Here is a 230,686-nt window from a genome sequence, read left to right as displayed (position 1 = left end):
CGATGAAAAGCGGCGCCATGGCGTCAATGAATTAAAACGGGCCAAGCTGATTCAAGCAGGTGCGGATATCATCACAGGAGATTTTTCTCAACCGGAAAAGCTGTTGAAGTTTTTAGGATATTAGGAGGGAATAAAATGAAAGCAAAGCAAAGGGCCATACAGACTTTGGAAGACCTGATCTTCCGTTATCCTATGCTTCAGGATTGCCGGGACTCTATTCTAGAAGCCTTCAGCATGCTCTCTCAAGCCTTTCACGCCGGAAACAAGCTGCTTTTATGCGGAAACGGCGGAAGCGCTGCAGACTGTGAACATATTGTCGGAGAGCTGATGAAAAGCTTTCGGCTGCCACGGCCGATTTCACCAGAACTGAAAAACAGGCTGCTCCAGCAGGGAACAGAAGGCACCCGCCTTGCCGAACGGCTGCAGGGAGCGCTTCCATGCGTTGCGCTGACAGGCCATTTGGCTTTGAGCACAGCATTTTCCAATGACGTTGATCCAAAGCTTGTTTTTGCGCAGCAGGTTTATGGGCTGGCAAGTCCCGGAGATGTCCTTTGGGGAATTTCCACCTCGGGCAGCTCTGCAAATGTCTGTGCAGCGCTTCAGACGGCTAGCGCTATGGGAATTTGTACACTGGGAATGACCGGCAAATCCGGCGGAAAAATGAACCAGCTTTGCTCTGTCGTGATCCGCGTTCCCGAAGAGGAAACTTACCGGGTTCAAGAGCTTCATCTCCCGGTTTATCACGCGCTCTGCGCTGCGCTGGAGCAGCAATTCTTTGGATAATGAAAATACAATCAGAAAGGCGGAAAATCCCATGAAACCGTACTCCATTGGAATCGACATCGGAGGAACCAAATGCTCGGTCGTTCTCGGAAGAACCAGAGAAGCTGAATCATTGCCCGACGATCCCATCCTGGATAAGGATCGCTTCCCTACCAAGGCAGAAATGGGCCCGGACTACATTATCGGCAATCTCTGCGCCTCTCTGCGCGGCCTGCTCAAGGCGCATTCGATCCGCCCGGACGAAATCCATGCAATCGGAGTTAGCTGCGGCGGCCCCTTGGATCATGTACGCGGTATAATCATGAATCCGCCAAATTTGTTTGGATGGGATAATATTCCTCTGGCAAAAATTTTAGAGGATCAATTTCACGTTCCTGTATTGATCCAAAACGATGCCAATGCCTGCGCTTTAGCAGAATGGCGGTTTGGAGCAGCGCGGGGATACAAGAATATCATCTTTCTCACCTTCGGAACAGGGCTTGGAGCGGGACTCATTTTAGATGGAAGGCTCTATACCGGAACCAATGATATGGCCGGCGAGGTAGGGCACATTCGGTTGGAAAACCAGGGGCCGGTTGGGTTTGGCAAGGCAGTCTCCTTTGAAGGATTCTGCAGCGGCGGCGGCATCGCCCAGCTTGCAGGCTTCAAGGTGCTGGAGAGGCTTCAGATGGGCGATAAACCAAGCTTCTGCCCGGATCTCTCCGCCTTAAATCAGCTCAGTGCCAAAGATGTTGCGATTGCCGCAGACCGCGGAGATGAATTGGCAAAAGAAATTTATCGTCTCTGCGGACACTATCTTGGCAGGGGTATTTCTATTCTGACCGATATTTTGAATCCCGAAATCATTGTCATCGGCAGTATTTACGAACGGAGTTCTCACCTGTTGCAGGACAGTATGATGGCTTCCTTCCACCAGGAAGCGCTGCCCATATCCCGCAATTGCTGTAAAATCGTCCCTGCCTTGCTCGGCGACCGGATCGGAGATTTTGCCGCTTTGTCAGTTGCGTTAGAAATATGATTTAACCTCTCCCGCCCGGCGGCACATAGTTGTTTTTTGCCATAGAGAATACAGAAAAAAGACAGACCGTACGATACGATCTGTCTTTCTCTATTATGGGAAGTGCCGCTCCCAGCGTATAAAGTTCCGGCTTCTTTGCTGAAATCAGAAATCGATATAATCCGGATGATAGCCAAAGCGCTTATCCATATTAAAGCTATCAATCCGTTTCATTTCATCTGGCGTCAGCTCAAAATCAAACAAATCCTTGCCTGTTTCCATGTCTTTCCGCCAAATCCCCTTGACCAAAATCACAGCGCCATGCTGCAGTGCCCATCGGTCAATAATCTGACGATTGGTTTTGCCGTACTTCTCCCCTATCCGGCGAATTGGAACACAGTGGTCATAAAAGTCCTTTTCCTCCCTTGGATTACAGGTATGGTCATATGGATTATATTCGACCACCTCCCGCCTTAAGCTGCGCCATGCATCATCAGCCAACGGTGATCCTTCTTCTGTGAATACCTTTGCAATTGACATATTGTATCTCTGTAAATTCATCTCATTTGCTCGGCGCTCACGCTCAGAAAGCTCAAATAATTCCCCATTCATTGATACGTCAGTTTCATAAAGCGGCTTTTTTACCATGACGGCGTCGTTTTTTTCAAAGCCCTTTACAAAAACAATTCCATTGTCCCTGCAGTACCGGCGCAGCTCCTCGCAGGTATATAAAGGATGAAACTGATTCTGATCGACCATCGGCAGCATCTCAAACGCTTTATGCTCCTTTAGCATTTCCAGATGCTTCACATCAAAATTGCATACTCCGATTTCGCGAACGACATCCTGATACAGGTTCTGCATGCTAATCGGATAGCCGTTATCGCTTTTCGAATAGTCGGGCGGGCCGGACCATGCGCTGCTGGCAGAATAATAATATGGCCACGCAAGGGAAACAAGATCCAGAGTCCCGCCAAATTGTTCCAAAAGCTCATTGGTCGTACCCGCTCCTGGGACATTACGGTTTTGGGTATCCCCAAACCGGCAGGCTATAAAAAACTCTTCCCGGCTGATCCCACTGCGGTCGATCGCCCTTCTCAAAGGAATCAGGCAATCGTCGTCATAGCTCAGGTCAAAATATCGGTAGCCCAGTTCAATTGCATCCAAAAAAATTTCGGTCTGCGTTACGTGATTATAAGAATGTTCTGTAGAGCTATAGCCGATCACCGGCATGGTGTTCCCATCCCGAAGCGCAATGGCCGATTCAAATGTTAGCTTGTTCATCAAACTATTCACCTCACATTAGAAATTAAAATTGTCGATGTCCCGATTTATTTGCCCTTCCTTATTAAGAGAATCGATCATGGCGACTTCTTCCTCCGTCAGTTCAAAATCATAAAGATCAATATTGTCTGCAATATGTTTTGGGTTAGAGGAGCGCGGAATTGCCGTGACACCATGCTGGAGATCCCAGCGCAGAATAATTTGGAAGGTATTTTTGTTGTATTTCTCAGCCAACTGCTTTAGGATGGGATTTTCACGCAAAAGGCCCCGCGCCACAGGCGAAAACGCTTCAAAGTGAATGTTATGCTGTTCACAGAAAATCCGGTTGTATTCGTTCATGCGATATGGATGGAATTCATCCTGCTGCACATGAGGCATCACCTCGCAGGTCGCCATTACCTCCAGCCAATGGCGGCGGTTTAGATTGGAAATTCCAATCGCGCGGGTTCGTCCCGAGTAGTATAAATATTCCAGGATTTCCCACGCCTCCTGAATTTTTCCCTGCGGCGGCCAGTGAATTAAATAAAGGTCTACATAATCAGTCCGTAAATTGCGCAGAGACTGTTCAAAACTACGGACAATCTCTTTTCTGCCGCCCCGAATTGTTCCGGGCGGCACCTTCGTCGCAATAAAAAATTTCTCTCGGTCAATTCCACTGTTTCTCCACGCATTTCCTACGCCATGTTCTGTTTCGTATGCGATTGCTGTGTCCAATAGGCGGTACCCTGCGTCGATTGCTGTTCGGATAATTCTTTCCTGTTCCGACGCCCAGGGAGTAATCTCCGCACAGCCAAACCCGATCAGCGGTATCCTGACACGGTTGTTTAACATGATTGTCGAATCGATGGTTAAATTGCTCAAGCTCTACGCCTCCTACAATAATTTTATTTTCTCCCTATCCTTAATGATAAGGAACAGATACAATTGTCCTTGTCTTTATTTCATTGTAGCAAGCTATAGACTGTCCCGTAAATGGATTCAGTTATGGATAATTTATGCATCAGATTACAAAGCTTTCCCTCTGTAGCTCTAATTGATTTTTTCGAATGCTGTGGCTATAATAAGCTTAAAAGCATTTACAGAAAGGAGACAGACTATGCAATTAGAAGTATTCTTTGACTATGTATGCCCTTATTGTTATCAGGGCCATAAAAATCTGCTAAAGCTGCTTCCCAAATATCCGAAGCTTGCCATCATCTGGCGTCCCTGCGAAGCTCATCCAAGACCAGAACCAGCGCGAATCCACAGCGATCTGGCCATCCAGGGCATGTATTATGTACAGGAGCGGCAGGGAGACTTATGGAAATACCATGCACTTGTTTATGCCGCCCATTTCGATCAGGGAAGAAATATTTCTGACCTCAGCGTATTAGAGCAGCTTGCCGCCGAGTGCTGCTCTGACGGTTCCGGTTTCCATGCCGCACTTATGGAAAACCGTTATGCGCAGAAGGTTGAGGAAGGCAACCGGGCCGCCTGGGAAGAATATGGTTTTTCAGCGGTACCAAGCTACCGTTCCGGCCCCTATCAGATCGGCTCCCGTGACGGCGTGCTTGTCCCGCCGCACAAGCTGGAACAGTTTCTGGCGTCATTATAAATTATAAAAGGAAGGAGCGCAGACAAATGTCTGCGCTCCTTCCTTTTATATGGTCATTTTAACACATCAACCGCCGCCTGCTGCGCCGCCAGACCAGCCTTATAGCGCACCAGATAATCAGAAAAGCCCTTCTGATCCTTTTCATCCGGTTCAACGCTGCTGCCCTTTGCCTGTGCAAAGACATGGTTTGCAAGATAAGTCTCCAGCGTTTCCCCTTCCTGTTTCTTTGCCTGAAATGCCGCAAGCAGCGCCATCCCCCATGGGCCGCCCTCGCCCGCAGTTTCCATCACTGCAACCGGAACCCCGATTGCCGCCGCCATAAAGCGCTGCCCGACACCGGGCGTTTTAAACAGCCCGCCATGGCCGAGAAGCTGATCCAGCTTGACATTTTCCTGGTCAAATAGGATATCCATTCCTATCTTGAGGGTGGCCATCGTAGCGTAAAGCTGAGCACGCATAAAGTTCGCGAGAGTAAGCTTCGCATCCGGCATCCGTACCACCATTGGCCGTCCTTCGGTTACGCCGGTAATCGGTTCCCCTGAATAATAGTTATAGGTGAGTACACCACCGCAGTCGGCGTCACCCTCCAGCGCTTTATAGTACAACAGATCATATAACGCCGGCTTGGAAAGCTCTGCGCCCGCTTCCTTTGCCATTTCCCCGAATACGCGCACCCAGGCGTCCAAATCCGAGGTACAGGTATTGCAGTGCGCCATAGCAACCGGCGCTCCGGCCGGTGTGGTCACCATGTCAATTTCAGGATAAACTCTGCTGAGCGCCTTCTCCAGCACTACCATCGCAAAGACAGAGGTTCCGGCAGAAACATTTCCCGTCCGAGGCGCCACACTGTTGGTCGCCACCATGCCGGTACCGGCGTCGCCTTCCGGCGGACAAAGCGGTACGCCCGCCTGCAAAGCGCCGGTAGGATCAAGACGTCTTGCCCCTTCCTCTGTCAGCTGTCCAGCAGCCTCCCCTGCCGTCAGAACGCGGGGCATAATGTCCGACAGGGTAAAGGAAAAACCCTTCTCCCTCAAAATCTCATCAAACTGCGCCGTCATTCCTGCATCGAAGGTTCCGGCATTGCTGTCGATCGGGAACATGCCGGAAGCCTCCCCGACACCCATGACCTTTTCCCCGGTCAGAGCCCAGTGCACATATCCGGCAAGCGTTGTCAGGTAGGAAATATCCTTGACATGCTCTTCTCCGTTTAGAATCGCCTGGTAAAGATGCGCAATGCTCCACCGGAGCGGGATATTAAATTGGAATAGCTCCGTCAGCTTTACCGCGGCCTGCTCCGTTGTGGTATTCCGCCAGGTGCGGAAGGAAGCGATTTGCTTCCCCTGCGCGTCAAACGGAAGATAGCCATGCATCATGGCAGAAATTCCAAGTGCGCCGAGGCGGGTTAATTCTTCCCCGTATTTCCCCTTTACATCCTCAGCCATCCCACGATAAGCTGCCCGGATTCCCGTCCAGACATCCTCCAGATGATAAGTCCATACGCCGTTTTCAAACCGGTTCTCCCAGTCAAACGCTCCAGAGGCAATCGGAGAATGATCTGGCCCAATTAGAACCGCCTTAATCCGAGTAGAGCCCATTTCAATCCCAAGGTAAACCTCACCGTTTCGAATAGCCGCCGCAATATTCTGCTTCTCCATACGTTATTCACCTGCTTTTTCATTTTGATTGCCGGATTGCCAGTGATAAAAATACCCCAAAACGCTATTTGCATAATTTGACATCCAACTGGCACCGGCCACTTGTACATACAACTTAATGGTGAATATTATACCACACTTTTCCTCAAACCACAAGATACATACTAGCTAAATTTTATACCGATTCTTATTGCATTCATCCGATCTATGAAATCACCGCGCTCTTTCGGGCCTCGCCTGATAAGCGGCCGGAACAGCATAAGACGGAGCCCAGCCAGGCCCCGTCTTATGCCATAAAAGGAATATATCATCAAATGGTCGTCAGCTTATTTTAACAGAATCTGCACCGCTTCCTTGAGAGTATCGATTTCACCGACATTTCCCGGAAAAATTACATACGGAATCCGCGGGAACTTGCTCCCTGCATCCGTCTGCCAAACCGGTATCCCCGGCCTGATCTGCCCAAGTACATTCGCACACTTAACTCCCAGCGCTTTCGTGCCAATATCGCTTGAAGTAATTCCGCCCTTTGCAACAATAAAGCCCGGCGTTTCCTTCAGCTTACCAACCAGCGACTGTACTGCGTCCGATATTTTCACTGAGCGTACCAGCGCCTTTTCCTTGGTATCATTTTCTACTGTCAGCAGTGTCCGTTTAGTATATACCACTGCACTCTGCCCTGCTTGAATTGCTTCATCCATCTGTGCTGCCGTGCGGTCAACCTCTGCCTTAAGCGTCTCATCCCCCTGCAATACCAAATCAGAATCAAACGGGATTTCCTTGAGCCCAGGCAGTGTCAGCAAGGCTTCCAATTGCTTGGTGGTTTTCTGCGTATGAGAACCGACTACAATGATTCCGCCGTTTTTATTTCCAGGATGGATCAGTTCATCGTGGGTCAGTAAGGGACGGTCGGTTACACCGCCTATCTCCTTGACCAATGCCGCGGCTGTTCGGAACAGGAAGTGCTTTCCCTGCTTTATGGCGCGGTACAATGCAATACAGAACGCCTTTACATCACAGGAATCAATGGCGTTTACAATAATCTTGTTAAATCCGCTTACACCCATAAGCTGAGCTGTGATTCCGTCAAAGTCCTGCGCCCGCAGGCTTTCCAGGGCAATGCAGGTGACAGAATCCGCCTTGAATTCCCCGCCGCTTTTCTCTTCTACATAATCCCGCAGATCAGAAGAACGGTAACCGAAGGTTTTGTCCTTTGCAAACTCAGTCTCTCCCGCCGGAACCAGCTCTTCCCCATACTTCACGTAGTGGACATTGTCAATAGTAAACCGGCCGCCCTCTTTAAAAAACGGGCAGATAATTTCCCCGTCCACGCGGCAGCCGCCTGCCTGTTCCATTCCCTCTTTCAAAAGCCTCGTCTCTAGGGGATAATGCCCGCGCAGAGTAGAGTCACTCCGGCTCATCACCAGATAGTCGGTTCCTGTCTCTTTGGAAACAGCCGCAATATTGGCGATAATTTCGCGGTGCACTTTTGTGGTCTGTTCTGCGGTAAATCCCCGGGAGTTTGTCAGAATAAAAAAGAGTCTGTTCTTTTCCGCAAAGCCGGCCCGGATGCTGTCCGGATCCCAGCCTGTATAGACGGAGATGTCATGTACAGTCTGCACCCCTGTCGGATCGTCGTCCAATACAATGATTTTTTGCTGGTTCTCCGCTATTTCCTGTTTCAGAAGTTCATCCAGCTTGTTATTGTCCGGCGTTGGATATTGGGTCAGTACCGTCGCTTTGATTTTCTTTGTTTCGTGCATCGTCATCCTCCTAACCGTCTTTCCGTTTCACTTCAATATCTGCAAGCTGTTCAAAATACTGAACAATTCCGCCATGGTCGTCATTCATATGACCGCCAACCTTCAGCGCCTGCATGATCTCAAACAACTGCGCGCTCAGGGGTACCGGCACATCCACCTCATGCGCTGTGGCAAGGACATTCTTGATATCCTTATGATTGATCGAAATTTTTCCGCCGGGTACAAAATTTCGATCCAGAATCATCGGGATCTTGCTGTCCAGCACAGTGCTTCCGGCCAGTCCGCCGCGAATCGCCTGATAAACCTTTTCCGGGTCTGCTCCCGCTTTGACGGCTAGTACAAAGGCTTCGGAAACAGTTGCAATGGTCAGATTTACGATCACCTGGTTTGCGAGCTTGGTCACGCTTCCGCTGCCGCTCGGCCCAACCAGGAGCGCCGAGCTTCCCATAATCTCGAAATACGGCGTCAGCGCGTCAAAGGTCTCCCGGTCACCGCCCGCCATAAAGGCAAGCGTCCCGTCAATCGCTTTCGGCTCCCCGCCGCTGACCGGTGCGTCCACAAATCCAACGCCCAGCTCTTTCAGCCTTTGATAACAGGCTTTCGATTCGCCCGGCGTCACCGAGCTCATATCGCAGACTACCGCACCCGGCTTAATCGAGGAAGCGGCTCCGTTTTCATCAAATAGAACCGACTGGACAATCCCTCCGTTCGGAAGAATTGTAAAAATCACACTACAACTGCTTCCGATTGCCTGAAGGCTTCCTGGTTTTGCTCCGGCTTTTTCCAGTTCTGCTACAACGGCTTCATTAATATCATAAATCATCAATGAAACACCCGCTTTTAACAGATTTTTCGCCATTGGCTTTCCCATTATTCCAAGTCCAATAAAACCAACCATTCTTACGCCCCTTTTCTTTTTTTGGTAAAAAACGGAAGCTGCCAAAAAATCGCAGCTTCCGTTCATCACATTTATTTATTTGCCAGGCCAGCAATATACGCTTCTACTTCCTGCATGGACGGAATGGAGGACTGCGCTCCTTTTTTCGTTACAACAATGGTTGCCACCTTGTCGGCAAACTCGATTGCGGAAACCAAATCCGCACCCTTTGCCAGGCTTACCGCAACCGCTGCTGTGAAGCTGTCCCCAGCCGCAGTTGTATCAACCACCTCGACGTCCTGCGTATAGAAGCGATGCTCGCTTCCATCGGCTCCTTTTAGATATGCGCCGCTCCCTCCAAGGCTCACCAGCGCATTCTCAGCGCCTCTTGCGAGAATTCTGTCAGCCGATTCGGAAAGCCGTTCCTTTGCATCGGGCTGCCCAAGCAGAATGCCAAGCTCCGTTTCGTTTGGCTTCACAAGATCCACGCACTGCATCAATTCATCCGGCAAATTCGGCTGGGCCGGCGCAGGGTCAAGAATTACCATCTTGCCCAGCTCCTTTGCCTTTTTCGCCGCATAAACAACTGTCTCTAAGGGAATTTCCAACTGAAAAATCACGATATCGCTTTCACGGATAATATCCATCTTCTGATCGATATAACCGCAATCAACCAATTTATTGGCGCCCTGAATGACAATAATGCTATTATTCCCCTCTTTGTTAACGGTAATAATCGCATTTCCAGTTGAAACATGGTCAAGGCGCAACAGGTGCTCTGTATGGACTCCCGCGCTTTTCAGGCTTTCACAGAGGCTGTCGCCATAGGTGTCATTCCCAACAGCGCCCAAAATCGTGACGTCGGCACCCAGCTTCCCGGCAGTATATGCCTGGTTCGCCCCTTTTCCGCCTGGGATCAATGTAACATGGCCCGCCAGCAGCGTCTCTCCCACAGCAGGCATATGGTCTACATCGATAACCATATCCATGTTCAAACTCCCGATCACGGTAATCTTCTTCATTGTTTACACCTACTTCATTATTTTAATGAGAATCTATCCCTTAATACCGCTGCTGGTAATGCCCTGAACAAAGAATCTCTGGAACGGCAAGAACATTCCGAGAGGAATGATTGCCGAGAAAATTGCTCCCGCATACATACAGGACCACAGGGTTGAACGTTCCATCTTAAAGGAAGCCAGCGCAATCTGCAGGGGTCTGATGTCCTGGGATCTCGCCACCAGCAGAGGCCACAGATATGCGTTCCACTGATCCATGAAGATCATCAGACCGGCGGTAACAAATACCGGGATAGAGGACGGCAGGATAATCTTGACAAAGATGGTCGGCCATCCAGCCCCGTCAACGCGGGCGGCTTCGATTAAGCTAGGCGGGATATCCTTGAAGAACTGTGTAAACAGGAACAATACCAGCCCGCTCGCAATGGTCGGGGCAATCAGCCCAGGCCAGGTGTCAACCCAGTTAAAGCCGTCAACAATATTATAAAGCGGCATTGCGATAACGTCAAACGGAATCATAAAGGAAATCAGTACCAGGCCGAACAGGATTCCCTTTCCCCTAAAGTTAAAGGTTGCAAAAGAAAATGCCGCGATACTGTTCACCAGACATCCTAACGGAACCGAGATGATAATCATAATGATGGTGTTTAAAAATGGTTTCTCAAAATGGAATCTTGCAAACAAATCGATATAGGACTGGAAGGTCCAATCAACCGGTACTAATGTATGATAAGAAAACGGCAGAGCATATTTAAAGATTTCCTGGTCAGTTCTTAATGAACAGGCAACACCCCAAAGAAGTGGGAACAACGTTACAATCGTCATCAAAACCAGAACAATGTAAATGATTACTTTTTGCCATGTTTTATAATTACCTAACATTGTTTATGCCCTCCCTTCCTCTTTTTCGTTCAGGAATTTAAATTGAACCAAACAAATCAGAATAATCAGGATCAGCAGCACTGTTACCATGACCGCAGAGCGGGAACGGTTGCCATAACTGAATGCGGATTGGTAGGCCTCGTACATCAGTACGTTGGTACTGCCTTCCGGCCCGCCGTTTGTCAATAACTGCATCGGAACGAACAGCAAAACGTTAGCGGTCGTATTCGCGACACAGACGAACAATAAGACTCGTTTGATTAACGGAATGGTGATTTTAAATACAGTCGTAAAGAACCCAGCGCCATCCATTTTCGCGGATTCATAAATCGAAGTGTCGATGTTTTTCAAACCGGCCAGGATAAACATCATCCAGTAGCCGCAGCCCTTCCAGCTTGCAATGATGACGATACACCATAACGCTTGAGAGGAGGAAAGTAAAAATTTCTGTGCCGGGATACCAAAAACGCTCAAAAAGCTGTTCAGGATACCGTTGTTCGCATTGAACATCATGTTCCACAAAATGGTCGCTACCGTTAAGGAAATGGTAAACGGCAGATAGAAAATTGTACGGAAAATTGCAATCCCACGCACTGTCAGATTTACCATCATCGCCAGAATAAAGGAGATGACAATCTGAAGCGGGATCATAACGATATTGATTTTAATTGTAATCCAAAGCGAGTTCCAAAATACGGGATCCTGGAAAACGGTGTTATATGTATCAAGGGTGAATTCGCCCTTCACAAAAAAGCCTTCCAATAAGGTCGTCACAATTGGATACAATTTAAAAACGCAGATTAACACAAATGCAGGAACTATTAAGATATAAGGCAAAAACTTATTCTTAGTAAATACGTTTCCCATTTCTCCACCACTTTCTCCACATATGACTTTCTGAGAAATATTTTCAAGCAGAAAAGCCGGCGGTCAATCGACCGCCGGCCTCATCTTTTCGACTTCGGTCTTTAGGCCTTTAAAAACCAATACTAAATTTTTGATTCTTATTTATACTGTGCCATAGAATCTGTGATCTGTTTTGCAGCGCTGTCCAGAGATGTTTTTACATCAGAACCATTGCGGATATCTTCCCAAGCGTTGCCGAGGATTGTCTGATATTCGTTGAAGCCAGGAGTCAGAGCACGCGGGAAAGCGGTTGTTTTTGCTTCTTCAGCGCCGATCTTCAGGTAACCAGGAGCGTCTGGGTCATTGATGATTTCATCCAGCTTTTCGATTCTGGACGGAACGTCGCCGTTTGCTTCGAGCCACATATCATTGCCTTCGCCCAAGGTAAACCATTTTACGAACTCGGCGGATTCATCAATATGGGTAGAAGCAGCGTTTACGCCAAACTGCCAGCTACCGGTTGCTGTAGCAACCTTGTCTTCATACCCCTCAAAAGCCGGAGACGGGCAGAAAGCATAAGTGGTCATACCCTTTGCATCGCAGTTGTTGGCTGTCCAGGTTCCGCCCTGGTAGAATACAATCTTGCCAGAATAGAAATAGTCGCCTGTTTCGTCAGCGGTGATGCCCTGAGGAACAACCTTTGCATTTACTAAGTCCTGATACCATGTGCAGGCCTTTACCCAAGCATCGTCATTGATTACGCCTTCAACAGTGAAGCCGTCTTCGCCGATATTCAGGCCGCCCATGCTGTTCGGCAGAGCATTCATCTGGTAAACACGGCTTACCTGCTGCCATTCAATACCATAAATCCCCTGTGTCCCATCCGGGTCTAATTTCTGTTTTGCCTGTGTCGCCATTTCCGCAACCTGTTCCCAGGTCAGACGGTTTGTAGTATCGTTTTCCGGAACAGTGATGCCGGCTTCTTCCAGCAACGCGGTATTGTACCACAGAACCTGAGTGGAGGTGTTTTCCGGCGGAGCGTAAAGCTTGCCGTCCCAGATGCCAGCTTCCAAACCGGCTTCCGCAAATTCCGCTTTCTCTTCATCAGAGAAGTATTCGTCCAGTGGAGCCAGCATTCCTCGGTTTGCATAGGAGGCAACCATCGGAGAGTCAACGCTGATTACATCGTAGTCTTTGGAACCGGAAGCGATTTTAACTTCGATTACGTCAAACAGGTCGTTAAAGGAATAAAATTCGCCTTTTACAGTGACTTTCCCGTTTTCGTTATACTTGTCGAGGATTGGAGCGGTGATGCCCTCCCAGGCATCCTCGCCAACGCCCTGTGACAACCAAACGAGCTCTACCTTTTCACCGGAATCTCCGCCAGCGCCGCTTGCGTTATTGCCGTCAGATTTTCCGCAGCCTGTTGCTGCAGTAGCTGCCAGAGCAGCAACCAACGTTAAAGCTAAAAACTTTTTCATACTGTTTACTCCTTCTTTTTTTGAATTTGTCGAATATTATTCCAGCACACTGTGTGCTGTTATAAACAAATGTATACTTTTTCATGCAGGTCAATACTGCTTGAATGACACCCAACTTTGGGTGCTTTTTTCTGCCCATTTTGATGAATGAAAAAGTATCAATTTCCATTCATCAAAAGAAGGCGGCTTTGAGCTCTATTTTTTCAGCTTTTCGAACAGATCCGCAAACAAATCATCACGGTGGATGTGATAAACATATTTGTAAAGGTGACGGTTCGGATCCAGTGCGTAGCGGTCGTCGTATTCCGGAATCGGGCTGTGCTCAAGACGATCATCCATAAAGTCGCCTAAAAGCCATGCAACCGCAGTAACGTCCCAAATCGGACGAGTCCAGGTTGATCCGCCGTAGCATTCCAGCGCCTCTGCCGTTGTCACATCGATCAAATAATCACACAGCTTGTTTTTGCCGCGGAGATGATATTCCAGTTCCGGCCCGCTTGTAGTAAAAGCAGAAACAACGCCCATGCACGGAAGCTGTACCAACGGAACGCCGCAGCCAAAAACTACTCTCGCGCCGGCAACATCCTGGTAGAGGTTGAACTCTCGGTTATGCGGCCAGTCAAGCGCGTTCCCTCCCAGCCAGATCAGGACAATTCTGTCTTTAATTTCCGGCTTCATCAGCAGTGCGGAAGCAACGTTTGTGATGGCGCCGATTGCAATTACGTAAAGCGGATTTTCCTCGGTATACTGCATTGCACGTTCTGCAAGATCCTTTGCAGCGTCTGAAATTACCGGTTCCGTTTCGCTTGGCAGATAATCAGTTGAACCACGATAAACGTGTTCCTTCAGGTCTTCCCGTTCCAGCAGGGTCAGGATATTCATGATTTCATTGAAGCTCTTCTCCATCCCATCGGCCGGGCCTGTAGATTTGTTGTTGTAGAACGGCGCGGCATACATCGCCTTCAGGGTCAGCTTGTCATCTGACTTGATCAGATACGAAACCGCGTACTGGTCATCGATTTCATTATAAGTATCCGTATCGAGAACAACATCAACCTTTCCCGTCGGTTTTTCCAGACGCCGGACTAATTTCGCGTTGTCGATTACTTCTTTTTCAATGACGCGGGAACTGGTGAATTCACTCCAGTCCTTCTTTGCCTGTTGATTCGCCATAGCCATTTCCTCCTTTGATTCGGTTTGATTTCTTTCATATGTCTGACAAGTACAGTTCTAATGTACTTTGATCAACTAAGGATGGCGGTACGCCCTGTCGGGTGGTCGAGAATCCAGCCGCATAGGTCGCATACCGGATCGCCGTTCTCATATCATAATTCCGGGACAGGTAAACTGCCAATGTCGCGGCAAACGCATCCGCCGCCCCCGTTGTGTCAACGGGATCGAAGTCGGCCGCAGCAAAATACTCGGAATTCTCCGCGTTTCTCCAATAGCATCCCCGATGTCCCAAGGTAACAATGACGTCCTTTGCTCCGTGATCTAAAAAGTACTGCGCCTTCTGCTCCAACGGCGCATGCCCCGGATAGAGACTCCTCATTTCATTCCGGTTGGGCATAAAGATATCGATATTTGCCAGCAGGGTGTCGGAAATTTTGGAAATTGCCGCCGGCTTTAGCAGTACCCTTGCGCCATGCTTCTTCGCAACCTTTGCCGCATACTCTACTGTTTCCATCTGGATTTCCGTCTGCAGCAGGCAGAAGCTCGCGTTTTCAAACACCGCTTCATTCCTGCCGACATCAGCCGGCTGCAGGTTCTGGTTTGCACCGTCGTAAATGACGATTCCGCTTTCCCCGTCATCTTTGACATAAATATACGCATGGCCGGTAGAAACCTTCGGATCAGTTACCACCGCCTGGACGTTGACATTATTGGCATTCAGGAAATCATACAGGACGCTTCCGTCATAATCCTTTCCCACCTTGCCGATTAAATGCACCTCTGCACCCAGCTTCGCAGCCCCAATCGCCTGGTTGATCCCTTTTCCTCCCGGGATCATCACCCGGCTTTTGGCAAGGATCGTTTCGCCCGGCTTTGGATAGCAGCCCATATTGACGAGCGTATCCATATTGATTGCGCCTACCACTACGATTTTCTTGTTGCGCAGCCCGTTCGGCACATCAATGCTGCTGTTGCTGTCAACAAGATAATTGGCTGAGAAACTAACATCCAGCAGCTTTTTCTTCTCTATTTTTTCAATGACGCGGCTGCAGGCAAATTCACCCAGTTCCTCAAAAGGAAGGTGGATTGCGGAAAGCCGGGGGATTAATCCCGTATCAGCCTTGCTGTCGGAAATTCCCACCAGGGATAAATCCTGCGGGATTCTCAGGTTGGTTCTTGCCGCCGCCTGATAAATCATTTTTGCAATTTGAATGTCATAGCAGATAATTCCGCTGGGATGCCGGAGGATGAGGTCGTCGACCGCCTCCTTTTTGTCACAGGGCAGGCAAAGCGTAGCGTCAAACGGAATTTTATTATCATACAAGCATTGCTGATACCCGCTTAAAAACCGTTTGGATAGGATCCCGTCAGTCCGCAGCGCGCATCCGATCCGCTGATGCCTGTTTTCAATCAATGCCTGAGCCGCCGCATAGCCTAATTTTTTATAATCAAAATAATGGTTCCACAGTGCCGGCGCATGGTAGCTGTCAATCACCGAGAACGGAATCTCCCGATTTACCAGGTCTTCCTCGGTTAAGCCGCCCGCCGTCTCCTCACAGCGATCCCAGATGATCCCATCCACATGATGAGCCAGCAGGGAGGCAAAGTTTCTTTTTTCTTCCTTTGCGTCCGATGAAGTACAGACAATCGTATTATATCCATACCGTTTTGCAGTATTTAAAACCGGCTTTAAAAGAGACTCGTGTGCCGCCGTTTCATTGACCATCACGCCAACCAGCAATGACTGCTGGTGTGATGCGCCGCGAAGATCAGAGTAAGGCACATAATTATTTTCCTTTACAATTTTCAGAACCCGCTCTTTTGTCGGCTGGCTGATATTTTGGTCTTTTCCGTTGATAATCTTAGAGACCGTAGAAACAGAAACCTCTGCAAGCTGGGCAATTTCTCTGATATTCACTTCTTTTCCTCCATTACACAGGAAACCTGTTTCTTAAATCCTTATGACATTAGCATTATATACACATCCCCGTATTTGTCAAGAACTTTTTGTATATTATTTTCAAAATATTTGACATTTCTGAAAACTTAACCAAAATAATTTTTGTTTTTTCGTCATTATAACGAAAATATTCCAGGAAACACGTTTTCCTATCCTCCAATTTTAGAAAATAATGTTTCTTAAATTGTTTCCTATCATTATTTTGTAATTTATATATACAATATAATATATTTTTATACTTTTTGTATATATCAATCTCTTTTTTGTTTGCTGCCATCGAAAAACGGGTCGATTACATCATTTTTTGTTTCCTTGTTGTTTTCGTAGAATTCGCTCTTTTTAAAAATAAAAAGCCAGACTGGCAAACCAGTCTGGCTTTTTATGGATCATTTTCAATTAGGAGTTCTTCTCCGAAAATTTTTCCTGTTCCTTTACAATCTTTTTCGGGCTGAACTTTTTAACCGCAGCCTCGTTCATTTCAAAGTTTAAATTTTCTGCGTTCTTTTCCAATACGCTGTCGTAATCGTCACCCTTCAGATCATACAGGACAGACTGCCGGATCTGCTGGTAGGTTTCCGCATCATCAGTTACATTGTAACGAAGCACAACATAATAAGCGTTATCATCCGACAGCAGAATCGGCTCTCCGATCTTAGCGTCCTCAAAGATCGCGGTGCTCAGCTTGGAGCTGACATAGAGGCTGGCTTCATCCTTTTTCACCATCATCATGTTGTTGGGTTCAGACTCTTCCTCTTCTTCATCGCTGCTTTCTGTGCCGGCAGAGGTTTCCTTTTTACGCTGTGCAATCAGCGCGTCAAAATCCTCCCCGTCCTTTGCCTTTGCAAGATATTCGTCCGCTTCCTTTTTCAGGGCAGCCAGCGCGTCCGCATCCAAGTCCTGGCCGCTGCTGTCCGTTTTGCTGAAGCTGATCATTTTAAACTGCGCATAGTTGTCTTTGTAGTGCGCCTCTAAAGCTTCGTCCGAAATCTCCTCTTTCCCGCCGGTTCCGTAATATGCGTTAAAGAGCTCATAGTATTTCTGAGTATTGGTCATATACAGCAGATAGGAGTCTTTGCTGATCCCGATATTTTCATATAGCTCCTCACCGGCCGACCAATAGCTCTCCACCTGGCTTTCCACTGACTTGAGGGTATCCTCATCCAGTTCCAGGCCTTCCGCCTTAAATTCCTTTTCCACTTCCGCATACTGCTTGAGCATCTCTGCCGCGCGGTCGTTAACCCAGGTCTGCAATGATTTTCCATCCAGCTTATTGTCCCAAACATTCTTTAAGGTACTATCATATCCCTCGGTGCTCATCGCCTCGCTCAGCGCGTTGTACTGCGCAAGGATATAAACCCCGGCCGGAATGGCTTCCCCTTCTGATTTTGCGCTATAGCTTGTGTCGCTGCAGGAAGCCAGGGACAGGCACATGGCGGCTGTCAGGAGCACTGCAGATATTTTTTTTATAATTTTCATTTTCATTTGCCTTTCTATTCCTTCAAATTTCCACAAAAAACTGCGGTAAATCAATTTATTATTATACAGGAAAACCGGCCAAAAGTCCAGCACTTTCCGCCAGTTTCACAATTCTTTTACGAGGCATCCGCCAAAGCCGACGCAATCTCCCTGAGCGTCTCAACAACATCCCGTGATTTTCCGAGCCGTACGGTAATATAGGGATGGCTGGACGCGTTTACCAAAACCCTTCCTCGGATTCCCGCCATCAGCTTCTGTGCAATTTCGAGATTCAGAGTCTCCGGGATAAGCTGAAGCGACTGCGCCTTCTGATTGATTTCCGAGAAGCCAAAGGCTGCCAGCGTGTTTCGCAGAAGCGCGACCTCAAGCAGGGTTTCCACCGTCGGCGGGATATCCCCGAACCGGTCGATCAGCTCGTCGATCAAGTCCATCTTATCCTCCGCCGTCTTAATAGAGGCAATCTTCTTATAAACATCAATCCGCTGGGACAGGTTTTCAATATAATCCTCCGGAATGTGCGCGTTAAGCTGCACGTCGATCATACACTCGTACGATTTCATCTGCGGAGCTTCGCCCTTTTTCTGGGCGATCGCTTCACTCAGCAGCCGCACATACATGTCATATCCAACCGCCTCCATATGCCCATGCTGCTTTCCGCCCAGGATGCTCCCTGCTCCCCGGATTTCCAAATCGCGCAGCGCAATGCGGAAGCCCGAACCAAAGGTGGTGAATTCCCGGATTGCGGACAGCCGTTTGGTAGCGATTTCACTCAGCACCTTCCCGCGCCGGAAGGTAAAATAGGCGAATGCCCGCCGGTTGGAACGCCCAACTCTTCCCCGTAATTGGTATAGCTGGGAGAGTCCCATATAGTCGGCGTCCTCTATAATCAGGGTGTTGCAGTTTTTGACATCCACGCCGGTTTCAATGATGGTCGTACAAACCAGGACATCAATCTGATGCTCCATCAGCTTCCGCCAGATGTCGGACAGCTCCGCCTCGTTCATCTTTCCATGCGCAATCCCGATTTTTGCTTCGGGGACTAGCTGCCCGATCTTTGCCGCGCAGAGGTCAATACTCTCCACCCGGTTGTGGATATAATACACCTGTCCGCCGCGGCGCAGTTCTTTTTTAATTGCATCAGCAAGGATGCCGATGTCGTGCTCCAGTACATAGGTCTGCACCGGATGCCGGTCCTGGGGAGCCTGTTCAATAGTAGACATATCCCGTATCCCGCTCATCGCCATATTGAGTGTACGGGGGATCGGCGTCGCGGAAAGGGTCAGCATATCCACAGAGGCAAACATCTGCTTAAACCGTTCTTTATGCGCTACGCCAAACCGCTGCTCCTCATCGATAATCGCGAGTCCCAGATCTTTAAATTCCACGTCCTTCTGTACCACCCGGTGCGTCCCGACGACGATATCGACCTCCCCGGTTTTCAGCTTCTTGACCGTTTCCCGGATTTGCTTGGGGGTGCGGAACCGGGAGAGCAGCTCAATTCTAACCGGATAATGCTCAAATCTCTGCAAAAGGGTTTGGTAATGCTGCCAGGCCAGGATTGTAGTAGGGCAGAGCAGGGCAGCCTGCTTGCCCGCCATCACACATTTGAACGCAGCGCGCAGGGCAACCTCCGTCTTCCCGAACCCAACGTCCCCGCAGAGCAGCCGGTCCATCGGATGCGGGCGCTGCATATCCTCCTTGATTTCCGCTATACACCGGAGCTGGTCGTCTGTTTCTTCATATTCAAACCGTTCTTCAAACTCTTTCTGCCACTCGGTATCCTCCGGGAAAGCATAGCCCGGCGTCTGCATCCGCTTGGCATAAAGGGCGATCAATTCATCCGCCATGTCCGCGCAGGCTTTCCGGACGCGCGCCTTGGTTTTCTGCCATTCCCCGCTGTGAAGCTTGTTCAGCTTGATTTTGTTGTCCTCTTTCGGCCCGATATACTTTGACACCAAATCAAGCTGGGTCACCGGCACATACAGAATATCTGTCCCGGCATACTTAATCTTGATATAATCCTTGATCACCCCGTGCAGGTCGATCTTGTGAATGCCGTCAAACACCCCGATCCCATGCGAAATATGCACAACAAGATCCCCCTGGGACAGATCGTCCAGAGAGCGGATAGTTTTTCCTTTCTTGAACCGGCCGGTGCGGGATTTTGCCGGAGCAGCCGCATGATTGGTTGAGATCAGCGAAAACTTGATCTCAGGATATTCAAAGCCGGAGGAGATGTTCCCTGCCAGCACCGTTACCTTCCGGTAGACAATCGACTTTAAATCCCGGCTGAATTCCGCCGGAATTCCCATCTGCTGAAGGTCTTTCGCCAAGTTGACACCGGCCTTTTCTGTCCCGGCTAAGATCGCAACGCAATACCCGGCCTCCATCAGCGGATAGATATCCTCATATAAAATTTTGAGTTCCCCGCCGAAATTAGAGGTCTGAATCGGATTGATCGAAATCATCCCGCGATAGGACAGGTCGGATGAGCCGCGCGCAAAGGTGTCCAGTACTGCCAACGGGTGTTCCTTCATTTCGCCCAGCAAAAGCGGAAATTCCCGGTGATAGGAATCGAGTCCCTTGCAGAGCTCTCCGTCCTCGAACAGCGTCTCCAAATCCTGCGCCATCTGCCAGGAAAAGGATTTGGCGCGTTCCTTTACGGACAGATACTCGCTAATAAACACGAGGCTGTCCCCGCAGTAGTCAAGCAGCGTCGCCTCCTTCTGATAGGCCAGAGGAAGGTATTTATCGACTGACAGCAGCTCCGCTTCCGATTCGAGCCGAGCAATATCCTTCTTTAATTTTTCCGCAGACGCACCCTTTGTCTTTTTGAGCAGCGGCTGAATCCGTTCGATCAGCACATCGCTGGAATCGAACAGGCATTCGCAGGCCGGTGTAACGGTAATCGTCTGAATAGGGTCAGTCCGGCGCTGGGTTTCCAGGTCAAAATAGGAGAGAGTGTCAATCTCGTCGCCCCAGAACTCTGCACGGATCGGAAAAGCCTCTCCGGGCGGGAACAGGTCGAGAATTCCGCCGCGCAGGGCAAACTGTGCGATCCCCTCCACCTGCGGGCGGCGTGCGTATCCTGCGCGCACCAGCTTTTGGGCCAGTTCCGTCAGATTATAGCTCCCGTCTCCATGGATTTCAAAGGTTCTGCTCCTGAGTTCCTCCGGCGGCAGGGTGCGCTGCATCAGTGCCTCAACACTGGCAAAACAAATCGGGCACTCCCCCGAAAGCAAACGGGACAATACCCCAATCCGGATCTGTTCATATTCTTTGGAGACCGACTCTACCTGCCGGAAGGTAAAATCCCGTGCCGGATAGAGAAAGGCCGCCGGCTTCGCTCCATTGTGCATAACGTTGATATCATCGCACATTCTCCGCGCCGCCGCTTCATCGTCGGTCACAACCAGCACCGGCTGTTCTAGTTCCATGGCTGCGCTGTAAATAAAATGGGACTTGTGAATTTCCGACAGTCCCACCATCAAAACAGGAGTCTGGTGTCCCGTCAGCGCTCCGGTCAACTGCTCAAACTGCGGCAGCTGCCTGGCGACGCTCTGATATAGCTTCATTCGTGTTCGGCTCCTCCTATCAGGAATTGAATCGGTTCATGGCCTCGTCTGTTTTTCCCGTTACCATCAGCTCCACCGCCTCGGCGCAGTGCTCCAGCACCGGCAGCAGCGCCTTTTGTTCATCCGCTTTAAAGGCTGAAAGAACCCAATCCGCAAGGTCATAGTCTGGATGCGGCTTTTTCCCCACTCCGATCTTGATCCGCGGAAACTGATCCGACCCACTTAAATAAATGATATTTTTCATCCCATTATGCCCGCCGTGGCTTCCTTTTCTCCGAATCCGCATCTGCCCGACATCCAGCGAGATATCATCGAACAGAATCACCGCCCGTTCCGGCGGGATTTTGTAAAAGTTCATCGCCTCAACCACTGCCTGGCCGCTCAGGTTCATATAAGTAGTCGGCTTCATCAGCAGGCATTTTTTCCCCGCAATGGTACACTGTCCGGTCATGGCTTTGAATTTCAATCGGTCAGCAGTTACGCCAAACCGGTGAATGATTGCATCAATTGCCAGAAAGCCCGCATTATGCCGGGTGTTTTCATATTTCCGCTCCGGATTTCCCAGCCCGACAATCAGATATTCAATCCCGCCTGCCGCAAAGGCCGGTTCTTTTTTTTTGAAAAATCCCATTTGTATTTCTCCTAATATTTTATACGAATAGTATATATTTTGGGCGTGTAGACACCCTTTCTTTTACCAAAATAGTATCACTTTTAATGGGGCAAGTCAAATTATTTCTGTCGAAAAGTAAGAAACAAAAAAACTTGTCATTTCTGATAAAAATAGGGACGTTTTCCCTGTAAAGATGTTCTATTCTTTGAATTGCATGGCAGGCCGCAACGTGATAAAATCTAAAAGGATTCTTTTGTGAAGATTCTGACAATGAAAGGAATGATCGCGATGCGGCAGATAAAGCCTGTGCTCAATCAGCAAATGGTCAAACGCCTTGTCATGATGTGTTTCGGTGTATTCTGCATGGGATTTGCCGTAACGATCTATAATAAAACCCAGTTCGGGACCGACCCGTTCACCTGCATGATTCTGGGGTTCTCCTACCATCTTCCTATCTCCTTCGGCGTTACCCAGCTTACCATTAATATTCTGATCATCCTGGCCGCCTTTAAATTCGGGCGGCAATTTATTGGTGTCGGCACCTTAATCAACATGACCTGCGTCGGCTTTATCGCTGATTTTACTACCTTCCTTTATGATAAATTTCTGCCGGACCCGGAAACGCTTCCAGTGCGGATCGCCATGTTCCTGGCTGTAATGGTACTGCACAGCTTCGGCGGATCAACCTTTTTCACTGCCGCGCTTGGTGTTGGGGCATATGATGTCGCCGGCTTTGTGCTCAATGAAAAGACAAAAATCAACTATCGCTGGTGCAGGATCGGAACGGACGTGTTCTGCACCATTGTCGGATTTGCCCTTGGCAGTACTGTTGGACTAGGCACAGTAGTCACTGCATTTTTTATGGGGCCAATTATCCAGTTTTTCACCGACTTTTTCTCTCTTCCTTTCCTGTATGGCAAGGAAACCGCAAGGGAAAAAATCCAGGAGGAAAAGCTTGCCCGCCAGCGCATGAAGGAAGAACTGGCAAAAAAGAAAGAAAAAAGAGAGAAGCGTACATGGTAATAAACAGCGTTTAAAGGATTTAGGGCTGAAATAAAGTTCTGATCCCGAGGGCTGCTGACAAGCGAGAGGCCTGCGGAAAGCTCCGCGGGCCTCTCTTCTCCGTCAACCTGCATAACCGGGGATTCTACCCGGCCAAAATCCTCTGACAAGTATTCCGTTGCGCAAATAATAGTTCTGTGGTAAGATATTAGAGTATAAACTTATGATAGGAATATTATAACTTCTTATAAAGAAAGCAGGGATCTTACATGGATCGGAAAAACATTGCGGTTGTTTTCGGCGGCGTTTCTTCAGAGCACAGCATCTCTTTGATGTCCGCTGCAACCTTCATTGAGAATCTGGATCAGAGCAAATATCATTTATATCTCATCGGAATTACAGAGAAGGGAAATTTCCTCTACTATACCGGAGACCCTTCCAAAATAAGAACAGGCGAATGGGAGCAGGGGCCGGTCTGCGACTGTGTCATCAGCCCGAGCCGCCAGCATCATGGCATGCTGCTGTTAAAGGAAAGCGGCTGTGAAATTGTCCCGGTCGACTGTATTATCCCAGTGCTGCATGGCAAGAACGGAGAAGACGGTACCATTCAGGGTCTGTTTCAGCTTGCGGGCATCCCCTTTGTGGGATGCGACGCCATCTCCAGCGCGATGTGCATGGATAAGCAGATCACTCATATTGTCCTGGAGCATGCGGGCGTCAAGATGGCAAAATGGCTTTCCGTGCGGCAGGGAGAAATCCCGGGGGATTTCGTCCAACAGGTAGAAACAAAGCTGGGATACCCAGTGTTCGTAAAGCCTGCTAACGCAGGTTCCTCCTACGGGGTCTCCAAGGCGTCCAATCAGACGGAGCTTGCAGATTCTCTGAAGCTCGCATTCGAATACGATAAAAAGGTAATCGTGGAGGAGACGATTGTCGGCCGGGAAGTGGAATGTGCTGTTCTCGGAAATGCGGACGCGGCTGCTTCTGCTGCCGGGGAGATTGAGCCCGCAAACGGTTTTTATGATTTTGAAGCAAAATATGTTTCTGCCGATTCTCTGCTGCATATTCCGGCCAGACTGAAACCGGAGGTCGCGGAGCGTCTGCGCAGCACAGCGGTCAAGGCTTACCGCGCAATCGGATGCGAGGGCTTGTCCCGGGTAGACTTTTTTGTTACCGTTGACGGCCAGGTCATCTTAAATGAAATCAACACCCTGCCGGGCTTTACCAGCATCAGCATGTACCCGAAGCTTTGGGCACACGGCGGCGTTCCGATCCCTCAGCTTCTTGACCGGTTAATCGCCTATGCGCTGGAACGATAACACAGAAAGGGCCTATTGATTATGGATAAACGTGCAATCGGTGTCTTTGATTCCGGGCTGGGCGGGATCACCGCTGTCCGGCAGCTCAAGCAACTGATGCCGCATGAAAATATCATTTATTTCGGGGACACCTCCCGGGTGCCATATGGTACCAGAAGCCGGGAAACCATCCAGAAATATGCCGCGCAGGATATCCGGTTTCTGCTCTCCCAGGATGTCAAAATAATTATTGCAGCCTGCGGGACAGTCAGCGCCAACCCACCGTCTGAGACGATTGAAACACTGGAAATCGACTTTACCGGCGTACTGCTTCCGGCTGCGCAGACTGCCTGCTCGGCAACAAAAAACCGGCGTATCGGCATCATCGCTACCCCGGCCACAATCCGAAGCGGCGCATATGGCAAAGCGATCCGCAGCATCCTTCACAATCCGGTGATCATCGGAAAGGCCTGCCCTTTATTTGTCCCTTTGGTTGAAAACGGCTACATCGGGCGCGATAATCCGGTGACTCAGCTTGTGGCAAAAGAATATCTGGAAGTAATGAAAGCAGAACGGGTTGATACCCTGATTCTTGGCTGTACCCATTATCCGTTGATCGAAGAGCTGATCGCTGACATCATGGGGCCGGAGGTAGCTCTGGTCAGCCCCGGCGCAGAGGCCGCCAAATATGTGCAGGCTCTGCTTACCAACAAGGGGATGCTCAACGAGGAGGATACAGCAGGGGAATGCCGCTATTTCGTCAGCGATGACATTGCGTCTTTTGCCGAAACCGCGGGAATCTTCCTGCAGGACGATCTCAGCGGACAGGTAGAAAAAATCCAGATCGAAACCTATTGACAGGAAATGGTGAAAAGTTGAAAAAAGATGTTTTAATCAATATCAAAGGCGTGCAGTCGGCGGACGGAAACAGCGATACCACCGAACTGTTTACCCAAGGCGTTTTTTATAAAAGAGGACAGAACTATTATGTGACCTACGAGGAGTCGGAAACAACCGGCTTTGAAGGCTGCCGGATGACGCTCAAGGTGGAAGGGCCGGATAAGGTGTCGATGATCCGCCATGGGACCTCCCGCTCCAATCTGACCATTGAACGCGGGAACCGCAACATCGGGTTTTATAACACCATACAGGGCGAGCTTCTGATTGGGGTATCCGCCACCGCGGTCGACGTCGATATTTCAGACGACGGCGGCAAGCTCTATTTTAAATATTCTCTGGATATCAATTCCTCGCTGGTCAGTGAAAACGAAGTCTATGTTGATATCCGGGAAAACCCAAATTCATGACAGTGAAAATACAGGAAGGAAAATTTTAGATGACAAATCTTTTATCTCAGGCCAAAAACCAGCTCGAAGAAATGATTCGCAGCGCGCTGGGCAGATGCATCCAAAACGGGGCGCTCGCGGCGGAACCAATTCCGGCATTCCAGATTGAAATCCCGGGCGATACCTCCCACGGCGATTTCGCCAGCAATATTGCGATGGTCTCCGCCCGCGCTTTCCATCTTGCGCCGCGGAAAATTGCGGAGGAAATTCAAAGAGAGCTCCAGTTTGCCGGCACCTATTTTGAACGCTGTGAAATTGCAGGGCCCGGCTTTATGAATTTTTTCATTTCAAAGGATTGGTTTGCCGATGTCCTCAAGGGAGTCGGCACTGACGGGGATCAGTATGGCCGCTCTGATTTCGGCGGCGGAAAAAAGGTGATGGTGGAGTTTGTTTCCGCAAATCCGACCGGCCCGATGCATATCGGAAACGCACGGGGCGGCGCAATCGGAGACTGCCTTGCCTCTGTCCTTGACTGGGCGGGCTATGACGTGACACGCGAATTTTACGTCAACGACGCGGGCAACCAGATCAACAAATTCGGGCTCTCCCTTTCTGTCCGCTACCGCCAGCTTTTCCTTGGAGAAGATCAGGTGGAGCTTCCTGCCGACGCATATCAGGGAAAGGATATCCTTGAGCACGCAAAACGGTTTGCAGCGCTAAACGGGGATCAATATTTAAGCTGCGATGAGGAAACCCGCCAGAAGGCCCTGGTGAACTATGCGCTTCCCATCAATATCGCAAACCTGAAAGAGGATCTCGGAAAATACCGGATTCATTATGATGTCTGGTTTTTAGAAAGCACCCTTCACGAACAGGGCGAGGTTCTGAAATGCATAGAACGCCTGAAGGAAAACGGCTATACCTATGAAGAGGACGGTACCATCTTTTATAAAGCGACTGCGTTCGGCGCGGAAAAGGACGACGTTCTGGTTCGCTCTAACGGAATCCCGACCTATTTTGCGGCGGATATCGCCTATCACTATAACAAATTCGCTGTGCGCGGCTTTGATAAGGTGATCAATATCTGGGGGGCAGACCACCACGGCCATGTCGCGCGTTTAAAGGGCGCGATGGACGCAATCGGGCTGGACGGCAGCAGGCTTGATATTGTCCTAATGCAGCTTGTCAAACTGATGCGGGACGGGCAGCCGGTAAAGGTGAGCAAACGGACAGGAAAATCCATCACCCTGGTCGATTTGCTCGACGAAGTGCCCATTGATGCGGCGCGCTTCTTCTTTAACCTGCGGGAAGCCAATTCCCAGATGGACTTTGACCTTGACCTTGCAGTGGAAACCTCAAGCGAAAACCCGGTTTACTATGTGCAGTATGCGCATGCCCGGATTTGCAGTATCCTGAAAAAACTTGCCGGGGAGGGGAAGGTCTTAAATAATTTTTCTGACTGTGATTTCACTATGCTAACCCAGCCGGAGGAAAAAGAACTGATCCGGTATATTGCTACCCTGCCGGAAGAAATTATCGAGGCGGCCAAGGCCTATGACCCCGCGCGGATCACTCGTTATGTAATCAGCCTTGCAACCCTGTTCCACAAATTTTACAACGCATGCCGCGTTGATAACGATGATATCGCGCTGACAATGGCGCGCCTGGGGCTTTGCACCTGCGTAAAAACAGTGCTGTCCAATGTGCTTCATATGCTGAAGATAGACGCGCCGGAAAAAATGTAGCCCCGCTTCCCAGGGCAGATGACTGCCCTTAGCCTATTGTTTAATTCTTTGAAAGAAAGGACGAAACTATGGACGTGGATTTATCGGTTCCGCTATTGCTTGACGGAGCCACTGCCACAAATTTATGTTCCAGTCAAATCCCGGAAACGCTCTGTGTCCCGAAGTGGCTCGCAGAGCATCCGGATCAGGTAATCGCGCTCCAAAGGGAATTTATTTCCGCCGGAAGCAATGTTCTCTATGCACCAACCTTTGGCGCAAATGCGGGTTCACTTTCCTCATACGGCCTGGAACATGAGACGGAGGTTCTCAACCGCCGCCTAGTCCGCCTTTGCAAGGAGGCTGCCGGAGAAAAAGCGCTGGTTGCCGGCGTTCTCTCCCCAACCGGCCTGGAGCTGGAGCCGTTTGGAGAAGCTTCTTATACCGAGGTCATGGACTTGTTCCGCGAACAGGCCTCCATCCTGATCGAGGAAGGAGTTGACCTGCTGGTTGTGGAAACGATGGTTTCCATCCCAGAAGCACGGGCGGCTGCAATCGCTCTGAGAAAATTCGGTAAACCGATCATCATCACTATGACAGTCGACGAGGAGGGCAATACCCTGGACGGCGGGAAAGCGGTCAACGCGCTGATTATCCTGCAGGAGCTCGGCATCTCCGCCTTTGGGCTAAACTGCTCCTGTGGCCCGGCCGCCATGGCAGATGTGTTCCGACAGATGAGGGAATATGCCAAGGTTCCTTTGGTGGCAAAGCCGGCCGCCGTTTCTTTCGAGGAAGAAACCGGCAGTCTCCTCCCGATCTCTCCAGAGGAAATGGCCGAGCAGATGAAGGTGCTGATCCAAACAGGCGCTTCGCTGGTCGGCGGATGCTGCGGCACAACACCGGAGCATCTCAAGCGGATCGGCGAATTGCTTCACATCTGTCCACCGGCCGTTATCTTTGACGCTGACCGGGCAATCGAAAAGGAAGATGAGCTGATCCTTGCTGACAGCAAAGAACATTATCACCTATACTGCGACCAGATTGAATGTTCCGAACCGCTCTACTGCAGTCCCGATATGTGCGACGATTTTCTTCGCCTGGAGGAAGAACGGATCGATGTGATTGTAGTGGAAATAGAAACCGTAGAGGAGGCCAGGGATTTTTCCCAGAACGCCCATTTTTCCACTCTGCCGGTTTCGCTGCTTTCCCACAATGAGATCGCTTTGCGCCTGGCCCTTCTCCTTTATACCGGGAAGGCGCTGGTCGATTCCCGTTCCAGCATTGAGGAGGAAACCCTTTCTCATATCGCCCAAAAATACGGCGCAATTATCTATTGATTCGGTTATCGACCATCGAAATCCAGCCGGCCTACACAGGCTGGAAGCGGAGATTACGGCCGGGCTGGCGAAATTGGAGGAGATGCTGTGATGGCGAGATTGGACGAAATATTTAATTTACAGATGGGAAAAACGCCGTCTCGAAACAATGCTGATTACTGGACTGAAGGCCAGTATAATTGGATATCTATTGCTGATTTAGGTACTTACCAAAAATATGTAGAAGCTACAAAAGAAAAGATTACTGAGTCAGCTGTCCAAGAAAGCGGAATAAAAAGCGTTCCAGCCAACACCGTTATTATGAGTTTCAAGCTTTCATTGGGAAAAACAGCCATTACAAAAGAATCTGTATATACCAATGAAGCAATAATGGCATTTATTCCGACTGGAAAATACGCAGTATTACCAGACTATTTTTATCATTTGTTTTCCGCAAAGGACTGGTCAAAAGAGACAAACCGTGCAGTTATGGGCACAACTTTAAACAAAGCAACGCTTGGTGCGGTCTCCATAGTTGTTCCCCCTCTCGACGAACAGCGCGAAATCGCGGCGGTGCTGGATAAAATCAGTGATCTGATCGCCAAACGCCGCCAGCAACTGGATAAGCTGGATGAATTGGTTAAATCCCGATTTATCGAACTGTTTGGTGATCCAGTGATTAACCCACATAGGTGGGACAAAGTACCCTTGTCAGAGTTGGCAGATATTCGAATTGGCCCATTTGGTTCCCTTTTGCACAAAGAAGACTATGTTCTTGGCGAACATCCGTTGGTAAATCCTTCTCACATAGTTGACGGAAAGATATCGGCGGATGAGAAACTGACAGTTTCAGCTGAAAAATACTCCGAGATGGGAGCATATCACTTGCTTCCTGATGATGTTGTGATGGGTAGGCGGGGTGAGATGGGACGATGTGCGGTTGTGGAACAAGAAGGACTATTGTGTGGGACAGGTAGCCTACTTATCAGGTCTAGAGGGGATGTCCGTCCAGACTACCTTCAAAAGATTATTTCTTTCCCTTCCTTCAAGAAAACAATTGAGGGAATGGCAGTTGGACAGACAATGCCAAACTTGAATGTGCCGATTGTCTCTGCGTTTCAGATAATTAAGCCTCCAGTAGAAATCCAAGAAGCATATTATGCCTTCGTCGAACAGACCGACAAATCTAAATTGGCAATCCAGAAAAGCCTGAAACAGCTCGAAACGCTGAAAAAGGCGCTGATGCAGGAATATTTTAGCTAAAGGCAAATAAGTTCATCAATATTGTTCGCGAAGGCCATTCTAATCCATCTGTGCCAATTGTTTGAATCGGAATTGAACCAGATTAATCGTACGCAATATAAAGAAACCGAGTATGGCATTCATACTCGGTTCTTTTTTATCTTCTTTCGTCCAGCGGCACATAGGGCCTGTGCTCACTGACATTCATATAGGCGGGACGAATAATCTTGCCCGCATTAATCAGCTCCTCCAGGCGATGCGCACTCCATCCTGAAATTCTCGCAATCGCGAAAATCGGGGTGAAGAGCTCCGGCGGGAGATCAAGCATGCTGTAAACAAATCCGCTGTAAAAGTCAACATTTGCGCTGACGCCTTTATAAATCTTCCGCTCCTTTGCAATGACCTGCGGCGCAAGCCGGGCAACAGCAGAATAAAGCGCAAACTCCTTTTCTCGTCCCTTTTCCTCAGACAAGCTCTGAACAAATTTCTGGAACACATTGGCACGCGGGTCGGAAATCGAATAAACCGCATGCCCCATCCCGTAAATCAGGCCCGCCCGGTCAAAGGCTTCTTTATGCAGCAGAGCCTTCAGATAAGCGGAGATCTCTTCGTCGTCATTCCAGTCCTTTACGTTTTTCTTCATGTCCTCAAACATCTGGACAACCTTGATATTTGCGCCGCCGTGGCGCGGCCCTTTGAGGGAGCCCAGCGCCGCCGCAATGGCGGAGTAGGTATCCGTCCCGGAGGAGGTAACTACATGGGTGGTAAAGGTGGAGTTGTTTCCGCCGCCATGCTCGGCATGGAGCACCAGCGCCACATCCAGAATCCGCGCTTCCAGCGGAGTGTATTTCTTGTTCGGGCGGAGGAGGCGGAGGATGTTTTCCGCAGTGGAAAGCTCCGGCCTCGGCGCATGGATAAACAGGCTTTTTCCATCATGATAATGGCTGTACGCCTGATATCCGTATACCGACAATAGCGGAAACAGGGAAATTAACTCCAGACACTGCCGCAGCACGTTTGGGATACTGATATCATTCGCATTGGAATCATAGGAATAGAGCGTTAAGACGCTTCGCGCCAGCGTATTCATCATGTCGGCGCTCGGCGCCTTCATAATGATATCCCGGACAAAGCTGGTCGGCAGCGTGCGGTAATCCGCCAGCACGCCGGTAAACTCCTCAAGCTGCTCCTTTGTCGGCAGGCTGCCGAACAGCAGCAGGTAGGTTGCTTCTTCAAACCCAAAACGGTCTTCCTTGATAAAGCCGCGGACTAAATCTTCAACATCCACTCCGCGGTAATAGAGTTTTCCTTCGCAGGGCACAGCTTTTCCCCCAACTACCTCCTGGGAGTGGATTTCCGAAATCTCAGTCAGCCCTGTCAGTACGCCTTTCCCGTTTAAGTCCCGCAGGCCGCGTTTCACATCATATTTTGTATACAACTGCGGATCAATCGGCCCATTCGCCAAGCATAGCTTGGTATACTCTTCGATTTGAGGGGTAATTCTAGACAGCCTATCAGCCATGGCATACCATCCTTTCTCTTGTTGTTTTCTCATACTTCATATGTTTTTTTTAATATCTTTTAGTATAAAACAACTTAGAGTCAAAATCAAGTTGTCTGTTTAAAATTCATCTCCTATTCACATTTCCGAAAAAAGCAGGAGACAGGCGGTATCTCTGCCTGTCTCCCTGTTTTTTTAAAGCTTATATTCGTGATGTCCAGAGGAAACCTCTATGGTTTGCCCTTCTATCATCACTGTTGCCGTTGTATTTGCCGGCACATCGAACGCATAAACCGTTTTTCCATTTGTCCTGTACCATCCGCTTGTAATGGTTCCGAATTTTGTCTTTAGGGATGCCTGCACAGAGCCGAGCCGCTTATCCGGCATAGGCCTGAGGAAGAAATGGCGGTAGCCCGGTTTTTCTTCATCCGGCTGAATTCCCGCCGCTACGCCGTACATCCAGTCTGCAACCGATCCGTAAGCATAGTGGTTAAAGGAATTCATATCGGTGCTCCACATCTCGCCCTTGTCATTCATACCGTCCCAGTGCTCCCAAATAGTGGTCGCTCCCTGGTTGACAGAATACAGCCAGGACGGGAATTCCTCCTGCAGCAGAAGGGTATAGGCCAAGTCCTCATACCCGTTATCGGAGAGTGCATGGAGCAGATAAGGCGTACCGACAAAGCCGGTTTGCAGCTTGTTTCCATTCGCCTGAATCATCTCCGCCAGCCTGCGCGCCATCAGAAGCGGCTTGTTGCAGAGCCCGAAATAAATCGTCAGGACATAAGCCGTCTGGGTTGGGCAAACGAGATCATCATCCCGGATATAGTTCTGCTGGAAGCAGTCCCGGATTTTCTGATAAAGCAGCTCATACTCGGACATATCCTTTTCCAACACCTTGCCTGCCTTGACAAGCAGGGAGGTGGAATAGGCAAAATAAGCCTCGTTGATCAGGTTTTCATCGGTAGAGCCTTTGTAGCTTCCGGCAGGAGCGTCTAATCCCAGCCAGTCGCCGTAGCAGGAGCCGGTATTCCAGTCCACACCGTCCTTGCTGACAGAGCGGATATAGTCGATCCAGCCCTTCATACTGTCAAACTGTTCCTCTAGTACCTCTTTGTGCCCGTATGAGAGGTAAAGCTGCCACGGGCAGATCACCGCCGCGTCCCCCCAAGCGGAGGAATTATTGTATTCCGGCAGGATATTTGGGACAACGTCCGGCACCTGTCCGTCCGGTTTCTGGTCTGCTTTTAAATCCCGCAGCCATTTGCGGTAGAACCGCTCTACATTGAAATTATAAGCCGCCGCGCGGATAAACACCTGCGCGTCCCCAGTCCAGCCCAAACGCTCGTCGCGCTGCGGGCAGTCAGTCGGGATATCCAGGAAATTCCCCTTCTGGCTCCAGATAATATTGCTGTAAAGCTGGTTGAGCTTTTTCGAAGAGCTTTCGAATTTCCCGGTACGCTCCAGCAGGGAATGCACCACAACCGCCTCAAAGCTTTCCGCTTTGATCTCCTCGGGCCAGCTGTCAACCCGGATATACCGGAAGCCCATGAAGGAAAAATGCGGATGATATACCTCCTCGCCGCCGCCGCAGATGTATTTGATCTTCGCCTTGGCGGAACGGAGGTTGTCATTGTAAAAGTTTCCGTCCTTATCAAGAGTCTCCGCGTGGGAAAGCTCGCAGACAGCGCCCTTCTCCCCCTTGACGCGGAAACGCACATACCCGGTCAGGTTCTGTCCAAAATCAAGGATCGTCTCGCCGTTGGGCACAGAAATCAGCTTGGCCTTCAGCACGTTCTGTTCCCGGATGGGCTCCCCTTCCTGCGGAATCAGCATTTCCTTTCCATGCGGGAAGAGTACCGCCGGCTTCCAGCCTGCCGCCTCATAGCCCGCGTCATAGGTTTCCCCGTCATATAAATCCGCAAACAGGATTTTGCTCGGAGCATATTCCCAGTCGCGGTCAGTAATGACCAAATCGGTGCTCCCGTCCTGATATTCCACCACAAGCGACGCGATCAGCGCCGGTTTCTCGGCATAATGCCTGCTGGTTTTGGGCAGCTTTAGCCACCCAAGCCGCCCGGCAGCCCATCCGTTTCCAAGATGCACAGTGATTTCATTCTCCGTCTCCAGCAGGCCGGCCAGGTCATACTGCTGATACTGTATCCGCTTCTGATACACAGTAAAGCCGGGCTGAAAGACGTCGTCCCCGACCCGCTTTCCATTGACCGCCGCTTCATACAGCCCCAATGCCGATATATATAATACCGCGGACGCCACCTTTTTCCCGGAAAGAGTAAACCGTTTCCGGAAAACCGGGCATGCCCCGTGATAATCTTCTTCTGCAGAAATCCAGTTGCCTGTGATAATGTGATGATTTGCCATAATGTAAATTCCTTCCTTTCTGCGTTGTCTGAATTTTGCCGGTAACTTGATTTTATCACAGCGGCCTTTGCTTTACAAGAACTGTGGTGTGCAAATGGACGGATTCCTCTATATCGCACGAAACCGCGCCGCGTTTTTTGGATATTATTCGTAGGGAGGATAGGAAATTCCGTCAAAAGAGAAAAAAAGCTGGAAATAAAAACGCCCCGCGGCTGATAAGAAAGGCTGCAGAGCAATTTCTATTTTTTAAGTTGTTTATTATCGGTTCTTCCCACAAGATAATCTAACGACACATGAAAGACGTCGGCAATTCTGATTAGAACTTTCAATTTAGGTTCTCGCGTCATTAACTCATAATTTTGATATGTGTTTTCGGTAATATCACAATATATTGCAACCTGACGCTGTGTCAGTCCTTGTTCTATTCTACACTCTTTCAAACGCTTTGACAAAACATCTCTCATATTTTATCCCCTAAAATTATTCTTGACAAAATAAGTATAACGAGATAAAATAAAGAATATACCAACGATCGTTGGTATAAAAATTGAGAGGTGATCCATATGGCGGAATTTTGCCTGGAGTGCTGGAACTGGCTCAACAGAAGGAACGACCCGGAAAAGGATTATATCATCTCCAAGGATCTGGACTTGTGCGAGGGCTGCGGGGAATGGAAACACGTGATTGTGATGAAGCGCGAGCGGTTTGACTGGGCCGGGCTGTTTTTGCCTTACCGCTGGTATGAATAAGCGCGGGAAAGGGAAGCAAGGAGTTCTTCAGGAATCGTAGCTGCTTCGCTTCCTTCCTATAGAAAAAGAGATAGGCATGTGCCTATCTCTTTTTTTCTTCCAATACTAGAACCGGAAATCCCGGCGGTTGGACGCCTTGATCTGCTCGATATTGCTGCGGGCAATTTCCCTGGTTTTCTCGGTCGGGATTTTCTCCAGCTCCCGTTCAATCAGGTCAAAGCCGATTCTCTTGGTATCCTCAGCGGCGTAATCCATCAAAAACTCGCAGAGGGTCATCAGCGCGTTCGGATGGCAGCAGTTCTGGATCTGCCCGGTTTTGCACAGGCTCATAAAGCGGTCGCCCGTCCGTCCCTCACGGTAGCAGGCTGTGCAGAAGGATGGGATAAAGCCCATGTCCATCAGCCAATGCACCACCTCGTCCAGGGTGCGCTGGTCGGAAACGTCGAACTGTTCCGTATCATGCGGGCGTTCTTCCTCCGTATATCCGCCGACCGAGGTGCGGGACGCGCCGCTGATCTGGGAAATGCCCGCCCGGAGCGCGCGTTCCCTGACCTGCTCTGATTCCCTGGTGGAAATGATCATTCCTGTGTACGGAACCGCCAGCCGGATACAGGCGATAATCTTGATAAACATATCGTCGGAGATGCCGTTATCAAAAACATCCGGGTCAATATCGTCCGCACGTTTGACGCGGGGAACACTGATGGTATGCGGCCCGACGCCATGCACCGCCTCCAGATGCTCCGCGTGCATCAGCAGTCCGGCAAATTCATAGCGGTAAAGCTCCAGCCCGAACAGCACGCCCAGGCCGACATCGTCGATGCCGCCCTCCATCGCGCGGTCCATTGCCTCTGTATGATAGGTGTAATTATGCTTCGGCCCCGTTGGATGGAGCTTTTCATAGCTTTCCTTGTGGTAGGTTTCCTGAAACAGGATATAAGTCCCGATTCCGGCTTCCTTCAGCTTGCGGTAGTTCTCTACTGTCGTCGCCGCGATGTTGACGTTTACACGCCGGATCGCGCCGTTTTTGTGCTGTACGCTGTAGATGGTGTCGATGCATTCCAGGATATACTCAATCGGGTTTTTCACCGGATCCTCGCCCGCTTCAATTGCCAGGCGCTTATGTCCCATATCCTGCAAGGCGATAACCTCGTTTCTCACCTCGTCCTGTGTAAGCTTTTTGCGCGCAATATGTTTATTTTTCAGGTGATACGGACAGTAAAGACATCCGTTGACGCAGTAATTTGACAGATAAAGCGGCGCGAACATCACGATTCTGTTGCCGTAAAAGGCAAGCTTGATTTCCTCCGCAATCTCATACATTTTCTGCACCTTTTCCGGAATTTCACAGGCCAGGAGCACAGAGGCTTCCCTGTGGGTCAGCCCTTCGCAGTGCACGCCCTTTTCTGTTTTTTTCGGCCGCGCCTTTTCGAGAATCTGGTCGATCAGTTCCTCGTTATCCTTGTTTTCATCCGCATACCGGAGCGTTTCTAAAATTTCCTCATGGCAGATGAATTCCTCCGCGTGCGGCGACTTGATATCATACATGATTTCTTCAACCCTTTCTAACCGTTTTTCTTTTCCTTTGCAATCATTGATTTGACGCTGATCCCGGGAATCTGCCCCAGCTTTCCGGACAGCGCGCTGATAACGTTTTCCGGCGCGTCCAGTGTAACAGAGATGATGTTCACCCCTTTGTTCCGATACGGCAGTCCCATCCGCCCCACGATATAATCCGCATATTCATGCAGCAGGTCGTTGGTTCGTTTCACGCATTCCGGATCATACACCATGATCCCAATCAACGCAATTTTGGTATCCATCCCAAAGCCTCCCTTTCCCGATGCCAAACAAAAAGGCCTGTGCATCGTTTAACTGATGCACAGGCGCAAATCACCGGTAACGGTGGGATAAATCCCTGACTTGGCGGCTTTCTTTATCATAGAGAGGGATGCCTCTCTTGTGCATCAGAATATCCGAATATTCCCCCAGCCCCAGCAGAAAAGCCTTCTCCCGCGCCGGTGGTACAGTTTCATCATACACCCAAACCAAGCCTTTGTCAACTATTTATCAAAGAGAAAATTTGTCTAGTTTTAGCCCTGCCGGGCTGCGGCTCACAAAAGCGGCGCTGCCGCTTTTCAGCTCTCCCTCTCCAATAGAAAACCGCACCGCGTTCCCGTCGGCCAGCGCGTTGAAAGACAGGCTTCCGCATTTGGAAAAATCATACTGCTGCGCCCCCAGCTCAACCACCCGGTAATTTCCCTCCGGCAGGTGGGTAAAATCGGTTTTCAGCACAGTATACCCATCCGGGTCAATCGGGTAAAGCCTGTCCCGCCGCGGGTAAATTGTCCTTGTCCACATCCGTTTGACAGAATCGTTTTCGTCCAGCAGCTCCAGCCGGAACCGGTAAACCGGCTCTTCCTCCTGGCGCAGGGCGCTTTCCTTCACTCGCTTGGTTACGGTAAAGCTTCCGCTGCAGGCTGCTTGTTCAGCCGCGCAGACTTCTGCCGCCGGGCAGAACAGCACGCTTGCCGCAAGCAGGGCCGGAAGCAGCAGTTTCATCCATTTCATCGAAGATTCATTCCTTTCCTGATTATTTTCTGATTGTTCCAGCTTGTCGGGTCGGAACCTTTTCTTTCCATTCTTAGTCTGAGTGAAAAGTTTCCTTTTTATACAAAAAGAGGAAGAAACAGTTTCCCATTTCTTCCTCTGCTGCACTATTTGATTTTTTGGTAAAAATCCTCGGTGATCCTCTCCACGGCGGAAAAATCCACATTTGGAATATAATAGTCCTCTAAAATATCGTGGGCGGCCTTTGCCTTTTCCAACGCCTTCACCGCTTCCTCCATGATAACGGCTGCGGTCTTGCGGCAGAAGCTGAGACGCTGCTTCTTCTTTTTGAGGATTTCCTTGTCAAAGAACCGGGTCGCATGAATCACCTTGCCGACCTTCACCTGCTCCAGCGGAATCCAGCGATTACGGGTGACAAAGCCCAGAGAAAGCTCCGGAATCAGGATATGCTGGATCTGGGTGTCCGGATGGAAGGGAGAATAGCAGACATAGCAGTCATAGCCCGCGTCAATAGCCGCTTGCTCGAGCATCCGGAAGAAATAATCTCCGCAAATGTTATACTCATCATTGATTATATACAATTTATTACATATTGTATTAATCGTATCTTCATATGTAATCAGACCCTTTGGCGTAAATGCACTGAGCAGCCTTGTTTTTATCCTGCCCGGTAAGGCTCCGCGTTTCTTTTTCCGCAGCTCCCGTTTTATAATCCCCTGAACTGCCCGTTCCATTTTGTTCCGGTCAACGCTCTGGGCAATCAATGCAGAATTCCCGTCCAGCAGGAGATTCGCACAGCGCAGCAGCTCACAGAAACGGCTGTGGAACCCAGAAATAACCGCAGAGGCCTGTGCCATTTCCAGCCGGTGTTTGAGAATTTCCTCTTCATGAAACGCCTCATAGAAGCTAATAATCATTTCTCCTGCGGCCGGAAGCTTTGGCTCCATCACGTGCGGCGGTGTCCCGTCGACAATCTGAAACTGATGGTCTTTGCATACCACGCCGTCCAGGGAATCCGGGTCTGAGGAGCAGTGTATCTTCTCGATCAGGCTGTCCTTTCCGTTATATTCCTCAGCAATTCGCTTCATCATCGTTGATTTTCCTGTTCCCGGGCCTGCCTTAATGATATACGTTTTCTCTTGACTATAGGGATCCTGGAGCTGTCCGAAATGGGAGAAAAAACCATGTTCTGAATTTGCCCCTAAAAAGAAATCTACAATTAAGCTGTTCATAATATCCTCCGTCCCTAGTGATTTGGTTTTACTCTATCCTATGTGGAAACCTCGATTTTGCTACAGTTTCCAAAGAAAAAGGACGGTTTCTTCCCGAAAAGAAAGGGCAGGGGAATCCAAATTGAATTCCCCTGCCCTTTCTATATCATATAATGTGAATAAAGCCAGAGCAGGACGGGCATCAGATAAACACCCAGCAAAATCAGGACTGTAAACACCGCCAGCATCGCCCAAGCTGTTTTTTCTAGTCCCGGCCGGCGCCGGCGCCTCTTTCGCCGTAAAACAACCCAAATAGTCCCAACAAGTCCGGCTGCAAAGAGCAGCAGGCCCGCTTTCAGTCCGGGAAGCTGATACGTTATCTGTATGGCGTTTTCCCCCGACTGAAGCGGAATCGCCATGAAGCAGTCAAAGGCCTGTTCAATTTCCACCTGTTTGCCGTTGACCTTTGCCGTAAATCCTTCGTCATAAGGAATGGACAGGAACAGCCTATCGCCCTCCTCCGCTTCGCAGAGGCCGCTAAGCGTTCCGCCGCTGACAACAATATCCGCCTGATTGGCTTCCGTCTGCGCGGTTTGCAGCCGATTGAGATCCATTCCGTACAGGCCGAGCGATTTCGCCTCTACTTCCTTTAAAAGCGTGACGCGCACGGTCACTGTCTCATCCTGAAAGGTTCCGAGATATAGCAGTCCGTTCCTCGCCTTGCTCGGATAGTTGGATTCCCATTCAACCCGGTTTACCTCGATATCAAAAGAGCTGTTGACCGGCTCCACCAGCTCGGTGCTTACCGTATCGAAGCAGTCGAAATAGAGCGCCTGCCTGCCGTCTACCCGAACCGTCCACTCGAGGACAGAGGGAACCGACTCCAAGCCCGGCTGCAGCCGGTAATGTCCGGAGGTTTCCTCAAAGGATACATTTTGCTTCCCGGTTGGCTCATAAACCGTCAGTATCCTATCCTCCCGCCCAAAAACGGACTGGTAAAGAAGCTCTTGAATTTCCGCCCGGTTATAGCTGCCGATCTCCGCCGGCAATGTTCCCTTTGTCACAATTCCCAGGGACAGATTGCTGTCAGGCAGTTCTCTGATTTGATAGCGGTCATTTGACGCGATTACATTCCCAGACTCCTTCAAACCAAGCGGCTCGATAATATAGCGGTTGCAGAGAAGCGCGTCGGTAAGCGCCGTTCCGCCGACTGGACTCACTTCCATCCAATAAGCGGAATAACCGAGCTTTTTCATTCCATAAAGATACCGTTCAGTGGTCAAAGACGTATAATGGCCGAGATTATTGTATCCCATTCCGCCCAGGAGGTTGATGTCAAAGGATTTCTCTTCCATCTTGACGCGGTAGTAGCCGTCCTCCGTAATTTCCTCTGACAGCTCGGCCGCCTGCTGCCAGCTTTCCGGACTCCTGGAGACCTGCCCGATAAAAACATCGCTGTAAAAAAGGCAGCAAGCCGCTACAGAGACACAGAATACTACCCGAAACGATTTTCTCGCCAGCCATCTGTTCTGCCAGCAGAACAACGCCGCAAAAACAGATAAAAAACCCGCGACAAAGACCAGCATCACTGACGCAAACTGTTCGTTGCTGACCCACAGGCTCCTGACATAATCGTCCAGGTAAGGAGCAAGCAGGATGAAAATCAGACAGATTGTCCCCAGCAAAAGCGCAGCCAGACCAAAGCAGACAACCAGCGCGCTTTTCCTGCTCCGCCGGATTTCTCCCGGCTGGTTGGACAGGGTTAAGGCAGCGATCATCGAACCAATAAAAACAGCTAGAAACCCATAACGAGCTGGGAATGCCTGATAGCTCCCTGTATGCCACATCCGATTAATCGGATCAATCAGCAAAGGAATCGTGAGCAGCGTAAACATGCCCAGCAAAAATTTTCGCTTTAACTGTCCTGTCTGTACCGGAAAAATCATAGCTGCCAGCATGAACGGACAGGCAAGCAGGACACAAAAGGTCGTCCGGATATCGGAAAAGAAGTTGCCGCCCGACAGGCTGGTCAGCAGGTCAACGCCCCGCGCCGATTTCATATACTGCAAAAGAAATGGCAGCCAGGCGGGCGCCGTAAGGAGGGCGGACAAAAAAGCGGACGTGCCGAGCAGGAGCGCAAAGCCGCCCCGTTCTTCCTTTGCGAGGAAGCACAACGCATAAATTCCGCAGAATAAAATCAAAAATAAGACCAGCATATAGCTGAGGTAAAGATTCACTACCAGCATCCCGCCCAAAGCAAGGATAAAGGGAAGCCGCCTGCCGGTATGCAGGAGCGTATCAAGCGACAGCATCAGCAGCGGGAACAGCGCCATAAAATCCAGCCATACCAGATTTTGATAGAAAAGCAGGGCATACCCGCAGAGGGCGTAACAAATTCCTAAAATCCCCGCATCAAGCGGTGCAAGCTTCGAAAATTTTTGCGCAAAAAACCACTGCGCGCAAAAGCCGCACAGTGTCAATTTCAGCAACACTAAAACGTTTGCCCAGAGGATCATTGTTTCATTGGGAATCAAAACCACAAGAAAAGAAAACGGGCTGGATAAAAAGAAAAGGAATACCCCAAAAAAATTCATCCCGCCGGCGGTGAGATGGGTATAGGCTAAGCTGTCCGTCCCAAGCAGGATTTCCTTGAGCTCCATCAGCAGTGGAATCACCTGTTGGGTCATATCGCCCCAGGCGGCTGTGTTTTCCCCATAAGGAAATAATCCGCAGCTAAGGTAAACTGCAGATAACAGCAAAAAAACGCCTACAGGAGCGATCCATATCTTCTTTTTCTTCCACATGTGTTCCGGCATGAGCTGCGATCCCTTATGTTTTTATTTCATTATAGTATCATAAGCCGGCGAATTTGTAAATTTTGTCAAAACAACAAATATACACTTTGTAAAATTTCATTTCTCCACATTTTTTAAAAAAACTCTTTTAACCATTTTACGCCCGACAAATCAGGACTTATTAACCTTTTCAACTGACTTATCAACATTTTTCAGAATGAATTTCACATTTTCCACCTTTACAATCTGTATATTTGTTGAAAACCCATCTTTTTTCAACAAGTTCACTGTTTGTATTCTACAGTATCTCCTATCAATCTGCATAAAAAGAAAGCGAAAAGATTATGCACTCCGCCGGAATTTATTTTTTCTTATTCTCCCTATTGCAATCTGGAAATAAATATAGTATATTATTTCTGTAAACGATTACATTTGTGTTTCGTTTTCTTTTTTGCCATCTCAATGTAAACGATTACATTCTGCTGTAGGAGGTGTTGTTATCGCTACGATCAAAGAGGTTGCCAATCTGGCCAGGGTCTCGGTGGCAACAGTTTCCCGGACGCTCAACCAGCCGGACAGCGTAAAGGAAGAAACGCGCCATGCTGTCATGGAAGCGGTCAGGGCGTTAAACTACAGCCCAAATTTTTTGGGCAGGAACCTCCGCCAGCTGCATACCAAACGGATTCTGGTCGTCCTGAGCAGTATTTCCAATCAATTTTATTCCCGCGTACTGCGTGGGATTGAGGACAAGGCCAGGGAACAGGATTACAACGTTTTGATCTTCACAACCCGGGATACTCAAAAAAATTTGTTGGAAGCGGTTTCTCTTCTGCAAACCAAGGTGGTGGACGGAGCGATCTTCATGACCACCCATCAGGCAGAGCGGCAGATCAGCGAGCTGAACCGGGATTACCCGATTGTCTGTGCCTGTGAACCGGTGGCAGATCCAGAGATCCCCTGTGTTGTCATCGACAATGTCCGCGCCAGCTATGAAGCTACCCGCTATCTGCTGGAAAACGGCAAGCGCCGGATTGCGCTGCTGGGGATTGATTCAAGGCTGCTTGACAACACCTTTCAGGGAAAACTGGTCGGCTCTGCCGTCCTGCGCGAAACAGGCTATCGGAAAGCGTTAAAAGAATATGGCATTGCAGTGGACGAATCACTGCTGTTTCAGGAAGGGCTGACCTTTAAGGCAGGCATCCGCAGCGTGAAGCGGCTGCTGATGCTGAAGCAACTTCCGGACGCGATCTTTGCCCTTGCAGATGCCTGCGCCATCGGCGCAATCCATGCGCTTGCGGAGCAAGGCCTGCGCGTACCGGAGGATATTTCTGTGGTCGGGTTTGATAATACGGCAATCAGCGAAATGTATCTGCCCTCCGTCACAACAATCGGGCAGCCGCAGTACGAAATCGGGACGACAGCTATGCGGCTTTTGTTCGATCGTATCAGCGGCAAACCGGCGCACAGCGTTTCTGTCCCACATGAGCTTATTCTGCGCGGCTCAGTCAAGCGCAGCAATCTGCCTCTTTAGGAAATATATGAAAATAAATGAATTCCACACCAAAGGAGAACTGAACTATGGAAAAAATGAAAATCGGTATTGTCGGCTGCGGCGGCATCGCCAACGGAAAACATCTCCCGGCGATCAAGAAAAACGGGAGCTTTGAAATTCTTGCGGTCTGCGATCTGGTCAAGGAACGTGCGGAAAAGGCCAAGGCGGAATACGGAACTCCGGAAACCAGAGTTTATACCGACTATCAGGAATTACTCAAAAATGAAGCGGAGATTGAGGCGGTTTATGTGCTAACCCCAAACCGTTCCCACAGCTTTATCTCAATCGACGCGATGAAGGCAGGAAAACACGTTATGTGTGAAAAGCCGATGGCGAAAACCTATGAGGAAGCAAAAAAGATGGTGGAAACCGCTAAGGAAACCGGTAAAATTCTCACCATCGGTTACCAGAACCGCTACCGTCCGGATTCCCTCTACCTGAAAGCCGCCTGTGAAAACGGCGAGCTGGGCGAGGTATACTATGCAAAAGGGCATGCGATTCGCCGCCGCGCCGTACCGACCTGGGGCGTATTTTTGAACGAAGAGGAACAGGGAGGCGGCCCGCTCATCGATATCGGAACCCACGCGCTGGATTTGACCCTATGGATGATGGACAATTACGAACCGGCCTGTGTTATGGGCTCTGTGTTCAAAAAGCTGGGCGACCAACAGAACACTGCAAATGCCTGGGGTGACTGGGATCGTGAGAAATTCACTGTTGAGGATTCCGCGTTCGGCTTCATCAAGATGAAAAATGGGGCGACCATTGTCCTGGAAGCCAGCTGGGCGCTCAATTCCCTGGATGTCGACGAGGCTAAAACCTCTCTCTGCGGCACCAAAGCCGGCGCTGACATGAAGGATGGCCTGCGGATCAACTCTGTAAAGTATAACAAGCAGGTTGTCGAAAAGCCAGCTCTTGACGCTGCAGGCGTTGCATTCTATGACGGAGAAGGCGAGGACGCGCCGGATGTAGAGCAGAAAACCTTCTACAACGCGGTGAAAAACGGCGGGAAACTGGTAGTAAAACCAGAACAGGCGCTGGTTGTTACCCAGCTTCTGGAAGCAATCTATGAATCCGCAAAAACCGGAAAAGCAGTTTATTTTGACTAAAGGGCAGTTCCCTCCGATAGAATATTGTATGAAAAATAAAATCCTTCATCCCGTCACCCTATTCGTGATCGGCGTGCTTCTTGGCGTCGGCTCAAAACTCTTGGACATCTATGATACTACCCTGTATCTTGGTTTTACGTTCAGTGAAATATTTTCACAATTCTCAATTTGGGTTTTATTTGGCGTATTTATTTCTATCTTCAGTGAGACGAAGAAAAAAGCGATGCTGAATATCTTCCTATTTTGCGCAGGTATGCTCCTCGCTTACTACTTGACGGCTGAATTGACAAACGCCGTCTACGGATGGACTTTTATCAAAGGCTGGGCGGTATTTGCCTGCCTGTCCCCGGTATTCGCTTACTTCACATGGCTTACAAAAGAAAAAGGCTTTCTGCCGAAAATCATTTCATCCGGAATTGTACTTTCCACTCTTGTGGTGGACATCCTGCTGTTCGGAGGCCCAAGATGGTGGGATATTTTCATTGTCATTCTTTTAATATACCTGCTGTTTATCAAAAAAATAAACAGGCAGATTAAAAACTGAAAGGTGGTCATTCATATGTATATCGCAGTTATGAATCCTGTTTTCCAGACAGAATCTCTGGAAGAAATGTGCAAAATTCTTTCTGAGCGCGGCGTATATTCCATTGAAATGGGATGCGGCGGCTCCCCGGGGAAACACCACTGTGACCCGGACATCCTGTTAAACGATGAGGGCAAATACAATGAGTTCATGGATACCCTGAAAAAGTATAACATGAGCATCTGCGCCCTCTCCACCCACAACAACCCGGTTCACCCGAACAAGGAGATCGCCAAAACTGCCGATGAAGAGCTGACCAAAGCCTTTAAGCTGGCTCAGAAAATGGGGATTGACACAGTCGTCACCTTCTCCGGCTGCCCCGGCGACAGCGAAACCAGTCAGAAACCAAACTGGGTCACCTGCTCCTGGCCGGACGATTATACTGAAATCTTAAACTGGCAGTGGAACGAGGTACTGATCCCGTACTGGAAGAAAAAAGGCGCAGAGGCAGAAAGCTATGGCGTAACCAAAATCGCGTTCGAAATGCATCCGGGCTTCTGTGTTTACAACCCATATACTCTCCTAAAGCTGCGCGCAGCGGTCGGCCCGGTCATCGGCGCCAACTTTGACCCAAGCCACCTGATCTGGCAGGGATGCGACCCGGTTGCCTCTATCCGTGAGCTCGGCAAGCAGAAGGCGATCTATCATTTCCATGCGAAGGACACCAAGGTAGACCAGTATAACACCGCGGTTAACGGTGTTCTGGACACCCGTCACTATTCCGAGGATCGTTCCTGGAGATTCCGTTCAGTCGGATGCGGCCATGACCTGCTCTTCTGGCGGGATATTGTTGCGGAGCTCCGCCTTGCAGGATATGACAAGGTGCTCAGCATCGAGCACGAGGACGGCTTGATGAGCAAGCTGGAAGGCCTCGACACCGCAATCAACACTTTAAAACAATGTGTAATGACCGAACCGCCGCAGGATATGTTCTGGGCATAAGGAATACAAAATCGTTCCGGGAAGGTCCCCGAGGGATCGGGGGCCTTCCTCTTTTTTATCAAAATTCTGGTTCCCCCTCAAAAAAGCAGGAAAGGATGTTTACAATGCAGAAAGAATTTAACCTTGCAATAGTGGGCTTAGGCGGCATGGGAAACTGGCACCGGGAGCTGATCGAAACCATCGACGGGCTTACTGTCTGCGGTTCCTATGATATCAAGGAAGAACGCCAGCAATTTGCCAGAGACCATGGGATTACCCCTTATGACAGCCTGGACGCGCTGCTCGCTGACCCGGATGTAGATATTGTGCTCTGTTCCACGCCGAATGATGTTCATAAGGAAATCACGATCCGCGCTCTGCGCGCAGGGAAGCATGTTGTCTGCGAAAAGCCGGTTGCCATGAGCTCACAGGAGCACCTTGAAATGATGAAGGCAGCCGAAGAAACCGGCAAGGTGTTTGTCGTCCACCAGAACCGCCGGTGGGACGAGGATTACCTTACGGTCAAAAAAATCTATGAGGAGCATCTGCTGGGCGATGTATTCAAAATCGAATCCCGTGTGCATGGCTCCAGAGGGATTCCGGGCGACTGGCGTCAGGAAAAGGAACACGGCGGCGGTATGGTGCTCGACTGGGGCGTACATATCCTCGACCAGGCTCTCCAGATGATCCCCGAAAAGGTACAGCGCGTTTATGCCTCCTTCACCAACGTAACCAATGAAATCTGCGAGGATGGCTTTACAGTAGAACTCACCTTTGAAAGCGGGCTGGTTTACATCACAGAGGTCGGCACCAGCAACTTTATTAATCTTCCGCGCTGGTATATGCTGGGGCAGAATGGAACAGCCGTTGTGAAAGACTGGGATTTGTCCGGCGAAATCGTCCGGGTTACCGACTGGAGCAAAAACGACGCTGTCCCGATCCGCACAGCAGCCGGGCTGACCAAAACCATGGCTCCCCGCACTGAGGACACCATCCGCACCGAGCCGCTTCCCGTTGTCCATTCCGATATTCGGGATTTCTACCGCAATGTAATGGATACCATCAACGGCACCGCCCAGATCATTGTCAAAAACGAAGAGGTAAACCGCAATATGCGTCTGATGGAAGCGATTTTCCGGTCTGCCGAAACACACCAGTCAGTATCCTTCGAATAGGCTTTCTGCATCCAAAACAAAGCCGACAGCAGATTTTCTGCTGTCGGCTTTGTTTCATCCTTGGCCGCCTTTATTTGGAGGCCATATATCTTTGATAAGCTGCCCTCAGTTCTTGGGAGGTAACCTCTGGGCAGGTAGGATTGCAGTGCGCCCAAACGCCTGTTTCGCTGGAAGCATTGAATTTCTGTTTGTCAGCGCTTCTCATCGGCGGGAAAAACTCAATGTGAAAATGGAAATACTCTTCCGGATTTTCCCCGTTTACCGGTGCGTTATGCATACACATCATATAGGGGAAGGAATAGCCAAACAGGCTGTCGAGCATTCCGGCAACATCCCGGATCGTGACGCCCAAAAGCTCCTTTTCCTTCTCGTCAAATTCAGAAATATACTGTTTATGGCTGTTTGCCATAATATAAACACCATAAGGGTATTCGGTAAAGAATGGAAGGAAAACGGTAAACGCTTCATTCTGGAAAATAATCCGCTTTTCGAATTCCAATTCATTTTTCAGCATGTCACAGAAAATACAGTTTCCGGTTTCCTCCTGATACTCCTTTGCGGATTCCACCTCTAACTGGATCTTTTTCGGAATAAAGGAATAGCCGTAAATCTGTCCGTGCGGATGAGGCATCGTCACTCCGACAACCTCGCCGCGGTTTTCAAAAATAAAGACATATTTAATTTTTTCGTCTGCCCGCAATGCCTCAAACCGTTCACACCACAGGTCGACCAGCTTTTTCATATGACTGTCGCTTAATTCCTTGATTGTCTGGGTGTGGTTTGGGGAATAGAGAATGACCTCACATTTCCCATATGCCTCGGCAGTTTTAAAAAAGCCATTTGCCACATCGTCCGGAACCGGCGGGTTCTGGGACAGCGCGGGGAAGTCATTATCATATTTTAACACGTCATAGTCCGGAACATTTCCAAAGCTCGGACAGAACGGGCAATAGTCCTTTGGCATCTGCGGCCTTGCCTGCCGGTGGGAAGCAATCATCACCCAGTCCTTTGTCAGTGGATGCCACCTTAATTCAGCCATTCTCCATTTACTCCTTTTCTATTTTTACGCCGCCAGCCTCGCGGATCTGTAAAACATGGCAGGAGGAAGGCCCAAATACTGCGTCCATCTCCTGACGGTATTCCTCTACCAAAGCAAGCGGTACAAACGCCTGGATCGTCCCGGCAAAACCGCCGCCGTGTACCCGGCACGCGCCATGCCCGTTCAAAATCCGTTCGCTGACCGCAAGTCCAAGCGAAACGCCCTGTTCCTCCGGATGCGCCGGAGAATAGGTGTTTTGCAGCCATTTAAAGGAAGAATCGCCCGACTCCTTCACCAAACGGCAGAAGGTTTCAAAATCGCCGGATTTGAGCGCCTGCGCTTCCTCCGCCGCGCGCCGATTATCCTGATAAAAATGGATAGCGCGCAGAACCGCGCGGTCAGAAACAGATTTTCTCAGCTCGGGCAGCGCAGCATAAAAGTCCTCTTCCGGCACGTCGCGCAGGACATCCTTCTGAAAATACGCGGCAACCTGTTTCATCTCCGTCGGTACCGCGACATAGTCTGGCGTCAGGTTGGCGTGGTTTCCCTTTGTATCGGTAATGCAAAGCGCATACCCGCAGGCGGCAAAATCAAAATCAACCTTTTCAATGACCGGATTTTCCGGGTCATTGAAATCAATGGCGACAAAAGCGCCCACAGAGCTGACCATCTGATCCATCAGGCCGCTGGCTTTTCCGAAATAGTTGTTTTCGGAATACTTTCCGATCTTTGCAATTTCCACTGCGTCAACTCCGCCGCCGCAGAATTCCTTGCTGATAATCGTTCCGATCAGCACTTCAAACGCCGCGGAGGAGGACAGCCCGGAACCCTTGAGCACATTAGAGGTTGTATATGCGTCAAACCCTTTGACCTGGTATCCCATCTGGGTAAACCGCGCGGCAATTCCACGGATCAGCCCGTCAGAGGTGTTCTTTTCCTTTTCCTGGATTTCGAGATTGTCGAGTTCGACTACATTCATCGAAAATCCTTTGGACTGCACCCGGATGACATGATCATCATTCAGCGCTACAACCGCGATCACATCCAGGTTAACAGCGGCAGCCAAAACCCGGCCATGCTGGTGGTCAGTGTGGTTCCCGCCGACTTCCGTCCGGCCCGGTGCAGAATAAAGCGCTGCCTTTTCATGTCCCGGAAAAACCTTGTGAAATTCTTTCAGCGCCTGCGCATACCGCTCCTTCTGAAGGGAGAGCTCCTGTTCCGAATACAGCTTTCTGAACGAACGGTCATATACCCCGTTTTTCAGCCCGTCGTCTATCTTTTGCAGTTGTTCCATTCTGATTCTCCTTTCAGTATGAACGTTCATGCCTTATATCATTTCTACTTTATCTTATTTTACGCTGAAAATCTACCTTTATTTGTATTATAAATATGGAAATTTGTTTCAGTTTTCATTGCTTTTTTAGCTGGTTCTGCTATAATGAAATTAATATCATTCCAAAAGGGAGGCGGACAGGCTGGAACCGTTTAAATTCTCTTACAAAACCGAAAAAGATGACGCTGTCATGATGAATATCTATAATTCCGGCTATCAGAAATGCGCGGCCGGATACCATATGGGGCCTTTGACCAAAACCCGCTATCTGATCCACCATGTGGTATCAGGGAAAGGGTATTACGTGGTAGGGGAACAGACATTCTCTATCGCCGAAGGAGATACCTTCCTGATCTATCCCAACACAGTGGTAAGCTACTATGCCGATGAGAAGGATCCCTGGGAATACTACTGGGTCGGCTTTGTCGGCGCTGATGTCAAAATGTTGTTAAATAAAACTGATTTTACAAAAGAGCGCCCGGTGATTCGCACCGAGCACAGCGAAGAGCTCAAGGAGCTTCTGCTTTCCATCTACCGCTCCAGCGGCGGGGAATATTATAAGCATGTCCGAATGACAGGCTATCTCTATCTTTTCTTATCAAGGCTGGTTGAATATTCAAGCAAGCCGGAGGAAGCGGTCGACCTTTCCCTTGAATATGCCAAAAAAGCGGTGGATTTCATTGCCGAAAATTATGCCCAGCCAATTTCTGTGGTGGATATTGCGTCCCATCTTGGCGTAAGCCGCAGTCATCTTTACCGCGTGTTTGTCAAAAACCTTTCTGTTTCTCCTCAGGTCTACCTGGAGCAGTTTCGCGTTAGACAAAGCCTGGTGCTCCTGGAGCAGACGCCCTTGCCGATCAGCGAAATCGCCGCATCGGTCGGATATGAGGATCAGCTTCACTTTTCCAAGGTGTTCAAAAAACAGAACGGCGTCTCTCCAAAGGTCTATCAGAAGCAGCTCCGTCTCCGAAAAGAAAACCAACAAAAATAACAGGAAGCAGAGACGGATGATTTGTCCTGCTTCCTGTTATTTTATAGCCGTGCCAAAGCAGCATTCCGCTACCCATACGTCTCAAAACAGCTCATCCAGCAAGATGAAATACCGGATTTTTTCCCAGTCAGGCTTTATCTGAAGCTCATCAAAAAGCCGGCATGGGTCAAAGCCCGGACGGCATTCTCCGCCGAATTTTCCGGCAAGATTATCTCTGAGGCTCCGATAGCAGAGGGCAATATCCTGATACCGGTCTGCGATGCCGCTCCGGCCCAAATCAATAAAACCGCTTATCTCATTATCCCGCAAAAAAACATTCGGCAGACAGCAGTCTCCATGGGAAAAGACAAGCTCCTCTGCCGGGCGGTTCCTTTTCAGCCACTCCAGCAATTCCGCCGGTGAAGCAAATCCGTTTTCCCCGTAGGTACCCGGTTCTACATGCTCCAGGTCGCACAGCCGGTTTTTTACCCTAATTTCTGCCAGCCGCAGCTTCTCGTCCAGTGTCTGGCGGCAGGGACATTCCGAGATATCCACAGCCCACAGCTCCCGCAGCCCCTGAGCCAACAGCCTGACAAGCCGGCGCGGGTCGTCCAGATATGTCCGCGCGCAGGCCATCTCCCCCTCTGTCCTGCTCATCAGCAGATAGCTTGTTTCTCCTTCCGTCCTGGAAAAAAGCACCCTGGGGACAGGCAGCCTGCCGGACAGCCATGCCATCATTCTGTGCTCGGCGTCCGATTCTTCTCCCCTGTGTTCAATTTTTAAAACCATATTCTCATAACAGATAATCTTGGAGCCCGAAAGCCCTACCTGATCTACCGAAAAGGCTTTTCCTCCTACAATTGCTTCTATTTCTTCCGGCAGCTTCAATCTATCACCTCATTTCATGAGCTGAAGCTCCGCTCAAATGGTTCTAACAGAAAGCCGCCGGCAAAGCAATCCTGCTTCCCGGCGGCTTTAGGCGGCTTCCAGCTAAGCTTGAATTCAGACTCTCTTATTTCGTCAGCGCCTTCACAGTATCCTTATGTCCGAATACCACTAGTGTTTCCTCTTCTGTGAACATATGGCCGGCATCCGGCAGAGGATAGATTACCTCGCCCTTTTTTGTCGCCAAAATATTGATATGGTATTTGCTGCGAACTTCCTGCTCCTGTATAGTTTTTCCTCTCCAGGACGAGGGCAGGGAAATCTCATAGATCGCGTAATCCTCTGTCATAGCGATATAGTCGAAAATTTTCTTAGAGCCATATTTGACCGCCAGGCGCTCCGCCATCTCCCGTTCCGCATAGACTACATGGTCCGCACCGTTTCTCAGAAGCAATTTTTTATGCACGTCCCGGCTCGCTCTAGCCAGGATATATTTCCCGCCCAGGTCTTTCAGCAGCACGCAGGTTTCCAGAGCGCTTTGAAAATTATCTCCTATCGCAATCACGCAGAAATCAAAGTTATTCACTCCCAGCGATTTAATAAACGCCTCGTTGGTCGTATCCCCAATCTGAACGTTTGGGATAAATTCGGCTGCCGCGTCCGCGCGTTCTTCATTAATATCAATGGCGAGGACTTCGTTTCCCTCCTCAATCAGCTTCCGGGCCATATGGCGCCCAAAGCGCCCCAAGCCAACTACCAATACCGTTTTCATACTCAAACCAATTCCTTTCAAAAGCTTCTTTTGAAAAATAATCTGTCTCTGCGGCTAATGCCCTATCCTATCCTGATCTTTTCCGTCGGCAGCTTTGACGTCAGCGTGCTGTGTGTTGAGGTAAACGCCAGCAGAATCGTAATTGAGCCTGCCCGTCCGAAGATCATTAACAAGCACATCAGAATCTGGGAAACTATGCTGAGCTGCGGCGTGATCCCCAGAGTGAGCCCCACCGTCGCAATTGCGGAGGTAGACTCAAACAGCACCTCCTGTACAGGCAGCCCGTCGAGGTAAGAGACGATCAGCGTCGCACCGATAGTGAAGGTGACATACATCATCAAAACACAGGCCGCAGTCCGCACTGCACCCTCTTCCACCCGCCTGCCAAAGCATTCTACTGATTTTTTCCGCCGGAACACAGTAAAGATGCTCAGCACCAGCACCGCCAGTGTGGTGGTTTTAATCCCGCCGGCAGTAGAGCCGGTTGAGCCGCCGATAAACATCAGGCAGACCATCAGCAGCTTGCTGGGGGAAGTCAATTCCGCCAGGGGAACGGTATTAAAGCCTGCAGTACGCGAGGTTACTGACTGAAACGCGGCGGTCATCACCTGATAAGAACCGGATTGCCCCTGATAGAGCGCGCCGCCCTGCTCGAACAGCCAGAGCATCGCGCCGCCGGCAATGATCAGCAGTACTGTGGTGCAGATCACAATTTTGGTGTGAAGCCGGTAACGGGAAAAGCGGAGGCGGCAGTGGAGGATATCCGACCATACAAAAAAGCCAAGCCCGCCAATAACAATTAAAAACATTACCACAAGATTTAAAATCCAATTCTGCGCGCCGGTAATCAAAGAGCTCCCCGGCGCAAAGCAGCCCATCAGGTCAAAGCCGGCGTTACAAAAGGCTGACACTGAATGGAAAACAGAAAAGTAAATCCCCTTCATCGCACCCAGCATCGGGCAGAAGTAGAAGCAAAGCGCAATTGCGCCAAGTCCTTCAAAAAGAAGCGTTCCCCAGAGAATCAGCTTGGTCATCCGGACAATCCCGCCGACCTGCGGAGCCGATACCGCCTCCTGCATCAAAACCCGCTCCGAAAGGCCGATTTTCCGTTTAGTCAGGGAAACCAGCGATATGGCAATCGTCATAAAGCCAATCCCGCCGATCTGGATCAGAGCCAAAATAACAAGCTGCCCGAACAGTGTCCAGTGGGTATAAGTATCATACCGGATAAGCCCGGTCACACAGGTTGCAGACGTCGACGTAAAAAAAGAGTCCATAAAGCTGGTCGTCTCGCCCGCCCGGGTCGAAACCGGAAGCAGCAAAAGAACTGTCCCAAGCAAAATAATCAGACAATACCCGATTACGATGATCTTTGTCGGAGACAGCCTCTGGAAAGTTTTCAAAAATCTCACCTATCTCTCAGTCGCATTAGTATTATTATTCTATCATACCCAAATGAAAAAGGAAATAGATAGTTTGTCTAAAAAGCGGTGGCTTTCCATTTGAAATAGAGCAGAAAGCCGAAACGGCTTTCTGCTCTGCCTTGCTGCTATGATTTTAATACCGATTCCCGGAAAGCCTCAATTTCTTCCTCGCTCAGCGGAGATTTGTCATCCCCTACCGAGATGACCTCCTCCGGCTCGCTGATCTCCTGGCTGTAGATTTCCCGCAGGAAATCCTGCTCAGAACTGTCGTCAAACAGCTCCTCAATCAGGTTATCCGCCCGTTTTTCCGGGGTGGCGGCATGCCTTCGCCTTCCCGCAACCATGACAGTCATGATGATCAGGCAGATGATAAAGATAAAGAGCACCGCACAGCCGATCACGGCGGGAACCGTATTCTGCTGATCGGTCAGATAGGCGAGCAGCCTCCCGAATACCGGGCTTTCAAACGAGATCCGACCCACTACATTTTCCTTATTCTCGGTAAAGCTGGAACCGTTGCTGGTCAGTACAATCTGGTTGTCCTGGCTTGACTGGACGCGTTCCATAGTATAGGAAATTTGTCCATCCAGCTTTCCCTGCACCAGCACCTGGTCTCCCTGCTGGTAGTTTTCCTGATGCTCCAGAAAAACAAGGGTTTTTTCATCATCGCCAAACAGATACGCCTTTCCGGACTGAGCATCAGAGGAAAGGTTTGCGGTAATATATACTAACATTGCGCCAAACAGCAGGAATACACAGATCAGCAGCCCGTTAACTACCAAAACCGCCGTACTCAATACTGGCTTTTTAGTTTCACGCAAAGTAAACACCTCATTTCCGAATCCTATTATAACGCAATCCCAGTCCGGTTACAATGCTTTCTCCTTTTGTTCGTGGATTCTGCTGAAAAAAAGGGGTTAATTTTGATGAATTCTCCCTGTCTCCGGCTCTACGTTTCAATTGACTTTCCCTCTTATTTTTCCTATAATAAATTCAGGTGAATGCTCCGGTTTGGCTTTAGAGCCAGAATACAACTGATGAGATGGAAAAGAAGGTTTTTTATGGAGATTTTGTGCTTCGGCGATTCCAATACCTGGGGACACAACCCTGCTGGCCCCAGCCCCCGCTTTACCCGGCAGGAACGGTGGACCGGGCGTCTTGCCGATTCCCTCGGCGCCGGTTACCATATCTACGAGGAGGGCCTTTGCGGCCGAACAACAGTATTCGAAGATCCGTTTGACGCGGGAGTCTGTGGGAAAGAAACCCTCTCTGTCTGCCTTCGCACCCATATGCCGGTAGATCTGGTGGTGATCATGCTGGGCACCAACGACCTCAAGCACTGTTTTTATGCCAGCGCAGACGAGGTCAGCCGTGGGATAGAACGCCTAATTCAAATTGTGCAGAATCCATGGAGCTGCTGGTGTACAGAAAAGCTCCCCGAAATTCTGATCATCTCTCCCATCCTAGTAGGTGAAACAATTGCGGAAGGCCCATTCTGCGAGATGTTCGGCGGACTGCGTTCCCGGGAAATCAGCCTGCAGCTCGCACCGAAAATCAAGCAGATTGCTGAACAATATCACTGTCATTTTCTAAATGCTGCGGATTATGCCGCTCCCTCCCTGGAGGACGCTATCCATATGGATGCCGAGGGACATCGGCAACTGGCGGCGGCTGTTCGGGATAAAATTTTGGAAATCGAAAAGATCTGCGCAGAAAGCCAGTCTCAGTAAACCGGAAACGCTTCCTGTCCCAAAAGCACCTTAAATAGGATGTTGCCGGCCAATAGAAAGCAAAGAGGAAGGGAGATTCCCTTCCTCTTTCTCTCATTCAGTCATTGCATTCATTAGATAAGCTATTAGAAAAGTGTTTTACTGCGTCTCTTCATATCTGTTATGTTTTGTTTTTTTGCAGCTATGCAAGCCAAAAAGAATCTATGTTCTGGTGCTTAAAGGGATTTTGAATGAATTTCCTTAAAGCATTCTTTGCAAATATGTTTTCCCTTATACTCAACGACATCCTTACTGTTGCAAAAGACACACGTAGGAGCATACTTTTTCAAAATAATCTTATCATCTTCCACATAGATTTCCAAACTATCTTCATTTTCTATTTCAAACACTTTCCTTAACTCTTTCGGTAATACGATTCTCCCGAGCTTATCTAATTGACGAACGATTCCTGTCGCTTTCATGTTAGTTAAACCTCCTTATTTGCTATATTCTCGGTAAACTTGTTGTTTACAGTCATAATTATACAATATTTGGAAAAAATTGTCATTACAAAAAATTCGACAAATTGCATCTTTTTCTCTTTCATTGCATATACATGAACAGTGCTTGATGAAAAGGGTGGATGCAAGATGATGAAATGGATTTTTACCGGGCTGGTGCTCCTTTCCATAGTATTTGGCGCCTGTTCCGGACATATCAACGAGGTCTCCAACGCGGCGATCAGCGAATGTTCCAGCGCGGTGACGCTGGTGTTAAAGCTGATGGGTTCCATCTGTCTGTGGAGCGGACTAATGAAGGTAGCGCAGCAGTCCAAGCTTACCGACCAGATCAGCAGGCTGTTAAGCCCGTTTACCAACCTGATTTTCCGGGGTCTGCCTAAAAATTCTCCGGCTTTCTCCTTTATCTCCATGAACATTACCGCCAACCTTCTGGGTTTGGGCAATGCCGCAACTCCGCTTGGGATTGCGGCAATGAAGGCGCTTGCCGAGGAACAGCCGCCCGAGAAGCGGCACACCGCATCCTCCCATATGATTTCCTTTGTGGTTTTAAATACCGCGTCTATCCAGCTTTTGCCGACAACCATTGCGCTGCTTCGGCTGGAATACGGCGCGTCTAATCCGTTAGATGTCCTCCCGGCGATCCTTGCTTCCTCGGTTGTTTCTGTGGTCTGCGGACTATGTTTTGTTCGAATCTGTTCCGGCTTGGAAGCCAAATCAAATCTACAGGTACATCAGCCAGGGAGGGGACGGATATGATTTCATTCAGCAGCTATATTATTCCATGCGTGATCGGTTTTATCCTTTGTTATGGGATTGTAAAAAAGGTACCGGTGTTTGACTGCTTTATTGAGGGCGCTAAGGAAGGAATTCAGGTCAGCCTGCAAATCCTTCCGGCGCTGGTCGGGCTGATGACCTGCGTCGGGATGTTCAAAGCCTCCGGGGCGCTGGACGTTCTTTCTGACTTTTTCGCGCCGCTTGCATCTATTGCAGGCATCCCGAAAGAGGTTGTCCCGCTCGCTATGCTGCGTCCGATCTCCGGAAGCGGGTCGCTTGTCCTGTTTGAGGATCTGCTGAAAAGCCATGGCGCCAATAGCCTGGTAGGGAATGTAGCCAGCGTTATGCAGGGTTCTACCGAAACCACCTTTTATACCATGGCGGTTTATTTCTCCGCCGCGAAAATCACCCGTACCAAATATACTCTTTTCTGCGCGCTGGCCGCCGACTGCATGAGCTTTGTGATGAGCGGCCTCTGCGTTCGCCTATTTATGATGTAGCGATGCGGAGAAAACTAAACCCGCAGGCCATATCAGTGGCCTGCGGGTATCGCTTCGGTTTATGTAACCTACATGGTTCCCAACCCGAAGCTGACGGAAAGTGCGCTGTTTACCTGATCCATTGACTGAGGATCCAAGCTGCCCATTTTTTCCTTTAGCCGTTTTTTGTCAATGGTTCGGATCTGTTCCAATAAAATAATTGAATTTTTTGCCAAGCCGCTGCCGTCCGCAGACACTTCGATATGGGTCGGAAGCTTTGCTTTCCCGCGCTGACTGGTAATCGCCGCCGCAATAACAGTCGGGCTGTGTTTATTTCCCATATCATTCTGTACAATCAAAACAGGCCTGACGCCTCCCTGTTCCGACCCCACTACCGGACTTAAATCCGCATAATAGATATCTCCCCGTTTGATCGACACGTAGAACACTCCTTATTTCAAAAAATCATTCCGGTTTTCATTTAATAGTCTGGAACGATTCCTGTCCGTTTATGCAAGCCCGAGAAATTTGGGGAGTAATTTTCTCAGCATAACTCTTTACTACATCATATTAAATATGGTATAGTTATGTTAATAAAAAATTTTGTCGAACCAGGACATGCCTGTTATAAGACAGAAGGGGGCGCTGTCATAATGATACCCGGTTTCCTTTGGGTAACCCAGCCTGAAGAATTTGAACAATGCCGTTTTGTGCGTACGCAGGTTTTTATAGAGGAACAGGGCTTTTCCAACGAATTTGATGAAATGGATCAAACCGCCCATCATCTCCTGTTTCTGGATGATGAAAAGCCGGTTGCGACCGCCAGGCTCTTTCTTTACCAAGGGGAATGGCATGCAGGCCGCGTCTGTGTGCTTAAAAGCTACCGGGGAAGGGGAATCGGTGCGTTCCTCATGAAGGAATGCATCAAAAAGGCTTCGGAACTGGGACAGAGCCAAGTCCTGTCCATCAGCGCCCAGCTTCAGGCGCGCCCGTTTTATGAAAAGCTCGGCTTTCGCTCTCAGGGCGAGCCTTATCTTGATGAGCATTGCCCGCATATCAAGATGTCCTATCATATCCAGGAGGAGTTGACATGAAAATTTTGAAACAGCCTATCATGCCGATCCCGGCAATCCTAATCACCCTGTTGACCATTCTCACAAACTACCGGGTTACAATAAACGAAATGCCGCCGGGAAGCTTTGTGATGTTTATGACCCTGTTCTTTATTCTCGGCTGGATTTTCGTAATCACGATCTGCATCAAATACTATTACCGGCTAGTCCTGTTTTTCTTTGCGATCTACTGGTTTGCTTCATTTATCTTTTGCACTATCCCGGCTTTCGTTCTTCTTTTCAATACCTTTCCGCCGGATTTTGTATCAATTACAAACGTCATCTTTGTTTCACCCTTTTACGGCCTGCATGATCTGCTTTCTGAGCTCATCACGATGGCGGTCGGAGCTGGTTTCTCCGTGGTTATGGCAATCATCTGCTTCTTGTGTACCAGAAGGAAAGGCGACAGCCTGCCCAAGCCAAAACGCAGGCGGAAAAAGAAACAGCAGGAAGTAAAAATGAAATAGTGGGAAAAACAGAAAAAGCCGGTAGTAACCGGCTTTTTCTTTACCCGCTATTTGTTTTCCCATTTTGCAAACATTCTCTCGCTGCTAAGACCGCTCGGCCGGTTAAACCGCCTGAGCCGGATCAACTCCCCGTTCGGGCACATTCCGGCTGAAAGGGTGTTCACCTTTTCCTCGCAGGTCAGTACAATCTGAAATCCCATTTCCTTTAAAATATCATCGGTGGTTTTGGAAAAGGTGCCGAACGGATAGGCGAAAACCATTGCCTGTGTACCGAGCTCCTGCTCTATCTCGTTGTTTAACGAGCCAATGTCGGAGAAAAGAAGCTGGCGGTACTGTTCATCGGTTTCGCTTTCCAGCTTGCGGATTCCTTTCCTGTTGGAAACCTGATGCAGCTCATAGGTGTGATTCCCAACCTCAAAAACGCCGGAATCCTGCATCTCTTTGAGTTCTTCCCAGTTGGCATGGGCATAGCTGACGCTTTTTGTCACGTCTCCGGAATAGAGATCGGTGTATTTTCCAATGATCGAGATAACCGCAGTCATGTTATATTTCTTTAAAAGGGGAAAGGCATACGCATAGGTGCTCTCATATCCGTCGTCAAAGGTGATTAAAATCGGTTTTTCGGGAAGCGGTGTTCCAAGGGTAACATATTCTTCAACCTGTTTGAGCGTCACTGTAGTATATTTTTTCTCCTTGATATAGATTAAATCCCGTTCAAATTCCTCGGGCGAAACAACATAGGATCCATGCCGGGACTCCTCCTTCAGCATATGATGATACATCAGGACAGGCAGCTGCACCTGCTCTCCCTGTATGCCGGCGGCGGCCGTTTCGGTCATCGGACGACCAGTAAATGCTGTGAACACTGTATTTCCAATCATGACTGCAATCAGCAGAATTGCAGACAAAACCCCAATTACATTTTCTTTCACGTTTCCCATACCTTTCTCACTCAAGTATTATCATTTTTATGCAGGGAATAGAAAGCTTAGAAGCAATCAGGAAAGGAGCTTTAGAAGGATGAAGGCCGATCTTCACGAAATTTTGTCCCAATATGAAATCCGTTCCTACGGAATCTGTGATTTTCGTCAGATTTCATCCTTTCTCCCCTGCAGGAATCAGGAGCAGATTCCGGAGGAAGCCAAAAGCGTCATTGTCTGCGCTTTCCCTTATTATACCGGAGAATATCCGCAGGCAAACGTATGCAAATACGCTATGGTGCCAGATTATCATTATGTTGTACGGCGGCTGTTGAACCAAGCCTGCGCCGCCCTGTCTGAAGCTTTTTCCGCCCAGTTTGTGGGGTTTTCCGATGTGTCAGCCCTCCCCGAACGGGAGTGTGCCCTGGCCTCGGGCTTAGGGTTTCAGGGCGTCAACGGGCTTGTGATCCATCCTCAGTACGGCACTTTTTTTGTAATCGGCGAAATTGTCACTGATTATCTCTTTCCCTTTGACCAGCCGTTAAGTCAAACCTGTTTGCACTGCGGAAGCTGCGTCCGCCGCTGCCCGTCGGGCGCTATTGCCCAAACTGGGATCGACTATTCCCGCTGCCTGTCGGCTATTACGCAGCAAAAGGGAGAGCTTTCTCCTCAGGAGCAGGAACTGATGCAAAAAAACGGGTTAATCTGGGGCTGCGACTGCTGTCAGAACTGCTGTCCGCATAATCAGAATCTCCCCATAACACACCTATCCGCCTTTTCAGAGGATGTTGTTCCTATCGTGAACGAGGAGAATCTGAGCTCCCTGATGAAAACCCGCGCTTTCGGTTATAAGGGAAAGAAGCTGCTCCGGCGGAATCTAGAAATCATCAACAGAAAGCCGAAATGACAGAGGGGCGGCGAAACTGTTAGTTTCGCCGCCCCTCTGTCATCTTCTATTGCCAAAAATACGGCCAGACAATCCCATCTCTTTTTCCATCCCGTGACCACACGCATTCCCAGTCAGCTAAATTCCATGCTCCCGCCGCTCCTTTTTCATAGGTGCATAAATAGGCGGCGTCCCGTCCTTCTTCTACGTAATACACAGCGGCTTCCTTTTTTTGATAACGGATTACCCGCATCCCATCTACCCTTTCTGCTGCCGAAGGCTGCAATGCCTCTTCAAATTCCTTCCCGTAATGATGAGTCAGAATTTCATAGCGCAGGAATGGGAATACCCACAATGTCAATGCAAAGCAGGATGCCAACACAACCAATTTCAGCCAATGCCGTTTCATGCTAACTCTACCTCGATTTCAAAATGTTCTTCTATCATATTCCTTTTCTCTTAAAAATGCAAGCTGAATTTCGCGATAACTTTTCTGCTTATCCGGACAACGTCCTGTTCATCTTGCCTAGCGCTAAAATGATAAAATCGGCCGCTTCCTTTCTGTCTTTCCTGCATTTGGCAAAAATGGGAGATTCTTATATTCAAAAAATACATCTTGCAATGTTTTAAATTCCCCAGTATAATAAAGCTACAATCACTTTGCTGAATCAGCAAATAAATGAAGGAGACTGACAAAATGAAAAAAAGGCTTAGCTTACTGCTTGCGTTGGTTCTGGCATTTTCTTTAACGGCCTGCGCAGAAGCACCTCAAGACGCAAATCTGAAAGAGCCCTCTAATGTTACTAATGAAAGCGAACCGGCGAAAGAACCAAGCACCGAACAGGAACCATCCGGACAAGCCTCCATTGCGGAAACAGTCCTTGTGGACGAATCTGATATTAAAATTACAGCTACTGGACTGGATGCCGATGGTTTTCTCGGCGTTGAGGTCAAATTACTGATTGAAAATAATTCGGATCAGGATTTAACCTTCCAGGCACGTAATGTGTCTGTCAACGGATACATGGTAGAGCCGATTATGTCCGCTGATGTTGCCGCTGGAAAAAAGGCAAATGATTCCATGACGCTGGATTCCTCTGAGCTAGAGGCCTGCGGGATCAAAACTATTGCAGACATTGAATTTGCATTTGCTGTTATGACCACAGAGGACTATGAAGCATATCTGGATACCAAGCAAATCCAGTTGAAAACCTCTGCTGCGGAAGGCTTTGAATACAGCTACGACGAAGCCGGTACCCCTGTTTATGAAGGAAACGGCATTAAAATCGTTGCCAGAGGCTTATCTGAAGATGACTCTATCTTCGGGCCTGGCCTGATTCTGTATATCTATAATTCCGGTGATAAGGCAGTTACCATCCAAACACAAGATGTTTCGGTAAACGGCTTTATGCTAGATCCGATTTTCTCCCAGGATGTTTTCCCAGGGAAACATTCCGTCTCTGCCGTTACTTTTATGGATACGGATTTAGAGGAGAACAATATTACCAATATCTCGGAGATCGAACTATCCTTCCACATTTTTGATACAGATAGCTGGGATTCTATTACGGATACCGACAAGGTAACCCTGTCCTTCTAAAATCCGCTATCCTATTTATGATAGTATCTATTAACAGAGGAGACGCCCAAGCCGGGCCTCCTCTGTTTCATTTTGGAAATGCCTAAAGATCAGACGGAATGAATTGACCTTGAAAAGCCGACCGGAATGTATTATAATAAGGATGAATCTAAGCGCGATAAACTGCGCGAAGAAAAGTTTAATGAAATGGATGGTAATATTAGAGATGGCAAACAAAATTTTAGTAGAAACCTCTGCCCGTCACGTCCATGTGACAAAAGAAGACCTTGAAACCTTATTTGGCGCAGGCGCTGCCCTGACCAACAAAAAGAATCTCTCCCAGCCGGGACAGTTCGCCTGTGAAGAACGAGTGAAGGTTGTCGGCCCAAAAAGCGAGATGGCCGGCGTCAGCATTTTAGGGCCGGAACGTCCTGCAACTCAGGTTGAAATTTCTTTGACCGATGCAAGAAAGCTCGGAATCGACGCGCCGATCAGGGAATCAGGCGACACTGCCGGAAGCGGCGGATGCAAGCTTGTTGGCCCATGCGGTGAAGTAGAATTAAAAGAAGGCGTAATCGTTGCAAAACGCCATATCCACATGACACCGGAGGATGCTGCATCCTTTCATGTTGCAGATAAAGAAGTGGTTGCCGTAAAAATTAACACGCCGGAACGAAGCCTTACCCTGGGCGATGTTGTCGTCCGTGTCAGCCCGAAATTTGCGCTGGCCATGCATATCGATACGGATGAGTCCAATGCGGCCGCCTGTCCAAGAGGAGAAGTGTACGGCGAGCTGGTCAAAGGCTAATCGGACTAGTTTGGATTTTACATAAAAGGGGGGTGACGCCTCATAAAGCGTCACCCCCCTTTTCCTTTTATTTATGATGTGTTTGTAAATATTTGTTCCTGAACATTTACAAATAGTATCAAATATGATATGCTTATACTATATGTAGGAAAATCGTATCTAGATAAAAGGAGGATTCGTATGGCTGAAAACCAGTTTTTGTTATATAAAGACAAACCATTGGTAAAATACGGCAACACCATTTATTATGGCGATATGGCTGACGACTATGTGATCATGATGCAAATCCTGAATAAAAAGAATTGGCATGACCAGGAGTTTTGCGGAAAAATTTCCGTCAAGCTGATCATGACAGATGAAACCAAAAACCCATTGGAACGGATTGTAAAATCCAGCGAAAAAGAAGGGCTGTATCCGGCATTGGACATCGCTTCCGTCTGGCTTCATGACGCGTTGAGAAAATCGTAAAAAAATGGCAGAAGATCATTCTGCCATTTTTTATTTAAAGCATAACAAATTGGGGGTTAAAAAATGGTTATCGTAACAACAGATTACATCTCTGGAAAAAAGCTTCAAACGCTCGGTATAGTAAAAGGGCAGATTGTGCAGTCGAAAAACATTGGGCGGGATATCGGCGCATCCTTTAAGACACTGGTCGGTGGTGAAATCAAGGCCTACTCTGAAATGCTCGCGGAAGCCCGCGCTATTGCCACAAGAAGGATGGTAGAAGAGGCAGAGGCACTCCAGGCGGACGCCGTGATTAACGTACGGTATGCGTCCAGCGCCGTCATGACGGGTGCGGCGGAAATACTCGCTTATGGAACCGCAGTGAAATTTGTGGAAGATTAAGCCGGAGAAAACAGAAAGATATTGGTAGGATTTTGCCAAAAATCCTACCTCTCCTTTCCTCAAATTATCAATTCAGCCATTTTTCGAAAGAAGCGGCTTTTTTTGAAAAAAAGTGTTGACACAGCTTGTCTTTTGTTATATAATATAAAACGTTCCAGCAAAATGGCTGGCTGTAGAAATGGCGGTATAGCTCAGTTGGCTAGAGCACGCGGTTCATACCCGCGGTGTCATTGGTTCAAATCCAATTACCGCTACCATTTTTTTAATATCGGCCCGTTGGTCAAGCGGTCAAGACTCCGCCCTTTCACGGCGGCATCACGAGTTCGATTCTCGTACGGGTCACCAAAGAACCGGAAGAAATTTCTTCCGGTTCTTTTTATTAATATGTTTTATTTGTTGTCAGGGGGGCATCGATATTGTTAAGTTACCGGCACGCTGTAAAGGCAGATGCGGATTTATTGATCAGCCTATATGATAGCGCTTTTTATCAGGATTTTCTCAGATATGGTGAATGTCCGGCATATGGAAAAACAAGACACCAAATGGAGAAATCCATAGAAAGGTTCAGTAAAGAAATCATTATATACAACAACACCCCAGTTGGTGTGATATCAGTTGCCAACAAAGGAAACGGTAATTATTTCGTAGGATGCCTTTGTGTGATTCCAGAATTTCAAAACATGGGAATCGGAGCGCAGGCAATTAATCATTTTCTGGAAAGCCACCCCGACTGCAACAAAATTTCGCTAGTAACCCCCCTTGATAAAAAGGAGAATATCAGGTTCTATACTAAAAAATGTGGTTTTAAAATCGATGGAACCGAATTTGACGGAACTGTCCTTGTTGCGCGGCTGATACGAGAGCGGTCATAGATGGTATCGAAAAAAAGCTGACGATTGAATCGTCAGCTTTTTATGTTTTCACATCTATTGTTTTCCGTTAGATAAACAGCGGGGAAACCGGTTTGTCTTCGTAGATTCTTGCAATCGCTTCCGCAAAAACCGGGCCCACCTTCAGCATTTTGATTTTATCGATCCGTTTTTCTTCCGGAAGGGCAATCGTATCCAGCAGCACGACTTCCTTGAGCACGCTGTCCTGAATCCGTTCAATCGCCGGGCCGGAGAGCACGCCGTGGGTCGCGCAGGCGGAAACCTCTTTCGCGCCGCCGATTTCAATAATCGCCTTCGCCGCGTTGCACAGGGTTCCTGCCGTATCAATCATGTCGTCCACCAGGATGACCCTTTTGCCTTCCACGTTTCCGATAATATTCATGACCTCACAGACATTCGCGCGCTGCCGTCTCTTATCGACGATTGCCAGCGGCGCTTCGATCCGCGCTGCAAAATTACGCGCACGGGTTACAGAGCCGAGGTCAGGAGAAACAACCATCACATCCTCGTTCTGTCCCTCAAATTTTTCAATAAAGTAAGGAGCCAGAATCGGCACACCCAGCAGATGATCTACCGGTATGTTAAAAAATCCCTGAATCTGCGGTGCGTGAAGGTCCATGGTCAGCACCCTGTCTGCACCGGCAGTGGTTAATAAATCTGCACAAAGCTTAGCGGAAATCGGGTCGCGGGCCTTTGCTTTTCTGTCCTGCCTAGCGTAGCCAAAATACGGAATAACTGCGGTAATCCGGCCTGCTGAAGCCCGTTTAAAGGCATCAATCATAATCAACAATTCCATTAGATTGTCGTTGACCGGATAGGATGTGGACTGGACGACAAATACATCTGATCCTCGTACGGATTCTTTGATAGAGACTGAGATTTCTCCATCACTAAAGGTGACGACCTCCGAAGCTCCCACCGGAAGCCCTAAATCTTTCGCGATATCGGCTGCTACCGCTTTGTTAGAGTTCGCAGTGAAAATCTTGATATCCTTACCATGCAAATTCATTTCTCTAGCTCCTTATTCTGTTGTATATATTCCTTTTTCTGAAAAGTGTATGGGCTTACGCTGTTTCCCTTTTCAGTTTACACCTTTTTTTTGCGTCCTGCAAGCTTTTTCGCGGCAAAGCCCGGCTTCTCTTCCTGCCTGGAGCGGGCAATCGCCAGCGCATAATCCGGGACGTCTTTTGTAATGGTCGAGCCCGCCGCAGTATAGGCGCTCTTGCCTACCCGAACCGGCGCAACCAGGTTGGTATTGCAGCCAATAAAGGCTTCGTCCTCAATCCGGCAGCGATGCTTGTGTACTCCGTCATAATTAACGGTCACAACGCCGCACCCAAAGTTTACGTTCTTCCCGACGTCGCTGTCCCCGACATAGGTCAGGTGGGAAATCCCGGTTCCTTCTCCGATGGTGGAATTCTTCACCTCCACAAAATCTCCGATATGGACAAAGGATTTGATCTCGCTGTTCGGCCGGATATGGACAAACGGCCCGATGTCCACGTCAGAGTGGATCCTTGACTGGTAACACTGCACTGCGTTTAGTTTTACCCTGTCGCCGACCGTCGACTTCTGGATCAGGCTGTTCGGCCCGATCACGCAATCCTCGCCGATCACTACATGGTCTTTGATAATGGTACCGCCCAGGATCACTGTATCCGCGCCGATCTGCGCATCCGGCGAAATCATCACGCCGTCGGTGGAGGCAAAGGTCACGCCGTTTTCCATATGGCGGTAAATGATGCTCATCCGCATCTTTTCATTTAATTCATACAAGTCCTTCCGGGAATTGGCGCCCAGAATAATGTCGCTGTTTTCCGCGCAATAGCCGCCGACCCGTTTGCCTGCCGCAATGGTCAGGCCAATGGTGTCGGTCAGGTAATATTCACCCTGCGCATTGTTTGGCTGCAGGAGAGAAAGCATTTCCAGCAGGTGGGCGGTGTTAAACCAGTAAACTCCGGAATTGATCTCCTTAACCGCCTGCTCCTTTTCCGTTGCGTCGCGCTGCTCCACAATCTTTGCAATCGCGTCGCCGTCCCGGATGATCCTCCCGTAGCCAGTCGGATCCTGAAGCAGGGCTGTCACAACAGTTACCGCATTATTCTGCCTTTTATGCTGCAGATAGGCCGCCTCAATGACCTCTGCGGACAGATAAGGCGTATCGCCATACAGCACCAGGACATCCGTTCCAATATTTTCTTGAAGGAATTCCCGCGCCATCATTACCGCGTGGCCGGTTCCCCGCTGTTCCGCCTGTAAAACCGTCTCTGCCGGCATGTGCTCCCAGGTACTGAGATAGGCCTCCACCTGTTCGGCTTCAAAGCCGGTTACAACACAGACCTTTTCCACTTCCGCCTGACGGCAGGTTTCCAACACATACCCAAGCATTGGCTGGAAAAGAATCTCCGCCAATACCTTCGGCTTTTTTGACTTCATGCGAGTACCTTTTCCGGCTGCTAAAACAACCGCGCAAGTATCCTTCATCACCAAAAGCCACCTTTTCCATTATTAAAGTCGAAAAAAGGGGGATAAAATGCTGTCATTTTCCCCTTTTCTACCCTTCTATTATTGCAATTTTTATTACATTTTTCAAGTCTTTCCTTTAAAGTTTGGTAAATGTTTTAAATTTTAGTAAAAAACGCAAATTTTTTGATAAATATATAGAAAAATCAGATTCGATTTGTTATAATAGCGGTATAGGCTTAGATTCATTAAGTCGAGATTGAACAGGGCTGTTGTCACTTGCGAAACCCAGACGCTTTTGCAGGTGTATTGTCATGTTCAAAAAAATATTTATGGAGGTAATAATAGTGAGTAAAAAATTTGTTTACCTTTTCTCCGAAGGTAACGGCAAAATGCGTGAACTTCTCGGCGGGAAAGGTGCAAACCTTGCTGAAATGACAAATCTTGGCTTGCCAGTTCCGCAGGGCTTTACAATCACCACCGAAGCTTGCACCCAGTACTATGAAGACGGCAGAAAAATCAACGATGAAATCATGGCGGAAATCATGGAAAACATCGAAAAGATGGAAACCATCGTTGGCAAAAAATTCGGCGACAAAGAGAACCCGCTTCTCGTTTCCGTCCGTTCCGGCGCAAGAGCTTCTATGCCTGGTATGATGGACACCATCCTGAACCTCGGCTTGAATGAAGAAGTTGTAGAAGTTATGGCTAAAAAATCCGGCAATCCGCGTTGGGCCTACGACTGCTACAGAAGATTTATCCAGATGTATTCCGACGTTGTTATGGAAGTCGGCAAGAAATACTTTGAAGAACTGATCGACAAAATGAAGGAAGAAAAAGGCGTCACCCAGGATACTGAGCTGACCGCTGAAGACCTGAAGGAACTCGCAAATCAGTTCAAAGCTGAATACAAGGAAAAAATCGGCGAAGACTTCCCGACTGATCCGAAGGAACAGCTTATGGGCGCAGTCAAAGCTGTTTTCCGTTCTTGGGACAACCCCAGAGCGAATGTATACAGAAGAATGAACGATATCCCTTATTCTTGGGGTACTGCTGTTAACGTCCAGATGATGGCGTTCGGCAACATGGGCGATACCTCTGGTACTGGTGTTGCATTCACCAGAAACCCGGCTACCGGTGAAAAGAAACTGTTCGGTGAATTTTTGATGAACGCACAGGGCGAAGACGTTGTTGCCGGTGTCCGCACCCCGCAGCCAATCGACCAGCTCGCAGAAGTTATGCCGAACTGCTACAATGAATTCGTTGAAATCTGCAATACTCTGGAAAACCACTACAGAGACATGCAGGACATGGAATTCACCATTGAAGACAAAAAGCTGTACATGCTCCAGACCAGAAACGGTAAGAGAACCGCTGCTGCTGCTCTGAAAATCGCCTGCGACCTCGTTGACGAGGGCATGATCTCTGAAAAAGAAGCTGTCCTGATGATCGATCCGAGAACACTGGACTCCCTGCTCCACCCGCAGTTCGACGCTGCTGCCCTGAAAAAGGCTGCGCCGATTGGTTCTGCGCTGGCTGCTTCTCCAGGGGCTGCCTGCGGACGAGTTGTTTTCTCCGCTGACGATGCAAAATCCTGGGCTGAAAAGGGCGAAAAGGTTGTTCTGGTTCGTCTGGAAACCTCTCCGGAAGATATCGAAGGCATGGTTGCCGCGCAGGGTATCCTGACCGTTCGCGGCGGTATGACCTCTCACGCTGCTGTTGTTGCCCGTGGTATGGGTACCTGCTGCGTTTCCGGCTGCGGCGACATTAAGATGGACGAAGAAAATAAACAGTTCACCTTAGGCGGCAAAACCTATAAGGAAGGCGACTATATTTCCCTGGATGGTTCTACCGGTATGATCTACGGCGAAGCAATCCCGACTGTAGAAGCTTCTATCAGCGGCGAATTTGGCAGGCTGATGGCTTGGGCTGACAAATACAGAGCTCTGAAAGTCAGAACGAATGCAGATACTCCGCGTGATGCAAAACAGGCCCGTGCATTTGGTGCAGAAGGAATCGGCCTGTGCCGTACGGAGCACATGTTCTTTGACGCTGACAGAATTCCGGCAATCCGTGAAATGATTGTTGCTGATACTGTTGAACAGAGAGAGGCTGCTCTGGCTAAACTGCTCCCAATGCAGCAGGGCGACTTTGAAAAATTATATGAAGCAATGGAAGGCAACCCGGTAACCATCCGGTTCCTCGATCCTCCGCTTCACGAATTTGTTCCGACTGAAGAAGATGATATCAAGGCTCTGGCTGACACCATGGGCAAAACTGTTGCCGATATCAAAGCGATTATCGATGGCCTGCACGAATTCAACCCGATGATGGGTCACCGTGGCTGCCGTCTGGCTGTCACCTATCCGGAAATTGCCGCAATGCAGACAAGAGCTGTTATCCAGGCCGCTCTGGCTGTCAAAGCCAAACACCCGGATTGGGAAATGGTTCCGGAAATCATGATCCCGCTGGTTGGCGAAGTAAAAGAGCTTGCTTATGTTAAGAGCGTTGTAACCTCCACAGCAGATGAAGTAATTGCTGCCGCTGGTTCTGACCTCAAATACAAAGTTGGTACCATGATCGAAATTCCGCGCGCTGCTTTAACCGCTGATGAGATCGCGAAGGAAGCAGAGTTCTTCTCCTTCGGTACAAACGACCTGACCCAGATGACCTTCGGCTTTAGCCGTGACGATGCTGGTAAATTCCTCGACGCTTACTATGACAAGAAGATTTACGAAAATGATCCGTTTGCAAAATTGGATCAGGACGGCGTTGGCAAGCTGATTAAAATGGCTGCTGACCTCGGTAAATCTACCCGCCCGGACATCAAGCTTGGTATCTGCGGCGAACACGGCGGAGATCCGTCCAGCGTTGAATTCTGCCACAATGCAGGCCTCAGTTATGTTTCCTGCTCACCGTTCCGTGTGCCGATCGCTCGTCTGGCTGCCGCTCAGGCTGCTCTGAAAAGCGAAGGAAAATAAGGAATAAATGGCTTCATGTTTTAATCCCCTGCAGGCATAGCCTGCAGGGGATTTTGTTGGCAGCTTTTTACTATAATTCTATAATCGCTGTCTGCCGGTCTAATAGTGTGACGTTACTATGATTTTTTTGTGTAAATGATTGACAGAAAGCCACATTCTATATTATAATGTAGACAAATGAATAGCAGCAATTTAAATCCATTATAAAGTTGCAGTTATGGTGTTTTAAAAGCAAAGCAAACGAAAGTTTGCGACGCAAAGCTATAGGGCCTTTTACATGGCAGCCAGCTGTCGCTATTGATTGGAATCAATCTAAGCGACAGCTTTTTTATTTTTTAACTGCTTCTTAGTAATACGTAATACGATTGAAAAAGTACAATCTATCGTTTGCAAAATAAAACTAAAAAATATCCTTCTTCGTATGAAAAAGAGTGAAAATTCCATGATGGAAATTGCGTACTTTTTTAGGTAAACCTAAGATTATCAGATTCATTCAGAAAGTATTGTGTGTCTGCACGGACTAATTTATCTTAAATCTCTATCCTATAAAAAAGAGGGGAATTACATTTATGAATGTTATTTTGACCCTGCTGGCTGTCGCAACCGGCATTCTTTTAATCGTTATCGTTCTCAGGGCAATGAAGCATAAACGAATGAATGAATTTCAAGCTGTAGCCTGGCTAGTGGGCGCCGTAGGAATTATAATCCTGGGTATTTTCCCTCAGATTATCCCCTGGGTTGCCGGCTTGCTGGACGTCTGGTGGCCACCGGCCGTTCTTATTTTTTTCCTATTGGTGCTCATGTTTTTTATTGTATTCCATCATGCTCAATCCATCTCAACCCTGACCGCACAACTGATGGAACTATCCATGCAGGTCACGCTGCTGAAGCACGAAAACCAAAAACTGAAAGAGAAACAAAAAGAAGATGAACCACCGACTCCGAAAAAGTGAGGGATTAAATTGAACGTTTTAGTATGCAGCAAATATAACAACTTCTGTGCCCAGCTCTCCCGCAGACTGAAAAAGGAACGGCATGAAACCTATCTTTTAACCGGCTCGCAATATGGAAACAATCATATCTCGCCAAATATATTCCAGGAATACCACTTCACATATCAAAACGAAAATATTACCCGGATCATGAAAAATGCCGCGCCGGACGTCGTCATCATTGGCGGTGCGATGGACTCCCATTTTACCTGGCGTGACGCACAAAGCCAATCGGTCGAATATATCTCGGGAATGACCAATCTTTTAATGGCGGCAAAAACTGCAGGAGTAAAACGAGTGATCTACTGTTCCTCCATCAAGGTCTTTGAAGGGAACAGCGAAGAAATGATTATGCCGGACACCCAGCCGATAAGCCTATCCTTCCAGGCTAAGGCTTACCGTCAGGTGGAGCTGCTGTGCGCGCAGTATCAGGAGCCGGGAAAATTCGACGTCGAAATTCTTCGATTTCCTGAGGTGTACGGAGAACTGGGTGAAGGCCTCCGAACCGGAGATATCTGCATGGCTATGACCATGGAAATGATAAAAAACCAAGTCATCCATTATGAGCCAAACCGCAGGCGTTCCCTGCTTTATCTCGACGATGCGGTTGATGTATTAATGAAGGTGCTGGATCAAAACAGCACCCGCAAGCTCTACCAGGTATGCGGAGCTGCCTGCGACGAGCAGGAACTTGCGCTCACTTTAGTGCGGATCAGCCCGGATAAATCCGTAAGGCTTGAGGAATTGGAACAGGTAAATTCCCATCCCTACCCGGCTTCAGTTTCAGGGACGCAGGAGGAGCTGCTGCATTTTAAGCCGAAATATTCCCTGGAAGAGGGTCTGAAGCTCCTGTTTCAAGCTTCCAAAAAAGTAGAAAAACACGCGCAAAAAGAAAAAAAGACCTCCGCGGCAAAAAAAATGGCGGTATCTTTGCTCGAAACAGCCGGCCTGTTTGTTGTGACTCTGCTGATTACTATCTTTCTGTCCGGTACCTGGGTTGCTGAAACCATTGACTTTTTCCTGATCTTTGTCGTTATCATCGCGGTCACCTATGGAATCCCTTATGCGCTGTTCGGAACACTCCTGTCTACTGTTGCCAAAATTGTCTTTGCCCTGCAAAGCGTCGAGCAATTTAACTCCCTCAATGACTACCGATTCTTCCTGTCCATCCTACAGCTTATTATTGTCGGCGTCATAGTCGGATTTATGAAAGATAAATATAAGCGCCTGAATGCAGACCTTCATGATGAAAATACCTACCTGCAAAAAGAACTTGCGGATATCACCCGAATTAATGACAGTAACCTGTATGTGAAAAACGTTTATGAAAAAAGGCTGGTCAATTACAAGAACAGCCTGGCTAAAATTTATGATATCACCAGCCAGCTTGATTTTATGGAACCGCGCAAGGTCATCTTCCAGGCGGCAAATGTCGCCGCGCAGACCATGGAGACCAAGCACGTCGCAATCTACATTGCCAGCCGGAAATCCCAGTTCTTCCGTCTGGCGGCCTCTTCCTCGGAAAAGGCTTCTCAGATGGGAAAATCGTTGCGGTTTGATGAAAAGCTGTATTTCTACGAAGCGCTTGTGAATCATGAAATTTACCTCAACCGCAGTATGGATCAGCGGCAGCCCACCTTTATCGGCGCTACCTACAGCGATGACCGGGTTGATACCATCATCATGGTTTGGGAAGAAGCTCTGGATCAGGTAAATCTTTACCAGAGCAACGTCATGGCACTCGTTTGCCGGCTGATCGAAAAATCAATGAGCCGGGCTGTCCTGTACGAAGAATCTATTGCAGAGGATTCCTATCTGCCTGGGAGCAGGGTTATGAAATTTGAAGCTTTCACTGAAATTGTACGCACCTATCGGGAAGGCGAAGCCGCCGGACTTTTGGAATACACGCTGTTAAGGCTTGAAATCCCTTCCTCTGTCCCAGTACAGGCCGTTATTCCTGATATTGAGCGCTCTGTCCGGGATACTGATTATATTGGAATGCAGGGGAACCGCTTTTATATCCTTCTGTCAAATTCCAATCATGAGGAAGCACAATTTGTACTGCAAAGGCTGAAGGACAGAAATCTGTCGGCCGAAATGGTGAAAAGTGAAACAATCGTAGGAGCAGATGATGAATAGAATAATTTTAATAATCCTGCTGGCTGTAAACCTTCTTGCCGCGGTTATCTATCTGGTTTTTCAAATCAGCAGAGGGCAAAAAAGAAAAGGGCTTGTAATTTTCTTGTTTCTTCTTTTCGCGCCTGTTGTCGGAGGGCTTTTTCTGCTGTGCGCAGAAGGAATGAACCTGCTGCTGTTCCGCAGACGGGATGACCGGCTTAACGAAGCGGAATTAAGCTTCAGCAAAAATAAAATCCGCGTGATAACGGATGCAGATATCGAAAAGGAAGCAGATCATGTCCCCGTCGAGGAGGCGCTTCTTGTCTCGGATAAGTTCAGCAAACGCCAAGTCTTTCTTGAGCTTTTAAAAAAGGATGATTTCGAAAACTCCCTGGATACCATCAAGGGCGCCGTTGAAAACGATGACATGGAAATTTCCCATTATGCCGCAACCTTTGTTACAGATGCGGTGAACCGTTATAAAAAGAAAGAACTACAGATGCGGGTTCTCTGTACGGAATCCTCCGCCAGCAGCGACCGGATCGCCTATATCCGCTATCTCTGCGAAATTCTGGGATACCACATTTTCAGCATCCCGGAACAGCGCAGCTATCTGAGCCGTCTGGACGAACAGATGGAAGCTCTTCGGGAGGAGAACCCATTTGCTCTTGACGGAGAGATGCTTTCGGATCTCATCTCATTTTGGGAAGAACAGGGCAATTCCTCAAAAGCGGAGGAATGGATGCATTCTGCCCGGCTTTTGAGTGAAGACGATCTGGAAGCTGCAAAGCTATGCTTGCAATATTATTACCGTCACGGTCAGCAAAGGGAATTCTTTGAGCTTCTGGAGACGGTCAAACAATCTTCTTTGGAGCTTGACAATGAAGCGCTCGAGTGGGTGAGATATTATAATAATTAATTGGAGTTTTTGACGAATGATTTGGGATCATGCCATCTACGCACTGCAGACGCTCGCCGGATATTTTGTCCTTTGTGTGTTTCTGCCGTCGCTCTGCCTTTATCGTTTTGTAGAGAAGAAGAGCTTTGCATACCGGTTTGTATTTTATCAGGCAGCAGCGAATATTTACCTCAACTTAATTGGATTCCTGCTGGCTTACTGTAAAATTTTCAACACTTTAACAGTTTGGCTTTTCGTCGGCCTGTTGCCTCTCGCTGCGGCTGCCTTTATTCGAAGAAAACAGCTTATCAAACGGTTCCGGCAGTTATCAGCTACCATGACTGACGTCATCACACAAACCTACGGTCTCCGAATATTCTTTAAAAATGCCCGGGAAGCCCTTCTGGCACGTCTGAAGAGATTTTACAAACGCTTTCTGAAAAACCGCCTTCTAGAATGGATTCTACTGATACTGGGCCTTGCTTTTCTTGTCTGGTTTTATGGGGATTATAAATTACACAACGCAGGCTACGGCCATACTGACGAAGAAACGCATCTCTACTGGATTCAATCGATCTTCGAAAACAACGCGTTCCCCACAGGACTTTATCCGCATGGGATGCATTTCCTGGTCGCAATCATCTCCTGCTTCTTTGGAATTTCCCCTGTTGGAAGCTATTTAAATTTTTCTATTGTCTCGCTGATTCTGATTTTTATCTTTCTCTATATTGCATTTCGGAAAATATTCCGTTCACGATACGCTGTTGTTTTTGGATGGGGCTTTTTCCTGATCACCAATATTTTTGCCGCCTCAACCTATTTCAGATTCCAGATATCCTTTCCGATGGAATTTGGTTTTGTACCGTTAATGGCGACAATTTACGGTCTTGTTTCCTATTTCAAGGATCGGCGGCGCACCTCCTGGTGGCTATTTGCCATGTCTCTGGCCTGGGGCTTTTACGCCCATTTTTATATCACAATTTTTACCGCCTTTCTCTGTGCAGCATTCGGTCTTTTGTTCCTGATTCCTATGTGGAAGAAAAAAATCCTTCATAAGGTTCTTCTTTCCGGGCTCGCTGGAATTATGATTGCGCTGGCACCCTTCGGCGCCGGTTTTCTTGCCGGGCATCCGTTTGAGCGTTCCATTTCCTGGGCGCTTGGCGTTATGGGGGAAAACGCGGGCGAAGATACCGAAGAAGGGACAAACGAAGACACGCCGGCTGAAACGGAAGAGGAAAACACCTTCTCCTTTCAAAATCTGCCGGATTTGGATACGGTCATTACCTATATGGCCGACTCCTGCTTCACCTCAAGGGACTCTGCAAAGGCGGTGCTCCTGCTTCTCTGTATCCTGACAGCTTACGGCCTTATCGGCCTGGTTGTCAGCCGGAAAAGGCGCATGCAATATCTTCTGTATCTTTTCCTGGCTCTATCCTGGGTGTTCAGTCTGATTCTTTATCTATGCTATTTTGTTGGGCTTCCTGTACTGATCGAAATGAAACGGATGTCTACCTTTCTTTCTATCATGTGCATCCCGCTCTTTGTCGTGCCGTTTCAGATTCTTGCCGATCTGCTGATGCTCTTTTCCGGGAAAAAGGAATCTCAGCGCTTCCAGAATATCACGCTGCTTATTTTAGGCGTTTTCCTTCTTGGGTCAGTCTGGAAAAGCGGCGCTGTTAAAGAAGAGCGCTATTATGAGATTACCATTTCCGAAGCAGATGCCCTCCTTTGCATGGAGCTGCTCCACAATGCCGATCCCTTCACCTGGACGGTAATTTCTCCGACTAATGACCTTGCCATGATCCGAAATTCCGGATACCACTATGAAATTCTTGACCTGCTTGAGGAGGTTGACAGCGGGCAGGCTGCCATTTATATCCCAACCCAGTATGTTTACGTTGTAGTAGAAAACCTGGTGACCGACTTTAATGACAGCAGGCGTGAAATTGACGGAAGCGACCGCGCTGAAATGGCTGTGCCAGTCAGTCCAGAATACGCGTTGGATGATTCAGTTGATGTTTACACCGTCTATGGGGACAGTCCCGACCGTGCCTATTATTTTAGCCGAAAAACCGTAATGTCCCGGCTATACTATTGGATGGAGAAGGTAAAAGAGGCATATCCACAGGAGGTTTCCGTATATTATGAGGATTCGACCTGTACTGTCTATCAGATTGAACAGGATGAATATTTCCTGCTGAATCTGGCGGTAAAATACCGCACAGATTTGGAAGAAAGGGTTGCAAAAGATGAAACTTCATGACGTATTACTGATCATTCCCGCCTACAATGAGGAAAAAAACATCGGCGGCGTCCTGCAGGCTATGGTCGACTATGGCATTATGGAAAAGATGGATGTCTTGGTAATCAACGACGGCTCAAAGGACAAGACCGCTGAAATCGCTTCCCAGTATCCGGTAGAGGTAATCAGTCAGGTTTTTAATATGGGATATGGCGCGGCTTTACAGACAGGCTATAAATATGCTGCCGACTATGGCTACGAATACCTGCTCCAGATGGATGCTGACGGACAGCACGACCTGAAAAATCTTGAGCTTCTTTATCAAAAGCTATGCGATCTTCCCCAAGACGGGCAAAAGCAGCCTGATATTGTAATCGGTTCCCGCTTTTTGGAGGGAAGCCAATCCTTCCCGATGTCCAAGATCCGTATTTTTGCGATCAATATGTTCCGGGCCGTTATCTTTGCAGCGACAGGCTATCGCCTGACCGACCCGACCAGCGGACTCCAGGGCTTGAACCGGAAGGCATTCATTTACTATGCGGGCTACTCAAACTTTGACATCAAATACCCGGATCTAAATATGGTAGTCCAGATGCTCCTTCTTGGATTCCATATCGAGGAATTTCCGGCAATTATGCACCTGCGTACCGAAGGTGTTCCCATGCACTCCGGAATCTGGCATGCGATCCAGTATATGGTGGTCATGTCCCTGAGCACCTTTAACGCAATTCTCCGATACCACAGAAAGTAAGGTATTTATCTTGAGTTTCATCAATCTTAAATCCAAAAACCTCCTAAAACGGAAAACCTTCTATCAAATCATTTTGATTCTGTTTGTTCTGGCAATTTTATTTCTGATGGTGGTAAACCTGCTCAAGGCAGTTGGAATCTTTCGCGCCTCGCAGGCGACCGACGATCCGCAGGCGGGTCAGAATCTCTCCCTGCTGGTTGAAAATCTAAACGCTTTAGAACAGGGTAAAAATGGTTCCATCGAAGAAGCCCCCGTCTGTATTTTAGGCGGGGAAGCAGAGGAGCTCAGCGCTCTTGCGCAAACACAGGTTGAAAATATGAAGCTTTCCTGTTACCAGGCAGAGAATACCAGCGCCCTTACGATAGAACAGAGGGTGCAGACCAATGTGTTTCTGGTGACCAGCCGGATCAGCTCCATAGAAGAAATCCGTCAGCTTCAAAGCTGGGTCGGGAAAGGAAAGCACGTTATCTTTCTGGCAATGCCCTCGCAGGCTCTCCTGTCCCAAAATGAGGTTCAGGACTTTTTGGGGATCAGAAGCTACAATGGGGAGGAAACTTATAACGGATACCGTACCGCTAAGGAACTGCTGCTTGGTAAAGTTCAGGAGCTCAAAAAGATCAGATTTACTGCAAGCGATATTGTCCTCGGCCGCCGTACAAAGGTTTTCTGCTCCGCTCTTGTCAAGGATGAAAGTGTAAAAAACGAAGACCTCCCGCCCTTAATTTGGCGGTATATCCCAGATGGAGATCAGGGAAGCGTATATGTCTGTAACGGAGACCTGGTTGCCTCCTCCTTTGGCTATGGCGTAATCAGCGCGCTTTTCTGTGATATGGAGGACGTCTATCTCTATCCGGTTGTCAACGCATATTGCTTTTTTGTGGAAGGGATGCCCTATACAGACAATTTTGAATCAGAAGTCCTGACAAAATGGTATAGCCGGGATGCAATCGGCTTTCAACGGGATTTGCTTTTCCCGCAGCTAACACGGTGTGCCGACCTTTATGGCATCAACCCTACCTGGTATACGCCAGAGTATGACAGCCTTTCTTCATCCAATCTAGAAGATGTAACCTATATCCTGGATGAAATCAAGCAGGGAAACGGAGAGCTCGGAAAGCTGGAAAACGGCGTCGGCATTACCGGAGAGGAGCTAATCGCAAACGCTGGCCTTTGGCAGCTCGACTTTTCTTTTCTCGGTAAGCAAAAGAGCACCGTCAGCCTTCCAATTCTGCTTGACCAAATAAGCCATTACAACAAACAGCGGATGAATCTCAGCGGAATGGTACGGGGAACAGGCTTCCTATCCGAGCTGGTGGATGTTTCTGAATTTGTGTATAACGAAGATCTTTCCGATTCAGACAAAAACTGGGCGGATTATTGCCTGGAGCTTGAAACGGTGCTTGGGACAGACCAGCAGGACTACGGCTGGCTTGACCGTGTTACCGCAAGTGAAGCGGCACAGCGGGTTGCGGCGTTCCTTGTCATGCAGCCTCAGTACGACTATTATGACGCCGGGGTCACTGTCACGATTGGGCAGTTCCATCAAGCCGCTTATTTTATTATGAAAACAGATACGCCTGTCAAAGAGGTAAAAAACGGGAGCTTTACTGAGATTGGCGAACATCTCTATTTAATCGAAGCAAATGAGGATGTCATTGAAATCCTTTATGAATAAAAACCCATCAAACCGAACATCTCACGGATAGAAAGGAACGGGCGGAAGAATCAAGATGAGAGTATGTTTAATTGTAGAAGGCGCCTATCCGTATGTAAACGGAGGAATGTCCAGTTGGATTCAGCAGTTGATGCTCAGTATGCCTGATGTGGAATTTATCGTACAGAGCATTGCTGCAACGCGGGACGATATCAAAGAGTTTAAATATAAAATCCCGGATAACGTCCTGGAAATTCAGGAGGTCTATCTGATGGATGACGATTATGTCAGCCATGCGGTTCAAAATAGAATCAAGATGACCAGGCAGGAATACCAGGCTTTTGAAACCCTGCTTTTTGGAGAAAAGGCTGATTGGGACAGCATCATTAAATTTTTCCTAGAGCGCCCAGTTTCTTTAAACGCCCTGCTATCCGGAGAGGATTTCCTTAAAATGGTGCTCGCCTACTATAAAGAGCACTTTGAACGAGTAGTCTTTACCGACTTTCTCTGGACTATGCGTTCCATGTACCTGCCCCTTTTTACTATGCTGAAATCCAGGACTGCAAAGGCAGACCTCTACCATACCGCCTCCTCCGGCTATGCCGCCGTCTGGGGCAGTATGCAGCGATATCTTTATCAAAAACCTTTTATTCTGTCTGAGCATGGAATATATACACGCGAAAGGGAAGAGGAGATCATCCGGGCAGATTGGGTTAGGGGAATCTATAAAGACCTCTGGATTCAGCAATTCCGAAAAATTGGAATCTGCGGCTATCAGTATGCGGATAAAGTCACCTCTCTGTTCGAGGACGCCAGACAGTTCCAGATCGAACTGGGCTGCGACCCCAAAAAAACAGTTGTTATCCCCAATGGCGTAGACCCGAAGCAATACGATGGCTGTCCGGAAAAGACTCCGGATGACCCCTTTATTAATGTCGGCGCAATCCTCCGGGTTACACCGATCAAGGATGTAAAAACTATGCTCAGTGCCTTCAGCCTTGCCAAACAGACTGACCACCGGCTAAAGCTCTGGATCATGGGTTCCCTGGAGGAAGCGCCCGAGTATGCTGAAGAATGCCGCCAGCTTGTCGCGGATCTGCATATCCCAGACGTTGTCTTTACCGGTATTGTCAATGTCAAGGACTATATCGGAAAAATGGATATGCTGGTACTCAGCAGTTTGAGCGAGGGACAGCCGCTTGCAATCCTGGAAGGCTTTGCTGCGAAAAAGCCCTTTATTGCTACCAACGTAGGGAATTGCCGGGGCTTGATTGAGGGCGAGTTTGACGACTGGGGCAGGGCCGGGTATATCGTTCCGATTATGAGCGCCTCTCAGATGGCGCGAGCCATGGTGAAGATGGCCGGCAATGCGCCAAAGCGCCGTAAGATGGGCGATATCGGCTATCAGAGAGTTCGGGCCTTTTATGATCAATCGGATATTTATCAACGATATTATCAGCTATACCGTCAAATGACCGGAACAAATGAGGAGTAAAAAGTATGGCAGGAATCGGTTTTGAATTAAAGAAAATTTACCGGAAAGAGGGCATTTCCCGTTCCCTTTTGGGTGCGGCATACAGCTCGCTTGTTACAATTGGGCCGATGATCATTGTCATTGCCGTAATTTTAGTAATGTACGCGGTTTTGGGCACCAGCAGTGTTGGCTTTGCAGACCGTGAGCTTCTTTCCTCCACCATCTTATATGTGTTTATCTTCTCTGTCATTCTGACAGCGCCGTTTAACTCGGTTTTTTCCCGCTATCTTGCAGATAAAATCTATGCGGAGGAAACACAGCACATCCTCCCATCCTATTATACGGGATTATTGTGCTGCAGCGCCATTGCCACGGCCGCAGCAATCCCTGTTCTGCTCAGCCTGCGCTTCCGCGGCGGAGTTGGCCTGCCGTATATCCTAGCGGCATATGTTTTGTGGATCTCCTGCGTAATTCTCTTCTTTTCCGTCACCTACCTGCACGCCACAAAGGACTATAAGGTGATCGCCCTCTTCTTCCTGATCGGAATGCTGCTTGCCTTTGGGCTTGCAGTCCTGTTCTGGAAGCTCTGCGGGGTGGAAGTGATCCATGCGATTCTCTATGGGCTTGCAATTGGATTCTTTACCATTGCATTCCTGCAGTTTTCTTATATCAAGCGTTATTTCCGTACCTCCAGCAATGCGTATACCGAGTGTCTGACCTATATCTGGAAATATAAAACGCTGTTTCTGGCAAATCTTTTCTATATGCTTGGGCTATACGTGCATAACTTTATCTTCTGGACAACGGATATGCGCCTGCATGTCGCCAACACCTTTTATACCCACCAGGCTTACGATATGGCTACCTGTCTGGCGATGTTCACCAATATTTCTACTATGGTCATCTTCACTGTAATGGCGGAAACGCGCTTCCATGACTCCTACCAGCACTATATGGAATCGGTTACCGGCGGAACCTATCGGTTGATTGAAAAGAATAAAAACATTATGTTCCGTACCCTATCCCAGCAGATTGGGCAGGTGTTCGGGATTCAGATTGCAATTACCGCTGTGATTTACCTGATCGTCATTATCTTTTTCCCAACGCTGGGTTTTTCGGGGATGACCATGAAAATCTATCCGGTACTGGCGGTTTCTTACCTTGGAATTTTCATGATGTACGGCAATATTATTTATCTCTACTATTTCAACGATTTGGGAGGTTCTCTTTTCACCTGCGTTCTATTTTTTGCCGGCACATTCGTTGGTACTCTTTTTTCCCAAAACTGGACGATTCCCTATTATGGAGCCGGAAGCCTGATCGGGATGCTCTGCGGCTTTTCCTTCAGCTTTTTCCGGATCCGCTATCTGGAGCGAAATTTTGAAGCCCATATTTTCTGCAACTATAAAATTATTGATACAATGAATTCCTCCCACAAGGGAAAGGTCGTCTACCGCAGAGAAAACGCCCAGAAATAACCTCTTTTTTACCTTTTTAATATGATAAACTTTACCTTTTCATGTTATGATTGTTTCAAAAGCTTTTATATCTTTGCTGACATACTGAAGTGGAAGGAACAAGACAAACATGGAACGAATTAAAATTTCTGTTGTCATGGCAGTATATAATGGGGAAGTATACCTGCGAGAGGCCATGGAAAGCATCATCAGGCAGACTTATCAAAACTGGGAACTGATTGTGGTGGACGATGCTTCTACTGACCGCACTCCTCAAATTCTTGCAGGATATCAGGATCAGCGAATCCATGTTCTCACAAATCCCACAAACCTAAAGCTTCCCGCTTCTTTAAACAGGGGAATTGCTGCGGCAACTGGAAAATATATTCTTCGGATGGATGCAGACGATATTTGCCGGCTCGACCGGTTTGAAAAACAGGCCACTTTTATGGAATCCCATCCCGAAACCGCCTTTTCCTGGGGACTTGGAATTCCTTATACAAATGGTGCCATGCAAACCAGCTTTCTTACCTATTCACTCAGCTACAGAATGATTCAGGCGCTATTTCTCTTCTTCTGCCCGGTTTACCATAGCTGTATGATTATCCGCAGGGAAATTTTTCGCTCCTTTCAATATGATTCCAGTTTTACAATCAGCGAGGATTTAGAGCTTTGGACCCGTATCAGCAGAAAGCACCAGTTTCATGGGCAGAGGTCTTATTATATCCTTTACCGGAAACATGCGGGTCAGGCGACTAATTCCAAAAACAGGGATTTGCAGCGCACACAGGTAAAAAAGATTATATCCGCTTTCCTGGAGGAAGCTCATATTGTCTTCAATGACCGTGAACTGGAATTCCATATGGAATTGCTCTATGGCGAAGACCCGGTTGAGACAGATAAAATGATTTGCTGGATGAAGCTGTTCATTCAAAAAAACCGTTTAAACGGCTTCTTCCAGCCAGGCGGGTTAAAATATGCCATGATGTGGAAAATAGATGAATTATTCCGCGCCAAACGTCTGTCTCTTCCGTCTTATTTAAAGGCGGGGATAAAAATTTCCATATTCTCGCTTTTTTCCTATTGGCTGAAAAAACTGGTTCACGCTGTTTCTGATCTGTTCCACCGTGAAGCCGCTATAAGGGAATTTGGCGCTTCCCTGCGTTAGGCTTCCCACTCCACCTTGTTCTTTAATATTTCGTTTACCTTTCCAATCAGCAGATTTTCCCGGTCAAATGCTTTTGATACCGTACTTCCGGCGGCGACAATACAGCCGTCGGGGAGCTGGCATCCTTTAAGCAGCCTGCTCTCAAAACCAATCCAGGTATGTTTTCCTAATAAAACCGCTTTGGGTGAATTGACGGTGCGACTCTCCCGGTCTGTGATGGCATGGAGATCGCTGTCCATGATGGTAACGTTCCAGGAAATCATGGAATCACCTCCCAGTCTAATGGCATGACGGCAAATTACCAGTGCGTTTCCACTGAAATAAAGGTTGCCGCCCATTGTCAGCGTCCCTTCCTGTGAAACGGTTAAACGCGTGCCGTTTCCTATAAAGCAGGGGCCTTCAAAAATGACTGTCCCTTCATTGCACCAATATCCATGGGAACGCATCCATCCGAAATCGTCTCTCCCCAGAAAAATCTTTTTGGGGAAGCTTTCCGGAAGAATGACAGTTCCCTTCATCTTTTTTAGTTTGAATTTTTTTCCGACAATAACAGGGAGAGAAAAACCCTTCCAGCCAAAATAACGGAGATTAAAATAAAGCGTTTTTATCCATGACGTTTCCAAAAAGGTGGTCAGATTGTGACGGAAATACATCGCTTTTTCCTTCCTTTCGTAAGTCTCATCTTCCCTGGTCGGGCCAAATGGGAAAATATAAACAAAAATTTTAGGAATGGGCAGGGATTCTATGCAAGGGCGAACCCAGCGGGAAATAAAACTGAATATTATCATCGGTGTCAGTAACCAAATCCTAATTCTGCTGATTAACCTCGTTTCCAAAAACGTAATCCTCAACAGCCTGAATCTTGATTATCTGGGCTTGCAGACAGTGTTTGGCAACTTCTGCGACCTTTTTTCCTTTGCCTTTTCGGGAATCGGCTTTGCTGTCCTGTTCAGCCTTTACCGTCCCTTTGAAGATCATGATCAGCAGCGTATCCGGATAATTTACCGGTACTACGACAGGCTCTACCGGATCATCTCTTTTATTGTTCTCGGTGTTGGTCTGATTTCAACGGTAATCGTCTTGTTTTCTGTAAACGCCGACATCTCGAACACGGAAATCATCCTGACCTATCTCACTTATCTGATTTCTATTATAGCTTACAACCGTTATCTGATGCAACACTATTTTGTAATTGCCAATCAGAAACGATATATCATCTGCCTGATCAATGGGCTTGTAGATACAGCTGCTCTCGCTGTTGAAATTGCAGTCTTGCAGCTAACAAGAAACTACGAACTCTTTCTGCTCTGTCTTCTGTTTAAAAACATCGTCATTAATGGGATCGTCCTGCTCTATCTAAGGAAGATACACTCTTATCTCTTTGAGAAGGAAGAGGTTCCCGAGCCGAAAGACAAAAAATCAATCCTTGGTAATATAAAAGACCTGATTCTTTACCGGATCGGAACCGTGATGCTCAATAGCACCGACAGCATCATTGTATCACTGCTTATCAGCACCGCGATGAGCGGATGCTACGCAAATTACCTGTTTATCAGCAATGGCGTGCTCAGTCTTGTGGAAAGTTTCTACGCTTCTATTGTCGCAAAAATTGGCAGACTGATCACCACCCATTCCAAACAAGACCAGTTTCAGGATTTCTGGAACGTTTCTATGGTGGGACTCTGGATTAACGGCTTTACCGTAACCTGCTTTTTTTTTCTTGTCCAGGATTTTATCCTGCTATGGATGGGATCGGAAACCCAATTAACTTCCGTTATTGTTGGCCTGATCGCTCTGAATCTTTACCTCGCCGGAATGCGGCAAACTACCGGGACATATCGACAGTCGGCAGGCATTTTCCACAAGGTAGGAGAGATCGTTGTGCTGCGGGGAATTCTCAATCTCGTCTTGTCCTTTCTTCTGGGCTGGTTCTGGGGCTTATTTGGCATCCTAATTGCAACCACTATCTCCAACCTTGCAACACTTTACTGGTATGAGCCTTACCTGATGTTCAGGTATTTCGGAAAGTCGTTCCGGTATGAATTCCTTTATCAGGGACTTGGCCTGCTTAGCACCGCTTTTTGCCTTCTCTTTACTGGCCTTGCCATTTCCTTCTTAAGCGGGAGCGGCTGGCTATTTTTCCTTCTAAAAGCGTTTATCTGCTTCATTATATCCAATGGCTGCTATCTGGCCATGTTTCTGCTATATCAGAGGATACGAAATAATTTCATCAATTGAGAAAGGAGATGACCAGATGGAACAGCCTCTCATTAGCTTTATCATTCCAGTCTATAACGGGGAAAGGTGTATTGAAAAAGCCGCTCATTCCGTTTTGGAGATGCAGAGCATCCCATTTGAGCTTCTGCTGATTGACGACGGCTCTACCGACCAAACTCCGGCTATCTGTGACCGTCTGGCTATGAAGGATCGGCGCGTTCATGTGTTCCATACCGAAAATCAGGGACAGGGAAAAGCCCGCAACCTTGGAATACACTCTTCCACTGGTAATTACCTTATGTTTGTGGACGCAGACGACACTGTTGTCTGGCCGGGAGTTCTCTCCTTGCTGCAAAGAGCTGAACAGGGACGGTATGATGTTGTCTCCGGATTGTACTACCGGAAGAATGGAGAGCAGGAGGAACTCATTAACTCGCGGGCCACCTCCGGCGCTATCAGCCGGGATGGGGAACCGGATGCGGTCAAGCGGTATCATCAGATCAAGACGGCCAGCCTCTTCGGCTACCTTTGGAACAAGCTTTACCGGAAATCTTTCCTTGAAAAGCACGAGTTGCTTCTCGATGATATCAAAACGGTTTATATGGAGGATACCCTCTTTAATTTAAAGGTATGGAGCAAACAGCCCTCCTATTATTTTTTAGCTGTTCCGGTTTACCGCTATGATGTAACGAATGAATCCACCACAAGGAAAGCGGAACCGGATATTGCTCAAAAAAATGCCTGTATGATCAGCAACTATGTCGAATTTTTAGACAGTCAAAACCTTTTCTTCGAAAATCTTGACTTGCTGGTGCCGCTTGCTATGCGGGTATTCTGCTGGTCGTTGGTAAAAAATATCCCATTCGAAGGCTTTTCCAGGCAGAAAATCCTGGAAAAGGAAGCTGTATTTCTTGAAGCGGATAGCTTTCATCGGATTTTGTATACCAGGGGAAGCCGGCGCCTGCTCCGATTCCTGCCTTCCTTTCCGGAACGGCTCTTTTACCGGTTCTGTTTTTTCTTACTTAAACACCGGTTAAAAAAGTTCCTTTCCCTTGTATTTTCTCTGCTTTATCCGGGAATGAGATTTTATATCCGGCAAACTGTAAAATAAGGGGGAGACTGTATGCCAGTCATCAGCGTGATTGTTCCCGTCTATCAGGTCAAGGCATATCTTCCGTCCTGTATTGAATCTATTCTCACACAAACCTTTCCTGATTTTGAGCTCATCCTCATCGACGATGGTTCTACCGACGGAAGCGGGGAAATCTGTGATAAATATGCCAAAAAGGATCAGAGGGTTACCGTTATCCATCAGGATAACGGCGGGCTTTCCGTTGCCCGGAATACGGGAATCTCGGTTGCCAAAGGAGATTATTATACCTTGATTGACAGTGACGATACCATTCATCCGGATTTTCTAAAAGCCCTTTATCAGGACATTCTCGCCAGCGGCGCGGAAATTTCTGTCTGTGAAATGCAGTATGTATGGGAAAATCAGGTAAATAGAAAAGCTTTTCATCCGGTTCCTGAAAAAACCGAGTGTATTGACGGGCGGGAAGCGGCTGCCAGAATTGTCCGGGACAACAGCCGGAATATGATCGTAGCTGTCTGCAAGCTGTACCATCGCCGGCTTTCTCCCTTCCTGCATTATCCGGAAGGGAAACTCAATGAAGATGAGTTTGTCACCTACCGGGTATTTTATGAAGCGGAAAAAATCTCTGTCTCCAATCGCAAATATTACTATTATTTGCAGCATGGAAGCAGTATCATGGGAACCAGCTACCATGAGCGGCGGCTTGACAAGCTGGAAGCACTCAAAGAAGCAATATCCTTTTTTGAAGCAAAACAGGATATTCCACTTATGAAAGCGGCACAAAAACGGTATCTGCTAAACCTGCAAATTGCATGGTATCAGGTGAACCGTTATATGAAAGAGAGAAAGGATTTGAAAAACAGGCTGCAGGATGATCACCGCCTGTTTTATCAGCAGGCTATTTCTAATCTAAAAGGTTCGCTTTCCCTGATCGACCGGGCTTGCCTGCTCACCTTTCGCATCCATCCAAAGCTGTATTCTATATTAGCTAGAATTTATCTGAAACTATTCCCTGATTGTTAGGAGTCTTTCATGCGACAAAAACGAAAAAGCTCATTTCCAAAGCTTATAATGATTCTTCTCCTTCTTCTGGTCTTTTTGATTGCCGGACTGCTCTTCCTGAAAACCAGTACCAATACATTTCATTTTTCAGAAAGCCAGGATATCATCTATAATCCAAAACGCGGCCCTTATATCCAATGCTCCACCTCAGAGGCTTATCGCTTTTCCAAAATTGCAGAGGAAGAACCTGACGTCCGCGTTATCCTGCTGACATTGGATTTAAAATCAGAAATTGAAACAGAGCATATCCCTCAGGAAAAATTAGAGGAGCTGGAAACGGCTCTGCTAGAAGCAAAAAGGTATGGGTTCGGTGTTGTATTCCGAGCCGCCTATGATAGCTTTACCGGTGATTATAACGATCCCTCCTATGAGCTGATTTTAGGGCATGTCAAGCAGATTTGCACTGTGCTGAATCGTCATACTGGTATTTTAATGGGCGTGCAGGCCGGTTTTCTAGGGCCCTTCGGCGAGTGGCACACCAGCCAGTATATCACCTTTGACGAACAGGGAACAGATTACCGCACCCGATTTCTGAAAACAATGCTGGATTCACTTGATCCTTCTATCCCTGTGGGGGTAAGGCGGCAGCAATTTCTTCGGGAAGCACAGGAGGCCGGACTGGACGACAGCCGCCTTGGAATTTATAACGACGGTCTCTTCGGCTCCGACTCTGATCTGGGTACCTATGCACAGGAAGGCTATGATCGCCAAGCAGAGCTTGCATGGTCGGAGAATACAATTCAAACTTCCTTTAACGGCGGGGAAATGCCATATGTAACTGAATTCTCAGCTCTGGAAAACGCGGTTGCAGAATTAGGGAAGCTTCACTTTTCCTATCTGAATAAGTATTATAGTGTTGATATCTGGGATGATTGGGAGACAGAAGAGTATCAGGGAGTCAATGGCCGCACCTATATTGAAAATCATCTAGGCTACCGTCTCAGCTTAGAACAATTACAGGTCAGCAAATATTTGATTCCGGGATTATCCCTTCAATTTAATGGAACCATTCTCAACTCGGGCTTTTCTTCCTTCCCACAAACAGGAAAGATGTATCTAGTCCTTCAGTCCGGAGACCGGCAATGGGAGACAGAGCTTCTAGTCAGTCAAAACGGAGAAAATTTTTCAGCTCAAGATATTACCTTCCCAAAGGACTTTTCCCTATCTGAGGATCACCCGCTCCGAGTTGGGTTGCGGATTTCTGTCAATTCCCAGGAACCGCAAAATTCACTTTACTGTGTCCAACTGGCAAATGACGGAATTACCTATGAAAACGGATGCAACTGGATTACAGAATATTCTGCTTACGGTCCCATTTTAAGGTACAATTCAACAGGTCAAAAATAGAATAAGAAGGGAATCCAAAATTTTTTGGATTCCCTTCTTATTTTTACAAATATTACAATAAGATATGCAGAAACAAAATATTTTTTAGGTATTTTGAAAACGGAGATTATTTTTCTTTTATTATTCTGAAAAACTATTATGAATAAACACAATATTAGCTCTATTTTAATCAAAAAATATAGTTCTATTATACATATTGTTATATTTTTTACTCAGTTTACTTCTTTTTGTGCCTTTTCCATTTTCTGTTTATAATAAAAAAGTAAGACACAAGAAGGAAGGGTTTGATATGAAGAAACTGCCTGGGAAAATCGCCGCGATCAATGATCTTGCCGGCTATGGGAGATGTTCTCTTTCTGTAATGCTCCCTGTCATTTCTGCCTGCGGCTATCAGTGCTGTCCTGTGCCGACCGCGGTACTCTCCAGCACAGACGGGGTAAAGGGGTTTTTTCTTCATGACCTAACGGATCAAATGCCTTCCTATATCAGTCATTGGGAATCCCTGGGTCTGCAATTTGACGGAATTTATAGCGGCTATTTGGGGTCTCCAGGACAGATTGATTCCGTCCTGCGTTTTCTGAAATCCTTCCGCCGGGAAGAAAGCGTACTCCTGGTTGACCCTGTATTAGGGGATCAGGGAATGGTCGGTTCCAACTGTACCGGTGAGCTGATCGACAGATACTATCAACTGATTTCTAAGGCTGATATCATTACGCCCAATATAACGGAAGCATTTTTCTTAACTCAAAAAGAATATGAGGAATCTCCTGCTGAGGAAACGCTGGATATTTTAGGCAAACGGCTGCTTTCCCTTGGGCCGAATACCGTCGTTATTACGGGCTTAAAGAAAGAGGAATATGTTTTAAATCTGATTTATACCGCTTCCGGTAAATCGATTGTTTCTTCCCCATATTGCCGGCAGGAACGGATTGGTACAGGCGACCTGTTTGCCTCGATCCTACTGAGTAAGCTGCTGGATGGGATAGCTGTTAAGGACGCCGTTCAATTTGCCGCAGATTTCGTTTCTCAGACCCTTTCTTTTTCCTTGGAACAGCAGGTACCACAAGAAGAGGGAATTTGCTTTGAACCATTTTTGGGTCTTTTATCACCATATTATTGCAACACAATAAAGGAGTAGGCTTATGATACAGTCAAAAAAAACACACCGCCTTGTCCTGGCGTCAATCTTTGCTGCAATTATTTTTTTATTTACAGCCTATCTTTTTCATATTCCCTTTGCAACTGGATATATTCATTTTGGGGATACGTTGGTCTTTCTGGTGGGCACTCTTTTGCCGACACCCTATGCAATCGGCGCGGCAGTCATCGGTACTGGTCTCTCTGATCTGCTCACTGCCCCGATTTGGGTAATCCCTACCGTACTGATCAAAGCGTTGGTCGTGCTGATGTTTTCCAGCAAGACTCCAAAAATTATCTGTGCAAGAAATATCGTCGGGTTAGTTTTTGCGTATTTTATTAACTTTACCGGGTATTTTGTCGCTACCGGATTTTTATATCAGGATTGGCTGTTTCCCATTGCCCGCCTCTATACCGATGTGATTCCACCTCTGATCTGTGCCGTTTTATTTGTCATTATCGGAAAAATTATAGACCGGACAGATTTAAAATCGAAATTTTTTGTTTGAAAGAGAAGTGTTAAAACATGAGTATGACCATCCTTTATGAGCTGGGAGAAAATCTCTACATCAATCTGACAAACCGCTGTAGCTGCCGGTGTGTGTTCTGCCTGAGAAATAACGCGGACCATGTCCAGGATACGGATAATCTCTGGCTGGAGCATGAGCCCAGTGTAGAAGAAGTTTTATCGGAAGCAGAAAATTTCCGGCTGGAACAATATCAGGAAGTTGTTTTCTGCGGATACGGCGAGCCGACCGAACGGCTGGATGATCTTTTGGTAATTGCAAAAATGTTAAAGCAACGACATCCAGGGCTGATTACCCGGATCAATACAAACGGGCTTTCCGATCTCCGCTTCCAGGAGGATACAGCCAAACGGATGGCTGGTATCATTGATAAGGTTTCTATCAGCCTGAATGCGTCGAACCCGGAACATTACCTAGAACTCACCAGGAATATCTTTGGTATTCACTCTTATGACAGCCTGCTGCTCTTTGCACAGCACTGCAGGGAATATGGGATCGACGTGCGTTTCAGTATTGTTGACCTTTTACCAGAACAAGAAATTGCAGAATGCAAGCAGATTAGTGATAATCTGTCCATTCCATTGCTCATCCGTACCTTTGAACCGAATCAACAAGAGAGAACCGCAAATTAATTTGCGGTTCTCTCTTGTTGATTCCTGCATTTTCAACTGCAAATATGTAAAAGATGTGTAAAAATAAACTATAGCTTTTTCCTAAATATTTTTTAATTTTTTAGAAATATTTTACAAATTATTTTAACAAAATGTACGATTGGTATTATTTTTTTCTTTGAAATTTCTTCTATTTTCTCCACATTTTCACACTCAAAAAGAGAAAACCTACTATTTATCAACTCTTTCAACTGTGTTTTCAACATTTTTATTGTTAACAAAACAAATACTATACTTTTTGTAATTTTTCAGCTATAATAGTGAAAAAGGAGTGATAATATGAATGTATTTTCTGTGATTCCTGTCAAAAATGAACAGGAAATCAATGATTTAGCGGCCCTGGCAAGAGAAATTTGGGAAGAACATTTCACTCCAATTATCGGAGAACACCAGGTTTCTTATATGCTGGAACACTTTCAGTCCTTGCCGGCTTTAAAACAAGCGATTTATGAGGACGGGTATCATTACTGGTTTTTGTGCAGTAACAATGAAGTAGTTGGTTATACCGGTGTTCATCCAGATGGCAAATCCCTTTTTTTGAGTAAGCTTTACCTGAAAAAAGAGGCCCGTGGACAAGGCTTGGCGCGGAAAGCTTTTTCTTTTCTTTGCGGCTTTGCAAAGAAGCAGGGATGCGATACAATCTGGCTTACCTGTAACCGCAATAATGTGAATACCTTAAAGGTCTATGATAAATTTGGATTCAGGATAGTTAAAGAACAGGACTCTGATATCGGAAACGGATTTTTCATGAATGATTATGTCATGGAATTTTCTGTAAAAGACATAAAAAAATAATGATAGAAGCCAGGAAAAGCTATCGTCTTCTCCTGGCTTCTGTTTTTCAACAAAATTATTCTTCCTCTGTTAAATTCTCCTCTTCCGATTCCAGTTCCTGCTCCATCTTCTTCAGTTCCTCTTCAGAAACCTCCTCGCTATCACTGTCCTCTTCAATATGGGCAATTTCTTCTTCATCGTCATGCTCTGCCCGCGCAAAGGAAACCAACTTGGAGTCCTCCTGCAAACGCATGACCCGAACGCCTGAAGCATACCGGGACATAATATTCACATCGCTGACGCGAATCCGGATAATTACGCCGTCATCAGAAATCAGAATCAAATCATCTGTATTATCCACTACCTTGATTCCCGCGACACATCCCTTTATGTCTCCAACCTTATAGTTAATTTTTCCATATCCTCCGCGATGCTGCAAGCCATATTCGCTGATCTCGCTCCGGCGTCCCTGACCCTTATCTGTGACAGTCATCACCGTTGCGTTTTCTCTCAGTCTTGCCAGGCCGACAACATAGTCGTCCCCTCTCAGGTGAATTGCACGCACTCCTTTTGCTGTCCTAGACATTGGACGCGCGTCTGTCTCAGCAAAGCGGATTGCCATCCCGTTATGGGTAGCGATCAGAAGCTGATGGCTGCCGTTGGTTAGTTTTGCAAAGGCCAGCTCATCATCCTCATTCAAGGAAATTGCGATCAAGCCGCTTTTTCGGACATTTTTATACGCACTCAACTCTGTCCGTTTAATCAGGCCCTTCTTTGTGACAAAAACAAGATATTGATCCGGATCAAAATCATGTACGCTGATCATATATGCAATCTTTTCATCCGCTTCAAGCTGAAGCAGATTGACAATATTTGTTCCCTTGGACGTCCGGCTTCCTTCCGGTATCTGATAGCACTTCAAACGGTGCATTTTTCCCTTATTTGTGATAAACAGGACATGGTCATGGGTAGAACTGATGAACAATTCCTCTACAAAGTCATCCTCCCGCTGCGTCATGCCGGAAACACCGCGCCCGCCGCGCTTCTGCGTTTTATAAACGTCTGCAGGCAGACGCTTCACATAGCCAAAGTGGGTGAGGGTTACAACACAATCCTCTTCCGGAATCAAATCTTCAATATCTACCTCGCCGCTGATCATCTGGATTTCTGTCCGGCGTTCATCTCCATATTTCCGTTTGATTTCCGCTAATTCCTTTTTGATGATATCCACAACGAGCTGGTGGTCATTCAGAATCGCAGTCAATTCCTTGATCCGTTCCATTAACTGTGCAAACTCATCCTCAATTTTTTGGCGTTCCAGTCCGGATAACTGCCCCAAGCGCATTGCAACGATTGCAGACGCCTGCACCTCGTCCAGATATACGCCTTCTTCTCCGTAATCCACCAGGCTGACTTCACCCATATGCACTTCGCCAATCGGCTTAAAGCATCGTTCCATCAAAGCCTGCTTTGCAGAAGGCTGGTCTTTGGAGCTCCGGATAATTGAGATTACTTCATCAATAAAATCAAGTGCAATCGTCAATCCCTTTAAGATGTGGGCGCGTTCCTTTGTCTTTCTCAGGTCAAAGGCCGTCCTGCGCCGAATTACATCGCATTGAAATTCAATATAATAGTCAAGAATTTCCTTTAAGGTCATGACCTTTGGCTGTCCGTCCGCCAATGCCAGCATAATCACGCCGACTGTTTCCTGCATCTGACTGTAACGGAAAAGCTGATTGAGTACTACCTGTGCGTTTGCCTCTTTTTTCAGCTCAACAACCATCCGCATTCCATCGCGGTCGGACTCGTCCCTCAGATCGGAAATGCCGTCTATCCGTTTATCCTTAACCAGATTTGCAATATTTTGCAGCAGCCTTGCCTTATTTACCATATAAGGCAGTTCTGTAACAACAATATGGAACCGTCCGTTTTTCTTTTCTTCAATTTCCGCCCTTGCCCGCAGAATAATCTTGCCCCGTCCGGTCGCATAGGCGGCGCGGATACCGGAATAACCCATAATAATACCACCGGTCGGGAAATCAGGCCCTTTGATAAAGTCCATAATTTCCGAAACCGTTGCATCCGGATTATCCATCACATAATCTACCGCGTCAATCACCTCGCTCAGATTATGAGGCGGTATATTTGTCGCCATTCCAACCGCGATTCCGGTCGATCCGTTGACCAGAAGATTTGGAAAACGGGAGGGCAGGACAACCGGTTCCTTTAAACGGTCGTCATAGTTAGAGGTAAAATCAATGGTTTCCTTTTCAATATCAGTGAGCATCTCCATTGAGATTTTGCTCATCCTTGCCTCTGTATAACGGTAAGCAGCCGGCGGGTCTCCGTCAATCGAACCAAAGTTTCCGTGTCCGTCTACCAGAGGATACCGCAATGAAAAATCCTGTGCCAAACGAACCAACGCGTCATAAACAGATGCGTCGCCATGCGGATGATACCGCCCCAATACGCTACCGACTGTATCCGCACATTTACGGTATGCGGTAGTCGGCCCTAAATTATTTTCATGCATGGTATAGAGGATTCGCCTATGCACCGGCTTTAGCCCGTCCTTAACATCCGGCAGTGCCCGGCTGACGATAACAGACATGGCATAATCCAAAAAGGATTTGTTCATCTCCTTCTCAATATCAACCGAAATTACTTTTGAATTATCTGTATTATACACTTTAAGACCTTTCCTTTCTTCGGCAGTTAGCAGTCCCTCTATCCTTGACAGAGCTTTTGCCAATGCCGTGTTTGAAAAATAAGTCTTTCAAACGTTCTATCTCTTCAAGAAAAACAGAATCATTGCTTTGATCCGCTTTCCTTTTTATTCTCTGCCAGACGCTTATATTTTTCGCCCGCACCGTTTTTCAGCTTTTCTGAAATCAGCGCTTCCTTTCCCTCACAGCAGCGCTTGGGAATCACAAAAACCCGCACCTTATCATATCCAATAATAAAAAGCTCATCTGTTTCCCAAATTCGAATCGGTGCCTCCTGATAGAGATAAAGAATGCTTTTTTCATCTTCACCCACGTCGATTCCAGAATTATATACAGTAAGTATAAATTCTTCTTTATATTCCATTTGGGATACTGTTTTTACAATCTGCCTGATATGATTCAACGGAAAATACCAGATAAACAGCAACACAGTTAAGGAAATTACTGTCATAAACAGATTAAATTTGCTTCCCTGGGAATTAATCGTCGATACAAGGTAAATCAGAAAAATAACGCCCAGAATTAAACTATAGATTGCATATTTTTTATAGAGCATCTCTCGTTGAAAAATTTTCAGCGCGGTTTTGATTTCATCCGCATAAAAACCATATTGAATCCGGATTCCTTCTTCTCCCTGCACAGCTTCCCTTTGATCTTCGCTTGCAATGATCGGCGTTACTCCTGTATAGGCATCAGTAAGCAAGCCTTGATTGCTTACCTCCTGTTCCGGCTGATCTGATTGCTCTAATTGTTCCGGCTGATTAAGCTTTTCTTCTTCCATAGAAATATTTTTTTCTTGTTCCATAAGATTCCTTTCCTTCAAACCTCTTAAATATCAAGGTTCTGGACGTATTTTGCATTCCGTTCTATGAAATCTTTTCTCGGCTCAACCTTTTCACCCATCAGAATTGTGAATACTTCATCAGCAGAAACCGCATCCTCCATTTCAACCTTCTTCATGATCCGGTTTTCCGGATCCATTGTCGTTTCCCAAAGCTGTTCCGGGTCCATTTCACCAAGACCTTTATATCGCTGAATATCTACCTTCGCGTTGCTTTCACCGGATAGCTCCGCAATATACCGGTCTCTTTCATCATCATCATACGCATAACGCACCTGTTTTCCTCTTGTCAGCTTAAAGAGGGGAGGCTGTGCAAGATAGATGTGCCCTTCTTCAATCAGAGGCCGCATAAACCGGAAAAAGAAGGTAAGCAGCAGCGTCCTGATATGGGAACCGTCGACATCCGCATCGGCCATGATGATAACCTTTCCATAACGAAGCTTTTCCAGATCAAATTCATCGCCAATTCCAGTTCCGAGCGCCGTAACTACCGGCATTAGCTTTTCATTGCCATATACCCGGTCAAGACGGGCCTTTTCTACGTTGAGCATCTTACCCCATAGGGGGAGAATTGCCTGAAATCTCCGGTCGCGTCCTGATTTTGCAGAACCGCCTGCGGAATCTCCCTCGACAATATAAATTTCAGTATATTCATTGTTCCGTTCAGAACAGTCCGCCAATTTTCCCGGCAGAGAAGCAGAGCTCAAGACAGATTTTCTCCTGGTTAACTCTCTTGCCTTTCTTGCAGCTTCTCTAGCTCTCTGCGCATTGACCGCCTTATCAAAGATCGCCCGTATAACCGCTGGATTTTCTTCAAAATAAGCCATCAGCTCTTCTGAAATCAATCCGTCAACCAACGGCCTTGCCTCCGGATTACCAAGCTTTCCCTTTGTTTGCCCCTCAAATTCACAGTTCGTCAGCTTCACTGAAATAATCGCCGTCAGTCCCTCCCTGACGTCATCGCCGGAAAGCTTCGGGTCTGTGTCCTTCAAAAGGTTAAACCGTTTCCCATAATCGTTAAAGACGCGGGTCAATGCATTTTTAAATCCAATTTCATGCGTTCCGCCGTCTACCGTGTGGATATTATTAGCAAAGGACAGAATTACCTCATTATAGCTGTCATTATACTGCATAGCGACCTCTGCAATCGCGTCGCCAACCTCTTTCTTCAGATAGATCACATCCGGATGGATGGTCTCCAACTGCTTGGTACGGTGAATATGCTCAACAAAGCTTTTTATTCCGCCTTCATATTGAAGCTCCTTCCGGACAATATTGTCCTCCTCCCTGTAATCAACCAATACAATCCGTACGCCCGCATTCAAAAAGGCCTGTTCCCGCAGGCGTTTCAGCAATACGTCATATTCATAAACAGTCGTTTCAAAAATTTCATCATCAGCTTTAAAGGAAACCTCTGTCCCTGTTCTGCTTGTCTTGCCAACAGCCTTCAGTTCCTCTTTATAATGGCCGCGTTCAAACCGCTGATAAAATTCTTCTTCTCCATTATAAATACGAAGCTCCAGCCAGGAACTCAGCGCATTAACTACCGACGCGCCAACACCGTGTAAACCGCCGGCCACCTTATATCCGCCGCCGCCGAATTTACCGCCGGCATGCAAAATCGTGTAAACGACTGTCGCCGCCGAAATTCCTTCTTTTGGATGGATATCCGTCGGGATTCCGCGCCCGTTATCCGTTACACGAATAATATTGCCGGGGAGGATTTCAACTAATATTTCAGTACAATAGCCTGCCAGCGCCTCGTCGATTGCATTGTCTACAATCTCATAAACCAGGTGATGAAGCCCTCTCGGCCCGGTTGAACCAATATACATGCCCGGCCGTTTTCTGACAGCCTCAAGCCCCTCCAATACCTGTATTTGATCCGCGCCGTATTCCTGCATATTTTTTTCCATGATATAACGTACCTTTCTCTAAAGACCATTGAAAGAATGAACAACTTAAGTTATTTTTTTGCCCTCTTTAATAATGTCTGCGGCGATATTTGCGATATATAAACAGTAGCTTTTCCATGACTTTGGCAGACAATAAAAGATTTCGGCATTTCATAGGACACGTTAAAAACCTCGTCCCGTTTGGTGGACTGTCCTAAAAAATACTTCGTGTATTTTGAAAGGGAAGCATTCTCAATATCAAAAATTCCTACGATTTCATCCATCCGTATAACCGTATCATTTCCAAGGTGAAGATACATTTCATTTATCATTCCTTTCTTCGCCTTCCATCATGTTCCGTCTCACAGAAACACTGATCGATTTAATTTTTCAAAGCTTCCTGCTTAATTTTTATCATTTAGTCCTTTTCCTTCTGCTGATACTGCTCAGAAAGAATATTTCCATTCTCTACATGAAAGATTTTTCCTTCCTGCAAAGAAACGGTATTAAAGATATCACAGCAGGTAATAAAAACCTGTTTATCCTTAACATGATTTAAAATATAATCCTGTCTCTTGTTATCCAGCTCGCTCATTACGTCGTCCAACAGCATAATGGGATTTTCCCCTGTCACTCTTTTTAACAGTTCCGCTTCTCCCAGCTTTAAGGCAAGCACACTGCTTCTGACCTGACCTCTGGAACCGTAAACCTTTACGGGAAGACCGTTGATGAAAAGCTCCAAATCATCCCGGTGAATTCCGGCAGAGGTAAAGCCGTATTTAACATCCTGCTCTAAATTCTGCTTCAGCAGGTCAAAGTAATGGTTGATAAACTGATCGTTATATTGTTTTACTTTCTCGATTTCGTCAAAGACAGACGACCGGTATTTGACCGAAAACTGCTCTGACTCTGAGGACAATCCAAAATAAATCTTCTTCACCAGGACGGATAATTTTTCAATATAATCGTTGCGGTAAATAGAAAGGATTGTTCCCAGCTTTGCAAGCTGCAAATCCCAGACTTCAATGGTATCCCTTAAAGCAGGAAAACGGTACAAATCCTTTAAAAGAGCGTTTCTCTGCTCCAGCACCCGTTCATATTGCTCCAGATATCCGGAATACTGCGGAGTTAGCTGACTGATTGCCAAGTCTAAAAACCTTCTCCGGTTTTTTGGAGAACCATCCGCTAAATTTAAATCGGCAGGGGAAAAGATAACGGAAAAGAAATGCCCTGTCATCTCGCCTGCTTTTTTCAGTGGAACTTGATTTAACAAAAATTCTTTCTTTCCGGAAATTTTAATTTTTGCTTCCTGCTCCCGCTTTGAATCTTCAAACTTAATGGAAAGCTCACAAAAGGATTCTCTAAACTGGATCATTTCGTTCAGCTTTCCCGCCCGAAAACTATTGTTTCCGGTAAAAAGCCAAATTGCTTCAATCAGGTTCGTTTTACCCTGTGCGTTGTCGCCATAAATGATGTTTACCGTTTTACAGGGTTCAATCTGTGCCTCTTTCAGATTTCTATAGTTTTTGAGCGTTAGTTTATTGACTATCAAGAAAACAACTCCTGTTTTATGAAACAACTGTCAATTCATATTCATCCAGATGAACCACGTCTCCGGGAAATAATTTTTTCCCGCGCTGGAAACAAACCTCTCCGTTCACAGAAACCACGCCCTCGGCAATAATTTCCTTTGAATGGCCCCCTGTTTCAGCAATCCCGGCAAACTTTAAAAATTGATCCAATTTAATAAACTCAGTGCGGATCAGGATCTTCTTTTTGATCATTCCATTCTCCTTACAGACGGATCGGCATAACGAGGAACAGGAAACTGTCCCCGTCCATTGGCATTACCTTCATCGGCGAATATGGCTCATTGATTTCAATCAGTACAGTATCTGATTCGCTTGCACGCAGCGCGTCATACATAAATTTATTGTTAAACCCGATTTTCACATCGTTGCCTTCCACCTGCGCTTCGAAGGAATCCTGTACCTTTCCTAGGGTTGATTCACAATTCAGGCGGATAATATTACCGCCGATTTCGCATTTAATCGGGCTCTGCGCGCGTTCATTGATGATAATAGACGCGCGGTTAATACTGTTGATAAATTCACGGGTATTCACCACAACCTTTGTTTTGACGCCGTTTGGAATCGCGCTCTTATAGTCAAGGAATTCACCCTCCAGCAATCTGGAAATAATGCTGTATCCAGCCAATTCAAAGATAATATGGCGGTTGGAAACCCGCATGGAAATCATAGGTTCCTCTTCTTCTCCCTCATTGGAGAGCTTTGCAAGCAGCTTCATGATTTCTGACAGCGTTTTCCCCGGAACGATAAAATGGAATTGTTCTTCTGAGGATAGCTCCAATAATTCCTTTCGGATGGCTAAGCGGCAGCCGTCCACAGCGACAACGGTTAACTGGTTATTGTCAATGTCAAACAGGCTCCCGGTATAGATCGGATTTTGATTGGTTTGCGCAACCGCAAACAGAGTTTGGCCGACCACGCTTTTAAAAATTTCCTGGGAAATCGAAAAGCTTCGGTCATCATTGATGACCGGGATTTCAGGATAGTCCTCAGAAGAAAGGCCAAGAATGGTAAATTCTGCATCATTGCAACGGATGACAGTTAGCATTTTTTCGTTTGAGTCAAAGCTGATCTGTCCGTCCGGCATCTTATTGACGATATTGGAAAGGAGGGAAGCGGTTAATACAATTTCTCCGTCCTCCTCCGAATGAACCGGAATTGTTTTAATAATGCCGAGCTCCAGATTAAAACCAGTTAAGGTTAGGCTATTGCTTTCACAATGCATCAGGATTCCCTCCAGGGAAATAATGCTCGATTTCGAAGCAACTGCCAGGGAAACATTATTGATTGTTTCACAAAGCAGGGATTTATCGCAGCTAAATTTCATCTGTAACATCCTTTCTTTTCAGGTGTATTTTTAAAAATCTAAGATATTATATAAATATATAATATAAATAATAAATAAAGTAATAGTAGTAGGGACAGTGGAAAAGAGGAAAACTTCAAAAGATGAAGAATTCATGCCACTTAACGGGATTTTTGTTTGGTGAAGAAGAGCGGAAAACCAGTTTATAATATTAAAAGAAAAACCTGTTGATTGTAAAAAAGTAAAGAGCAGTGGAGAAGATGTAGAAGAAATGTAAAGAAAATAGTGGAAAAATTGCTTATGTTTTTTAACTGGTTTATTTCTGTTGAAGAGTTAGAATGATATTTTGTTAAAATCATTTTATCAAAGAGAGAATGAAAAATTTGCAAAAAAATACATTAAACATTTTCAACAGTCTTTTCAACAATCAGTATAAAATTATTTATCCCGTATATTTTTGATAATATCGTCTACAATTGCTTTGGTATGAGAGTCTTTTTCAATAATTTTTTGAACCTTTTGAATTGAGTAAACAATGGTCGCGTGGTCGCGGCCGCCGAATTCGTCCCCAATTGCCGCCTGGGTCATCTGGGTAATCTCCCTGACTACATAGATCGATACCTGTCTCGCAAGCGGGAGAGGGGCTGTCCGCTTGTTAGAACGGATATCCTCTGGAGTTACGGAGTAGGTTTTTGCTACTTCCTCTATAATCTTTTCAACGGTAATCGGGGCGGGTTGATTATCGTTTAGAATTTCCTTAATAACAGTTTGTGCGACGCTCATAGAAGGATTGGAGCCGGCATAATATTTATATGCTTTGATCTTTTTCACCGCACCTTCAAGCTGACGGATATTATTTTTCAGCTTGCTGGCAATAAACTGTGCAACATCATCTGGAATGGTCAGATTTAACAGATCCGCTTTTCGTTTGATAATCGCAATTCTGGTTTCAAAATCCGGCAGGCCGATATCAGTCAGCAAACCCCATTCAAACCGGGTTTTTAATCGGTCTTCCAGTGTTTTAATGTCCTTCGGCGGACGGTCGGAGGTCAGGACAATCTGCTTTCCGATCTGATGCAGCTCATTGAAGGTATGGAAGAATTCTTCCTGTGTACTCTCTTTCCCAGCAATAAACTGGATATCGTCTATCAGAAGAATGTCCGCTTTCCGGTATTTGTTTCGAAATTCCCCGATTGTCTGCTTCTGGATTGCATTAATCAGCTCGTTGGTGAAGGTTTCGCTGCTGACATAGATAATATTTGCATTCGGGTTGTTTTTGGCGAATTCAAATTTTATAGCATGGAGCAGATGTGTTTTTCCGAGGCCGGAGGGTCCGTGAATAAATAACGGGTTATAGGCTGTGGAATTTTTTTGAGCGACCGCTTTGCACGCGGCATAGGCGAAGTTGTTGGAGCTGCCGACAATGAAGGTATCAAAGGTATACTCATAATTTCCGTTTTTCAGGGATTCATTGAGCTTGTTCTGCTGATTCTCCATATAATCGAGCGCTTTATTATAGCTTTCCAGCTCCTCACTGTCCCGGTTCTCATCCATCAGGACAGAAGGGCTTTCCGATTTCAGGGGTTCTGCCTGGACTGATTCCGTGGTTTGGATGACAATACTAACCGGAAAACCGAGAATTTCAGCAAAACCCTTTTCCAGTTTATTTTTATATTGATTTTCCAGAATATCTTTATGAAAAGGATTTGCAACACAAATATGGGCATTGTTTCCTTCAAGCTTAACTGCTTCAATCGGGGCAATCCAACATTTATATGCAACATCGCTGATGTCAGATTTCAGGCTATCTTTTACAAGATTCAACACCTCGGAAAAAGATTCCATGTTAAAAAACCTCCTGTGTTTATGAGTAAGTAAAAAAGCTGTGGAAAATCAGTTGAAAAAGGTTTAAAATAAAAAAAGACGATGAAAAAAGAAAGATTGATTTTTATCTAAAAAGCAACCTTTTTTCAACCGAATTACAATATTTCATTAAACTTATCTAAGAATAAATTATAGCAAAATTTTGCTCTTTTTTCAAGCGATATTGCCAATTATCGCAGATTTGATAAAAAAATAGAATAATTCATTTGAAAAATTGAATCACGTGAAAAGAACTATATTATATAATGAAAGAAAATTTCAATATTTTTCCTTTTTGGCTTTGATAAAAAGCAGTTAGTTTTTATTTTTTTGAAAAATAGGCTTGACAAAACGCCTCCTTTTCATATATAATACTACCTTGCAGGGTTTTGTCTGTTGATGTGTGTAGTATTTGAAATAAATATTACTTTTGGTATAAAGGCAAGCTCAAAAATCTAAGAAAATAGCAAATTTTCTCTTTTGAGAGGAGGAAAGAAAATGAAAAGAACCTATCAGCCTAAAAAAATTCACAGAAAAAAAGAACACGGTTTCCGTAAAAGAATGGCAACTTCCAACGGAAGAAAAATTTTAGCGAAAAGACGCGCTAAAGGTAGAAAACAGTTGACTTACTAATTTTTTCAGACCACATTTTTTGATGTGGTCTGATATACATTTTCATAACCACTGATATGACCACTGATTGAGTGAGCCGATAGGGATCGGTTTTCCAGTTGTGGTCAATTTTTGTATTTTAGGGAAATAGTCCGCATGAAAAACCTTGTCAGTATCAAGCTGAATAAAGAATTTAAACGTGCTTATTTTCAGGGTAAATTTAAGGCACATCCGTATCTGGTGACCTATCTGATTAAAAACAGGGCTTCCTCTCAGAGAGTTGGAATTACTACCGGAAAAAAAATCGGAAAGGCACATCTTCGCAACCGTGCGAGAAGGGTGATCCGTGCGGCTTATTTAAATTGCAGAGATCAGATTCCATTCGACGGCAGCTATGACATTGTATTTGTTGCAAGGGAGCAAACACCCTTTGTAAAGTCAAATGAGCTGGAAAAGATCATGAAAAAACAGATCCAGCTTCTGTTGGCGCAAAAAGGGACAAGCTCCCAGAAAAAAAGAATGCCGGGCAAAGGAAACAAGCAGTCATGAAGCACTTGATGATTTGGATGGTACGCTTTTATCAAAAGGTTCTGTCCGGTTTAAAGCCGCCCTCCTGCCGGTTTTATCCAACCTGTTCCCAATATGCGGTTGAAGCGTTGAGGCGGCACGGCGCGGTGAAGGGTCTTATTTTGGTTGTTTGGAGAGTATTGCGCTGCAACCCATGGAATGTAGGCGGGATTGATTATGTTCCGGAACACTTCCGGCTTTCTAAGAAAAATAATCATCAGAAGCCGGAAACATAAGATTCTGATCTTTACGATAAATTAAAATTTGGAGGTATAAAATGGGATTTCTTGGTACCCCTCTTGGATGGATTATGAGATTCATCTATGATTTTATTCAGAACTATGGCTTTACCTTGATCATTTTCACGATCCTGGTTCGTATGCTGATGTTCCCGCTGAGTGTAAAGCAGCAGAAATCAACTGCAAAAATGCAGGTATTCCAGCCAAAAATTCAAAAGCTGCAGAAGCAGTATAAAAATGATAAGCAGCGTTTGCAGGAAGAAACGATGAAGCTCTATGAAGAAGAGGGTTATAACCCGATGAGCAGTTGTCTTCCCCTGGTAATCAATATGGTTGTCCTTTTTGGGATGATTGACGTTGTCTATAAGCCGCTGAAGCACCTGCTGGGTGTTTCAAGCGATTTAGTAAATCAGGCGACGGAGCTGCTTAAAGAGGCTGGATATAAAGCGACCTCCATGGCGGAGCTGGATATTATGAATATTATCCAGGGAAACGCGATCAGTCAAAAGGGGCTTGAAGTGTCTGCCGACATGTTTAATAATGTATTCAGCGCAGACCTGATTACAAAAATTCAGGACTTTAATTTTTCATTTATGGGCTTAAACCTCGGAACGACACCGGATTTTGGATGGAATGTCACCATTATTATTCCGCTTCTTTCCGGTATCACTTCCTTGCTGATGTCCTTTATGACCCTGCATAACCAAAAGAAAACAGGAATGCAGCAGCAACAGGGTATGGGTATGATGAAGGGTATGATGATTATCATGCCGATTTTCTCTACCTGGGTTGCATTCAGCTTCCCAATCGGGCTTGGCTTGTACTGGACCATTGGTAACATCTGCATGATCGTGACCAATGCAATTCTTTATAAAGTATATTCGCCGGAAAAAATGAAAGCAATCGTTGAAAAGGAACAGGCGGCGAAAAAGAAAAAGCCGAAATCCAAATATCAAAAGATGATGGAGGAAGCAAGAGCGGAGCAGCGTACCCGCCAGGGACTGCCGCCGGAAAAGGTGAAAAAATCTGATGCGTCAGAAGAACCGGACGATGGGATGAGCGCCAGCCAGAAGCTTGCGGAGGCAAGAAAACGGATGGCAGAAAAATACGGCGACGATTATAACGACTAAAGGAGGTCGGACTGATGATGAAGGAATTAATTACATCGGGTAAAACAGTGGAAGAAGCAATGCAAAAAGCTTGTGAACAGCTTGGTGTAACAGAAGAGCAATGCAATGTGGAAGTATTGCAGCAGCCGAAAAAATCACTGTTTGGCATTATTAAAACTGAGGCACAGGTTAAGGTAACTGTAAAGGAATCCGCAGCAAAGCAAAAGGTTGAAAAATCCGGTACAGAAAAATCCGTCCAAGGGGATAACCGTGAGGCAAAGGTAGAAGCGGCGGTTCATTATCTGACCGACGTGCTCGGAAAAATGGATTTGAATGTGACAATTGATGTTGAAATGAAAGAGGACAGCGCAATTTTAACATTGGTTGGTGAAAACCTCGGAATCCTGATCGGCCGGCATGGGGAAACCTTGGATGCCCTGCAATATTTGACCTCTTTGGTCTGCAACCGTGTGGAGGGAAGCTATTTCCGTATTACTCTTGACTGCGGCAATTACCGCGAAAAAAGGGAAGAAGCCTTAAAAGAGCTGGCAAAGAAGATCAGTGTAAAGGTAAAACGCACTGGAAGAAGCCAGACGTTAGAGCCAATGAACCCATATGAAAGACGGATTATCCATGCTGTTTTGACAGATATTGACGGTGTTACCTCAAAGTCAAAGGGAGAAGAACCTTATCGCCGTGTTGTTGTAATTTCAACAAATAGAAACCGTGGCGGAAACAACAGCTATCATGGAAACCGTAACCGCGGCGGCAATAATAATTATCAGAGACGCAAACCGGAAAAAACGATGGAAGAAATTCTGAAGGCAGAACGTTCCGAAGCGGAAAAGAAAGCAAAGCTTTATTCAAAGATTGAATTATAAAATAGCAATACGGAAAACGTGTCTGGTTCTCCAGGCACGTTTTTCTGAATTGAAGGAAAAGAAGGAGTTTTTGCTATGGCGGAAACAATTGCGGCAATTGCCACGCCGCTTGCATTGGGCGGAGTCGCTATGATACGGATTTCTGGTGATGAAGCAATTGCTGTTGCCGACCAGGTGTTCCATTCCTATCAGTGTGCTTCTCTCCAGGATTTGGATGGATATCAGGCGGCTTATGGAACGATATCGGATGAAAACGGCGTGATTGACGACGGAGTAGCATTGGTATACCGAGCGCCAAAAAGCTATACCGGCGAGGACGTGGTTGAGCTGTCCTGTCATGGCGGCGTTTATGTGACAAAACGGGTGCTGCGGCTAATTCTGGAAAAGGGTGCGTCTCTCGCGGAACCGGGAGAATTCAGCAAACGGGCTTTTTTGAACGGAAAGCTCAGCCTGACGCAGGCAGAATCTATCATGGATTTGATCCAGTCAAAGAATGAACATGCACTGCGTTCTGCCAGGGCGCAGATGGACGGCGCTTTATATCAGAAAATTGAGAGCTTGAAAGAAAGCTTATTAACGATTGCCGGGCATTTAGCCGCATGGACTGATTACCCAGAGGAAGAAATTGAAGAGATAGAGAACAGCCATTTGGAGTCCTCCTTGAGAGAATGTAAGCAGCAGGTTGATCAATTGATCCATACCTTTGATACTGGGAAAATGGTGAGGGAGGGAATTGAGACGGCAATCGTCGGGAAGACGAATGTCGGGAAATCCACCTTGATGAACCTGCTTTCCGGATGCGAAAAAAGTATTGTGACAGATATTGCGGGAACTACCCGCGATGTCGTAGAGGAAACGGTCAATTTAGGTACTGTAGTGCTTCGTCTTGCTGATACGGCAGGGATTCGGGAAACAGAGGATTTTGTTGAACAAAAGGGAGTCGAGCGATCTAAAAAACGGATTCAGTCGGCAGGACTGGTGTTGGCCGTATTTGATTATTCCGAAGCGCTGAATGAGGATGACAGGCTGATTATTGAGGCGGTTAAGGCTTCCGGCGTGCCGGCGCTGGCAATTGTCAATAAAACAGATTTGAACCAAAAAATAGACGAACAGAATATTAGAAATAATTTTAAACAAATAGTATATACAAATTCTGCGGATGTAACCAGTCTGGAGCGGGTAACAGATGCTGTGGAAAGCCTATTACAGCTTCATCAGGTTGACCTCTCCGACGGAATGATCGCAAATGAACGGCAGCGGCTCTGTGCGTTGGAAGCGCAGGCGGCGTTAAAAGAGGCGCTTGATACGATGCTTTCTGGCATGACGCTGGATGCAGTCAATGTGATGATTGACCAGGCAATCGACGCCCTGCTGCAGTTGACCGGAGAGAAAGCGACAGAAAAGATAGTAGATCAGGTGTTCCATCATTTCTGTGTTGGAAAATAAAGGGGGATCACGCATTGCAGTATTATATCGGCGACTATGACGTTGCAGTCATTGGAGCAGGACATGCGGGATGTGAGGCGGCGCTTGCCGCGGCAAGACTGGGTGTAAAAACGATTATCTTTACCTTGAGTTTGGACGGGATTGCAAATATGCCCTGTAATCCCTCAATCGGGGGAACGGCAAAGGGTCATCTTGTTCGGGAAATCGACGCCTTAGGCGGTGAAATGGGAAAGGCGGCGGATGCTACCTTTCTCCAGAGCCGGATGTTAAATAAAGGGAAGGGGCCTGCTGTTCACAGTCTGCGGGTACAGTCTGACCGTCAGGCATACCATCTCTATATGAAAACAGTATTAGAGCATCAGGAAAACCTGGAAATAAGACAGGCTGAAATTATTGATGTAAAAATAGAAGCTGGGAAGCTCACGGAAGTGGTAACAAAGCTGGGCGCGGTTTATCGGGTAAAGGCGGCAATCATTTGCAGCGGAACCTATCAGAACGGGTTGATCCATGTGGGTGATGTTTCCTATGAGAGCGGCCCGGATAATATGCTTCCTTCTGTTGGGTTAACCGATCAGCTTTCGAAATATGGGATCACAATCCGCCGTTTTAAAACCGGTACGCCTTCTCGTGTTCATCGCAGGAGTATTGATTTTTCTCAGATGGAACCGCAGGCAGGGGATGAACCAATTACGCCTTTTTCTTTTACGACAAAGGGTGAATTGAAAAACCAGGTGCTTTGCCATGTTGCATACACCAATGAACATACTCACGAAGTGATTCGGGAGAATCTTCACCGCTCGCCTCTTTATAGCGGAAAGGGGCAGATTAAGGGTGTAGGGCCGAGGTATTGTCCGAGCATCGAGGATAAGATTGTCCGCTTTGCGGATAAAGAGCGGCATCAGCTTTTTGTGGAGCCGATGGGATTGGATACAGAGGAAATGTACCTGCAGGGAATGTCCTCTTCCTTGCCGGAAGATGTTCAGCTCGCTTTTCTCCGTACCATTAAAGGGCTGGAACATGTAGAAGTGATGCGAAATGCCTATGCGATTGAATATGATTGCTGTGATCCGCAGGAGCTTCTGCCGACCCTTGAATTTAAAGAGGTAAAAGGCTTATATGGCGCGGGCCAGTTTAATGGAACCTCCGGCTATGAGGAGGCGGCGGCGCAGGGCTTGATTGCAGGAATCAATGCCGCCTTAGCTGTAATTGGGAAGGAAGCCTTTGTTCTTGACCGGGCGAGCTCCTATATCGGGACGTTAATTGATGATATTGTGGTAAAGGGTTGTTCTGATCCATACAGGATGATGACCTCCCGAAGTGAGTACCGATTGATTCTGCGTCAGGATAATGCCGATAAGAGACTGACTCCCTATGGCTATCAGCTTGGATTAATTTCGGAGAAACGCTATCGGCTGTTTTGCGAAAAGGTAGAGCAGATTGACCGGGAGATAAAAAGGCTGAAAAAGACAACGATTCCGCCGTCAAAGGAATTAAATGAACTGCTTGTTTCACGTGAAACATCGGAGATGAAAACCGGACAGAGAGCGGCAGAGCTGGTACGGCGGCCGCAGATTGGATATGATGATCTTGCACCCTTCGACCTGAACCGGCCTGAGCTCTCCCGTGAGGTTCGTGAACAGGTAGAGGTAGAAATAAAATATGAAGGCTATATCAAAAAGCAGCTTCTTCAGGTTGAAGAAATGAGAAAGCTGGAAGGAAAAGCCTTGCCGGGTGATCTTGATTATGATCAGATTTCTGGGCTTCGGCTGGAAGCAGTAGAAAAGCTGAAACGGGTGAAGCCGTTAAATATCGGACAGGCTTCCCGGATTTCAGGAGTTAGTCCGGCAGATATCTCTGTGCTTTTGATTTGGCTGGAACAACAGAGGCAAAATAGAAAAAGGGAGGGAGCACAATGATCCCGAAAGAATATCTTCAACAGATTTTTCAGGAATACCATTTTTTTTTAACGTCGGAACAGGCTCTTTCTTTTGACCAGTATGCCGGACTCCTAACGGAATGGAATGAAAAAATAAATTTAACTTCAATCCTAGAACCAAAGGAAATTTGCATCAAGCATTTTCTTGACAGCGTGCTGCTTTTAGACGCGGTAGGCGAAATGGGAAAGGAAACCTTAATTGATGTTGGAACCGGCGCGGGATTCCCGTCTGTCCCTTGTAAAATTATACGGCCTGAACTGAAGGTAACCCTCTTGGACAGTCTGCAAAAGAGAATTCACTTCCTTTCTGTTTTATCAAATGAATTGGGACAGGATAATCACTGTGTCCATGGCAGAGCAGAGGAATTGGGAAAAAAAGCAGAATACCGGGAACAGTTTGATTTTGCAACAGCTCGTGCGGTTGCTCACTTGAGAGAGCTTTCTGAATACTGCCTGCCATTTGTAAAAACAGGCGGCTGTTTCGCAGCTTTAAAGGGCTATGAGATAGAGGAGGAATTGGAGGAATCAAAAAAAGCAATCAAGGTGCTGGGCGGTGAAATTCAGGAGGTAAGGCGGTATTCTCTTCCTGAAGGGAATAAAAGGGCGATTGTAGTAATTAAAAAAATATCGCAAACACCGACAAAATATCCTAGAAATGCAGGAAAAATGAGAAAACAGCCGATAGTCTGAGCGTCTGTTTTGTCGATAACAGGAGAAAGAGCAAGAAATACCAAAATGGAAAAATATGGAAATTTGGTATATTCTGTGTTATCCTTATCTTAGGAAATATTTCCGGGATAAGGAGGAAGTATCATGCAGCTAACGTTGAAAAAAGACAAGGTTGTTAATCGTGTTGTGTTGTTGGATATTGGAGAAATACAGGTAAACCCTGCGCAGCCGAGGACAGTGTTTGATGAGAGGCAGCTTCAGGCACTGGCGGACAGCATCCGGCAAAATGGCTTATTGCAGCCGATCACAGTCCGCCGCAGCTATAAAGGATGCTATGAGCTGATCTCAGGGGAGCGGAGGCTGCGCGCATGCCGGATGATTGGAAAGCAGAAAATTGAAAGTATTGTTTTGGATAAATCGGAGCGGGAATCGGCGATTCTTTCTATGATTGAAAATCTGCATAGGGAAGATTTGAATTTCTTTGAGCAGGCGGCCGCGCTTAAAAATTTGATTCATGAATGGAATGTCACACAGGAAGAAGCGGCAGTTAAGCTGGGGATCGCGCAGTCGACAATTGCAAACAGGCTTCGCATCTTAAAATTGACTCCCCAGGAGCAGGATTTGATGATTCACTGCCATTTAACCGAACGCCATGCAAGGGCGCTTTTGAAGGTGGATAACCCACAGAAGCGGTTAGAAATAATCAAATATATTGCTGAAAATGAATTGAATGTAGCACAGACAGAAAAATATATTGAAAAAAGTCTGGAAGAGAAGCATCAGAAGAAATGTGTTCCGATTATCAAGGATGTGCGTTTGTTTATTAATACCATCAATAAGGCAATTTCAGTGATGAAGTCGGCAGGGATTCCTGCAACAGCTAAAAAGGTAGACGACGATGCTTACATAGAATATGTCATAAAAATACCAAAGGGAAAACGAATATAGAAAGAGGGAGCAACTTTTGTTGTTCCCTCTTTTGTTTCACGTGAAACAATTTCTGCAGATATTTTCCGGAAATAAGGTTTCAAATCATGGGAAAGTGTGATATAATAAAAAGCAAAGCGATAGGATCTCTGAGAATTTCTGTGGAATAGTGCTTGAAACGCCGCAGAAAAGTAGTTTGAGAGCTTATCTGCTGTTATAAAACAGAAATAAGAGTAAAAGGAATGTCGTATGGGTAAGATAATTGCAATAGCAAACCAAAAGGGCGGTGTGGGAAAAACAACGTCCGCGGTCAATATAGCGGCAGCGCTGGGAAAGCTGAAAAAAAAGACCCTGCTGGTTGATATCGATCCACAGGGGAATGCGACCAGCGGACTTGGATACAGCAAAAGAGACGCGCAGCTTTCCTCCTATGATATGGTAATTGGAAAGAAAAAGGCGCAGGAGGTTTTGCTGCAAACAAAATTTGACCAACTCTATCTGATTCCCGCAAATATGGATTTAGCGGGCGCAGAGATTGAGCTTGTCGAGTTGCCGGACCGGATCAACATGCTGAAAAAAGCATTGGTCGGCGTCAAAGAAGAGTTTGATTATATCATTATCGACTGCCCTCCATCCCTGGGATTGATCACGCTGAACGCCTTAACCGTTTGCGATACCGTCTTGATCCCAATTCAGTGTGAATATTATGCGCTCGAGGGATTGTCTCAACTGATGGCGACGATCCGCCAGGTGAAGAAGCTGTATAACCCCACTATCGACGTGGAAGGGGTTCTGCTAACCATGTACGACGGAAGGCTGAATCTGACCATCCAGGTACTGGACGAGGTAAAGAAGTTCTTCCAGAAAAAGGTTTATAAGACGGTGATTCCAAGGAATGTGCGGTTATCAGAGGCACCAAGCTTTGGTGAACCAGTTATCTATTATGACCGCGCCTCAAAGGGAACAAAGGCATATCTTGACCTGGCGCATGAAATGATTAAGCAGAATAAAAGAAACGGATAGGATGGAGGAGAGATATGGCGAGAAAAAAAGGACTTGGAAAAGGACTTGACGCTCTGTTTGAGGATAACAGTACTTCTGTTTCGGGGCAGGGGACAGAACTAATTAAAATCAGTGAAATTGAGCCGAATAAAAATCAACCTCGACGTGATTTTGACCAGGCCGCGTTGGAGCAGCTAGCAGATTCCATCCGGGAACATGGCGTAATTCAGCCGCTGGTGTTAAGACCGATTGGAACAGGCGGCTATCAGATTGTGGCAGGCGAACGGAGATACCGTGCCAGCCGTATGGCAGGACTCAGCGAAGTGCCTGCGGTAATCCGGGAGCTTTCCGATACCGAGACCATGGAAATTGCGTTGATCGAAAACTTACAGCGCGAGGACTTAAACCCGGTGGAGGAAGCGTTGGGATATCAGGAGCTGATGAACCAGTATGGGTTTACACAGGATGCGGTTTCTAAAAGCGTCGGAAAATCCCGCCCGGCAATAGCAAACTCGCTGCGGCTGTTAAATTTGCCGGATGAAGTAATTCGGTATGTCAAGAGCGGAGATCTCTCCGCAGGCCATGCGAGGGCAATCCTCGCTCTGGAAAATCCGGATGAGATGGTCGCCCTTGCAGAGAAAACGGTAAAAGAGGGTCTAAATGTTCGTGCAGTGGAAAAATTGGCAAAGAAAAAGCCAAAGGAAACAACAGAAGAAAAATCACAAGCGCCTGAATTTGTGCCGAAGGATAAATTTCTGTCCGAGATGAAGCTGGCTCTCACATCTGCGCTGGGACGGAAAATTGAGATTGAAAAGGGAAAAAAGAAATCCCGGCTGGTAATCGAATTCTACGATGACAAGGACTTGGCAGAGCTTGCAGAACGGCTGACCGGCGATGGGTTTTCCTCCTGAGCCGAAGAAGCCTTTTTATAATCCATAGCAATGACAAAAAGTAAAAGGAGAATAGAGGATGTTAGACATTAAATTTGTCCGTGCGAATCCGGACATTGTAAAGGAAAATATTAAAAAGAAATTTCAGGATGAGAAGCTTCCGTTGGTAGATGAAGTGATTGAAATGGATCAGCAGTACCGCGATGCGAAAACACGCTGCGACTATCTCAGAAGCCAGAGAAATACGATCAGCCGTCAGATCGGCGGATTGATGGCACAGGGTAAAAAAGAGGAAGCAGAAGAGGCCAAAAAGCAGGTTACAGCAATGGCGGCCGAGCTGAACGAGCTGGAGGGTAAGGAAGAAACGCTGACGGAAGAGGTCAAAAAGCGGATGATGGTAATCCCGAATATTATTGACCCGTCTGTCCCGATCGGAAAAGACGACAGCGAAAATGTAGAAGTAGAGCGGTTCGGCGAACCGGCTGTTCCGGATTTTGAGGTGCCTTACCATGTAGACATCATGGAAAAATTAAATGGGATTGACCTGGACAGCGCCAGAAAAACAAGCGGAAATGGATTTTACTACCTGTGCGGTGATATTGCCCGACTTCATTCCGCAATTCTCTCCTACGCCAGGGATTTTATGATTGACCGCGGCTTTACCTATTATATCCCGCCGTTCATGATCCGCAGCAATGTTGTGAACGGAGTCATGAGCTTTTCCGAGATGGAAAATATGATGTATAAGATCGAAGGGGAAGACCTCTACCTCATCGGTACCAGCGAACACTCCATGATCGGGAAATTTATTGACACTACGTTGGATGAGGAAGCTCTTCCGAAAACCCTCACCAGCTATTCCCCGTGTTTCCGTAAGGAAGTCGGTGCGCATGGCATTGAGGAGAGGGGCGTATACCGTATCCATCAGTTTGAAAAGCAGGAAATGATTGTGGTTTGCAAGCCAGAGGAGAGCGCAGGCTGGTTTGAAACACTCTACCGCAATACCGTCGATTTCTTCCGTTCACTGGATATTCCGGTCAGAACGCTGGAATGCTGTTCAGGCGACCTGGCAGATTTGAAGGTGAAGAGCATTGATGTGGAAGCCTGGTCCCCGCGGCAGAAAAAATATTTTGAGGTAGGAAGCTGCTCCAATCTGGGTGATGCGCAGGCAAGACGGCTGGGAATCCGGGTGAAAAATAAGGAAAAAGGAAATTATTTTGCCCATACCCTGAATAATACTGTCGTTGCTCCGCCGAGAATGCTGATTGCCTTTTTAGAGAATAATTTAAATGAGGACGGCTCTGTATCCATTCCTGAACCATTGAGAATGTACATGGGCGGAAAAGAAATAATCCGATAAAGCAAAAAACACTGTCTGTATATTAGATAGTGTTTTTTGCTATTCGTATAATTAAACGCAGAATTTGAAATGGTGGTTTGTCATCTGCTGAACTTCATAGAACGCATGTCTTACCAGCTTGCAAACCAGGCAGTATATTTCCTCCAAATCCTTTGGATGCGCCCTGCGGATGTTCTCCATCACCGTATCACTCTTCTTTCCCGGAATTAGTTCTTACGGCGCTGAGATGACGGTAAGCGTATCGATTGCTTTCCCGTAAATTCTTATTATTTGTGGGAGCACAAAGCGGGCCGGAAAGGAACTGAAGGCTGGAAATTTCTAATCTTGGGAAGGAGGATTGGAAAATTTGCAGTTTGATCCATGATGTCCGCTGCAGGCTTGGCTGAGGCATTTTCGGTTAACGGAACCATCCTTCATCTGGGTTACTTCTATTGCGACGTTTTTTTTAGCAGAGGCACAGAATTTTTCCTCAATTGAGGTGAAAACGGTCATTGGAGACGCTCCTTTGTTTTTAAAGATTTAATATTTATATCATATGTTTGTTCCAAAAAAATATGCCGCGCAAAAGAAAAAACCGGCGGACATATTTCATCGAAAGGAATCATATGAATAGAACAAATATAAAAGGAATTAGGAATAAGGGGGAATTGTGTGAATATCAGAAATTTGTTGTATACTATATGTATAATAATTTTTATAATAAACATTATGTATTTCAGAAAACGCGAGAAAAAATGGAAAACTGCTTTGATTGGAATGGGCAGCGGGGTGGCGGCCTTGATTCCCTTGCATTTCCTTTTGGAGATGAGTGGGATTATGCTGGCAATCAACTATTTTACGATTCTGGTTTCAATGGTGCTGGGCATTCCGGGCGTTATTCTGATGATTATTGATTCTGTTCTCTTTTAAAGGTTGATTTTCCGGACAGAATATGATAGAATAACACAAAATCGAAAGGAAGTGGAAAGGATGAGTACACCGACTCCGCACATTAACGCAAAGGCTGGGGATTTTGCCAAGGCAGTGTTGATGCCGGGCGATCCGCTGCGTGCAAAATTTATTGCCGAAAATTTTCTGGAAGACGCCAGACAGGTGAATGATGTCCGGGGGATGCTGGGATATACCGGAACCTATCACGGAAAGCCTGTTTCTGTAATGGGAAGCGGGATGGGAATGCCGTCGATCGGAATTTATTCCTATGAGCTGTATCATTTCTTTGGCGTGGAAACGATTATCAGGGTAGGAACAGCCGGAGCAATCGGAAATGATGTGAAGCTGCGGGATGTTGTGCTTGGAATTGGCGCCTGCACGGACTCCAATTTCGCGGATCATCTTGACCTTCCGGGAAAAATCGCGCCGATCTGTGATTTTGAATTGGCTGTCAAGGCGATGAATGCCGCGCAAAAGCTTGGCATCTCTGTTAAAGCGGGGAATATCCTGAGTTCCGACGTATTTTATGACGGCGGACGCGGGAAAGAAAGGTGGAGGGACATGGGTGTCCTGGCAGTGGAAATGGAAGCAAACGCGCTGTATTTAAATGCGCTGGAAGCCCATAAAAAAGCATTATGCATCTGCACCATCTCCGACCACATCTTTACGGGAGAATCCCTTGATGCTGCACAGCGTCAAACCAGCTTTACGGATATGATGAAGGTTGCGCTGGAAACAGCGACACAGGAATAGACATCAAGCAAGAAGGGCCAGGCAGCAAACGCTGCCTGGCCCTCTTTTAAAAGAAATTTATTTGATAATTTTGATTTTCCCGATTAATGGGACTTCAAAATACTCATTCTGCGTCGCTTTCACGATACCAATAATGGTACAAACAAGGGAGAGTATTCGGATGACCCAGAATATGATAGAAAAGATGACGGAAAGGACAGAACCTATCGCGCTGAAAGCCCAGATATGTCCAAAAATGGAGCCTAGGATCAGCGATACAATAATAAAATCGAATAGGGAGACAACTACATTAAGGATCAGCAGAAGCAGTCCCTGGTTTGACGATTTTCTGCCAACCTCATCCTGTGAATCAAAGGCCAGAGGGAGCCAGAAAAGAATTGGAACATAAGCAAGCGCCCGATAAACCTTATTGCTCTTTTCCTGAACCGGAGCGGCCTGCTGGGGCGGCTGGTTCCATCCATTTGATGATTGATTTGCCTGGTCTGCCTGATTAGGCTGAGCCTGCCAGGAATTTTGCTGGGAAGAGGCCTGGCTGGAAGAAGCTGCTCCGCATTTCGGGCAGAAAGCAGCATTGTCCGGGAGCTGAGCTCCGCATTTTGCGCAAAACATGAAATCATTCCCTTCTCTTATCTGATTAACGAGTTAATGTACCACCATTCTAACATACTTTATCCCAAAACGCAATTCGGTTGGAATAAAAATTCCCGAATTGCCTTTGTAACACCATTGTGGTCATTCGAGTCCGCCAGATATCTGCCATAGGGCTTCATATCTTCGTTGGCATTTTCCATCACAAAGCTGTATTTTGAGAGCTTGAGCATCTCAATATCATTATAAAAGTCCCCAAAGGACATGGTTTCTGCCGGGGAGATCCCGAGCTGATTCTGTAAAAAACGCAGGGCAACCCCTTTATTGATACCGGGATTCATCGCGTCAAGCCATTGATCCCCTGACACAACAATATTCAGCTCTTCCTGAAATATTCCGGATAGGATAGGGTAGGCGTTTTTTGCTGACCCGGCAAGGTCACAGATCGCCACCTTTAGGATATCATCCTCTACCGAACAGAGATCCTCGACAATATGTCCCCGGTTAAAATAGGAGGAAAACCGCGGGGCAAAGCGTTCCTCTACCGGGCGGTAATAGCTGGTATCCTTTGCGCAGAGAATCGGCATGGTATGAGGAATTTTTTCACAGGCATGAATCAGACGGTGGAGCCTTTCCCTTGGAATCACATTCTGATAAAGCCACTTGTCATGATGGATAATGCTGGCCCCATTGTCACAGATAAAGTACATCTGTTCAAGATAGGGCAGAAATTCTTCACGCTGTTTCGGATAAAAGCGCCCGCTGGCGGCAACAAAAATGATTCCCTGCTGGTGGATTTTTTGAAAGATGTCGTGAAAGTCAGACGGAAGCTGTTTATTTGAATCGAGCAGGGTGCCGTCCATATCTGTGGCAATCAACCGAACCATAAAAAACTCCTCCTTCTATCAGAACTAATTTCAGTTTATCGAATCGGGAAATAGAAGTCAAAGGATCAGATGAAAGATTGGTGGGCTATACATAATTCATAAAAAGAACCTTTTGTTTTTGTACAATAATAAAAATAAGGGCGCTTGAATTTTCAACCTATGCCTTGTATACTGGAAAAACAAGGATATTCCTGCAATCGAACAAAAAGGGAGGTCTGCAGTCGGATGAAGCTCACATTTCTGGGAACCGGCGCGGCCAGCGCATACCCACTGCCGTTCTGCCAGTGCGCTTACTGCCGTACAGCTAGAGAACAAAAGGGTAAGAACCTGAGAAGGCGATCCTCGGTTTTAATTAATAGTGATCTGCTGATCGACCTGGGGCCGGATGTCTTTCCCTCAGCCTGTGAATATGGAATCGACCTGACGAAGGTGCGTTTCCTGCTGCAGACCCATGCCCATTCCGATCATTTTGATCCGGGGCACCTGATCACCAGAATTCCGGAATATGCGGGGCAGGGCATCTCCAGATGGAATCTGGCGGCTTCCCGGGAGACGCTGAGAAAAATGGGACGGCGGCTTTGCGGGGAAGAGCCGGGTGTAGATTTATTTGACCCGAAATGGAAAGAAAAGCTGAACCTGGCTGTTTTTCCGGTTTCCGCCGGGGAGAGTATACAGCTTGGGACTTATCATGTAACTGCGCTGGATGCCTGCCATGATGAGTCGGAACAGGCGCTTATCTACGCTGTACGGCAGGGCGGCCGGGAACTTCTCTATGCGACTGATCTCTGCCGGCTGGAGGCGGCATCCTGGGAGATACTGAAAGGATTTTCGTTTGATTATGTCATTCTTGACCAGACCTATGGCCCCGGGACAACAGGAGGAGGGCATCTGAACGCCGACCAAGTGGTGGAAATTATTGCTGAAATGAGAAGTCAGGGAATCCTGAAGCCGAACGGAGAGAGCTATGCGACCCATCTGTCCCATGAGGGGAACCCGCCGCATAATGAGCTGGCGCGGTTTGCAGCTTCACGCGGTTACCAGATCGCCTATGATGGGTTGGTGCTGGAAACAGAGGAATGATTAGATAGGGCAGAGCAGAATCACTATAAAATATTAAGGTTCAGCCTGCCCCGACGGGATATATTCGATAATATCTTCCACGTTGCAATTTAGCAGCAAGCAAAGCCTGTCCAGCAATGTGGTTGAAATCCCTTGATTATGCCTCAGCCGGTAAATAGTATTGGAACTGAATCCATAATATCGGATCAGCCTATAGGCTGACATTTCCTTTTTTCTCATAGTTTCCCATAAAGGAGTGTATGTAATCATCTTCATTCCTCAATCCAGCAGTTCTTTGATCTTTATTATACTGTATGGAGCCATTTTGTGGGGTTTTTCGCCTAAAGTAGTATAAAGTAAGATTATTATGAGGAGCAACCGATTCTGCATAAAAACAAGGCTGTCATCCTTCGATGACAGCCTTAAATATTACAAGCTTTCAGAAAAAGCTAAATCTGAACCGAATAGTTCGGTGCTTCCTTGGTAATGTAGATATCGTGAGGATGGCTTTCCTTTAAGCCTGCGCCGGTAATTTTGACAAACTGTGCTTTTGAATGGAGTTCTTCAATGGTTGCGCATCCGCAGTAGCCCATCCCGGATTTTAATCCGCCCATCATCTGATAGATGGTATCCGCAACCGGCCCTTTGTACGGCACCCGGCCTTCTACCCCTTCCGGAACCAGCTTTTTGTTGTTCTGCTGGAAGTAGCGGTCTTTAGAACCGTTGTTCATTGCGGCAAGGCTTCCCATTCCGCGGTAAACCTTAAATTTTCTGCCCTGGTAAATTTCGTTATCTCCAGGGGACTCGTCGCAGCCAGCGAGGAGAGAGCCGAGCATTACGGTAGAACCGCCTGCGGCAAGCGCCTTCACGATATCGCCGGAATATTTGATTCCGCCGTCCGCAATGACAGGGATATCATATTTCGCGGCCATGCAGGCAGCGTCATAAACGGCGGTAATCTGCGGAACGCCGATCCCGGAGACAACACGGGTGGTGCAGATGGAGCCGGGGCCGATCCCGACCTTTACGGCGTCGGCACCTGCTTTGATCAAGTCCTCGGTTGCCGCTGCGGTTGCAACGTTTCCGGCGATGACAACAGCGTCGGGGTAAGCGGCTTTAACCCGTTTTAAGCAGTCCATAATCCCGAAGCTGTGCCCATGTGCGGAGTCGAGCACCAGGACGTCGGCCTGTGCCTCCAGCAGCGCGCCCGCCCGTTCAAGCACATCGGCAGTGACGCCGATGGCGGCGCCGCAGAGCAGCCTGTCCTTTTTATCGCGGGCAGTATTCGGGTACTGTGTAGCTTTTTCAATATCCTTGATGGTGATAAGCCCTTTTAAAATGCCCTTGTCGTCAACAAGCGGCAGCTTTTCCACCTTATGCTTGCAAAGGATTTCCTGTGCCTGTGCAAGGGTTGTGCCAACCGGTGCGGTAATCAGGTTTTCCTTGGTCATAACCTCTTTGATTTTAATGTTGAAGTTTGTTAAGAATTTCAAGTCGCGGTTTGTAATGATCCCGACCAGCTTTCCGCTTTCGTCCACAATCGGCACGCCGGAGATTTTATATTTTGCCATTAGGTCGTTTGCATCGTAAACAAAGTGTTCCGGCCCAAGATAGAATGGATTGAGGATAACTCCGTTTTCAGAACGTTTTACACGATCCACCTCGTCGCACTGCTGTTCAATCGACATATTCTTGTGAATAATCCCGATGCCGCCCTCCCTGGCAATTGCGATTGCCATTTTGGATTCGGTTACGGTGTCCATTGCCGCGGAGATGAGTGGCGTATTGAGGTAGATGTCCTTTGCCAGCCTGGTTCTGACCGAGACATCCGCAGGAAGAACATCGGACTTTGCAGGGATTAGCAGCACGTCGTCAAATGTTAAACCTTCTTTTACAAACTTGTTTTCAAACTGAGTTTCCAGCATGTAAAACACACGTCCTTTCTTAACAAACTAAACTTCGCAAAACAGATACGAATGAGGTATTGTTCTTCATTATACAATGTTTGATTGGGAAAGATCAATAGGAAAAAATGAAATATTCTGTCGGTTTTAAACCCGGTTTTTAGTGATTTTGCGGCAAATAGAAAGACAGCGTTTTTCATCCCGCAAAGAAGGAAAAAGATATAATACTATAAGTATAAAATATAATATTATTTACCAAAGGGAAACAGTGATGCAATCAGCCAGAGGAGCAGAAAGAGAACCGGCTGATGCAATAGATAGATCCAAAGAGTGTGCCGCCCTGCCCAGGAAAGGAATTTGCTGTGAAGCCGGTAAAAAAAAGCAGGAAATCTTCCTTCCCGGATCGGGATGCCGAGACAGCTTCCTGCGAGGAAGAGGAACAGCCAGGGCAGGAGCGGAAAATAGTCAGCCGAAAAAAAGGAATCAGTTTTAATGCCAATGGGAAAAAGCCATTCTGTCTGAAAAAGGAAATCCGGCAGCGGCTCCTGATAGAGTCCGGGCGGGCCGATCATTCCCTGCGGAATGGAATAGGTGACCAGAAACAAAAAGAGGAAAACAGCGAGAAGAATCAACGGGCTGACTCGGTCAAGCAGCGGACGAAGCAGCCAAAAGAAGATCATACAGGCGCCGAGACAGTGCAGGATACCGAAATAAATGGGAAGCTTGGGCACAAACAGCACGGTGATAAGGGTCATAGCCATCCCGAACAGAAAACAGAGAGCGCCGCGTTTTAAATTGTTTCTTGAAAAACGGCAGGCGGCGCCGGAAATTAGGATAAATCCGCCGGCAAAGAAATGCTGCAGAAATCCCATAAATGGGCTGAAAAAGAAATCAAAGGTAACCGGCAGGAAAAGAAGGACATTATAAACCCCATGATAGAGGATCATACAAAGGATAGAAAACCCGCGCAGCTCATCCAACAGGTGGACGCGGCGGGAAATAGGCGCTGATTGCATAAAGAAGCCTCCAAAAACTATGGCAGAAGCAAGAAATGTTCTGCAAGATACTTGAATGATTACGAATTTCGTATTATAATAAAAGATGTATATATTCCGGGCTGTTTTGATGAAAAACAGCAGAAAGGGACAAGGTGTATTAGATGAATAAAGTAAAGGTTACGATTTTGGGCAAGGAATATGTTCTTAAAACGCCGGAAAAAGAAGAATACGTGATTGGTTTAGCGAAAAATATGGATCATACCATTCGTGACATTATGAGGGCGGATGAAACTTTGTCCATTACCAGCGCTTGTATTTTGGCGTCTCTGGATGCGTTTGATGCAAAAACAAAGATGGAAACAGATGTGGACAACCTGCGTTTCCAGCTCAAAGATTATATCAACGACGCAATGCGCGCCAATAACCGTGCGGACGAACTGGAAAAACGGGTAGAGCAGCTGGAGGATGAAAAGAAGGATTTGGAAAACCAACTGGAGCTGTATACCCTCAAAGCCAAACTCGATGACGCGGCGGAATAATCGGCTGGAGGTTTTGTCTCCCGCCGGAAATGCGGAATCTGTAACAGCGGCTGTGCTGAATGGTGCAGACGCTGTTTATCTTGGGCAAAAATCGTTAAATGCAAGGCAGAATGCGGATAATTTTACAGAGGAAGCCTTTGTTGAAACAGTCCGGTACTGCCATCTGCATCGGGTGAAGGTTTACCAAACGCTCAATACGGTTGTATTTGACGAGGAGCTTCCGCTTTTGAAGGAAACGGTGCGGCTTGCATGCAAGGCCGGTGTGGATGCGCTGATTGTCCAGGATTTCGGCGTTCTGCGGCTGCTGAAGGAGTGGTGCCCGGAAATGCGGATTCACGCCTCTACCCAGATGAGCGTGCATACGGTAAAGGGTGCGATGCTGTTAAAAGAGCTGGGTGTAAAACGGGTGGTTCTCGCTAGGGAGCTCAGCCGGGAACAGATCCGGGAGATTGCGGAGCGCACGGGACTGGAAACCGAAGTGTTTGTCCATGGAGCGCTGTGCATGTCCGTATCCGGGCAGTGCTATTTGAGCGCGATGATCGGAGGAAGGAGCGGCAACAAAGGGAGCTGTGCCGGAACCTGCCGCCTGCCGTTTACCTCTGTAAAGGGAAGAGAACGGTACGATCTGTCATTAAAGGACAACTGCCTGGCGGAGCGGTTCGGCGAACTGGAAGACCTGGGCGTCGCCTCTCTGAAAATTGAGGGCAGAATGAAGCGGCCGGAGTACGTCGCCGCGGCGACCGCGGCATACGCGGCCTTAAGGGACGGGCGGCATCCTGACCTATCGCTGCTGCGCGCGGTGTTTTCCCGCAGCGGCTTTACGGACGGCTATTTTACCGGGAAGACCGGAACGGAGATGTTCGGCGTCCGGCAGAAGGAGGACGTCCTTTCCGCGACCGGGGAGGTGCTCCGTTCACTGCGCGGGACCTATCGGAAGGAAAAGCCCTGCCGTCCGGTTTCGATGCAGTTTATCCTGAAAAAGGAAATACCGGCAAAGCTGATTGCTAAGTGTGGAGGCTGCAGCGTAGAGGTATCCGGAGAAGTCCCGAAGGCCGCGTTGAACCGGCCGATTACGGAAATAACTGCAAGGGAATCCTTCTCCAAGCTGGGTGGGACGGTTTACTTTTTGGAAACCCTCTCCTGTGAGATAGAAGATGGGCTGATCCTCCCGAAATCCGCGCTGAACGAGCTAAGGCGCGCAGTGGTGGAGAAGCTGAACTTTCTGTGTGGTTCACCGGAACCCGTTCTGTTCCTGGAACGGGATATTTCTTTACCGTCGGAGCACCAGCCAAGCGGAAAGAGCCTGCGCGCAAGGTTTGAGCATGCGTCGCAGATACCGGAGCAGGTTTGGGAGGAGGCGGAGCTTATTTATCTCCCGGTTGGGGAGGTATTGCGGCATACAGAAACATTATTGCCATATTCCGGTAAAATCATACTGGAACCGGATCGTTTGATGGCGGGAACGGAGGAACGTACTGTTTCCCAATGCGGCGTGCTTGCCGGGAAAGGGTTCCGGCGGCTTGCAGTTTCCAATCCGGCGCATCTTCAGATTGGGAAGGATCTGGGCATGGCGCTCCACGGGACAGCCTTTTTAAACTGCACCAATTCGTTCAGCGCTCTGCAGTATCAGGAGCTCGGCCTGTCCGACCTGATTTTATCATTTGAAAACACGGCAAAACGGATGGATCGGATCAAGGGCTCGCTTCCATTTGGTTATCTTTCCTATGGACGTTTGCCGTTGATGCTGTTAAAAAACTGCCCGGTGCAGGGCGGGCAGGGGTGTAAGGCCTGTCGGAAAAAGGGGTGTTTGACTGACCGAACCGGCGCGGAATTTCCGGTGCTCTGCCATCAGAAGGAATATCAGGAGCTGCTGAACAGCAGGCTTCTGTGGGTGCTGGATCGGGAAAAAGAATTCAGCCGGATGGATTTTTCGGTGCTTTATTTTACAACCGAATCAAAAGCAGAGTGTGAACGGGTGCTGAAGGCGAGCCTGAACGGAAAGAAGCCGGACGGCGAATTCACGCGCGGACTGTATTACCGGGGATTGCAATGAGAAAAGCGGAGAGAGGAAGAACAAGAGGATGAAGTTTAAAAAGGGATTGATTTTTGCGCTGTTTTTATTAATGGGAATCTTGCTTGGCAGCGTGCTGACGGAGATTGCACAGAAGGTTTCCTTCCTGCACTTTCTCACCTGGGGAAAGAGCATCGGAATCGGCGTACCAAACCCGATTACGATTGATTTATCGGTTTTGACCTTTTCGATTGGTTTTAGCCTGCAGATGAACCTGGCGCTGCTGATTTGTATTATCGGTTCTTTAATTTTTTACAGCAAAGTCGGCAAAAATATATAAGGATAGGCGGCACGGCAATGTATACCGTGCCGTTTTTGGAAGGATAGGATATGGTTATTTTGGCATCACAGTCTCCCAGGAGACAGGAGCTTTTAAAACGGATTGTACCGGATTTTCGGGTTGAGCCTTCGGGGTTTAATGAAAAGAGTGTCATAGAACGGATTCCGGAGCGGCTGGCAAGACAGCTTGCACAGGGAAAGGCGGAGGAAATCGCAAAACGCTGTCCGGAGGATGTTGTTATCGGATGCGACACCATTGTCGTCTCACCGGATAACGCTGTGTTCGGTATTCCGAAGTCAGAGGAGGAAGCGGAGAAGATGCTTCGGGCGCTTTCTGGACGAACTCATCGGGTCATTACCGGAGTTTGCGTGAAAAAGGGAGAAAAGCGGGCTGTCTTTCACAAGACAACCAAGGTCACCTTTTGTAAATTGACAAATCAAGAGATCGCAGATTACCTGGCAACGGGAGAACCCTTTGACAAGGCCGGCGCCTATGGGATTCAGGGCTATGCGGGCGGCCTGATCGAGCGGATCAACGGCGATTATTACAACGTAGTAGGACTGCCCATCACAGCGCTCCGCAAGGCTTTGAAAATATTTGAATAAAAACAAGAAATTTTTGGTGTTTTCTGAATTTGAGGGAAATCCGGACATATCCTGCCAATTACAGGACAGGATAGAAGTATACGGCTTTCTGAAAGGAGAAAACACCAAAAATGTTTTCAAAGGAAATTGGAATTGATCTGGGAACGGCAAACACCCTTGTATATATGAAGGGGAAGGGAATTATTATCCGCGAGCCCTCTGTCGCGGCGGTAGATATCAGGAATAGTATTGTGAAAAGCGTAGGGCATGAGGCCAAGGAGGTCATTGGCAGAACGCCGGGATCGATTGTCGCAGTGCGCCCGCTCAAGGATGGTGTAATCGCGGATTTTGATATTACTACCAGCATGCTGCAAACCTTTATTAAACGCGCAACCAACCATTCCCGGCTGGTAAAACCGAGGATCGTAATCTGTATCCCGTCCGGGGTGACCGACGTCGAGCGCCGCGCGGTAAAAGAATCGGCGGAAAAGGCCGGAGCAAAAAAAGTGTCTATCATCGAGGAACCCATGGCGGCGGCAATCGGCGCGGGGCTTCCAGTCGCAGAGCCGACAGGGAGTATGGTGGTCGATATCGGCGGCGGAACAACAGAGGTGGCAGTAATCTCGCTGGGAGGAATTGTAACATCCCGTTCTGTGCGGGTCGGCGGTGATGAATTCGACAGCTCGATTATACAGTACATTAAGCGCAAATACAATCTGCTGATCGGGGAACGCACTGCGGAAACAGTAAAGATTGAGCTTGGCTCTGCCTACCCGCTGGAAGAAGAAAGGGCTATGGAAATCCGGGGCCGGAATCTGCTCAACGGATTACCGCAGAATCAGACTGTTAACTCGATTGAAATTCGGGAAGCGCTCGCAGAGCCGGTTTCTCAGATTCTCAATGCAGTCCGTTCCACATTTGAACGGACGCCGCCGGAGTTGGCGGCCGATGTGATCAGCAGCGGCGTTGTCCTGACTGGCGGCGGTGCGCTACTAAAAGGGCTAGACCGGCTGATTTCAGAGGAAACAGGGATGCCTGTTATCATTGCGGAGGATCCGCTTGATTGTGTGGCCAAAGGGGCCGGGCTGGTACTGGACCATTTTGATAAGCTGGGGGATGTTCTGGACCGAGGTTTGGGCAGGACCTATGAACGGGACTTTTGAAAAAACAGGATACGATCAATTTGATCGTATCCTGTTTTGGGTTATTCTGGAAGGAGGGGAAACAAATGAAGGAATTTTGGAGGAGCAGACAGTGCCGGTGGATTTGTGTGCTGGCAGCAGTCCTGTTTTCCTTCATGATTTGTTCCGCTGCTTCGGATGGAGAAGCGTTTTGGGTGAAGGATTTGATCAGCTCTGTTGCAGTTCCGTTGCAGAAGGGAAGCACCTCGCTGGCGAGAAGCCTGCAAGACGTGACAGGAAACCTTTTCGGCGGATCGCTTGCAGAAGAAAATGAGGCGCTGAAAGAAGAATGCGACGAGTTAAGAAGGCGGCTGCTCGAATATCAAGACTTAAAACGGTCAAACATAGCATTAAAGGAGCTTTTGCAGATGGAGGACAGCGAACCGGACTATCAATATGTAGAGGCCTCTATAATCGGTACTGATCCCGATTATGGATATGCAAAGATCATGATTGATAAGGGAAAGCGCAATGGGATTGAAAAGCGGGATATCGTTACGACGCCAGGCGGACTGGTAGGCCGAGTGGAGGAGACGGGGACGAACTATGCTGTTGTGATGACCCTGCTCCACCCGCAGTTTAAAATCGGCGCCTATCTGAGCGAATCAAACCGTCTCGGTGTTGTAAGCGGTGACTCCGCCTTGTCTAAAGAAGGACAGTGCCGGCTGGAATATCTGGAGGAGGAGCCTGTACTTGGCGATCTTGTGGCAACCTCCGGATCGGGAGGGGACTGCCCGCGCGGAATGGTGATTGGAACGGTTCAATCAGCAGACAAACAAAAGAGCGGAACGACCTATTCTGCAGAACTGAAGCCGGCAAATGAGATTGCCGGATTGACCAATGTTTTTGTTATCACTGGGGAAATCGGACAGAAGGATGAGAATTAAAAGGAGGTCTTCGGTCAGATGCTTAGCGGGAAGTCCGGCGTTGATTTCATAAGAAAGGAAAGCTTTCGCCCTGGCGGCGAAGGCATGGGTTAACGCATGATATTTGAGCGGAAGAAACCGAAAGTGCGGTATTTTGCCTATGCGATTCTGCTCCTGCTCTGCTTTCTGCTTCAGGTAACGCCCGGCGTACTGGAGCTTTGGGGCGTTAAGCCAATCCTTGTCGTGCCGGCGGCGGTCTGCATTGCGATGGAGGAGCCGGTACTTCCCGCGTCTGTTTTTGGGATGGCCGCCGGGCTGCTTTGGGATTTTACCGCCGGGACGGTGTTTGGCTACCACGCATTGCTGTGGCTGCTGTTCTGCGCGGCAGTCTCACTGTCGGTCACCTTTTATTTAAGCAGGCACTGGTTCAACCGATTTTTGCTCTGCTTTGGAGCACTGCTGCTGGACGGCGTCATCAAAACAGCCTTTTCCGCGCTGATCTGGCAGGAACCGGGCACCTGGAGCTTCTGGATGTCTCAGCTTCTCCCAGCAGCCGGCTATACGGTGTTTTGGTGTTTTCCAATCGGGTCTCTGATCCGGAGGATTTCTGTTTTCTTTCATCGTTCGGGAGGTTTGGATACACAATGAAAAAACGGCAGACGACAACCCGGTTGTTTCTTCTGACCTGCGTTTCTGTCCTGCTTCTGGCAGGAATTTTTTCCCGGCTGGCACATTTTCAGGTAGCCCAGGGGGAAACCCTGCTGAAAAAGGCGAACAATGAGATCACCACCTTAAAAACCGTCCAGGCGGCAAGAGGTAACATTACCGACCGATACGGGCGGGTACTGGCCGGGAACAAAACGAGCTTCCGGCTCACCTTTGACCGGACTGGAATGAAGCCGGAACAGATTAACGATACTATTTTAAAGCTCATTTCTCTATCTGGGGAGGAAGGCTTTGCATGGGAAAACCGATGTCCGCTCATCCGGGATGGAAGCAATGTTGTGTTTGATGAGTCAGGAGATACAGAGGCATTGAAGGAATTTCTTGACCTGGAAGCTTCGGCTGATGCAGAGGACTGCCTTCAGAGCTTACTGAAAAAATACGAGCTGGAGAATCAGGGAAAAAAGGTGTTTGAAATTGCCTGTGCGCGGTACAGCATGCAGAAGCTGACGCCCTCAGTCGGGAACCGGTATCCCTTTGCGGAAAATCTTTCTTTGGAAGCAGTGGCCAGAGTGGAGGAGGAGTCCACAGAGCTGGACGGAGTAGAAATCGAGGAGGTGCCGGTACGGGTTTACTTAAACGGGGATATTGCGTCTCACCTGATTGGAACAATCGGCCCAATTTATGCGGAGGAATATGAGGAGCTCCGCAAGAAGGGATACGCCATGAATGATACGGTGGGAAAATCCGGGATTGAAAGCGCAATGGAGGAGGTGCTGCGCGGACAAAACGGAAAAGTCCGGGTGATACAGAATAAAAATGGAGAGATAATTGATACGGTGACCGAACGGGAGACCCGTGCGGGCAGTGATGTCCAGCTTACCATTGATTCACTTCTCCAGGATGAGCTGCAGCAGCTTTTGACAGATTTTGTCAGCACGGCACACAGTGAGAACTATCAGTCAAAAGGCGGCGCAATCGTAGTCTTGGATGTTAAAACCGGCGAAGTGCTGGCTGCGGTCAACTCAGCGAATTATACTGCAGAAGAGTATAAAGAGAACTATCAGGACTTGTTACAACAGGATACGAATCCCCTTTTTAACCGGGCGCTGCAGGGCGTTTACCGGCCCGGCTCTTCCCTCAAGCCGATGGTCGCTATAGCGGCGATGGAGGAGGGAAAGCTTGGCGCAAATGAAAGCCTGCTCTGCATCAGCCCGTTTGAATACCGGGGGCATGAATACACCTGCCTTCAGGATCATCACAACGGCTACATTCCTCTGACGGAAGCGCTCCACTGGTCCTGCAACACCTTTTTTTACCGGCTTGGATTACGCCTAGGGATCGAGGAGCTGAATAAATATGCCGCCTATATGGGCTTAGGGCAGAAAACCGGATTGGAAATCGGCGAGGCGGCCGGGCGCTTTGCTTCACCTGAAACAACGGAGCGGCTGGGGGGAACCTGGTATCCGGGAGACCTTTTGCAAGCGGCAATTGGACAGAATGAAACTGCAGTATCTCCTTTGCAGATGGCCTGTGAAGCGATGACAATTGCAAATCAAGGGACAAGGTACGAAACTCATCTTGTTCGCTCAGTGACAGACATTAACGGAACAGTGACGTTTACAGAACCAAAGGTGGCGGCTGAATTTGAGATGAGCCAGTCCACCTATGACGCTGTGTCAAAAGGGATGAGCCTGGCGGCCGGAAAATATGGGCTTGACAGCAGCGTTGCCCAAAAGACCGGAACCGCACAAACTACATCGGTTGATCGGGTAAACAACGATTTTATCGCTTATCTTCCGATTGACGACCCGGAAATTGCGGTAAGCTGTATTGTAGAAGATTGCAGCGGAGGAACGGCCGCTTTACTGGAGCAAATCATTGAAATCTATCAAAAATGCAAACAGGAGGGAGATATTTTGCAAAATTCACAATAAAAAGAGGAATTTATACTATATTCCTACAAGAAAATAGTCGGAACTAATTTTTTCTTTGACAAAGATATCACGAATTGGTACAATATGTATATATCAAATGATAGTATGGGGTAAGTAGCAGGATTTTGCTCTTCCATGATAGAAAGGCAAGTTAAAAGGGTATGGCAAAAATAATTTCCATCACCTCCGGAAAAGGCGGCGTGGGAAAATCGACCGTTGCAGTTGGTTTAGCCGCAGCCTATGCCCGGCGCGGAAAAAAGGCTTTGATCATTGAAATGGATTTAGGGCTGCGTGGGCTTGACCTGATGCTGGGGATGGAAAACCAGATTGTTTATGACCTGGGCGATGTGCTGGCGGACAGATGCAAGCCGCAGGATGCTGTTGCAATATCGGAACAGTTGCCTGCACTTTCCTATCTGGCAGCTCCCTCCCGGCCGGTGGCCCAGCTTGATTTTGAAAAGCTTCTCCACTGCATTGGCCTGCTAAAGCGGCAGTATGATATTATCGTACTGGATATGCCGGCGGGCCTGGGTCTCAGCATGGCAGTGTCCCAAAGGGCGGCTGATCTGGCACTGATTGTGGCAACGCCCGATCCGGTCTGCATCCGGGACGGCGCAAAAGTAGCCAGCATGATGGAGGAGGAGGGCTTCCGGCAATACCGCGTTTTTATCAACCGTGTCAGCCGGACGGCAATCAAAAAATCCAGTATTCACGACCTGGATGATGTGATCGACGGCGTAGGCGCTCCGCTGATCGGAGTACTGACCGAGGATATCGACCTGCAGAATGCGCAGTCAAAGGGAAGGTTTTTGCCGGAGAGCGAACGTTCCAGCATGGTGTTTGCGGCTGTTTCCAGACGGCTGGACGGGGAGTATGCTCCCCTGATCATTACAAGACTGTAGTCCGGTATTTGCCGGGTACAATAAACAGCATTGTTTCGCATTCGACAGATATAGAAGGACGTTGTGGTTTGACAGGCAACAGATAACAGCGTGACAGGAATTATTGTCTGAGAAAAGGGGTTTAAGATGAATATCGCACTCATTGCAGATGACGCCAAAAAAGAATTGATGGTTCAGTTTTGTATTGCGTATTGCGGAATTTTAAGCCGCCATACATTGTGCTCTACCGGGACGACCGGAAAATTTGTTTCGGAGGCAACCGGTTTGGAGATTCAGCGCTTTTTGAGCGGTGGGCAGGGCGGTGCCCAGCAGATTGCATCCCGTGTAGCCTGCAACGAAATTGATATGGTTTTGTTTTTCCGCGATTCCTTATCCGGGAAAGAAGTCGAGGTAAATGAAAATAATTTGCTTCGTTTATGTGATGTCCATAATATTCCAATCGCCACCAATATTGCGACAGCCGAAGTATTGATCCATGGACTGGAGCGCGGCGATTTGGATTGGAGAAATATCGTTAACCCAAAATAATTGGGATTTCTTTTGAATCAGGCAGAGAAGAAGACGGAGTACAAAATGCGCTGTATCCACAGAGAGAACGGAATGGTGAGAACCGTTTATGTCGGCTTTTTGGAAGATAGCTTCGGAGTCTGTGCGGCTGTCCGGCAAACAGGACAGGAAAGAGAGGCATTGTTTGCCTGAACTTGGGTGGCACCACGGAGAAAAGCTCTTCGTCCCTTGATTTGATGAAATCGGGATGAGGAGCTTTTATATTTATAAACAATCTGTAGACTGATAAAATTTTATACAAATAGTATTGATGGAGGAAGAAAAATGGCAGGAAAATTAATCAAAGCGCCAAGGGGAACGCAGGATATTCTGGAAACAGAAAGCTACCAGTGGCAGTTTGTGGAAAGAATGGCTCTGGAAACCGCAGGACTATTTGGCTTTTCTGAAATGCGCACGCCGGTGTTCGAGCAGATGGATTTGTTTAAACGGTCTGTAGGCGATACTACCGATGTAGTGCAGAAGGAAATGTATGAGGTGCGCGCGGAGAAAGGGAAAGACCTTTACGGGTTAAAGCCGGAGGGAACGGCGGGCGCGGTTCGCAGCGCGATTGAGCATAACCTGTTAAAGGGCGCCTTGCCGCTGAAGGTATGCTATATTACACCCTGCTTCCGGCATGAAAGGCCGCAGGCGGGAAGACTGCGTGAGTTTCACCAGTTTGGGGTAGAGATGTTTGGCGCGCAGTCGCCAAGCGCGGATGTGGAGGTGATCTGTGTCGCCAGAGAGCTGTTCCAGATGCTGGGACTAAAAGACATCACGCTGAATATCAATTCCATTGGCTGTCCAACCTGCCGTGCAGAATACCATAAGGCGCTGACCGAATATTTCCGGCAGTACAGTGATCAGCTCTGCGGCACCTGCCTGGAGCGCCTGGATAAAAATCCGATGCGGATTCTGGACTGTAAGAGTCCGGTCTGTTCTGAGCTTGCAAAGAACGCGCCGGTCGTGCTGGACTATCTCTGCGATGACTGCAAAACCCATTTTGAAGGGGTGAAAACCCGGCTGGAAGCAATCGGAATCCCTTATCAGGTTGACCCGACGATTGTCCGAGGGCTGGATTATTATACAAAAACCGTTTTTGAATTTATCTCCAATAATCTGGGCGCACAGTCTACCGTTTGCGGAGGCGGACGGTACGACGGCCTGGTCGAGCAGATGGGCGGAGACCCGGCGCCCGGCCTTGGTTTTGCAGTTGGACTGGAGCGGCTGCTTCTGATTATGCAGGCGCAGGGAATTGAAATTCCGAAGCCGGAATCCTGTGAATTGTTTATTGCCAGCATGGGGGAAGCGGCAAATATCCGCGCCTGCAAGCTGGTGAATGAGCTGCGTTCAGAAGGCTTTTACGCGGAATGTGACCTGATGGGCCGCAGTGTAAAAGCGCAGATGAAATACGCGAATAAGATCGGTGCGAAATATACCATGGTGCTGGGTGACAGCGAGCTGGAAAGCGGGACCGCAAAGCTGAAGGACATGGAGAGCGGGGAAGAAAGGGAAATCAATTTTCAGCAGGAACTCGCTCAGACGCTTTATGATATTACAATCCAGCGCGCGACAGAGAATCTTGCCGATGATTTCGGTGGTGAAGCGCTGGCATCTATGATGGAAATGAAATAAGAGGAGAGCGGAGAAGATGGCAGAGAGTATGAAGGGCTTGAAGCGAACCCATTATTGCGGAGAGCTTCGGGCGGAACAAATTGGCCAGGAGGTTGTAGTCGGCGGCTGGGTGCAGAAGCAGAGGGACAAAGGGACGTTGATTTTCGTTGATCTGCGCGACCGGACTGGGATTGTCCAGCTTACCTTTGACGACCGCACTGACCGCGCCGTTCATGAAAAGGCGGCAGGACTGCACAGCGAATACGTCGTGATGGCAAAGGGAACGGTTTTGAAGCGGGAAGCGCCGAACCCGGAGCTGGAAACCGGTGAAATCGAAATTTTTGTAACAGAGCTACGGGTTCTGTCCGCGGCGCAGACACCGCCGTTTCATATCAGTGGAGACAACAAGGTAAACGATGAAATCCGGCTGAAATACCGGTATTTGGATTTGCGCCGGAAGGGACTGCAGGATAATATTCGGATGAGGCATGAGCTTGCCAAATCCACGCGGGAATATTTCTATGAAAACGGATTTTTAGAAATTGAAACTCCGATGATGATTAAATCCACGCCGGAGGGCGCGAGGGACTACCTTGTCCCATCCAGGGTGCATAACGGGAAATTTTATGCTCTGCCGCAGTCGCCGCAGATTTATAAGCAGCTTTTGATGATCTCCGGTTATGACCGGTATATCCAGCTTGCCCGGTGCTTCCGGGACGAGGATCTTAGGGCTGACCGTCAGCCGGAATTTACCCAGATTGATATGGAAATGAGCTTTGTGGATATTGAGGATATTCTGGAAATCGGAGAAGGCTTTGTCAAAAAAGTATTTCATGACGTCCTGAATGTTGAGATCGAGACCCCGCTTCCGAGAATGACCTACAGAGAAGCGATGGAGCGATATGGGAGCGATAAGCCGGATACCCGTTTCGGGATGGAAATTGTAGATGTGTCCGATCTGGTGAAGGACAGTGAATTTGGCGTGTTCAGCGGTGCGGTAAAGGACGGCGGAAGCGTCAGGGCGATTGTCGCGAAAAACGCGGCGGCGGCATTAACCCGGAAAAATATTGATAAGCTGGTAGAATATGTCCGTGGGATCGGCGCAAAAGGGCTTGCTTTTGTCCGCTGGGCGGATCAGGCGCCAGCCTGTTCCTTCTCCAAGTTTATGAGGGAAGGCGAGCTGGAGCAGATTTTGGAACGCCTTGGCTGCGGGCAGGGAGATGTGGCGCTGTTCGTCGCGGATAAAAACAAGGTGACGCTGCCGGTGCTGGGCGCGCTGCGCTTAACTGTCGCAAAGCAGCTTGACATCATCCCGGAGGGCTACAATTTTCTTTGGATTACGGAATTTCCGTTCTTCGAATGGGATGAGGATAGCGGAGCCTGGGTCGCAATGCACCATCCGTTTACCATGCCGATGGACGAATGCCTGGAATATCTGGACAGCGATCCCGGCAAGGTGCGGGCAAAGGCCTATGACCTTGTCCTGAACGGAACAGAGCTCTCCAGCGGGTCAATCCGTATTACAGATTATGAGCTGCAGCAGAAGATGTTTGAAGCACTCGGGCTTTCTGAAGAAGAGATCGAAGCGAAATTCGGGTTCCTGGTAGAAGCCTATAAATATGGTGCGCCGCCGCACGGCGGAATGGGAATTGGGCTTGACCGTCTGGCTATGATTATGACCGGAGCGGACAGCCTGAGGGACGTAGTAGCGTTTCCAAAGGTACAGAATGCGAGTGAGCTGATGAGCGAATGCCCATCTCCTGTGGACAGTACACAGCTTAAAGAGCTGGGGATTCAGCTTCTGGAGACGAAGCAGGCAGAATAGTCAAAGAAAGCAGAACGCTGGAAAATCAGCGTTCTGCTTTCTTTATATCTCTGGTTTGCCACTCGTTTTGAATTGTTAGGAGAAGCCGGTTTTCCTTAACGTTTATAGAGCTTTGCAATGACGAGCCCGATTCCCAAAAGGAGAACGGAACCGCCGAACAGCAGCCAGGACAGGAAATCCTGTCCCTGGGCAGAGGAGGCTTGTATATCGCCGCCGGGAAAAGTCCGCTCCTGCCCTGCGTCGCCGTCCGGGAACTCTTTCAGATCTCCAAAGTCAGGTGCTTGCTGTGTGTTTTCATCCTGGGCGGGTGTTTCAGTACTGTCCTCTGTGCTGCCAGAGATGCTCTCATCCGCCTGGCTTTCATCGCCGCTTTCCGATTCTCCTGGTGTGGATTCTGTACCATTCTGTTCTTGTCCGGGCGGCATCATCTGTCCGTTTTGTGTAGGAGGTTCGGCTCCATCCGGTAGCTCCGGGGGCGACTGCATATCGGCTGCAGCTGTAAATAAAGAATCTTCGGCAGCACCCTGTCTGCTCTGGAACCCTGCAAAGCCATCCTCACTTTCCGGGCTATCCTGGATTTCCGTTTGTGTTTTTCCGCGCGCGCCACCAAAGCTATTGCTTCCCATTACCGAGATGTCAAGACTGCTGGCGTCAATCAGGTTGGATGAATCCTCTGCCTGTCCCGAGGAGGTGGAGGGGATTGTTCCGTCAAGCTGCGCCTTTACGCTTTCCGCCCGCAGCAGGCAGAATTCCTTCAGAGTCTCTGCGGCCGACTGGAATTCCTCGTAGGTACAGAAAGCGGTCGGATCCTTTTCCACATAGGGTGAGATCATTTCAATTGTTTCATCAAAGAGTTCTTCAAAATAGCCGCTTTCAAAGTAAGAGGAAATGAAATCCGCGAAGGCTTTGTGATAGGCTTCCGTATAGTTCTCCTGTGAAAAAATCCAGGATACCATTGGACGGTCCTCAATATCTCCGCTGGTAACGGGGGAATCAATCGGGGAATTTACCAGGCTGGTGGCCTGGTCTGTACCTTGGGCGCTGCCGCCCATTGACATGCCGCCAAAGGCAAGATTGTAATCCCAGGCGATCATGGAAAGGGCGCCGTCATTTTCTCGAAGATAATAGTTGTGGATCATATTCCCGGTATAGCTGTCCCCGTTCAGGACAAAGTTATGGGCGACAAAATAAGAGATAATTTCTTCTGTATCCAGAATCCCCTCCAAATTTTCCTGCTCGTTGAGTTGTTTGATGGAAGAGATCAGACGGTCTTTATCCGAATCGGTGACATCGAAGACAGCATTGGAAAAGATATTGTCATAGCTGTCATAGGAATCGTCAGTATAGAGAAGCTGGACGTCTGTGCTTCCCATACCGCCGCCCTTATTGCCGCCGGCATTCATGTCCATGCTGTCCGGCTTGTAGATATTCCCGTAATCTGAGCCATAGGTTCGCTGGGCAAAACCGTCCTCAATGCCCTCTGCCGCAGTGTAAAGCCCCCAGTCCTCGCCGTTGACGGTGATCCAGACGAAGCTGCACAGGGGTGTTTCCGCACCTGCCTGCTGCATCATGCTATAGCAGAGAAAGTCCTTCATATAGGTGTTATCCTGGACAATATTATTCAGGCAAAGCTTATCCAGACCGTAATAGGTGATGCTGTCATCATAATGGTCGAATTCTACCTTAAAGCTAAACCGGTCTGAATCGGTGGAGGCGACCTGAGTCAGCGAGGAGTTTCCTTTGGTACGGATAGCCACGTTCTGGAGGGATTCTCCGTCGATTACAATGTCGCAGGTAATATATTCCTCCGAGGTTGCGTTGTCAAGCATTTCCTGCCAGTCTGATTCCTCCGCCGCGATATCAATGGTGTGGACAGTCTTGGTATTGAACAGCTTTTCTTCATATCCAACTGCGGCGGCAGTCGACACGACGCCAAGCTGTTTGGCATTGAGCACAAGTATCGCAGCCACTACAGTCAAAATACTGATTACAATACAGACGATGTTGGTGTATTTACTTTTAGACATGGCGGCGCTCCTTAATTCATATAGTCGCCGTTATAGCTGACCAGAACCGCACTGCTTACCCCGTTCAACTGAGAAAGCTCATTGACAAAGTCGGTATTGCTGTCCTTAAGACGTATTTCGTAGTTGATCTCCACCGATCCGGCGGCAGCTGTTTTGGATTTAACCACGCATCGGTCTGCCCTCTGGGAGAGCAGTGCGTAAGCAGCATCCTCAGAAGCCTTTGAGTCGCAGTGAATCACTGCAATATAGGGGTGGTCATGGGATTTTTTGTTCACAAAGAAAAGCAGGATTAATCCAACTGCCACGCTGCCGAATACTGCAAGCGGAATCAGTCCTGCGGCCAAAACAATCCCGACCGCAATAGACCAGAACAAAAAGACGATATCCAGAGGGTCTTTGATGGCTGTACGGAAACGGACAATAGACAATGCACCGACCATCCCAAGGGAAAGGACAATATTGCTGGTTACGGCTAAGATGACAATGGTGGTAACCATTGTCATAGCAATAAGAGAGGTGCCGAAGCTGGCTGAATACATTACGCCGCGGTAAGTTTTTTTATAGATCAGAAAAATAAAAATTCCGATTCCAAAGGCTAATACAATCGCAATCACCATATCTAAAATAGAAACGCTGGTGATGTTTTCTAAAAAGCTTGATTTAAATATATCCTGAAAAGTCATATCTGTTTCTCCTTACGCTTACAATATAAAATCAATTAACCATATCTTCTGCATTCCGCATATTTGGAAAAAGCGAGCATCCGGCGGCTGTCGAGCTGGACAAGATCGCGGATCAGATTTGGCAGAAATTCGTCGTATTTGACCTCCAGCAGATACTCCTCACATCCGCAGGGGAGGGTAACTGCGCTGTCTGTCAATGCGGCCTTCAGGTCTTTACTGGTTCGAATATGATGATCCAGAGTGATCCTGACATTTCCGGGATGGTATAGAAAGGGCTCTCGGATGTAATCGACGATTATCTTGGGCCGCAGGCACTGATGCTGCCATTTTTGATAGAAATCCTGAATCAGCGGGCTGCTGTTAGCTGTCATCCAGAAGCCGCTTCCGGAAAGGAGGTTTTTGGCTTCCCGGCAGGAAAGAGCAGCTTCTTCTTTGCAGCAAAGGCTGTTAAGCTTACTTTTCTTTTCCAGACGGATGAATGAGAGGTCAAGATTGTAAAACCGGATTCTGAATTTTTCCCGCCGGTTGACTCCATCGAGTTTCTGGCGCAGCGCCAGATCGCCGGGCGTGTCAAAATAAATGCTGCGAATCCGGTATTGGCCGCCTGCATCTGTATGTTCGTCAAAAGGAAGAACCCGGCGCAGGCGGGAACGAAGCGTTAAGTAATCGCAGTAGTTGATGATAAATTTTTCTTCATGTCTGAACTTCATTTCTTCACCTCCTCTGTAATAGGCATGTTAAGGTTACGTAAAATATTATAAAAAGCAGTTGTGTGGATTTTGTGATAAGAAATCTTCATTTTTGAATGCTTTTGTGAAAGTTTTTTGAAAATATCAGGAAGCCTGCAAGATAGAAACAATGACTTTGCAAAGAGATGTATTTATGTTATAATCTCATTAAAGAGAAGCCTTTGCGCAGAACTTTCATAAGCCGTTTTAGTAAAGGGCGCGGGGCAGGAGATAAGAAGCTTTATTATGCGACGTAAGAAGGCTGGTACGGTAATGGAAAATAGTTGTCCAAAATGTGGCAGGAAAACGTCTTTATCCGTCTGCCCGGAGTGCGGTGCCAGGCTGACCGGGCAGGAAACAAAGGGAAAATTTGCAATAGCTGAGGAAACGTTGGAGCAATTCTTAAACGAGCCGGCTTTTCCACAGGCAGAAATAGAGTATTATCAAGAGGAATTGCCGCCGCAGAGCACCCTGTATGAAGAGGACGAGGAGGACTCGATCCTTTCGGAGGAAAAACCAGAGCTGCCGGAATGGCTGATCACCAGGCGGTTTCCAAAGCAATATGTACAAAAACGCGACAGCCTGAAAAAAAGCGGGTTTCCTGTTGGCTTTCTGTCTGTATTAAAATGGGCCTTCCTGCTGCTTTCTGTTGCGGCGCTTTACTATATTTTTGCTGATGGCAGGATGTATTACCAGAAAATCCTGGAGGCGGAAAGCACGGCCATGCTCGTTTACTGTGTGGCTGGAGCAGTAGGTACGATGTTCAGCTATTTACTGGTATTTTTCGTTACATATGGGTTTTGGAGATTGAAAGAAGCTGGATACTATGGTTGGCTGGTCAGGATATTAGCCAGAAGTATTCTGCTTTCGCTTACCCTAAATTGGGCTTCAGGCAATGATGCAAACCATATGGCCTTTTTAATCAGTCTCCTGTTTGTGGTGCAGGCGCCGTTTGATCTGTTAGTTTTATGGTATTTGGAAAAGCGAAGATTTATTTTTAGCCAAAAGGGCGAGCTTCCGGAGGTTACGATTCTGTCCGGAGGGAGCCTTAGGGTAAAAGCAACACAGGGCATGCGAAAGAGATTTTGTCTCTATTCCTTGGCCTATCTTGCTAGTTTTATCATCTCATTGGTCATTGTGTACGCGGCCGGGGCTGTCATCAAGGCGTGAGGGACAGACTGGATCTGCTGCTTGAAACAAAAAACAATTATATCGAAGGAGGAATTCGTATGGAGCAATTAGAAATTATGGAGGGGATTCTTAACAGCTATCCTTATCCGATTGTGTTTGTGGACAAGGATTTTGTGATCCGTTACATGAACCAGTGCGCGCAATACCATTATTATCAGGAACGAGGATATAAAGATCTGATCGGGAAAAGTATTTTTGAATGCCATGACAGTGAAATGGCAAAAGAAAAAATCAAAAAGGGCTTTGAAAGCATTTGCCGCAATGGAAAACCGATTTTTGTAGGAGTAAATATCAAAAATCTACGTATTTACATGCAGGGAGTAAAAAACCAGGCGGGGGAATGGATTGGCTTTTTCGAACGGTTTGAACTCAACTTACAGAAATAAAACAGGCGGTCGTCCATTGGACGACCGCCTGTTTTATTTCTGTATAATTTATTGTCCATCTCGAATAAATGGAAAACGAATTTCGTTATCAATTAATTTTTGATAGGCGTTCACTTTTCTGAATGTATTTCCCATCATTTCTTCTTTACGATATCTGCGAATTTCATCCATATTAAAATCAGCAAAAAACAATCCCTCTGATAGTTCGTCCGCCATGAAAAGTGTATTATCGATACTTTTGCCATGAGCATCCCAACAGATGGGACTGAAAGCACAGGAACAACCAGCATTTTCGCGGTTAGGATTTGCCATAGCAATTCCCACCATATTTTCATATGCTCTGGTGGAAAGAGCCTGAAGGCGCGGCTTCATGGTATCGCAATCGTTAGGTACAAGAATGAGCTCCGCACCCTTGAGCATAAGAATTCTTGCGCTTTCCGGATATTCCCTATCATAGCAAATCATAACACCTAGCTTGATGCCGTCAAAACTGCAGGTCTTAAATTCTGTACCGCTTTGAAGGCACCGTTCAGCAGAAAAGTCACAGGTGTGAACTTTTGAATATTTCATCAAAATCTCACCATTTTTGTCTATAACAAAGGCGGAGTTTTGTGGCTTACCATCGCCTTTTGTAAATGCAGTCGCAACGACGCCAATGCGAAAGCTTTTAGCTGCGTTACAGATCGCAGCAATGCTTGGATCATTGTCAGCCAATGCCTCTTTATTCGTAATTGGCAGTGTATAGCTTGTAATAAAGCACTCGGGAAGCAGAAGAATATCAGCATTTAACTTTGCTGCTTCCTGCATCATACAAATAACGGTTTGCGTATTTTTAACCAGATTTTTTTTAACTGCGTTTATTTGCAAAATCGCTACCTTGAAAACCATGTTTTCTCCTTATAAAATTACAATTCCTCAACAAAATGATTGTCGTACATGTTCAAATACTTTTTATATACAAAATCATCATTTCCGTCAAAATTCAGTTGATACATTCTAAAAACAACGGGAAAGTCTTTTGGCTGCCATTGTTCCTCATAGGAATAGCAGTATTTCATACCGACTTTCTGCATAACGTTTCCGCTTCGCGGATTGTTTCTGTCGTGCGTCGCGGTGATATATGGCAATCCGTCTTTTTTCACCTGTTCGACAACAGCCTTGCCTGCCTCAGTAACAATTCCCTGATGCCAAAATTCCTTGCGGAGTCCATAGCCAAAATCGTGGTGGTCTTCCATTTCAACCTTAATATAGCCAATAGGATAATGATCGCTTTTAAGACAAATAGCATAGACATACGCTTGCGGCTGCGCATACTTTACGGCATATCTTTCCTCATAAAATTTTTTGGTTTCCTCAAGGTTCTTCATAGGATACCAAGGCAGGAATTTATTAACTTCCTCATCTTTAAGAATTAGAAAAAGAGCTTCCAAATCATCTTCTGTAAATCGTCTCAAAATTAAACGTTCTGTTTCAAGTGTCGGTGTGTTCATTCTATCTGCCTTTCAATATCTTTATCATATTCAGCAATGATTTCCTTTAAAGTGTGCTTTGCGTTTTCAGAAACCGTTTTATTTGTATCTGTGCTTTGAAGATCCTTCAAAAATAGTGCTAGTTCTGACGCAAAGCTCGCTTTGTCTGCAACATTTTACTCATTCGTTGTTTCGCCCTCTATGTAGCTGTTGACCGACCAAACAAAGGGATAAGCATCATTCGGATGTCCCATTGCAAGCGATTTTGAAATCGGCAGGGATAGATGCTTTGCTAAATACGGAAGCCACTGAACCCCCTTTTCAACCTGCGGCACATAATCCTTACCGCTCGGCAGGCGTACCGTCATCGTACTCCCTAAATGAAACGTTCGATTATCGTGTCCGCTCTTTGCCACAGGACGAATTTCCAATCCGCTCCATGCGGGAAACTGTGTCTCGATTAGTCTGCGAACAATATCTGTTGTTATTTCTGCCATAGATTCTCCCATTGACTTCTTACATACGGCTGTCTGTATCTTCGCGTAATCTCATATATACACTGAAAGTATAACAAAACCATCCGCACTTTGCAATACGGAGGATTTCTTTTTATTTTAAAATGCGAAGTCAAATATGCCTTCTATTCAAACTCGACAAAGCCTAATCAATTTTGTTTAGTGATTATTCTCTGTCGTGTATGTAGTTCTTTTGATTATTTGATATATCCATATTATCCTGCCTATATGGGCTAATGTTATCATTTTGTTATCGGCATTGATAACATCAGTCATATCACTGTAGATAATAGCAATATGTTTCGGTTCAAATTATAAGCGATTTTGCTTAGAAAATCAAGCCGTATGGTGTAATTATTTGCTTTCGTCTTTGCAGAAATTAACAATAAAGCTCTTTACATCAATAAGCGTTTCCTGCTTGCACTTTGGGCAGTAAAGAGGGAAGTTTTTCATTTCGGTGTCTTCTCTGATTTTATCGTGTGTTTTTCTGCCGCAAACAGGGCAAAGTATCCATTCTGTTTTAATGTTCATAGTATATCCTCTTATCCCAAATCTTTTAATACCGCAGAAATATCCGAGTTAATGCAAATTGCTTGCTTTGCAATTTCTCTCGGTGCTGCCGCCTCGCCGTAGTTAATGCAGGCATAAGTTGCGTGTCTATTCTGTGCAGTCATTTGCCAAAATGGATATTTTATGATGACAGGCGTATTTGCTCCCACGCCGAGTTCCAAAAATAAAATGTGCATACCGTTATGCTGTCTGATAAAGTCCTCATAGCGATTTGCCGCCATATACCAACCTTTATCCTGTACAAAGGAGTTATCGCACCGCAAATTCATTGTCATAGGTGCGCCGCAAACAGGGCATTTCGGAATCAATTCTGACGGAATTTTCAAATCCTTTTGCTCTGCCACCATTTGTCGTACTGTTTCCTCGTTATCATAGGTCTTGTCGTGGCAGGCTTTGGAGCATTGCCATAAACCATAATCGCCCTGTGTATAAAAAAGCCGTTTCTTATCAAAGCCTGCAAGCTGAAATTGATGGTCTACATTTGTGGTTAACACAAAATAGTCCTTGTCTTTGACGAGTTCTAACAACTCTGTGTAGGGCCGACCTACATCTATATCATAACGGTTGATATAGATGTGTTTTGACCACCATGCCCAATATTCTTCCAGAGAGTTGTACGGATAAAAACCGCCCGAATACATATCGGTAATGCCATATTTTTTACGAAAATCAGCAAAGTTTCTTTCAAAGCGCTCCCCGTCATAAGCAAATCCCGCCGAGGTTGACATTCCCGCACCTGCGCCGATCACAATAGCGTCGGCGTTATCTATTTCATTTTTCAGCCTGTCAATCTGCTCGGAGTAGCTTCCGATAGATGTTGTAATCCAGTTCCTTAAAAACATTGAATATCACCTCAATTTTGCTGTGAGTTCGTTCTTTATACTCCTTTACTGCTTGATTCGCAATTTTTGCTGCTTTATCATTTGAAAAATGGAACTCACCTGTAGAGATACAGCAGAACGCAATACTGTTTAATCTGTTTTGCTCGGCTAATTCCAAACAAGAACGATAGCAGGAAGCAAGCAAATCACAATCCCGCTGTGTTAAGCGACCTCGAATAATCGGGCCGACTGTATGCAGAATATACCGACAAGGCAGATTGTAGGCGAGCGTGATTTTCGCTTTACCGGTTTCTTCTTCGTGACCTTGTTTCTTCATAAGTTCTGCACAAGCCAACCGAAGCTGCACCCCTGCAAAGGTATGAATCGCATTATCAATACACCCGTGATTGGGACAGAAGCAGCCAAGCAGCCTACTGTTGGCGGCATTTACAATAGCATCGCATTTCAGCGTGGTAATGTCACCTTGCCACAGATACACTCCCGGCTGAAGCGGTTGCAAATCGGCAACACTTGTAATTCCTTTTTGCCGTACTTCTTCCTGTAAGTAGGTATCCTGTATCGTCAAAAATTCATCGGTTACAGGCAAGGGCATACGGATATTAAAAAGCGAACGAAGCAGAATTTTTTGTTCCTGTTCACTCGACGGAATTTCTATTTTAGAATACTGCGGCTGTTCTTTTAGGAGCGCCGCTATTAAATATTTTCTTTTTTCGGTTTGTGACATTTTTCTATCCTCTCCGAACAACTGCTTTTTGAGGACAAACTCTTAAACAGTTGCCGCAATGCAAACAATTTTCCTGTTTTATAGCAGCAGGGGTAACGGTAAAATCAATGCAGTTTTGTGGACAGGCTACCTTACAGGATTTACAGCCCGTGCATTTGTCCGTGATTTCATATCCCTGCATTTCCTTTTCTTGATTTCCAATCGTAAACGAAACCCGTTCAATCGGTTTCTTTGAAAGGTCAAACCATTCGCCGCTTCCCTCATAAAGCCGAAAGACAGTAAGTGCCTGCCTGGACTCTTTGGTTGGATAGATTTCTTTCACATATGGATTTTTTATAAAAAGCCTTTGCAGAGGTGCATTTCCCATTTCCTGCACTTTGCCACAAACAGAAATCGCTACACAGGACAGCGTATCGTTGCCTTTTATACCTGTTAATGAAGCATATCCGTTTTTCTTTAAGCGGTTATAAAATCCTTTTCCCTTTGCCGTTAGAAAATATAACCCTTTTTCGTCACTATCCATTATGTCAATCGCACAGGTAACGGGTAGCCCGCTGTCATCAACGGTCGCCATAATAACCGAATGTATTTGTTGTTCTAAAAAATATAAGATTTCGTTTGTATTCACTTTCGTGTACCTCTTTTTCAAGTAGAACGGGGCTGCCATATTGACAGCCCCGCCACCATATTAAGCGAAGAAAAATCCTGCCGTCATATCGAGATAGTTCTGACCGCTGTATGCAGGGTACTGTTTCTGTACTTCTGCCTTGAAGCTGTCGGAATCCGCACAATTCGCCGCAATCTTTTTCAAGTTTTCAAGATAGTCGATTTTGGTTTGTGCGTCTTTCAAATCCTCCGGCGTATAGTGCGAGGTCAGAATCAGATCGTAACCCTTTTCAATATAGCTGCTCAGTTCTGCAATGATTCCGTCAGCGTGGTTTGCACCTGCAACAATGGAGTGACAGTCATGTCCGAGCATATGGGTGTAAACGGCGTTAATTTCGGGAATTGCAATGTCAAACGCTTCTGCGGTCTGCTTGATTACAAAATCAATGCCGCCGATTGTCACCTGACCCTCTCCAATGACTTGGGTAATCTTATGAATAGAGTTATCGAAAGTCTCCCCGAAGGCGTTTGTAAAATTCGCTACCAGTGCTTTACCGCCTCCGTTTGTCGAGTAGTCCGCAGCATTTTGCGTTGCATATTTCGGAACTTCCGGCAGGAAGGTAGCGCCTGCACCGTGGTAAGCAATGAGCATACCCTCAACCTCAACATCTTTCAGATATTCTGCAAGCTCTCTGTTGTTGTCAAAAAAGCAAGGGGATTCAATGATAACGGCTCTACCGTCTTTTTCAACAATAAAAACTTCATCATCAATGAAATCGTTGGTCTTGTATGCGTGCAGCTTAATGCTGCCGAAATCGTAAATATTCATTTCGCCTTTTGCGAGTTTTACGGTTGTAAAAGTGTTTTTATTCACAACGGTCATCTCCTTCATACATTTTATTCACTGACAACGCTGAAGCGCTGCTGAATATGGTTGCCGTTTTCTGCTTCGTCAATCATAGCGATAGCATAGTCCGCATAACTGATAACACTTTCACCTTTGGAATTGAGCGTCAGTTCTTCGCCGCCCAGAATGTACTTTCCGGTGCGAACACCCTCGGCCTGAAAATCTCCGGCAGGGCTTAAATATGTCCACTTGATATCATTGCGCTGGCGTAGCTCACTCAACGCTTTAGCCATTGCAGCTGCGAGAGGCTTGAAGATATCCGGGAAATCCGGGCCGTCAGATACACAGGCGGTGTGCTCAGGATTGATATACAAACTGCCTGCACCACCGACAACCAATAAGCGGATATTTGTGCCGGAGAGAATGTCGCACAGGTGCTTGAGGGAAGTGCTGTGCTGAGGAAGAGTGTCTTCCGTCCACGCACCGAACGCATCAATAACAACATCGCTGTCTTTCAGATCGTTTAAGGTCAAATCAAATAGATCCTTGGTGATGACCTTTGCTCCTGCGGGAGCCTTGTCGGTTGGGCGTACAACAGCGGTGACCTCGTGACCTCTGGAAAGAGCCTCCTGCACCAACTTAGAACCCTGCTTACCTGCTGCGCATACAATTGTGATTTTCATTTTGTTTTCCTCCTTAAAATTTGTTTGGCTATTGCCAAAAATTCTTTTTAAAATGTTCATAATGGATTTCTCCTTTTGGATTTGCTCGAGCCTTGGAGCGGCCGTCCTCCGTAGCTCTTGACTATATTATATGAGCGTCCGTTTCAGCCGTAAAGTACGCACAATATTGTGGCGTTGTTACCGCAAGGTAACAATTGGATAGTTACCCAAAGGAAACAAATGCGTAGTTTCAGTCTTTAGGGCGATTTTATATAGCAAAAAAATTTTTGAAAAATTTTTTATTTCCCTTGATTTCAAACTGAAATATTGATTGCTTTAAGGCTGTATGGTATAATTATATGTAAAGTTTCAAATAGAAACTAATCGGAGGTGAGCAAATGAGTACACAAAAAACAGCAAAAGAATTACCCGCTTGTCCTGTGGAAACGACTTTAACTTTAATCGGCGATAAATGGAAAGTTTTAATTTTGCGTGACCTGCTTACAGGAACAAAAAGATTTGGAGAATTAAAAAAATCAGTCGGCAATGTATCTCAAAAGGTACTGACTGCACAGCTTCGGGCAATGGAAGAAAGCGGTCTGTTAACCCGGACGGTATATGCCGAGGTGCCTCCGAGAGTGGAATATACCTTGACAGAACTTGGAGAAAGTCTGAAACCAATTCTTGATTCAATGTGGAATTGGGGCGAGGAATATAAGGCTTCATTAGGTTAAAAAATGGCGAGTATCCGTTATTGGATACCCGCCGTTTTTTAACTGTAAATGAGATTGGTATAAATGACTTCTTCTGCTCTACCCCGAATATTATTCATTGCTCCAATCCACGCCATTTGGTCGGTTGCTTTAAGTTGTTCCGTTACACCCTCACACTCTGCCATCTGCTCCACCAACCGTGAAAACATTTCTTGTGCCTGCTCATCAATATTGACAAGATAGCTGTTTAAATTACCGCTTGTCAGCAGAGTAGTATAGGTTGCCTTTTTATGCTCTCGCAGATAACGTTTGTGCCTCTGCCCCCAAACACCGATAACTGTTTCTTTTTCGGCGGGTAAGGTAAGGCAGGGGATAAGATAATCCCCTCGCCGTACATAAGTGCCGCCCATTTCTTCAAAAATTGTCTTTGTCATTTTGTTTTCCTACCTTTCATTTTCTTTATTTCTAAAGCGTGTACCACGCTGTTTAGACTGCCTTGCCTGTTCTAACAGCCTGTCAATCTGCCAATTTCCAAAAGCTTTCCGTAACAGCTTATAATCCTTAATTTCCTCCCGCAAACGATTATTATCGGCTGTCAACTGCTTATTTTGTTCTTTTAGCCGTTCATTACTTCTATACAGACTTGCGTTTGCCTGATTAAGCCTTTGGTAATCATCAACCGCCTGAAAGCACCTTACCATAAATGTTTTGACAAGAGATTTCAACTTCTTAAATAACGGCTCGACTATTTTACTCTTGTAATTTTTTGCCGTCATAAAACCTTGTGGCTCTGGCAGTTGGTACTCAGGAGCATCATCCAATGCTTCTTGCATTTGCAAGAGTGAATCTGCCCCTTTATCAAAGTTTTCGATACGCTTTGATAGTACATCAAACTCCGTCTGTTTTTTCTCAATTTTACTTTCTAATTGCTGAATTTCCGCTGCTCGTTCCTGCTTTTTATAATCCAAAACAGATAAGTGTTTTTCGTGTGTGCCTTTCTGCTCCCACTCAATACCGTACCGTTCCATAACACAAGCAAGCTGCTCTTTTTCGGATTGTACCCATTGTGACCACTCCGTATCGCCACGGCTGCCGCCCTTAAATCCCTGTGCAGCGAGAGCCTGTTTCAGCGATACTCTTGTATCAAGACCACGCTTACTGCCTGTTGTAAACGGTATAAAATCAATGTGCAGATGTGGTGTTGCTTCGTCCAAATGCAGATGAGCAGAAAACACTCTAAGGTGCGGATTTTTCTCTTTAAAGCCACGATAATACTCATCTAAAATCTGCCTCGCAAGCTGTCCGTTTTCGCTTTCCGCACTCATATTTTCCTTATCTCCAATCTGCAAAATCAATTCGTGAAATGGCTTTTCCTGTTTGGAGCTTCTGATTTTTTCATAATAATCTGCTATCTTTCGGTCTGCTCTTGTTTGCTTGCCGTTGTACCTTTCAAGTGCTTCATCAAATAATTCGTGATAAACGTTCTTAATACTCTCGTTGCAATAATCTATATTGAGGTGGGAACGGTCAGCGTTCACATTCTCCGCTTTGAATTTACGGCTGTTGTGATTGACCGAGCCTTTCCCGACCATTGCACTAATCGTCCGTTGGATAAAATCACTTCCTTTCCATTCCGCCGCTTGCGGCGAGCCTTTGTTACTTTCTGCGAAAGTAACGCAAAAGCACTTTTGACAGGCAAGCCTATCAAAAATGCAGACCTGTTAAGAATGGCAAGCCATTCTTCGCAGGTTTTGCGTTCTCCGAAGGGCAAAGAGCCGCCTTTGAAAAGGCACTCTCTGCACACTCCGCTAAACTTTCATATCGCTCACTACCCACCGAAAAAGAACATTGCAAGATTGCACTTGTTCCGCACCTTTGCAATGTTGCAACCTTAAAAGTTGCTTGTTTCTTTTTCTTCGGGAAGTTCCCAATACCATCCGCTGCCTTCCTTTGTCGACTTAACACCGAGAGATTTTTTCGCTTCATCAAGCACTCTTTTTGAGATACCAAAATTCTGTGCTTTTTTCAATACACTCTGCTGAAGACATTTTCCGTTTGACAGACAATCCATTATTAAATTCTCTGCTTGTTCGGATTTCTTTTCACGACTAACGCCGTTCAATAAATCGTCGATAGAAATATCATAATGACCTTTCCACACAAATCCTGTTTCTTTATTCAGTTCAAAAGCGATAGGCTTGCCTTCAGGTGCAAGAGAAGATTTTTCGTGTGCAACTACTCGCACTTCCTTGTTTTCCTTGAGCCTGCCGACAATGAGTACACTTCGTGCCGTTGCCTGAAAGTCGATTGAGCCAAGACCTCTGTAATTTGCTTTGCCGCCTTGTACTTTATTTAAGTGTCCGACAAGGATAACGGCACACTCGTGCTTTTCTGCTACTCGACCTAACTGTGAAAGAACATTGCGAACTTCGTTTGCTCTGTTCATATCAATTTTTGCGCCGATATATGCTTGCACAGGGTCTAAAATGATTATCTTTGCGCCTGTTTCAATAATTGCCCGCTCCACTCTTTCATCAAGCATTGAAAGTGCCGCTTCCGATTCATCGATTACTTTTATTTGCGTACAATCAGCATTGCCCGTAAGCAGACGAGGTTTAATTGTGTCGCTAAGTCCGTCCTCTGCTGTTTGGTAAATAATCTTTATCGGCTCACGCTCCGTATCATCACAGGGCAATTTGTCGCCCCTTGATAGGATAGAAGCTAACTGTAAAATCATCATTGTTTTTCCGTCGCCGGGATCGCCGTGAACAATGGTTATCTTTCCATAAGGGATATACGGATACCAAAGCCATTCGACTTCGGTAGCAGGTATTTCGTCCATATTCAAAATTTTAAGTTTAGCCATTATAACCACCGCCTTTTTCGCTGAAAGTATTGAAGTTCACGGTTTTTTGGGTTATACTATTGTCAGTACATTTAGAAAGTGACTGCTCCGTATCTGTTGCCGCAGATACATTCGGAGTGGTCATTTCTTTTTTATTCTCCATTCTCCCCATCTCCTTTCATTCCTCCGAGGATAACGGCAATCAGTTCAATCACATTAAGCAATTCCTCATCTACACCATTTCCTGCTTCAATCCTCTGTAACTCTGTAAGAACAGCCACAAGTTCTGTTTTAAGAGCCTTATATACTCTCGGATTCCCCTGTACTACCACATCTTGATTTAAACAGCGGCGGTAACAGTATTCCTGCTTCGGCAGTCCTGATAATGCTACTGCTTTATTAATGAGTTCATTTTCTTCGGGCGATACCCGAAACCCTACTGTGATATTTCTCCATCTGTTTTTACCATCTCTGTTTTTCGCTGACATTTTAACAATCTCCTTTCCCCAAGTCATCTAATTTATTTGCCATTTCCGTCTGCTTCGACGGAAACAGGTGAGCGTACTGATAAGTGATTTCAATACTTTCGTGTCCTACACGGTCTGCAATCGCTACCGCAGAAAATCCCATATCAATCAGCAAACTAATGTGACTATGCCTTAAATCGTGAATACGAATACGCTTCACTCCTGCGGCTTTTGCCCCTCTGTCCATCTCGTGATGAAGATAGCTTTTCGTTACTGTAAAGATACGGTCTTTCTTTTTCAAGCCGTAAAGCATACCGAGATATTCCTGCATTTCCTCACAGAGAAATTTCGGCATTTTAATGGTACGATTACTCTTTTTTGTTTTCGGCGTGGTAATTACATCTTCGCCGTGCAAACGTTGATAAGATTTATTAATCGTGACCATTTCCTTATCAAAATTGAAATCGGCGGCGGTCAGAGCCAATAACTCACCCTCACGAATGCCGCACCAGTAGAGCATTTCAAAAGCATAAAAAGATACTGGTTTATCCATCATCTCGAAAGCAAACTTTTTGTATTCTTCTTTTGTCCAGAATTTCATTTCCTTGTGTTCCTCACTCCCCATATTCCCCACCTTTGCTGCAGGATTGGAACGCAGTTCATAATAGCGTACAGCGTGATTGAAGATAGCTGATAATTGATTATGCAACGTTTTCAGATAGGTCTGTGAATACGGCTTTTTCTTATCATCACGATAGGCAAGCATCTCATTTTGCCAAGTGATAATCTCCTTTGTGGAAATCTCACTGATTTTCAACTTGCCAAAAAAGGGCAGTATCTTCGTGCGAATGATATGCTCCTTTGTCAGCCAAGTGTTTTCTTTCAGACGATTTTTCACATCCTTGATATACAGTTCTGTAAAGGCTTCAAAACTCATATCAAGGTCGGAAGAAGTCTGCAACTGAAACATTCGCTCCCATTCCTGTGCTTCTTTCTTTGTGGCAAATCCACGCTTGCATTTCTGCTTGCGTTCGCCTTTCCAATTCACATAGCGAGCCATTACATACCAAGTTCCATTGTCCTCATTCTTGAATACTGGCATTATTTACTCTCCTTTCCTGCTCCGTAGAGCCTTTCATAAAAATACTGGCGGTTTACACGCCCTGCAATAGTAACAAAACCCTTTGCTTTCAATTCCTCATTTAATTGTCGAATAAGTTTGTAAGCATAAGGCTTTGATACATCAAGCTCCCGTGCCACATCATCTGCACGGATAAATTTGTTTTCCATACAATCCTCCTTTCTTTTTACTAAGCATAATAGTTTAATTTTGTATTCTGATTATACTAAGCATTTTTGTTTGTGTCAAGTGGTTGCAAAGAAAACATTAAACTTTTTTGTTTAATTTTCTCTTGACTTTTCCTAAACATATCTGCTATACTGAATGCAGAATGAAATTGCATTCAGTACAAGGTTTTGTCAAGCAGGAAAGGGTGGGGATTTTCAAAGAAAATACTACCCGATGCTTGACAAGTTCTTATACTATTTGCAGATACATAAACAAGGAGTGAAACATTATGGCTATCGGCGAAAGAATACATTTTTTCAGACTTATGCGTGGAATGACACAGAAGTATCTCGGTACTGCTGTCGGCTTCCCCGAAAGAAGTGCTGATGTTCGTTTAGCACAGTATGAAACGGGAACACGGAAACCAAAGGCAGAGCTTACTTCCGCATTAGCACAGGCTCTCGATGTTGCACCGCAGGCTCTTGATATTCCCGACATTGACAACTACATCGGGCTTATGCACACCTTATTTACCCTTGAGGATATTTACGGTCTGACTGTCAGCGAAACAGACGGCGAAGTCTGTCTGAAAGTCAACAAAGATAAAGGCACGGACGCTGCCGAATTGCTGAAAATGCTCTATGCTTGGAAAAAGCAGGCGGACAAGTTATCTGCTGATGAAATCGACAGAGAACAGTACGACCAATGGCGTTACCACTATCCGAAATTCGATACCACACAGCGATGGGTGAAAGTCCCGTCACAGGAATTGAGCGACGCTTTGGTAGAACAATTCAAAGACCAACTAAAAACAGATGATTGAAAGCAGGTGTAGTATGGCTTCAAGTAAAGATTATTTAACCTTTGTATTGGAACAGTTATCAGGTTTAGAGGGAATTACCTATCGTGCAATGATGGGCGAATATATTCTCTATTTCCGTGATAAAATCGTAGGCGGTATCTATGATGACCGCTTGCTTGTAAAACCTGTTCCTTCCGCAATTTCCCTTATACCCACGGTTACTTACGAATTGCCCTATGAGGGAGCAAAAGAAATGCTCTTAATCGATGATGTTGACAACAGAGAATTTCTCTGCAATCTGTTTCTTTCTATGTATGATGAACTTCCTGTACCGAAGAAAAAGAAAACCACCTCCAAAAAATAACGACAAAAACGCCCTTAGCCGTGTTACCCACAGCTAAGGGCGTTTTAATATGGATTGTTATATCAGAAAGCCAATTTCTTTTATTCTCTTACCCAAAAACCAGTGGATAATAAGAATAATCGCTCTCATATAACTGTTATCAAATTGTTATCAAAAGACTTCTTCAAGTGTCGCAAACCCGCATAGCTACTGGGTTTTTACGACCTCTCAGTTTATTCCCACTCAATCGTAGCAGGCGGCTTTGTAGTAATATCATATACAATCCGGTTGATATTCTTAACTTCATTTACAATTCTGCTGGAGATTTTAGCGAGCAGGTCATACGGAATCCGTGCAAAATCAGCAGTCATGAAGTCAGTGGTCGTTACGCCGCGCAACGCCAGAGTATAGTCATATGTTCTCCCGTCGCCCATGACGCCGACGCTCTTCATAGAGGTAAGAACAGCAAAATATTGATGGATATCACGGTCAAGACCAGCCTTGGCGATCTCCTCCCGGAAAATAAAGTCCGCATCCTGCAAAATTGCGAGCTTCTCGCGGGTGATCTCACCGATAATGCGGATTGCAAGGCCTGGGCCGGGGAATGGCTGCCGCCAAACAAGGTAGTCGGGAAGTCCCAGTTCCATGCCAAGCTTCCTGGTTTCGTCTTTGAATAATAACCGCAGCGGCTCAATAATCTCCTTGAAGTCTACATAATCGGGCAGCCCTCCAACATTGTGGTGGCTCTTGATTACAGCCGCATCACCTGCACCGGACTCAATCACGTCCGGATAGATGGTGCCCTGCGCGAAATAATCGACCTGTCCTATCTTTTTGGCTTCTGCTTCAAAGACGCGAATAAACTCTTCCCCGATGATCTTTCGCTTGGTTTCCGGCTCTTCTACACCGACAAGCTTTGATAGAAAACGGTCTGCTGCGTTCACACGGATAAAGTTTACATCCCAATCTGCAAAGGCGGCCTCCACTTCGTCTCCTTCGTTTTTCCGCATAAAGCCATGATCCACGAAGATACAGGTGAGCTGCTTGCCGACCGCTTTAGAGAGAAGGGCGGCAAGCACAGAGGAATCTACTCCGCCGGATAAGGCTAGCAGGATCTTTCCGTCACCAACCTTTTCCCGGATTTCCTGGATAGCCGTCTGGGCATAATTTCCCATATCCCAGTCCCCGGTGCAGCCGCAAACCAGATAGAGGAAGTTGCGGAGCATAGAAAGCCCGTTTTCGGTATGGAGCACTTCGGGATGGAACTGTAATCCATAAAGCCTTTTATCCGGATTGCAGATTGCTGCAGATGGGCAGGAATCCGTATGTGCCGCAAGGGTGAAACCTTCCGGCGGATTATCTATATAGTCGGTGTGACTCATCCAGGTAATGCCCTGATCCGGCAATCCGTCAAAAAGCCGGCAGGAACGGTCGAAATAGGTGACGGTTTTCCCATATTCGCTGGTTGTATTAGCAGACGAAACGCTTCCGCCCAAAGAATAGGCCATGAGCTGACAGCCATAGCAAATTCCCAGCACCGGAATACCCAGACGGAAAATTTCCGGATCAATATGAGGGGACTCCTCCAGGTAAACGCTGTTGGGGCCTCCGGTAAAAATAATCCCAGCAGGACTGAGTTTTTTAATTTCATCGATCGGAGTCTGATATGACTTCACTTCACAATAAACGTTGCATTCACGGACACGCCTTGCAATCAATTGATTATACTGGCCGCCGAAATCCAAGACCAGAACAAGCTGATGGTTCATAAATTGACAAACCTCCATTTTTTATCCTTTTGTTGTTTCTATTTTGCCATGTTTCAGGTATAATTGCAAGCTTTTTAAATCAGAAGAAATCCAGTTCAGATGATTGCTCTAAGAACGATTGTATAAGCATCTGTTTTTCGGTCAAAATAATAGCAGGACGCCAAAACCGGACGGGAGGTATTTGACAATGATTAGAAAAATAGCGCCTATTCTTTGTTTTATCCTGTTATTTGCAGCAACGCTTTTTATCTTTCCGGCAAGGATGACTGCCGGACAAGAGACAACCGGGCAACGGTATGAAATGAGTTTGTCCTGGCAGGGAAAGGAACGGATAGCATGTGGAAACGTCTTGTCGGAATTTTTTGTGTAATCTGTGCGGCTTTTACGATATTATATTTGCGGATCGGTTCCATAGCGACCGATTCTTTTTATGTCCAGGCGGGACAGCGGCAGTCGGACTATACGCTGGAGCTTACCATTAACCGGGGGTTTATTTATGACCATGAGCTGCGTCCGTTGGTGAATCAGACCCAGAAACATATTGCGGCCATTTTGGTGACCCAGGAAAACGCGGAGGAGGTTGCTGAGATTACCGACCTGACAAAACAGGAAATCCAGGAGCGCCTCCAGGATGGAAAGCCCTTTTTGCAGGAAGTCCATACCGCCGAATCAGAGGATGACAATATCATTATTTTTTCAGTCTATAACCGGTATGAGGAGGATCAGACGGCAGCCCATCTGATCGGATATCTTTCTGACGGAACAGGTGTATCCGGCTTGGAAAAAAGCTATCAGGAGCTTCTGGAAAAGGGAAAACGGACGGCAAAGATTACCTATACGCTGGATGCTATGGGACGTGCGATCCCAGGAACAAAGCCCCAGGTACGCTACGAGCAGGAAAGCACGGAAGGGGTTGTTTTGACGATTGATTCAAGGATTCAGAAAATCTGCGAGAGAGCGGGAAAGGAGATTGAAAAGGGTGCGATTGTGGTAATGGATTGCAAGACTGGGAAGCTGCGCGCGGTCTGCAGCTTCCCGGCCTACAGCACCTACTCCCTGTCCCAGGCCATGAATTCAGAGGATGCCCCGATGATTAACCGCGCGTTTACGCCGCTGAGCGTGGGCTCTACCTTTAAGATTGCCGTTGCCGCAGCCGCGATTGAACAGGGAATACCAACCTCGCTGGAATATGAATGTACCGGTGCGTTTCAATTAGGAGAAACTGTGATGCACTGCCATAATCGGGAAGGACATGGTGTCCTGACTATGGAGGAAGCGATGGTTCATAGCTGCAACCCCTACTTCATTAATCTTGGACTGCAGCTTGAGAAGGACAGCCTGCTCCGCATAGCCAAGGATCTTTCCTTTGGGAAATCCTATGAGCTGGCGCCGGGTCTGAAAACGCAGACCGGAATCCTGCCGGACGACCTGACAGACGGGCAGCTTGCCAACCTAAGCTTCGGACAGGGCGACCTTCTGGGAACGCCGGTTCAGCTTGCCCAGATGGTCAGCGCAATGGTCAACGGCGGAATTACGCCGACGCCGTCCCTGGTGGAAGGCACGGTTACCGAACAGGGAGCGTGGAAAACAGCGAACGACACGCCGATTGGGATTCAGGCCGTGAAGCAGACGACGGCTTACCGCCTGCAAAGCTTTTTGATTTCCTGTGTGGAGGCAGAGGGACAGAACGCGCAGTCTTCCCTTACAACGGCGGGAGGAAAGACTGCAACGGCACAGACCGGCGTTTATGAAAACGGGGATGAGCTTGTTAACGGATGGTTTGTTGGGTTTACGCCGGCTGCCGATCCGGAATATGTCGTTTCCGTAGTCGTGGAGGACGCGGACAGCGGAAATATTACCGCTTCTCCGATCTTCTCGGAAATTGCCGGGAAAATAGCGCTATTGCACAATGCGGATGCCGGTGCGGACGACTTCTCTGTGGGAAATTCGGGTTGACAAACAGAAAAGGGATACAGTATAATAAAGTAGATCTAAAAAGAACGAAATGTGTTGAAAAGACCAATTGAAACACGTGCGGCGGCAGAGAACGAGCTCATAGGGTGGAAGGCTCGGCAGGCGCGGTTTCAAAAAGCCATCTTGGAGCAGCCGGTGAGGAGCCGGACGTTTCCCGCGTTAAGGGAGGAAAACAAGCGGCAGAAATTTTCTGCAATTTGGGTGGTACCACGGAACTTGAAAGAGCCTTCGTCCCATATCATATTGAAATGATATGGCGGGCTCTTTTTTATTTTTCCGCTTTCAGAAGCGGCAAATCAGAGAGGGGAACTTCACGATATGGAATGGACAGGCTTAAACGAACTGAGAGAGAAATTTTTGAGTTTCTTTGAATCAAAAGCGCATACCAGGCTGCCGAGCTTTCCGCTGCTGCCGCAGGGAGATCAGAGCCTTTTGCTGATCAACTCCGGAATGGCGCCGATGAAAAAATGGTTTCTGGGACAGGAAACGCCGCCGAGCAAGCGGGTTACTACCTGCCAGAAATGCATCCGCACGCCGGATATTGAAAATGTTGGGAAAACTGCCCGTCATGGAACCTTTTTTGAAATGCTGGGAAATTTCTCTTTTGGAGACTATTTTAAGCATGAAGCAACCAAATGGGCGTGGGAATTTATCACAGAGGAGTTAAAGCTCCCGGTTGACCGTCTCTGGGTTTCCATCTATGAGGATGACGATGAGGCGCGGGATATCTGGGTGAATGAGGTGGGGGTAGACCCGTCTCATATTGTTCGTCTGGGCAAGGAGGACAACTTCTGGGAGATTGGCGCGGGGCCGTGCGGGCCATGCTCGGAGATCTACTTTGACCGCGGTGAGGAAAAGGGCTGCGGAAAACCGGACTGCGCGGTCGGCTGTGACTGTGACCGGTATGTCGAGTTCTGGAACCTGGTATTCAGCCAGTTTGACAATGATGGAGAAGGGCATTACACCCGTCTGGAGCATCCGAATATTGACACCGGAATGGGATTGGAACGCCTTGCCTGCATTATGCAGGGAGTGGACAACCTGTTTGAGGTGGATACCGTTCAGAATATCATGAAGCATATCAGCGAAATCGCCGGGGTGAAATATCATGACGACGAGAAGAAGGACGTTTCTTTGCGGGTTATCACCGACCATATCCGCAGTACGGTATTTATGCTTGCGGACGGCGTTATGCCGGCAAATGAGGGGCGCGGCTATGTGTTAAAGCGCCTGCTTCGCCGCGCTGCCCGCCATGGACGGCTGTTGGGGATTCATGAGCCGTTCCTTTACCAGGTGGTTTCGACAGTGGTAAAGGAAAACGAAGCCGCTTATCCGGAACTGAAAGAAAAACAGAGTTTCCTGGAAAAGATTATTAAAATTGAGGAAGAAAACTTTAATAAGACCATTGGAAAAGGCTTTGAAATCTTAAATCAGATCATGGAGGAAATGCAGAACGGCGGAAACGGCACAGTCCTTTCCGGTGAAGACGCGTTCCGGCTCTATGATACCTACGGTTTCCCGATTGATCTTACCAAGGAAATTGTGGCGGAAAAGGGCTTTGATCTGGATGAAATGTCCTTTGCAGAGCTGATGAACGCACAAAAAGAACGCGCGAGAAAAGCCAGAATGTCTCAGGACGACGTTGCCTGGGCGGACGAAACGCTGGGGCTTGCCGGGGTGAAGACTGAATTTGTGGGCTACCAAACCCTTGAGGCAGATGGAAAAGTCATCGCCATTTTAGTAGACGGGCAAAAGGTGGAATCTGCTGTAGCCGGGCAGAAGGCAACGGTGGTTGTCGATAAGACGCCGTTCTATGCGGAGAGCGGCGGACAGGTGGCCGATAAGGGCGCGGTCTCGGCAGAGGGCTGCTCTGCGGCTGTTCTGGATGTGCAGAAAACCGGAACCGGGCTGTTCCTCCATGTCTGCGAGGTAAAGGAGGGTGCGGTAAGCGTCGGAGAAACCGTACACATGGAGGTTCTCAATCTGGTACGTGAATCCATCAAGCGCAACCATACCGCGGCGCATCTGCTGCAGGCCGCGCTGCGGGAGGTGCTGGGAGACCATGTTCACCAGGCTGGGCAGCTTGTCAATGCGCATACCCTTCGGTTTGACTTCTCTCATTTTGAGGCGATGACGCCGGAAGAGATCAAAACGGTTGAATTTATCGTAAATTCCAAGATTTTTGCCGGACTTCCGGTGGAAACCAAGGAGATGGGGATTGAAGAGGCAAAGGCTACCGGCGCAATGGCGCTGTTCGGGGAAAAATACGGCGATGTGGTGCGCGTGGTTAACGCGGGCGGCTATTCCGTTGAATTCTGCGGCGGCACCCACGTAGACAACACCTCTAAAATAGGCTTGTTCAAGATTGTGAGCGAGTCCTCTGTCGCCGCAGGCGTCAGAAGGATCGAAGCAAAAACCGGAATGCAGATTCTGGAGCTTTTGCAGGAAACCACCGCGGCTGTCCATCAGGCGGCTGCGGAGCTGAAGCTTACCAATCCGGCCGAGCTTGTCGCGAAGTGCGGCGCGGTGATGAGTGAGCTCAAGGAGAAAAACCAGCAGATCGAACAGCTTAACGCGAAGCTTGCTTCCCTGCAGTTTGGATCAGTTGCAGAGGATGCAAAAGAGATAAAGGGATGCAGGATTGTATCCGCCATGATGAGCGACGTCAGTACAGAAGCCCTGCGGACTATGGGTGATAAGCTGAGAAGCGACGCGTCGAATACGGTTGCCGTTTTGGTGAGCGTTGGGACTGAGCGGGCCAATATGCTTTGCGTCTGCGGCCCGGAAGCGGTAAAGCTTGGAGCGCACGCTGGAAAAATAGTCAAGGAGGTCTCCGCGCTGACCGGAGGAAAGGGCGGCGGACGGCCTGACAGCGCAATGGCCGGAGTCGGCGATAAGACGAAAATTGATGAAGCGCTGATGGCTGTGCCGGAGATCGTTGAAAAATTAATATAGAATAGCTGTTTACGAAAACGGAAAGGAGGAAAACATCATGGAGGACTGCCTGTTCTGCAAAATCATAGCAGGAGAAATCTCGTCCAACAAAATCTATGAGGATGAGCAGTGCTATGCGTTTTATGACATTGATCCGCAGGCGCCGGCACATTTCCTGGTCGTTCCGAAGGCGCATATCGGGAGTGCGGACGAGCTGACGGAGGAAAACGCCGGGGTTGTGGCGCATATTTTTCTGGTGATCCGGAAGCTTGCGAAAGACTTAGGTCTGGAGAACGGATACCGGATCGTTAACAACTGCGGGAAGGACGGAGGCCAGACGGTTGGCCACCTGCATTTCCATGTTTTGGGTAAGCGCTGTCTTGCTTGGCCTCCAGGCTAACAGAGAAGAAAAGGAGGGGAAGTCATGAAACGTCCATTCTGCACCATCGGCGGATGCTTTTTAGCCGCGTCGTTTCTGGCTTCTTTTCTTGACATCAGGACGCAGGCTGTCTGTTTGACAGCCTGCGTCCTTGCCTTTTTCATTGTGCTGTTCTACCTGAAAAGGGAGGTGCGGATGGCTCTGTGTGTCGGCACGTTCTCTGCGGCGCTCGCTTTTGCTCTTTTCCTTCCGAACACAATATCGGATCAGGCTGTTACAAGCCTGGACGAGCAGAACCTTACGATTACAGCAGAGGTTTTGCAGGTAACACAGCGGGATGGAGGGAAATACACCTATCTGGTAGAGGTAAAACCGGATGACGGAGAGATCAGCAGGCCGTTTCGGACGCTGGTTTATACGAACCGCCCGCTCGACGCAGACGGGGCTGATTTAATTACCCTGCCGGTTCGGTTTTATCTTCCTGATTCAACGGAGTATTTTGACGGCCAACGGTATTACCGTTCCGACCATATCAATATCCTGTCCTATTTTAACGGCAAGGGTGCTGTTTCTGTCCAAGCAGTTGACCAGGAAACGCTTCTGACAAAGCTTTACGGGCTGAACCGTTTCCTGTCCCAAAAAGCTGAGGAGGCGTTTTCGGAATCGGCATCTCCGGCTTTTCAGAGCATGCTGTTGGGAAATCGGGAAGACATTTCCTTTGCTGTCCAGCAGAAATATTCGGATGCGGGCGTTGTCCATATTCTGGTGATATCCGGGATGCATATTTCCATCCTGGCGTTTGCGGTTCTTGGAGCGATGAAGGTGCTGCGCGTCCGCCGGAGAATTTCGATCATGGTTACGGTGGGTGCGGTGTTATTTTTTGTCCTGCTCAGCGGGGCCGGGTTATCCGCAGTCCGGGCTGGCTGCATGGTAATCCTGATGCTTGCCGGAAGACTGTTTTACCGGAAGGTAGATTCTGTAAATTCTTTGTGCTGTGCTGGATTTTTCATTGTTTTATGCGACATTTATGCTATAATGGATGTAGGTTTTCTGATGTCCTTCCTGTCCACCCTCGGCATTCTTATCTGTGCGACGCCGCTGCAAAATTGGGTGTGCCGAAAGCTGGGGTTGGTCAGCCGGATGTCCGAAATAACCGTTGGAACACTCTCGGTAACATTGAGCGCGAACCTGTTTTTGCTTCCGGTTTATTTCTTCACCTTTGGCTCGATGTCGCTGGTAAGCCCGGTGACAAATCTGATCACTGCCGCAACATCTTCGTTTATCATCGTGCTGGGAATGCCTGTTCTCATCCTTTGGATGATCCCCGGCTGCGGCAAAGCGGCGTTCGTCCTCTGCCGTATCGAGGAATGGCTGATTGGAATCCAGAACGGGGCGGCGGAGTGGTTTGGCTCGCTCCGGTTCGCAACCATAGGATTGGATTATGAAGTTTTCTTTTTATGGTTCCTCCTCTCCGTCTTGGTTTTTTTCGCGGTGGTACTGTTTCGCAATCGCGTCCGGCTTTATCGCGCGGCTGTGGTTTTCTGCGTTTCGCTTTTTATGCTGTGCAGTTCTCTGAATCTGCTCAGCCTTCGGGATGTATTGCGCATTGCGGTGGTTTCAGACGGGACTACCTCGAATGTAATTGTAATTGACCAGTTTCGTGCAGCCATCCTTTCGCCGGCGGACGACGATTATATTGACGAAGCAACCTTTCGTTATCTCAAAAAGAAAGGCATTCAGGAGATTGATACGATGTTTATCCTCTATCCGGCGATGGAGGAATATCAGGATACGCTGGATTTAGTCAGTGTATTCCCAACACAGAACCTGCTTTACCATCCGGATAATGTTGCCTGCGGGCAAATTATGGAAGGAAAAGCAGAAGAGAGCCTGCCGTTGGGCGGGGTGACAGAGTGGAAGCTTGATCTCGGCGCAGAAGGGGTTTTCCGCTATCATAGCAGCGGCATGTGCCTGGAGATGAATTACAAGGATAGGAAGATTGTGCTCTGCAATGCAAAGGACGAGCTGCTCGATTCTCCGGCCGACCTCTGCCTGGTCAGTGGGAAAACAACGGATTTGACTGGGATTCCGGGAGAGATGGTTGTCCTTCTGGAACGGCAGTGGGATCGCGTGACAACAGATCAGGATTACTTAACGGCGGAGCAAAGTGTGTTGGAATTTGAGATCGGCACAGACGGCGTGCTGCGCCGGATTACATAAAGGAGGGATTTCATGGCGGTAGTAAAGGATGATAAGCTGGCAAAGATGATCCGTGCAGGGGAGCTGGCTCCGGTTTACTTTTTCTATGGGTCTGAAATCCACCTGATGAAAGAGATGGTCAGCTTGATTATCAAAAAGGCGGTTCCCCCAGCCTTTGAAAGCTTCAACCTGCATCTCTTTCAGGATGATAATACAACAGTAAATGGAATTCAAACGGTGTATGACGCGCTGCCAATGATGTCAGAATACAAATGTGTGGCTGTGAAAAACTGGAATATTGACAAGCTGGGGAAACAGGATTTTGACCAGCTTATGAATATGCTTGGGCGCGTCAACCCTTCTACGGTGTTGGTGCTTTATGATACCCGGCAGACGGTTGACCCGAAGAAAAACGCCAAGTATAAAAAGCTCAGTGAGGCGGCGGCAAAGGTAGGAATTGTAACCGAGTTTGCGCTGAAGGACAAAGGCTCCCTGAAAAAAGCGATTACCGCCCGGTGCCAGAAAGCGGGCGTCAGTATCTCGCCTGAGCTCTGCGAGCGGCTGATCGACCAATCAGGATCACAGTATGCGGTCATTCTCAACGAGGCAGATAAGCTGATCGCCTATGCCGGAGAGGGAGGAATCGTGACGGAGGAAAGCGTGGAGCTTCTGGGAATTTCTTCTGTGCAGAATACGGCGTTTGACCTTTCCAATGCGATTCTCAAAAACCAATATGGCCGGGCGTTTACGATTTTGGACCGCCTGTTTTACCTGCGGGTAGAGCCGGTTATGATCCTGGGGGCGCTGGCTGGCTCTTTTGTAAGCCTGTACCGTGTGAAGGCAGCTCAGATGAGCGGCCTGGGGAATGACCAGGTAATCTCCGATTTCCATTACCGCTCTAAATACCAGGTGCAGAAGCTGAGTCAGGATGTTTCGCGGTTCTCGATTTCGCAGATTCGTTCCTGTATCGCGAGCCTGGAAAAAGCAGATCGGCTTTTGAAGTCGTCCCGGCTGGATAACCGGATCATTCTGGAACAGATGCTGGGTGAAATGATATCCGCGTCTGCTATATAAAAAGGAAAAGAGGGAAAATCCACTGAGACAGCCTGAGAAGATAAAGGTCGGCCAGGTGATCGTGGTCGAAGGGAAATATGATAAAATTAAGCTGGAAAGCCTGGTGGACGGACTGATTCTTACCACCGACGGCTTCCGCATTTTTAAAGATAAACAAAAACGCGATCTGATCCGCGCCCTTGCGCAGAAGCAGGGAGTGATTGTCCTGACTGACTCCGATGTGGCGGGATTTAAAATCCGCAGCCTGATCCGTTCGGTGGCGCGGGACGCCTCGGTCATCAATCTCTATATTCCTCAAATTCCCGGAAAGGAAAAACGAAAAAGCACACCATCCAAAGAGGGGACGCTTGGGGTAGAGGGCCTGGACGCAGAGCTTCTGCGGGAGCTTTTTATAAAACACGGCGTGCTGGGCGGACGGAAGGAGCCCATCCGTCCGGTAACCAGGATGGACTTGATGGAGGACGGGCTTTGCGGCGGGGAAAACAGCGCGGGGAAACGGGCCTGGGTTTTAAAAGAACTCAACCTGCCGCCCTATCTGTCGACCAAAGCGCTGATTCAGGTTCTAAACCGTTTGATGAGCTATGAGGAATATCGGGAGCTGGTAGGACGGCTTCCGGACGAATAAAGAATGCAGCACCTGCGCTGTGGAGCGCAGAGTTTATCCTAAGAAAGGAGTGGCAGGGAAGATGGTATTTTCCGGCATCCCGTTTCTATTTTTCTTTTTGCCGGCTGCAGTAATCCTATATTTTATTTTTCCGGTGCGCTGCCGCAATGCTGTGCTGCTGGGAATCAATCTGGTTTTCTATCTTTTGGCCGCTCCGCTTTCACTTCCGGTGCTGCTTGCGCTGATTGCAGTGAATTTTCTCTGCGGCTTATCCATCAACCGTTTTCGGAAGAAGAAAGAGCTGGCGAGGATTCCTTTGTTTATCGGGATCGCGGTCAATATAATCCTGTTGATTATTTTAAAGTATCAGTTCTTTTTACCCGGCGGAGCAGACCACAGCATTCAAACAGAAAATCTTTTTATGGATATCCTGATTCCGATTGGGATCTCCGTTTATACGCTGCAGGGTGTTTCCTACCTGATAGATCTTTATTATCATAAGGTCAAGGTGCAAAAGAGACTGGTGCCGTTTGCGATGTACCTCTCCATGTTTCCGCAGATGATTTGCGGGCCGATTGTCCGGTACAGTGACATTGCGGAGAGCATCCAGCACCGCCAGATGAATGCGAACACCATTTCAAAGGGCTATAATATGTTCATCCGGGGACTCTCCAAAAAGCTGATCCTGGGAGACACCATGCTGGAATTGTGGAATACGGTCAAAGCTATGGAGTATGAGACTATGCCGGTTTTAACAGCCTGGCTTGGTGTGGCGGGCTTTGCCTTTGCCGTCTATTTCTACTTTTCCGGATATTCTGATATGGCGCGGGGGATTGCCAAAATTCTGGGCTTTGATTTCCCGATGAATTTTAATGCTCCCTATACGGCAAAGAGTCTGACCGGATTTTGGAGAAGATGGAATATTTCTCTGACGGTTTGGTGCAAATCTTATGTCATCTCCCCTTTAGGGAAGCGGTATACCAATGTATTGGCAACGCTGTTAAAGCTGCTGGTTCTCTGGACCTTAATGGGACTGTGGTATGGCGGCGGCTGGAATTTTCTGCTGTGGGGATTGATTTTTGGCGGCCTGATTGCCGTGGAGCAGCTATTTTTATCCCCAATCCTGGAAAAACTTCCGGGGCTGATCCGCAGAATTTATACCATTGTGGTGGTATTCTGCATGTGGCTTGTATTTGGGTTGCAGGATCTTACTCGGGTGCTGGCATACTATAAAGCGATGTTTACCGGAAATGCCGCCTCCTGGTCGCAGTTTTTTTCGTCAGGAAGCACGGTATTTGCCGATGGAACCAGCCTGTATCTTCTCGGATCTTATGCGGTAGTTCTGATCCTCTGCATTTTCGCCGGAGGGACGCTGGTGCATAATATTGGACTGCGATGCGAGCACAAGTCTCCGCGCGCCGCTCTGGTGCTGCGGATTGCCTGTGAAATCTTTCTGACCCTAGTCTGTCTTGTGGCGGTGGCGGGCGGAAACGGTGCGGATACGTCCTTCTTTGTATATTTTTAATGGAAAGGAGCAATAGCAGATGAATAAAAAAATGATATCCCCCGTTCTCGGCTGCGCGCTGTTTCTGGCATTTGGCATCGCTTCTGTGGTTGCTCCGCAAACGAAAAGTCAAAAGGAGGAGCTCGCCTCGATGCCAAAACTTTCGGTCGAGACGCTGCTCCGGCAGGATCTTGCACAGCAGTGGAATGATTATCTGTCAAAGCATATAGTCGGACGGGAGGTTATCCAAAAGCTGAGCAACCAGATGACTGTATTTTTAAGCGCGCCAAAGGTTAACGACGTGTTTATTTTAGAGGATCGCCTGATCCAGAACGTAAGCAGTGTAAACCCGGTTACGGCAAAGCGGAATACGGAAGCTGTGAATTTTTTTGCCCAAAGCTATCCGGACTTGCCGGTCTATTTTTCCCTGATACCGACGGCTGCGGCAGTTTATCAGGATGAAATGCCGGCGGCTCCCAACCTGATGGATCAGGTTGCCGTAATCAACGGAATCTATGGAGACGGAAGGCAGCAGAACAACCTTTCTAATTCTCCGCCTGAACAGGAGGAGAAGCCCTCGGAATACGGCACTTTGGAAAACATTTATGCGATTGACCTGCACACCTTTTTGATGGCGAATAAACAGCAGGAGATTTTTTACCACACCGACTCCATGTGGACTTCTCTGGGAGCGTATAACGCTTACAGCAGCCTGGTGACCGGCATGGGAGATTCTGCGATTTCAAAGGATTTATTCAATATTGAACATGCGCAGACTGACTATTATGGCGGCCTTTATGAAAAAACGCTGATCAAACGGGGAGACGGGGATGGGATTGACCTGTATACCCATGCGCCGGATCAGGTGATCGAGTTGGTCAAATGCTATGAAGGCGGAAATGTGAAGGAGCTTTATTCTCTTTATTTTGAAGAGTATCTGAACACGCCCCAGGCGACCAATGTTTTTTTGGGCGCGGATCGGGGTGTGACGGAAATAGAGACAAACTTGAAAAGTGAGCACAAGCTGCTGCTGTTCGGGGATGAGTATTCAAAGCCCTTGCTCCAGTTCTTATCGCTCCATTTTCAAACAGTTACGTTTGTAAATTTAAATGCGTTAACATCGGATCAATACCAATTAATTGATCCGGATGAATATGATTCGGCGTTGTTTTTGTATAGCGTCGAGAATTATGTCTCCGATACCAGCCTGACTGTCAAGCTGCAGCAGCTCTGCTCTTAATGGCGGGAAGCATCGAGGACGAAAGGGGATTTATTATGAAACATCGAAAGAAATCTGTGCTGGCTGTCTTGATGGCTTCAGCCATCATGCTGTCGGCTGGAAGCGGCTGCGGGAAAACCGTGGTCAAGGAGGAGGCAAGCAGCCTCCCGGTTGCTGTGTCCTCAGAAGCAGAACCGGAACCAGAGGGGAATTTAAACCCGCTGACCGGTTTCCGGGACCTGGATGCCGCCATGGTCGGCAAGCGACCAGTCAGCTTTATGATTAACAATCACCACCGCTCCTGGCCTCAGAGAGGAATTTCCCAGGCGGATATCATCTATGAGCTTCCGGTAGAGGGCGGCTTAACCCGATTGATGGCAATTTTTGCCGATTATACCAAAACGCCTGATTTCGGCTCTAACCGTTCGGTACGGCATGATTTTGTAGAACTTTCTCTTCCGTTTAATACGATCTTTGTTCATTGGGGCGGCAGTACCTTTGGCTATAATGCGCTGCGGCAGTATGGGGTCAACGATATCGACGGGATGGCCTATGGGGAAAAATATTTTTACACAGACCGATCCCTGCGCAAGGACATCGAACACACTAGGTTTATGACGCAGGAAAATCTCCAGGACGCATTGAAGGGAATCGGATATAAGCTGGACGGAGAGACCCCAACGGCCTACCAGTTCGCAGAAGAAGAGGACAGCGTTTCCTACACAGATTCTGCCAAGGAAATTTATGTAAAGGTTTCCAATGCCGTGAAAACAACATTCTACTATGACGACTCCGCCAAGGATTATACAAAGCGGGAATTTGACGACGATGTGATTGATGGAAATACAAAAGAGCAGGTTCATATCAAGAATGTATTCATTCTGTATGACAATATTCCGCTGATGAGTGACGGCCTTCACGTCGACCTCTCCTTAAGCAGCGGGGAAGGCTGGTATATCACAAACGGAACCCGCACTGCAATCAAATGGTCAAAGGGGGATGCAAAAAAACCAATGGCCTATACGACAGAATCCGGGGAGACGCTGACGGTGAACCCTGGCAATAGCTGGGTGCTGTTTGTGCCGAGCAATATGAAGGGCAACACAACCTTTGACGGGGGAGAAACAGCAGCTTGAGACGGATTTTTCCGATTTTGTTAGCTGGTTTTCTGTTAGCGGCTCTGCCTTCGTCCTGTTCTGCACCGTCCAGAGGAGAAGAGGTTTCCTTCACTGCAATGGATACGGCGATGACAGGGCGGTTTTATGGGAAGGACGCGAAACAGGCGGCTGAGGCTTACCAGCAGGAGATTGCCGATCTGGAACAGCTATGGTCGAAAACCATCTCCTCCAGCGACGTCTCCCGCCTCAACCAGTCGGGTAGCCTGAAAAAGGAAGCGCTGGATCCGCGTACGGTTTCCCTGCTTCGGCGTTCAATGGAAATCAGCGAACTGACAGGGGGAAGCTTTGATCCTGTGCTGGGCAGGCTTGTTTCCCTGTGGGGAATCGGGACGGAGCAGGAGCAGGTTCCAGAAGCAGACGAGCTGGTCTCCGCCTCAAAGGAGAGCGGCGCAGAGCATCTTTCAGAAAAGGACGGGAGCTTCACTCTGTCCGGTAATGCCCAGCTTGACCTGGGCGGGATTTCAAAGGGTGCGGCGACGGATGAAATCCGGCAGTCGTTATCGGGCCTGTCGCTGGACGGATACCTGCTTTCCCTAGGCGGCAATATTTATGTCAGCGGAGAAAAGCCGGATCAGAGCGAATGGAAGATCGGGATCAGCGATCCTGATGGGGAAAGCGCCTATTTGGGATATCTGTCTGTTTCAGACTGCGCTGTGATTACGTCGGGAGACTATGAGCGGTTTTTTGTCAGGGACGGTATCCGTTACCATCATATCCTAGACCGTGCGACCGGTTCGCCCGCCCAAAGCGGGCTGCGCTCGGTGACAGTTGTGAGCAAGGACGCGGCTCTTGCCGATGCGCTTTCCACCGCTCTGTTTGTGGTGGGCGCGGAGAAGGGGCTTGCCTTCTGCGGGCAGCAGCCGGATGCTGAGGCGGTCTTTGTAACTGATGACGGATTTGTTTACCTGACTGATGGGCTAAAAGAATGCTTTACATTAACAGAAGAAGCGCGGTATACTATAAAGGACGGTGAGAAATGAAACGGGACAGACTCCCATTGCGGGCAGGAGATTTTGTGGTTGTCGCAGGAATCCTTCTCTTGATCGCGGGAACAGGCATCCTTTTTCTCTTTCATCGGACAGAACAGAAACGGTGCGTTATTTTGCAGAATAACCAGGTGATAGAAGAAATCCCACTGGATGGCTCGATTCATCGGGAACTGATTCTGGACGGAGAGTACCGGAATCGGATCGAGATCGATGGGACAAGGATTCGGTTTGCATCATCCACCTGTCCCAACCAGTTTTGCGTCCATACGGGCTGGATTTCCGAGCCTTATCAATCGGCGGTCTGTCTGCCCAACCGGGTAATTGTTCGGATTGAGTCAGACCGGGAAACAGAAATTGACGCACTTACATAAGGAAAAGAGGGAGAGAGTCAATGGCGGCAAAAAGAATGGCGGCTGCCGGTATGATGACGGCGCTTGCCTTGGCGCTCGCCTATCTGGAGGCGCTTGTTCCATTACAAGCGGTGATTCCCCTGCCCGGAGTGCGGCTGGGGCTTGCCAATATTGTTACGCTGTTTGCGCTGGTTAGCCTTGGAAAGGGCTATGCCGTTTCTATTTTGGCTGCGCGCTGTGTTCTTCAGGCGGCGATGTTCGGCTCCGTTGCTTCCTTCTGCTTTAGTATTTCCGGCGGGTTTCTGGCGATGCTTGTCATGATCTGCATGCTGCCGAAATATGGAGTATGGTTTTCGGCAGTCGGAATGAGCGCGGCAGGCGCCGCGGCACATCAGATCGGGCAGATTTTTTGCTCGGCGGTCTTTTTTCAGACGGCGGCGGTCTTTTCCTATCTGCCTGTTTTGCTGGCGGTAGGGCTTGTGAGCGGATGCTTAACAGGAATGGTATGCATCCTGGCTTTGGGAAAGCTGAAAAAGCTGGGATTTTTATCAGATAGATTGTGTTAAAAACAAGGAGGTTGAGATAGATGGCGATGCGGATTGGGATATTGACCAGCGGCGGGGACTGCCCCGGGCTGAACGCTGTCATCAGGGGAGTCGCGAAGGCGGCCTATCAGCTAATGGATGATGTAGAAATCATCGGGATACAGGACGGTTACAGAGGGCTGATTCATGGGGAGTACCGGGTGATGCAGCAATCCGACTTTTCCGGAATTCTCACGCTGGGCGGAACGATTCTGGGCACGTCGCGCCAGCCGTTCAAACAGATGCGGGTGATCGGAGAGGACAATATCGACAAGGTCAAAAACATGAAAGCGAACTATAAGAAAATGAAGCTGGACTGTCTTTTGATTCTCGGCGGAAATGGAACGCACAAAACTGCAGCACTGTTGGCTGAGGAAGGACTGAATGTAATCGGGCTGCCGAAAACGATTGATAATGATCTGTACGGTACCGACGTTACCTTTGGATTTCATTCTGCCTTAAATATTGCGACCGAGGCCATTGACCGGATCCATACCACTGCGGCGAGCCACGGGAGGGTTATGGTAGTAGAGCTGATGGGAAATAAAACCGGTTGGCTTACCCTGTATGCCGGGATTGCCGGCGGCGCGGACATTATCCTGCTGCCTGAAATTCCGTATTCTCCGGAGGTTGTGGCTGCGGCAGTCAGGAAGCGTGCTGAGAGCGGTAAGGCGTTCTCCATTCTCGCTGTTGCCGAGGGCGCGATGAGCAAGGAGGAGGCGAAGCTAAAGCGCAAGGAAAGGCTCAGGCTTCGTGCTGAAGCAGGATATAAACAGGTATCCGATCAGATTGCCTCCTTTGTAGAAGAAAAGACCGGCTGTGAAACTAGGGTTGTTGTTCCGGGGCATTTGCAGCGCGGCGGAAACCCTTCTGCATATGACAGGGTGTTATCCACCCGGTTTGGAGCCTATGCGGCAAGGCTGATTCAAGAGAAGAAATTTGGTGTCACGGTTGCGATGAAGGGCAATACGGTCACTGAAAATAAATTATCCGAAATTGCCGGAAAGGCAAAGCTCGTATCGCCTGATGACCAGATGATTCAGGTTGCCAAGGATATGGGAATTTCTTTCGGAGACTGATGGGAGGAAAAAGAATATGTATGATGTAGTGGCGCTGGGGGAATTGCTGATTGATTTCACCCCCTATGGTAAAAGTGAACAGGGCAATGAGGTATTGGAGGCCAATCCGGGCGGTGCGCCTTGTAATGTATTGGCAATGCTCAACAAACTCGGCAGGAAAACCGCTTTTGTTGGGAAGGTAGGGTATGACAGCTTCGGTACGCTGCTCCGCAATACCATCACGGAGATTGGGATTGACAGCACTGGGCTTGTTACCGATCCAAAAATCCATACGACTCTTGCGTTTGTTCATCTGGATGAACACGGTGACCGGAATTTTTCCTTCTGCCGCAACCCGGGAGCAGATATGATGCTGGGGAAAGAGGACCTGAATGAGGAGATCATTAAGCAGGCAAAGATTTTCCACTTCGGAACGCTCTCTATGACCTCAGAGAAGATCCGTGAGACTACAAAAGCGGCCATTGAGATGGCAAAGGCAGGCGGGAGTCTCCTCTCCTTTGACCCGAATCTTCGCCCGCCGCTCTGGGATGATCTGGAGACGGCAAAGGAGATGATTTGGTATGGCATCAGCCAGTGCAATATCCTGAAAATTTCGGAGGATGAGCTGGAGTTTATCACCGGGATTTCTGATCTTGACCAGGCGGCCCAAAAGGTGCAGAATGAAAATCCAAATATCAAGGTGATGTTTGTCACCCTCGGCAAAGACGGAAGCTCGTTCTATTATCAGGGACAAAAGGGCTTCCAGGAGACCTTTAAAGAGGTGAAAACCATTGATACAACCGGCGCGGGAGATACCTTCTGCGGTTGTATGCTCCATTTCCTGCTGGATCAGGATTTGGATCATTTGACCTGTGATTATCTGATGGAGGCGCTGACCTTTGGAAATGCGGCATCCAGCCTGGTAACCACTAAGAAGGGCGCAATTCGTTCTATGCCGGCAAAAGATGATGTACTTACATTAGTAAAGAGCAGATAGGAGCAATGAAGATGATTCGGGTAACAATTTGGAATGAGAACTATGATGAGCGTAATGGCGTAAAGGAGGTGCTTGCTGTCCACCCAGACGGAATCCATAATACACTGAAAGAAATCATAGAGGAAATGGACGGGGTGGAGGTGCGCACCGCTACCCTGGATCAGCCGGACTGCGGATTGAGCGATGAGGTGCTGGAGCAGACGGACGTATTGGTATGGTGGTCCCACAAACAGCATGATCAGGTTCCGGACGAGCTGGTGCAGAAAATCCAAGAGCATGTGTTAAAGGGGATGGGATTCCTGCCGCTTCATTCCTCCCATTACTGCAAGCCTCTCAAGGCGTTGTTGGGGACAACCTGCGACTTAGCCTGGAGAGATGACTGCTATGAGCGTCTGTTTTGCGTAAAACCAGGCCATCCGATTGCCCAGGGCGTTCCGGACTGCATTGAGGTTGGAATTGACGAGATGTACTCGGAGCCCTTTGATATCGCTGAGACGGATGAACTGATTTTTGTCGCGTGGTTTGACAGTGGCAATGTGTTCCGGTCTGGCTGCACCTGGACACGCGGCTATGGAAAGATATTTTATTTCCAGCCGGGCCATGAAACCAATTCTTCCTACCATAATCCGGCAATCCGGCGGATTATCCAGAATGGTGTGCGGTGGCTGTATAACCCAAAACAGCGCACGACCTTGGGTTCCCCGCATGTAGAGGTTACTCTGGAAGAACAGAGGAAACAGGAAAAGTAGAAAAAGGCGGGTTATCCCACCTTTTTCAATATGGCAACCTGAAACAGACTATCAGCCCTTGCAAAAAGAAAGGATCATGTTATGAAATTAAAGATGCCGGTGCTGGCAGTGCGGGATATAAAACGGTCAACAGCTTTTTATCGTGAGCTTTTTGACCAGAAGGTCATTATGGATTTAGGGAAGAATGTCACACTGAGCGGCGGGTTGGCGCTCCAAGAAGATTTTGCATGGTTGGTTGGCATACCCGAGCAATCGGTGGCAGAGAAATCCAACAACATGGAGCTCTACTATGAGGTGGAGGATTTTGAGGCGTTTATGGAGAAGCTGGGACAGCATCCGGAGATAGAACGCGTCCATTCCCCGAAACAATATGAATGGAAGCAACGGGTAGTAAGGGTTTACGATCCGGATGGGCATATGATTGAGATTGGAGAATCGATGGAAGCGATTGCCAAACGATATCTGAAGGAAGGGTATTCGGTGGAGGAAACCGCCGAGATGATCCAGCATCCGGTCACGTTTGTAAGCCGCTGCGCAAAAAGGCTTTAGAAATGAGCGGGAAAAGACAAAAACAAGCGCTGGGCAAAAAATCTGCCCAGCGCTTGTTAAGCTTTTTAAAATGATTACATACTAGGGTTCTGCTGATAAGGATTGCCGTTAGAGATATGGGAATTATAGGCGAAGGCGATGTTATTAAAGTTTTTAATAAACAAATACATCGCGACATAGGAGCCTAAACCACAGACTAAATAGCCGATTAAATACCACATCAGATATGTAGTTCCGTTTTCTTCTACCGGGATATTGTTTGACATTCCCATTTGCTGAATCCGGTTCCCCATCTGATAATACCACCAGACAGTATAAATTCCGCAGGTGACAATGCTTAAAACAACGACAATGGTCGGGTCGACTGTCTTGCCGTCGTTTCCTGCCATCGTGTTCAAATCCTTGGTGATTTGATACAGATAGTAGTAGGTATAGATCCCACAAGTGACAATTGATAATAACAGGATCATCCAGAATTCTCTGCGCTGAATCATTTAAAATCTCTCCTCTTAGTTAGCGAACAAACTGGCCAGCCATTGATACACCCGGTAAAGCGGCGCCCCATAATTGTAATCCATCGGCGGGACATCCGGGAACAGTAAAACCATCCTGACAATATAAACCGTCAGATACATTAAAAAAATAGTAATCCAGAACCAACGGTTTGCCTTTTCAGAGCGGAAAACGGTTCCGCCCCGGAACAGCGTGACGATGATCAAAATGACAGAGAGCCAGAAAAGCGGGTGGTAATAGAAAGCGTCCACCACGTGTCCCTGCAAAAATGCAAGGCAGGCGCGGGTAGTCCCGCAGCCCAGGCAGGGAAACCCGGTCAGGGAGCGGAACATGCACCCAATATCCAGGACAAAAACCAGGAGGACTGCCAATGCTAAGACCCCTATTATTTTGACAAGCTTTTTCATTTGTACACCAACATTTATTTTGTTAATTTAATGATACCGAATTATCGTCGTGATGTCAATATAAGACAGCCTTTCTAAAGTAAAATTTAAGGGAAAAATAAAAAAGGAACTGTCAAACAGTTCCTTTTTTGCTTTATGAAAACTTACTTCAATTCTACTTCAGCGCCAGCTTCAGTCAGTTTAGTCTTCATTTCTTCAGCAGCGTCCTTGGATACGCCTTCTTTTACCGGTTTCGGAGCGTTGTCAACCAGCTCTTTTGCTTCTTTCAGGCCCAGACCAGTGATCTCTCTGACAGCCTTGATAACAGCAATTTTGTTGCTGCCGGCGGAAGCCAGGATCACGTCGAAATCAGTTTTTTCTTCAGCAGCAGCAGCGCCGCCATCAACAGCACCAGCCATCATTACCGGAGCAGCAGCGGAAACACCAAATTCTTCTTCGATTGCTTTTACGAGTTCGTTTAACTCTAATACAGATAATGCTTTAATATCTTCAATAAATTTTGCGATATCAGCCATGATAATAATCCTCCTAAATTATATTTGGGTTTTTATTACCCAGAATTCATTATGCGTTTTCTTTTTCTGCGATTGCATTAAGCGCAACGGCCAAACCGCGCATCGGAGCAACCAACACGCTGACCAACTGGCCAACCAACTGTTCCTTGGACGGGAGCTTTCCGAGAGCGACAACCTTGGCTGCGTCCATCACTTCGCCATCCATGTAACCAATTTTAATTGTGATTTTGTCTTTCAGCTTATCAGCATATTTACCGATAATCTTCGCAGCGGCAATCGGGTCCTCTGCATGGGTAGCCAGAGCGGTAGTCCCTTCCAGGACATCACACAGGCCATCCAATCCAGCTTCCTTTGCAGCAAATTTCAGCATAGTGTTTTTTACGACAGCGTAATTAACGCCTGCTTCCCTGAGCTCCTTACGGAACGCAGTATCCTCTGCAACGGTGATTCCCTTATAGTCGATGACAACACCGGCACAGGAATTTTTAAGCTGTTCAGCCAACTCGGCAACATACTGCTGTTTCTGGCTTAAAACTTTTTCACTTGGCAAATCGTTTCACCTCCACAATAAATTACTGCATTTTTCGTTTTTCGGGCGATCGATTTTTATGAATAAAAAATCCTTCCGCTTCTATAAGAGAAGGGAAGGACTGATATCAAAACCATAAGGCATTGCCGCCTTATTTTTTAATGATCCGCCTTTTATTCCTCCTCGACAGGCAGCCGAACGGCAATTATACAAAACAACGCGTTTTGAACCTGTGGTCTATAGAAAAATAACAGCTTTACATATTATACGGGATTTTCTCTATTCTGTCAAGCCCCGAATTAAACACCGTATTTACCGGTATTTACCTTTACGCCAGGCCCCATAGTAGAGGTCACAACACAGGACTTCAGGTACTGCCCTTTTGCGGCGGCTGGTTTTGCTTTTACAACCGCGCCCATGAGCGCTTCCATGTTTTCCTCGAGCTTATCAGCGCCGAAGGAAGCTTTTCCGATTGGGCAGTGGATGATGTTGGTTTTATCCAGACGGTATTCGATTTTACCGGCCTTTGCTTCGGATACTGCTTTCGCAACGTCCGGAGTAACGGTGCCGGCTTTTGGAGAAGGCATCAAGCCGCGCGGGCCTAATACTTTACCGAGACGGCCGACCATACCCATCATATCCGGGGTAGCGATTACAACGTCGAAATCCATCCAGCCCTCGCCCTGGATTTTCTGAATGTATTCATCAGAACCAGCATAGTCTGCACCGGCTTCCAGCGCTTTATCCACATTGTCGCCTTTGCAGATTGCCAGAACTCTTACATTTTTACCAGTTCCGTTTGGCAGAACAACTGCGCCGCGGACCTGCTGATCAGCGTGACGAGAGTCAACGCCCAAACGAATGTGCAGTTCGATCGTTTCGTCAAATTTTGCTTTTGCCGCGCCGACCGCCAGTTCCAATGCTTCTTTTACATCGTACAGCTTTGCGCGCTCGATCGTCTTTGCACTATCTGTATACTTTTTACCGTGTTTCATTCACATTTCCTCCCTAAAAGTGGTATATAGCGGATTTTTCCTCCCACCAGGGTAATTAATCGACTACTTCGATACCCATGGACCGGGCTGTACCAGCGATCATGCTCATTGCAGTTTCGATGTTAGCAGCATTTAAGTCAGGCATCTTGGTTTCCGCGATTTTTTGTACCTGCTCCCTGGTAATCTTTGCAACTTTTGTTTTGTTCGGCACACCCGAACCGCTTTCAATTCCGCAGGCCTTTTTAATCAAAACGGCTGCCGGCGGGGTTTTGGTAACAAAAGTAAAGGAGCGGTCTGCGTAAACTGTGATTACTACCGGAATGATCAATCCAATATCGTTTTTCGTGCGCTCATTAAATTCTTTTGTAAATGCCATGATGTTAACACCGTGCTGACCTAATGCAGGACCAACCGGTGGTGCCGGAGTAGCTTTGCCGGCAGGAATCTGAAGCTTGATGTAGCCTGCTACTTTCTGAGCCATAATTTGCACCTCCAAAATTTCGTGGTAAATGGCGGAACAGTCTTAAAATTTCTGCTCCTCCCACAAGCGTTTTATTCTATCATTCCATAAAATGAAAACGCCTTACACCTTTTTGACCTGGTTTAATTCCAGATCGACAGGGGTTTCCCGTCCGAACATCGAAACAGTAACCGCAACGCGGTTGTTTTCAATGTCGATTTCATTGATGATGCCGCCGAAGCCTTCCAACGGGCCTGCAACAACGCTTACGCTGTCGCCCACCGCGTAGTCGACCTCCACCTGAACCGTCTCAACGCCGAGGGATTTTACCTCCGTCTCGGTCAGAGGAACCGGCTTGGTTGACGTTCCGACAAAGCCGGTCACGCCGCGGATGTTGCGGACAACATACCAGGAATCGTCGGTCAGGATCATTTTCACGAGCACATAGCCCGGGAAAATTTTGCGTTCAATTTCACGCGTTTTGTTGTCTTTTACTTCCACAACCTTTTCGGTCGGAACCTTAACTTCATAGATCAAATCCTGCAGACTGCGGTTCTCGACAACTTTTTCTATGTTCTGCGCCACCTTGTTCTCATAACCGGAATAAGTGTGCACAACATACCATTTTGCAGTTTCTGACATTGTATCCGTCCCTTCTTAAGAAAAGATTTGTTTGGGTAAAATTAAATGTGATTGTACGTCCGGCCTTTCGATTATGCACCAAAAATCAGATGGACAATCAGTCCCAGGATTCCGTCTATAATCCAGAGGAATACTGCGGCTACAGCCATAAAGCCTAACACAACCAGGGTGTTGTTCTTCACCTGCTTTTTGTTTGGCCAAACGACTTTTTTCACTTCGCTCTTAAGGTCTTTGAAGAAGCGGGAAAATTTGCCGGAGGATTTTTTTTCCTTCTTCGGCTTTGCTTTGACAGCAGCTGCGTCTTTTGCCATTTTCCATCCACCTTCCTAAACTACTTGGTTTCCCTATGAGCAGTGTGTTTCCTGCAGAAACGACAATATTTGTTCATTTCGAGCCTGTCAGGATCGTTTTTCTTGTTTTTCATTGTGTTGTAATTACGCTGTTTGCATTCTGTGCAAGCTAATGTAACTTTAACCCTCATATCGGCACCTCCTGCTAAATCGGATTTTTTTTGCCTCCCTCAAGGACTGTTAATGGTTTCCGGCCTGCTTTGGACGCATCCTGTCGACTGACCGCAGTATCTTTTTAAAAATGCGCACAAAAAAATAGACCTTCTTTGAGGTAATACTAATCATAACATAAACGAGGACGGCTTGTCAACCGGAATTTGCGATAAAAACGGGCTGTTTCCTCAGCTTTGTACAATTATACAACCAACCGACCGGCTGTGCAAGCGGAATATGAGATTTTGTATAAGTTTTTCTTGACATCAACAGATAAAAAATATACAATATTATTGATAATGTATTTTATGCTTAGATTTACGAATCGTATAGATGGATGAAAAAGGGTATCTTGAAAATTGAAAATAGGAGGAAAATGCTTTTATGACAACCGTAACAGTAGTGCTGTTATGTCTGGTGTCATTCGTTGTTTCCGGCGTCGTGTTCGCGGCAATTGCGTTCAAGCTGGGTGTGTCCCACCGCAAAAAAATAGCGGAAGCGGAAATCGGAAGCGCGGAAGCGGAAGCACAGCGAATCCTGGCAGATGCGGATAAGGACGCCGCAACCAGGAAAAAAGAGGCGCTGTTGGAAGCAAAGGACGAAATTCACAAACTTCGATCTGAGGCTGACCGTGATATCAAGGACAGGCGAAGCGAAGTATCCAGACAAGAACGGCGAATGATGCAAAAGGAAGAGTCCCTCGATAAAAAGATGGACAGCTTAGAGAAAAAAGAAGAAAAACTCGGTGAAAAGCTAAAGCTTGCTGACCAAAAATTAGAAGAAGCGGAAATTATCAAACGCAGCCAAATCGATAATCTGGAACGAATTTCCGGATTAACCGCAGAAGAGGCAAAGGCGCAGCTCTTATCTTCTTTGGAAGATGATTTAGTATATGAAAAGGCGCAGAAAATAACCGCGTATGAGCAGCAGATTAAAAATGAATGCGAAGACAAGGCAAAAGAATTGATTTCCCTTGCAATCTCCAGACTGGCCGCAGAACAGGTTTCTGAGGCGACAGTTTCTGTTGTTGCTCTTCCGAACGATGAAATGAAAGGCCGTATCATCGGGCGGGAAGGCCGCAACATTCGTGCGATCGAGACATTGACAGGCGTTGACCTGATCATTGATGATACACCTGAAGCGATAACATTATCATGTTTTGACCCGGTTAGACGGGAACTTGCCCGCCTGACACTGGAAAAATTGATTGCGGATGGACGGATCCATCCATCCCGGATCGAAGAAACGGTAGAAAAATCCCGCCGTGAAATCGAACATAAAATCAAAACGGAAGGGGAACGCGCGATCCTTGAGACGAACGTCCACGGCGTTCACTATGAGATCGTCAAGCTCCTCGGACGGCTCACCTACCGAACCAGCTACTGCCAGAATGTGCTTGACCACTCGATTGAGGTGGCGCACCTTGCCGGCATTATGGCTTCGGAGCTGGGCGTGGATGCTACCACTGCGCGGCGCGCAGGCCTGCTGCATGATATTGGGAAAGCGCTCAATCATGAGATTGAAGGCTCCCATGTCCAGATCGGCGTAGACGTATGCCGCAAATTTAAAGAAAGCCCGGCAGTTCTTCATGCAATTGAAGCGCATCACAACGATGTGGAACCGAAAACGGTTATTGCATGTCTGGTACAGGCGGCGGACGCTATTTCAGCGGCGCGTCCGGCGGCCAGAAGAGAGAATCTGGAAAGCTTTATTAAGCGTCTGGAAAAACTCGAAGAAATTGCCAATTCCTTTGATGGCGTTGAAAAATCCTTTGCGATCCAGGCGGGTCGTGAAGTCCGCGTAATGATCAAGCCGGAAGTCGTGAAGGACGACAAGATGGTTTTGGTTGCCCGCGATATTGTGAAAAAGATTGAAAGCGAGCTGAATTATCCGGGGCAGATTAAAGTGAACCTGATCCGGGAAAGCCGCACAATTGACTTTGCAAAGTAAAAGAGAAGCCCCTGCTTCGGAATTTCCGAAGCAGGGGCTTTTATTTATCTTCGCATACTTTTTTCCATGTTACAGCTTACGGATTTTTCCGGCGTACGGCCGGATGGTGCGGCCACTAGAAAACTTGCCCGCGTTTGCAATATTCAGCAGGCATTTCCGGGAGAATGACAAACGATCCCAATATCCCGGTTTACCGCGAACGTTTTCTCCAGGCAATCGGGTAGATCATAGAGCAGATGGTACTGGTACGGCTTACGCCAGCTTGCTCCTTCCAGCAGTGAGGAAAACAGCCCGCGGAACGTGCCGGTTCCGCCGTCGTCAAAGGTGCCGATGCCATAACGGGAGGGGAGGCTGGAAACGGGCGTTAAAACACCGCTCCCTTTCATATAGAATTCACCCTTTTTCAATTAGGATAGGATATAGGTTTCAAACTGAGTTTTCATCACCTGGTATTTGCAGAACATTGGACAGGCAGTTGTTTTATACTGGTTGCCGACATAGCCCTTGATGAAGCAGGTATACACGCGGAGTCTATCCTCAGAGACCGATTTTTGACAGGCGACATCCCAGAAATAGGTATTTGCCGGAGTGGTCTGAATCAGGGAGAAATCCGGCGTGCCGTAGGAGAAACTATTGGGGTTATACTTTGTGAACTCCTGATAAAGCGCAGACTGATTCGCTTGCTGCATCAGCATGGATTCCATGAGACTCACCGTCTCGTAGCAGAAGGAAAAAGTCCAATCAACGCTGCTTGCGTCAACCTGATACAAAATCGTATTCCCACTCAGGGAAACGGAAATGCTGGTAGCCGCAGCCGAAGAAAGGAGCACCTTAATCTGGTATCCGTTGTCGCGCAGACCGGAGAGCTCGTTTGCAAGACAGCCGCAGGAAACAGAAAGGAAGTTCGCAACCCGTAATGCCTTGCCGGAATCGGTAAACAGCTTGGAGGAGTCAATAGGATGCAGCGGCGTGTTTAAGGTGACAGAAATGGAATAGCGCTTTTCAATGGAACGGAGAACCGCTTCTGCCTCTGAGAAATCATCATCCGGCAAGTCGGAAACTGGAGCAGAATCAGATGGATCCGATTCTTCAGTCAGGCCGCTTTCGACGGGCGGCTCCTGTGGCTCAGAAAATTCCTCTGAGACAATGTCGGAAAGGGGGATTTCAGAATCCGAGTTTGCGCTGGAGTTGGATTGATTCGAAGCGCCGGAGCGGCTGCCGTTTTTCTGGCCGCCATTACGATAGCTTTGGGCGTCATCCTGCGAATCCTGATGGAATGTGGCGCTGACGTTGCCGCCTAAAATAATTGTAGTTGCATCAGAGTGGAAGGTCAACCCGACAGCAGCAAGAAACGCGCCGGAAACTATAACCGCCAAAATTAGACAAAATATCTGTTCGCGCTTCATCAAAGCCCTCCTTTTATCGCGATTCCTATGTCATTATTGTACTGTAATTATCGAAAAATGTCAAAAAATGGAATTTGAGAAAAAAGTGTTGACAAATAAAAGATTTTCGGATATAATATAAAAGCTGTTCCATGCGTATATGCTGATCGAGGCGTAGCTCAGTTTGGTAGAGTGCTTGGTTTGGGACCAAGATGCCGCAGGTTCGAGTCCTGTCGCCTCGACCAAAAAGCTGTTGACAAATGTCAGCTTGTCTGATATAATATGCAGGTGTCGTAAATGCTGGTGTAGCTCAGTTGGTAGAGCAGCTGATTTGTAATCAGCAGGTCAGGGGTTCGAGTCCGTTCACCAGCTCCAATCCTTTTTCGACAAAGGAAAATTTCATAATATGGTGGAGTTCCCGAGTGGCCAAAGGGGGCAGACTGTAAATCTGTTGCTTCTTAGCTTCGATGGTTCGAATCCATCCTCCACCACCAAATAAAGACAATCTGTTTTTACAGATTGTCTTTATTTTTTGCAGATGGGTTCGATAGGAGCGGCAGTGAACGGATTTCCGGTGGACATCCAGAGCCGCGACCGGCTTTTGCCGCAGCAAAAGCGAATCCATCCTCCACCACCAGATGATACGAAGGTAAGTTTTTGTAGTTTCTTTTTGGAAATGTACAAAACATACCTTCGTTTTTTATTATTGTAATTATGTATTTGCCGGATTTTCTGCATAATAATCTATTTCTACTTGTTCAGGTGTTCGTGCTTTCAACCGATGATGAGGTCGCTCACAATTAAAAAAGTGAATGTATTCCTCTACGGATTGTATTAGTTCTTCTGCAGTGAAATAAGCATGACGATGTAATTCTTTTTTTCATACAGGCAAAGAAAGACTCTGCTACTGCATTATCGTGCGGAGAACCAGGTACTGAAAAAGATTGTTTTACTTTGTTTTTCTGAAGATATTGACGAACTCATAAGAGACATATTGTGAGCCTTGATCAGAATGAAAAATCAAATTTTGCGGACGATCTCGTTCTTGAAAAGCCTGTTTAAAGGCTTCTTTTGACTGGGTTGTATTGTTATAGGTTGAAACTTCGTAAGATATGACTTTTCGGGAGAACAAATCGATCATAACGCAAATATAATAAAATGTCTTATTTACCATCACATATGTTGTGTCACTGACCCACACAATATTTGGAGCTTCTGTTGTAAAGTTTCGTTTTAATCTATCTTTTCAAAACTGCCGATGATAAATGTTATTATCATATCGGGAGAGTTTCTGTACTTGACAGCAAAGATTCATTTCCTTCATTAATTCTCGTATCTTTTCAATGGCGACAGTGTATCCTATTTCTTTTAATTTGATGCGAATTTTAGGCGCTCCAAATCTCTGCTTACTTTTTTCAAATGTTTTTTGAATAAGTGGACGAAGCTCATTATCTCGCAATTCATAACTGGTCGGAATATCTTTATGACGAATTCGATGATATAGTGTTGTATGATTTACATCAAGTGCTTTACATACAAGCATCATTCGAAAACCGTAATGTTCCATTAATTCTAAATCTGCATCAATTCAGTTTTTTAGAGGGGATTTTGGGGTGCAGCCGCTGATACGGTAGATCTCGTTTTCAGCTTTTAAACGTTCTAATTCTCTCTGCAAGGCGAGAATATTACCAGCCGAATACATTTTCCCCTGAGATTTCACAATTGGTTTCATGTCTGAAAACCAGTTGTAGAGCGAAATTCGGGAAACATCATAGGCTTTACAATGGCTGGATATAGTTTCTCCCGATTTGTATTTTTGATAAAGCATTTGTTTAAATTCCTCTGAATAGGTCTTGGGCATGATTAAAATATCTCCTTTCTGTTGGCTTTGATTATTGTAACAAAATTATCAGCTGCCATAAAGGCTGATTGCCTTACCATTTATCTTGCTCAGATGAAATTTGAAGTTAATGGAGGCGGACACAAATAAAATGTACCAAATTCCAGTAGCACTCCATGTATAAATCATATAATTTTAAAAATATATATTGACAAAATTATATGAATAACATATAATCATATCATAAGTTATAAGACGTCTTATATCATATAAAAGAAAGAGAATGAAATATGATTGATAATTTGAATTTTACTACGGTGAAAGAAAAAGAAAAAGTATCTCATTTAGTGTTAAATAGTTTAAAAGAAGCATTAGTAAGAGGGCAGTTAGAACCCGGTGACCGTTTACCGTCTATGGCTGAGTTGGCCTCTGACATGGGCGTGGGGGTATCATCGGTTAGAGAGGCAATTAAAATGTTAGAAGCTCTTGATGTATTGAAAACGAAACAGGGTGAAGGAACTTTTGTTAATTCTGATTTTGGAAGCGGTGTCATTAACGCGTTTTCACTTCAATTAATTTTATTGCCGCGATCGGTCAAAGAATTAGTAGAATTTAGAAGAATGTATGAAACTGCATATACTATGTTGGCAATGGAACAGGCTACTGAAAAAGACTTAAAAATAATAGAAAACATTGTTACTGATTTGGAAAACGAAATACAATATCGTGAACCTTCTTCGGAAGATGAATTGAGATTTCATCGGGCGGTATTGGATTGTACTCACAATATTTATGTAATAAAAACCGGAGAGGGATTATTAGAACTGTTTCAATCAACAATTCCTAAAATAGGGAAAGTGCTTAATAAATATAATATTGCACAAGATCATAGACAAATTTACGAAGCATTAAAAAACAAAAATAGAGAGAGTATGAATCAAGTGCTTCAAAAAAGTTTTTCTGGTTGGGAAGTTCGTCTTGAAGGAAAAAATTTTTGAGAAAGGAGAGGAAAATAAAAGGTATATACGGAAATATTAGAATTTTTCGTTCTTTATAAAATGGAGAAAAAGGCATAAAAAAAAACACCTGTTTAAGGTGCATAAAATATCATTTATTTATGAAAGAAAAGGCCTAGATTTTCATTCAAAATGTTAAATCCAAACAATATAAACAGAATAATTTTATAACTGTCATCATTAATTTAAAATTAAATATATGAAAATGGAGGAAAAGAAAATGAAAAAATTTTTTGCAGCTTTACTGGGAGCATTGATGCTAGCAAGTATTACTGGCTGTGGAGGTTCTGCAAATGACAAAAACGTTTCTACGTCAGAGGTAAATTCGGGTAAGGATACTACGATCCGTATGTCATGGTGGGGTGCTAACACTCGAAACGAAAGAATGAATCAAATTTTAGATACATACGAAAAGGATCACCCAGGAATTACAGTGACTCGGGAATATACTAACTGGAATGATTATTGGACAAAGTTTACAACTCAAGCTGCTACAGGAACACAACCGGATGTATCTCCATTTGTAATGCAATCTATTCGCGAATATGTGAATAAAGGTGTCTTATTGCCGTTAGACGAATATGTAGAGTCTGGAAAAATCGACTTAAGTGATTGGACGGAAACTGCCAAATCTCCTGGGATTTTAGATGGGAAAATTTATGGTATTGTATATGCACTGTCCGCTCAAGGGGTTATTTATAACCAGCAACTTATTGAAAGCGTAGGGGGTGAGATCCCGCCAGAAACATGGACTATGGATGAATTTGTAGCATATTGCAAAGATTTAAGAGCCAAACTTCCGGATGATGTATGGGTTGTCGAAACGGCTGCTACTTCTGATCATGCGTTTGAGGCTTATATTCGTTCCATAGGAAAAACAGTATATAGTGAAGATGGAAAAAGCTTGGGCTTTGAAAAAAAGGATTTAGCTTCATGGTTTGCTTTATGGGAAGATTTAAGAAAATCTGGTTGCACGCCTGATGCTGGTGAATCCGCTGAGGCTGCAGCTTTGCCATATGAAAGTTCCTATCTTGTTTTAGGAAAAACAGCTATGCTGTTTCAAAATTGTAATTTAATGCCCACCTTTAATTCGTTGTCTGATTCAGAGTTGTTTATCACAAGGGCTCCAAGTGTGAGTGGAAATGGGTGCGAAATTTTGCAGCCAACAGCATTTGGGATTTCTTCAAAAAGTAAAGTAGTTGATGAAAGTGTAGATTTGATAAATTATTTAGTCAATGATATAGATGCAAATTTAGTATTCAAAGCTGATTATGGCGCACCGGCAGATCCAGAGGCTATTGAAGCATTGAATGCAGAAGCCACAAAAGATGAAAAGAAAAATTATGATTTTATTGATCTTTTAGTAAAGGATAGTACATTACCGGAAACTGTTGCGCGCGCAGAGGGCAGTGCCACAATTATGGATGCGTTAAAACGGACCTATGAGAATATTTCTTCCGGTGCTGTGGATATCAATGCGGGAGTAGACGACTTCTTTGCCGAAGCGGAAGATGTTCTATCTAAAAACCAATAATCGATGTCATAGTGACAGTTTCTGTTTTATGAAACTGTCACTATGACAAAATTAACTTTATAATAGGGAGAAGGAAGTTGTTTTGAAGACAAATTCTAAATATAAATACACCCAAAAGATAGCTTTTGCTTTTTTAGCGCCTTGGTTAATAGGTGTTGTCGTATTTTCCTTGGTTCCCATGATTGCCTCACTGTATTATTCTTTTACCGATTATGATATGTTTAATGCACCTCAATGGGTTGGTATGGGAAACTATATTGAGATGTTTAATGACGCTAGATTTATTCAGTCAGCAAAGGTTACTGCGCATTATGTTGCGTTAGGTGTTCCTTTGCAGTTGATTTTTGCATTGTTTTTAGCAGTTATTATTTCTGATAAAATCCCGGGATTTAAAATATTTCGGGCGGTTTACTATGTCCCATCTTTGTTGGGAGGCAGCGTAGCTATTGCGTTATTATGGAGACAAGTTTTTGGCATAGACGGGCTGTTAAACAACCTTTTATCCTCTCTGGGCTTTACACAATTTGAAAATATATCATGGATCAATAATCCGGGTAGTGCGGTAAACACCTTAATTGTTTTGCTGGTTTGGCAATTTGGATCTTGCATGGTGATTTTTGTATCTGCAATTAAAAATATTCCGGATACACTGTATGAAGCAGCAGAAATAGATGGGGCTGGACCGGTAAAACGCTTTTTCAAAATTACTTTTCCAATGCTTACACCAATCATCTTTTTTAATTTGATTATGCAGTTAATTTCGGCATTTCAAGCATTCACTCCCGCCTTTATTATCGGCAAAGGAACAGGTGGTTTCAGGGACTCCATTTTATTTTATACGCTGTATTTATATTTTAAAGGATTTACTCAGTATGAAATGGGATACGCCTCTGCGATGGCTTGGTTTTTATTAATTGTGGTCGGACTTCTAACATTAGTGTTATTTGGAACTTCAAAGTTTTGGGTACATTATGATGATTAAGGGTGTATTGACCGCTTATTGGAAGGGAAAAGAGCTATGAAGAAAACACGAAACCAAATCAGAATAATTATATCATTTATTTTATTATTATTAGGTGCAATCATTATGTTGTATCCTTTAATCTGGATGATTTCCAGTTCCTTTAAACCTGAAGAACTAATTTTTAAAGATATGGGACTATTCCCTTCTGAAGTTACCTTTGAAAATTATATAAAGGGGTGGAATGGATTGTCAGGGACCAGTTTTGGACTGTTTTTTAAAAATACTATCATATTAGTTATTTTTTGTATTATTGGCAATCTAGTTTCCTGTTCTTTAGCAGGATTTGCATTTGCTCGTCTCCGCTTTAGAGGAAGCAATCTTTTGTTCTCGATATTGATTGTTACAATGATGTTGCCGTTTCATGTTGTTCTAATTCCTAGATTTATCATGTTTAATGCTTTAGGTTGGACAAATACTTTTCTTCCTTTAATTGTACCAAAGTTTTTAGCTACAGAAGGCTTTTTCTGTTTTATGTTAGTTCAGTTTATGCGTGGCATACCAAGAGATTTAGATGAGGCAGCAATGATTGATGGATGCGGTGTGTTTTCTATTTATTTAAAAATCATTATGCCATTATGTAAATCTCCACTGACTTTGGTAGCTGTATTTACCTTGATTTGGACTTGGAATGATTTCTTTAGTCAGCTAATTTATATTGGAGACCCGCATCTATTTACGATTGCATTGGGATTAAGGACATTTATCGATTCAACAGGTGATTCTAACTATGGACAACTATTTGCAATGTCAACGCTGTCTCTGCTGCCAATTATTATTGTGTTTATCTTCGCACAGAAACAACTAATAGCAGGGGTTGCTACACAGGGGTTGAAAGGATAGGTGAAAATTATGATTGTAAAATCTTTGTCAGACTGTATTACTTTAAATAATGGAATTCATATTCCTCAACTTGGATTAGGGGTGTGGAGAGCCAAAGATGGTGAAGAAACAGAAAAGGCTGTAAAGTGGGCATTAGAAGCCGGGTATAGAAGTATTGACACCGCTTCTTATTATCAAAACGAGGAAAGCGTTGGAAGAGCTATCCGTCAAAGCGGGATAAATAGACAAGATATTTTTATTACCACAAAAGCATGGAATAACGAACAGGGTTATGAAAACGTATTGCAGGCCTTTGAACGCAGCCGTAAAAGGTTAGGTGTGGAGTATATTGATTTATACTTAGAGCATTTTCCGGTTACTGATAAATTTTTAGATACATGGAAAGCAATGGAAAAATTGTATAAAGAGGGATATGTACGTGCAATCGGAGTCAGTAATTTTCACGCTCATCATTTAGATGCGCTTCTATCCCATTGTCAGATTAAGCCTGTAGTCAATCAGATAGAACGACATCCCTATTTAACACAGCAAAATATGTTAAGCTATAACTCGGCTCATGATATACAAACGGAAGCTTGGGCACCCATTGCGAAAGGGAATGTTTTGCAGGAAAATATTGTTGTAAAACTCTCTAAAAAATATCAAAAGACTCCAGCGCAAGTGGTTCTCCGCTGGAATTTACAGTCTGGTGTGGTTATTATTCCAAAGTCTGTACATAAAGAAAGAATTATTGAAAACTCCTTAATTTTTGATTTTGAATTAACAGAACAAGAAATGGAGGCAATCAATAATTTGGAACGAAATGGACGAATTGGAACAGATCCTGATGACATGATCTATGAATAAGGAGTAATTATAATGGAAAACGTGATAAAAACAGTATTGGCAACAGTGCCTTACGATGGATGGTATTGGGAAGAGTTAGAAAAAGCGTTGAAACCTGCAACCATATTACATGTTGCTGCAAATGATAAAGTTGGTATCTCAGAGGCATTAAAAGAAGCCGATGTGGCAATTTTAGGCGGAAACCTAAACCAGCAGATCATCGATGAAGGAAAACATCTAAAATGGATCCACTGTGATTTGGGTGGAATCAACGATTCTGCAAAGCCGCAGATTTTTGAAAGAGGGATTAAACTGACAGGTTCCGCAGGCCGTTCCGGACCGGTGCTGGCGGAACATACCTTTTTCCTGATCCTATCATTGATCTATAAGATGCATGATGTCAGCAGACAACAGAAAGAGCATATCTGGGGCGGAACAATGTATGTAGATGACCGTGGAATCTATGGCAAGACCATAGGCATAGTAGGGCTTGGATATACTGGAACAGAGGTGGCAAAACGCGCCAAGGCTTTTGGTATGACCGTGCTGGGGTATGACCGGAGCAGAGCTGTTGTTCCGGAGAGTGTTGACAAAATGTATGGTGCGGAGGAAGGCGACGAGCTGAAAGAAATGCTGAAAGAATGTGACATTGTCGTTGTTGCAATCCGCTTGAGTGATGAAACTTATCATATGTTTGATAGAAAAGCATTTGAAGCAATGAAATCCACCGCACTGTTCATTAACATGGCGAGAGGCCCTATTGTTGATGAACCAGCCTTGGTCGAAGCGCTGAAAACCGGAAAAATTGCCGGAGCAGGTTGTGATACCTTTGAGAAGGAACCTCTCCCGGCGGACAGCCCGCTGTGGGATCTTCCCAATATGATCATTACACCACACTGCACCCCGGAAATGCCTGATATGCGTGCAAACTGCCTGCGCATCATCTGTGATAATATTCGACGATACCGAGCCGGAGAACCTTTGGTGAACCAGTTAGAACCGCGGGATGTCTATACCAAATAATTGGCGGGATAAGTAAGGATAAGAGGTGGGAAAATGGTTCAGATAATTTGTCCCCAAAATTGGGAATTGTCCCAATATGGCCGGGAATTGCCTGACCACACCCGGCCTGAAGCGATTCAAGATCGTTTCCAAGCAACAGTGCCGGGCTGTGTCCATTACGATTTGATGGAACATGGAAGGTTAAAAAACCCATATGCAAGCACGCAGGCCGCCTTTGACGCCGCATGGGTGGCCAAAAGCGACTGGTTGTATGAAACAAAATTCGATGCCCCGGAACGGTTGGAACGGTATCCATTTTCTGTTTTAAAGGTATATGGGATCGATACGTTTTCAGAAATCTGGCTAAACGGTCATCTGATTGGAGAAACACGCAATGCGTATCAAAATTATGAATTTACGGTACCAACAGAGCTGTTTATTCCTAAAGGAAACCTGTTGCAAATTCGAGTAAAAGCACATGAACGAATGGTAGAAAACAAACTAGAGGCGGCCAAACGACTAAAGCGCGGAAATGCGATTGAGGGAATGCTGGGGAAATCTTTAATACGCAGATATCAGCGTAGTTTTTTTACAACTTCCAGTCTGCTAAATCTAGGTACAGGTGTCCTGGGAATCGGCATCTATCGACCGATAGAACTGCGGTTTTACTCAGCAGCTTTCTTAACAGATGTTGCTTTTTCCACAAACCGTCTGGAGCAGGGGAAGGCGTTTGGAATTGTTGAAATTTCTCTTGCACATCCAACCAACCTTACAGAACTTTTGTTAGAGTTATTGGATCAATCAGGAAAAACGGTTTGGAAGTTTCAGGGGGCGGCGCAGGAATTTCAAAAAATAGCGATAGAATTGGAACAGCCCCATCTGTGGTGGCCTGTGGGATATGGGGAAGCATATTTGTATACGCTCAAGGCGAGCGTAATCGAAATGGATAAAACAGTAGATCAGGTTTCCAGACAAGTCGGAATTCGTACGACAGAAATCGTACGGGAAACAGACACCGGACGAAAAACTTTTTACTTTAGGATTAACGGAAAGCGTATCTTTGTAAAGGGACAAAACTATATCCCAATGGATTACCTCAAGGTTTATAGCACTGAGGAACGATATCAAAATATGTTCCAGTTGATTGAAAACAGTCATGTAAACCTGATCCGCATGTGGGGCGGGGGAGCCATGGAAAATCAGTCATTTTACGATACCTGTGATGAAAAGGGTATCTTGATTTGGCAGGATTTCTTTTTACACAGCAACGTATACCCGGATTACGACCCGGAATTTGTCTCGGATTTTGTTACAGAAATTGAATGCATCATCAAACACATCCGTTCACATCCCTGCTTGTGCATAATCTGCGGCGGAAACGAACAACAGGAAGGTTGGGACGAATGGGGAATGCAGCAGGAACTAGACCAATTTTATGGAATTTCTCTGCCGCTTACCTATACCCCTCCGGTAGTGGAACGACTATGCGGAAATATCCCATATATCTACAATTCCCCTCATGGCGGAAAACATGCGCAATCGCCTGTAGAGGGGGAATCCCACAACTGGGGAAGCTACTATAATGCCGGTAAGGACCCTACCTTTGTCACAGAGACCTGCTGGACTACAGAAAGCTATTCTCGTCCAAGAACGTTGCAGAAATATATGGATATTGATGTAAAAAAATTTACAGGACAAGGCTGGGGAGAAAAGTGGAAAGCTCTTACTTCACTAGAACTGCAAAATCGTCATCCGTTCAGTTCACTATTTGATTATTCTTCCTTAGAAGCATACCTGTATAATATGGAATTAGAACAGGCGTTGGCGGATTATAATGCATTGAGCCAGTTTCGGTTTAAATCTCCGTCTTGTAACGGAATCGTTTATTGGTCCTGGAATAAAGGTGGTCCGCTGTTCCAGTTTGGCTGTGTAGATTATGGCGGGGAACCATTGATGAGTTATTATTTTATTCAGCGCCTTTATCAGGAAACAGCAGTTTATCCATACCGTGATGTCAGCGATGTACGGATAATGGCATCCCATCATGGACAGGAAGCCAAACAGGTAACGATAGAAGCATATCATTTAAACGGGAAAGGGGAGGTTCTACACAAATGGGAAAAACAGATGATTATTTCTCCGGGACAATTATGTCGTGCTATGGAATTGATTGGTATTTATGACGAGGTGGTGGATAGGACTCAAGAAACCATTTTCGTACGTTTGTTGGAAAAAGGAAAGCCGCTTTCAGAAGATTTATTACTTTTTTGCCCGTACAGTGAACTATTGATTCCGGAGCAGAGGTTATCAGTGTCAATTATAAGAAAAACAGATCAAACCTGTGAGCTTTGCCTTAAGACTGATACCTTGATTCAGATGGTACAGATCGAGGGGATCACAAATATTATGTGCAGCAGCAATTATTTTCCAATGCTGCCACATTCTGAAACGACTGTCCAGGTCACATTTTTGGAGCCGACTGTTGAACAACCGGTGATTAAGGTGGGGGCTTTCGGATCCGAAAGGGTGATAGAACTTTCTATAAAAGATGAGGAAAGGAATTGATTATGATGAAGATTGGATTTATTGGTTTGGGAATCATGGGAAAACCAATGGTTAGAAATCTGTTAAAAAGCGGCTATACTGTTATTTGTAATGATATTCAAAAAGATGCAGTAGAAGAAATGGTGTGTGCAGGCGCACAAGAGGCAGAAAATGCTGCTCAGGTGACAAAAGAATGTGATCTCATCATTACTATGCTGCCAAATTCTCCGCAAGTGAAACGGGTTGTTCTCGGGGAACATGGAATCATAGAAGAAGCTGACAAAGGGAAAATATTAGTAGACATGAGTTCCATCGACCCACAGGTGTCTCAGGAAGTGGCAGCTATATTGGGAGAAAAAGGAATGGAAATGATCGACGCCCCGGTAAGCGGCGGAGAGCCAAAAGCGATTGATGGAACTTTGGCAATTATGGCTGGGGGAAAGGAAGAAGTATTCCAAAAAGTAAAACCGGTGCTGTTGTGTATGGGACAAACGGCGACTCTGTGTGGCGATATCGGTGCAGGCAATACGGTAAAATTGGCTAACCAGATTATTGTAGCTCTAAATATTGCTGCTGTTTCAGAGGCCTTCGTTCTGGGAACCAAAGCAGGAGTTGACCCCCATATTATGTTTGAAGCTTTAAAAAATGGGTTGGCGGGAAGTACAGTATTAAATGCAAAAGCCCCATTGATTATGGAGCGAAACTTTAAACCGGGATTTAAAATCGATCTGCATTACAAAGATCTCAATAATGCTTTAGAAGCTGCAAAAGGTCTGTCTGTACCGTTGACCTTGACTGCGCAAGTATTTGAAATTTTAAAAGCTTTAAGAAATGATGGAAAAGGAAACAACGATCATTGCGGTATCGTAGAATACTATGAAAAGCTTTCTAATGTTGAAGTCAAGTAGTTTGAATAGGAGTTAACTTTTGAACCGTCTGATTAGCCTGCTAGAAGTTAACTCCTATTTTGGTTCGATTAATAAACACTTTTCCGCTTTTAGTTTATTGGATACCGGCTTTACAAAAATGATGAAATTATAATACAAACATAAAAATGCATCCGACTTTCGAACTCTACATTAGATTGTAGAGTTTATTTTCTTTTTATAACATTTTTCTTCCATGGCATCGGAAGTTTTGTAATTGTTTGTTCAGTGGGGTCGTTGGGAATTATAGAAGTTCATGTATTCTTTGATAAGCGATTTGCAATTTTCAAAAGAACGGTAAGAAGTACGATGAATTTTTTCTAATAAAGATATTTTAAATAATATTTTAGGAGCTTTCTATGCTGATCAAGAAAAAGGATGGACCTTATTAAATCGAGGTACTGCCATCGGAAGTATACGATTTAATATTGAAGAATTGATACGAGGTCTTTCAGACTGTGATTGTACAGATTTAATCTGCCAAGAAAATCAGCTAAGCAAAAAACTCGAGAAATATCGTCAAATGTTTAGTGTTGCCAAGTATCGTGAAAGCGTAATCAAAGAAAGCAGAACACTTGTTATTGATGATTATTCAGTTGAATCTGATGTCGTTATTAATTCAATTACTGATACAACAGAAATCTATACAGAGAAAACTAAAAAGTAAGCAAATGTGGATAAAAACAGAATTTAATAAAGGTAGTAATACATTAAGTGGCTATATAGCAGAACATTACTATTTGCAGCTTGATCAAAATATGGAGTCTTGTGTTGCCACTGATGGTGATGATACTTTAAGACAGGGAGATGAAGTGGGGGTGGAATACAGAAACAGTTATCATCTATAGTCGAAAAAGCGTTGGAATTGGGAAGGAAAGAACAGCCTCTTCAGGATAGAAAGAAAAACTTAATATAAAAGTGGCAGAGATTTATCGTAAAGAAAAGGAAAATTTTGAAAGAGAAAAGTCATTATATAAGTATGAATACGATTTTTGTTGTGATGTTCTTGGCAGTGGACACTGCAAGAAAGCACATGTCAAGGAAATGGGCCAAGATCTTTGGGAGGAAAATTTAAAAGATACAATTGATGCTGGTACAAAACTGGGGAAAATGAGCATAAAGTAAGACAAGAAATAAGCTTGCAATGGTTAGCATTTATGAGGATTTAGTGGTTTACGATAAAGCGTATGATTTTTTAGTTGAGCAAGCTACTGGATATTCGTGGCTTAATTTGTTTACAGTACAAAATATTATGTCAAAAGTGCGGTATTGTGATAGACTAAAAGCTACTATATATAAACGTCTCCCTAAAGATGATTTATCCGCAGATTATAGACGTGAATTAAAAAAATCAAAGAATTGGTTGGTTCAATATAAACCTCTAATTTAGCTATTTGAAAAGTCCCGAAATCCGCATGATTACTAAATGCCAGTAATTTCGGTCACCAAAGACAAAAACCGGTCATTAGTAATAGTGGCCGGTTTTTTCTGTCATTTCAAAATGATATAAGCTCAAAACAAAGGAGGCGTTTTTATGGAAAATAACTGGAGACAAAAGGCGGGACTGTTCCTGTCAAGTCAGGCAATTTCATTGTTTGGTTCTTCGCTGGTGCAGTATGCGATTATCTGGTATATCACACTGGAAACTCAATCGGGCACAATGACCACGCTGGCAACATTATTTGGTTTCATCCCGCAGGTTTTGATCACCTTATTTGCAGGCGTGTGGGCGGACAGGTACAGCAAAAAAATGCTCATTATTCTGGCGGACGGCGCAATTGCCTGCTCAACCCTAATCATTGCCCTGCTGTTTTTAGCTGGAATTGATTCCATGTGGCTTTTGTTTTTGACTCTGGGAATCCGTTCGCTCGGCAGCGGGATTCAAACGCCTACGACAACCTCTTTTATTCCTGAAATTGTACCGGAGAATAAGCTGATGCGCGTCAATGGCGTAAATTCCACAATCCAGTCGATCATGCTGCTGCTTTCACCTGCGGCGAGCGGAGCACTTCTCGCGAATGTAGAGCTGGGATATATTTTCTTCATTGATGTCATTACAGCAGTAATTGGGATTTCCGTATTCTCCTTTGTGAAGGTAGAACACCGGGACAAAGCGTCGGAAAAAGTTGATTATTTCAGCTCCATCAAAGAGGGCGTGGCCTACACCAAGAACCACAGGCTGGTTTCCCGGATGATGGTTTACCTGGTGCTGTGCAATATCCTGATGGCTCCGCTTGCTCTTTTAACCACCCTGATGGTAACACGCACCTTTGGCTCTGACCCGTGGTATCTGACGCTGAACGAAATTGTATTTTCCGTGGGGAGCATCCTTGGCGGTGTTTTGATTTCATCCTGGGGCGGCTTCCGGAATAAAATCCATACCATCGGCCTGGGCTGCCTGTTATGCGGGACATTCGCGGTTTTGATGGGGCTGCCGTTTCCCTTTGCCGGCTATCTGGCCTGGATGGGGCTGACAGGGATTACGATGCCAATGTTCAATACGCCGTTTATCACCCTGTTCCAGGAGCATGTCGATTCGGATATGCAGGGAAGGGTGTTCTCCCTGATCTCTGTAGTCACCGGCACGATTATGCCGTTGGCCATGGTGGGGTTTGGCCCGCTGGCTGACCGTGTCAAAATAGAATATATCCTGATTGTAACAGGAATCCTGTTTATCATCGGAACGGTTTTCCTGATCCGGGACCGGGAAATCAAAAAGGCATTACAAATGGAAAACGAACGATAATATGATAGGAAACAGCGTTATGGCACCCAGCAGTGCCGCCAATGAAGCCTGCCGGAAAAATAGGCATGACAAAAGCCTGCTAATATGGTATACTTTAGTTAAGGAATCATGCTGAAGAAGGGCATTGAGGGATACTGATCATACGTCTAAGGAGGCTTCTCTCTTGGCTGCAAACAGATTGCGGTAGTGGTATGATTTAAAGTGACTTTACAGAATAGCTGATAAAATGAAATGTGGGAAAGCGGGAAGAACAACATGAAAAAAAGATTATTCAGTGGGATTTTGGCGTTCTTGATGATGCTGACACTGGGAAGCTGCACGGGAAATCATGAGCATGGCCTCTCTGCGGAAGAACCTACAACGATTACGCTCTGGCATTATTATAACGGGGCGCTGAAAAGCGCGTTTGACACCATGGTGGATGAGTTTAATGAGACTGTGGGGAAGGAAAAAGGAATTATCGTAGACGCGTTTGGCCAGGGAAGCGTCAATGACCTGGCAGATGCGGTAGCGGCTTCCGCAAATAAGGATGCAGGGGCAGAGGAACTGCCAGATGTATTTGCCACCTATGTCGATACCGCTCTTGAGCTGGACAAGATGGATCTGCTTGCTCCTCTCGACGATTATTTGACCGGGGAGGAAATAGCGGAATATGTGCCGAGCTATATTGAAGAAGGAAGGCTTGGAGCAGACGGCAAGCTGAAGGTGTTCCCGGTCGCCAAATCAACGGAGCTTCTCATGATCAATAAAACGGCGTTTGAGCCTTTTGCGGCGGCGGCAGGCGTCAGCACAGACGATCTCTCCACATGGGAAGGCCTGGCAGAGGTCGCAGAGAAGTATTATGATTATTCGGGCGGGAAAGCCTTTTTTGGGCGCGACGCCTATGCCAATTATATGATTATCGGAAGCCTGCAGCTCGGTACGGAGCTTTTCAAGGTCGACAAGGGGGAAGTAACGCTGCAGCTAGATAAGGATATTATGCGCCGCTTGTGGGACAATCTGTACGTCCCTTATGTAAACGGATATTTTTCAAAATACGGGCGGTTTGCCACAGATGATGCGAAAACCGGGGATATCATAGCGCTGGTGGGTTCCTCCAGCGGGGCGAGCTATTTCCCGACAGAGGTTTCGGTTAACGACCAGGAAAGCGAGGCTATCGAGTGTATGGTGCTGCCGGTGCCGAACTTTGAGGGAACAGAGCCGTATGCTGTCCAGCAAGGTGCTGGGATGGCTGTTGTCAGGTCTGATGAACAGCATGAATATGCGAGCGTTGTATTTTTGGAATGGTTTACGGAAAAGGAACGGAATACGGAATTTTCATTGATGTCAGCTTATCTGCCGGTAAAGCAGGAGGCGAATGACCCGGATTTGGTTCATTCGGTTATGGAAGGGAAACAGATGGATATTTCTCCAGTTGTGAAAGACTCCATCGAGGTAGGTATCAATCAAGCAAAGGACTATACCCTTTATACCAATAAGGCATTTGATAACGGATACAATGCCCGTCAGATTTTGGAAAACTCCATGCTGGAGCGCGCGCAGGAAAACAGGGCTTTGGTATTGGAAAAGATCGGCCAGGGTGTGCCGCATGATGAAGCGGTGGCCGAGTATCTGACAGACGAACAGTTTGAGCAGTGGTATCAAGAACTTGAAACCATGCTGGATCAAACGCTTAAGGCTTCATAGGCAGCATGACAAGAAACCAGTTTGGAAAGGAAGGATGTTATGGCACGGCTTACCCTGCTGCGGAAACACTCAATCCTTCAAAAGCTGCTGATTCCAATGCTGGTTTTAGTAGCATTGGAATCGGTAATTTTTTTATTGGTATTTTTAGGAAACAACACGATTGACCAGGTGAATGATAGCGCCTATTCGGTTTTAAATTCCGAGGTCTCCTCCAGACGGGATGAGCTGCAGAGAACCATGGTGAACAAATGGGCAAATCTTGAAAATTTTGAATCAGTCATGCAGGAATGTCAAACGCTATACAGGGATTTCCTGGAGGAAAAGAGAACGAATCCCGACGCTGTACTGCAGATCTCCGATCAGGTTGGCAGCAGTCTCCTGACCCTGCTGCGGACGTCCTCCTCCACAGGCGCTTTTGTTGTGATTGGAGGGGAGGCTGAGCAGGAAGGGGAATACCCGGCCTGGTACCTGCGCGACCAAGACCCGCAAACCTTTTCCCTGAAAAACGATGATATCCTGGTAGAGTTCGGTTCGTCTGATCTCAGCAAAAAGTTAAACCTTGCGCTTGATTCCTTCTGGAGTCCTAGGATGAGGCTGGATCAGGCGTCAGACAATAGTCGGTTTTACTATAAAACGGTCGCGGCTGTAAAAAACTACCCGCAGCTTGAGGCAAAGGAGCTCGGGTATTGGAGTCTGCCTTTTGATATGTTCGGAAACAATCAAAAGGTGATTACCTATACCATGCCGCTGATTGACGATCAGGGAAATGCGTTTGGCGTGATTGGAATTGAGGTTTCTGTGGATTACCTTTATAAGCAGATCCCGTACCGGGAGCTGACGGCCTCTGAGGCAGAGGGCGGATATATTATTGCTTGTGAAGGCGAGGACGGAACGCTGAAACCCCTGGTTCAGAGTGGGCCGCTGTTTAAGTGGCTGGTATCCGGAAACAGGCCGCTTTCTCTTTCCGTCATAGATGAGAAATATGAACTGTATGAAATAGAAACAGAGAGCGAAGGCCCGACAGGAACGGTTTTGTCCAGTGCCGCATCACTGAGGCTTTATGACCACAATACGCCCTTTGAAACAGAGCATTGGGTGCTTTTGGGCGTAGTAAACCAAAACGATTTGCTGGCGGTCTCCGGTATACTGAGAACCTCCATTTTCCTGTCCGTTGGGATCGCGCTGTTGCTGAGCCTGATCGGAACTTCTTTTGTCACCTTCAGAGTGACAAAGCCGATCCGTCACCTGGCAAGCGAGCTGCGGCTTTCCTCCCGGGAGGAGCAGGTTTTGCTGCCGAGGATCAATATTGCTGAAATTGACAACCTTTCCCAGGCGATTGAGGATATGAGCGCCAGTGTCATCGCGTTTAATTCCCGGCTTTCTTATATTATCGAGGCGACTGACATCCCGATTGGCGCGTTGGAATATATCCATGAAACAAGGATCATTTATTGTTATGGCCGCATAGGCGAGCTGCTTTGCCTGCCGGCTGAATGCCACGGCAAAACCTTCTTTAAAAAGGAGGACTTTGAACAGCTAGTAAGCCGGTTTTACTCCATCTCCAAAACATATGGAACCCCAGAGGTAAGGACAACCGACGAAGGAGAAATCTCTACTAAGATTATTCAGGTATCCAGGGAAAATGGAGAGAAGAGCTGGCTTAACCTAAAGAAGATCGAAAGCGAAGCAGAAATTTTGATTGTGGCTATGGATATTACCAAAGATATGAACGAGAAGCTGAAGATCGAATATGAGCGGGACTATGACGTTTTGACAAAGCTGTTAAACCGCCGCTCCTTCCGCCGGCTGGCGGTTCGTGCGCTGAAAAAAGAGTCCATTGGAATCGGCGCTATGGTGATGTGGGATTTGGACGACCTGAAATATATCAATGATACCTACGGGCATGACTGCGGAGACCGGTATATTGCAGAGGCGGCAAAGGTGCTGGAAACGCTGGACAGCTGCCGCGCGCTGGTCTCCCGGATTTCCGGGGATGAATTTTTGGCCCTGCTTACCGGCTTTTCTGACAAGGAGTCCCTGTTACAGGCAGTAAAAACAGTACATAAACGGCTGAGCAGTACCAAATTCTGGCTGCCGGACAACCAGGCCCTTCACCTGCGCGCCTCCGCAGGGCTGGCATGGTGCCCGGAAAACGGCACAAATTATGACGAGCTGGCGAGATATGCGGATTTCGCGATGTATGATTCAAAGAAAACTATGAAAGGCGCAATCAAAATTTTTGATCCGGCTGCTTTCCAGAGGGACGCGTTGCTCTTCTCCGGGCAGGAGGGGCTGATCCGGCTTTTTGAACGGCGGGAGGTGCGGTTTGCGTTCCAGCCGATTGCTTCGGTGAAAACGGGAGAGGTCTTTGCCTACGAGGCGTTGATGCGCCCGCAGAGCGATACTATACAGACCGTTTCCGATGTTATCAGACTGTCGCGCGTTCATTCCAAGATGCCGCAGCTTGAAAGCCTGACCTGGACTGGTGCGTTACAGGAGTTCCGATTGCAGAAAGAGGCGTTTGGGGAAGCAAAGCTTTTCATTAATTCCATGCCGAACATCAATCTTTCAAAAAAGACCAGGGATTTTATTTATACAACATATCATGATGACCTGTATCGTGTCGTGCTCGAGATTATCGAAAGTGAACAAACGGACTCGGATTGTATGGCTCTGAAACAACGGGCTATCCACGCTTGGGGCGGTGAGATCGCATTGGACGACTTTGGCACCGGCTACAGCACGGAAACAGCCATGCTTGCCCTGCAGCCGAATTATGTGAAGCTGGATATGGCGATGATCCGCGATATTGACAAGGATATCGCGCGGCAGACGATGGTTAAGCATATTGTCGACTACTCCAGAAGCCAGCATATCCGCTCCATTGCGGAAGGAGTGGAAACCCAAGAGGAGATGCGCACAGTGGTTCGTCTTGGGGTGGATTATATTCAGGGGTATTACCTTGCAAGGCCGGAGCTTGAGGTGAAGGATATTCCACTGGAAAAGAAGCAGCAGCTCCGCCAGGCATATCGGGAGTTTGTGAACGGCGAAACTTAAAGCTCGGGCCGGTTAGCATCCGGCCCGAGCTCTTGTTTTGTAATGAAGTCACAGAAAATAATAGTAAAAAAGGGTAAGATAAATTCAGACAGAAAATTTAATGAGAGAAAGGATCGGTGTCGGAAGATGAAGGTGTGTATTGTCGGCGGCGTTGCGGGAGGCGCGGGTGCAGCGACCAGGCTGCGCAGGCTAGATGAGGAAGCGCAAATCATTCTGTTTGAACGGGGAGAATACATCTCCTATGCGAACTGTGGGCTTCCGTATTATATTGGGAAGGAAATTACGAAAAAGGAAGCACTTCTGGTGACAAAACCGGAGCTGCTTGAAAGCCGTTTTCGAATTGACGTACGGACGATGAGCGAGGTCGTCGCGATCCATCGTGCTGAAAAAATAATTACAGTAAAAAACCACGTGACGGGTGAAACCTATCAGGAGAGCTATGATAAGCTGGTGCTTGCACCCGGCGCCGCGCCAAAACGGCTGCCAGCCGAGGGGGCGGACCTTCCGGGAATTTTCTCTGTCCGTACAGTTAACAACACGCTGGCGATAGATGATTACCTCGAAAAAAATAAATCCTCCTCCGCGGTTGTTGTAGGCGGCGGATTTATCGGCGTGGAAATGGCGGAAAACCTCAGCCGCCGCGGCCTGAAGGTCACATTGGTGGAGCTGGCCAACCAGATTCTTCCGCCGCTTGATCTTGAGATGGCAAATATTCTGCACCGGGAAATGCTTGAAAAGGGGATATCTCTGAAGTTAAATACCGGTGTAGAGAAATTGGAACAATCAGAAACAGGACTTACCGTTAGATTGTCTGACGGTACAAAGCTCCCGGCAGACATGGTTGTCCTGGCGCTGGGCGTGAGCCCTGAAAGCGGTCTTGCAAAGGAGGCGGGCCTTGCTCTTTCTGTAGGCGGGAGCATCCTGACCGATGAGAATTTCCGCACCTCTGATCAGAATATCTATGCGGTTGGAGACGCGATCAGCATTATCAATGGCGTTAGCGGAAAAGAAGCTTTAATTCCATTGGCTGGACCAGCGAACCGTCAGGGACGGAGCGTTGCGGGTAATTTGTTGGGCAAAAACAGCAGCAATGGCAAACAGGTATACGGGAGCTCGGTCGTCCGGGTGTTTGACTATGTAGCCGCCAGCGTCGGGATGAACGAGAAGCAACTGCTCCGGGAGGGAACAGCTTATCATAAGACCTATGTCCATCCGAATTCCCATGCGGGATATTATCCGGGCGCAAAGCAGATCAGCCTGAAAATGCTGTTTGACCCGCAGGGAGTGATCCTTGGCGCGCAGGCGGTCGGCGTGGACGGGGTGGAAAAACAGATCGATGTCATTGCGACCGCGATGAAATTTCATGGTACCGTATACGATCTGGAGGAACTGGAGCTTTGTTATGCGCCGCCCTTCAACTCCGCGAAAAGTCCGGTCAATCTCCTGGGATTTACCGCCGCAAATATCCTGAAAGGAGATATGCCGGTATTCTATGCGGAGGACGTACCGAAGCTTGACCGGGAGCGGGTGACCGTTCTGGATGTCAGCACACCGCCGGAAATCAAGATGGGTACGCTTCCGGATTCAATCAATATTCCGCTGGATGACCTGCGCGGCCGGCTGAATGAGCTCGATCCTCAAAAACCGGTTTACCTTACCTGCCGGGTGGGACTTCGCGGAAATGTAGCAGCCAGAATCCTGCTGCAGCATGGCTATCAGGCCTATAATCTCAGCGGCGGCTATAAAACCTACAGCCTGCTCAACCTGGATCTCGGCAGGATCGGGCCGAAAGCATCCCAGAAGTGCCGGGCGGATGGGATTTCCTTAGAAGTAGATGCGCGCGGGCTGCAGTGCCCGGCTCCGATCTGCAAGGTGGAAGAAGGAATGCGAAAGCTGCGGGACGGCGAACGGCTTCATATCAGTGCCAGCGATCCGGCATTCGGATCGGATATGGAAGCTTGGTGCGATAAAACCGGCAACACATTGATTGAGCGCGGCAGTAACCACGGCGTTTTTGAAGCTGTGCTGGAAAAAGGGAAAAAATAAGAATCTCGGATTGAAACGATCTAAAAAAAATAGAGACACAGCCTGCCGATTTCCGGCAGGCTGTGTCTCTATTTACAGAAAAAGGCGGTGGGAGCGTAGTAGGTGCAGGCTGTAATCTTTCCGGAAAGCTCCAGAAACAGCCGGACTGTTTCTGCCTTGGGCGGAACCGGAAACCGTATCAGGATTGGCTGGAATTGGGCGGTGATATAATTGCCGATTGGATGCTTCAGGGTATGAAGCAGGCTGCCGGAAGCATCGTAAAACTGCGCGCCCAGGATGACGCTTTGTGATTCAATTGCCCGGATACGGTAGCCCCAGCGGATCGCCCTCTGTCCCTTTACCGGAAGCATAGGCTCATACCGGTCAACCACAGTTCCTGTATCTCCGGCGGTGAGCGTTAAACTGCGCGTGCGGTAACCCTGCATCGAAAATACGTCGGCCGCTGGGCCGTTATTTTCGAAATAGCTGGTTTTCCCGCTTTGGTCAGTATACCATCGGGAATTTCTGATTAAATTTCTCATTTCAATACCAGGCCTTTGCCGAACAAAGGCTTCCTTTCTTCTGCTTTGAGATGGTTGGATTCTGCCTCCTGCCGTTTGATGCTTTACAGCAGCGGCGGCACAACGATTCATTTCATTCTATGAGGAAAGGAAAAGTTTCGCCCCTCTTCTGCAACTTTCGTTGCAGAAGGAATGGATTTGTGCTATATTGGAACTAGAACAGGGGAACCCGTTTGGAGGCCCCTTCTTTTAAACGGTTGTAATTTCACCAGAAAGGTGCGTCATACAGATGGAAAAGAAAAAAACCGTCTTTCATAAAAAATGGTTCCGCAGGGGAATGATTCTCTTTTTCTCTGTGATTGCCGCCGGTATTTTGCTGGTTGCGGGAACGAACCTTTATATGATCTCTTCTGTGAAAGGTCGGATTCTGACAGCAGAGGAAGCGGCCGGCTTGGACGCCGACTGCATCCTGGTGCTGGGGTGCGGAGTCAGCGAAAGCGGGATGCCGAGCCCGGTATTGTCTGACCGTCTGAACAGAGGGATTGACCTTTATGAAGCCGGAGCTTCCCAAAAGCTGCTGATGAGCGGAGACCATGGGCGGACAAACTATGATGAAGTGAATGCAATGAAAAATTATGCGATTGACCGGGGCATTCCGTCTGAAAATGTCTTTATGGATCATGCGGGCTTCTCAACCTACGAGAGCATGTACCGCGCGCGCGATATTTTCCGGGCGGAAAAGATTGTAATTGTTTCCCAGGAATACCATCTGGCACGTTCTGTCTATCTGGCGAAGGCGCTCGGTTTGGACGCCTATGGCGTAGCGGCGGACGACCGCGCTTATTATGGCAGGTGGAAGATGGACGTTCGGGAGGCGCTGGCGCGGTCAAAGGACTTTTTCAGCGCAGTAATCCAGCCTGAGCCGACCTATCTGGGCGAAGCGATTCCGGTCAGCGGAAACGGGGACTTGACAAACGACAAATAAAAACATGAAAAAAAGGCGGGGATTCAAACCTGCAAAGGCAGGAGAAAGGATGCTGAGGAAATGAAAGTTTTATTGGTAAACGGCAGTACCCGAAAAAAGGGATGTACGGCAACCGCGCTTCAGGAGATTGAAATACAGCTCCACGCGGAAGGAATTGAAACAGAATGGTTCCAGATCGGGAACCGCGTTCTTCGAGGCTGTACTGGATGCGAGATGTGCCATAAAAAACGGGAGAACCTGTGTGTTTACGGAGACGACGATGGGGTAAACGAGCTGATTAGGAAGGCTGCGGAGTGCGACGGCTATGTGTTTGGAACACCAGTTCACTATGCGGCGGCTTGTGGGTCGATCACCTCGCTGCTTGACCGGGCGTTTTACGCCTCCTCCAAAACATTTGCCTTTAAGCCGGCGGCCTGTATTGCGAGCTGCCGCAGGGCGGGTTCTACGGCGGCGCTGGAACAGCTTATGAAATACCCGGCTATCAATAATATGCCTGTGGTGTCATCCCAGTACTGGAATATGGTGCATGGGAATACGCCGGAGGAGGTGCGCCAGGATATGGAAGGGATGCAGATCATGCGCACGCTGGGCAGAAATATGGCCTGGATGCTCAAGCTGATAGAGCTGGGCAAGGAAAACGGCCTGGAGCATCCGCAACTGGAAAAAAGACAATGGACAAACTTTATCCGGTAGAAAGAGAAATAAAAAGGGCAGTGCAGCCAAATAAGGCTGCACTGCCCTTTTTCGTTTTGTCAAAGCGGGTGATTAAGCCAGACCGCAATCGTCGTAATCCTTCCATTTTTCGTGATAGGCGCGGTCGCTCAGGAAGCGGTAAACCAGATAAAGCGCGGCTACAACCAGCGTCACCATTCCCAGCACCAGAGATACGATAGAAAAAGCATTTGTTTTCTTCTTTTTGACAGGATATGTTTTTTTTTCAGAAGATGTGGTTGTTTCAGAAAAAATCATTTTATCTTCCATAGCTGAAGCCTCTTTTCTTAAATCCTTTATCTATAATATAGTCGACTTTTGAAAGCGTGTCAACAAAATGAGGGGAAATTTACAAAATATTTAAGGAAAAAGGGCAGAAAAAAACAGACCACAAAAGCTGTTGGGTGAGAGGAAGCTTTTCGGTCTGCCTTTAATTTCTTATGCGTTTGTTTTGTTCAATTTCACAGCAAGCTGGGATTTTTTTCTCGCAGCAGTGTTTTTGTGCATTAAACCTTTTGCGCAAGCCTGGTCGATGCGTTTGATCGCAGCGGTAACAGCCTCCGCTCTATTTTCAGCGTTGGTATCAATCGCGGCATTTGCAGATTTCACAACCGTTTTCAGGTTGGATTTTAACGCTTTATTTCTAGCAGCTTTGGTTTTGTTTACGAGAACTCTTTTCTTTGCGGATTTAATATTCGGCATTACAGGCACCTCCTTAACATAAAACCCTTGTTTTTACACAAAATAGTTTTGAATCTTTTCCATAATCTAATTGAGACACGTTTAGACTATGACAGCAACTAATATCTTATCATCTTTTTTGCAAGAATGCAAGTGTTTTTGCCGAAAAAATTTCAGTTTGGAGGATTTATATGAGCATCAGAACGGATTTGGCGATTGAATGTATTGATTTTGCCGGAGAAACGCTTCCACAGGGTATCATTACCAATGAGAAAAACGAAAACGGCATGACGATTACCGCAGTGGAGATAAAGGAGGAAGAGGCGGCGAACAGGATCGGAAAACCGGTTGGACATTATGTGACAATTGAAACAGACGGATTTGAAGCCGCCGCTCCAAATTTTGAAGCACAGGTGGAAACTGTGGCGGAACAGCTAAGGCCGTTCCTGCCTGAAGCCGGGAATTCCTATCTCGTTGTAGGGCTGGGCAATTCTCAGATTACGCCGGATGCTCTAGGGCCATTGGCAGTCCGCTATATGCTTACTACCCGGCATATCAGCGGAGAGCTGGCAAAACAGATCGGCCTGCCTGAGCTTGCTCCGGTCAGCGCGCTCGCACCGGGTGTGCTGGGGCAGACCGGGATGGAGAGCGCCGAAATCATCACTGCTTTATGCGAACAAACCAAGCCGGACTTGGTTGTTGCGGTAGACGCGCTGGCAGCCGGGAGACTTACACGGCTCGGCACCACGATCCAGGTTTCGGATACCGGTATTTCTCCGGGCTCCGGAGTGCTCAACAAACGGAAGGAGCTCAGCAAGGCAACGCTCGGCGTGCCGGTACTTTCCATCGGCGTGCCGACAGTGGTAGACCTGAACACCATCTGCCAGGGGGCGCAGGAGAAAGGCCAGGCGGAGAAAAGCATGATGGTCACGCCCCGTGAAATCGACACACTCATAGAGCATGCGGCAAAAACAATCGCTTACGCGCTCAACCGAACCTTCCAGCCCGGTCTTTCCCTGGAAGAGATTGCGGCGCTGACAGCATAATCCTTTCGGTCCCGACATAAAAATAGGATATTGAAGTCTAAAAAGTCGGGAGGAACAGAATGTGAAACAAAAGAAGCGGCGAAAGGCGCCTTTGGGGCGAATTTTGCTGAGCCTGGCCGGAGCTGGGGTGGTTTTGCTTACAGCGCCGATGGCCGCAGACAAGTTGTCCGGCCTGACAGCACTGTCGGCCGGCGTTTCATTTTGGAGCGGGCCCGGCAGTATTTCGGACGTTTCCGGAGAGGATACGACTGTCAGCAAAACGTTGATAGATGGTTTTCCGATTAATGATGACGCAGGCCTGATGACCGATGCGGTGTCGTCAGATACCGAAGATGAAGAAGAAACCTCCTCCGCCTCGCAAAAGGAGGAAAAGGTTCCCGACAAACCGGACGACGCGGGAAAAATCATCCGCAAGACCTACAGCGGCGGAAATTCCAGCGCCTATGTCAAGCTGGATCACGGCTATGTGAGGAATCAAACCTCGCTGAGCTACAGCGAGGTGAAAAAACTTGCAGAATCCGACCTGCCCTTTTCGCTGGAGGATACAGATGAGCCGCAGGTGCTGATCTACCACACCCATGCCACCGAAAGCTACATGCCCTTTCAGCTTGACTGGTTTGATAAATCCTGGAAAAGCAGAAGTACAGATGACAGCAAGAATATGACAGCGGTTGGGGATGTGCTGGAAAAGAAGCTGACCGATGCCGGGATCGGGGTGATTCATGACAGGGAGCACTATGACGCCTCTTATACTGGCGCGTATGACCGTTCCCGCGTAATGATTGAAAAAACCCTGAAAAAGTATCCGTCCATCAAGGTTGTGCTGGACGTACATCGGGATGCGATTGGAAGCGATACGATTACCGCTCCGGCAACAACCATCAACGGGAAATCCACAGCGCAGGTGATGATCATTTCCTGCGCAGGAACCAAGACAAAGAGCGTTCCCAATTACAAAAAGAACCTAACCTTTGCCTGCCAGCTTCAGAATATGATGGAACAGGAATATCCGACACTGACCCGTCCGATCCTGTTCTGCAACCGGCACTATAACCAGGATCTTTCAACCGGAGGGCTGCTGATCGAGGTGGGAAGCCACGGGAACACACTGGAGGAAGCAAAAAATGCAATCGGGCTGGTGGGGGACTCCCTCATCAAGCTCTTAAAATGATGTAAAACAAAAGAAGGATGCGCGCGGAGCATGTTTTCGCGTGAGGAAGCAGGAGGATGGAAATGAGGCACCGCAGATGGTGGTTTGCCGTCTCGCTTACACTGTTGATTGTCGTATTCGCAGCCGCTTTTATCTATCTGTATCTGCAGCAGATGACTCCTGTCACTGGGACAGAGCTGGAGCTCAGGGATATCATCCCGGTTGATTTGTCTGGACTTGAGCGGCTTTGGCAGGATATAAGGGATGCAGTGAAAGGGATAGTAAACAAATTATGAACACCTGGAAACCCGGTTGACTTTACATTTTAAAGAGCATATAATTTTAAGTGTACTATTATAAATAGTACACTTATTTTTATGTTAATGATAAACGGGAGAGGGTTATCTTTTGATCGAGTTGGATTTTCGAAGCCGGAAACCGATTTATGAACAGATATGCGAAAAGGTCAAAGAGCTGATTGCGGTCGGGGAATGGAAAAGCGGCGACCAACTCCCGGCGGTACGGTGTCTGGCAAGGGAGCTGGGCATTAACCATAATACGATACAGAAGGCATTTTCCGCATTGGAACGGGAAGGTGTAATCAATTCCGTCGCAGGAAAGGGCTCCTTTGTCAGCGCAATGGCCTCGCAGACGGAGGTATTTAAAAAGCAGGCGCTTGAAGAGATTGAAAGAGTCATTGAAAAGAACGTTGTATACTCCATCACCTGCGAGGATGTGAAGCAATTGGCGGAGCATGTTTTTGCAAAGGAAAAACATGGGAGAGGCGCCTGAGAAATTTTAAATCCGAAAGGATGGGTTAAAAATGATACAGATGACGGAAGTTGTAAAACGCTTTGGTACATATACCGCCCTAAACGGCTTGGGCTGTGAAATAGAGAATGAAACGATTTATGGACTGGTTGGTCCGAATGGCTCTGGAAAATCGACCATGCTGCGGCTGATCGCCGGGATTTACCGTGCGGATCAGGGCGCCGTCTGTGTGGATGATGAACCGGTGTTTGAAAATACAATGCTCAAAAACGATATTTTTTATCTGTCTGATGAGCTGTATTTTCTGCCGCAGTCTACGATGGACATGATGGCGAAATTCTTTTCCGGTTACTATAACCGCTTCAGCTATGAGATATACCAGGATTTATGCCGGATTTTCCCACTGGATACAGGGAAGAAGATCGTTACTTTTTCCAAGGGAATGCAGCGGCAGGCCGGGATTATTTTGGCGCTTTCCTGCCGGCCGAAAATTTTGCTGCTCGACGAGGCGTTTGATGGGCTTGACCCGGTAATCCGGAGCGCGGTGCGCCGGCTTTTGGTCAACTATGTAGCGGAACATGAGGCGACGGTGATCATCTCCTCCCACAACCTGAGGGAGCTTGAGGATCTTTGCGATCATATCGGGCTGCTGCATAAGGGCAGACTGCTGCTTGATCGGGATCTTGACACTCTGCGCCTGGGACTTTGCAGGTTCCATTGCGGCTTCCACAAGGCACCCGCCAGGGATGAATTCCGGGATTTGCAAATTCTGAAGTTTTCAAGTCGAGGGAATCTGATTACCCTTACGGCAAGGGGGAACAGGGAAGAGCTTGAAGACTATCTTGCATCGTTTAACCCGCTGTTTTTAGAATCGCTTCCTTTGACCTTGGAGGAAGTATTTATTCAGGAAATGGAGGAAGCCGGATATGATTTTAACAACCTCGTCCTTTAAGGGAAGTTCCCCAAAGGTTACAAATGTGTTCCGGCATTCTTTCCGCCAGGAAACCCGGCGGAACGTGCCGTTTATCGTGGCGTTCTGCCTGGTGGCAGTTTTCTTCCTGATTATGCCGTGCCTCACCAACCTGATCGACCAGAATTTTTCTTCAGTCTCGGAAAACACTGCAGTTGCAAAAGCAGTAGCGGAAACCTATGATTCGGATAGCAGCACAGCCGCAATCGGCGGCGCAGACGGCCCAACGGGGATTGCCGCGGTTCAACGGCAGCACTACAGCTTTGGGATTGGATTGGGTGCGGTGACTGTTTTGCCGGTAATGGCGTTCATTCTGGGACTTTTACAGTTTGCCTATCTCAGCAGCCGCAGGGCAATGGATGTTTACGGCGCGCTGCCGATTCGAAGGGGAACGTTTTTACGGGCAAAGATGACGGCGGGTGTCGTGATTCTATACCTGCCGCTGATAATATCCTATTTACTGATTTTCCTGGCGAATATCCTGATTGCCGGCTATCACCAATATTTATTGTATGAGCTGCTGGTCGTATTGCTGGACAGCTTTGTACTGGTGATGATCCCTTACTGTCTCACTGTTCTGGTATCTACAATTTCCGGTACAGTGCTGGAAAATATTATTTACCCGGTAACACTGATTTTTGCTCCGGTCATTATCTACAGTCTTGGGATGCAGATTTTCGCAGACAGCATTTATGGCTATGCGGGCGGAGAGATGCAGGAAGTGATCCGGGGATTGCTTCTGCCCTATTATGCGGCATACTATTCTGGCTGCGGCTTGGTTGGGGGCGGCATCACAGACTATCTGCTTACCATCCGGCAGGCTGAGGGCCAGGCGCCCGCGTTTTGGGTTGTGGTACAGCCGCATCTGCTTTCCATTGGCATCTGGCTTCTGCTCTGCACAGGAATTACACTGCTGGCAGTTTTCTGTATGCGGCGGCGGAAAAATGAACGGGCTGGAATCAAAGGCGCTTCCAAAGCGCTGAATGTGATTGCCTGCCTGTCAGCAATTTTGATTGGCTCCCTGCTGGTCATGTGTCTGTTCACGAGCGGATGGTTCTCGCAGAATCCCGTATTTGTCTATATCTGGTTCTTTGCATCGATGATTCTCATATTTGTAATCTATCAGCTTATTACCCTCCAGTCGGCGCGCGCAATGCTGAAAAGCTGGCCGCTCTGTGCGGTATGCGTTGCGCTGGGGATCACCTTCTGTGTGTTTTTATCGACGAATGCCTTCGGCTGGTATATGAGACTTCCGGACCGCGATAAAATTGAAGCTGTCAGCGTGTCCTATACAGGCATTATTGGGGCGGAGGGAGACTATATCCTCTTCGATCCCGAAGAGGAGGAAGAGCTGGCCTTTGACGATGCGCAGATCATTGACCATGTTTATGCGTTCCAGGAAGAAGCGCTGAAAAGGGAGTCAATGGAGGCTGCCGGGGAGGAATGGGGCTATGATTCCGTCCTGATCAAATACCACATGAAAAACGGCTGGACTGTTTCCAGGAATTATCCCCTCAAGACCCAGGCGATGGCGCAGGCGATTGCCCTGCTGAATGAGGATGATAATTTTGTACAGCAGCATCATATCATTTTCCAGGAGAATTTAAGCCGGTATGACGTTGTGAAGGTGTCCGATCCATACCGTACCCGCCTGACGGAAATCCCGTTAGACCAGATCGATATGGATACCCTGCAGCAGGTACTGCAGCAGGATATTCTCGAAGAAACGCTGGAGGATATCCTCACGCCTGCTGAAAAGGAGTATGGATGGATTCAGCTTTGGGACAATGACGCGGCGAATGATGAAGAGAACATGGTGAACGAGCAGATGTCAGTTCTGGTGAAGGGCGGCTACCGCAATACAATCGCCTATCTGGAATCAGTCGGGACGGCTGAGCTTATGGAGCCTGATTTCTCGATGGTGCAGGAGGTCGCTTTGCTGACGCCGGAAGCGGACGAAAACGGAAGCAGCAGCTTCCTATCAGTCTGCCTTTACGGGAATGTTGATAATGCGCTTCATCTCTTCACGAAAAACTGGACCAGCGGCATTACCCTGGCCGAGGATTATGACAGTATGATGACACAGGAATATGCTTCTCTGCAGGCAAATACATTTACCGATCCGGAGAAAATTCAGTCGATTCTGGAGGATTGCTACAACCAGCATGAATATAATGACGAATCCTGTACCGTATATGTCAAAGGGCAGGAAACCGTAACGGAGTTGATCCTTCCAAATCCGTAAAAAATCCGTAAAATAATGGTTAAGAGTGTGCAGATATGGTTGTCTGCACACTCTTTTTGTTGTATACTTAAAATAAGTAGGTGAATAGAAAGGAGAACGCCCATGGGAAGCGGATTTGGGCGGTAATAAAACTGTGAAATATCGTTGGGACAAAAAATATCTGCATTGGGGAATCACAGCGTTTCTCGTCATTATTGCCAGCATCAGCTTCTTTCTGATCCTGTTCCGAATGGATTCGGTCGGAAGGATTCTTTCTGTGATTATCGATGTACTGATGCCGATCATCTATGGGCTTTGCTTTGCCTATCTCCTAATCCCGGTCATGAACTATATTGAACGAAGCATTGTGGCCGGCGTGATGAAGCTTAAGGAAATGCGGCATCAATCGGTAAACCGCGTCCGGCTCAAAAAATTTGCAAGGATGGGAAGCATTTTCCTCACTCTTCTGCTCGCGCTGTTCTTTGTCATTGCTTTATTCAGCATGATTATCCCGCAAATTCTCACCAGCGTGACCAACCTCTTTGAAAGCCTGCCGACCTATGTCAGTAATATGCAGGCCTGGATGTCACAGCTATTGGAGGATAATCCGGATCTGCTGAAAAATGTGGAGAGTATTTTTGAGAGCGTCTCGGAGTATGTCCAAAACTGGCTGAAAAATGATCTTCTGCCGCAGATGAACGAGCTGGTGAAAGGGCTGACCAGCGGGGTTTTCGGCGCGATCAATGCAGTTAAAAATATTCTGATTGGCATTATCATCTCCGTTTATGTAATGGTGAGCAAGGATCTTTTTTCTGCGCAGGCAAAGCGGCTTTGCTATGCGGTTTTGAAGCCGGCTCATGCCAATACGCTCATAGGGGCTACCCGAAAAACACATAAAACCTTTGGCGGTTTTATCACCGGGAAGCTTTTGGATTCTCTGATTATCGGGTTGCTGTGCTTCATTGTAATGAACCTGTTCAACTGGCCGTATGCGCTGCTGATCAGCGTAATCGTTGGTGTAACAAATATCATCCCGTTTTTTGGGCCGTTTATCGGGGCGATCCCCAGCGCTTTTCTGATCCTTCTGGTCGATCCGAAAACCTGCCTGTATTTTGTGATCTTTATTTTAATTCTGCAGCAGTTTGACGGGAATATCCTTGGGCCGAAGATCCTTGGAGATTCCACCGGACTTTCCAGCTTCTGGGTTATCTTTGCAATCCTGATCGGCGGCGGACTGTTTGGATTTGTCGGGATGCTGATTGGGGTTCCGACTTTTGCGGTCATCTATACCTTTATCCGCAGCATGGTGGAAAAACGGTTGGATGAGAAGCACTTTCCAAAAAAGACAGAAGCCTATCAGGAGCTTGACTACATTGATCCGCAGGACGGTACCTTTGTACGGATGGATCAGCATAAGCCTGAAAAAGAAGGGGAGACTCCGGAAGCTGATGACAGCCAGGATGAGAAACCGGAAAATACGGAGGGGGCTTAAAAGCTGCAATTCCACAGGAAAGCAAGGGATATCATGATGAATCAGGCATTGATTGACTTGGGATCGAATACGATAAAACTAGCGGTCTACCGGCTGGACGAGGAAGGATTTACCTGCATCCGGTATGAATCCCGGTATGGATATGTTGTACGGTATATTCAGGCTGGTCAACTGTCAGACGAAGGCGTTGGTCGAATCCGGGAGATTATTACAGAATATCAAGAGATCGCCCGGGAATATAACTGTAAGGCGGAGAATGGCACGCTGCTGTGTTTTTCTACAGCGTCTCTCCGATATATTGATAATATACAGAACGTAATACAAAATATTAAAAAAACAAATAGTATTACTATTTCTCCGGTTTCAGGAGAAGAGGAAGCAAGATGTAATTTTTTCGCCATGCAGTATGCTTCCAAAAGCAGCGACTTTTTCGGCGGCGATATGGGCGGAGGGAGCATGCAGCTTTTCCGGTCTGAGGATAACCGGCTCGCAGGCTATCAGAGCTATCCAATCGGATCGCTGAAGCTTTACCGCGATTTTGTCGAAGGGCCTCTGCCAACCAAGCAGGAGGCAGAGGCAATCGCCGGATATGTGAAAGAGAAGCTGAAGGAAGGAAAGCTGACCGCCGGTACTCCGGCGCCGCTCTATCTGATGGGCGGAACCATCCGGCTGATCACCGGGCTGTTGGGAAAAACAGTCTTTCAGGCGGAGGAGCTCAGTGGCATGACAGAACGGTTTTTGGAATCGCCGGAACACGCACAAAAAGAAATTGAACGGATTACCCCGGAACGATTGAACTCCATCCTGCCGGGCATGATCTGCCTGAACACCGTAGCCGGCTTCTTTGGAGTGGATCAGATGCGGTTTACCGAATCAAGTGTGCGTGAGGGGTATCTTTTGGCGTATGTACTTCCGGGCAAGGGTCAGGCCCGGTTTTAACAGATTGGGACAAAAAAACAGATACAGAAAGGCACGAATGGTATGGCAGGAAAAGAAGGCATAGAAACACTATATACCAATCGCGAATTGAGTTGGATTCAGTTTAACGAGCGTGTCCTGGAGGAATCGGAGGATCAGCGCGTACCGCTGTATGAGAGGCTGAAGTTTGTTGCGATTTTCCAGAGCAACCTCGACGAGTTTTTTATGGTCAGAGTAGGGAGCCTGTATGATCAGACTCTGCTCAAGGAGAAGGTGCTGGATTCCAAAACCCAGATGACCGCGACAGAGCAGCTACAGGCCATCTATAAGCAGGTGCGGTCGCTGCTGCCCAGGAAGGTAAAGGCATATTCCAAGCTGATAGAAAAGCTTTCAGCACAGGGGCTGGAGCAGGTTTCCTTTAAGAACCTGTCCGATCAGGATTTTGCATATCTGAAAGTCTATTTTGAGAAAGAAATTATGCCGCTGACCTCTCCCCAAATTGTTGACAAGCGCCAGCCGTTCCCCTTCTTAAAAAACAAGGGAATCTATGTCGGCGTGCGGATCGCGTCCAAAAGCGGAGCTGTCCGGCTGGGGATCATCTCTGCGGAGGGACACTTCTCGCGGGTTGTTTTCCTTCCGGGAAGAGAAGGAAAGATCCGGTTTGTCCTGGCGGAGGATTTGATCTGCTATTTTGCCGAGAAAATTTTTAACAGACATGATGTGCTGGAAAAGGTCGTGTTCCGCATCACTCGTAATGCTGATATTGATGTAGAAGACGAGATGGTGGATGTTGATTTTGATTATCGGGACGCGATGGAGGAGCTCTTGAAAAAGCGCCGGAAGCTGGCGCCTGTGCGGCTGGAGCTGTCTAATGAGGTAAGCGCGGAAATGGTTGCATATTTCTGCGGGCATTTCTCCTTAAAGGAGGCGCAGGTTTATGTAGATCGGTGCCCGCTTGACTTGTCCTTTGTCTATGCGCTGGAAGGGAAGCTGCCAAACAGCGAATCCTTGCTGTACCGTCCGGTTGCGCCGCAGGTTTCCGATCAGATTAACGAGCGGGAATCGATGATTGCCCAGATCAAACGGCATGATATCCTGTTCCATTATCCGTATCAGTCCATAAAGCCGTTCATTGATCTGCTGAACGAAGCGGCTGGCGATCCGGATGTGGTTTCCATCAAAATCACCCTTTACCGTGTAGCAAAGGACTCCAAGGTTGTACACGCTTTGATGACGGCGGCGGAAAACGGGAAAGAAGTCAGCGTGGTAGTGGAGCTGCGCGCGCGGTTTGATGAGGAAAACAATATCGACTGGTCAAAGCGGCTGGAGGAAGCCGGATGCCATGTGATTTATGGCCTGCCTGGCTACAAGGTGCATTCCAAGCTTCTGCTGATCACCCGGAAAATAGGAAACAAAATCGAATATATCACGCAGATCGGAACCGGAAATTACAATGAAAAAACTGCCCGGCTTTATACCGACCTGTCTCTGATGACGGCGAATCCCGCCGTCGGAACGGATGCCTCTGTAGTATTTAACAGCCTGTTTATGGGCAGTGTGGTAGAATCCTCCTCTCATCTGCTGGTTGCGCCGCTTTGCTTTAAGCCGAGAATTATTGGGCTGATCGACCAGGAAATTGCTTTTGCCCAGGCCGGGGAACCGGCGCAGATTATCCTGAAAATGAATTCTGTGACTGATAAGGTGCTGATCGATAAGCTGATTGAAGCGTCCCGCACAGGCGTACATATAAAAATGCTGGTCAGGGGAATCTGCTGCCTGAAGCCGGGTGTGGCAGGCCGGACAGATAATATCCAAATTTACAGCATTGTCGGGCGTTTTTTGGAGCATTCACGGATTTTTGTATTCGGTTTCCATGACCGGCAGAGAATCTATCTTTCATCCGCCGACTTCATGACTAGAAATACGGAACGGCGGGTTGAGGTAGCTGCGCCGGTTTATGATCCGGATATTCAAAAAGAGGTGCTTCACATTCTGGATGTTCTGCTCAGGGATAATGTAAAGGCGAGAAAGCAAAACAGCAAAGGAATATACACCTATTATCAGGATGGGAAATCTCCTTGGAACGCGCAGGAACAGCTTTGCCTGGAAGCATATGAACGCGCTGAGAAAAAGCGGCAGACCGATGCGCAGGCGCCTGTTCCTCCGCCCAAGAAAAAAGGCAGCCGTATTCTGGAGTGGCTGCACCGGATTTTCAGAGAGAAAAAAGAACACTCCTGATCGTCAAAGCAGGAGCAAAAAAGAGAGGTTTCCGCCTCTCTTTTTTGCTTTGGGAGCTTGTGGGCAGAAACAGGGAAATCCGGCCGGCTTTCGGTAACCGGATTTTTTAGAGACTTGTATAAACGGATGAAACCTGATAGAATAATCTCATATCATACGGAAGAAGCTAAAGGAGAAAAGGAACACATCTACGACAAAAAGGAGGACGACACTTTGCAGCGTGAAAAATTTTCTTCCCGGCTGGGATTTCTTCTCATTTCCGCCGGCTGTGCAATCGGACTCGGAAACGTATGGCGGTTTCCATTTATTACGGGAAAGTACGGCGGGGCGGCATTTGTCCTACTGTATTTGGTATTTTTAGTCATATTGGGACTTCCTATTATGGTAATGGAATTTGCTGTCGGACGGGCGAGTCAGCAAAGCGTAGCGCGCTCCTTTGATGAGCTGGAGCCAAAGGGAAGCAAATGGCATTTGCATAAATATACCGCGCTGATCGGTAACTATCTGCTGATGATGTTTTATACGACCATCGGAGGCTGGATGCTGCTCTACTGCGGAAAGATGCTGAGCGGAGAATTTATCGGGCTTGGCTCAGAGCAGGTGACCCGTGTGTTCCAGGAGATGAAGCAGCAGCCCTCTGTTATGATGGCTGCAATGGCTGTTGTTGTGATCGGGTGCCTTGCCGTATGCTCCTTTGGGCTGAAAAACGGAGTGGAGAAGATTACAAAGGTGATGATGCTCTGCCTGCTGGCTATTATGGCGGTGCTGGCGATCCATTCCTGCACGCTGTCCGGCGCAGGCGAGGGCTTAAGCTTTTACCTTCTCCCGGATTTTCAAAAACTGACGGAATACGGGATTTTTAACGCTATTTTCGATGCAATGGGACAGGCGTTCTTCACATTAAGTATTGGAATGGGATCGATTGCTATTTTCGGTAGCTATATCGGAAAGGAACGTTCCCTGACCGGGGAGGCTGTCCGTGTGACGCTATTGGATACCGGCGTCGCGTTAATGGCTGGACTGATCATCTTCCCGGCCTGCTTTACCTTTGGCGTAAACCCGGGGAGCGGCCCGGATTTAATCTTTATCACCCTGCCAAACGTGTTCTCCTCTATTCCCGGCGGAAGGATCTGGGGAACCTTGTTTTTTGTTTTCCTGCTGTTTGCGGCCTTGTCTACGGTAATTGCCGTGTTTGAGAATATCATCGCGTGGTGGATGGACGAAAAGGGCTGGAGCAGAAAAAAGGCAGTTTTGATAAGCGGAGTTTCCCTGCTGATTTTATCTGTCCCATGTGTACTGGGCTTTAATCTGTGGAGCGGGTTCCAGCCGTTGGGCGCAGGTAGCAATATTATGGATCTGGAGGATTTCCTGGTGAGCAACAATATCCTGCCGCTGGGTTCCCTGGTTTATCTGATGTTCTGCACCAGCCGGTATGGCTGGGGTTGGAAGAGTTTCCGGGCGGAGGCAAATACTGGGCTTGGACTTCAGTTCCCGGGCTGGGCGAGGATATATGTCACCTATATCCTGCCGGCGATCATTCTGGTTGTTTTTATTCAGGGATATATCGCAAAATTTTTTCCGCAGATATTGGGTGGATAGATAGAAGAAAATAACCCAACAGAGACCTGCTGAATTTGTTCCGCAGGTCTCTGTTCTGTATTATATTAGGGATGTATATTTCGCGATATTACCATTTTGGCGGAACTATCTGGGCATGTTTGCTGCCCGGCGCGCAGCAGCATTTGATTTCTTCTCTGTTGAAGAAACCCCTGAATGAACCCGCCCAAGAACATAAAAGCTTTTTTATAAAAATTTTTTCATATGCAAAAACCCCGCTATCGTTTGATAGCGGGGTTTTATGGTGATCCACCGGAGATTCGAACTCCGGACCCTTTGATTAAAAGTCAAATGCTCTGCCAACTGAGCTAGTGGATCATCTATATAAAGCACTGACAAAGGCATGCCCTTTAATCGAGTGCTTTATTATTATATCAATCCCGCCCTGAAAAGTCAACATTTTTTTTCTTTTCCGGGAAGAAATATAAGAATGCACAGATTTGCTGCTGAAACAAAAATCGTTTTTGGGCAATCGTCTAAAAAGACGATGAACACTGCATTTTTTGCAGAAAAAATGGATTGCGAATCATTGCGCGATATGATATGATGTAGGAGAAATTATAAAGATGCTATATATATAATGAAAGAAGAAAGGTTTGGTAGCTCAGTTGAAGAAGGAAAATATCCGCAACTTTTGTATCATTGCTCACATTGACCATGGCAAGAGTACGTTGGCTGACCGGATTCTGGAAAAGACCAGCACTGTTGCGCAGCGGGATATGGAAGAACAGCTTCTGGACGATATGGATATAGAACGGGAACGCGGGATTACAATCAAGGCCCGTGCTGTAAAAGTTAATTACCAGTCTCAGAATGGAGAAGAATATGAGTTTAACCTGATTGACACACCGGGACATGTTGACTTTAACTATGAGGTTTCCCGCTCATTGGCCGCGTGCGAGGGGGCTTTGCTGGTGGTAGACGCTTCCCAGGGAATTGAAGCGCAAACTTTGGCAAACACCTATCTTGCCTTGGAGCACGACTTGGAGGTAGTGCCGGTCGTCAATAAGATCGACCTCCCGTCGGCCGACCCGGAACGTGTGTGTCACGAAATTGAGGACGTCATTGGGATTCCCGCTATGGATGCCCCTAGAGTTTCCGCAAAGATCGGGCAGAATATCGAAGAGGTGCTGGAACGGATCGTCACAGATATCCCGGCGCCCAAGGGTGACGAGAAAGCTCCCTTGCAGGCTTTGATCTTCGATTCCTATTATGATTCCTATAAAGGGGTTATTGTATACATCCGGGTGAAGGAAGGGACTGTCAAGGTTGGAGATACCATCCGGATGATGGCAACCGGCGCAGAATTTTCTGTTGTTGAACTGGGGTATATCGGCGCGCGGAGCATGATCCCATGCGGGCAGCTTTCCGCCGGCGAGGTTGGGTATATTGCCGCGAGCATCAAAAATATCGGTGATACAAATGTCGGCGATACGGTCACCTTAGCCGAGCATCCGGCGGCGGAAGCGCTGCCTGGATACCGCAAGGTTAATCCAATGGTGTTTTCCGGGATTTATCCGGCGGACGGCGCGAAATACGGCGATTTGCGGGAAGCGTTGGAAAAGCTGCAGCTCAATGACGCCTCTCTGACCTTTGAACCGGAAACCTCCAAGGCGCTGGGCTTTGGGTTCCGATGCGGATTTTTAGGGCTGCTCCATATGGAAATTATGCAGGAACGCCTGGAGCGGGAGTTTAACCTTGATCTTGTCACCACAGCGCCGTCGGTTATCTATGAAATCCTGTTAACCTCCGGCGAGATCATCTATATTGATAACCCAAGCAACTATCCTGATGTAGCTGCCATTGCAGAGGCGAGGGAACCTATGGTCAAGGCGGACATTTTAACGCCGGTTGAGTTTGTCGGAAACATTATGGAGCTCTGCCAGGAGCGGCGGGGGATCTTCAAGGATATGAAATACCTGGAGGAAACCCGGGTAGAGATGCATTACGAGCTTCCGCTCAATGAAATTGTGTATGATTTTTTTGACGCGCTGAAATCCAGAACAAAGGGATATGCCTCCTTTGACTATGTGATGAACGGCTATCTGCCGAGCCAGCTTGTCAAGCTGGATATCCTTTTGAACGGCGATATTGTGGACGCGCTGAGCTTTATTGTCCACCGGGACAAGGCTTACAGCCGCGGTCGGAAGATCGCGGAGAAGCTCAAGGAGAATATTCCGCGGCAGTTGTTTGAGGTGCCGATCCAGGCTGCTGTCGGCGGGAAGATTATTGCCCGGGAAACCGTCAAGGCGATGCGCAAGGACGTTTTGGCAAAATGCTACGGCGGAGACATCACCCGGAAACGGAAGCTTCTGGAAAAACAGAAGGAAGGAAAGAAACGGATGCGCCAGCTTGGGAGCGTGGAGGTTCCGCAGGAGGCGTTTATGTCCGTACTAAAGCTGGATAGCTAGAGAAAAAGGGAGGCGGAGCCTGCGGCACCGTCTCCTTTCCGCGTATTATTTAGGCGGGCATAATCAGTGTCGATATCCCCTTTTTTACAATCTATTAACAAAAACAGCCTTCGTGGCTGATTCGGGAAAGCGTTTTATGGCTAAATATCGTCATGTTACCTATTTACAACCAGAATGAATCGTGATAAAATGAAGAAGAATGAAAAAGTTCTACTTTTCTCATACAAGTTTTAAGGAGGAAAAATTCATGGCAAGAAAAATGAAAACTATGGATGGTAATACCGCTGCCGCTCATGTTTCTTATGCCTTTACCGAAGTCGCTGCAATTTATCCGATTACACCGTCTTCCAACATGGCTGAAGTAACTGATAAATGGGCTGCTGCAGGTATGAAAAACATTTTTGGGGAGACTGTTAAAGTCGTTGAAATGCAGTCCGAAGCTGGAGCTGCCGGCGCAGTTCACGGTTCTCTGTCTGCTGGTGCGTTAACCACCACTTACACTGCTTCCCAGGGCTTATTGCTCATGATCCCGAACATGTATAAAATTGCCGGGGAACTTCTGCCGGGCGTAATCAACGTTTCTGCCCGTGCGCTGGCTTCCCACGCGCTTTCCATCTTTGGTGACCACCAGGACGTATATGCGTGCCGTCAGACCGGTTTTGCAATGCTGGCTTCCACCAACCCGCAGGAGGTTATGGACCTGGGTGCTGTTGCGCATCTGTCCGCTATTAAAGGAAAGGTACCGTTCCTGCACTTCTTCGATGGGTTCAGAACCTCTCACGAATACCAGAAGGTTGCTGCTTGGGATACCGAAACCCTGAAAAACATGGCTGACATGGATGCCATTGCCGAATTCCGCAAAAATGCCATGAATCCGGAACATCCTTATCAGAAAGGTACCGCCCAGAACCCGGATATCTTCTTCCAGGCAAAAGAAGCTGCGAACAAATATTATGAAGAGCTTCCGGCTGTTGTTGAAGAATACATGGACAAGGTTAACGCTGAAATCGGTACTGATTATAAACTCTTCAACTACTATGGCGCTGCGGATGCAGAGCATGTTATTGTAATCATGGGTTCTGCTTCTGATACAGTTCAGGAAACCATCGATTACCTGAATGCCAAGGGCGGAAAATACGGTATGGTGAAAGTCAGACTGTACAGACCGTTCTCTGCAAAACACCTGATCGATGCTATTCCGGATTCTGTAAAACAGATTTCTGTCCTTGACCGTACAAAAGAACCGGGCGCGCTCGGTGAACCGCTCTTCCTGGATGTTGTTGCTGCACTGAGAGACAGCAAGTTCAAAGACGTTCCGGTATTCGGCGGACGCTACGGCCTGGGCTCAAAAGACACTACTCCGGCTCAGATCGTTTCTGTGTTCAAAAATACAGAAAAGAAACACTTCACTATCGGTATCAACGACGACGTTACCTGCCTGTCCCTGCCGATCGTAGAAGATCCGGATACAACCCCTGCTGATATCAAGAGCTGCAAATTCTGGGGCTTGGGCGCTGACGGTACTGTTGGTGCAAACAAAAACTCCGTTAAAATTATCGGCGACCACACTGATATGAACGTACAGGCTTATTTTGATTACGACTCCAAAAAGTCCGGTGGTATCACAGTGTCCCACCTGCGTTTTGGTAATTCCAAAATTACTTCTACCTACCTGATCAAAAAGGCTGACTTCGTTGCTTGCCATAATCCTTCTTATGTCAATAAATACGATATGGTTTCCGATGTGAAACCGGGCGGCGTATTCCTTCTGAACTGCGGCTGGACTGTGGATGAAATGGAACAGCATCTGCCGGGTCAGATGAAACGCTACATTGCTCAGAACAACATCCAGTTCTATACCATCGACGGTGTTGAAATTGGTAGAGAAATCGGCCTGGGCGGAAGAATCAACACTGTTTTGCAGTCTGCATTCTTCAAGCTGGCTGATATTATCCCTGCTGACGACGCGATTAAATACATGAAAGACGCTGCTACCGCTTCTTACAGCAAGAAGGGTGAAGCAATCGTCAAGATGAACCACGAAGCAATCGAACGCGGCGCAAAGGAAGTAAAGAAGGTAGAGGTTCCGGAATCCTGGAAAAACGCTGCCGACACTGATTTGACCGTAACTGCAACCGGCGAGAACGCTGATCTGGTAGGATATGTAAACGATATCCTGATCCCGGTTGCCGCACAGGAAGGGAACAAGCTCCCGGTATCTGCTTTTGCCGGCAGAGAAAACGGTGTGGTTCCGCTCGGTTCTTCTGCATTTGAAAAGCGTGGTATCGCAATCGATGTTCCGGTTTGGAATCCGGACAATTGTATCCAGTGTAACTTCTGTTCTTACGTATGTCCGCATGCGGTTATCCGCCCGGCTGCTATGACGGAAGAAGAAGCTGCTGCTGCTCCGGAAGGCATGAAGATGACCGCTATGACCGGTATGGCAGATAAGAAATTCTCTATGACAATCTCTGTTCTGGACTGCACAGGCTGTGGCTCTTGCGCAAACGTCTGCCCGGGCAAGAAGGGTGAGAAGGCTCTGGTTATGCAGCCTCTGGAAACCCAGGAAGATACCCAGGTTTACTTTGACTATGCCTTCAAACTGCCGGAAAAAGCAGATGTTGCTGAAAAGTTCAAAGAAACAACTGTTAAAGGCAGCCAGTTCAAACAGCCGCTGCTTGAATTCTCCGGCGCTTGCGCGGGATGCGGCGAAACCCCGTATGCAAAACTGGCTACACAGCTTTACGGCGACAGAATGTATATTGCAAATGCTACCGGCTGTTCCTCTATCTGGGGCGGTTCTTCCCCGTCTACTCCGTATACTGTAAACAAGTCTGGTTTTGGTCCGGCTTGGGCAAACTCCCTGTTTGAGGATAATGCTGAATATGGCTACGGTATGTACCTGGCTCAGAAAGCGATCAGAGACAAACTGGTTGGAAAGACTCAGGAACTGATTGCGGTTGACTACTGTTATGCCGGCCTGAAAGAGGCTGCTCAGAACTGGCTGGATACACTGGAAAACGGCAAGCTGAACACTCCTGCTACTGCAGCTTATATTGCGGCTCTGGAAGATTGTGTAATCGAGGGCTGCACCTGTGAGGCCTGCGCGTTAGGACGTGAAATTCTGGCTGAAAAAGACTTCCTCTGCAAGAAATCTGTATGGGTTCTCGGCGGAGACGGATGGGCTTACGATATCGGATTCGGCGGGCTGGATCACGTCATCGCTTCCGGCGAAGATGTCAATATCCTCGTATTTGATACCGAAGTTTACTCCAACACCGGCGGCCAGGCTTCCAAAGCAACACCGGTCGGTGCAATCGCACAGTTTGCTGCTGCCGGAAAACAGGTTAAGAAAAAAGACCTTGCTGCAATCGCAATGAGCTACGGCTATGTCTATGTTGCTCAGGTTGCTATGGGCGCTGATTATAACCAGTGCATGAAGGCGTTTGTGGAAGCAGAAAGCTATCACGGCCCGTCTGTTATCATCGCTTATGCTCCGTGTATCAACCACGGCATCAAGGGCGGTATGAGCATCGCGCAGACTGAAGAGAAGAAAGCGGTTGCTGCTGGCTACTGGCACCTGTTCCGCTTTGACCCGCGCCTTGTTCTGGACGGCAAGAACGGATTCCAGTTGGATTCCAAGGCGCCGACTGCAAGCTACAATGACTTTATCATGGGCGAAGTCCGTTACAATGTTTTGGCTCGTTCCAATCCAGATCGTGCGAAAGAGCTGTTTGAACAGGCTGAAAAATATGCTCAGGATAAATATGCTCACCTGGTTGAATTGGCTGGCAAATAATCGCTTTGCCGATACAAACAAGAATGTTGACTCCCCGTCTGATGACGGGGAGTTTTCCTTTAAAACACGAATGGTAAAAATACACAAAAACAAAAGAAAAAATTCTGTTATAATCTACACACATATTTTTGCGAAAAGCTTGCAAAACCGCATCGGATATGGTATTATAACACTTGCGTGACTGCGACAGATATGCGTTGAAGCGGAAGGTTGCCGCACTTTGTGCGGGTTTTTTCGTGGAGTATGTCCGATTTTAAACCGGGCGACCAATTTTGAACAGTTGTTTCGTAGCTAGCAATATCCCTGCGGGCTTGCGCCGCAGATGTGATTGCCGATTAACGCTATGGAAGAATTCTGCCCCGGAAAAACTTTGCGTTTTTTCGGTTTTTTGTTGCCGGGATGTGAAACACCCGGAGGCGTGTTCGGAATTTGTCAAACCCCCAGTTATGTAAATTATTAAGGAGGCGATGACAGTGGCAGTCAAAGAAAAAATCAGAATCAGACTGAAAGGTTATGACCACAGCCTGGTCGACGCTGCGGCAGCGAAGATCGTTGAAACAGCAAAGAGAACAGGTGCTAGGGTTTCGGGGCCGATTCCGCTCCCGACTCAGAAAGAGGTTGTAACAATCCTCCGTGCTGTACACAAATATAAAGACAGCCGGGAACAGTTTGAAATGAGAACCCACAAGAGACTTATCGACATTCTCAGACCGTCCAACAAAACGGTAGAAGCAATGCAGAGTCTGGAACTTCCTGCTGGCGTAGATTTCGAAATCAAGCTCTAACCCCGAAGCCATACGCGAACAGGTCATGTTGGCCAATGTGTCAACCAATAACCTAAAAAGGAGGAAATGCTGATTATTAGGGAATCAGCAGAAAGCAACATGAAAAGTGCTATTATCGGAAAGAAAATCGGTATGACCCAGATTTTCGACGAAGCTGGAAAAGTAATTCCAGTAACCGTCATCGAAGCAGGCCCGTGCGTAGTTGTTCAGAAAAAAACCACTGAAAACGACGGCTACGAAGCAGTACAGGTCGGTTTTGGAGACATGAAAGCAAACAGAGTCAACAAACCAATGAAAGGCCACTTTGCAAAAGGCGACGTCGCTCCGAAGAGAACCCTCAAAGAGTTCAAATTTGACGACTGTGCAGCGGTAAATGTTGGTGATATCCTGAAAGCGGACGTATTCGCTGCCGGCGATATTGTTGATGTAACCGGCACCAGCAAAGGTAAGGGTTATGCGGGTACCATTAAACGTTATAATGGTTCCAGAATCAAAGAAACCCACGGTTCCGGTCCGGTTCATAGACACGCGGGTTCCATGGGCGCTTGCTCTGACCCGTCCAGAATCTACAAGGGCAAAAAAATGCCAGGTCACATGGGCGCTGAAACTGTTACAGTCCAGAACCTGGAAATTGTAAAAGTTGACGCAGAAAACAATTTGATCGCACTGAAGGGTGCTGTTCCGGGCCCGAAAAACGGGATTGTTACAGTAACCACCAGCGTGAAGAAAGCTTAGTGGAAGGAGGAAGCAATATGCCAAGAGTTCAGGTTTATGATATGAACGGTGAAAAGCTCAAACAAATGAATGTTTCGAAAGAAATTTTCGGGATTGAGCCAAACGAAGCAGTTATGCATATGGCTGTTGTGAACTACCTTGCAAATCAACGTCAGGGTACACAGTCCACGCTGACCCGTACAGAAGTGCGCGGCGGTGGACGGAAACCGTGGAGACAGAAAGGAACCGGTCATGCAAGACAGGGTTCTATCCGTGCTCCGCAGTGGCGTCATGGTGGTGTGGCTTTAGGGCCGAAACCGCGTGACTACAGCTACTCCTTAAACAAAAAGGTTAAGAGATTAGCGATGAAATCCGCTTTGTCCGATAAAGTGTTAAATAAAAACATGATCGTTCTGGACAAACTTGTTCTGGAAGATTACAAAACAAAAGCGGTTGTTTCCATGCTCAAAGCATTGGGCGTTGACGGGAAAGCATTGGTTGTAATGCCGGAAATCGACAGCAAGGTGCTCAAGAGCGCAGGCAACATCGATGGTGTTGAGACCACTTTGGTCAACACACTCAACGTTTACGACATCCTCAACAGCGATAAGATCGTGACGACTGTTGATGCCGTGAAGAAAATTGAGGAGGTGTACGCATAATGATTAAAGTTGCTCAGGATATTATCATTAAGCCGATCATCACTGAAAATTCCATGATGGCTCAGGAATTTAAAAAATACACCTTCAAAGTTGCGAAGAATGCAAATAAAATCGAAATTGCGAAAGCGGTAGAAGAACTGTTTGGCGTTAAAGTGGCTAAGGTGAATACCATTAGCGTAAAGGGCCGTTTTAAAAGAATGGGCCGCAGCGAGGGCTATAAGCCGGATTGGAAAAAGGCTGTCGTTACTTTAACCGAAGGTTCTAAAACGATTGAATTCTTTGAAGGAATGCTGTAATCGGGCAAATGCCTGATGATTTGGGAGGGCGATCCCTCTCAGGTGATGTATGAGGCAACCCTTTCTGAAACCGAAAGGAAAGTACCTCGCTAAACCGAAAATAAGGAGAGTGAAACCGTAATGGCTATCAAGTCTTACAAACCGACAACCCCGTCCAGAAGACAGATGACTGTCACTGATTACAGCGGGCTGTCCAAAGTTGCTCCTGAAAAAAGTCTTTTAGAAAGCTTAAAGAAAAATTCAGGCCGTAACAGCTATGGTAGAATCACTGTTCGTCACCGTGGTGGCGGAAACAGAAAAAAATACCGTATCATCGATTTCAAGAGAGACAAAGCGGGCAACGCGACCGTCCTGTCTCTGGAATATGACCCAAACCGTTCCGCTCATATTGCCCTGCTGCAGTATGAAGACGGCGAAAAGAGATATATCATCGCTCCGCTTGGCCTTAATGTTGGCGACGTAGTCAGCTCCGGCCCGGATGCTGATATCAAACCGGGCAACGCGCTGCCGTTTGTCAACATCCCTGTAGGTACCTTTATCCACAATGTGGAGCTGTATCCGGGAAAAGGCGCTCAGCTCGTCCGTTCTGCCGGCAACCAGGCTCAGTTGATGGCAAAAGAAGGCGCCTATGCGCTGATCAGACTGCCGTCTGGAGAGCTGAGAAATGTTCCGGTTGAGTGTATGGCGACTGTTGGCCAGGTTGGAAACACCGACCACGAAAACGTCAACATCGGTAAAGCTGGTAAAAAACGTCATATGGGCTGGAGACCGACCGTTCGCGGTTCTGTCATGAACCCATGCGACCACCCGCACGGTGGTGGTGAGGGTAAATCCCCGATCGGCCGTCCGGGACCTGTATCTCCGTGGGGCAAACCGACCCTGGGTTACAAAACCCGAAAGAAACATCATCGCTCCGATAAATTTATCGTAAAACGCAGAAATGATAAGTAAGTGAAGGGAGGCAGATGAATCATGGGTAGAAGCATTAAAAAGGGACCTTATGTACAGCCGGTCCTGTTAAAAAGAGTTATCGCAATGAATGAAGCTGGTGAGAAGAAGGTTCTGAAAACCTGGAGCCGTGCTTCCACTATTTTCCCAGATTTCGTTGGTCATACATTCGCAGTACATGACGGGCGCAAACACGTTCCGGTTTATGTAACGGAAGATATGGTAGGTCATAAGTTGGGCGAATTCGCTCCGACCAGAACCTACAGAGGCCACGCTGGATCGAAAACTTCAAATAATGGTAAATAATAGGCCGGAAGGAGGATTTTAAATGGAAGCAAAAGCACATTTAAGATATGCCCGTATTGCTCCTCGCAAGGTCCAGATTGTTCTTGACTTAATCAGAGGCAAAGACGCCGACATGGCAATGGCTATCTTGAAACACACACCTAAAGCTGCTTGTGAACAGCTTGAAAAACTTCTGAAATCGGCCATTGCTAATGCAGAAAACAATCACGCTATGGATAAAGATAATCTTTATGTCGCTGAGTGTTTTGTTTGCCCGGGTCCTATTCTGAAAAGAATCAGACCAAGAGCACAGGGCCGTGCATTCCGAGTTCTGAAAAGAACATCCCATATTACAATTGTTCTGAAAGAAAAGGAATAAGCTGAAAGAGGAGGTAAACTATGGGACAAAAAGTAAACCCACATGGATTGAGAGTGGGCGTTATTAAGAATTGGGATTCCCGCTGGTTTGCGAAAGACAGCACTTTCGGCGATACTTTAGTGGAAGACTATAAAGTCCGTAAGTTCTTGAAGAAAACCTTATATGCAGCCGGCGTACCGCGTATCGAAATCGAGCGTGATGCGTTAAAAGTAAGAATCCACATCCACTGCGCGAAGCCGGGTATTGTTATCGGCAGAGGCGGTTCTGAAATCGAAAAACTGCGCAAACAGTTGGAAAAAATGCTGAACAAGCCGGTTATTGTCAACATTGTTGAGGTAAAACAGCCGGATTTAAGCGCACAGCTTGTAGCTGAAAATATTGCCGGACAGTTGGAACGCCGTGTTTCCTTCCGCCGCGCGATGAAACAGGCAATCGGCCGTACCATGAGACTGGGCGCAAAGGGAATCAAAACCCGCGTATCCGGACGTTTGGGCGGCGCTGAAATTGCCCGCAGCGAAGATTACCATGAAGGCACCATCCCGCTGCAGACCCTGCGGGCTGACATCGACTATGGTTTCGCTGAAGCCGACACCACCTATGGTAAAATCGGCGTTAAGGTTTGGATCTATAAAGGCGAAGTTTTGAAAGGAGAACTGCCGAAGGTAGAGGCTCCGAGAAACAATCGCAGAAGACCTCGCAGGGAAGGAGGAAGTAAATAATGTTATTGCCAAAACGTGTAAAACACCGTCGCCAGCAGCGCGGCAGAATGAAAGGGAAAGCCACCCGCGGCAACTTTGTAAGCCACGGCGAATACGGCATCCAGGCTTTGGAACCAGCATGGATTACTTCCAACCAGATCGAGGCCGCTCGTATCGCGATGACCCGTTATATCAAACGTGGTGGTCAAGTTTGGATTAAAATTTTCCCAGACAAACCGGTTACACAGCAGCCGGCTGAAACCCGAATGGGTAAAGGTAAAGGCTCCCCGGAATACTGGGTAGCGGTTGTAAAACCGGGCAGGGTTTTGTTTGAAATCGCAGGCGTTTCTGAAGAGATCGCCCGTGAAGCAATGAGACTCGCGATGCACAAGCTTCCGTTGAAATGTAAGTTTGTGACTAAGGAAGAAACAGGTGGTGAGCAATAATGAAAGCTAATGAAATCAGAGAAATGTCACTTGTTGAATTGAATCAGAAACTGAGAGATCTCAAAGCAGAGCTCTTCAACCTTCGTTTCCAGCTCGCTGTGAATCAACTTGATAACCCAATGCGGATCAAAGCGGTCAAAAAAGATATTGCTCGCATTCAGACGGTGATTCGTGAGCAGGAACTGAAAGCGGAATAATAGGAAGGGAGATTAAGCGATGAGTGAAAGAAACCTCAGAAAAACAAGGGTCGGCATGGTAGTCAGCGACAAGATGGACAAAACCGTAGTTGTTTCCATTGCTGACAATGTCAGACACCCTCTCTATAAAAAGATCATCAAGCGCACCATTAAGCTCAAGGCACATGATGAAACCAATATGTGCGGCGTCGGCGATAAAGTGATGCTGATGGAAACCCGTCCGCTGTCCAAAGACAAAAGATGGAGAGTTGTTGAAATCGTAGAAAAGGCGAAATAAGCCTTTGTGGAATTTCAGCTACTTTGGTTCAAGTATATTTTCGTTAAAACCGAAAGGAGGAACGCACTGTGATTCAGATGCAAACTTACCTGAAGGTTGCCGATAATACCGGAGCAAAAGAATTGATGTGTATCCGCGTATTAGGCGGTTCCCGCAGAAGGTACGCTAATATTGGGGACGTCGTTGTAGCTTCCGTGAAAAAGGCTGCACCGGGTGGCGTTGTCAAAAAAGGCGATGTTGTGAAAGCAGTAATCGTTCGTTCAGCAAAAGGTTTGCGCCGTGATGATGGATCTTACATCAGATTCGACGAAAACGCTGCTGTTATTATTAGAGAAGATAAAAACCCAAGAGGCACCCGTATCTTTGGGCCGGTTGCAAGAGAGCTTCGTGATAAAGATTACATGAAGATTTTATCTCTGGCTCCGGAAGTGCTGTAATGGGAGGTGCGATGAGATGAATAAGAAATTGCACGTAAAAACCGGCGATACCGTTATGGTTATTTCCGGAAAAGATAAGGGCAAAACAGGGAAAGTCCTGGAAGTAAGCCCGAAAGAAGGCAAAGTCATTGTTGAAGGCTTGAACATTGTCACCAAGCACCTGAAGCCGAGAAGGATGGGTGAAACAGGCGGGATTGTAAAAGCCGAAGGAGCTCTTTATGCCTGCAAAGTAATGCCTGTTTGCCCGAAATGCGGAAAGCCGACCAGAGTTGGCCACGCAGAACAGGACGGCAAAAAGGTTCGTGTCTGCAAACATGCGAACTGCGGCGAAACATTTTAAGTAAGGAGAAGAGAGTATGGCAAGATTAAAGGAATATTACCAGAAAGATGTTGCTCCGGCTTTGATGAAAAAGTTCGAGTACAAAAGTGTCATGCAGATTCCGAAGCTTGATAAAATCGTCGTGAACGTTGCTTGCGGCGAAGCAGTAAGCAATTCCAAAATTTTGGATTCCGTTGTAGGTGATTTGGCGAAGGTTACCGGTCAGAAGCCGCTGATCTGCCGCGCTAGAAAATCAGTTGCAAACTTCAAACTTCGTGAAGGCATGCCAATCGGCGCGAAAGTAACGCTTCGCGGCGAAATGATGTATGAATTCCTGGATCGCTTCTTCAACGTAGCGCTTCCGAGGGTTCGTGACTTCAGAGGAATTAACGCAAACTCTTTCGACGGCAGAGGAAACTACTCCGTCGGTCTGAAAGAACAGCTTATTTTCCCTGAAATTGAATATGATAAAATTGATAAAATCCGTGGTATGGATATTTCATTTGTTACAACAGCAAAAACCGACGAAGAGGCCCGCGAGTTACTAACTTTGATGGGCGCTCCGTTCGCTAAGTAAGGGAGGAACTGAAAATGGCTAAGAAGTCTATGATCAACAAACAGCAGGCCGCTCCGAAGTTTTCCACCCGTGCTTATAACAGATGTAAAATCTGCGGAAGACCGCACGCTTACCTGAGAAAATATGGTATCTGCCGTATTTGCTTCAGAGAGCTGGCTTATAAAGGACAGATCCCAGGAGTTAGAAAAGCAAGCTGGTAAAATGCTTAAAAAGCTGTAAGCACGAGCAAAGGAGGTTGACCAAATGCAAATCACCGATACTATTGCTGATATGCTGACCAGAATCAGAAATGCAAATTCAGCAAAACACGAAACGGTGGACATTCCGGCATCCAATATGAAGAAGGCTATCGCCCAGATTCTGGTGGATGAAGGCTATGTGAAAGGTTTCCAAGTAATTGACGATGGAAAACAGGGCATTATCCGTATGACATTGAAATACGGTGAAAACAAAACTCAGATTATTACAGGGTTGCGCAGAGTATCCAAACCGGGTCTGCGAATCTATACAAGCTGTGAAGACATGCCGAAAGTCATGAAGGGCTTAGGAATTGCGATCGTTTCTACTTCGAAAGGTGTTATGACCGACAGAGAAGCAAGAAAACAGAACGTAGGCGGCGAAGTCTTAGCATTTGTTTGGTAAGGAGGAACACGAATGTCTAGAATAGGTAGAAAACCGATCGATGTTCCCTCCGGAGTAGAGGTAAAGCTCGACGGCCATCACATCACTGTGAAGGGCCCGAAGGGAACTCTCGAACGCGATTTACATCCGGATATGGTTGTTACCGTTGAGGGCAGCGTCATCAACGTAACCCGTCCGAGTGAAACAAAACAGCACAAGGCTCTCCATGGATTAACCAGAACACTGATCTCCAATATGGTGGTCGGCGTTTCGGAAGGGTTCAAGAAAGAGCTCGAAATCCAGGGTGTTGGTTACCGTTGTGCAAAACAGGGCAAAGACCTGGTTATGAACCTGGGTTACTCCCATCAGGTCATTGTGCCGGAAATCGATGGCATCTCGATCGAAGTGCCGGCTCAGAACAGAATTGTCATCAGCGGGCCAGACAAGCAGAAGGTTGGCCAGTTCGCTGCTGAAGTTCGTGAAAAACGTCCGCCGGAACCTTACAAAGGAAAAGGTATTCGTTATCTTGGCGAATATGTACAGCGTAAGGAAGGAAAAGCCGGTAAGGGTAAATAAGGTTAAAGGAGTGACTGACAAATGGTGAATAGGCCTGATAAAAATAAGGCTAGATTAAAAAGACACCGCAGAGTCCGTGCAAAAGTGTCTGGAACTGCAGCGTGTCCGCGCCTGAACGTATTCCGCTCCAGTAAGCATATTTATGCACAACTGATCGACGATGTGAACGGCGTAACTTTGGTTTCCGCTTCTTCTATGGATAAAGAATTCGAAGGAGTTGGCGGCAACAAGGAAGCAGCAAAAAAAGTAGGTCAGTTAGTGGGTAAAAGAGCTGTTGAAAAGGGGATCGAGACTGTCGTATTTGACCGTGGCGGTTACCTCTATCACGGAAGAGTGAAAGAATTAGCTGATGGAGCCCGTGAGAGCGGCCTCAAATTCTAAGAGGAGGTTATTCGTTTGGCTAGAATAGATGCAACAGGTTTAGAATTGCAGGAAAAAGTAGTGTCCATTAACCGTGTATCCAAAACGGTAAAGGGCGGCCGGATCTTTAAATTCGCTGCTTTGGTTGTCGTTGGCGACGGGAATGGTATCGTTGGCTTTGGTCTGGGCAAATCCGGCGAAGTTCCGGATGCAATCAGAAAAGGCATCGAGGACGCGAAGAAAAACTTGATCAAGGTTTCCCTGAGAGGAACCTCGATTCCGCACGAAATCATCGGAGAATTTGGCGCTGGCCGCGTTCTCCTGAAACCGGCTCCGGAAGGTACTGGAGTTATCGCGGGCGGTCCTGTCCGTGCAGTGGTTGAAGCTTGCGGGATCAAAGATATCCGTACAAAAGCGCTGCGTTCCAACAATCCTTGCAACGTAGTGAGAGCAACAATCAACGGCTTAAACGCGCTTCGTTCTGCAGAAGAAGTTGCTGCGATCCGCGGAAAATCCGTTTCCGAAATTTTAGGTTAAGGAGGACACTGATTCATGGCACAGTTAGATGTGAAGCTGGTAAGAAGTCTTGTCGGCGCAAAGAAAACTCAGATTGCCGTTGCTGAATCCTTAGGGCTTCGCAAGATCGGTGATGTTACCACCCAACCTGATAATGACGCAACCAGAGGGAAGGTCTTTAAGATTTCTCACCTCGTTGAGGTCACAGAAAGATAACAAGGAGGTGCGAGTGTAATGAAACTGCACGAGTTATCACCGGCAGCAGGTTCCACCAAGGATGTAAAAAGAATTGGTCGCGGACATGGCTCTGGTAATGGTAAAACAGCAGGGAAAGGTCACAAAGGGCAGAAGGCGCGTTCTGGCGGCGGAGTCAGACCAGGATTTGAAGGCGGACAGATGCCTTTGCAGAGACGTATTCCGAAAAGAGGATTCAACAATATCTTTGCAAAACAGTATGTGA

The 230,686-nt window shown here is 47.1% G+C and carries 235 protein-coding genes, 6 tRNA genes, 1 pseudogene and 1 riboswitch (2 of these 243 running past the window's edge); of the genes and pseudogenes, 151 read left to right on the top strand and 91 right to left on the bottom strand.

Features of this window, described 5'->3' with window-relative positions; translation table 11 throughout:
- The 3 genes in view from CZ360_RS03950 to CZ360_RS03940 are tightly spaced (at most 31 nt apart) and all read left to right on the top strand, a layout consistent with a single transcriptional unit that may run on beyond the window.
- A protein-coding gene (locus tag CZ360_RS03950; protein ID WP_077532865.1) for an HAD family hydrolase crosses the window boundary here: on the top strand, positions 1-124 show its 3' end. It extends 683 nt beyond the left edge of the window; 124 of the gene's 807 nt are visible here — the last part of the coding sequence; its start codon lies beyond the left edge, outside the window; the stop codon is at positions 122-124.
- 11 nt (positions 125-135) lie between these two features.
- Positions 136-783 carry a D-sedoheptulose-7-phosphate isomerase gene (locus CZ360_RS03945; protein WP_077532864.1) on the top strand — a complete coding sequence of 216 codons (648 nt, stop codon included), beginning with the start codon at positions 136-138 and terminating at the stop codon, positions 781-783.
- A 31-nt stretch (positions 784-814) separates the two neighbouring features.
- Positions 815-1,801 carry an ROK family protein gene (locus tag CZ360_RS03940; protein WP_077532863.1) on the top strand — a complete coding sequence of 329 codons (987 nt, stop codon included), beginning with the start codon at positions 815-817 and terminating at the stop codon, positions 1,799-1,801.
- Positions 1,802-1,945: 144 nt separating this feature from the next.
- On the opposite strand, the gene CZ360_RS03935 is transcribed toward CZ360_RS03940, so the two are convergent.
- Together CZ360_RS03935 and CZ360_RS03930 are read right to left on the bottom strand one after the other, a co-directional pair.
- A complete protein-coding gene (locus CZ360_RS03935) occupies positions 1,946-3,064 on the bottom strand; it encodes an aldo/keto reductase (protein WP_077532862.1) in 1,119 nt (372 codons plus the stop codon).
- A gap of 18 nt (positions 3,065-3,082) precedes the next feature.
- Positions 3,083-3,925 (bottom strand): aldo/keto reductase, encoded by an 843-nt coding sequence (locus CZ360_RS03930; RefSeq protein WP_077532861.1) that lies wholly within the window; start codon positions 3,923-3,925, stop codon positions 3,083-3,085.
- 235 nt (positions 3,926-4,160) lie between these two features.
- On the opposite strand from CZ360_RS03930, the gene CZ360_RS03925 reads away from it, so the two are divergent.
- Positions 4,161-4,658 (top strand): DsbA family oxidoreductase, encoded by a 498-nt coding sequence (locus CZ360_RS03925; RefSeq protein WP_077532860.1) that lies wholly within the window; start codon positions 4,161-4,163, stop codon positions 4,656-4,658.
- A 53-nt stretch (positions 4,659-4,711) separates the two neighbouring features.
- Here the strand turns inward: CZ360_RS03925 and CZ360_RS03920 are convergent, their stop codons facing one another.
- From CZ360_RS03920 to pth, 12 genes are all read right to left on the bottom strand, one after another.
- Entirely contained in the window at positions 4,712-6,313 is a 1,602-nt protein-coding gene (locus tag CZ360_RS03920; protein WP_077532859.1) for a xylulokinase, read from the bottom strand.
- 326 nt (positions 6,314-6,639) lie between these two features.
- Positions 6,640-8,076 (bottom strand): four-carbon acid sugar kinase family protein, encoded by a 1,437-nt coding sequence (locus CZ360_RS03915; RefSeq protein WP_077532858.1) that lies wholly within the window; start codon positions 8,074-8,076, stop codon positions 6,640-6,642.
- Positions 8,077-8,086: 10 nt separating this feature from the next.
- The gene (garR, locus tag CZ360_RS03910; protein WP_143530139.1) at positions 8,087-8,974 is read right to left on the bottom strand and encodes a 2-hydroxy-3-oxopropionate reductase; all 888 of its coding nucleotides are present in this window, start codon (positions 8,972-8,974) and stop codon (positions 8,087-8,089) included.
- Between the two features lie 71 nt (positions 8,975-9,045).
- Entirely contained in the window at positions 9,046-9,975 is a 930-nt protein-coding gene (rbsK, locus tag CZ360_RS03905) for a ribokinase (RefSeq protein WP_077532856.1), read from the bottom strand.
- 33 nt (positions 9,976-10,008) lie between these two features.
- Positions 10,009-10,854, bottom strand: a complete 846-nt coding sequence (locus tag CZ360_RS03900; RefSeq protein ID WP_077532855.1) for a carbohydrate ABC transporter permease — start codon at positions 10,852-10,854, stop codon at positions 10,009-10,011.
- 3 nt (positions 10,855-10,857) lie between these two features.
- Positions 10,858-11,601, bottom strand: a complete 744-nt coding sequence (locus tag CZ360_RS03895; RefSeq protein WP_229407978.1) for a carbohydrate ABC transporter permease — start codon at positions 11,599-11,601, stop codon at positions 10,858-10,860.
- Between the two features lie 257 nt (positions 11,602-11,858).
- Positions 11,859-13,181 carry an ABC transporter substrate-binding protein gene (locus CZ360_RS03890; protein ID WP_077532853.1) on the bottom strand — a complete coding sequence of 441 codons (1,323 nt, stop codon included), beginning with the start codon at positions 13,179-13,181 and terminating at the stop codon, positions 11,859-11,861.
- Between the two features lie 195 nt (positions 13,182-13,376).
- Positions 13,377-14,354: a nucleoside hydrolase gene (locus tag CZ360_RS03885; protein ID WP_077532852.1), complete on the bottom strand. Its 978-nt coding sequence runs from the start codon at positions 14,352-14,354 to the stop codon at positions 13,377-13,379.
- A gap of 34 nt (positions 14,355-14,388) precedes the next feature.
- Positions 14,389-16,272, bottom strand: a complete 1,884-nt coding sequence (locus tag CZ360_RS03880) for a PfkB family carbohydrate kinase (RefSeq protein WP_077532851.1) — start codon at positions 16,270-16,272, stop codon at positions 14,389-14,391.
- Between the two features lie 438 nt (positions 16,273-16,710).
- Positions 16,711-17,790: a hypothetical protein gene (locus tag CZ360_RS03870; RefSeq protein ID WP_077532849.1), complete on the bottom strand. Its 1,080-nt coding sequence runs from the start codon at positions 17,788-17,790 to the stop codon at positions 16,711-16,713.
- A gap of 116 nt (positions 17,791-17,906) precedes the next feature.
- Positions 17,907-21,365, bottom strand: coding sequence for a transcription-repair coupling factor (gene mfd, locus CZ360_RS03865; protein WP_077532848.1), 3,459 nt, complete (start codon positions 21,363-21,365; stop codon positions 17,907-17,909).
- A 19-nt stretch (positions 21,366-21,384) separates the two neighbouring features.
- On the bottom strand, positions 21,385-21,996 hold the full coding sequence (gene pth / locus CZ360_RS03860; RefSeq protein ID WP_077532847.1) for an aminoacyl-tRNA hydrolase: 612 nt from the start codon (positions 21,994-21,996) through the stop codon (positions 21,385-21,387).
- Positions 21,997-22,233: 237 nt separating this feature from the next.
- Here pth and CZ360_RS03855 point away from each other — a divergent pair, with 237 nt between their 5' ends.
- The 7 genes from CZ360_RS03855 (at position 22,234) to CZ360_RS03825 (ending at position 29,864) form a co-directional block, all read left to right on the top strand.
- A complete protein-coding gene (locus CZ360_RS03855; protein WP_077532846.1) occupies positions 22,234-23,001 on the top strand; it encodes a YczE/YyaS/YitT family protein in 768 nt (255 codons plus the stop codon).
- 248 nt (positions 23,002-23,249) lie between these two features.
- Positions 23,250-24,299, top strand: coding sequence for a D-alanine--D-alanine ligase family protein (locus CZ360_RS03850; RefSeq protein ID WP_077532845.1), 1,050 nt, complete (start codon positions 23,250-23,252; stop codon positions 24,297-24,299).
- Positions 24,300-24,320: 21 nt separating this feature from the next.
- Entirely contained in the window at positions 24,321-25,136 is an 816-nt protein-coding gene (murI, locus tag CZ360_RS03845; protein ID WP_077532844.1) for a glutamate racemase, read from the top strand.
- Between the two features lie 17 nt (positions 25,137-25,153).
- Positions 25,154-25,585, top strand: a complete 432-nt coding sequence (locus CZ360_RS03840) for a YwiB family protein (protein WP_077532928.1) — start codon at positions 25,154-25,156, stop codon at positions 25,583-25,585.
- 29 nt (positions 25,586-25,614) lie between these two features.
- Positions 25,615-27,309: an arginine--tRNA ligase gene (gene argS, locus CZ360_RS03835; protein ID WP_077532843.1), complete on the top strand. Its 1,695-nt coding sequence runs from the start codon at positions 25,615-25,617 to the stop codon at positions 27,307-27,309.
- Positions 27,310-27,377: 68 nt separating this feature from the next.
- Complete coding sequence (locus tag CZ360_RS03830) at positions 27,378-28,622, top strand: homocysteine S-methyltransferase family protein (protein ID WP_077532842.1); 1,245 nt, start codon at positions 27,378-27,380, stop codon at positions 28,620-28,622.
- Positions 28,623-28,712: 90 nt separating this feature from the next.
- Positions 28,713-29,864, top strand: a complete 1,152-nt coding sequence (locus tag CZ360_RS03825; protein WP_077532841.1) for a restriction endonuclease subunit S — start codon at positions 28,713-28,715, stop codon at positions 29,862-29,864.
- Positions 29,865-30,000: 136 nt separating this feature from the next.
- Here the strand turns inward: CZ360_RS03825 and CZ360_RS03820 are convergent, their stop codons facing one another.
- The 3 genes from CZ360_RS03820 to CZ360_RS03810 form a co-directional block, all read right to left on the bottom strand.
- Positions 30,001-31,365, bottom strand: coding sequence for a citrate/2-methylcitrate synthase (locus CZ360_RS03820; protein WP_077532840.1), 1,365 nt, complete (start codon positions 31,363-31,365; stop codon positions 30,001-30,003).
- Between the two features lie 174 nt (positions 31,366-31,539).
- A complete protein-coding gene (locus CZ360_RS03815; RefSeq protein ID WP_077532839.1) occupies positions 31,540-33,726 on the bottom strand; it encodes an alpha-L-rhamnosidase in 2,187 nt (728 codons plus the stop codon).
- 239 nt (positions 33,727-33,965) lie between these two features.
- Positions 33,966-34,190 carry a helix-turn-helix domain-containing protein gene (locus tag CZ360_RS03810; protein WP_077532838.1) on the bottom strand — a complete coding sequence of 75 codons (225 nt, stop codon included), beginning with the start codon at positions 34,188-34,190 and terminating at the stop codon, positions 33,966-33,968.
- 99 nt (positions 34,191-34,289) lie between these two features.
- Here CZ360_RS03810 and CZ360_RS03805 point away from each other — a divergent pair, with 99 nt between their 5' ends.
- Entirely contained in the window at positions 34,290-34,475 is a 186-nt protein-coding gene (locus tag CZ360_RS03805; protein WP_077532837.1) for a hypothetical protein, read from the top strand.
- 105 nt (positions 34,476-34,580) lie between these two features.
- Here CZ360_RS03805 and hydG read toward each other — a convergent pair whose 3' ends face one another.
- From hydG to CZ360_RS03780, 6 genes are all read right to left on the bottom strand, one after another.
- Positions 34,581-36,023, bottom strand: coding sequence for a [FeFe] hydrogenase H-cluster radical SAM maturase HydG (gene hydG / locus CZ360_RS03800; protein WP_077532836.1), 1,443 nt, complete (start codon positions 36,021-36,023; stop codon positions 34,581-34,583).
- A gap of 17 nt (positions 36,024-36,040) precedes the next feature.
- A complete protein-coding gene (locus tag CZ360_RS03795) occupies positions 36,041-36,298 on the bottom strand; it encodes a TM1266 family iron-only hydrogenase system putative regulator (RefSeq protein ID WP_077532835.1) in 258 nt (85 codons plus the stop codon).
- 70 nt (positions 36,299-36,368) lie between these two features.
- Positions 36,369-36,518: a hypothetical protein gene (locus CZ360_RS13990; RefSeq protein ID WP_159438099.1), complete on the bottom strand. Its 150-nt coding sequence runs from the start codon at positions 36,516-36,518 to the stop codon at positions 36,369-36,371.
- Positions 36,519-36,545: 27 nt separating this feature from the next.
- Entirely contained in the window at positions 36,546-37,046 is a 501-nt protein-coding gene (locus CZ360_RS03790) for a hypothetical protein (RefSeq protein ID WP_143530137.1), read from the bottom strand.
- Between the two features lie 146 nt (positions 37,047-37,192).
- Positions 37,193-38,278 carry a hypothetical protein gene (locus CZ360_RS03785; protein ID WP_077532833.1) on the bottom strand — a complete coding sequence of 362 codons (1,086 nt, stop codon included), beginning with the start codon at positions 38,276-38,278 and terminating at the stop codon, positions 37,193-37,195.
- A gap of 140 nt (positions 38,279-38,418) precedes the next feature.
- Positions 38,419-41,073, bottom strand: coding sequence for a YfhO family protein (locus CZ360_RS03780; protein ID WP_077532832.1), 2,655 nt, complete (start codon positions 41,071-41,073; stop codon positions 38,419-38,421).
- 430 nt (positions 41,074-41,503) lie between these two features.
- Here CZ360_RS03780 and CZ360_RS03775 point away from each other — a divergent pair, with 430 nt between their 5' ends.
- From CZ360_RS03775 to CZ360_RS03755, 5 genes are all read left to right on the top strand, one after another.
- Positions 41,504-42,583 (top strand): LacI family DNA-binding transcriptional regulator, encoded by a 1,080-nt coding sequence (locus tag CZ360_RS03775; RefSeq protein WP_077532831.1) that lies wholly within the window; start codon positions 41,504-41,506, stop codon positions 42,581-42,583.
- Between the two features lie 47 nt (positions 42,584-42,630).
- Complete coding sequence (locus CZ360_RS03770; RefSeq protein WP_077532830.1) at positions 42,631-43,713, top strand: Gfo/Idh/MocA family protein; 1,083 nt, start codon at positions 42,631-42,633, stop codon at positions 43,711-43,713.
- Positions 43,673-44,257, top strand: a complete 585-nt coding sequence (locus CZ360_RS03765; RefSeq protein ID WP_229407977.1) for a hypothetical protein — start codon at positions 43,673-43,675, stop codon at positions 44,255-44,257. The genes CZ360_RS03770 and CZ360_RS03765 overlap by 41 nt, the downstream gene beginning before the upstream one ends.
- Positions 44,258-44,272: 15 nt before the next feature.
- Entirely contained in the window at positions 44,273-45,238 is a 966-nt protein-coding gene (locus CZ360_RS03760; protein ID WP_077532829.1) for a sugar phosphate isomerase/epimerase family protein, read from the top strand.
- Positions 45,239-45,342: 104 nt separating this feature from the next.
- A complete protein-coding gene (locus CZ360_RS03755; RefSeq protein WP_077532828.1) occupies positions 45,343-46,392 on the top strand; it encodes a Gfo/Idh/MocA family protein in 1,050 nt (349 codons plus the stop codon).
- A gap of 70 nt (positions 46,393-46,462) precedes the next feature.
- Here CZ360_RS03755 and galT read toward each other — a convergent pair whose 3' ends face one another.
- Complete coding sequence (gene galT / locus CZ360_RS03750) at positions 46,463-47,431, bottom strand: galactose-1-phosphate uridylyltransferase (RefSeq protein WP_077532827.1); 969 nt, start codon at positions 47,429-47,431, stop codon at positions 46,463-46,465.
- 7 nt (positions 47,432-47,438) lie between these two features.
- On the bottom strand, positions 47,439-48,725 hold the full coding sequence (locus tag CZ360_RS03745) for a galactokinase (protein ID WP_077532826.1): 1,287 nt from the start codon (positions 48,723-48,725) through the stop codon (positions 47,439-47,441).
- A gap of 229 nt (positions 48,726-48,954) precedes the next feature.
- Between CZ360_RS03745 and CZ360_RS03740 the strand changes: the two genes are divergently transcribed.
- The gene (locus CZ360_RS03740) at positions 48,955-49,755 is read left to right on the top strand and encodes an AraC family transcriptional regulator (protein WP_077532825.1); all 801 of its coding nucleotides are present in this window, start codon (positions 48,955-48,957) and stop codon (positions 49,753-49,755) included.
- A gap of 81 nt (positions 49,756-49,836) precedes the next feature.
- Here the strand turns inward: CZ360_RS03740 and CZ360_RS03735 are convergent, their stop codons facing one another.
- The 4 genes from CZ360_RS03735 to CZ360_RS03720 form a co-directional block, all read right to left on the bottom strand.
- Positions 49,837-50,622 (bottom strand): APH(3') family aminoglycoside O-phosphotransferase, encoded by a 786-nt coding sequence (locus CZ360_RS03735; RefSeq protein WP_077532824.1) that lies wholly within the window; start codon positions 50,620-50,622, stop codon positions 49,837-49,839.
- 124 nt (positions 50,623-50,746) lie between these two features.
- Positions 50,747-51,391 (bottom strand): potassium channel family protein, encoded by a 645-nt coding sequence (locus CZ360_RS03730; protein ID WP_077532823.1) that lies wholly within the window; start codon positions 51,389-51,391, stop codon positions 50,747-50,749.
- A 62-nt stretch (positions 51,392-51,453) separates the two neighbouring features.
- On the bottom strand, positions 51,454-52,794 hold the full coding sequence (locus tag CZ360_RS03725) for a TrkH family potassium uptake protein (RefSeq protein WP_229407976.1): 1,341 nt from the start codon (positions 52,792-52,794) through the stop codon (positions 51,454-51,456).
- 146 nt (positions 52,795-52,940) lie between these two features.
- Complete coding sequence (locus tag CZ360_RS03720; RefSeq protein ID WP_077532822.1) at positions 52,941-53,636, bottom strand: hypothetical protein; 696 nt, start codon at positions 53,634-53,636, stop codon at positions 52,941-52,943.
- 240 nt (positions 53,637-53,876) lie between these two features.
- Between CZ360_RS03720 and CZ360_RS03715 the strand changes: the two genes are divergently transcribed.
- Positions 53,877-54,545, top strand: a complete 669-nt coding sequence (locus CZ360_RS03715) for an SGNH/GDSL hydrolase family protein (protein ID WP_159438098.1) — start codon at positions 53,877-53,879, stop codon at positions 54,543-54,545.
- 215 nt (positions 54,546-54,760) lie between these two features.
- Here CZ360_RS03715 and CZ360_RS03710 read toward each other — a convergent pair whose 3' ends face one another.
- On the bottom strand, positions 54,761-55,006 hold the full coding sequence (locus CZ360_RS03710; RefSeq protein ID WP_077532820.1) for an AbrB/MazE/SpoVT family DNA-binding domain-containing protein: 246 nt from the start codon (positions 55,004-55,006) through the stop codon (positions 54,761-54,763).
- Between the two features lie 168 nt (positions 55,007-55,174).
- Between CZ360_RS03710 and CZ360_RS03705 the strand changes: the two genes are divergently transcribed.
- Together CZ360_RS03705 and CZ360_RS03700 are read left to right on the top strand one after the other, a co-directional pair.
- Complete coding sequence (locus CZ360_RS03705) at positions 55,175-55,801, top strand: nucleoside recognition domain-containing protein (protein WP_229407975.1); 627 nt, start codon at positions 55,175-55,177, stop codon at positions 55,799-55,801.
- Entirely contained in the window at positions 55,798-56,319 is a 522-nt protein-coding gene (locus CZ360_RS03700; RefSeq protein ID WP_077532819.1) for a spore maturation protein, read from the top strand. The genes CZ360_RS03705 and CZ360_RS03700 overlap by 4 nt, the downstream gene beginning before the upstream one ends.
- 68 nt (positions 56,320-56,387) lie before the next feature.
- Here CZ360_RS03700 and CZ360_RS03695 read toward each other — a convergent pair whose 3' ends face one another.
- Positions 56,388-56,738, bottom strand: coding sequence for a type II toxin-antitoxin system PemK/MazF family toxin (locus CZ360_RS03695; RefSeq protein ID WP_077532818.1), 351 nt, complete (start codon positions 56,736-56,738; stop codon positions 56,388-56,390).
- A 213-nt stretch (positions 56,739-56,951) separates the two neighbouring features.
- On the opposite strand from CZ360_RS03695, the gene CZ360_RS03690 reads away from it, so the two are divergent.
- Positions 56,952-57,392: a GNAT family N-acetyltransferase gene (locus CZ360_RS03690; protein WP_159438097.1), complete on the top strand. Its 441-nt coding sequence runs from the start codon at positions 56,952-56,954 to the stop codon at positions 57,390-57,392.
- Positions 57,389-57,877 carry a hypothetical protein gene (locus CZ360_RS03685; RefSeq protein ID WP_077532816.1) on the top strand — a complete coding sequence of 163 codons (489 nt, stop codon included), beginning with the start codon at positions 57,389-57,391 and terminating at the stop codon, positions 57,875-57,877. The genes CZ360_RS03690 and CZ360_RS03685 overlap by 4 nt, the downstream gene beginning before the upstream one ends.
- Positions 57,878-57,924: 47 nt before the next feature.
- Here the strand turns inward: CZ360_RS03685 and CZ360_RS03680 are convergent, their stop codons facing one another.
- Positions 57,925-58,809, bottom strand: a complete 885-nt coding sequence (locus tag CZ360_RS03680; RefSeq protein ID WP_159438096.1) for a polysaccharide deacetylase family protein — start codon at positions 58,807-58,809, stop codon at positions 57,925-57,927.
- Positions 58,810-58,897: 88 nt separating this feature from the next.
- Between CZ360_RS03680 and CZ360_RS13895 the strand changes: the two genes are divergently transcribed.
- Entirely contained in the window at positions 58,898-59,704 is an 807-nt protein-coding gene (locus CZ360_RS13895; protein WP_159438095.1) for an epoxyqueuosine reductase, read from the top strand.
- Between the two features lie 46 nt (positions 59,705-59,750).
- Here the strand turns inward: CZ360_RS13895 and CZ360_RS03670 are convergent, their stop codons facing one another.
- Positions 59,751-60,092, bottom strand: a complete 342-nt coding sequence (locus CZ360_RS03670) for a hypothetical protein (RefSeq protein ID WP_077532814.1) — start codon at positions 60,090-60,092, stop codon at positions 59,751-59,753.
- Between the two features lie 288 nt (positions 60,093-60,380).
- On the opposite strand from CZ360_RS03670, the gene CZ360_RS03665 reads away from it, so the two are divergent.
- From CZ360_RS03665 to CZ360_RS03630, 7 genes are all read left to right on the top strand, one after another.
- A complete protein-coding gene (locus CZ360_RS03665) occupies positions 60,381-61,283 on the top strand; it encodes a hypothetical protein (protein WP_077532813.1) in 903 nt (300 codons plus the stop codon).
- Positions 61,284-61,488: 205 nt separating this feature from the next.
- On the top strand, positions 61,489-62,070 hold the full coding sequence (locus CZ360_RS03655) for a phosphate propanoyltransferase (protein ID WP_077532811.1): 582 nt from the start codon (positions 61,489-61,491) through the stop codon (positions 62,068-62,070).
- A gap of 180 nt (positions 62,071-62,250) precedes the next feature.
- On the top strand, positions 62,251-62,538 hold the full coding sequence (locus CZ360_RS03650; protein WP_077532810.1) for a hypothetical protein: 288 nt from the start codon (positions 62,251-62,253) through the stop codon (positions 62,536-62,538).
- Positions 62,539-62,601: 63 nt separating this feature from the next.
- On the top strand, positions 62,602-62,919 hold the full coding sequence (locus CZ360_RS03645; protein ID WP_077532809.1) for a YbjQ family protein: 318 nt from the start codon (positions 62,602-62,604) through the stop codon (positions 62,917-62,919).
- A gap of 180 nt (positions 62,920-63,099) precedes the next feature.
- Positions 63,100-63,176 (top strand) — tRNA-Met (locus CZ360_RS03640).
- Positions 63,177-63,189: 13 nt separating this feature from the next.
- A tRNA-Glu gene (locus CZ360_RS03635) sits at positions 63,190-63,264 on the top strand.
- A 71-nt stretch (positions 63,265-63,335) separates the two neighbouring features.
- On the top strand, positions 63,336-63,791 hold the full coding sequence (locus tag CZ360_RS03630; protein WP_229407974.1) for a GNAT family N-acetyltransferase: 456 nt from the start codon (positions 63,336-63,338) through the stop codon (positions 63,789-63,791).
- 67 nt (positions 63,792-63,858) lie between these two features.
- Here the strand turns inward: CZ360_RS03630 and CZ360_RS03625 are convergent, their stop codons facing one another.
- Together CZ360_RS03625 and glmU are read right to left on the bottom strand one after the other, a co-directional pair.
- Positions 63,859-64,818 carry a ribose-phosphate pyrophosphokinase gene (locus tag CZ360_RS03625; protein WP_077532807.1) on the bottom strand — a complete coding sequence of 320 codons (960 nt, stop codon included), beginning with the start codon at positions 64,816-64,818 and terminating at the stop codon, positions 63,859-63,861.
- A 77-nt stretch (positions 64,819-64,895) separates the two neighbouring features.
- Positions 64,896-66,293 (bottom strand): bifunctional UDP-N-acetylglucosamine diphosphorylase/glucosamine-1-phosphate N-acetyltransferase GlmU, encoded by a 1,398-nt coding sequence (gene glmU / locus CZ360_RS03620; RefSeq protein WP_077532806.1) that lies wholly within the window; start codon positions 66,291-66,293, stop codon positions 64,896-64,898.
- A gap of 311 nt (positions 66,294-66,604) precedes the next feature.
- Between glmU and ppdK the strand changes: the two genes are divergently transcribed.
- From ppdK to CZ360_RS03570, 10 genes are all read left to right on the top strand, one after another.
- Positions 66,605-69,253, top strand: a complete 2,649-nt coding sequence (ppdK, locus tag CZ360_RS03615; RefSeq protein ID WP_407656938.1) for a pyruvate, phosphate dikinase — start codon at positions 66,605-66,607, stop codon at positions 69,251-69,253.
- A 220-nt stretch (positions 69,254-69,473) separates the two neighbouring features.
- Positions 69,474-69,549: riboswitch (cyclic di-GMP riboswitch) on the top strand.
- Positions 69,550-69,822: 273 nt separating this feature from the next.
- Entirely contained in the window at positions 69,823-70,206 is a 384-nt protein-coding gene (locus CZ360_RS03610) for a DUF2304 domain-containing protein (protein WP_077532805.1), read from the top strand.
- Between the two features lie 9 nt (positions 70,207-70,215).
- Positions 70,216-72,384, top strand: coding sequence for an NAD-dependent epimerase/dehydratase family protein (locus tag CZ360_RS03605; protein WP_159438094.1), 2,169 nt, complete (start codon positions 70,216-70,218; stop codon positions 72,382-72,384).
- On the top strand, positions 72,374-73,282 hold the full coding sequence (locus CZ360_RS03600) for a hypothetical protein (protein WP_143530134.1): 909 nt from the start codon (positions 72,374-72,376) through the stop codon (positions 73,280-73,282). Before CZ360_RS03605 ends, CZ360_RS03600 begins: the two co-directional genes overlap by 11 nt.
- 16 nt (positions 73,283-73,298) lie before the next feature.
- Positions 73,299-75,524 (top strand): glycosyltransferase family protein, encoded by a 2,226-nt coding sequence (locus tag CZ360_RS03595; protein WP_077532802.1) that lies wholly within the window; start codon positions 73,299-73,301, stop codon positions 75,522-75,524.
- Positions 75,511-76,254: a glycosyltransferase family 2 protein gene (locus tag CZ360_RS03590; RefSeq protein WP_077532801.1), complete on the top strand. Its 744-nt coding sequence runs from the start codon at positions 75,511-75,513 to the stop codon at positions 76,252-76,254. The genes CZ360_RS03595 and CZ360_RS03590 overlap by 14 nt, the downstream gene beginning before the upstream one ends.
- A 10-nt stretch (positions 76,255-76,264) precedes the next feature.
- Positions 76,265-77,929 (top strand): DUF2194 domain-containing protein, encoded by a 1,665-nt coding sequence (locus CZ360_RS03585; protein WP_077532800.1) that lies wholly within the window; start codon positions 76,265-76,267, stop codon positions 77,927-77,929.
- 55 nt (positions 77,930-77,984) lie between these two features.
- On the top strand, positions 77,985-79,403 hold the full coding sequence (gene pelF / locus CZ360_RS03580) for a GT4 family glycosyltransferase PelF (RefSeq protein WP_077532799.1): 1,419 nt from the start codon (positions 77,985-77,987) through the stop codon (positions 79,401-79,403).
- A gap of 5 nt (positions 79,404-79,408) precedes the next feature.
- On the top strand, positions 79,409-80,860 hold the full coding sequence (gene pelG / locus CZ360_RS03575) for an exopolysaccharide Pel transporter PelG (protein ID WP_077532798.1): 1,452 nt from the start codon (positions 79,409-79,411) through the stop codon (positions 80,858-80,860).
- Between the two features lie 109 nt (positions 80,861-80,969).
- Positions 80,970-82,007 carry a glycosyltransferase family 2 protein gene (locus CZ360_RS03570; RefSeq protein WP_077532797.1) on the top strand — a complete coding sequence of 346 codons (1,038 nt, stop codon included), beginning with the start codon at positions 80,970-80,972 and terminating at the stop codon, positions 82,005-82,007.
- Here the strand turns inward: CZ360_RS03570 and CZ360_RS03565 are convergent.
- Positions 82,004-82,660 carry an acyltransferase gene (locus CZ360_RS03565; RefSeq protein WP_077532796.1) on the bottom strand — a complete coding sequence of 219 codons (657 nt, stop codon included), beginning with the start codon at positions 82,658-82,660 and terminating at the stop codon, positions 82,004-82,006. The two genes, CZ360_RS03570 and CZ360_RS03565, sit on opposite strands and share 4 nt — an antisense overlap.
- Before the next feature lie 91 nt (positions 82,661-82,751).
- On the opposite strand from CZ360_RS03565, the gene CZ360_RS03560 reads away from it, so the two are divergent.
- The 8 genes from CZ360_RS03560 (at position 82,752) to CZ360_RS03525 (ending at position 90,856) form a co-directional block, all read left to right on the top strand.
- The gene (locus tag CZ360_RS03560; protein WP_077532795.1) at positions 82,752-84,245 is read left to right on the top strand and encodes a lipopolysaccharide biosynthesis protein; all 1,494 of its coding nucleotides are present in this window, start codon (positions 82,752-82,754) and stop codon (positions 84,243-84,245) included.
- A gap of 16 nt (positions 84,246-84,261) precedes the next feature.
- Positions 84,262-85,335, top strand: a complete 1,074-nt coding sequence (locus tag CZ360_RS03555) for a glycosyltransferase family 2 protein (protein ID WP_159438093.1) — start codon at positions 84,262-84,264, stop codon at positions 85,333-85,335.
- Between the two features lie 12 nt (positions 85,336-85,347).
- Positions 85,348-86,340, top strand: a complete 993-nt coding sequence (locus tag CZ360_RS03550; protein ID WP_077532793.1) for a glycosyltransferase family 2 protein — start codon at positions 85,348-85,350, stop codon at positions 86,338-86,340.
- A gap of 9 nt (positions 86,341-86,349) precedes the next feature.
- Complete coding sequence (locus CZ360_RS03545; protein WP_077532792.1) at positions 86,350-87,726, top strand: DUF4832 domain-containing protein; 1,377 nt, start codon at positions 86,350-86,352, stop codon at positions 87,724-87,726.
- Between the two features lie 289 nt (positions 87,727-88,015).
- Complete coding sequence (locus CZ360_RS03540) at positions 88,016-88,864, top strand: pyridoxamine kinase (protein WP_077532791.1); 849 nt, start codon at positions 88,016-88,018, stop codon at positions 88,862-88,864.
- A gap of 4 nt (positions 88,865-88,868) precedes the next feature.
- Complete coding sequence (locus tag CZ360_RS03535) at positions 88,869-89,372, top strand: TIGR04002 family protein (RefSeq protein ID WP_077532790.1); 504 nt, start codon at positions 88,869-88,871, stop codon at positions 89,370-89,372.
- Between the two features lie 17 nt (positions 89,373-89,389).
- Positions 89,390-90,022 carry a TatD family nuclease-associated radical SAM protein gene (locus CZ360_RS03530; protein WP_077532789.1) on the top strand — a complete coding sequence of 211 codons (633 nt, stop codon included), beginning with the start codon at positions 89,390-89,392 and terminating at the stop codon, positions 90,020-90,022.
- 318 nt (positions 90,023-90,340) lie between these two features.
- A complete protein-coding gene (locus CZ360_RS03525) occupies positions 90,341-90,856 on the top strand; it encodes a GNAT family N-acetyltransferase (RefSeq protein ID WP_077532788.1) in 516 nt (171 codons plus the stop codon).
- Between the two features lie 55 nt (positions 90,857-90,911).
- Here the strand turns inward: CZ360_RS03525 and gyrA are convergent, their stop codons facing one another.
- From gyrA to dnaA, 8 genes are all read right to left on the bottom strand, one after another.
- Positions 90,912-93,524 carry a DNA gyrase subunit A gene (gene gyrA / locus CZ360_RS03520; RefSeq protein ID WP_205411099.1) on the bottom strand — a complete coding sequence of 871 codons (2,613 nt, stop codon included), beginning with the start codon at positions 93,522-93,524 and terminating at the stop codon, positions 90,912-90,914.
- A gap of 119 nt (positions 93,525-93,643) precedes the next feature.
- Entirely contained in the window at positions 93,644-94,366 is a 723-nt protein-coding gene (locus tag CZ360_RS03515; protein WP_077532787.1) for a YcxB family protein, read from the bottom strand.
- A 23-nt stretch (positions 94,367-94,389) separates the two neighbouring features.
- On the bottom strand, positions 94,390-96,318 hold the full coding sequence (gyrB, locus tag CZ360_RS03510; RefSeq protein ID WP_077532786.1) for a DNA topoisomerase (ATP-hydrolyzing) subunit B: 1,929 nt from the start codon (positions 96,316-96,318) through the stop codon (positions 94,390-94,392).
- A gap of 50 nt (positions 96,319-96,368) precedes the next feature.
- Positions 96,369-96,629, bottom strand: coding sequence for an extracellular matrix regulator RemB (gene remB / locus CZ360_RS03505; protein WP_324612694.1), 261 nt, complete (start codon positions 96,627-96,629; stop codon positions 96,369-96,371).
- Between the two features lie 86 nt (positions 96,630-96,715).
- Positions 96,716-97,849, bottom strand: coding sequence for a DNA replication/repair protein RecF (gene recF, locus CZ360_RS03500; RefSeq protein ID WP_159438092.1), 1,134 nt, complete (start codon positions 97,847-97,849; stop codon positions 96,716-96,718).
- 16 nt (positions 97,850-97,865) lie between these two features.
- Complete coding sequence (locus tag CZ360_RS03495) at positions 97,866-98,081, bottom strand: RNA-binding S4 domain-containing protein (protein WP_077532784.1); 216 nt, start codon at positions 98,079-98,081, stop codon at positions 97,866-97,868.
- A 10-nt stretch (positions 98,082-98,091) separates the two neighbouring features.
- Positions 98,092-99,213 (bottom strand): DNA polymerase III subunit beta, encoded by a 1,122-nt coding sequence (gene dnaN, locus CZ360_RS03490; protein WP_077532783.1) that lies wholly within the window; start codon positions 99,211-99,213, stop codon positions 98,092-98,094.
- A gap of 417 nt (positions 99,214-99,630) precedes the next feature.
- Complete coding sequence (dnaA, locus tag CZ360_RS03485) at positions 99,631-101,037, bottom strand: chromosomal replication initiator protein DnaA (protein ID WP_077532782.1); 1,407 nt, start codon at positions 101,035-101,037, stop codon at positions 99,631-99,633.
- Between the two features lie 516 nt (positions 101,038-101,553).
- On the opposite strand from dnaA, the gene rpmH reads away from it, so the two are divergent.
- The 12 genes from rpmH (at position 101,554) to serS (ending at position 112,693) form a co-directional block, all read left to right on the top strand.
- Positions 101,554-101,688, top strand: coding sequence for a 50S ribosomal protein L34 (rpmH, locus tag CZ360_RS03480; RefSeq protein ID WP_077532781.1), 135 nt, complete (start codon positions 101,554-101,556; stop codon positions 101,686-101,688).
- Between the two features lie 135 nt (positions 101,689-101,823).
- Entirely contained in the window at positions 101,824-102,216 is a 393-nt protein-coding gene (gene rnpA / locus CZ360_RS03475; RefSeq protein WP_077532780.1) for a ribonuclease P protein component, read from the top strand.
- Complete coding sequence (yidD, locus tag CZ360_RS03470; RefSeq protein WP_077532779.1) at positions 102,213-102,470, top strand: membrane protein insertion efficiency factor YidD; 258 nt, start codon at positions 102,213-102,215, stop codon at positions 102,468-102,470. The genes rnpA and yidD overlap by 4 nt, the downstream gene beginning before the upstream one ends.
- A 41-nt stretch (positions 102,471-102,511) precedes the next feature.
- Positions 102,512-103,603, top strand: a complete 1,092-nt coding sequence (locus CZ360_RS03465; protein WP_077532778.1) for a YidC/Oxa1 family membrane protein insertase — start codon at positions 102,512-102,514, stop codon at positions 103,601-103,603.
- Between the two features lie 14 nt (positions 103,604-103,617).
- Positions 103,618-104,463 carry an RNA-binding cell elongation regulator Jag/EloR gene (gene jag, locus CZ360_RS03460; RefSeq protein WP_077532777.1) on the top strand — a complete coding sequence of 282 codons (846 nt, stop codon included), beginning with the start codon at positions 103,618-103,620 and terminating at the stop codon, positions 104,461-104,463.
- Between the two features lie 75 nt (positions 104,464-104,538).
- A complete protein-coding gene (gene mnmE, locus CZ360_RS03455; protein ID WP_077532776.1) occupies positions 104,539-105,909 on the top strand; it encodes a tRNA uridine-5-carboxymethylaminomethyl(34) synthesis GTPase MnmE in 1,371 nt (456 codons plus the stop codon).
- Positions 105,910-105,923: 14 nt separating this feature from the next.
- Positions 105,924-107,825 (top strand): tRNA uridine-5-carboxymethylaminomethyl(34) synthesis enzyme MnmG, encoded by a 1,902-nt coding sequence (gene mnmG, locus CZ360_RS03450; RefSeq protein WP_077532775.1) that lies wholly within the window; start codon positions 105,924-105,926, stop codon positions 107,823-107,825.
- The gene (gene rsmG, locus CZ360_RS03445; protein ID WP_077532774.1) at positions 107,822-108,535 is read left to right on the top strand and encodes a 16S rRNA (guanine(527)-N(7))-methyltransferase RsmG; all 714 of its coding nucleotides are present in this window, start codon (positions 107,822-107,824) and stop codon (positions 108,533-108,535) included. The genes mnmG and rsmG overlap by 4 nt, the downstream gene beginning before the upstream one ends.
- 123 nt (positions 108,536-108,658) lie before the next feature.
- Positions 108,659-109,462 carry a ParB/RepB/Spo0J family partition protein gene (locus CZ360_RS03440; RefSeq protein WP_077532773.1) on the top strand — a complete coding sequence of 268 codons (804 nt, stop codon included), beginning with the start codon at positions 108,659-108,661 and terminating at the stop codon, positions 109,460-109,462.
- Between the two features lie 228 nt (positions 109,463-109,690).
- Entirely contained in the window at positions 109,691-110,464 is a 774-nt protein-coding gene (locus CZ360_RS03435; protein ID WP_077532772.1) for a ParA family protein, read from the top strand.
- A gap of 14 nt (positions 110,465-110,478) precedes the next feature.
- Positions 110,479-111,354: a ParB/RepB/Spo0J family partition protein gene (locus tag CZ360_RS03430; RefSeq protein ID WP_077532771.1), complete on the top strand. Its 876-nt coding sequence runs from the start codon at positions 110,479-110,481 to the stop codon at positions 111,352-111,354.
- 58 nt (positions 111,355-111,412) lie between these two features.
- A complete protein-coding gene (serS, locus tag CZ360_RS03425) occupies positions 111,413-112,693 on the top strand; it encodes a serine--tRNA ligase (RefSeq protein ID WP_077532770.1) in 1,281 nt (426 codons plus the stop codon).
- 51 nt (positions 112,694-112,744) lie between these two features.
- Here the strand turns inward: serS and CZ360_RS14290 are convergent, their stop codons facing one another.
- Positions 112,745-112,876 carry a hypothetical protein gene (locus tag CZ360_RS14290; protein ID WP_267872673.1) on the bottom strand — a complete coding sequence of 44 codons (132 nt, stop codon included), beginning with the start codon at positions 112,874-112,876 and terminating at the stop codon, positions 112,745-112,747.
- A 468-nt stretch (positions 112,877-113,344) separates the two neighbouring features.
- Between CZ360_RS14290 and CZ360_RS03420 the strand changes: the two genes are divergently transcribed.
- Both CZ360_RS03420 and deoD read left to right on the top strand, forming a co-directional pair.
- Positions 113,345-113,602 carry a pro-sigmaK processing inhibitor BofA family protein gene (locus CZ360_RS03420; protein WP_077532769.1) on the top strand — a complete coding sequence of 86 codons (258 nt, stop codon included), beginning with the start codon at positions 113,345-113,347 and terminating at the stop codon, positions 113,600-113,602.
- 60 nt (positions 113,603-113,662) lie between these two features.
- Positions 113,663-114,376, top strand: a complete 714-nt coding sequence (deoD, locus tag CZ360_RS03415) for a purine-nucleoside phosphorylase (RefSeq protein ID WP_077532768.1) — start codon at positions 113,663-113,665, stop codon at positions 114,374-114,376.
- Between the two features lie 57 nt (positions 114,377-114,433).
- Here deoD and CZ360_RS03410 read toward each other — a convergent pair whose 3' ends face one another.
- Both CZ360_RS03410 and CZ360_RS03405 read right to left on the bottom strand, forming a co-directional pair.
- Positions 114,434-114,985 (bottom strand): zinc-ribbon domain-containing protein, encoded by a 552-nt coding sequence (locus CZ360_RS03410; RefSeq protein ID WP_077532767.1) that lies wholly within the window; start codon positions 114,983-114,985, stop codon positions 114,434-114,436.
- Between the two features lie 59 nt (positions 114,986-115,044).
- Complete coding sequence (locus CZ360_RS03405) at positions 115,045-115,851, bottom strand: HAD family hydrolase (protein WP_077532766.1); 807 nt, start codon at positions 115,849-115,851, stop codon at positions 115,045-115,047.
- 225 nt (positions 115,852-116,076) lie between these two features.
- Here CZ360_RS03405 and CZ360_RS03400 point away from each other — a divergent pair, with 225 nt between their 5' ends.
- Positions 116,077-116,931, top strand: coding sequence for an MBL fold metallo-hydrolase (locus CZ360_RS03400; RefSeq protein ID WP_159438091.1), 855 nt, complete (start codon positions 116,077-116,079; stop codon positions 116,929-116,931).
- Positions 116,932-116,964: 33 nt separating this feature from the next.
- On the opposite strand, the gene CZ360_RS03395 is transcribed toward CZ360_RS03400, so the two are convergent.
- From CZ360_RS03395 to CZ360_RS03385, 3 genes are all read right to left on the bottom strand, one after another.
- On the bottom strand, positions 116,965-117,150 hold the full coding sequence (locus CZ360_RS03395) for a helix-turn-helix domain-containing protein (RefSeq protein ID WP_267872676.1): 186 nt from the start codon (positions 117,148-117,150) through the stop codon (positions 116,965-116,967).
- 209 nt (positions 117,151-117,359) lie between these two features.
- Positions 117,360-118,835 (bottom strand): IMP dehydrogenase, encoded by a 1,476-nt coding sequence (gene guaB / locus CZ360_RS03390; protein ID WP_077532763.1) that lies wholly within the window; start codon positions 118,833-118,835, stop codon positions 117,360-117,362.
- A gap of 227 nt (positions 118,836-119,062) precedes the next feature.
- The gene (locus CZ360_RS03385) at positions 119,063-119,830 is read right to left on the bottom strand and encodes an acetyltransferase domain-containing protein (protein ID WP_077532762.1); all 768 of its coding nucleotides are present in this window, start codon (positions 119,828-119,830) and stop codon (positions 119,063-119,065) included.
- A 143-nt stretch (positions 119,831-119,973) separates the two neighbouring features.
- Between CZ360_RS03385 and CZ360_RS03380 the strand changes: the two genes are divergently transcribed.
- The 13 genes from CZ360_RS03380 to aspS all read left to right on the top strand — a co-directional run bounded on the left by CZ360_RS03380 (position 119,974) and on the right by aspS (position 132,817).
- A complete protein-coding gene (locus CZ360_RS03380) occupies positions 119,974-120,351 on the top strand; it encodes a cell division protein ZapA (protein WP_077532761.1) in 378 nt (125 codons plus the stop codon).
- Positions 120,335-122,404, top strand: a complete 2,070-nt coding sequence (locus tag CZ360_RS03375; protein WP_159438090.1) for a peptidase U32 family protein — start codon at positions 120,335-120,337, stop codon at positions 122,402-122,404. Before CZ360_RS03380 ends, CZ360_RS03375 begins: the two co-directional genes overlap by 17 nt.
- A 28-nt stretch (positions 122,405-122,432) precedes the next feature.
- Positions 122,433-122,702, top strand: a complete 270-nt coding sequence (locus CZ360_RS03370) for a DUF4321 domain-containing protein (RefSeq protein ID WP_077532759.1) — start codon at positions 122,433-122,435, stop codon at positions 122,700-122,702.
- Between the two features lie 50 nt (positions 122,703-122,752).
- Positions 122,753-123,307, top strand: coding sequence for a Maf family protein (locus CZ360_RS03365; protein ID WP_077532758.1), 555 nt, complete (start codon positions 122,753-122,755; stop codon positions 123,305-123,307).
- Between the two features lie 110 nt (positions 123,308-123,417).
- Positions 123,418-124,449, top strand: coding sequence for a rod shape-determining protein (locus CZ360_RS03360; protein ID WP_077532757.1), 1,032 nt, complete (start codon positions 123,418-123,420; stop codon positions 124,447-124,449).
- A gap of 65 nt (positions 124,450-124,514) precedes the next feature.
- On the top strand, positions 124,515-125,354 hold the full coding sequence (gene mreC / locus CZ360_RS03355; RefSeq protein ID WP_143530132.1) for a rod shape-determining protein MreC: 840 nt from the start codon (positions 124,515-124,517) through the stop codon (positions 125,352-125,354).
- Between the two features lie 96 nt (positions 125,355-125,450).
- Entirely contained in the window at positions 125,451-125,981 is a 531-nt protein-coding gene (gene mreD / locus CZ360_RS03350; RefSeq protein ID WP_077532755.1) for a rod shape-determining protein MreD, read from the top strand.
- Positions 125,978-127,933 (top strand): peptidoglycan D,D-transpeptidase FtsI family protein, encoded by a 1,956-nt coding sequence (locus tag CZ360_RS03345; protein ID WP_077532754.1) that lies wholly within the window; start codon positions 125,978-125,980, stop codon positions 127,931-127,933. The genes mreD and CZ360_RS03345 overlap by 4 nt, the downstream gene beginning before the upstream one ends.
- A gap of 161 nt (positions 127,934-128,094) precedes the next feature.
- Positions 128,095-128,835, top strand: coding sequence for a P-loop NTPase (locus tag CZ360_RS03340; protein ID WP_077532753.1), 741 nt, complete (start codon positions 128,095-128,097; stop codon positions 128,833-128,835).
- A 126-nt stretch (positions 128,836-128,961) separates the two neighbouring features.
- Positions 128,962-129,363: a methylglyoxal synthase gene (locus CZ360_RS03335; protein WP_077532752.1), complete on the top strand. Its 402-nt coding sequence runs from the start codon at positions 128,962-128,964 to the stop codon at positions 129,361-129,363.
- 45 nt (positions 129,364-129,408) lie between these two features.
- The gene (locus CZ360_RS14285; RefSeq protein ID WP_267872672.1) at positions 129,409-129,534 is read left to right on the top strand and encodes a hypothetical protein; all 126 of its coding nucleotides are present in this window, start codon (positions 129,409-129,411) and stop codon (positions 129,532-129,534) included.
- A gap of 132 nt (positions 129,535-129,666) precedes the next feature.
- Positions 129,667-131,013 carry a histidine--tRNA ligase gene (hisS, locus tag CZ360_RS03330; RefSeq protein ID WP_077532751.1) on the top strand — a complete coding sequence of 449 codons (1,347 nt, stop codon included), beginning with the start codon at positions 129,667-129,669 and terminating at the stop codon, positions 131,011-131,013.
- A 16-nt stretch (positions 131,014-131,029) separates the two neighbouring features.
- The gene (aspS, locus tag CZ360_RS03325; protein WP_077532750.1) at positions 131,030-132,817 is read left to right on the top strand and encodes an aspartate--tRNA ligase; all 1,788 of its coding nucleotides are present in this window, start codon (positions 131,030-131,032) and stop codon (positions 132,815-132,817) included.
- Positions 132,818-132,912: 95 nt separating this feature from the next.
- Here aspS and CZ360_RS03320 read toward each other — a convergent pair whose 3' ends face one another.
- From CZ360_RS03320 to CZ360_RS03310, 3 genes are read right to left on the bottom strand one after another with little or no spacing between them, the layout of a single operon-like run.
- The gene (locus CZ360_RS03320; protein WP_077532749.1) at positions 132,913-134,844 is read right to left on the bottom strand and encodes a CotH kinase family protein; all 1,932 of its coding nucleotides are present in this window, start codon (positions 134,842-134,844) and stop codon (positions 132,913-132,915) included.
- An 11-nt stretch (positions 134,845-134,855) separates the two neighbouring features.
- A complete protein-coding gene (locus CZ360_RS03315) occupies positions 134,856-135,527 on the bottom strand; it encodes a DUF4956 domain-containing protein (protein ID WP_077532748.1) in 672 nt (223 codons plus the stop codon).
- 35 nt (positions 135,528-135,562) lie between these two features.
- Complete coding sequence (locus CZ360_RS03310; protein ID WP_077532747.1) at positions 135,563-136,237, bottom strand: polyphosphate polymerase domain-containing protein; 675 nt, start codon at positions 136,235-136,237, stop codon at positions 135,563-135,565.
- A gap of 291 nt (positions 136,238-136,528) precedes the next feature.
- Between CZ360_RS03310 and CZ360_RS03305 the strand changes: the two genes are divergently transcribed.
- Together CZ360_RS03305 and CZ360_RS03300 are read left to right on the top strand one after the other, a co-directional pair.
- Entirely contained in the window at positions 136,529-137,425 is an 897-nt protein-coding gene (locus CZ360_RS03305; RefSeq protein ID WP_077532746.1) for a hypothetical protein, read from the top strand.
- Between the two features lie 59 nt (positions 137,426-137,484).
- The gene (locus CZ360_RS03300; RefSeq protein ID WP_077532920.1) at positions 137,485-137,832 is read left to right on the top strand and encodes a PAS domain-containing protein; all 348 of its coding nucleotides are present in this window, start codon (positions 137,485-137,487) and stop codon (positions 137,830-137,832) included.
- A 48-nt stretch (positions 137,833-137,880) separates the two neighbouring features.
- On the opposite strand, the gene CZ360_RS03295 is transcribed toward CZ360_RS03300, so the two are convergent.
- From CZ360_RS03295 to CZ360_RS03255, 9 genes are all read right to left on the bottom strand, one after another.
- Entirely contained in the window at positions 137,881-138,720 is an 840-nt protein-coding gene (locus tag CZ360_RS03295) for a carbon-nitrogen hydrolase family protein (protein WP_077532745.1), read from the bottom strand.
- 17 nt (positions 138,721-138,737) lie between these two features.
- Positions 138,738-139,322 carry a GNAT family N-acetyltransferase gene (locus CZ360_RS03290; protein WP_077532744.1) on the bottom strand — a complete coding sequence of 195 codons (585 nt, stop codon included), beginning with the start codon at positions 139,320-139,322 and terminating at the stop codon, positions 138,738-138,740.
- A gap of 155 nt (positions 139,323-139,477) precedes the next feature.
- The gene (locus CZ360_RS03285; RefSeq protein ID WP_159438089.1) at positions 139,478-139,798 is read right to left on the bottom strand and encodes a phosphotransferase; all 321 of its coding nucleotides are present in this window, start codon (positions 139,796-139,798) and stop codon (positions 139,478-139,480) included.
- A 372-nt stretch (positions 139,799-140,170) separates the two neighbouring features.
- On the bottom strand, positions 140,171-140,347 hold the full coding sequence (locus tag CZ360_RS03280; RefSeq protein ID WP_077532743.1) for a cysteine-rich KTR domain-containing protein: 177 nt from the start codon (positions 140,345-140,347) through the stop codon (positions 140,171-140,173).
- A gap of 11 nt (positions 140,348-140,358) precedes the next feature.
- Positions 140,359-141,228, bottom strand: a complete 870-nt coding sequence (locus CZ360_RS03275) for an SIR2 family NAD-dependent protein deacylase (RefSeq protein ID WP_077532742.1) — start codon at positions 141,226-141,228, stop codon at positions 140,359-140,361.
- Positions 141,173-141,952 (bottom strand): protein-ADP-ribose hydrolase, encoded by a 780-nt coding sequence (locus CZ360_RS03270; RefSeq protein WP_077532741.1) that lies wholly within the window; start codon positions 141,950-141,952, stop codon positions 141,173-141,175. Before CZ360_RS03270 ends, CZ360_RS03275 begins: the two co-directional genes overlap by 56 nt.
- A 4-nt stretch (positions 141,953-141,956) precedes the next feature.
- On the bottom strand, positions 141,957-142,580 hold the full coding sequence (locus CZ360_RS03265) for a 4Fe-4S binding protein (RefSeq protein ID WP_077532740.1): 624 nt from the start codon (positions 142,578-142,580) through the stop codon (positions 141,957-141,959).
- 60 nt (positions 142,581-142,640) lie between these two features.
- Entirely contained in the window at positions 142,641-143,441 is an 801-nt protein-coding gene (locus CZ360_RS03260) for a hypothetical protein (protein WP_162841205.1), read from the bottom strand.
- Positions 143,442-143,455: 14 nt separating this feature from the next.
- A complete protein-coding gene (locus CZ360_RS03255; protein WP_407656921.1) occupies positions 143,456-144,148 on the bottom strand; it encodes an NAD(P)-dependent oxidoreductase in 693 nt (230 codons plus the stop codon).
- Positions 144,149-144,465: 317 nt separating this feature from the next.
- Here CZ360_RS03255 and CZ360_RS03250 point away from each other — a divergent pair, with 317 nt between their 5' ends.
- The gene (locus CZ360_RS03250) at positions 144,466-144,801 is read left to right on the top strand and encodes a winged helix-turn-helix transcriptional regulator (protein ID WP_077532738.1); all 336 of its coding nucleotides are present in this window, start codon (positions 144,466-144,468) and stop codon (positions 144,799-144,801) included.
- A gap of 38 nt (positions 144,802-144,839) precedes the next feature.
- Here CZ360_RS03250 and CZ360_RS03245 read toward each other — a convergent pair whose 3' ends face one another.
- From CZ360_RS03245 to CZ360_RS03220, 7 genes are all read right to left on the bottom strand, one after another.
- Complete coding sequence (locus tag CZ360_RS03245; protein WP_077532737.1) at positions 144,840-145,214, bottom strand: TnpV protein; 375 nt, start codon at positions 145,212-145,214, stop codon at positions 144,840-144,842.
- Between the two features lie 9 nt (positions 145,215-145,223).
- On the bottom strand, positions 145,224-146,372 hold the full coding sequence (locus CZ360_RS03240) for a plasmid recombination protein (protein WP_077532736.1): 1,149 nt from the start codon (positions 146,370-146,372) through the stop codon (positions 145,224-145,226).
- A gap of 299 nt (positions 146,373-146,671) precedes the next feature.
- Positions 146,672-147,646: an AAA family ATPase gene (locus CZ360_RS03235; protein ID WP_077532735.1), complete on the bottom strand. Its 975-nt coding sequence runs from the start codon at positions 147,644-147,646 to the stop codon at positions 146,672-146,674.
- Positions 147,639-147,788 carry a hypothetical protein gene (locus CZ360_RS13985; RefSeq protein ID WP_159438088.1) on the bottom strand — a complete coding sequence of 50 codons (150 nt, stop codon included), beginning with the start codon at positions 147,786-147,788 and terminating at the stop codon, positions 147,639-147,641. Before CZ360_RS13985 ends, CZ360_RS03235 begins: the two co-directional genes overlap by 8 nt.
- A complete protein-coding gene (locus CZ360_RS03230) occupies positions 147,778-148,113 on the bottom strand; it encodes a plasmid mobilization protein (protein WP_077532734.1) in 336 nt (111 codons plus the stop codon). The genes CZ360_RS13985 and CZ360_RS03230 overlap by 11 nt, the downstream gene beginning before the upstream one ends.
- A 1-nt stretch (position 148,114) precedes the next feature.
- The gene (locus CZ360_RS03225; protein WP_077532733.1) at positions 148,115-149,194 is read right to left on the bottom strand and encodes a site-specific integrase; all 1,080 of its coding nucleotides are present in this window, start codon (positions 149,192-149,194) and stop codon (positions 148,115-148,117) included.
- Positions 149,194-149,382: a LysR family transcriptional regulator gene (locus tag CZ360_RS03220; protein WP_077532732.1), complete on the bottom strand. Its 189-nt coding sequence runs from the start codon at positions 149,380-149,382 to the stop codon at positions 149,194-149,196. Before CZ360_RS03220 ends, CZ360_RS03225 begins: the two co-directional genes overlap by 1 nt.
- A 287-nt stretch (positions 149,383-149,669) precedes the next feature.
- Between CZ360_RS03220 and CZ360_RS03215 the strand changes: the two genes are divergently transcribed.
- Both CZ360_RS03215 and CZ360_RS03210 read left to right on the top strand, forming a co-directional pair.
- Positions 149,670-150,203 (top strand): helix-turn-helix domain-containing protein, encoded by a 534-nt coding sequence (locus tag CZ360_RS03215; protein ID WP_077532731.1) that lies wholly within the window; start codon positions 149,670-149,672, stop codon positions 150,201-150,203.
- Between the two features lie 13 nt (positions 150,204-150,216).
- Entirely contained in the window at positions 150,217-150,546 is a 330-nt protein-coding gene (locus CZ360_RS03210; RefSeq protein WP_077532730.1) for a TfoX/Sxy family protein, read from the top strand.
- A 212-nt stretch (positions 150,547-150,758) separates the two neighbouring features.
- On the opposite strand, the gene guaA is transcribed toward CZ360_RS03210, so the two are convergent.
- Positions 150,759-152,294: a glutamine-hydrolyzing GMP synthase gene (gene guaA / locus CZ360_RS03205; protein ID WP_077532918.1), complete on the bottom strand. Its 1,536-nt coding sequence runs from the start codon at positions 152,292-152,294 to the stop codon at positions 150,759-150,761.
- 336 nt (positions 152,295-152,630) lie between these two features.
- Between guaA and CZ360_RS03195 the strand changes: the two genes are divergently transcribed.
- The 16 genes from CZ360_RS03195 (at position 152,631) to CZ360_RS03115 (ending at position 170,635) form a co-directional block, all read left to right on the top strand.
- Positions 152,631-154,250, top strand: a complete 1,620-nt coding sequence (locus CZ360_RS03195; protein ID WP_077532728.1) for a peptidoglycan D,D-transpeptidase FtsI family protein — start codon at positions 152,631-152,633, stop codon at positions 154,248-154,250.
- A 336-nt stretch (positions 154,251-154,586) separates the two neighbouring features.
- Positions 154,587-157,223, top strand: a complete 2,637-nt coding sequence (gene alaS / locus CZ360_RS03185) for an alanine--tRNA ligase (protein WP_077532726.1) — start codon at positions 154,587-154,589, stop codon at positions 157,221-157,223.
- A gap of 37 nt (positions 157,224-157,260) precedes the next feature.
- On the top strand, positions 157,261-157,602 hold the full coding sequence (locus CZ360_RS03180) for a histidine triad nucleotide-binding protein (protein ID WP_077532725.1): 342 nt from the start codon (positions 157,261-157,263) through the stop codon (positions 157,600-157,602).
- A gap of 24 nt (positions 157,603-157,626) precedes the next feature.
- A complete protein-coding gene (locus CZ360_RS03175) occupies positions 157,627-159,801 on the top strand; it encodes a ComEC/Rec2 family competence protein (RefSeq protein WP_077532724.1) in 2,175 nt (724 codons plus the stop codon).
- Between the two features lie 12 nt (positions 159,802-159,813).
- Complete coding sequence (gene holA / locus CZ360_RS03170; RefSeq protein ID WP_077532723.1) at positions 159,814-160,854, top strand: DNA polymerase III subunit delta; 1,041 nt, start codon at positions 159,814-159,816, stop codon at positions 160,852-160,854.
- Between the two features lie 55 nt (positions 160,855-160,909).
- Entirely contained in the window at positions 160,910-161,479 is a 570-nt protein-coding gene (locus CZ360_RS03165) for a ribonuclease M5 (RefSeq protein WP_229407972.1), read from the top strand.
- A 49-nt stretch (positions 161,480-161,528) separates the two neighbouring features.
- Entirely contained in the window at positions 161,529-162,983 is a 1,455-nt protein-coding gene (locus CZ360_RS03160) for an MBOAT family O-acyltransferase (protein WP_143530128.1), read from the top strand.
- Between the two features lie 19 nt (positions 162,984-163,002).
- Complete coding sequence (locus CZ360_RS03155; RefSeq protein WP_077532720.1) at positions 163,003-164,202, top strand: DHHW family protein; 1,200 nt, start codon at positions 163,003-163,005, stop codon at positions 164,200-164,202.
- Positions 164,203-164,237: 35 nt separating this feature from the next.
- Entirely contained in the window at positions 164,238-165,317 is a 1,080-nt protein-coding gene (locus CZ360_RS03150; RefSeq protein ID WP_159438087.1) for a DUF3048 domain-containing protein, read from the top strand.
- The gene (locus CZ360_RS03145) at positions 165,314-166,339 is read left to right on the top strand and encodes an FAD:protein FMN transferase (RefSeq protein ID WP_077532718.1); all 1,026 of its coding nucleotides are present in this window, start codon (positions 165,314-165,316) and stop codon (positions 166,337-166,339) included. The genes CZ360_RS03150 and CZ360_RS03145 overlap by 4 nt, the downstream gene beginning before the upstream one ends.
- On the top strand, positions 166,336-166,719 hold the full coding sequence (locus CZ360_RS03140) for a NusG domain II-containing protein (RefSeq protein ID WP_077532717.1): 384 nt from the start codon (positions 166,336-166,338) through the stop codon (positions 166,717-166,719). Before CZ360_RS03145 ends, CZ360_RS03140 begins: the two co-directional genes overlap by 4 nt.
- A gap of 20 nt (positions 166,720-166,739) precedes the next feature.
- Complete coding sequence (locus CZ360_RS03135) at positions 166,740-167,264, top strand: Gx transporter family protein (RefSeq protein WP_077532716.1); 525 nt, start codon at positions 166,740-166,742, stop codon at positions 167,262-167,264.
- 20 nt (positions 167,265-167,284) lie between these two features.
- A complete protein-coding gene (locus tag CZ360_RS03130) occupies positions 167,285-168,361 on the top strand; it encodes a 6-phosphofructokinase (RefSeq protein WP_077532715.1) in 1,077 nt (358 codons plus the stop codon).
- A gap of 16 nt (positions 168,362-168,377) precedes the next feature.
- Positions 168,378-169,337: a carbohydrate kinase family protein gene (locus CZ360_RS03125; protein ID WP_077532714.1), complete on the top strand. Its 960-nt coding sequence runs from the start codon at positions 168,378-168,380 to the stop codon at positions 169,335-169,337.
- A gap of 11 nt (positions 169,338-169,348) precedes the next feature.
- The gene (locus CZ360_RS03120; RefSeq protein ID WP_077532917.1) at positions 169,349-170,086 is read left to right on the top strand and encodes a ThuA domain-containing protein; all 738 of its coding nucleotides are present in this window, start codon (positions 169,349-169,351) and stop codon (positions 170,084-170,086) included.
- A gap of 81 nt (positions 170,087-170,167) precedes the next feature.
- The gene (locus tag CZ360_RS03115; RefSeq protein WP_077532713.1) at positions 170,168-170,635 is read left to right on the top strand and encodes a glyoxalase/bleomycin resistance/dioxygenase family protein; all 468 of its coding nucleotides are present in this window, start codon (positions 170,168-170,170) and stop codon (positions 170,633-170,635) included.
- Positions 170,636-170,709: 74 nt separating this feature from the next.
- Here the strand turns inward: CZ360_RS03115 and CZ360_RS03110 are convergent, their stop codons facing one another.
- The 9 genes from CZ360_RS03110 to rpmG form a co-directional block, all read right to left on the bottom strand.
- The gene (locus CZ360_RS03110; RefSeq protein ID WP_077532712.1) at positions 170,710-171,129 is read right to left on the bottom strand and encodes a DUF4234 domain-containing protein; all 420 of its coding nucleotides are present in this window, start codon (positions 171,127-171,129) and stop codon (positions 170,710-170,712) included.
- A 15-nt stretch (positions 171,130-171,144) separates the two neighbouring features.
- Positions 171,145-171,555, bottom strand: a complete 411-nt coding sequence (locus CZ360_RS03105) for a DUF2752 domain-containing protein (RefSeq protein ID WP_077532711.1) — start codon at positions 171,553-171,555, stop codon at positions 171,145-171,147.
- Positions 171,556-171,698: 143 nt separating this feature from the next.
- The gene (rplL, locus tag CZ360_RS03100) at positions 171,699-172,070 is read right to left on the bottom strand and encodes a 50S ribosomal protein L7/L12 (protein ID WP_077532710.1); all 372 of its coding nucleotides are present in this window, start codon (positions 172,068-172,070) and stop codon (positions 171,699-171,701) included.
- Between the two features lie 49 nt (positions 172,071-172,119).
- Complete coding sequence (gene rplJ, locus CZ360_RS03095) at positions 172,120-172,620, bottom strand: 50S ribosomal protein L10 (RefSeq protein ID WP_077532709.1); 501 nt, start codon at positions 172,618-172,620, stop codon at positions 172,120-172,122.
- A 278-nt stretch (positions 172,621-172,898) separates the two neighbouring features.
- Positions 172,899-173,594, bottom strand: a complete 696-nt coding sequence (gene rplA, locus CZ360_RS03090) for a 50S ribosomal protein L1 (RefSeq protein WP_077532708.1) — start codon at positions 173,592-173,594, stop codon at positions 172,899-172,901.
- Between the two features lie 55 nt (positions 173,595-173,649).
- Complete coding sequence (gene rplK / locus CZ360_RS03085; protein ID WP_077532707.1) at positions 173,650-174,075, bottom strand: 50S ribosomal protein L11; 426 nt, start codon at positions 174,073-174,075, stop codon at positions 173,650-173,652.
- A 102-nt stretch (positions 174,076-174,177) separates the two neighbouring features.
- Positions 174,178-174,696 carry a transcription termination/antitermination protein NusG gene (gene nusG / locus CZ360_RS03080; protein ID WP_077532706.1) on the bottom strand — a complete coding sequence of 173 codons (519 nt, stop codon included), beginning with the start codon at positions 174,694-174,696 and terminating at the stop codon, positions 174,178-174,180.
- Positions 174,697-174,767: 71 nt separating this feature from the next.
- Positions 174,768-175,007, bottom strand: coding sequence for a preprotein translocase subunit SecE (gene secE, locus CZ360_RS03075; protein ID WP_077532705.1), 240 nt, complete (start codon positions 175,005-175,007; stop codon positions 174,768-174,770).
- Positions 175,008-175,027: 20 nt separating this feature from the next.
- Entirely contained in the window at positions 175,028-175,177 is a 150-nt protein-coding gene (gene rpmG, locus CZ360_RS03070; protein ID WP_077532704.1) for a 50S ribosomal protein L33, read from the bottom strand.
- Positions 175,178-175,583: 406 nt separating this feature from the next.
- On the opposite strand from rpmG, the gene rny reads away from it, so the two are divergent.
- Positions 175,584-177,149, top strand: a complete 1,566-nt coding sequence (rny, locus tag CZ360_RS03065) for a ribonuclease Y (RefSeq protein ID WP_077532703.1) — start codon at positions 175,584-175,586, stop codon at positions 177,147-177,149.
- Between the two features lie 69 nt (positions 177,150-177,218).
- Here rny and CZ360_RS14345 read toward each other — a convergent pair whose 3' ends face one another.
- The 3 genes from CZ360_RS14345 to CZ360_RS03055 are packed head-to-tail and all read right to left on the bottom strand — an operon-like array spanning position 177,219 to position 178,555.
- Positions 177,219-177,320 carry a glycogen/starch/alpha-glucan phosphorylase gene (locus CZ360_RS14345; protein WP_159438086.1) on the bottom strand — a complete coding sequence of 34 codons (102 nt, stop codon included), beginning with the start codon at positions 177,318-177,320 and terminating at the stop codon, positions 177,219-177,221.
- Positions 177,293-177,535: a hypothetical protein gene (locus CZ360_RS13980; protein ID WP_077532702.1), complete on the bottom strand. Its 243-nt coding sequence runs from the start codon at positions 177,533-177,535 to the stop codon at positions 177,293-177,295. The genes CZ360_RS14345 and CZ360_RS13980 overlap by 28 nt, the downstream gene beginning before the upstream one ends.
- A 21-nt stretch (positions 177,536-177,556) precedes the next feature.
- Entirely contained in the window at positions 177,557-178,555 is a 999-nt protein-coding gene (locus CZ360_RS03055; RefSeq protein WP_077532701.1) for a hypothetical protein, read from the bottom strand.
- 147 nt (positions 178,556-178,702) lie between these two features.
- Between CZ360_RS03055 and CZ360_RS03050 the strand changes: the two genes are divergently transcribed.
- The 3 genes from CZ360_RS03050 (at position 178,703) to CZ360_RS03040 (ending at position 179,028) form a co-directional block, all read left to right on the top strand.
- Positions 178,703-178,779: transfer RNA gene (locus CZ360_RS03050), tRNA-Pro, on the top strand.
- 54 nt (positions 178,780-178,833) lie between these two features.
- Positions 178,834-178,909, top strand: a tRNA-Thr gene (locus CZ360_RS03045).
- Between the two features lie 33 nt (positions 178,910-178,942).
- Positions 178,943-179,028, top strand: a tRNA-Tyr gene (locus tag CZ360_RS03040).
- Between the two features lie 218 nt (positions 179,029-179,246).
- On the opposite strand, the pseudogene CZ360_RS14340 reads toward CZ360_RS03040, so the two are convergent.
- From CZ360_RS14340 to CZ360_RS03020, 4 genes and pseudogenes are all read right to left on the bottom strand, one after another.
- A pseudogene (locus tag CZ360_RS14340) lies at positions 179,247-179,402 on the bottom strand (IS3 family transposase); the annotation flags it as partial.
- A gap of 81 nt (positions 179,403-179,483) precedes the next feature.
- Complete coding sequence (locus CZ360_RS14335; RefSeq protein ID WP_407656937.1) at positions 179,484-179,738, bottom strand: DDE-type integrase/transposase/recombinase; 255 nt, start codon at positions 179,736-179,738, stop codon at positions 179,484-179,486.
- A 42-nt stretch (positions 179,739-179,780) separates the two neighbouring features.
- On the bottom strand, positions 179,781-180,101 hold the full coding sequence (locus CZ360_RS03025) for an IS3 family transposase (protein ID WP_077532699.1): 321 nt from the start codon (positions 180,099-180,101) through the stop codon (positions 179,781-179,783).
- Between the two features lie 21 nt (positions 180,102-180,122).
- Complete coding sequence (locus tag CZ360_RS03020) at positions 180,123-180,395, bottom strand: transposase (RefSeq protein WP_077532698.1); 273 nt, start codon at positions 180,393-180,395, stop codon at positions 180,123-180,125.
- 269 nt (positions 180,396-180,664) lie between these two features.
- Between CZ360_RS03020 and CZ360_RS03015 the strand changes: the two genes are divergently transcribed.
- From CZ360_RS03015 to garR (CZ360_RS02980), 8 genes are all read left to right on the top strand, one after another.
- Entirely contained in the window at positions 180,665-181,372 is a 708-nt protein-coding gene (locus CZ360_RS03015) for a FadR/GntR family transcriptional regulator (protein ID WP_077532697.1), read from the top strand.
- Between the two features lie 238 nt (positions 181,373-181,610).
- A complete protein-coding gene (locus CZ360_RS03010) occupies positions 181,611-182,924 on the top strand; it encodes an ABC transporter substrate-binding protein (protein ID WP_159438085.1) in 1,314 nt (437 codons plus the stop codon).
- Positions 182,925-183,006: 82 nt separating this feature from the next.
- Positions 183,007-183,906, top strand: a complete 900-nt coding sequence (locus tag CZ360_RS03005; protein WP_229407971.1) for a carbohydrate ABC transporter permease — start codon at positions 183,007-183,009, stop codon at positions 183,904-183,906.
- Between the two features lie 36 nt (positions 183,907-183,942).
- Entirely contained in the window at positions 183,943-184,788 is an 846-nt protein-coding gene (locus CZ360_RS03000; RefSeq protein WP_077532695.1) for a carbohydrate ABC transporter permease, read from the top strand.
- 9 nt (positions 184,789-184,797) lie between these two features.
- Positions 184,798-185,634, top strand: a complete 837-nt coding sequence (locus CZ360_RS02995; protein WP_077532694.1) for an aldo/keto reductase — start codon at positions 184,798-184,800, stop codon at positions 185,632-185,634.
- Between the two features lie 12 nt (positions 185,635-185,646).
- A complete protein-coding gene (locus CZ360_RS02990; protein WP_077532693.1) occupies positions 185,647-186,636 on the top strand; it encodes a D-2-hydroxyacid dehydrogenase in 990 nt (329 codons plus the stop codon).
- Between the two features lie 33 nt (positions 186,637-186,669).
- Entirely contained in the window at positions 186,670-189,180 is a 2,511-nt protein-coding gene (locus tag CZ360_RS02985; protein ID WP_077532692.1) for a glycoside hydrolase family 2 protein, read from the top strand.
- A 5-nt stretch (positions 189,181-189,185) separates the two neighbouring features.
- Positions 189,186-190,067, top strand: coding sequence for a 2-hydroxy-3-oxopropionate reductase (gene garR / locus CZ360_RS02980; protein WP_077532914.1), 882 nt, complete (start codon positions 189,186-189,188; stop codon positions 190,065-190,067).
- Between the two features lie 243 nt (positions 190,068-190,310).
- Here garR (CZ360_RS02980) and CZ360_RS14330 read toward each other — a convergent pair whose 3' ends face one another.
- Entirely contained in the window at positions 190,311-190,400 is a 90-nt protein-coding gene (locus CZ360_RS14330) for a hypothetical protein (RefSeq protein WP_407656935.1), read from the bottom strand.
- A 266-nt stretch (positions 190,401-190,666) separates the two neighbouring features.
- Between CZ360_RS14330 and CZ360_RS02970 the strand changes: the two genes are divergently transcribed.
- From CZ360_RS02970 to CZ360_RS02945, 6 genes are all read left to right on the top strand, one after another.
- On the top strand, positions 190,667-190,933 hold the full coding sequence (locus tag CZ360_RS02970; RefSeq protein WP_159438084.1) for a hypothetical protein: 267 nt from the start codon (positions 190,667-190,669) through the stop codon (positions 190,931-190,933).
- 70 nt (positions 190,934-191,003) lie between these two features.
- On the top strand, positions 191,004-191,210 hold the full coding sequence (locus CZ360_RS02965) for a hypothetical protein (protein ID WP_077532690.1): 207 nt from the start codon (positions 191,004-191,006) through the stop codon (positions 191,208-191,210).
- Positions 191,211-191,619: 409 nt separating this feature from the next.
- On the top strand, positions 191,620-192,831 hold the full coding sequence (locus CZ360_RS02960) for an MFS transporter (RefSeq protein WP_077532689.1): 1,212 nt from the start codon (positions 191,620-191,622) through the stop codon (positions 192,829-192,831).
- Positions 192,832-193,086: 255 nt separating this feature from the next.
- Positions 193,087-194,517, top strand: coding sequence for an extracellular solute-binding protein (locus CZ360_RS02955; protein WP_077532688.1), 1,431 nt, complete (start codon positions 193,087-193,089; stop codon positions 194,515-194,517).
- Between the two features lie 39 nt (positions 194,518-194,556).
- On the top strand, positions 194,557-197,574 hold the full coding sequence (locus CZ360_RS02950) for an EAL domain-containing protein (protein WP_077532687.1): 3,018 nt from the start codon (positions 194,557-194,559) through the stop codon (positions 197,572-197,574).
- Positions 197,575-197,700: 126 nt separating this feature from the next.
- Positions 197,701-199,620, top strand: a complete 1,920-nt coding sequence (locus CZ360_RS02945) for an FAD-dependent oxidoreductase (RefSeq protein ID WP_159438083.1) — start codon at positions 197,701-197,703, stop codon at positions 199,618-199,620.
- A 68-nt stretch (positions 199,621-199,688) separates the two neighbouring features.
- Here the strand turns inward: CZ360_RS02945 and CZ360_RS02940 are convergent, their stop codons facing one another.
- Positions 199,689-200,141: a hypothetical protein gene (locus tag CZ360_RS02940; RefSeq protein ID WP_077532685.1), complete on the bottom strand. Its 453-nt coding sequence runs from the start codon at positions 200,139-200,141 to the stop codon at positions 199,689-199,691.
- Between the two features lie 268 nt (positions 200,142-200,409).
- Here CZ360_RS02940 and CZ360_RS02935 point away from each other — a divergent pair, with 268 nt between their 5' ends.
- Entirely contained in the window at positions 200,410-201,105 is a 696-nt protein-coding gene (locus tag CZ360_RS02935) for a SanA/YdcF family protein (protein WP_077532684.1), read from the top strand.
- Between the two features lie 60 nt (positions 201,106-201,165).
- Complete coding sequence (locus tag CZ360_RS02930) at positions 201,166-201,798, top strand: flavodoxin family protein (RefSeq protein ID WP_077532683.1); 633 nt, start codon at positions 201,166-201,168, stop codon at positions 201,796-201,798.
- Positions 201,799-201,870: 72 nt separating this feature from the next.
- Here CZ360_RS02930 and CZ360_RS02925 read toward each other — a convergent pair whose 3' ends face one another.
- A complete protein-coding gene (locus CZ360_RS02925) occupies positions 201,871-202,086 on the bottom strand; it encodes a hypothetical protein (protein WP_077532682.1) in 216 nt (71 codons plus the stop codon).
- Positions 202,087-202,254: 168 nt separating this feature from the next.
- A complete protein-coding gene (gene rpsT / locus CZ360_RS02920) occupies positions 202,255-202,518 on the bottom strand; it encodes a 30S ribosomal protein S20 (RefSeq protein ID WP_077532681.1) in 264 nt (87 codons plus the stop codon).
- A 170-nt stretch (positions 202,519-202,688) separates the two neighbouring features.
- On the opposite strand from rpsT, the gene gpr reads away from it, so the two are divergent.
- The 10 genes from gpr to CZ360_RS02870 all read left to right on the top strand — a co-directional run bounded on the left by gpr (position 202,689) and on the right by CZ360_RS02870 (position 214,905).
- A complete protein-coding gene (gpr, locus tag CZ360_RS02915; RefSeq protein WP_077532680.1) occupies positions 202,689-203,543 on the top strand; it encodes a GPR endopeptidase in 855 nt (284 codons plus the stop codon).
- Positions 203,544-203,604: 61 nt separating this feature from the next.
- Complete coding sequence (gene spoIIP / locus CZ360_RS02910) at positions 203,605-204,714, top strand: stage II sporulation protein P (protein WP_077532679.1); 1,110 nt, start codon at positions 203,605-203,607, stop codon at positions 204,712-204,714.
- Positions 204,715-204,776: 62 nt separating this feature from the next.
- Positions 204,777-204,989 carry a hypothetical protein gene (locus tag CZ360_RS02905; RefSeq protein ID WP_143530126.1) on the top strand — a complete coding sequence of 71 codons (213 nt, stop codon included), beginning with the start codon at positions 204,777-204,779 and terminating at the stop codon, positions 204,987-204,989.
- A gap of 112 nt (positions 204,990-205,101) precedes the next feature.
- Positions 205,102-205,485 (top strand): GntR family transcriptional regulator, encoded by a 384-nt coding sequence (locus CZ360_RS02900; protein WP_077532677.1) that lies wholly within the window; start codon positions 205,102-205,104, stop codon positions 205,483-205,485.
- A 31-nt stretch (positions 205,486-205,516) separates the two neighbouring features.
- Positions 205,517-206,416, top strand: coding sequence for an ABC transporter ATP-binding protein (locus CZ360_RS02895; RefSeq protein ID WP_077532676.1), 900 nt, complete (start codon positions 205,517-205,519; stop codon positions 206,414-206,416).
- A complete protein-coding gene (locus CZ360_RS02890) occupies positions 206,391-208,679 on the top strand; it encodes an ABC-2 transporter permease (RefSeq protein ID WP_077532675.1) in 2,289 nt (762 codons plus the stop codon). The genes CZ360_RS02895 and CZ360_RS02890 overlap by 26 nt, the downstream gene beginning before the upstream one ends.
- Positions 208,680-208,812: 133 nt before the next feature.
- Positions 208,813-210,150, top strand: coding sequence for an AI-2E family transporter (locus CZ360_RS02885; RefSeq protein WP_229407970.1), 1,338 nt, complete (start codon positions 208,813-208,815; stop codon positions 210,148-210,150).
- Positions 210,151-210,183: 33 nt separating this feature from the next.
- Positions 210,184-211,089, top strand: a complete 906-nt coding sequence (locus tag CZ360_RS02880) for a Ppx/GppA phosphatase family protein (protein ID WP_077532674.1) — start codon at positions 210,184-210,186, stop codon at positions 211,087-211,089.
- A 42-nt stretch (positions 211,090-211,131) separates the two neighbouring features.
- Complete coding sequence (ppk1, locus tag CZ360_RS02875) at positions 211,132-213,306, top strand: polyphosphate kinase 1 (RefSeq protein WP_077532673.1); 2,175 nt, start codon at positions 211,132-211,134, stop codon at positions 213,304-213,306.
- Between the two features lie 213 nt (positions 213,307-213,519).
- The gene (locus CZ360_RS02870) at positions 213,520-214,905 is read left to right on the top strand and encodes a sodium-dependent transporter (RefSeq protein WP_077532911.1); all 1,386 of its coding nucleotides are present in this window, start codon (positions 213,520-213,522) and stop codon (positions 214,903-214,905) included.
- A gap of 260 nt (positions 214,906-215,165) precedes the next feature.
- On the opposite strand, the gene CZ360_RS02860 is transcribed toward CZ360_RS02870, so the two are convergent.
- Positions 215,166-215,241 (bottom strand) — tRNA-Lys (locus tag CZ360_RS02860).
- Between the two features lie 290 nt (positions 215,242-215,531).
- Here CZ360_RS02860 and lepA point away from each other — a divergent pair.
- The 23 genes from lepA to rplO form a co-directional block, all read left to right on the top strand.
- Complete coding sequence (gene lepA / locus CZ360_RS02850) at positions 215,532-217,334, top strand: translation elongation factor 4 (RefSeq protein ID WP_143530125.1); 1,803 nt, start codon at positions 215,532-215,534, stop codon at positions 217,332-217,334.
- A 247-nt stretch (positions 217,335-217,581) separates the two neighbouring features.
- Positions 217,582-221,133 (top strand): pyruvate:ferredoxin (flavodoxin) oxidoreductase, encoded by a 3,552-nt coding sequence (nifJ, locus tag CZ360_RS02845; protein ID WP_077532669.1) that lies wholly within the window; start codon positions 217,582-217,584, stop codon positions 221,131-221,133.
- 473 nt (positions 221,134-221,606) lie between these two features.
- A complete protein-coding gene (gene rpsJ / locus CZ360_RS02835) occupies positions 221,607-221,918 on the top strand; it encodes a 30S ribosomal protein S10 (protein WP_077532667.1) in 312 nt (103 codons plus the stop codon).
- Between the two features lie 99 nt (positions 221,919-222,017).
- Entirely contained in the window at positions 222,018-222,653 is a 636-nt protein-coding gene (gene rplC / locus CZ360_RS02830; protein ID WP_077532910.1) for a 50S ribosomal protein L3, read from the top strand.
- A 17-nt stretch (positions 222,654-222,670) separates the two neighbouring features.
- Positions 222,671-223,294, top strand: coding sequence for a 50S ribosomal protein L4 (gene rplD, locus CZ360_RS02825; protein ID WP_077532666.1), 624 nt, complete (start codon positions 222,671-222,673; stop codon positions 223,292-223,294).
- Complete coding sequence (rplW, locus tag CZ360_RS02820; RefSeq protein WP_077532665.1) at positions 223,294-223,590, top strand: 50S ribosomal protein L23; 297 nt, start codon at positions 223,294-223,296, stop codon at positions 223,588-223,590. Before rplD ends, rplW begins: the two co-directional genes overlap by 1 nt.
- Before the next feature lie 120 nt (positions 223,591-223,710).
- On the top strand, positions 223,711-224,541 hold the full coding sequence (rplB, locus tag CZ360_RS02815) for a 50S ribosomal protein L2 (protein ID WP_077532664.1): 831 nt from the start codon (positions 223,711-223,713) through the stop codon (positions 224,539-224,541).
- A 21-nt stretch (positions 224,542-224,562) separates the two neighbouring features.
- Complete coding sequence (gene rpsS, locus CZ360_RS02810) at positions 224,563-224,844, top strand: 30S ribosomal protein S19 (protein WP_077532663.1); 282 nt, start codon at positions 224,563-224,565, stop codon at positions 224,842-224,844.
- A 22-nt stretch (positions 224,845-224,866) separates the two neighbouring features.
- Entirely contained in the window at positions 224,867-225,202 is a 336-nt protein-coding gene (rplV, locus tag CZ360_RS02805) for a 50S ribosomal protein L22 (RefSeq protein ID WP_077532662.1), read from the top strand.
- Positions 225,203-225,222: 20 nt separating this feature from the next.
- Positions 225,223-225,921 (top strand): 30S ribosomal protein S3, encoded by a 699-nt coding sequence (rpsC, locus tag CZ360_RS02800; protein WP_077532661.1) that lies wholly within the window; start codon positions 225,223-225,225, stop codon positions 225,919-225,921.
- The gene (gene rplP / locus CZ360_RS02795) at positions 225,921-226,346 is read left to right on the top strand and encodes a 50S ribosomal protein L16 (protein ID WP_077532660.1); all 426 of its coding nucleotides are present in this window, start codon (positions 225,921-225,923) and stop codon (positions 226,344-226,346) included. Before rpsC ends, rplP begins: the two co-directional genes overlap by 1 nt.
- Positions 226,346-226,543: a 50S ribosomal protein L29 gene (rpmC, locus tag CZ360_RS02790; RefSeq protein ID WP_077532659.1), complete on the top strand. Its 198-nt coding sequence runs from the start codon at positions 226,346-226,348 to the stop codon at positions 226,541-226,543. Before rplP ends, rpmC begins: the two co-directional genes overlap by 1 nt.
- A gap of 19 nt (positions 226,544-226,562) precedes the next feature.
- Complete coding sequence (rpsQ, locus tag CZ360_RS02785) at positions 226,563-226,820, top strand: 30S ribosomal protein S17 (protein ID WP_077532658.1); 258 nt, start codon at positions 226,563-226,565, stop codon at positions 226,818-226,820.
- A gap of 68 nt (positions 226,821-226,888) precedes the next feature.
- On the top strand, positions 226,889-227,257 hold the full coding sequence (gene rplN / locus CZ360_RS02780; protein ID WP_077532657.1) for a 50S ribosomal protein L14: 369 nt from the start codon (positions 226,889-226,891) through the stop codon (positions 227,255-227,257).
- Between the two features lie 16 nt (positions 227,258-227,273).
- Positions 227,274-227,597: a 50S ribosomal protein L24 gene (rplX, locus tag CZ360_RS02775; RefSeq protein WP_077532656.1), complete on the top strand. Its 324-nt coding sequence runs from the start codon at positions 227,274-227,276 to the stop codon at positions 227,595-227,597.
- A 16-nt stretch (positions 227,598-227,613) separates the two neighbouring features.
- Complete coding sequence (rplE, locus tag CZ360_RS02770; RefSeq protein ID WP_077532655.1) at positions 227,614-228,153, top strand: 50S ribosomal protein L5; 540 nt, start codon at positions 227,614-227,616, stop codon at positions 228,151-228,153.
- A 14-nt stretch (positions 228,154-228,167) separates the two neighbouring features.
- A complete protein-coding gene (locus CZ360_RS02765) occupies positions 228,168-228,353 on the top strand; it encodes a type Z 30S ribosomal protein S14 (protein WP_077532654.1) in 186 nt (61 codons plus the stop codon).
- Between the two features lie 43 nt (positions 228,354-228,396).
- Entirely contained in the window at positions 228,397-228,795 is a 399-nt protein-coding gene (gene rpsH / locus CZ360_RS02760; RefSeq protein ID WP_077532653.1) for a 30S ribosomal protein S8, read from the top strand.
- 12 nt (positions 228,796-228,807) lie between these two features.
- A complete protein-coding gene (gene rplF, locus CZ360_RS02755; protein ID WP_077532652.1) occupies positions 228,808-229,350 on the top strand; it encodes a 50S ribosomal protein L6 in 543 nt (180 codons plus the stop codon).
- 21 nt (positions 229,351-229,371) lie between these two features.
- Positions 229,372-229,731 (top strand): 50S ribosomal protein L18, encoded by a 360-nt coding sequence (gene rplR / locus CZ360_RS02750; RefSeq protein WP_077532651.1) that lies wholly within the window; start codon positions 229,372-229,374, stop codon positions 229,729-229,731.
- Between the two features lie 15 nt (positions 229,732-229,746).
- Positions 229,747-230,247 (top strand): 30S ribosomal protein S5, encoded by a 501-nt coding sequence (gene rpsE / locus CZ360_RS02745; RefSeq protein WP_077532650.1) that lies wholly within the window; start codon positions 229,747-229,749, stop codon positions 230,245-230,247.
- A gap of 15 nt (positions 230,248-230,262) precedes the next feature.
- Positions 230,263-230,442, top strand: coding sequence for a 50S ribosomal protein L30 (gene rpmD, locus CZ360_RS02740; protein WP_077532649.1), 180 nt, complete (start codon positions 230,263-230,265; stop codon positions 230,440-230,442).
- 18 nt (positions 230,443-230,460) lie between these two features.
- Positions 230,461-230,686, top strand: the 5' portion of a protein-coding gene (gene rplO / locus CZ360_RS02735; protein WP_077532648.1) for a 50S ribosomal protein L15. The gene runs 218 nt beyond the window's last position; only the first 226 of its 444 coding nucleotides appear in the window; its start codon is at positions 230,461-230,463; its stop codon lies off the right edge, out of view.

Origin of the sequence: Massiliimalia massiliensis, assembly GCF_900155615.1 — a bacterium.
Classification (GTDB): Bacteria; Bacillota; Clostridia; order Oscillospirales; family Ruminococcaceae; genus Massiliimalia; species Massiliimalia massiliensis.
Note: the sequence above shows the minus strand (reverse complement) of the source record. Positions and strands in the feature narration are given on the sequence as shown.

Bases quoted from the DNA above. Each gene is read 5' to 3' on its own strand.
- CZ360_RS03945 (WP_077532864.1), top strand. From the start codon at position 136: ATGAAAGCAAAGCAAAGGGCCATACAGACTTTGGAAGACCTGATCTTC.
- CZ360_RS03940 (WP_077532863.1), top strand. From the start codon at position 815: ATGAAACCGTACTCCATTGGAATCGACATCGGAGGAACCAAATGCTCG.
- CZ360_RS03935 (WP_077532862.1), bottom strand. From the start codon at position 3,064: ATGAACAAGCTAACATTTGAATCGGCCATTGCGCTTCGGGATGGGAAC.
- CZ360_RS03925 (WP_077532860.1), top strand. From the start codon at position 4,161: ATGCAATTAGAAGTATTCTTTGACTATGTATGCCCTTATTGTTATCAG.
- CZ360_RS03920 (WP_077532859.1), bottom strand. From the start codon at position 6,313: ATGGAGAAGCAGAATATTGCGGCGGCTATTCGAAACGGTGAGGTTTAC.
- CZ360_RS03915 (WP_077532858.1), bottom strand. From the start codon at position 8,076: ATGCACGAAACAAAGAAAATCAAAGCGACGGTACTGACCCAATATCCA.
- garR (WP_143530139.1), bottom strand. From the start codon at position 8,974: ATGGTTGGTTTTATTGGACTTGGAATAATGGGAAAGCCAATGGCGAAA.
- rbsK (WP_077532856.1), bottom strand. From the start codon at position 9,975: ATGAAGAAGATTACCGTGATCGGGAGTTTGAACATGGATATGGTTATC.
- CZ360_RS03900 (WP_077532855.1), bottom strand. From the start codon at position 10,854: ATGTTAGGTAATTATAAAACATGGCAAAAAGTAATCATTTACATTGTT.
- CZ360_RS03890 (WP_077532853.1), bottom strand. From the start codon at position 13,181: ATGAAAAAGTTTTTAGCTTTAACGTTGGTTGCTGCTCTGGCAGCTACT.
- CZ360_RS03885 (WP_077532852.1), bottom strand. From the start codon at position 14,354: ATGGCGAATCAACAGGCAAAGAAGGACTGGAGTGAATTCACCAGTTCC.
- CZ360_RS03870 (WP_077532849.1), bottom strand. From the start codon at position 17,790: ATGAAAATTATAAAAAAAATATCTGCAGTGCTCCTGACAGCCGCCATG.
- mfd (WP_077532848.1), bottom strand. From the start codon at position 21,365: ATGAAGCTATATCAGAGCGTCGCCAGGCAGCTGCCGCAGTTTGAGCAG.
- pth (WP_077532847.1), bottom strand. From the start codon at position 21,996: ATGGGATTTTTCAAAAAAAAAGAACCGGCCTTTGCGGCAGGCGGGATT.
- CZ360_RS03850 (WP_077532845.1), top strand. From the start codon at position 23,250: ATGGATCGGAAAAACATTGCGGTTGTTTTCGGCGGCGTTTCTTCAGAG.
- murI (WP_077532844.1), top strand. From the start codon at position 24,321: ATGGATAAACGTGCAATCGGTGTCTTTGATTCCGGGCTGGGCGGGATC.
- argS (WP_077532843.1), top strand. From the start codon at position 25,615: ATGACAAATCTTTTATCTCAGGCCAAAAACCAGCTCGAAGAAATGATT.
- CZ360_RS03830 (WP_077532842.1), top strand. From the start codon at position 27,378: ATGGACGTGGATTTATCGGTTCCGCTATTGCTTGACGGAGCCACTGCC.
- CZ360_RS03825 (WP_077532841.1), top strand. From the start codon at position 28,713: ATGGCGAGATTGGACGAAATATTTAATTTACAGATGGGAAAAACGCCG.
- CZ360_RS03820 (WP_077532840.1), bottom strand. From the start codon at position 31,365: ATGGCTGATAGGCTGTCTAGAATTACCCCTCAAATCGAAGAGTATACC.
- CZ360_RS03815 (WP_077532839.1), bottom strand. From the start codon at position 33,726: ATGGCAAATCATCACATTATCACAGGCAACTGGATTTCTGCAGAAGAA.
- CZ360_RS03810 (WP_077532838.1), bottom strand. From the start codon at position 34,190: ATGAGAGATGTTTTGTCAAAGCGTTTGAAAGAGTGTAGAATAGAACAA.
- CZ360_RS03805 (WP_077532837.1), top strand. From the start codon at position 34,290: ATGGCGGAATTTTGCCTGGAGTGCTGGAACTGGCTCAACAGAAGGAAC.
- hydG (WP_077532836.1), bottom strand. From the start codon at position 36,023: ATGTATGATATCAAGTCGCCGCACGCGGAGGAATTCATCTGCCATGAG.
- CZ360_RS03795 (WP_077532835.1), bottom strand. From the start codon at position 36,298: ATGGATACCAAAATTGCGTTGATTGGGATCATGGTGTATGATCCGGAA.
- CZ360_RS03790 (WP_143530137.1), bottom strand. From the start codon at position 37,046: ATGAAATGGATGAAACTGCTGCTTCCGGCCCTGCTTGCGGCAAGCGTG.
- CZ360_RS03785 (WP_077532833.1), bottom strand. From the start codon at position 38,278: ATGAACAGCTTAATTGTAGATTTCTTTTTAGGGGCAAATTCAGAACAT.
- CZ360_RS03780 (WP_077532832.1), bottom strand. From the start codon at position 41,073: ATGCCGGAACACATGTGGAAGAAAAAGAAGATATGGATCGCTCCTGTA.
- CZ360_RS03770 (WP_077532830.1), top strand. From the start codon at position 42,631: ATGGAAAAAATGAAAATCGGTATTGTCGGCTGCGGCGGCATCGCCAAC.
- CZ360_RS03765 (WP_229407977.1), top strand. From the start codon at position 43,673: ATGAATCCGCAAAAACCGGAAAAGCAGTTTATTTTGACTAAAGGGCAG.
- CZ360_RS03760 (WP_077532829.1), top strand. From the start codon at position 44,273: ATGTATATCGCAGTTATGAATCCTGTTTTCCAGACAGAATCTCTGGAA.
- CZ360_RS03755 (WP_077532828.1), top strand. From the start codon at position 45,343: ATGCAGAAAGAATTTAACCTTGCAATAGTGGGCTTAGGCGGCATGGGA.
- galT (WP_077532827.1), bottom strand. From the start codon at position 47,431: ATGGCTGAATTAAGGTGGCATCCACTGACAAAGGACTGGGTGATGATT.
- CZ360_RS03745 (WP_077532826.1), bottom strand. From the start codon at position 48,725: ATGGAACAACTGCAAAAGATAGACGACGGGCTGAAAAACGGGGTATAT.
- CZ360_RS03740 (WP_077532825.1), top strand. From the start codon at position 48,955: ATGATGAATATCTATAATTCCGGCTATCAGAAATGCGCGGCCGGATAC.
- CZ360_RS03730 (WP_077532823.1), bottom strand. From the start codon at position 51,391: ATGAAAACGGTATTGGTAGTTGGCTTGGGGCGCTTTGGGCGCCATATG.
- CZ360_RS03715 (WP_159438098.1), top strand. From the start codon at position 53,877: ATGGAGATTTTGTGCTTCGGCGATTCCAATACCTGGGGACACAACCCT.
- CZ360_RS03710 (WP_077532820.1), bottom strand. From the start codon at position 55,006: ATGAAAGCGACAGGAATCGTTCGTCAATTAGATAAGCTCGGGAGAATC.
- CZ360_RS03705 (WP_229407975.1), top strand. From the start codon at position 55,175: ATGATGAAATGGATTTTTACCGGGCTGGTGCTCCTTTCCATAGTATTT.
- CZ360_RS03700 (WP_077532819.1), top strand. From the start codon at position 55,798: ATGATTTCATTCAGCAGCTATATTATTCCATGCGTGATCGGTTTTATC.
- CZ360_RS03690 (WP_159438097.1), top strand. From the start codon at position 56,952: ATGATACCCGGTTTCCTTTGGGTAACCCAGCCTGAAGAATTTGAACAA.
- CZ360_RS03685 (WP_077532816.1), top strand. From the start codon at position 57,389: ATGAAAATTTTGAAACAGCCTATCATGCCGATCCCGGCAATCCTAATC.
- CZ360_RS13895 (WP_159438095.1), top strand. From the start codon at position 58,898: ATGAAGGCCGATCTTCACGAAATTTTGTCCCAATATGAAATCCGTTCC.
- CZ360_RS03670 (WP_077532814.1), bottom strand. From the start codon at position 60,092: ATGAAACGGCATTGGCTGAAATTGGTTGTGTTGGCATCCTGCTTTGCA.
- CZ360_RS03665 (WP_077532813.1), top strand. From the start codon at position 60,381: ATGAAAAAAAGGCTTAGCTTACTGCTTGCGTTGGTTCTGGCATTTTCT.
- CZ360_RS03655 (WP_077532811.1), top strand. From the start codon at position 61,489: ATGGCAAACAAAATTTTAGTAGAAACCTCTGCCCGTCACGTCCATGTG.
- CZ360_RS03650 (WP_077532810.1), top strand. From the start codon at position 62,251: ATGGCTGAAAACCAGTTTTTGTTATATAAAGACAAACCATTGGTAAAA.
- CZ360_RS03645 (WP_077532809.1), top strand. From the start codon at position 62,602: ATGGTTATCGTAACAACAGATTACATCTCTGGAAAAAAGCTTCAAACG.
- CZ360_RS03625 (WP_077532807.1), bottom strand. From the start codon at position 64,818: ATGAATTTGCATGGTAAGGATATCAAGATTTTCACTGCGAACTCTAAC.
- glmU (WP_077532806.1), bottom strand. From the start codon at position 66,293: ATGAAGGATACTTGCGCGGTTGTTTTAGCAGCCGGAAAAGGTACTCGC.
- ppdK (WP_407656938.1), top strand. From the start codon at position 66,605: ATGGAGGTAATAATAGTGAGTAAAAAATTTGTTTACCTTTTCTCCGAA.
- CZ360_RS03610 (WP_077532805.1), top strand. From the start codon at position 69,823: ATGAATGTTATTTTGACCCTGCTGGCTGTCGCAACCGGCATTCTTTTA.
- CZ360_RS03600 (WP_143530134.1), top strand. From the start codon at position 72,374: ATGATGAATAGAATAATTTTAATAATCCTGCTGGCTGTAAACCTTCTT.
- CZ360_RS03595 (WP_077532802.1), top strand. From the start codon at position 73,299: ATGATTTGGGATCATGCCATCTACGCACTGCAGACGCTCGCCGGATAT.
- CZ360_RS03590 (WP_077532801.1), top strand. From the start codon at position 75,511: ATGAAACTTCATGACGTATTACTGATCATTCCCGCCTACAATGAGGAA.
- pelF (WP_077532799.1), top strand. From the start codon at position 77,985: ATGAGAGTATGTTTAATTGTAGAAGGCGCCTATCCGTATGTAAACGGA.
- pelG (WP_077532798.1), top strand. From the start codon at position 79,409: ATGGCAGGAATCGGTTTTGAATTAAAGAAAATTTACCGGAAAGAGGGC.
- CZ360_RS03570 (WP_077532797.1), top strand. From the start codon at position 80,970: ATGGAACGAATTAAAATTTCTGTTGTCATGGCAGTATATAATGGGGAA.
- CZ360_RS03565 (WP_077532796.1), bottom strand. From the start codon at position 82,660: ATGTATTTCCGTCACAATCTGACCACCTTTTTGGAAACGTCATGGATA.
- CZ360_RS03560 (WP_077532795.1), top strand. From the start codon at position 82,752: ATGCAAGGGCGAACCCAGCGGGAAATAAAACTGAATATTATCATCGGT.
- CZ360_RS03555 (WP_159438093.1), top strand. From the start codon at position 84,262: ATGGAACAGCCTCTCATTAGCTTTATCATTCCAGTCTATAACGGGGAA.
- CZ360_RS03550 (WP_077532793.1), top strand. From the start codon at position 85,348: ATGCCAGTCATCAGCGTGATTGTTCCCGTCTATCAGGTCAAGGCATAT.
- CZ360_RS03545 (WP_077532792.1), top strand. From the start codon at position 86,350: ATGCGACAAAAACGAAAAAGCTCATTTCCAAAGCTTATAATGATTCTT.
- CZ360_RS03540 (WP_077532791.1), top strand. From the start codon at position 88,016: ATGAAGAAACTGCCTGGGAAAATCGCCGCGATCAATGATCTTGCCGGC.
- CZ360_RS03535 (WP_077532790.1), top strand. From the start codon at position 88,869: ATGATACAGTCAAAAAAAACACACCGCCTTGTCCTGGCGTCAATCTTT.
- CZ360_RS03530 (WP_077532789.1), top strand. From the start codon at position 89,390: ATGAGTATGACCATCCTTTATGAGCTGGGAGAAAATCTCTACATCAAT.
- CZ360_RS03525 (WP_077532788.1), top strand. From the start codon at position 90,341: ATGAATGTATTTTCTGTGATTCCTGTCAAAAATGAACAGGAAATCAAT.
- CZ360_RS03515 (WP_077532787.1), bottom strand. From the start codon at position 94,366: ATGGAACAAGAAAAAAATATTTCTATGGAAGAAGAAAAGCTTAATCAG.
- gyrB (WP_077532786.1), bottom strand. From the start codon at position 96,318: ATGGAAAAAAATATGCAGGAATACGGCGCGGATCAAATACAGGTATTG.
- remB (WP_324612694.1), bottom strand. From the start codon at position 96,629: ATGATAAATGAAATGTATCTTCACCTTGGAAATGATACGGTTATACGG.
- CZ360_RS03495 (WP_077532784.1), bottom strand. From the start codon at position 98,081: ATGATCAAAAAGAAGATCCTGATCCGCACTGAGTTTATTAAATTGGAT.
- dnaN (WP_077532783.1), bottom strand. From the start codon at position 99,213: ATGAAATTTAGCTGCGATAAATCCCTGCTTTGTGAAACAATCAATAAT.
- dnaA (WP_077532782.1), bottom strand. From the start codon at position 101,037: ATGGAATCTTTTTCCGAGGTGTTGAATCTTGTAAAAGATAGCCTGAAA.
- rpmH (WP_077532781.1), top strand. From the start codon at position 101,554: ATGAAAAGAACCTATCAGCCTAAAAAAATTCACAGAAAAAAAGAACAC.
- rnpA (WP_077532780.1), top strand. From the start codon at position 101,824: ATGAAAAACCTTGTCAGTATCAAGCTGAATAAAGAATTTAAACGTGCT.
- yidD (WP_077532779.1), top strand. From the start codon at position 102,213: ATGAAGCACTTGATGATTTGGATGGTACGCTTTTATCAAAAGGTTCTG.
- CZ360_RS03465 (WP_077532778.1), top strand. From the start codon at position 102,512: ATGGGATTTCTTGGTACCCCTCTTGGATGGATTATGAGATTCATCTAT.
- jag (WP_077532777.1), top strand. From the start codon at position 103,618: ATGATGAAGGAATTAATTACATCGGGTAAAACAGTGGAAGAAGCAATG.
- mnmE (WP_077532776.1), top strand. From the start codon at position 104,539: ATGGCGGAAACAATTGCGGCAATTGCCACGCCGCTTGCATTGGGCGGA.
- rsmG (WP_077532774.1), top strand. From the start codon at position 107,822: ATGATCCCGAAAGAATATCTTCAACAGATTTTTCAGGAATACCATTTT.
- CZ360_RS03440 (WP_077532773.1), top strand. From the start codon at position 108,659: ATGCAGCTAACGTTGAAAAAAGACAAGGTTGTTAATCGTGTTGTGTTG.
- CZ360_RS03435 (WP_077532772.1), top strand. From the start codon at position 109,691: ATGGGTAAGATAATTGCAATAGCAAACCAAAAGGGCGGTGTGGGAAAA.
- CZ360_RS03430 (WP_077532771.1), top strand. From the start codon at position 110,479: ATGGCGAGAAAAAAAGGACTTGGAAAAGGACTTGACGCTCTGTTTGAG.
- serS (WP_077532770.1), top strand. From the start codon at position 111,413: ATGTTAGACATTAAATTTGTCCGTGCGAATCCGGACATTGTAAAGGAA.
- deoD (WP_077532768.1), top strand. From the start codon at position 113,663: ATGAGTACACCGACTCCGCACATTAACGCAAAGGCTGGGGATTTTGCC.
- CZ360_RS03410 (WP_077532767.1), bottom strand. From the start codon at position 114,985: ATGTTTTGCGCAAAATGCGGAGCTCAGCTCCCGGACAATGCTGCTTTC.
- CZ360_RS03405 (WP_077532766.1), bottom strand. From the start codon at position 115,851: ATGGTTCGGTTGATTGCCACAGATATGGACGGCACCCTGCTCGATTCA.
- CZ360_RS03400 (WP_159438091.1), top strand. From the start codon at position 116,077: ATGAAGCTCACATTTCTGGGAACCGGCGCGGCCAGCGCATACCCACTG.
- CZ360_RS03395 (WP_267872676.1), bottom strand. From the start codon at position 117,150: ATGAGAAAAAAGGAAATGTCAGCCTATAGGCTGATCCGATATTATGGA.
- guaB (WP_077532763.1), bottom strand. From the start codon at position 118,835: ATGCTGGAAACTCAGTTTGAAAACAAGTTTGTAAAAGAAGGTTTAACA.
- CZ360_RS03385 (WP_077532762.1), bottom strand. From the start codon at position 119,830: ATGCAATCAGCGCCTATTTCCCGCCGCGTCCACCTGTTGGATGAGCTG.
- CZ360_RS03380 (WP_077532761.1), top strand. From the start codon at position 119,974: ATGAATAAAGTAAAGGTTACGATTTTGGGCAAGGAATATGTTCTTAAA.
- CZ360_RS03375 (WP_159438090.1), top strand. From the start codon at position 120,335: ATGACGCGGCGGAATAATCGGCTGGAGGTTTTGTCTCCCGCCGGAAAT.
- CZ360_RS03370 (WP_077532759.1), top strand. From the start codon at position 122,433: ATGAAGTTTAAAAAGGGATTGATTTTTGCGCTGTTTTTATTAATGGGA.
- CZ360_RS03365 (WP_077532758.1), top strand. From the start codon at position 122,753: ATGGTTATTTTGGCATCACAGTCTCCCAGGAGACAGGAGCTTTTAAAA.
- CZ360_RS03360 (WP_077532757.1), top strand. From the start codon at position 123,418: ATGTTTTCAAAGGAAATTGGAATTGATCTGGGAACGGCAAACACCCTT.
- mreC (WP_143530132.1), top strand. From the start codon at position 124,515: ATGAAGGAATTTTGGAGGAGCAGACAGTGCCGGTGGATTTGTGTGCTG.
- mreD (WP_077532755.1), top strand. From the start codon at position 125,451: ATGATATTTGAGCGGAAGAAACCGAAAGTGCGGTATTTTGCCTATGCG.
- CZ360_RS03345 (WP_077532754.1), top strand. From the start codon at position 125,978: ATGAAAAAACGGCAGACGACAACCCGGTTGTTTCTTCTGACCTGCGTT.
- CZ360_RS03340 (WP_077532753.1), top strand. From the start codon at position 128,095: ATGGCAAAAATAATTTCCATCACCTCCGGAAAAGGCGGCGTGGGAAAA.
- CZ360_RS03335 (WP_077532752.1), top strand. From the start codon at position 128,962: ATGAATATCGCACTCATTGCAGATGACGCCAAAAAAGAATTGATGGTT.
- CZ360_RS14285 (WP_267872672.1), top strand. From the start codon at position 129,409: ATGCGCTGTATCCACAGAGAGAACGGAATGGTGAGAACCGTTTATGTC.
- hisS (WP_077532751.1), top strand. From the start codon at position 129,667: ATGGCAGGAAAATTAATCAAAGCGCCAAGGGGAACGCAGGATATTCTG.
- aspS (WP_077532750.1), top strand. From the start codon at position 131,030: ATGGCAGAGAGTATGAAGGGCTTGAAGCGAACCCATTATTGCGGAGAG.
- CZ360_RS03320 (WP_077532749.1), bottom strand. From the start codon at position 134,844: ATGTCTAAAAGTAAATACACCAACATCGTCTGTATTGTAATCAGTATT.
- CZ360_RS03315 (WP_077532748.1), bottom strand. From the start codon at position 135,527: ATGACTTTTCAGGATATATTTAAATCAAGCTTTTTAGAAAACATCACC.
- CZ360_RS03310 (WP_077532747.1), bottom strand. From the start codon at position 136,237: ATGAAGTTCAGACATGAAGAAAAATTTATCATCAACTACTGCGATTAC.
- CZ360_RS03305 (WP_077532746.1), top strand. From the start codon at position 136,529: ATGGAAAATAGTTGTCCAAAATGTGGCAGGAAAACGTCTTTATCCGTC.
- CZ360_RS03300 (WP_077532920.1), top strand. From the start codon at position 137,485: ATGGAGCAATTAGAAATTATGGAGGGGATTCTTAACAGCTATCCTTAT.
- CZ360_RS03295 (WP_077532745.1), bottom strand. From the start codon at position 138,720: ATGGTTTTCAAGGTAGCGATTTTGCAAATAAACGCAGTTAAAAAAAAT.
- CZ360_RS03290 (WP_077532744.1), bottom strand. From the start codon at position 139,322: ATGAACACACCGACACTTGAAACAGAACGTTTAATTTTGAGACGATTT.
- CZ360_RS03285 (WP_159438089.1), bottom strand. From the start codon at position 139,798: ATGGCAGAAATAACAACAGATATTGTTCGCAGACTAATCGAGACACAG.
- CZ360_RS03280 (WP_077532743.1), bottom strand. From the start codon at position 140,347: ATGAACATTAAAACAGAATGGATACTTTGCCCTGTTTGCGGCAGAAAA.
- CZ360_RS03275 (WP_077532742.1), bottom strand. From the start codon at position 141,228: ATGTTTTTAAGGAACTGGATTACAACATCTATCGGAAGCTACTCCGAG.
- CZ360_RS03270 (WP_077532741.1), bottom strand. From the start codon at position 141,952: ATGTCACAAACCGAAAAAAGAAAATATTTAATAGCGGCGCTCCTAAAA.
- CZ360_RS03260 (WP_162841205.1), bottom strand. From the start codon at position 143,441: ATGACCGTTGTGAATAAAAACACTTTTACAACCGTAAAACTCGCAAAA.
- CZ360_RS03255 (WP_407656921.1), bottom strand. From the start codon at position 144,148: ATGAACATTTTAAAAAGAATTTTTGGCAATAGCCAAACAAATTTTAAG.
- CZ360_RS03250 (WP_077532738.1), top strand. From the start codon at position 144,466: ATGAGTACACAAAAAACAGCAAAAGAATTACCCGCTTGTCCTGTGGAA.
- CZ360_RS03245 (WP_077532737.1), bottom strand. From the start codon at position 145,214: ATGACAAAGACAATTTTTGAAGAAATGGGCGGCACTTATGTACGGCGA.
- CZ360_RS03240 (WP_077532736.1), bottom strand. From the start codon at position 146,372: ATGGTCGGGAAAGGCTCGGTCAATCACAACAGCCGTAAATTCAAAGCG.
- CZ360_RS03235 (WP_077532735.1), bottom strand. From the start codon at position 147,646: ATGGCTAAACTTAAAATTTTGAATATGGACGAAATACCTGCTACCGAA.
- CZ360_RS13985 (WP_159438088.1), bottom strand. From the start codon at position 147,788: ATGGAGAATAAAAAAGAAATGACCACTCCGAATGTATCTGCGGCAACA.
- CZ360_RS03230 (WP_077532734.1), bottom strand. From the start codon at position 148,113: ATGTCAGCGAAAAACAGAGATGGTAAAAACAGATGGAGAAATATCACA.
- CZ360_RS03225 (WP_077532733.1), bottom strand. From the start codon at position 149,194: ATGCCAGTATTCAAGAATGAGGACAATGGAACTTGGTATGTAATGGCT.
- CZ360_RS03220 (WP_077532732.1), bottom strand. From the start codon at position 149,382: ATGGAAAACAAATTTATCCGTGCAGATGATGTGGCACGGGAGCTTGAT.
- CZ360_RS03215 (WP_077532731.1), top strand. From the start codon at position 149,670: ATGGCTATCGGCGAAAGAATACATTTTTTCAGACTTATGCGTGGAATG.
- CZ360_RS03210 (WP_077532730.1), top strand. From the start codon at position 150,217: ATGGCTTCAAGTAAAGATTATTTAACCTTTGTATTGGAACAGTTATCA.
- guaA (WP_077532918.1), bottom strand. From the start codon at position 152,294: ATGAACCATCAGCTTGTTCTGGTCTTGGATTTCGGCGGCCAGTATAAT.
- CZ360_RS03195 (WP_077532728.1), top strand. From the start codon at position 152,631: ATGTGGAAACGTCTTGTCGGAATTTTTTGTGTAATCTGTGCGGCTTTT.
- alaS (WP_077532726.1), top strand. From the start codon at position 154,587: ATGGAATGGACAGGCTTAAACGAACTGAGAGAGAAATTTTTGAGTTTC.
- CZ360_RS03180 (WP_077532725.1), top strand. From the start codon at position 157,261: ATGGAGGACTGCCTGTTCTGCAAAATCATAGCAGGAGAAATCTCGTCC.
- CZ360_RS03175 (WP_077532724.1), top strand. From the start codon at position 157,627: ATGAAACGTCCATTCTGCACCATCGGCGGATGCTTTTTAGCCGCGTCG.
- holA (WP_077532723.1), top strand. From the start codon at position 159,814: ATGGCGGTAGTAAAGGATGATAAGCTGGCAAAGATGATCCGTGCAGGG.
- CZ360_RS03155 (WP_077532720.1), top strand. From the start codon at position 163,003: ATGAATAAAAAAATGATATCCCCCGTTCTCGGCTGCGCGCTGTTTCTG.
- CZ360_RS03150 (WP_159438087.1), top strand. From the start codon at position 164,238: ATGAAACATCGAAAGAAATCTGTGCTGGCTGTCTTGATGGCTTCAGCC.
- CZ360_RS03140 (WP_077532717.1), top strand. From the start codon at position 166,336: ATGAAACGGGACAGACTCCCATTGCGGGCAGGAGATTTTGTGGTTGTC.
- CZ360_RS03135 (WP_077532716.1), top strand. From the start codon at position 166,740: ATGGCGGCAAAAAGAATGGCGGCTGCCGGTATGATGACGGCGCTTGCC.
- CZ360_RS03130 (WP_077532715.1), top strand. From the start codon at position 167,285: ATGGCGATGCGGATTGGGATATTGACCAGCGGCGGGGACTGCCCCGGG.
- CZ360_RS03125 (WP_077532714.1), top strand. From the start codon at position 168,378: ATGTATGATGTAGTGGCGCTGGGGGAATTGCTGATTGATTTCACCCCC.
- CZ360_RS03120 (WP_077532917.1), top strand. From the start codon at position 169,349: ATGATTCGGGTAACAATTTGGAATGAGAACTATGATGAGCGTAATGGC.
- CZ360_RS03115 (WP_077532713.1), top strand. From the start codon at position 170,168: ATGAAATTAAAGATGCCGGTGCTGGCAGTGCGGGATATAAAACGGTCA.
- CZ360_RS03110 (WP_077532712.1), bottom strand. From the start codon at position 171,129: ATGATTCAGCGCAGAGAATTCTGGATGATCCTGTTATTATCAATTGTC.
- CZ360_RS03105 (WP_077532711.1), bottom strand. From the start codon at position 171,555: ATGAAAAAGCTTGTCAAAATAATAGGGGTCTTAGCATTGGCAGTCCTC.
- rplL (WP_077532710.1), bottom strand. From the start codon at position 172,070: ATGGCTGATATCGCAAAATTTATTGAAGATATTAAAGCATTATCTGTA.
- rplA (WP_077532708.1), bottom strand. From the start codon at position 173,594: ATGAAACACGGTAAAAAGTATACAGATAGTGCAAAGACGATCGAGCGC.
- rplK (WP_077532707.1), bottom strand. From the start codon at position 174,075: ATGGCTCAGAAAGTAGCAGGCTACATCAAGCTTCAGATTCCTGCCGGC.
- nusG (WP_077532706.1), bottom strand. From the start codon at position 174,696: ATGTCAGAAACTGCAAAATGGTATGTTGTGCACACTTATTCCGGTTAT.
- secE (WP_077532705.1), bottom strand. From the start codon at position 175,007: ATGGCAAAAGACGCAGCTGCTGTCAAAGCAAAGCCGAAGAAGGAAAAA.
- rpmG (WP_077532704.1), bottom strand. From the start codon at position 175,177: ATGAGGGTTAAAGTTACATTAGCTTGCACAGAATGCAAACAGCGTAAT.
- rny (WP_077532703.1), top strand. From the start codon at position 175,584: ATGACAACCGTAACAGTAGTGCTGTTATGTCTGGTGTCATTCGTTGTT.
- CZ360_RS13980 (WP_077532702.1), bottom strand. From the start codon at position 177,535: ATGAAAGGGAGCGGTGTTTTAACGCCCGTTTCCAGCCTCCCCTCCCGT.
- CZ360_RS03055 (WP_077532701.1), bottom strand. From the start codon at position 178,555: ATGAAGCGCGAACAGATATTTTGTCTAATTTTGGCGGTTATAGTTTCC.
- CZ360_RS03025 (WP_077532699.1), bottom strand. From the start codon at position 180,101: ATGGAACATTACGGTTTTCGAATGATGCTTGTATGTAAAGCACTTGAT.
- CZ360_RS03020 (WP_077532698.1), bottom strand. From the start codon at position 180,395: ATGCCCAAGACCTATTCAGAGGAATTTAAACAAATGCTTTATCAAAAA.
- CZ360_RS03015 (WP_077532697.1), top strand. From the start codon at position 180,665: ATGATTGATAATTTGAATTTTACTACGGTGAAAGAAAAAGAAAAAGTA.
- CZ360_RS03010 (WP_159438085.1), top strand. From the start codon at position 181,611: ATGAAAAAATTTTTTGCAGCTTTACTGGGAGCATTGATGCTAGCAAGT.
- CZ360_RS03000 (WP_077532695.1), top strand. From the start codon at position 183,943: ATGAAGAAAACACGAAACCAAATCAGAATAATTATATCATTTATTTTA.
- CZ360_RS02995 (WP_077532694.1), top strand. From the start codon at position 184,798: ATGATTGTAAAATCTTTGTCAGACTGTATTACTTTAAATAATGGAATT.
- CZ360_RS02990 (WP_077532693.1), top strand. From the start codon at position 185,647: ATGGAAAACGTGATAAAAACAGTATTGGCAACAGTGCCTTACGATGGA.
- CZ360_RS02985 (WP_077532692.1), top strand. From the start codon at position 186,670: ATGGTTCAGATAATTTGTCCCCAAAATTGGGAATTGTCCCAATATGGC.
- garR (WP_077532914.1), top strand. From the start codon at position 189,186: ATGAAGATTGGATTTATTGGTTTGGGAATCATGGGAAAACCAATGGTT.
- CZ360_RS02960 (WP_077532689.1), top strand. From the start codon at position 191,620: ATGGAAAATAACTGGAGACAAAAGGCGGGACTGTTCCTGTCAAGTCAG.
- CZ360_RS02955 (WP_077532688.1), top strand. From the start codon at position 193,087: ATGAAAAAAAGATTATTCAGTGGGATTTTGGCGTTCTTGATGATGCTG.
- CZ360_RS02950 (WP_077532687.1), top strand. From the start codon at position 194,557: ATGGCACGGCTTACCCTGCTGCGGAAACACTCAATCCTTCAAAAGCTG.
- CZ360_RS02945 (WP_159438083.1), top strand. From the start codon at position 197,701: ATGAAGGTGTGTATTGTCGGCGGCGTTGCGGGAGGCGCGGGTGCAGCG.
- CZ360_RS02940 (WP_077532685.1), bottom strand. From the start codon at position 200,141: ATGAGAAATTTAATCAGAAATTCCCGATGGTATACTGACCAAAGCGGG.
- CZ360_RS02935 (WP_077532684.1), top strand. From the start codon at position 200,410: ATGGAAAAGAAAAAAACCGTCTTTCATAAAAAATGGTTCCGCAGGGGA.
- CZ360_RS02930 (WP_077532683.1), top strand. From the start codon at position 201,166: ATGAAAGTTTTATTGGTAAACGGCAGTACCCGAAAAAAGGGATGTACG.
- CZ360_RS02925 (WP_077532682.1), bottom strand. From the start codon at position 202,086: ATGGAAGATAAAATGATTTTTTCTGAAACAACCACATCTTCTGAAAAA.
- rpsT (WP_077532681.1), bottom strand. From the start codon at position 202,518: ATGCCGAATATTAAATCCGCAAAGAAAAGAGTTCTCGTAAACAAAACC.
- gpr (WP_077532680.1), top strand. From the start codon at position 202,689: ATGAGCATCAGAACGGATTTGGCGATTGAATGTATTGATTTTGCCGGA.
- CZ360_RS02905 (WP_143530126.1), top strand. From the start codon at position 204,777: ATGAGGCACCGCAGATGGTGGTTTGCCGTCTCGCTTACACTGTTGATT.
- CZ360_RS02895 (WP_077532676.1), top strand. From the start codon at position 205,517: ATGATACAGATGACGGAAGTTGTAAAACGCTTTGGTACATATACCGCC.
- CZ360_RS02890 (WP_077532675.1), top strand. From the start codon at position 206,391: ATGATTTTAACAACCTCGTCCTTTAAGGGAAGTTCCCCAAAGGTTACA.
- CZ360_RS02880 (WP_077532674.1), top strand. From the start codon at position 210,184: ATGATGAATCAGGCATTGATTGACTTGGGATCGAATACGATAAAACTA.
- ppk1 (WP_077532673.1), top strand. From the start codon at position 211,132: ATGGCAGGAAAAGAAGGCATAGAAACACTATATACCAATCGCGAATTG.
- nifJ (WP_077532669.1), top strand. From the start codon at position 217,582: ATGGCAAGAAAAATGAAAACTATGGATGGTAATACCGCTGCCGCTCAT.
- rplC (WP_077532910.1), top strand. From the start codon at position 222,018: ATGAAAAGTGCTATTATCGGAAAGAAAATCGGTATGACCCAGATTTTC.
- rplD (WP_077532666.1), top strand. From the start codon at position 222,671: ATGCCAAGAGTTCAGGTTTATGATATGAACGGTGAAAAGCTCAAACAA.
- rplW (WP_077532665.1), top strand. From the start codon at position 223,294: ATGATTAAAGTTGCTCAGGATATTATCATTAAGCCGATCATCACTGAA.
- rplB (WP_077532664.1), top strand. From the start codon at position 223,711: ATGGCTATCAAGTCTTACAAACCGACAACCCCGTCCAGAAGACAGATG.
- rpsS (WP_077532663.1), top strand. From the start codon at position 224,563: ATGGGTAGAAGCATTAAAAAGGGACCTTATGTACAGCCGGTCCTGTTA.
- rplV (WP_077532662.1), top strand. From the start codon at position 224,867: ATGGAAGCAAAAGCACATTTAAGATATGCCCGTATTGCTCCTCGCAAG.
- rpsC (WP_077532661.1), top strand. From the start codon at position 225,223: ATGGGACAAAAAGTAAACCCACATGGATTGAGAGTGGGCGTTATTAAG.
- rplP (WP_077532660.1), top strand. From the start codon at position 225,921: ATGTTATTGCCAAAACGTGTAAAACACCGTCGCCAGCAGCGCGGCAGA.
- rpmC (WP_077532659.1), top strand. From the start codon at position 226,346: ATGAAAGCTAATGAAATCAGAGAAATGTCACTTGTTGAATTGAATCAG.
- rpsQ (WP_077532658.1), top strand. From the start codon at position 226,563: ATGAGTGAAAGAAACCTCAGAAAAACAAGGGTCGGCATGGTAGTCAGC.
- rplX (WP_077532656.1), top strand. From the start codon at position 227,274: ATGAATAAGAAATTGCACGTAAAAACCGGCGATACCGTTATGGTTATT.
- rplE (WP_077532655.1), top strand. From the start codon at position 227,614: ATGGCAAGATTAAAGGAATATTACCAGAAAGATGTTGCTCCGGCTTTG.
- CZ360_RS02765 (WP_077532654.1), top strand. From the start codon at position 228,168: ATGGCTAAGAAGTCTATGATCAACAAACAGCAGGCCGCTCCGAAGTTT.
- rpsH (WP_077532653.1), top strand. From the start codon at position 228,397: ATGCAAATCACCGATACTATTGCTGATATGCTGACCAGAATCAGAAAT.
- rplF (WP_077532652.1), top strand. From the start codon at position 228,808: ATGTCTAGAATAGGTAGAAAACCGATCGATGTTCCCTCCGGAGTAGAG.
- rplR (WP_077532651.1), top strand. From the start codon at position 229,372: ATGGTGAATAGGCCTGATAAAAATAAGGCTAGATTAAAAAGACACCGC.
- rpmD (WP_077532649.1), top strand. From the start codon at position 230,263: ATGGCACAGTTAGATGTGAAGCTGGTAAGAAGTCTTGTCGGCGCAAAG.